Genomic DNA, 230686 nt, shown 5'->3' with positions numbered 1-230686 from the left:
TGCGCGGCCAGGCCGGGCCCCGGCTGCCGGAGGACGACCTCTTCGCCGGCCTGGGCGCCGCCGACCACGCCGCCGACCCCGGTGACGCCGCCGACCCCACCGCCACCGACCGCCCCGTCGAGGAGAGCGCCCGATGACCGAGCCCGCCGACGCCCGGCCGCCGCGCCGCTCGATCCCGGCGGCCGTCCTGGGCACCCGGGACGAGCGCCTGAAGGAGTCCCAGCCCCCGCGGGCCGGGCGGATCGCGGCTTATGTCCTGTTCTTCCTGCTGGGCTTCGCAGTCTCCGTCTGCGGAGCATTTGTGCAGGCCTTGTGGCCGCCCGTGGGAGTGCTGCTGGCACTCGCGGCGACCGGCGCCACCTTCTACGCCGGCCTGCGGATCACCGGGACCAGGCTCGGCGCGGCGGCCCCGGCGGCCGGCTGGTTCCTGGCCCTGCTGTTGCTGATGGTCCCTCGGCCCGAGGGGGACAATGTCCTCTGGACCAATGCCACGTCGCTCTCCTGGCTGTTCGTCGGATCGATCCTGGGCGTGATCTGCGCCACCCTGCCGACCCGCACCAGCTGGTTCCCCGGGGTCCCCGGCCCGCCGCGCTGACCGCCCCGCACGGCCTCGCACCGCGGCCCGTACGACGCGCAGTCAGGGCCACGCGGCCGTACTCTCATACCGGAGGAACCGGACGTATCAGGTTCTATCCGAACCAGTTCACCGCTCAGTTCTTCCCAGTATGGTGGTGCCGCAGAACGCCGTACCCGACGCCGCCCGCCAGGCCCGGCGCCCACGAACCGCGGTCGCGCCGCACGGCCCGGCCCGCGAACCCGGAGCAGAGCAGCATTGAGCAGCCGCGAATCTGAGAACGCCCACCCGACGCCTCGGCGCACGGGGCCGGACGCCTACCCGTCGGGCACGCCGCCCTACGGCACACCGGGTTTCCCCGGCGGCGACCGTGCGGGTGCCGGTGCCGCCCAGGGCTCGGGGCCGGGCGAGGACGAGGGCCCGAAGACCGAGACCACGCTGACCACGCGGGTCCGGATCAACATCCCCGGCTCGCGCCCGATCCCGCCGGTGGTGGTCCGTACCAGCGTCAAGAACGACGAGGCCGCCGGCGAGGAGGACGCGGCCGACGCGGCCGCTCCCCGGCACCGTTCCGCGTCCGCCTCCTCCCCCGTGCTCGGGGTGATGGAGGGCGGTGCCCGGACGGCCACCCCGCCGAACCTGCCGCCCGAGTGGGAGATCCCGCCGGCCACCTCCGAGTCCGAGTCCACCGGAGCCTGGTTCCGGCCGCGCCAGAAGAAGGGCCCGGCCGCCGAGCCCGCCCCCGCGGCGGTCCCGGCCGGCGGCCCGGGCGCGGCGCCGACCGCGGGCGCGGCCCCGTCGGCCGCCGAGGCGCGCCCGAACGGCGCCCAGCCGAAGGGGGCCCGTCCGAACGGCGCCCAGCCCAACGGCACCCAGCCCAACGGTGCCGGCCGCCCGCAGCAGCAGGGCCCGGGCGCGTCCCGCCCGAACGGCCGCCCGGTCCCGCCCCAGGCCGCCGCCCCCGCGCCGCGCCCCGGCGGCGCCCCCGCCTCGCCGTTCGCCCCGGGCACCCCGGCCGACGAGGCCGGCGTGTACGAGGACGCCCCGGCCGACCCGTTCGGCCCCGGTGCGCCCGCGGACCCGTTCGGTCCCGGTGCCGCCGCGCCGCACCGCGGCCCGCAGGGCGCCGGCCGCCCGCAGCCGCAGGGCCCGGCCCGACCGGCCGGCGGTGCGCCCGACCGGGCGAACCCGGAGGACACCTCGGTGGACGGCTTCGAGCCGATCCGCGAGAACACCCCGCCGCCGTCCGCCATATCCGGCCTGCCGCAGAACGGCGCCGCCCCGAACGGCCACCCGCAGCCCGGCCTGTTCGCCTCGGCCCCCGCCGGCAGCGACGCCTTCGCCGCCCAGCGCCCGCCGGCCGGCGCCGAGCCGTACGGCGCCGGCGCCCCGGGCGGGCTCTTCCCCGGTGCCCCCGGCGCCCCCGGCCGCCCGGGCGAGCCCGGCGCACCGACCGACCCCTTCGGCACCGGTCCCGGCCGCCCGCAGCCCGGCCCGGACGGCGAGGCCGCCCCGGCCCCGGCTCCCGCTCCCGCCCCGGCGCCCGCCAAGGCCGAACCGGCCAAGGCCAAGCGCGGCGGCGCCGGAAAGAAGCTCGTCAAGCTCGGAACCTACGCCGTCGGCGGCGTCCTCTTCCTGGGCGCGGCCGCGTACGGCACCGGCCTGATGCTCAACCAGTCCGACATCCCCAAGGGCACCGTGGTGCTCGGCACGGACATCGGCGGCAGCAACCGCGACCAGGCGATCCACCAGCTCGACGAGAGCGTCGGCAAGGCCGGCCAGCTGCCGGTCAAGCTGAAGATCGGCGACAAGACGGTGGACCTCGACCCGGCCGTCGCCGGGCTCGGCTTCGACACCACGGCCACCGTGGACAAGCTGACCCAGCACTCGTACAACCCGGTCGACGTGATCACCTCGCTCAAGGGCGACGAGAAGGCCGTGCCGCCGGAGGTCAAGGTCGACCGGGCCAAGCTCAAGGCCGCCCTGGACGCGCTCGGCTCCGGCTCCGGCCAGAACCTCGCCGAGGGCTACGTGAAGTTCGCCGAGACCGGCGAGCCGGTCGTGGTGCCCGGCAAGGCCGGCCAGGCGGTGGACTCCGCCGCCGCCGTCGACCTGGTCGAGCAGGCCTACCGTGACCGCGCCGCCGGCAAGCCGGAGCAGCCCGTCGCGGTCACCATGAACGCCGCCCAGCCCAAGATCTCCCCGCAGGCCCTGCAGGCCGCCGCGGACAGCCTGGGCAAGTCCGCGGTCAACGGGCCCATCCACGTCCTGGCCGGCACCAAGAAGTGGGACTTCGGCCCGAAGACCGCCGCCAAGGCGCTCACCCTGGTGCCCGACGCCTCCGGCAAGCTCGTGCCCAAGTGGGACCTGGACGCGCTCAACGGCCAGCTGGGCGGTGTGTTCGACAAGGTCAAGGTGAAGAAGGGCGGCCAGACCGCCCTGATCACCCCGCAGGACGTCGCCGACGCCATCACCCCGCTGCTGGACAAGACCGGCGACAAGGACCGCACCTTCAAGTTCACCGTCGCCTGAGCCACCGCCAGCCCGGTCGGCCGAGCCGCCGACGGGGCGGCGCCGTCGAGGGCGGGCCCGGATCCGGGCCCGCCCCTCGACAACTCACCTCCCTGGTCAGCAAGATGTGACGCCGTACCATCACCCGTACCGTCCACCGCACCCGCACCAGGAGTACCGCCATGGGCCGCCGCCCCCTGCCCCGCCGCACGGCCCTGATCGCCTGCCTCGCCGCGGTCCCGCTCTCGCTGGTGCTCTGCTCCTGCGGCTCCGGCGGCCCGGACGCCGCCCAGGCCGTGCCGAGCGGTGTCGAGACGCCCAAGCTCACCGCCGTCGACATCAACGCGCACGACCGCGCCGAGCTGCGCCAGGGCGGCACCCTGAACGTCGCGATCGCCCAGTTCTCCAACCAGTGGTCGCCGATCCACGCGGACGGCAACGAGTCCTCCACGATGACCGTCACCAAGCCGCTGCTGCCGACCTTCTTCCGCTCCGACGCGGCCGGCACCCAGACCGCCAACCCGGCCTACCTGCAGGACGCCCACGCCGAGGTCGTGAACGGCCGCCAGGTCGTCACCTGGACGCTCAACCCGAAGGCGAAGTGGTCCGACGGCACGCCGATCACCTGGCGCGACATCGAGGCCAACTGGCGGGCGCTCAAGGGCACCGACCCGGCCTGGAAGGCGTCCAGCAGCACCGGGTTCGAGCTGGTCACGGCGGTCGAGCGGGGCAAGGACGACTTCCAGGCGGTGATGACCTTCGAGCGGCCGTTCTCCGAGTGGCAGTCGATGTTCAACGGCGCCGCGAACGCCCCGCTGCTGCCCGCGAGCCGGATCGCGACCCCGGAGCTGTTCAACACCTCCTACCTGGACACGATCCCGGTCACCGCCGGCCCGTTCAAGGTCGAGAAGCTGGACCCGGCGGCCCAGACCGTCACCCTGGTCGCCGACCCGGCCTGGTGGGGCGAGAAGCCGATGCTCGACCGGATCGTCTTCCGCGCCGTGCTGCCGAACGGGATGGCCGCGGCCTTCGCCAAGGGCGAGGTCGACTTCTTCGACAACGGCCCGGACGTGGCCGGCTACCAGCTGGTCAAGAACACCAAGGGCGCCGCCGTCCGCCGCGCCGGCGGGCCGGACTTCCGCCAGTTCACGCTGAACAGCAGGAGCCCGCTGCTGACCGACCCGACCGTCCGCCAGGCCGTGTTCCAGGCGATCAACCGGGACGCCATCACCCGCACCGACCTCAGCGGCCTGGACTGGCCCACCGTCACCCTCAACAACCACCTGCTGGTGTCCAACCAGAACGCCTACCGGGACAACTCGCTCGGCCTCAGCCGCTACGACCCGGCCGAGGCCGCCCGGAAGCTGGACGCGGCCGGCTGGAAGCTCGACGGCGACGTCCGCCGCAAGGACGGCAAGGACCTGAACCTGCGGATGGTCGTCCCGGCCGGCGTCACCCAGGGCCAGAGCGAGGCCGCCGCCACCACGAAGATGCTCAAGGACGTCGGGATCAAGGTCACCACCGTCACCGTCGCCGCCAACGAGTTCTTCGACAAGTACGTCAACCGGCACGACTTCGACATCGCCGCCTACTCGCTGATCGGCACGCCGTTCCCGGCCAGCGGCAGCCGGGCCAACTTCGTCCAGAACGGCGGCACCAACACCTCCCAGGCCGGCAGCCCGGCAGCCGACGCCGCCCTCGACCGGGCCGCCGCCGCGACGGACGCGGCCACCGTCTTCGAAGCCATCAACCAGGCGGACGGCGAGCTGTGGAAGGTGGCCGGCGTGCTGCCGCTCTACCAGCGCCCGCAGCTGTTCGGTGCCCGCGCCAACCTCGCCAACCTCGGGGCGCACGGCCTCTCCGACATCGTCTGGGAGAACGTCGGCTTCACCAAGTAGCGCCCGGCGCCGAACGGTCCGGTCCCCGGGGCCGGCGTGACCCCGGGGACCGGACCGCCGCGTGCTCAGGCCGTGCCGATCACGTCCCGGACCTCGGCGAAGTGGCACGCCGACTCGTGCGCCGCCGGACCGCTCAACCCGGACGGCACCGCGAGCAGCGGGACCTCGGTGCTGCACCGCTCCTGCGCCTTCCAGCAGCGGGTGCGGAACCGGCAGCCGGACGGCGGGTTGGCCGGGGACGGCAGGTCGCCGCTGAGCAGGATGCGCTCGCGCTGCTCCCGGCCGGTCGGGTCGGGCACCGGCACCGCGGAGAGCAGCGCCTGGGTGTACGGGTGGGTCGGGTGGGAGTAGATCTCGTCCTCCGTCCCGATCTCGACCATCTTGCCGAGGTACATCACGCCGACCCGGTCGGAGATGTGCCGGACGATCGAGAGGTCGTGCGCGATGAACATGTACGAGAGCTCGAACTCGCTCTGCAACTGCTCCAGCAGGTTGATCACCTGCGCCTGGACGGAGACGTCCAGGGCGGAGACCGGCTCGTCGCAGATGATCACCTCCGGCTTGAGCGCCAGCCCCCGGGCGATGCCGATGCGCTGGCGCTGACCGCCGGAGAACTGGTGCGGGTACCGGTTGATGTACTCCGGGTTCAGGCCGACGACGTCCAGCAGGTCCTGAACGGCCTTGCGGCGGTCGCCCTTCGGCGCCACCTCGGGGTGGATCTCGAACGGTTCGCCGATGATGTCGCCGACCGTCATGCGCGGGTTCAGCGAGGTGTACGGGTCCTGGAACACCATCTGGATGTTCCGGCGCACCGCCTTCAGCCCGGCGCCGGAGAGCCGGGTGATCTCCTCGCCCTTGAACAGCACCCGGCCCGAGGTGGCCCGCTCCAGGTTCATCAGCACCTTGGCCAGCGTGGACTTGCCGCAGCCCGACTCACCGACGATGCCGAGCGTCTCCCCCCTGCGCAGCTCGAAGGAGACCCCGTCCACCGCCTTCACCGCGCCGACCTGCCGCTTGAAGACGATGCCCTGGGTCAGCGGGTAGTGCTTGACCAGGTCCTCGACCGCGAGGATGGGCTCAGCCATGGAGCGTCTCCTTCCAGAAGTGGCAGGCGCTGCGACGGCCCGGCAGGTCGGCGCCCTCGGCGTCCAGCACCGGGGACAGCCGCGGGAGCTGGGTGCGGCAGCGGTCCGCCGCCCGGTCGCAGCGCGGGTTGAAGGCGCAGCCCTCGGGGATCCGCAGCAGGCTCGGCGGCAGGCCCTGGATCGCGTAGAGGTTCTGCCCCTTCTGGTCCAGCCGGGGGATCGAGTTGAGCAGGCCCTTGGTGTACGGGTGGGCCGGCCGGGCGTAGAGCTCGTGCACCGGGGCGGTCTCGACGATCCGGCCCGCGTACATCACGGCGATCTTGTCCGCGACGTCGGCGACCACGCCGAGGTCGTGGGTGATCAGGATCAGGCCCATGTTGAACTCGGCCTGCAGCTCCGCCAGCAGGTCCATCACCTGCGCCTGGACGGTCACGTCCAGCGCGGTGGTGGGCTCGTCCGCGATGATCAGGTCGGGCTCCATGGAGAGCGCCATCGCGATCATGATGCGCTGGCGCATACCGCCGGAGAACTGGTGCGGGTAGTCGCCGACGCGCTGTTTGGCCGCGGGGATGCGCACCCGCTCCATCAGCTCGATCGCCTTGGCCTGGGCGTCCCGGCGCGAGGCTCCCTGGTGCACCCGGAACATCTCGCCGAGCTGGTAGCCCACCGTGAGAACCGGGTTGAGCGAGGAGAGCGCGTCCTGGAAGATCATCGCGATCTTCCGGCCGCGGACCGCCCGCCGGGCCTTGGGGGCCATGGTGAGCAGGTCCTCGCCGCGGAAGCGGATCGCACCTGCGGTGATCTTCCCGGGCGGCATGTCGAGGATGCCCATGATCGCCTGCGCGGTCACCGACTTGCCCGAACCGGACTCGCCGAGCACCGCCAGGGTCTCACCGGCCGACACCGCGTAGCTCACGCCGTTCACGGCCTTGGCCACGCCGTCCCGGGTGTGGAACTCGATGTGCAGGTCGTCGACCTCCAGCAGCGGGGTGCCGGGCTCCAGGCTCTCCCGGCCGCCGCCGAGCAGCTCCACCGCGTCCGGGCGCGGCGCGCCGTCCCGGGACGGCTTCGCCGGCTTCGTCGTGTCACTCATCGTCCGCGGCCCTCCTATCGCAGCTTCGGATCGAGGGCGTCGCGGACCGCGTCGCCGAGCATGATGAACGCCAGCACGGTGATGCTCAGCACGATGGCCGGGAAGAGCAGCACGTGCGGGGCGGTCAGGAAGCGGGACTGCGCGTCACTGATCATCAGGCCCCAGGAGATCGCCGGGGACTGGATGCCGATCCCGAGGTACGAGAGCGCCGCCTCGGCACCGATGTAGACGCCCAGGTTGATGGTCGACACCACGATCACCGGGGCGACGGCGTTCGGCAGGATGTGCCGGGTGACGATCCGTCCGGTGCCCGCGCCGAGCGCCCGGGCGGCGACCACGTAGTCGTTGTGCTTGTTGGAGAGCACCGCCGAGCGCATCAGCCGGTAGATCTGCGGCCAGCCGAGCACGGCCATCACCGCGGAGACCGTCCAGGCGTTGCCCTTGCCCCAGGTCGACATGATCAGCATGCCGCCGAGCAGCAGCGGGATGGCGAAGAAGATCTCGGTGATCCGGGAGAGCGTGCTGTCCCAGAGCCGGCCCACCCAGCCGGCCCAGAGCCCGAGCGTGCCGCCGATGGCGACCACCAGCGAGGTGGTCAGGATGCCGACGATGATCGAGTTGCGGGCGCCCCACACCGTACGGGTGTAGATGTCGCAGCCCTGGACGTCGAAGCCGAACCAGTGGTCCGCACTGGGGCGCTTCAGCGAGTCGGCGAGGTTGCAGAAGCCGCCCTCGGTCGGGTCCCGGTCGGTGAACAGCTGCGGGGCGACGGACAGCGCCACCATGAGCACCACCAGGAAGGCGCCGATCAGGAACAGCGGGTTGCGGCGCAGGTCGTACCAGGCGTCGGTCCAGAGGCTGGCCACCCGCTCGGTGCCCGCAGTGCCGCCCTTGGCGGTGGCGGCGTCCGCGACCGCACCCGCGGCCCGGGCGGCCGGCCCGTTCCCGGCCGGCCCGCCCCCGGACGCCCCGTCCCCCGACGGTCCGGAGCCGGCCTGGCCCGGGATCCCCGCCTTCGTGTTCTCGCTCTTCGTCGGCTCACTCATAGCGGATCCTCGGGTCAAGGACGGCGTACAGCAGGTCGACCACCAGGTTGGCGAACAGGTAGACCAGCACCAGGGCGCTGACGATGCCCACCACGATGGTGCGTTCCCGCAGGTAGACGGACTGGAAGAGCTGGTGTCCGACCCCGGGGATGTTGAAGATGCCCTCGGTGATCACCGCGCCGCCCATCAGCCCGCCGAGGTCCATGCCGATGAAGGTGACGATCGGGATCAGCGCGTTCCTCAGGCCGTGCCGGATCACCACCCGGAACGGGCTGAGGCCCTTGGCGACCGCCGTCCGGACGTAGTCCGCCCGCATCACCTCGATCAGGCTGGTCCGGGTCAGCCGGGCGACGTACGCCAGTGAGGTCGCGGCCAGCACGTACGCCGGCAGCAGGTAGGAGCGGAAGCCCGCCTCCTCGTTGAAGGAGACGGTGAAGAAGTCGATGCCCCAGTCGTTCTTCAGCTTCACGCCCAGGAGCAGCTGGAGCACGAAGCCGATCACGAAGGTCGGGATGGAGATGACCATCAGGGTGGAGATCAGCACCAGGTTGTCGAGGAACCGGCCGCGCCGGAGGGCGGCCAGCACACCGGCGGCGACGCCCACCGCCATTTCGAGCGCCACCGCGGCCAGTGCGAGGTTGATGGTGTACGGGAAGGCGCGGGTCATCACGTCGACGACCTCGTTGCCCCGGTAGTCCTCGCCGAAGTCGCCCTTGAACAGTCCGACCAGGTAGTCCCAGTACTGGACGAAGAACGGGTCGTCCAGGTGGTAGCGGTCCCGCAGGACCGCGACCACGGCGGGGTCCTGCCGCTTCTCACCGGCCAGTGCCGTGATGGGGTCGCCAGGCAGCAGGAAGACCAGTGCGTAGATCAGGAACGTCGCGCCGAGGATCACAGGTATGGCCTGGATCATCCGGCGGACCACATAGCGGCCCATGCGGCCTCCTCGTGGTTCGGGGCACGCCGGCGCCGGGCGGCGCGGGGGTCACCCGCCCCGCCCGTCAGGGCGTACCGGTCAGCGGGTTCGAGGTCAGGCCAGCTCGACGTTGGCGAGGTCTATCCGGTTCTGGGCGTCGATCACCACGTTCTTCACGGCCTTGGTGTAGGCGCCGGAGGTCATGTACGTGTACACCGGGATGTACGGCAGCTCCTTGATCAGGATGTCGTCGGCCTGCTGGTAGAGCTTGATGCCCTCGGCGTCGGAGGTGGCCGCGTCGGCCTTGGCGAGCAGGGCCTCGAAGTCCTCGTTGACGTAGCCGCCGTAGTTGGACCCGTTCTCGATGGCGATCTTGGAGAAGATCGGCCGCAGGTAGTTCTCGATCGACGGGTAGTCCATCTGCCAGGCCATCCGGAACGCACCGGAGTACTTGTGCTCGCCGAGCGCGGTGAGGATCGCGCCGAACTTCTCGAACGGCTTGAAGGTGACCTCGATGCCGAGGTTGCTCTTCAGCTGGTTGCCGACGGCCTCGATCCACTCCTTGTGGCCGCCGTCCGCGTTGTAGCCGATCTCCAGCGTGTTGCCGGGCAGGCCGCCGGCCTGGGTGAAGAGCTCCTTCGCCTTCGCCGGGTTGTACTTGGCGGCGTCGCCGAGCGCGCCCTGGCGGTAGCCCGGAATGATCGGGCTGATGAAGTCGTCGGCCGGCTTGCGGGTGCCGGAGAAGATCGTCTTGGTGATCGACTCCCGGTCGATCGCCATCGAGATCGCCTTGCGGATCTCCGGCTTTCCGAACGCCGGATTCGTCGAGATCGGGAATCCGAGGAAGCCGACCCCGGATTCCGGCTTGTAGATGTAGCGGTCACCGAACTCCTGCGCGACGGTCGACATCGCCGAGATCGGCAGCTTGTTGGTGATCTGGATGTTGTCCGCGCGCAGGTCGTTGTACGCGGTGTCCAGCTTGTCGTAAATCTTGAAGGTGACGGAATCCAGCTTCGCCTTTCCGTCCGCCGCCGGGAAGTTCTCGTACCGCTTCACCTTGATCTGCTTGTTGTGCTCCCACTTGCCGTCCATCTGGAACGGCCCGTTGCCGATCGGCGCCTCCTCGAAGGCCTTCGGGTCGGTGAAGAAGGCCTTCGGCAGCGGGTAGAACGCGGTGTAGCCGAGCATGGTCTTGAACTGCGAGAACGGCGCCTTGAGGGTCACCGTGAAGGTCTTGTCGTCGACCACCTTGAGGCCCTTGAGCTCCTTGGCGGCCGGCTTCTTGTCCTTGCCCGGCGCCAGCTCGTCGGCGCCGAGGATCTTGTCGTAGAAGGGCAGGCCCTCCTGCGCGTTGTCCTGGTTGGCCCCGTAGTTCCAGGCGTCGACGAAGTTCTGCGCGACGACCTTCTCACCGTTGTGGAAGGTGTAGCCGTCCTTGAGCTTGATCGTCCAGGTGGTCGCGTCGGTGGTCTCGATCGACTGGGCGACCCGCAGCGTCGGGGCGTTGGTCTTGCGGTCGTACTCGACCAGGCCGGCGAAGAGCTGGGCGAGGACCTGCGCGCCCTCGGACTCGGCGGTGTTCTGCGGCACCAGGCCGTGCTGCGGCTCACCCGACTCGATGCTGATCGAGCCGCCCTTCTTGCCGGACCCGCTGCTCCCCTGGTCCGACGACTTCTTGTCGCCGCCGGTGCTGCAGGCGGAGATCGCCAGCGCGGTGCACGCCGCCAGCGCGGTCCAACGCATCGTCTTGGTGAGCCTCATTCAACTGCTCCTCGATTTAGGGGCTTACGAACGAACGGCAGGGCCCGCCACTCGGTGTGCCGGACATGGCGGAGGACGACATCGCAGGGCCGATCCACGCAGTTGGCGAGGTGACCGCTGATATGCGCAGAGCAACTATCGATCACCCGACCCCTTCCACGGAATCGCCGTCACATCTCTTTTCAATTACATGCTCAGACCAAGTCGTGACAATGTCCGCCAATTCCTGCATATCGCGCCCGGAGGGCTCCGCTCCGGATTCCGGATAACGGACGACAGGCATCGGTATCCGATGCTTTACGGAGCGTAATGATCAATTCCGGCGGGGAATTCCGGAGTTTCCGCAGGACAACGGCAGGGCGCGCCCTCCGGAGGGAGGGCGCGCCCTGGTTCGCCGGCTGGACCGGCGCTGTCAAACGGTTTCCGGCGGACCGGCCGCACCCCCCGGATCCGCCCCGCGCTCGGCCGCGAAGTGACAGGCCGAGTCGTGCAGCGCGAGCCCGTCCAGCCAGGCGGGCGAGGCCAGCAGCGGGACCTCCAGGGCGCACTTCTCCTGCGCCTTCCAGCAGCGGGTGCGGAACCGGCAGCCGGACGGCGGGTTGGCCGGCGACGGCACGTCCCCGGTGAGCACGATCCGGTCACGGGTCTCGCGCGCCCGCGGGTCCGGCACCGGCACCGCGGAGAGCAGCGCCTGGGTGTACGGGTGGGTCGCGTGGTCGTAGATCTCCGCGTCGCTGCCGATCTCGACCACCTTGCCCAGGTACATCACACCGACCCGGTCGGAGATGTGCCGGACGATCGAGAGGTCGTGCGCGATGAACATGTAGGAGAGGTTGAACTCCCCCTGGAGCTGCTCCAGCAGGTTGATCACCTGCGCCTGGACGGACACGTCGAGCGCGGAGACCGGCTCGTCACAGATGATCACCTCCGGCTTGAGCGCGAGACCGCGGGCGATGCCGATGCGCTGGCGCTGACCGCCGGAGAACTGGTGCGGGTAGCGGTTGATGTACTCCGGGTTCAGACCGACCACGTCCAGCAGGTCCTGGACCGCCTTGCGCCGCTCGCCCCTCGGCGCCACCTCGGGGTGGATCTCGAACGGCTCCCCGATGATGTCGCCGACCGTCATCCGCGGGTTCAGCGAGGTGTACGGGTCCTGGAACACCATCTGGATGTTCCGGCGCACCGCCTTCAGCCCGGCGCCGGAGAGCCGGGAGATCTCCTCGCCCTTGTAGCGGACCGACCCGCTGGTGGCCGGCTCCAGGTTCATCAGCACCTTGGCCAGCGTGGACTTGCCACAGCCCGACTCCCCCACGATGCCGAGCGTCTCACCCTGCATCAGGTCGAACGAGACGCCGTCCACCGCCTTGACCGCCCCGACCTGCTTCTTGAACACGACGCCCTTGGTGAGCGGGAAGTGCTTGACCAGCTCCCGCACCTCCAGGATCGGCTCGCCGCGCGGCACCGCGTGGTCGAAGGCCACCTCCTCCGGCACCGCCGCCCCCATCGCGGTCGCCCCGTCAGCGGTCATGGAGGGTCTCCTTCCAGAAGAAGCAGGCGCTGCCCCGCCCGGCCAGCTCGGTGCCGTCGTCCTCGGTCACCGGGAAGAGCTCCGGCACCTCGCTCCGGCAGATGGCCTGGGCCCGCGGGCAGCGCGGGTTGAAGGCGCAGCCCGCCGGGATCCGCAGCAGGTTGGGCGGCAGGCCCTTGATCGCGTACAGCTCCTGGCCCTTCTGGTCCAGGCGCGGGATGGAGTCCAGCAGGCCCCTGGTGTACGGGTGGGCCGGCCGGGCGTAGAGCTCGTGCACCGGGGCGGTCTCGACGATCCGGCCCGCGTACATGACGGCGATCTTGTCCGCGACGTCGGCGACCACGCCGAGGTCGTGGGTGATCAGGATCAGGCCCATGTGGTACTCGGCCTGGAGCTCGGCCAGCAGGTCCATCACCTGGGCCTGGACGGTCACGTCCAGCGCGGTGGTGGGCTCGTCCGCGATGATCAGGTCCGGCTCCAGCGCCAGGGCCATCGCGATCATGATGCGCTGGCGCATACCGCCGGAGAACTGGTGCGGGTAGTCGCCGACGCGCTGCTTGGCCGCGGGGATGCGCACCCGGTCCATCAGCTCGACGGCCTTCTCCCTGGCCTCCTTGCGCGAGGTGCCCCGGTGCGCGCGGAACATCTCGCCGAGCTGGAAGCCCACGGTGAGCACCGGGTTCAGCGAGGAGAGCGCGTCCTGGAAGATCATCGCGATCTTCTGGCCGCGGATCCTCCGCCGCTCCTCCTTGCCCATCGCCAGCATGTCCTGGCCCCGGAAGCGGATCTCGCCCTTCGGGATGCGGGCCGGCGGCATGTCGAGGATGCCCATGATCGCCTGCGCGGTCACCGACTTGCCGGAGCCGGACTCACCGAGCACCGCGAGCGTCTCCCCGGCCCGCACGCTGTAGTTGACGCCGTTGACCGCCCTGGCCACGCCGTCCCGGGTGACGAACTCGACGTGCAGGTCCCGGACGTCGAGCAGCGGCCCCTCGTAGGGCGCCTCCCGCTTCGGCTTCCCGGTGTCGACCTCTGTGGTCACGATCGCTCCCCTTCGCTCAGCGCAGCTTCGGGTCGAGGGCGTCGCGGACCGCGTCGCCCATCATGATGAAGGCCAGCACGGTGACGGAGAGCGCCGCAGCCGGGAAGAACATCACGTACGGCGCCGTCCGGATCACCTTCTGGGCCGAGGCGATGTCGATGCCCCAGGAGATGGTCGGGTCCTGCAGGCCGATGCCGAGGAAGCTCAGCGTGGCCTCGGTGGCGATGTAGCCGCCGAGCGCGATGGTGGCCACCACGATCACCGGTGCCACCGCGTTCGGCAGGATGTGCCGGACCATCAGCCGCCCCGTACCGGCGCCGAGCGCTCGTCCGGCCATCACGTAGTCGGCCTGTTTGACGGTCAGGACGGCGCCGCGCATGACCCGGGCGATCTGTGTCCAGCCGAGGACGACGAGCGCGAGGACCACGGCCCACACCGTGCGGCTGGAGAAGCCGTTCAGCAGCACCAGCGCGCCGAGCAGCAGCGGGACGCCGAAGAAGATGTCGATGATCCGGGAGAGCACCGCGTCCACGGCGCCGCCGAAGTAGCCGGCCACCATGCCGGTCAGCCCGCCGAGCAGGGTGACCCCGGCGGTGACGAAGATGCCGACGGTGATCGACGCCCGCGCGCCGTACACCACCCGGGCGTAGATGGAGCGGCCCTGGGCGTCGTAGCCGAACCAGCCGGCGCCGAAGAAGTCCGTCCAGTCCGGCCGCTTGAGGTAGTCGTGGACCAGGTCGGCCTTGCGCGGGTTGGCGTCGGTGAAGGCCCAGGGGAAGATCGACATCACGATCAGCAGCAGGATCAGCAGCGCCGAGATCAGGAAGATCGGCCGCCGCCGGAGGTCGCGCCAGGCGTCGCCCCAGAGGCTGCGCGCCTCCTCCCGCTTGGTGACGTTCTCCTCGACCAGGGTCTCCTGCTCGACCGCCATCCCCTGTTCGCCGGCGAAGTCCAGGTGGTCGACGCCCGGCTTCGGGTGTGGCTCGAAGTCGCCCTCGTCGTGCAGGTCAGGCATAGCGGATCCTCGGGTCCAGGACCGCGTAGAGCAGGTCGACGATCAGGGAGGCGACCAGGTAGACGATCACCAGGACGGTCACGATGCCGACCACGGTGGGGCCCTCCTTCTGGTTGATCGCCCGGTACAGGACGTTGCCGATGCCCTGCACGTTGAAGATGCCCTCGGTGACGATGGCGCCGCCCATCAGCGCGCCGAGGTCGGTGCCGAGGAAGGTGACCACCGGGATCAGCGAGTTGCGCAGCAGGTGCCGGCTCACGATGGTCCGCCGCGGCAGGCCCTTGGCGACCGCCGTGCGCATGTAGTCGGCCCGCAGGTTCTCGCCGATGGAGGTGCGGGTGAGCCGGGCCACGAACGCGAGCGAGAGCGAGCCGAGCACGATCGCGGGCAGGATCAGCTGGGAGATGTCGGTGGAGTCCTGCACCGTCGGCGTGACCCAGCCCAGATTGGTCGCGAAGATCGTCTGGGCGATGTACGCCAGGACGAAGACCGGGATCGAGATCACCACCAGGGTGAGGAAGAGGACCACCGTGTCCTCGACGCTGCCGCGGCGCAGGCCGGAGATCAGGCCGAGCGCCAGACCGAAGATCAGCTCGAACCCGAAGGCGAGCAGCGCGAGCCTGATCGTCACCGGGAAGGCGTCCGCCATGATGTCGGTGACCGAGCGGCCGGTGAAGCTGGTGCCGAAGTCACCCTGGAAGAGGTTCCCCATGTAGTGCAGGTACTGCTTCCAGACCGGCTGGTCGAGGTAGTACTTGTGCTTGAGGTTGGCCACCACCGCGGGGTCGGCGGCCTTCTGCCCGAACAGCGCCGAGACCGGGTCGCCCGGCAGCGCGTAGACCAACAGGAAGATCAGCAACGTGGCGCCGAAGAACACCGGGATCATCTGCAGCACCCGCCGCAGCACGTAACTGCCCATCCGAGCCTCCTTCCTAGGTGACCGATCGGCCGGCCGGCCGATGGGGCCGAGTGCCCGGGCCCCGCCCCCCGTGCGGGGAGGACGGGGCCGGCCGGGGTTGGGCCCTCCTGCCCGTGGGCGGGCCGGGTTGGGACCCGCCGGCCCGAGGGCGGGCGAGGAGTGGGCCCCTCCTGCCCGATGGCGGGCGAGGAGGGAAAGGTCAGCCCTTGACCTCGACCTGGGTCCAGGCCGGGTTCCCGAAGGAGTCGAAGGTGACGTTCTGGACGTTGGTGGAGTAGCCCGAGTTGGTGCGGTAGTACCAGAGCGGGATGGCCGGCATGCCGCTGCCCAGCACCGCCTCCGCCTGCTGGTAGCCGGTCACCGAGCCCTGGATGCTGTCCGCCTGGTCCGCCTGGGTGGACAGCTGGTCGAACTGCGGGTTGCTGTAGCCGAAGTCGTTGGACGCGGCGCCGGTGCGGTAGACGTCGGCGAGGAAGTTGGCGTTCAGCGGGTAGTCCTGCACCCAGCCGGTGCGGAACATGCCGTCGATCTGGTGCCCGGTGATCGCCGCGCGGGCGGTCTTGAAGTCGGGCTTCGGGTCGCCGACGCACTCCACGCCGGTGCTCTGCCGGATCGAGTTGCAGACCGCGTCGACCCACTCCTTGTGGCCGCCGTCGGCGTTGTAGGTGATCGTCAGCTTGTTGTTCGGGACGCCGCCGCCCTGGGCGATCAGCTGCTTCGCCTTGTCCGGGTTGAACGTGCAGAAGTCCCCGCACTGGCCCGACTTGTAGCCCTCGACGCCGTCCGCGACCCAGGCGCTGGCGGGCGCGCGCGAGCCCTGGAGCACCGTCTTGGTGATGGTGTCGCGGTCGATGGCCATCGAGATGCCCTGGCGGACCAGGGCCTTCTCCGGCGGGGCCCAGTCCGACTGGTACAGCGTGAAGCCGAGGTTCTGGATGGCGCCCTGCGGGGAGTCGATCGCGCGGTCGCCCAGGTCGCTCTTGTACGTGGCCAGCGCGGAGGGCGGCACCTGGTCGATCACGTCCAGGTTGTTGGACTGCAGGTCCGCGTAGGCGGCCTCGGCGGTGTTGTACATCTTGAAGACGACGCCGCCGTTCTTCGGCTTGTCCACGCCCTGGTAGTTCGGGAAGGTCTTGGTGACCACCTGCTGGTTGTGGTCCCAGCTGACGAACTGGTACGGGCCGTTGCCCACCGGCTTCTGCCCGTACCCGGCCGGGTCGTTGAAGAAGCCGGCCGGCAGCGGGGAGAAGGCGATGTAGCCGAGCTTGTACTCGAAGTACGAGACCTTGCCGCTCAGCTTGATGGTGAAGTGCGTGTCGTCGACGACGGTCAGCCCGGACATCTTGGTCGCGGTCGGCTGGCCGCTCTCCGGGTGGACGTCCTTGTAGCCCTCGATGTCCGAGAACCAGGAGCTGTTGATCTGGTTGTTGCTGGTCGTCGCGGCCCAGTTCCAGGCGTCCACGAAGCTGCTGCTCTGGACCGGGGTGCCGTCGTGGAAGGTCCAGCCGGACTTCAGCGTGACGTTGAAGGTCTGCGAGTCACTGGTGTCGATGCTCTCCGCGACCTGCATGCGCAGCTTGGCGTTGCTCGGGTCGTAGTCGACCAGGCCCTTGAAGAGGTTCTGGATGATGCGACCGCCACCGGTCTCGTTCGCGTTGGCCGGCTGCAGCGGGTTCTGCGGCTCACTGCTCTGGTAGCTGAAGGTCTTGTTGCTGTCCGACGAGCTGCTGCCGCCGCCGCCGCTGCTGCACCCGCTGGCCACCAGGGCCACGGATGTCGCACCGGCGAGGACCCATCGAGCGCGGGTGGCTGCGGGCATGGAGGTCCCTCCTCAAGGTGTGTGTCGCATCACACCCCATGAGAAGCGCGGCCGTGCGGCGGCGCGAGCCGGGTACCCCCGGACGGGTGCAGGTGCCTGCCCTCCCGGGTTGACGGAACGCCGGAAGGGCCCACGGCTCGAAAGCCGCGGGCCCTTCCGGGTGACGTCTCGGGATCAGACGGCGGCGGCCGTCTCCCGGACCTCGGCGAAGTGGCACGCCGACTGGTGCTTGGCCGCACCGGTCAGCACCTCGGGCACCGCGAGCAGCGGGACCTCGGTGCTGCAGCGCTCCTCCGCCTTCCAGCAGCGGGTGCGGAAGCGGCAGCCGGACGGCGGGTTGGCCGGCGAGGGGATGTCGCCGGTCAGGATGATCCGGTCGCGGCTCTCGCGCGCACCCGGGTCCGGCACCGGCACCGCGGAGAGCAGCGCCTGGGTGTACGGGTGGGTGGCGTTGTCGTAGATCTCCTCGTCGCTGCCGATCTCGACCATCTTGCCGAGGTACATCACGCCGACGCGGTCGGAGATGTGCCGGACGATGGAGAGGTCGTGCGCGATGAACATGTAGGAGAGCTCGAACTCGCTCTGCAGCTGCTCCAGCAGGTTGATCACCTGCGCCTGGACGGAGACGTCCAGGGCGGAGACCGGCTCGTCGCAGATGATGATCTCGGGCTTCAGCGCGAGACCGCGGGCGATGCCGATGCGCTGGCGCTGGCCGCCGGAGAACTGGTGCGGGTACCGGTTGATGTACTCCGGGTTCAGGCCGACGACGTCCAGCAGGTCCTGGACCGCCTTGCGGCGGTCGCCCTTCGGCGCCACCTCGGGGTGGATCTCGAACGGCTCGCCGATGATGTCGCCGACCGTCATGCGCGGGTTCAGCGAGGTGTACGGGTCCTGGAACACCATCTGGATGTTCCGGCGGACGGCCTTGAGGGCCGCGCCGGACAGCTTGGAGATGTCCTCGCCCTTGAACAGGACCTGGCCGGAGGTGGCCCGCTCCAGGTTCATCAGGACCTTGGCCAGCGTGGACTTGCCACAGCCGGACTCACCCACGATGCCGAGCGTCTCGCCCTTCATCAGGTCGAACGAGACGCCGTCGACCGCCTTGACCGCGCCGACCTGCTTCTTGAAGAGGATGCCCTGGGTCAGCGGGTAGTGCTTGACCAGGTCCTTGACCTCCAGGATGGGCTCAGCCATGGAGGGTCTCCTTCCAGAGGTGGCACGCGCTGCGGCGGCCGGTGAGCTCCTTGCCGTCCTTGTCGGTCACCTGGTGCAGCTTCGGAATCTCCGAGCGGCACAGGTCGGTGGCGACGTCACAGCGGGGGTTGAACGCGCAGCCGGCCGGGACCTTCAGCAGGTTCGGGGGCAGGCCCTTGATCGCGTACAGCTCCTGGCCCTTCTGGTCCAGGCGCGGGATGGAGCGGAGCAGGCCCTTGGTGTACGGGTGCGCGGGGTTGGAGTACAGCTCGTGCACCGGGGCGGTCTCGACGATCCGGCCCGCGTACATGACGGCGATCTTGTCCGCGACGTCGGCGACCACGCCGAGGTCGTGGGTGATCAGGATCAGGCCCATGTTGTACTCGGCCTGCAGCTCCGCCAGCAGGTCCATCACCTGGGCCTGGACGGTGACGTCCAGGGCGGTGGTGGGCTCGTCGGCGATGATCAGGTCGGGCTCCATGGAGAGCGCCATCGCGATCATGATGCGCTGGCGCATACCGCCGGAGAACTGGTGCGGGTAGTCGCCGACGCGCTGCCGCGCGGCCGGGATGCGCACCCGCTCCATCAGCTCGATGGCCTTCTCCCGCGCCTCCTTGCGGGAGGCGCCGCGGTGCACCCGGAACATCTCGCCGAGCTGGGCGCCGACGGTCATCACCGGGTTCAGCGAGGAGAGCGCGTCCTGGAAGATCATCGCGATCTTCTGGCCGCGGATCTGCCGGCGCTGCTCCTCCTTCATGGCGAGCATGTCCTCGCCGCGGAAGAGGATCTGGCCCTGGCTGATCCTGCCGGGCGGCATGTCGAGGATGCCCATGATGGTCTGGGCGGTCACCGACTTGCCGGAGCCGGACTCGCCGAGCACCGCAAGGGTCTCACCGGCGGCCACGGAGTAGTTGACGCCGTTCACGGCCTTCGCGACGCCGTCCCGGGTGTGGAACTCCACGTGGAGGTCGCGGACCTCCAGCAGCGGGGTGCCAACCTCAAGGCGGCCGCTCTTCTGGTTCTTCTCGATCACGGTGGTCATCGGGTCGTCACCTCTTCTCTCAGCGGAGCTTCGGGTCGAGGGCGTCGCGGACCGCGTCGCCGAGCATGATGAAGGCCAGCACGGTGACGCTCAGCGCGGCCGACGGGAAGAGCAGCACGTGCGGCGCGTTCAGGAAGCGGACCGACGCGTCGCTGATCATCAGGCCCCAGGAGATCTGCGGCGGCTGCACACCGATGCCGAGGTACGACAGGGCGGCCTCGGCGCCGATGTAGACACCCAGGGAGATCGCGGCCACGACGATGACCGGCGCGATGGCGTTCGGCAGGATGTGCCGGAAGGTGATCCGGCCGCTGCCGGCGCCGAGCGCACGGGCCGCCATCACGTAGTCGTTGTTCTTGTTGGCCAGCACGGAGGCACGCATGATGCGGAAGATCTGCGGCCAGCCGAGAACGGCCATGACGACCGACACGGAGACGGCGTTGCCCTCGCCCCACATCGACATGATCAGCATGCCGCCGAGGAGCAGCGGGATCGAGAAGAAGATCTCGGTGAAGCGGGACAGGATCGAGTCGATGATCCCGCCCTTCCAGCCGGCCAGCAGGCCGAGCAGGGAGCCGACCACGGTGACCATCACGGTGGTCAGGATGCCGACGATGATCGAGTTGCGGGCACCCCACACCGTACGGGTGTAGATGTCGCAGCCCTGGACGTCGTAGCCGAACCAGTGCTCGGCGTCCGGCCGCTTCAGCGAGTTGGCCAGGTCGCAGGCGCCGCCGTCGAACGGGCTGCCGTCGGTGAACCACTGCGGCACGATCGACAGGACCACCAGGAAGGTGACCAGCACGGCACCGATGACGAAGATCGGGTTGCGGCGCAGGTCGTACAGCGCGTCCGACCAGAGGCTCGCGACGCGCTCGGGCTTCTGCTTCTTCTCCGGAGCGGCCTTCGGGGTGTTGTCCTCGGGCTGGGCCTCGGGGCCCTTGGTGATGGTGTCACTCATAGCGGATCCTCGGGTCGAGCACGGCGTACAGCAGGTCCACGAGCAGGGTGGTGACCAGGTAGATCATCACGAGCAGCGTGACGACGCCGACGATGACCGTGCCCTGCTTCTGGTACACGGACTGGGCGAGCAGACCGCCGATGCCGTGCATGTTGAAGATCCTCTCGGTGATCACCGCGCCACCCATCAGGCCACCGAGGTCGGCGCCGAGGAAGGTGACGATCGGGATCAGCGCGTTGCGCAGCGCGTGACGGCCGATCACCCGACGGCGCTTCAGACCCTTGGCGACCGCGGTGCGGACGTAGTCCGCGCGCATGGTCTCCATCAGGCTGGTGCGGGTCAGGCGGGCGACGTACGCCAGCGACATCGAGGCCAGCACGAAGGCCGGCAGCAGGTACGCACGGATGCCGTCGTCCTCGTTGAACGAGACCGAGAAGAAGTCGAAACCGTAGTCGTTCTTCAGCTTGACGCCGAGCAGCAGCTGGAGCATGAAGCCGGTGACGAACACCGGGATCGAGATCACCAGCAGCGTGCTGATGAGGACCAGCTGGTCCAGGAACTTGCCCTTGCGCAGGGCCGCCATGACACCGGCCGCGACACCGATGATCGCCTCGATGACGAAGGCCACCAGGGCGAGGTTCACGGTGTACGGGAAGGCGTCGCCGATCATTTCGCTCACCGAGCGACCGGTCAGGCTCTCACCCAGGTCACCCTGGAAGACGCCCGAGATGTAGTTCCAGTACTGAACGATGAACGGGTCGTTCAGGTGGTACTTCTGGCGGATCATGTCCGCCACGATCGGGTCGGCTCGCTTCTCGCCGGCCAGCGCCTGCACCGGGTCACCCGGCAGGTAGTGGACCAGGGCGTAGATCAGCAACGTCGCACCGATGAGGACAGGGATCGCCTGTATCAGTCGGCGGATCACATAGCGGCCCATCAGACCTCCATACTTTCGGACAAGGAAGGGAGGCGGGAGGACACGGACTGTAGTCCGGTCCGCCCGCCCCCGTTCGTCTGACTACCAGATCAGCCGGCGAGCTCGACCTGAGCCAGGTTCATGCGACCCTGGGCATCGGTGTCGAAGTTCTTGATCTTCTTGCTGTACGCCGCGGAGGACATGTAGGTGTACACCGGGATGTACGGCAGGTCCTGGACCAGGACGTCGTCAGCCTGCTGGTAGAGCTTCAGGGCCTCGTCGTCGGTCTTGGCCTGGTCGGCCTGGTCGAGCAGGGTCTCGAACTTCTCGTTGACGTAGCCACCGTAGTTGGAGCCGTTGTCGATGGCGATCTTGGAGAAGATCGGACGCAGGTAGTCCTCGATCGACGGGTAGTCCATCGACCAGGCCATGCGGAAGGCGCCCGAGTACTGCTTGTCGCCCAGCGCGTCCAGGATCTTGCCGAACTTCTCGAACGGCTTGAAGGTGACCTCGACGCCGAGGTTCTTCTTCAGCTGGTTACCGACGGCCTCGATCCACTCCTTGTGGCCACCGTCGGCGTTGTAGCCCAGCTCGATGGTGTTGTTCGGAACACCGCCGGCCGTGGTGAAGAGCTCCTTGGCCTTGGCCGGGTCGTACTTGGCCGCGTCGCCCATGGCGCCCTTGCGGTAGCCCGGGATCAGCGGGTTGACGAAGTCGTCGGCCGGGACGCGGGTGCCCGAGAAGATGGTCTTGGTGATCGCCTCGCGGTCGATCGCCATCGAGATCGCCTTGCGGATCTCCGGCTTGCCGTAGGCGGCCGGGTTGGTGGCGATCGGGAAGCCGATGTAGCCGACGCCGGACTCCGGCTTGTAGATGTAGCGGTCACCGAACTCGGCCTTGACGCCCGCCATCGCCGAGATCGGGAGCTTGTCGGTGGCCTGGATGTTGTCGGCGCGCAGGTCGTTGTACGCGGTGTCCAGGTTGTCGTAGATCTTGAAGGTGACGCCCTGGAGCTTCGCCTTGCCGTCCGAGGCCGGGAAGTTCTCGTAGCGCTTGACCTTGATCTGCTTGTTGTGCTCCCAGGAGCCGTCCATCTCGAACGGGCCGTTGCCGATCGGCTTGTCGCCGAAGGCCTTCGGGTCGGCGAAGAACGCCTGCGGCAGCGGGTAGAACGGGTTGTACCCGAGCATGGTCTTGAACTGCGAGAACGGCGCGGCGAGGGTGACGGTGAAGGTCTTGTCGTCGACGACCTTCAGGCCCTTGAGCTCCTTGGCGGTGGGCTTCTTGTCCTTGCCCGGGGCCAGCTCCTCGGAGCCCTCGATCTTCGCGTAGAACGGCAGGCCCTCGGCGGCGTTGTCCTGGTTGGCGCCCCAGTTCCACGCGTCCACGAAGGACTTGGCGGTGACCTTCTCGCCGTTGTGGAAGGTGTAGCCGTCCTTGATCTTGATCGTCCAGACCTTGCTGTCCGTGGTCTCGATCGACTCGGCCACGCGCAGCTTCGGGGCGTTGGTCTTGAAGTCGTAGTCGACCAGGCCGGCGAAGAGGGCGTTCTCGACCTCGGTGCCCTCGGACTCCGCGGTGTTCTGCGGAACCAGACCGTGCTGCGGCTCACCCAGCTGGACGGCGATGGTGCCGCCGCCGGAGGAAGCCTTGTCGTTGCTCTTCGAGCTGGTGCTGCAAGCGGTCGCCGCGAGGGCGATCGCGGTCGCCGCGACGAGCCACTTGGTCTGGGTTGCACCGCGCATGGGGGATGCCTCCTGAAATCGACTTTTCAACGAGGAGAGCACCTCGGGCGGCTGACGCCGCTTCCGTTGTGCCGTCCGCGCTCGTGGTTTCGGCGCGCACCCCTGCGCGTTAACCCTTGACCCGAGCCTGACTGCACCCACTATCCGTCACGCACGGACACGAAAGTGAACACTGGCGATCTCAATTAGGTCACATGAACGGTCGGTAAGTTTCGAAAATCGGACATATAAGACATACCCAGACAGGTACCAAACGGACAGTCGTCATGGATGACGGACTGCCGTGTTCGCTCAGCGGACACCCCGCCGCGGTTAGCGCTATTCCGTTTATACGCGCGTCGACAACTTGGAGTAGTTGAAAAAGATCGCCCCCCTTCCCATTGGAAAGGGGGGCGATCGTTTCAGGCCAAAGGACCTCTGAGGGGGGAGATCACGCCTTCTTCGCGCGCGAGGCGGTACGGCCGCGGTCCTTCTGGTCGAGGACGACCTTACGGATGCGAACAGTCTCCGGGGTCACCTCGATGCACTCGTCCTCGCGGCAGAACTCCAGCGACTGCTCCAGCGAGAGCTTGCGCGGGGGAACGATCGACTCGGCCACGTCGGCGTTCGAGGACCGCATGTTGGTGAGCTTCTTCTCCTTGGTGATGTTCACGTCCATGTCGTCGGAGCGCGAGTTCTCGCCGACGATCATGCCCTCGTACACCTCGGTGCCCGGCTCGCAGAAGAGCACGCCGCGCTCCTGCAGGTTGGTCATCGCGAAGGCGGTGACGACGCCGGCCCGGTCGGCGACCAGCGAACCGTTGTTGCGCGTGGTCAGGGTGCCGAACCACGGCTCGTGGCCCTCGTGGATCGAGTGCGCGATGCCGGTGCCGCGGGTGCTGGTGAGGAACTCGGTGCGGAAGCCGATCAGGCCGCGGGACGGGACGACGAACTCCATCCGGACCCAGCCCGAGCCGTGGTTGGACATGTTGTCCATCCGGCCCTTGCGGACACCCATCAGCTGGGTGACGGCGCCCATGTGCTCCTCGGGGACGTCCACGGTCAGACGCTCCACGGGCTCGTGGGTCTTGCCGTTGACCTCCTTGGTGACCACCTGCGGCTTGCCGACGGTCAGCTCGAAGCCCTCGCGGCGCATGGTCTCGATGAGGATGGCCAGCGCCAGCTCACCGCGGCCCTGCACCTCCCAGGCGTCCGGGCGCTCGGTGTCCAGGACGCGCAGCGAGACGTTACCGATCAGCTCGCGGTCCAGGCGGTCCTTCACCTGGCGGGCGGTGACCTTGCGGTCGACCCTGGCGCCGGACTTGGCGTCCGCGCCCTTGCCGCTGCCGCCCCGGCCGACCAGCGGCGAGGTGTTGGTGCCGATGGTCATCGAGATGGCCGGCTCGTCCACCGTGATCAGCGGCAGCGCGATCGGGTTCTCCGGGTCGGCCAGGGTCTCGCCGATCATGATCTCGGAGATGCCGGCGACGGCGCAGATGTCACCGGGGCCCGCCACCTCGGCCGGCTTGCGGGTGAGCGCCTCGGTCATCAGCAGCTCGGAGATGCGGACGTTGGAGATGGTGCCGTCACGCTTGATCCAGGCCACGGTCTGGCCCTTGCGCAGCTCGCCCTGCTCGACGCGGAGCAGCGCGATGCGGCCGAGGAAGTTGTCGGCGTCGAGGTTGGTGACGTGGGCCTGGAGCGGCGCGTCCTCCTCGAACGTCGGGGCCGGGACGTGCTCCAGGATGGTGGAGAAGAACGGCTCCAGGCTGGTGCTGTCGGCCGGGACGGTGCCGTTCTCCGGCTTGGTCAGCGAGGCGACGCCGTCACGGGCGCAGGCGTAGACGATCGGGAACTCGATCTGGTCCTCGTCCGCGTCCAGGTCCAGGAAGAGGTCGTAGGTCTCGTTGATGACCTCGTCGATCCGGGCGTCCGGGCGGTCCGTCTTGTTGATGCAGAGGATGACGGGCAGACGGGCGGTGAGCGCCTTGCGGAGCACGAAGCGGGTCTGCGGCAGCGGGCCCTCGGAGGCGTCGACCAGCAGGACGACCGCGTCCACCATCGACAGACCGCGCTCGACCTCGCCGCCGAAGTCGGCGTGGCCCGGGGTGTCGATGATGTTGATGGTGATCGGCGCGCCGCCGTCCTTGGGGTGGTACTTGACCGCGGTGTTCTTCGCGAGAATGGTGATGCCCTTCTCGCGCTCCAGGTCGTTCGAGTCCATCATGCGGTCGTCGAGCTGCTGGTGGGCGGCGAAGGCGCCGGCCTGCTTCAGCATGGCGTCGACCAGGGTGGTCTTGCCGTGGTCGACGTGGGCGACGATGGCGACGTTACGGATGTCGTTGCGCGTGGGCATGCCTAGCGGATTCTCCCGGAATCGTGGGTTTCGGCGCCCGGCCCGCGAGACGCCGACCGGCGATCCCTGTTGATCGCCGCCGCCCGTTCCGCCTGCTACTACCGGTCCACCCGCCGGGCAGGACATGCCACGGCTTCCTCCTATCGTACGGGGAACCACCCAGGTGGGCCGAAACGGCGGCCTCGGGCGGGACCAAGATCACAGGTGGATCACACACCTTTCACCCGCAGGCCTCCTTCCGCCACCCTGTCCGGCTGTGATCCAACTCCTCTATCGGCGCCTCACCGCTGCCTCTCTCTGTACCGGCGTGCTCCTGGTCCTCGTCCTCGTCGACCGGCTGCACGCGCCCTGGGCAACCCTCGGCTTCCTCCTCGGCGCGCTGCTGGGCAGGGAGCGCCTCGCGGACACCTGGCTCCTGCTCACCGGCCGGCTTGCCGGGGTCCGGTTCCTCATCGTCCGCTACGGCCGGGGGCGGCTGCTCTGGGACGGACGGATCGCCGGGGTCCCGGTCGAGATCGGCCTGTGGCCGAACTCGCTGTACCTCTACTTCGCGCTGGTCCCGGGCCCGGCCCTTCGCCTGCGGCTCTGGCTCTCCTCGGCCTGCTACTTCGGCGTCCACGCGGGGCTGGGCGGCTGGCTGGCGCTGTCCGCAGACGGACTGGGCCGGGGCGTGGGCATCGGCCTGCTGCTCACCGTCGTCCTCCGCCTGCCGAGACCGGACACCTCGCCCCTCGTGTCCGGCTGGGCCCTGCTCGTCATGCCTTTTCGCGCGGACTGGCTGGGGCAGCACCTCTGGAAGCCCGAGGCCGTGCAGGCCGACCGGCTGCTGAGCACCGGTCGGATCGCCGAGGCCCGCGCGCTTCTGGAGGGCCTCGAACCAGGCGAGTACCCGCTGGCCCATCTCACTCCGGCCGGGCTCGCGCTCGTCGAGGGCCGCTACGAGGAGGCCGAGCAGATCGCCGCCGACGTGGCGGACCGCGGATATGCGTTCCACACGGCGCACTTGCTCATCGGTATGGCGTTCATCGGCCGTGCCGACAGCGGGGAGTTCTCCCCCGAGCGCGCAGGGGCGCTGCTGGATCCGTTCCTCGTCCGGCTGGGCATAGACGACCGGAAGCTCTACCGGGACTTCCTCCCGACAGCCGACGTCGCCCGCTTCCAGAACGATCCGGAGACCGCCGTCCGCGTGGCCCGGCGCCTCTCCACCATGGCCGGCTCCCGCATGTGGCGGGCCCAGGCCTGCTGCTCGCTCGCCGCCGCCCTCATCGCCACCAGGCGTCCGGACGAAGCCGGGAAGGCCCTCGCCCGGGCAAGGAAGCAGTGCCCCGGGATGGTCCGGATCTCCGACGTTGAACGCATGCTGGAGCAGCCCGTCGGAGCCCGCCCCGTCAGGGGGTGAGCCGGCCGATGTCCTGGAAGCGGGGCCAGCCGTAGCCCCAGGCGCCCGCGGCCGCGATGCCGTCGCGGACGGCGACCAGGTCGGGGCGCTGGTAGAGCGGCACCGAGTGGCCGAGCTGCCAGATCCGGGTGTCCGCCTCCTGGAGCAGGGCGAGGTGGGCGGCGGGGTCGAGTTCGGCCGCCGCCCGGTCGAAGAGGCGGTCGATCTCCTCCGTCCCCGCGCGGCCGTAGTTGCTGCCGGCCTCCGGCGAGCCGTCCGCGCCCGGCCTGGGCTTGGCGTAGACCGGGCGCTGGTCGACCGCCGGGGACGGTCCGGCGGGCCAGGAGAACAGGGCGAGGTCGTAGTCGCCGGCGGCCAGGTGCCCGGGGACGAAGGTGTCGGCCGGGACGGCCGTGGCCCGGACGGCGATCCCGGCCCCGGCGAGGTCGGCGGTCAGGGCGTCGGCGGTGCGCCGGGCGATCGCGGAGTCGGCCGGGAGCAGCAGCGACAGGGCGAGCTCCCGGCCGTCCCTGGTCCGGGTGCCGCCGTGGGCGGGCCGCTTCCAGCCGGCCGCGTCCAGCAGCCGGCCCGGGTCGGCGCGGTCGATGGCGTCGGCGTTGTCCCGGTAGCCGTCCTGGTCGCCGGCGAGCAGGTGGCTGCCGAGTGGCGCGCCGGCGAGGCCGAGCGGGGCGAGCGCGGCCTCGGCGATCCGCCGCCGGTCGACGGCCCGGGTGAGGGCGAGCCGTACGGACGGGTCGGTGAGCGGTTCGCGGGCGGCGTTGAGGGTGAGCTGGGTGAGCGAGGGCGCGGACGCCCGGTGCACGGTGACGCCGGGGAGCGATTCGACGCGCCGCAGCGCCTCGTCGGCGGCCCGGGCCCGGTCGGCCGAGGTGCCGGGGGCGGCCGGGGCCCGGTCGACCGCCGCCGTCACCGGCGCGATGTCGAGCCGGTCCTGGTCGAGCGCGTCCAGCCGCTGCCCGGCCGGGACGGCCAGGAAGTCGATCCGGTCGGCCTTGGGCCGCTCCGCCCACCAGAGCGGATTGCGCTCCGCGGTGGCCAGGCCGCCCGCCGGGTCGTACCCGGTGAGCCGGAACGGCCCCGCCGTCAGGTGCGGACCGCCGGCCAGCGGGCGGTTGAACGCGGCCGGGGTCGCGGTCTCGGCGGCGGGGTAGAGCGGGCCGAACAGCGAGCGCCACTCGGCGTACGGCTGCCGGAAGGCGACCCGCACCTCGTGCGGGCCGGCGCCCGGGGTGATCGAGTCGACCGCGCCGTACCCGGCCGGGCGGGCGGCCCCGTAGGCGGGGTCGAGGCCGGAGAGCGCGGCCCGTTGGGCGGCGAAGTCGGCCGCCGAGAGCGGGGTGCCGTCGCTCCAGACGGCGTGCGGGTTGAGCCGGTAGGTGACCACCTGCGGCAGCTGCCCGGGCGGGGTGGACTCGGCGGACTCCAGGTAGTCCGGGTCGGCGACGAGCCGGCCGTGCTCGTCCGGCCGGAACAGTGCGGGGTAGAGGGCGTGCGCGAGCAGCGCCGAGTCGGCGGTCGCGGCGCCCTGGTAGACGTTCAGCGTGGCCGGGACGGCGTCCAGCGCCCAGCGCAGCGTGCCGCCGTCCCGGACGGCGTCCCGCTCGTAGGGGCGGACGTCGCCGGTGACCGCGACCGGGTCCGCGGAGGAGGGGACGGGCGCCGGGGTGCGGGCCGGGGCCGGGGCGCCGGAGCAGCCGGCCAGGGGGCCGGCGGCGAGCAGCAGCGCGGCGGCTGCGGTGGTGAGCTGGCGGACGCGCATGGCGGCCATCGAACGCCGCCCGGCTGCGGCCGGGCCCGCCGACACGTCGGCCGCCCGGCGACTGCACCCGGTCGGCGGAGCTGCGCCTCGCCCGCTCGCCGCCGGGGCGCTCCGGCCCGGCCCCGCTACAGGGAGAGCTCGAACCAGACGATCTTGCCCTTGGGCGTGCGCCGGCTGCCCCAGCGTTCCGCCAGCAGGCTGACCAGCTGGAGCCCGCGCCCGCCCTCGTCGGTCTCCTGGGCCCGGCGCTGGCGCGGCTGGGCGTAGCCGTCGTCCCAGACCTCGCAGACCATGGTCCGGTCGCGCAGCAGCCGGAGCCGGATCTCACCCCGGCCGTGCCGGAGCGCGTTGGTGACCAGCTCGCTGACCAACAGCTCGGTGGTGTCGACCAGCTCGTCCAGGCCGCGCGCCAGCAGCCAGCTGCAGGCCAGCTCGCGGGCCTTGGCCACCGAGGTCGGCTCCGGCGGCAGGAACCAGTTGCCGACGGCGTCCTCGGGGAAGGCGTGCACCTTGGCCATCAGCAGGGCGATGTCGTCCTCGCCGTGGTGCGGGATGAGCTCGCCGAGGACGTGGTCGCAGAGGTCCTCCAGACCCCTGCCCTCGGCGGACAGTGCGGTGCGGAAGGCGCGCAGGCCCTCGTCCAGCTGGTGCTTGCGGCTCTCCACCAGGCCGTCGGTGTAGAGGCCGAGCACGGCGCCGTCCGGCAGGGTCAGCTCGACCTCCTCGAACGGTTCGCCGCCGACGCCGAGCGGCAGGCCCGGCGGGACGTCGAGCATCCGGGCCGGCTCGCCGGGGCTGAGCAGGACGGGCGGCAGGTGGCCGGCGTTGGCGAAGGTGCAGCGCCGGGTCACAGCGTCGTAGACCGCGTAGACGCACGTCGCCAGGTAGACCTCGCGGGCCTCCTCGTCGGCGCTCGACGTGAGCCGCCCGTACGGGGTGGGCGTCACCGCGGGCGCGGTGTCGTCGCCGAGGCCGCGGGCGATCTCGTCGAGGGCGGAGAGCACCTCGGCCGGGTCGAGGTCGAGCATGGCCAGGGTGCGGACGGCGGTGCGCAGCTGCCCCATCGCGACGGCGGCCCGCAGGCCGCGGCCCATGACGTCGCCGATGACCAGCGCGGTGCGGTTGCCGGGCAGCTGGATGACGTCGAACCAGTCGCCGCCGACCTCGGTGTTGTTGTTGCTGGGCAGGTAGCGGCAGGCGATCTCCAGGCCGCTGGCGGCCGGGTTGCCCGGGGGCAGCAGGCTGCGCTGGAGGATCAGCGCGCGCTCGTGCTCGCGGCGGTAGAGCCGGGCGTTGTCGATGCAGACCGCGGCCCGGGCGACCAGCTCCTCGGCGATGGCGACGTCGCGGGCGTCGAAGGGCTCGCTGCCGATCGCGCGGGAGAGCTGGACCAGGCCGAGCACCTGGTCGCGGGCGACCAGCGGGACGATCAGCGTGGAGCGCAGCAGCGGGTCGGGCCCCGGCTCGGGCACGACGCTGCGGCCGGTGCGCAGCGCCCGGGCGTGCGGGGAGCGGCGCGGGTAGCAGAGGGTGCCGCCCGCCTCGGCGATCGGCAGGCCGGTGACCGAGCCGAGCACCGACGAGGCGCCGCCGACCACGCTGGAGACGGCGACCCGGCGCAGTTCGCCGCTGCCGTCGGTGAGCACGGTGTCGCCGAGCCGGCCGGCGCTGGGCACGGTCTCCCCGGAGAGCAGTGCCGTGTAGAGGTCGACGGTGGCGAGGTCGCAGAACGGCGGGACGACGACGTCCAGCAGCTCCTTGGCGGTGGTCTCCAGGTCGAGGGTGGAGCCGATGTGGGCGCTCGCCTCGTTCAGCAGGGCGAGGTTGCGGCGGACGCCGTCGGCCTCGCGCTCGGCGACGTGCCGGCTGGTGACGTCGGAGACCTGCCCGGCGACGCCCATCGGCTGGCCGGCCGAGCCGTTGAGGCGGTAGAGCGAGACGGCCCAGAGCCGGTTGCCGTCCCGGGTCGGGACGGCGGAGTGGAAGCGCAGGTCGAAGACGGGCTCGCCGGTGGCGAGCACCTTGCGGAGGGCGGCGGTGAGCCGGTCGGCCTCCGAGGTCGGGAAGATGTCGTGGGCGGTGAGGCCTTCGAGGTCGGTGGGTGCCAGGCCCATCCCGGAGGCGAAGGCGTCGTTGACGCGCTGCAGCCGCAGCCGCTCGTCGAAGAGGACGAAGCCGGTCGGGGTCTGGCCGAAGACGGCCACCGAGGCGGCGAGGTCGGTCTCGATCCGGCGCAGGCGGCCGAGGTCGACGGCGAGGCAGGTGGCGCCGGCGGTGGGCAGCGCGCTGTCGGGCATCAGGTAGAGCTCGGCGAGCCCCTCGCCGCCGGTGGCGTCGCGGTACGGCGCGGTGCCGACCCACTCCTCGCCGGCCAGCGTGCGCTCCAGCCGGGCGCGGCCGCGCTGCCAGAGCTCGCGCGGGACGAAGGTGCTGATCGGGTCGGCGCCGACCGCCTCGGCGGCGGGCAGGCCGAAGAACTCGGCGGCGCGCTCGCTCCACTGGCTGATCCGGCCGTCGGGGCCGATCGCGAAGGTCGCCACCCGGATGTACTCGTAGATCGAGCCCGGGTCCCCGGCGCCCCACTGGTCGGTGCCGACCGCGCTGCGGGCGGCGCCGCCGTGGCGGTGCGCGGCGGCCGTCGCGGCCGCGTGGGCGGGCAGGTGCGGCGAGCCGGCCTGCCCGGGCACAGCGGCATGACCGCTGCTGCTCGGCGCGTTACGCGCCGGGGTGCTGTTCAACGGACCGACCCCTCCAAACCCGCGACCGTCCGGATGCCGAGAAGACCGAGTATTCATCATCGAGGGGTACGTTCACACGCCCTCAACATCACAACATCAGATCGGGCGAAGGTTTTTGTCCTACCGCCCGCGCAACCACAATGCCACGCTCGCGCCCCCTGCCGGAGTGCGCGCTCCCCCCGGCCGACCGATGGCATATGCAGCCCCGTTCTACTCGCGTCCTACTCGGCTCCCGACTCGTCGGGCTCATTACCCGGCAGCGCCTGCTCGAACCAGACGACCTTGCCCATGCCCTCCGCCCGCGCGCCCCACCGGAGCGCGAGCCGGCGCACGAGCTCCAGGCCCCGGCCGCCCTCGTCGGCCTCCGCCGCGTGGCGCTCGCGGGGCGGGTCGGGCAGCGGGTCGGAGATCTCCACGAGCAGCGTCTCGCCCAGCGTCAACCGTACTCCGATGGGTGCGCTGGCATAGCGGACGGAATTGGTGACCAGCTCGCTGACCAGCAGCTCGGCGGTGTCGGTCAGCTCCTCGACGCCCCACTCGGCGAGCGTGGCCCGGACCAGCCGGCGGGCCCGGGAGACGGCGGTCGGCTCGGCGGGCAGCGTCCAGCCGGCCGTCGGGGTCCCGGCCTGGCCGTGGCCCAGCCGCGCCAGCAGCAGCGCCACGTCGTCCGGCTCGCGGCCCTGCTCCATGGTGCCCAGCACCGCCTCGCAGGCCGCCTGGATCGACGCGTAGGGCTGCTGGAGGACGGTGATCAGCCGGCCCAGGCCGACGTCGAGGTCCTTGTCCCGGGACTCCACCAGGCCGTCGGTGCAGAGCGCGAGCAGGCTGCCCTCGGGGATCTTCAGCTCGACCGCCTCGAACGGGACGCCGCCGACGCCCAGCGGGGCGCCGGAGGGCAGGTCGAGGATCCGGCCGGTGCCGCCGGGCAGCGGGCCGCCGGTCCGGGTGGGCTCCTCGGTCTCGTCGGCCGGGACGACCAGCACCGGCGGGATGTGGCCGGCCTTGGCGACCGTCAGGCGGGCGGTGGCCGGGTCGAACACCGCGTAGACGCAGGTGGCCAGCAGCGCCTCGTCCGGCCCCTGGGCGAGGTCGTCGGCGAGCTCGTGGACGTGCCGCAGCAGCACGTCCGGCGGCAGGTCGAGGGCGGCCAGCACGCGGACGGCGGTGCGCAGCCGGCCCATGGTGGCGGCGGCACGCAGGCCGTGTCCCATCACGTCGCCGACCACCAGGGCGGTGCGGTCCCCGGGCAGCGGGATGACGTCGAACCAGTCGCCGCCGACCTCGGTGCCGCTGCTCCCGGGCACGTACCGGTAGGCGACCTCGACGCCGGTGGGCTGCGGGACCTGCTGCGGCAGCAGGGTGCGCTGCAGGGTGAGCGCGGCGGTGCGCTCGCGGGCGTAGAGCCGGGCGTTGTCGAGCGAGCTGCCGGCCCGGTCGGCCAGTTCGACGGTGAAGGCGAGGTCGTCGCGGTCGAAGCCCTCGCGGTAGCCGGCCCGGCTGACCAGCAGCAGGCCGATCACGATGCCCCGGGCGCGCAGCGGCACCACCAGCATCGAGTGCACGCCCAGGTCGTGGGCGGCCTGCATCTTCGGGTCGCCGGGGTAGGTGACGTCGCTGAGCTGGTCGGCGCCGGAGAGCAGCTCGGGGACGCCGGTGCGCAGCACCCGGCCGCAGGCGGAGTCCTCGGCGAAGGTGATCCGGGCTCCGCGGCGCAGCATCACCTCGACCTCGGGGCCGTCCTGGACGGAGGCGGTGCCGAGCTGGAGCAGCGAGGTGCGGCGGTCGTGGCCGTGCCGGGGCAGGTCGTCACCGTGCGCGACGGCCTGCAGCAGGATGACCGCGGAGTGGTCGGTGAGCCGGGGGACGACGGCGCCGGCCAGCTCCTGGGCGATCCGCGAGGCGTCCAGCAGGTCGCCGACCCGGGAGCCGAACTCGTTCAGCAGGGAGAGCCGGCGCCGGGCGTGCTCGACCTTGGCCACCGCCCGGTAACGCTCGGTCACGTCCATCACGGTGCCGGAGATGCCGAGGACCCGGCCGGCCCGGTCGGTCATCCGGCTGTAGGAGATCGAGCGGTAGCCGGAGCGCGCGGTGACCGGCGAGGCGAGGGTGACGTCGATGACGGGCTCGCCGGTGGCCAGGACCTGGCGCTGGATGGCGGTGATCTCGTCGGCGGCCCGCTCGGGCAGGGTCTCACCGGTGGTGCGGCCGACGTGGTCCTCGGTGGCCATGCCGTTCATCGCGGCCAGGGTGCGGTTCACGGCGGTGTAGCGCAGGTCGGTGTCCAGGATCGCGATCCCGAGCGGGGACTGCTCGAACAGCGCGTCGCGGACCGCGAGGTCGCGCTCGACCGCCCGGACGGCGGCCGCCTCGGCCAGGTTGGCCTGCAGGAACGGGGTACCGTCGCCGTCCACCAGGAGCGCGATCCGGGCGTCGACGGCCACCGGGACGCCCTCCCGGTCGCGCAGCTCGGCCGGGCCGGCCCAGCGGCCGTGCCGCAGGGTGGCCTGGATCGCGATCCGGATCCGGGCCACCTGGTCCTCGTCCGGGATCAGCTCGTCGATCCGGCGGCCGACCAGCAGCTCGCTCGGCCAGCCGAGCAGCTCCTCGGCGGCCGGGCTCCAGAGGACCACCCGGCCGGCGGTGTCCAGGATCGCGATGGCCACCTTGACCACGTCGAGCAGGTTGCCCTCGGCGTGCGCGCCGGAGCCGCCCGGCTCGGCGGCGGCGGCTCCGGGGAACGGCCGGCCGGGCCGGGTGCGGACGGCGGTGGGCGGGGTCGGGTCGGCCACCACCAGGGAGGGCGCGGGCCGGGCCGGAGGCTCGGCGGGGGCCGCGGCAGCGGGGTCGGCGGCCGCCGGGGTGCCGGCCGGAGCGGTGGTGTTCCGACGGCGGCGGCCGGCCGGCGGCTGGGGCGGCGCCGGGCGCATACCGCGGCGCAGCCGCGCGCGGGCGGCCGCGCTCCCCCGGGCGCCCGCGCGTCGCGCTCCCCCGCCGCCGCTACCGGTACTCGACACCGACGGGGCCTCCGGCTCTGGTCGGGATCGGCGTCGCCGGCTGGAACGGCTCACCGATGGTGACGAATAGTGCCGAAAAGTGACATACCCAGCAGAACCCAGGCTATCCCGGCTTCTGGGGCTTCTTGTCCGATTGACCTACCTGGCGTATTGCGCGCGGCGGGCCCAGCTGCTCCGCTGGTCGGATGCCCGGGGCGGACGGCCGCCCGGGCGGGTGGTCTCGGGCGGGTGGTCTCGGGCGGACGGTCGCTCGGGCGGACGGTCGCTCAGGCCGGCGACTGCCGCGCCGGGTCGAGCAGCCGGGCGAGGTCGGGGAGGACGGCCCGGTCGTGGTCGATCCAGTCGACGTCGGCCAGTTCGCCCGGGCCGAGCCAGCGCAGCTCGTCGTGGTCCTCCAGCGGCCGGGGCTCGCCGGAGAGCAGCTCGGCCACCCAGAGCCGCAACTCCAGACCCGGCCGGACCAGCCAGGCCCCCGGCAGCCGCTGCAGTGCCCTCGCCCGGACGCCCAGCTCCTCCAGCAGCTCGCGTTCGAGCGCCTGCGGCTCGGTCTCACCGGGCTCCGCCTTGCCGCCGGGGAACTCCCAGCGCCCGGCCACCTCGGCCGGCGCGCTGCGGCGGGCGGCCAGCACCCGGCCGCCGTGGATCAGCGCGCCGCCGACCACGATCCGGTTCGCCGTGCCGCTCGCGCCGGTGGCGCCGGGGTCCGCGGGGTCGCCGAGAGCGGTGGCGTCCTGCCCATCTGCGGCGGCGCCGATGCCGCCGACCGACCCGGTGGCCTCCATCGGCCGGGCCGTGGGCTCCACCCAGTACAGCTGCTTGTGGCCGCGCGCCTCGAACTCGGCCGCCAGCCGCTCCGCCTCGTCCCGGGCCAGGCCGTCGGCGACCGGGAAGCGGTTGCCGTTGTCGTCCTGCCGCATCACCCGAAAGGTGTCCATGGCGGTGAGCTTAGGACGTGCCGGACCACCGCCCGGACCCCGGCGTGACGGCCCGGGCCCCGGCCCGCGTGGGGGCTCGGGCCGGGGCCGCGTCCACCGGACGCTACGCGCACCGCGCTACCGGCGCGTACGGTCCCTGTTAATGCCGGGTAACCGGTGCGCCGAAGGCCGGGTCGGTACGGCCGGGCCGGCCGGCACCGGTCGGGCCCACCGGCCCCCTGCGCCCCCTGTGCCCCGGGTCCGCCGGACCCGTCAGACCTGGATGTCGCCGACCTGCTCGCCGGTCGAGAGCCCGAGCTCGCGCCGGATTTCGGTGGTCAGCCCGGTCGACTTCGCCACCAGCGACTTCGCCCGCCGCACCTCGCGTTCGAGCGCCGTCCCGTCGGTGGTCTTCGCGGCGGTGTCCCAGGCGGTCGCCGCCTCCCGCTGGGCGGCCGCCAGCTCGGCGACCTTCGGCCGGGCGCCCTCCGGCCAGTTCGTCGACGTCCTGGAGAGGTCCTCGGCCTCCTTGCGGGAGGCCTCGGCCATCTTCCGGGCCCACGCCGAGTACTCGGAGCGCGCCTCGGCGATCTCGGCGTCCGGCTCCTCCCAGTAGGCGCTGTTGAAGGCCCGGGCGGCCTCCAGATAGGCGAGCTGGGCCGGGTTCAGGGCGGCCCGGTCGGTGCGGACGCTCCCCCGGTGCAGGCCGTCGCGGTCCTCGTAGGCGCAGGTGACGTCGCGCTCGCCGGACTTCCAGTTGCCCCGGCTCGGGTAGAGGTAGACCTCGTCCATGCCGTCCGGCACGGCCCAGTAGTCGAGGGCGTACTCGTCGAGCACCGGGCCGCAGAGCGCGGCGGCGCGCTCGCGGACCCTGGTCTCGCCCGGGTAGCCCGGGCCGTCGCTGTCGGGGATGCGGGCGGTGCCGGCCACCTCGCCCTGGTGCGGGAGCGTGCAGGGCACCCGGCTCACCCAGAAGACCGACTGGTCCGCGGTGCCGGCCCCGGTGCCGGTGCCGGAGTGGTCGCCGGGCAGGTTGTAGCAGTCGCCGGCCTTGAGCGAGGACCAGACCACCGCCCCCGGCGGGGCCTTGGGGACACGGGCGGGGCGGTCGGCGTCCTCGGTGGCGTCGACGCCGGCGACGACCACGCCGAAGAGCCCCACCAGGAGGCCCAGCGTGCCGAGTGCGCCGAGGACCACGCCGGTCACGGCCATGCCGCGGCCGCGCTCGTTGCGCCGGTGGAGCTGGATCAGGGCGACGATGCCGAAGACGAGCGGGAGCGGCCACAGACAGAGCAGGCCGGTGATCAGCGCGGCGACGGCGAAGCCGTTGGTGGCGCCGGGCTCCTGCGGATAGGCGTAGCCGGGGCGGTAGCCGGACAGCGCGCCGGGCGGGACGGCGGCCCAGCCGGTGGCGGCGGGCGGAGGGACCGGCCCGCCGGGCGGCGGGGTGGACGGGGTGGCGCCCGGCGCGGGAGCCGCCCAGGGGTCGTCGGGCCCGGCGGGCGCGGGGCCGACGGGTGCGGGGCCGACGGGTGCGGGGCCGACGGGTGTGACCGGCTCCTCCGCGGCCGCCGGAGCCGGCTTGGTCAGCTCCACCCGGTCGACGGGCGCCGCCGAGGCGGCCGGGGCCGGGGCCGTGCCCACGTCCGAGTCCGGGTCCGGGTCCGAATCCGGCCCGGCCGCCGCCGTCACCGCCGCATCCGGCCCGACCCCGTCGGGCACGGGTACCGGCGCGGCCGCCGGCGCGGGCGCGGACGCATCGGGCTCGGGCTTGGACACGTTGGACTCCCCGGCCCGCCGCTCGCGGGCATCAGCTCGGCAGTTCGAATCGAACGCTCCGTGGACCGACCGACCGCCGGGCGGCGGGCGATCATGGGAACGGACGCGCGACTCTACCCGATCTTGCGAAGGGCCCTCCGTGCGTTTCCCCGGCCCACCACGCCGCCCCCGGAACGGCTAACCGCGCGCCAGCACCTCCCCGTGCAGCATCGCGAACCAGCCGTCCCCGTCCGCGGCCCAGGCGCGCCAGCCGGCCGCGATCCGCTCCAGCTCCGCGCGGTCCGCGAAGCCCTCGGCCACCGCCGTCCTGGCGATGCCGGTGCCCACGATCCGGTCGGCCCACATCCCGCCCCACCACGCGCGCTGCTCCGGCGTCGCGAAGGTCCAGCTGCTGGACGAGGCGGTCACCTCGGTGAAGCCCGCCGCGCGGGCCCAGGACAGCAGCCGCCGGCCGGCGTCCGGCTCGCCGCCGTTGGCCCGCGCGACGTCCCGGTACAGCTCCAGCCAGCGCTCCACCGCCGGCGCCTCCGGGTACCAGGTCATGCTCGCGTAGTCGACGTCCCGGGCCGCGACCACGCCGCCCGCCGCCGTCACCCGGCGCATCTCGCGCAGGGCGGCCACCGGGTCGGCCACGTGCTGCAGCACCTGGTGGGCGTGCACCACGTCGAACTCGCCGTCGGCGTAGGGCAGCGCGTGGACGTCCGCGACCTCGAAGACCACGTTGGTCAGCCCGCGCCCGGCGGCGAACCGGGCCGCCGCCTCCAGCACCTCGGCCGAGGTGTCCACGGCCACCACCCGCCCGGTGGGGCCGACCAGCCCGGCCAGGTCCGCGGTAATCGTGCCGGGACCGCAGCCGACGTCCAGCACGGCCTGCCCGGGCCGCAGTTCGGGCTTCAGGTAGGCCGCCGAGTCGTCGACGGTGCGCGAGCTGTGCGAGCGCAGCACCGGCTCCTGGTGGCCGTGGGTGTAGACGGCGTCGCGCTGCTGTCCGGTCATGGTGGGTCCCCCTCGGGTGCGGTCGATCTCCGACGCCTCCGACGCTACTCCCCATCCCGCATGACGAGAAGATTCGTCTCATATGGCGATCGGAATGCGGCACGCGAAAGCCCCCGCCCGGGAACGGGCGGGGGCTCGCGGTCTACGCCGCACGTCAGTTGACGGTGAACCAGGTGCTCCGCGACTTCTTCCACTCCGGGTGCGTGAGGTCCTTGGCCTCGACACCGTCACCGTAGAGGTCGGCCGAGCCGTCGTCGGTGATCAGCTGCACCCGGGCGCCCGGGACGGTGAGGTCCGGCACGTCCGGCACCGCCTCCCAGCCGCCCGCGTCGGAGGTCGGCAGGTCCAGCAGCTTGACCGGCTGCGAACCGGGCTGACCGTCCCAGCGGTAGAGCGCGTACGGGTCGGAGTTGTCGTCCGCCGCCCACGAGCCGGCCACGATGACGTACTGGCCGAGCGCGTTGCGCCGGATGTCCCGGACGGAGAGCCCGCCGAGGTCGAGCTCGATCGCGGCGCCGAACGTGGCGTGCGTCGAACCGCCCGGCAGCGACGAGAAGTTGGTGACCGGCACGATCAGTGCCCGGCCGCCGGTGACCGCCGGGGTCAGCGGCGCGCGGAAGCCCACGTAGGCGGTGGTGGTGCTGCCCGGCGCGAACTCCAGGCCCTCGACGTTGAAGCCGTCGACCTGCTTGGGCATCTGGCCGTCCGCCGCGCCCGCCGCGAAGCCGTAGCGGTTGCCGTTGGCCTTGTCCCAGGCGATCAGGTCGGCGCGCAGGCCGGTGTACTTGCCCGCGAGCGCCAGCTGGGTGCTCGCGCCCGAGCCGGTGACGGTGGTGGCGAAGACGGTGTGCCGATCCGTCTTGATGACGCCGTCCTTGTTGTTGCCCAGCGAGCCGGTCCAGTAGATCGTGTTGCCGACCCTGGTGGCGCCCTCGATGTCGATCTCCTTGGAGACGCCGAGCGCCGAGCCGAAGTCCCAGGTGCGCACCGGCGCGCCGGAGGCGTTGCGGTCGTAGAGCCGCAGCACGTTGGACTCGTCGTCGGCCACCACGATGTAGCCGCCGCCCGCGTCCACCGCCGCCGAGGCGTCGCTGGAGCCGGTCAGGTAGCGGCTGTCGGCCGAGTGCTGCACGGCGGCCGAGGCCGCGTAGTGCAGCGTCTTCGTCGCGGTCCTGCCGCCGAGACCGGTGACCTTGACGGTGAGGTCGGTGTAGCCGACGCCCTGGGCGGCCACCGCGAGGGAGCGGGTCCCGGTGGTGCCGGTGACGGTCACGTCGCCGGTCCGGGCGACCGAGCTGCGGGTGGTGGCGGAGGCGGCGACGGTGAGCGCCGAGGCCGAGGCGCCGCTCTGGGCGACGGTGACGGTGACCGTCGGGTCGCCGGTGGCGCCGACCGCGCCGGAGAGGTAGCCGGCCGAGAGCGTGATCGTGGGGGTGCCGTACGTCACGGCGGCGGCGGATCCGGCGGGCAGCGCGAGCACCGGCAGGGCGGCGACGGCGACGGCCAGCGGCAGCAGGCCGCGGGAGAGACGGGACACGGGGACAGCCCTTCGACGTGGGGGCGGTGCGAGGTCCGGACCAGGGTGGGGCCCCTCGGCGAACGCCGCCCCTCCGACAGCGGGCCGCCGGACGAACAGCAACCCTCGCGCGGCTCCCCGCGGCCGGCGGGCCGTACCGTGGAGCGGCACCCGACAGAACGGTTCCACCATGACCGCCCCGCGCCCCTTCGTCCTGCTGAGCGCCGCAGTGTCGCTCGACGGACACCTCGACGACGCCGGCCCCGAGCGGCTGTTGCTCTCCAACCCGGCCGACTTCGACCGGGTGGACGAGGAGCGCGCCGCCAGCGACGCGATCCTGGTCGGCGGCAACACGCTCCGCGCGGACAACCCCCGGCTGCTGGTCAACGACCCCGCCCGGCGGGCCGCCCGGCTCGCGGCCGGCCGCCCCGAGTACCCGCTGAAGGTCACCCTCAGCGCGAGCGGCGCGCTCGACCCGTCGCTGCGGTTCTGGCACACCGGCGGCGCCCGGCTGGCGTACACCACCGACACCGGGGCGGCCGTACTGCGCCCCGCGCTGGACGGGCTGGCCGAGGTGGTGTCCCTCGGCGGCACCGTGGACCTCGGCGCGGTGCTGGACGACCTCGGGGCGCGCGGGGTGCGCCGGCTGATGGTCGAGGGCGGCGGCAGTGTGCACACCCAGTTCCTGGCCCGGGGCCTGGCCGACGAACTCCAGCTGGCCGTCGCCCCGTTGCTGGTCGGGCAGGCGGACGCGCCGCGCTTCGTCCACCCCGCGGCCTTCCCCGGCGGCCCGGCCCGCCGGATGCGGCTGCTGGAGGCACGTACCGTGGGCGACGTCGTCCTGCTCAGGTACGCCCCGAAGGAGCCCGCCCCGTGACCGCCGACCTCGACTTCCTCCGGAGGGCCGTCGAGCTCTCCCGCCGGTGCCCGCCGTCCGGGACGGCGTTCTCGGTCGGCGCGGTGATCGTCGGCGCGGGCGGCGAGGTGCTCGCGGAGGGCTACAGCCGCGAGTCCGACCCGCACGACCACGCCGAGGAGGCGGCCCTGGCCAAGCTCCCGGCCGACGACCCCCGGCTGCGCGGCGCCACCGTCTACAGCTCGCTGGAGCCGTGCGGGCGGCGTGCCTCGCGGCCGCGGCCGTGCGCCCGGCTGCTGATCGCGGCGGGCGTCCCGCGGGTGGTGGTGGCCTGGCGCGAGCCGGCCACCTTCGTCGCGGACACCCAGGGCGCGGCGCTCCTGGAGGCGGCCGGGATCGAGCTGGTGGAGCTGCCGGAGCTGGCCGAGGAGGCCCGCGCGGTCAACGCCCACCTGCTGGGCTGAGGCCGGCCGCCGGGACCGGCCGCGGGTGCGGCCGGTCCCGGCGCCGGTGGCTCAGCAGTGGGCGCGGGTGGCCAGCCAGCCGGCCATCGCCCGGACGCCGACGCCGATCGCCCGCTCGTCCGGGACGAAGGTCTCGTAGTGCGGGTAGCTCGTCTCGATCCCGGACCCGGGCGTGCGGACCCCGAGGAAGGTGTAGGTGCCGGGGATCCGCTGCAGGAACAGCGCGTAGTCCTCCCCGTTGAAGGGGTAGGCCGTGTGGTTCACCGTCACCCCGCCCGGACCGAGCACCCGGCGCAGGTGCCGGGCCAGTGCGTCGGTCTCCTCCTCGGGGCAGACCAGCGCCGGGAACGGCGGCTTCGGGAAGGCGACCGCCCCCGCGTACGGCTGCGCCAGCCGGCGGATCTCCTCGCGGATCTCCGGGGTGCGCTCCTCGGGCCAGCAGCGGAACTTCACCGCGACCGTGACCCGGCCCTCGGCGTCCGGCGTGTCCGCGGCCCTGGCCTGGGTCACCAGGAACCGGGCGAGCGGCCCGTCCGGCGTCTGCACGTCCGCGACCATCCGCTCCAGGTCCGCCGGTGTCTGCGGCAGCGCCACCGTGCCGAGCGCGGTGATCCCGGCCGCCAGCCGGGCGGCCGCCCCGACCGCGTCCGGACCGGTGAGCGCGATCAGCGCCTGGTCCTGGCCCGGCAGCCCGGTGCCCGGGGTCACCGCGAACTGCCCCACCGGGTACGGCCCGCAGTGCAGGGCGTGGATCTCCTCGGCGCCGGTGCGCTCCAGCACCCGCTCGCCGATCATCGCCTCGGCCCCGCGCAGGCTCTCCTCGCCGGGCTGGAAGAAGAACGCGACCGTGCCGCTGAGCCGGTGCCGCAGTTGCGCCAGCACCTGCGCGACGCCGACCCCCACGGTGGTGTGGATGTCGTGCCCGCAGGCGTGCGCCGCCGGGCGGTCCGGCTGCCGCGGCATGATGCCGTCGCCCGGCACGGCGTCCATGTCGGCGCGGTACGCCACCGTGCGCCCGGGGCGGGCGCCCCGCAGGACGGCCACCACGCCGGTCCCGGGCACCGGCTTGCCGTCCTTGTCCACGGTGGCCCCCACCCCGGTGGTGACCTCCAGTCCGGCGGCCCGGAGCCGCTGCGCCACCGCCGCGGCGGTGTGCGTCTCCTGGCCGGCCGTCTCGGGGTTCGCGTGCAGCTGCCGCCGCAGGGCGAGCAGGTCGCCGTCGAGCCGCGCGGCCACGGCGTCGACCGCGGCCTGGTCGATCGGGTTGCGCCGGTGCGCGGAGTCCGCCGCGGCCGTCGCCGTCCCGGACGCCAGCACGGCGCCCACCCCCGCGGCCGCGGTCCCGCCCAGCAGCGCACGGCGGCTCAGGGCAGGCCGGTTCGAACGAGTCATGATTCCCCCATCGCGTGATCAACTCACATCTGATCGACAGTCAACCAAGCGACCGCCGGGGGAAGTCAATGTCCCGCCGTCTCGGAACGGGAGCGCCCGGCCACCGTCCGAGGACAGCGGCCGGGCGCTCCCGGATCCGTGCAGGGGATCAGACGTTGAAGCGGAACTCCACCACGTCGCCGTCCTGCATGATGTACTCCTTGCCCTCGATGCGGGCCTTGCCCTTGCTGCGGGCCTCGGCGATGGAGCCGGTCTCGACCAGGTCGTGGAAGGAGATGACCTCGGCCTTGATGAAGCCCTTCTGGAAGTCGGTGTGGATCACGCCGGCGGCCTCGGGGGCGGTGGCGCCCTTCTTGATCGTCCAGGCGCGGGTCTCCTTGGGGCCGGCCGTGAGGTAGGTCTGCAGGCCCAGGGTGTCGAAGCCGACCCGGGCCAGGGTGGCGAGGCCGGGCTCCTCCTGGCCCATCGACTGGAGCAGTTCGAGCGCCTCGGCGTCGTCCAGCTCGATCAGCTCGGACTCGATCTTGGCGTTGAGGAAGATCGCCTCGGCGGGGGCGACCAGCTCGCGCTGGGCGTTCTTGAAGTCCTCGTCGGCCAGCTCGTCCTCGTCCACGTTGAAGACGTAGAGGAAGGGCTTGGCGGTCAGCAGGTGCAGCTCACGGATCGGGGCGGTGTCGAAGCCGGCCTCGAAGAGCGTCTTGCCGGTCTCCAGGATCGCCTGGGCGGCCTCGGCGGCGGCCAGGACGGGGGCGGTGTCCTTCTTCAGGCGCGCCTCCTTCTGGAGCCGGGGCAGCACCTTCTCGATGGTCTGGAGGTCGGCCAGGATCAGCTCGGTGTGGATGGTCTCGATGTCGTCCTTGGGCGACACCTTGCCGTCCACGTGCACCACGTCCGGGTCGGTGAAGGCGCGCACGACCTGGCAGATCGCGTCCGACTCGCGGATGTTGGCCAGGAACTTGTTGCCCAGGCCCTCGCCCTCGCTGGCGCCGCGCACGATGCCCGCGATGTCGACGAAGTCGACGGTGGCCGGGAGGATGCGCTGCGAGCCGAAGATCTCGGCGAGCTTGGCGAGGCGCTCGTCCGGGACGCCGACGACGCCGACGTTGGGCTCGATGGTGGCGAACGGGTAGTTGGCCGCCAGCACGTCGTTCTTGGTCAGGGCGTTGAACAGGGTCGACTTGCCGACGTTCGGCAGGCCGACGATTCCGATCGTGAGCGACATGAAGCGCAGTCCCGTGGGCTTGGAGGAGTTGGGTCGGCACCGTACGGGCCGATCCCCCAGTCTACGGGCAGCCGGTCAGGCGCCGGCCGCCCGCGGTAGCGGCTCCAGGAACTCCAGCCGGTTGCCCAGCCGGTCGTGGCTGTGGAAGCGGCGGTGGCCGGGCAGCTCGCCGTCCCGGACCACCTCGTGGCCGTGGGCGGCCAGGTGGTCGGCGAGCGCGTCCAGGTCGTTCACCTGGATACCCGGGTGGCCCTTGCCGGAGGGACGGAAGTCCGCCACCACGCCGAGGTGCACCTCCACCCCGCCGCCGCGGAACCAGCAGCCGCCGCGCGCCGCCAGCACCGGGGGCTTGGGCAGCTCGGTCATCCCGAGCACGCCGTGCCAGAAGGCGCGGCACTCGTCCTCGGCCCCGGCCGGGATGTCCAGCTGCACGTGGTGCAGCCGTTCGAAGGTGAATCCCGCGGTCATGCATCCCCCCGGACGAGTTGATCGACGATCACATCAGTACTCCGTTCGAAGACACGGAGCAAGCTCCCGAACGGCCATTACACAGTGTGGCGATGATCGGACCGTACGTTGGGTGGGTGGAGCAGAGCATCCGAACCCAGCCGCCAGGGCCCAGACGCCGACCGCCGAACGGCGCGGCCGGGGCCGCCGTCCCCGGCCCCGGGCGGGCCCCCGAGACCGCCGGGCCGGTCGGGGCGGCCGCCCCCGCCTCCCGGCTGCGCCCGGTGGCCGGCGCCACCGACCGCGGCCGCTCCGGCGGCGCCCGGCCGCGGCTGCACCTGCCGTTCGGCGAGCGCTCCGACGGGCGGCCCGACGGGCGGTCCGACGGGCGGTCCCCCGAGCGCACCGGCGAACGCGGTGACGGCCGCCCGAACGGCCGCCTCTACGGGCGCCGGCGCACCGGGCGGCCGACCCGGCTGACCGCGGTCGGCACCGGCGTGGCCGCGGTGGCCGCGACCGTCGCGGCGGCCGGCCTGGACCGGCTGCTCTTCGGCGGGCTCGGGGTGCTGTTCGGCGTCGGCTACCTGGTGGTCTGCTTCCAGCTGGCCGTCCGGGTGCGCTTCGCCGACCTGCTGGCCGCGCCGATCAGCGGGCCGATCGCGTTCGCCGCCGCGCTGCTGCTGCTCGGCCCGGTCGCCTCCTCCGGGGTGACCGCCCAGGTGGTGGCGCTGGCGACCGGCCTGGCGCTGCGGGCCGGCTGGCTGTTCTCCGGCACCGGCCTGGCCGCGGTGATCGTGCTGGCCCGGTTCGTCGCCCAGAAGCGGATCCACCGGACGCGCTGAGGGGCGGCCGACCGGCCGCCCCGTCCCGGCGCACCCCCTGCCCGCCCCTCCCGGGACACACCTGCCCGCCCCTCCCGGCGCACCCCCTCCCGGTGACCGGATCAGCCGGCGTCGCGGGCCGCCGCCATCGCCGCCCCGACGATCCCGGCGTCGTTGCGCAGCTCCGCCGGGACGACCTGCGCCTCGCGCTCGCGCAGCAGCGGCAGGAACTTCTCGTGCTTGCGGCTCACCCCGCCGCCGATCACGATCAGTTGCGGCGAGAAGAGCATCTCCACCAGGTCGAGGTACTCGTCGACCCGCCCGGCCCACTCCGCCCAGTTCAGCCCGTGCCGCTCCCTGGCCGCCGAGGAGGCCCGCCGCTCGGCGTCCTTGCCGCGCAGCTCCAGGTGGCCCAGCTCGGTGTTGGGCACCAGCGCGCCGTCCACGAACAGGGCGCTGCCGATGCCGGTGCCGAAGGTGAGGACCAGCACCACGCCCGGCCGGTCGCGGCCGGCGCCGTGGGTGAGCTCGGCCAGCCCGGCGGCGTCGGCGTCGTTGAGCACGGTGGCCGGCAGATCGAGTGCCTCGCGGAACAGCCCCTCCGCGTCCAGGCCGATCCAGCCCTTGTCGACGTTGGCGGCGGTCCTGGTCCGGCCGTTCACCACCACACCGGGGAAGGTCAGCCCCACCGGGCCCTGGTGGTCGAAGTGCCGGACCACCTCGCGGACGACGGCGACGACGGCCTCCGGTGCGGAGGGCTGCGGGGTGAGGACCTTGTGCCGCTCCTGGGCGAGCACGCCCCGGCCGAGGTCGACGGGGGCACCCTTGATGCCCGACCCGCCGATGTCCACACCGAATACCGCCGTCATGACGACCGCCCTCCGCCGACTCCGTTGTCCACGACCGCAGGCCGGGTTGTCCACAGCCTGTGCATACCTCTGCACCAAGCTACGAGAGCCCGCCCGGGCGCGCACAGCGGAAGACCCGGCACCCCGTGGCGGGGTGCCGGGTCTTCGCGGGACGGGGCCCGGGAGGGATCAGAGCTTGCCGGCGGCCTCGGCGCGCAGGTCGCGGCGGAGCTCCTTGGGCAGCGAGAAGGTCAGGTGCTCCTCGGCGGTCTTCACCGTCGACACGTCGTCGTAGCCGCGCGCGGCCAGCCACTCCAGGACGCCCTCGACCAGGATCTCCGGCACCGAGGCGCCGCTGGTCAGGCCGACCGTGGTGACGCCCTCCAGCCAGGACTCCTGGATCTCCTCGGCGAAGTCCACCAGGTGGGCGGCCTTGGCGCCGTACTCCAGGCCGACCTCGACCAGGCGGACGGAGTTGGAGGAGTTCTTGGAGCCGACCACGATCAGCAGGTCCGTCTCGGGCGCCATCTGCTTGACGGCGACCTGGCGGTTCTGGGTGGCGTAGCAGATGTCGTCGCTGGGCGGGCTGACCAGCAGCGGGAAGCGCTTCTTCAGCTCGCCGACGGTGGCCATGGTCTCGTCCACCGAGAGCGTGGTCTGGGAGAGCCAGACGACCTTGGACTCGTCGCGGACCTGCACCTGGGCGACGTCCTCGGCCCCGTCCACCAGGTGGATCCGGTCCGGGGCCTCGCCCATGGTGCCGATGACCTCCTCGTGGCCCTCGTGGCCGACCAGCAGGATGTCGAAGCCCTCGTCGGCGAAGCGCACGGCCTCCTTGTGCACCTTGGTCACCAGCGGGCAGGTGGCGTCGATGGTGGCGAGCCTGCCGGCCTTGGCCTCGTCGTGGACGGAGGGCGCGACGCCGTGGGCCGAGAACACCACGATCGAACCCTCGGGCACCTCCTCCGTCTCGTCGACGAAGATCGCGCCCTTCTTCTCCAGGGTCTGCACCACGTACTTGTTGTGGACGATCTGCTTGCGGACGTAGATCGGCGCCCCGTACTGCTCCAGGGCCTTCTCCACGGCGATCACGGCGCGGTCGACGCCCGCGCAGTAGCCCCGGGGGGCGGCGAGCAGGACACGGCGCTGCGCGGTGTTGGACATGGCTCCATCGTACGGGCGGCGGCGGGCCGCGCCGACGCGCGGCGCCGTCGGCCCGGTTTCGACCGTCGATGCCCGATCGTGGTCCCCATGAGCGAGCGAGTCGGAACCGGCGGCCTGCGGCGCAGCCTGGGCGTGCGCGACCTGATGGTCTACGGGCTGCTGTTCATCGCCCCGATGGCGCCGGTCGGCGTGTTCGGCGTGCTGGACGCGAAGAGCCACGGCGCGGTGGCCTCGGTCTACCTGGCGGCGACCGTCGCGATGGGGTTCACCGCCTGGTCGTACACCCAGATGGTGCGGGCGGTGCCGCAGACCGGCTCGGTGTTCGCCTACGCGCGGGCCGGCCTGGGCGAGGGGCCCGGGTTCATCGCCGGCTGGATGGCGATGCTCGACTACCTGCTGATCCCGGCGGTGGCGTACCTCTTCTCGGGCATCGCGCTGCACTCGCTGGTCCCGGGCGTGTCGCGCTGGCTCTGGACGGCCCTGGCCGTGCTGGTGACCACCGCGCTCAACCTCGCCGGGGTGCGGACGGCGGCCGCGGTCGGCTTCGCCGTGCTGGCGATGGAACTCGCGGTGCTGGCGGTGTTCACGGTGGCGGCGGTGGTGGTGCTGGTGCGGGACGGCGCGCAGCGCGGCTGGGACACGCCGCTGACCGCCGTCGGCGGCTTCTCCGCTACCGCGGTGGTCTCGGCGGTCTCCGTGGCCGTCCTCTCCTACCTGGGCTTCGACGCGATCGCCACCTTCGTCGAGGAGGCGGTCGGCGCGTCGGCGGCGGTGGCGCGGGCGGTCCTCTGGTGCCTGGTGCTGGCCGGGGTGCTCTTCGTGACCCAGACCTACCTGGCGGCGCTGCTGGAGCCGGTGACCCCGCAGGAGCTGGCCGCCGACCCGGCCGCCCAGGGCTCGGCGTTCTACGACACGGTGGAGGGCTCCGTCGGGCACTGGCTGCACGTGCTGGTGGCGGCGAGCAAGGCGATCGGCGCCGCCTTCGCCGCGCTCGCCGGCCAGGCCGCGGCCGGGCGGCTGCTGTACGCGATGGCCCGGGACGGGCGGCTGCCGCGGGTCCTCGGCACCGTCGACCCGGCCTCGGCGGTGCCGCGCCGGGCACTGCTGGCGGCGGCGGTGATCACGATGGCCGCGGCGGTCTGGGCGGCCGAGCGGGACGACGGGCTGGACCGGCTGACCTCGGTGGTCAACATCGGCGCGCTGACCGCCTTCGCACTGCTGCACGCCTCGGTGGTGGGCTGGTACGCGGTCAAGCACCACTCCCGCAACTGGCTGGGGCACGTGGTGGTGCCGGTGCTGGGCATCGCGGTGATCGGGGCGGTGGTCTACGAGGCCTCGCACACGGCGCAGATCGCCGGGCTGGTCTGGTTGGCGGTGGGAGTGGTCGTCCTCCTCGTCCAGGGGGCCTCCGCTGTCGGCATCCGCCGATAGCCTCGTACGCATGGCCAACACCAGCTCCCCCGAAGCCCCGCTCCCGGTCGGCAAGGTCTCCGCGCTGATCGGCGGCTGGATCGACCGGCTCGGCGCGGTCTGGGTGGAGGGGCAGATCACCCAGCTCAGCCGGCGCCCGGGGGCGGGCGTGGTCTTCCTGACGCTGCGCGACCCGCAGGCGGACGTCTCGCTGACGGTGACCTGCTTCCGCTCGGTCTTCGACCGGGTCGCGGACGTGGTGCAGGAGGGCTCGCGGGTCGTCGTGCACGCCAAGCCGGAGTGGTACGCGGCGCGCGGGCAGCTCTCGCTCCGGGCGGCGGAGATCCGGATGGTCGGGCTGGGCGAGCTGCTGGCCAGGCTGGAGCAGCTGAAGCGGCGGCTGGCCGGCGAGGGGCTGTTCGCGGCCGAGCGGAAGAAGCCGCTGCCGTTCCTGCCGCAGTGCATCGGCCTGGTCACCGGGCGCGGCTCGGCGGCCGAGCGGGACGTGCTGGAGAACGCCCGGCGGCGCTGGCCGGCGGTCCGCTTCGAGGTGCGCAACGTCCCGGTGCAGGGCCTCAGCGCGGTGGAGCGGGTGAGCGCGGCCGTACAGGAGCTGGACGAGCACCCGGAGGTGGACGTGATCGTCGTCGCCCGGGGCGGCGGCAGCGTGGAGGACCTGCTGCCGTTCTCGGACGAGGGCCTCGTCCGGCTGGTCGCGGCGGCGCGGACGCCGGTGGTCAGCGCGATCGGGCACGAGCCGGACCAGCCGCTGCTCGACTTCGTCGCCGACCTGCGCGCCTCCACCCCGACCGATGCCGCCAAACGGGTGGTGCCGGACGTCGGCGAGGAGCTGGCGAAGGTGCGGAACCTGCGCGACCGGGCCCGCCGGCACGTCCTCGGCCGGGTGGACCGGGAGCAGCACGGGCTGGACGGCGTGCGCAGCCGCCCGGCGCTGGCCGTGCCGCACCGGATGCTGGACGGGCGCGGCCAGGAGGTCGCGGCCCTGCTGGAGCGGGCGCGCCGGACCCTCGGGCACCGGCTGGACCACGCGCAGAGCGACCTCGGGCACACGCTGGCGCGGGTGGTCGCGCTCTCCCCCGCGGCGACCCTGGAGCGCGGCTACGCGGTGCTCCAGCGGGCCGACGGCGCGGTGGTGACCGACCCGGCCCAGGTCGCGGCGGGCGACGCGCTGCACGCCCGGGTGGCGGGCGGCGGCTTCTCCGTCACGGTGGCCGACGACCCGGAGTAGCCGGGCGGAACGGGGGGCGCGCTGTCGGTGCCAGCCCCTACGCTGGCACCCATGGCAGAGCAGGAGCAGGTGGAGGCGGCGCCGCGGACGCCGGACGACGCGCTCGGGTACGAGCACGCCCGGGACGCGCTGCTGGAGGTGGTGCGGCAGCTGGAGAACGGCGGCACCTCGCTGGAGGAGTCGCTGGCGCTGTGGGAGCGCGGCGAGCAGTTGGCGAAGGTCTGCCAGCGGTGGCTGGACGGCGCCCGGGCCCGGCTGGACGCGGCGCTGGCCGCCGAGGAAGGCGCCCCCGAGAGCGGCTGACGGCGCGTCAGCCCAGGTCAGGGCCCGTGACGCAGCTCACATTGACGCCCGGGAACAGTTGAATCTTCACTCATGTTGTGAACGTGTGATCGGCGCCCGCCGGTCGGACCGACGAATCCCGTCCCCGTCACTCTTGAGGTGTAGAGAAGCATGACCACCGACGCTCTGGTACTGGACGCCGCCGCTCAGGACCTCCTCTTCCGCGAGGCCCGTACCGCCAACACCTTCTCCGACGAGCCGGTGACCGAGGAGCAGATCCAGGCCATCTACGAGCTGGTGAAGTACGGCCCGACCGCGTTCAACGCGCAGCCGATGCGCGTCGTCCTCGTCCGTTCCGACGAGGCCCGCGGGCGCCTCGTCGAGCACATGATGGACGGCAACAAGGCCAAGACCCTCTCGGCCCCGCTGGTCGCCATCCTGGCCGTGGACAACGAGTTCCACGAGGAGCTGCCGACCCAGCTGCCGCACTTCCCGCAGGCCAAGGACCTCTTCTTCACCGAGCGCCCGGTCCGCGAGTCCACCGCGACCCTGAACGGCGCCCTGCAGGCCGGCTACTTCATCGTCGGCGTCCGCGCCGCCGGCCTGGCCGCCGGCCCGATGACCGGCTTCAACGCCGCGGGCATCAACAAGGAGTTCTTCGCCGACGGCGAGCACTCGGTGCTGGCCGTGGTGAACATCGGCAAGCCGGGCGAGGACGCCTGGTTCCCGCGTTCGCCGCGCCTGGCCTACGACGAGGTCGTCACCACCGTCTGAGCCTCCCGGCACGGCGAAGGGCCCCGCACCGGTTCCGACCGGTGCGGGGCCCTTCCGCATCTGCCTCTCCGCATGGGCCCGGCGCGCCGCGGGGCGCGCGGCGGGCCGGGCACGCGGGACTACTTCAGCGCCTGCGCCAGCTCGGCCAGCTCCTCGTACGAGGCGGTGCCGGTGACCACGGTGGTGGCGGTGCCGCTCTGGCTGGTCAGCGCGCGGTCCTTGGCGCCCTGCAGCCGCTCCCAGGCCTTCCCGGCCACCTCGGCGGTGCCGTCCGGCTTGGCGCCGGCCAGGACCGAGGAGAGCAGCGCGTCGCGGTCGAGGTCGCTCTGTTCGAGGGCCGCGTACTGGCCCGAGGGGGTCACGAAGCCCAGGTGCCAGGCGTTGCCCTTGCCCTTGCCCAGCGAGGCGGGCTCGTAGCTCACCGAGGTGGCCCGCCACCGGTCGGGCAGCCCCTCCGGGGAGAGCAGCGGGTACGGCGCGGCGCGCTTCGCCGAGGCCGCGGCCACCTTGTACTCCTTCGCGTGGACCCCGTCACCGCTCGCGTCGTGCGGCAGGAACAGGTACCCGATCCAGACCACGACGCCGACCGCCAGCATCGACAGGACCATGTCCCGTACCGTCTGCCGGCCCCTCATGCCTCTGCTCTCTCCAGCCACCCCCACATGGTGACTCATCCGGTCCCGGAGACCGGCACCCGGGGTGCCCTCGTACGGGTGAACAGGGGCAAACCGACCGTTTCCGCCCCGGGGTGGCGACCCGCGCCACAGACAGTCATGTCGTGGGCAGATACGATCGCAGGACCCTCACCACGGCGTTCGACCTGGCAGTAGTCGGGCGCTCACTGGCCGTCGCGTACAGAGAGGTAACGACGATGACCACGCAGTACCCGCACACCCTCCCCCGGGCCCTGGAGGTCGCGCCGGAGGCTCCCGATCGGAACCTCGCGCTCGAACTCGTCCGGGTCACCGAGGCGGCCGCGATGGCCGCCGGGCGCTGGGTCGGCCGCGGCGACAAGAACGGCGCCGACGGCGCCGCCGTCAAGGCCATGCGCACGCTCGTCTCCACCGTCTCGATGAACGGCGTCGTCGTCATCGGCGAGGGCGAGAAGGACGAGGCGCCGATGCTCTACAACGGCGAGCGGGTCGGCGACGGCACCGGCGCCGAGTGCGACGTCGCGGTGGACCCGGTCGACGGGACCACGCTCACCGCCAAGGGCATGAACAACGCCGTCGCGGTGCTGGCCGTCGCCGACCGCGGCACCATGTTCGACCCCAGCGCGGTCTTCTACATGGACAAGCTCGTCGCCGGCCCCGAGGCCGCCGAGTTCGTCGACATCACCGCGCCGCCGGCCGTCAACATCCGCCGGGTCGCCAAGGCCAAGGGCTCCGCCGTCGAGGACGTCACCGTGGTCATCCTCGACCGGCCGCGCCACCAGGGCCTGGTCCAGGAGATCCGCGAGGCCGGCGCCCGGATCAAGTTCATCTCCGACGGCGACGTGGCCGGCGCCATCATGGCCGCCCGCGAGGGCACCGGCGTCGACCTGCTGATGGGCGTCGGCGGCACCCCCGAGGGCATCATCGCGGCCTGCGCCATGAAGTGCATGGGCGGCGTGATCCAGGGCCGGCTCTGGCCGAAGGACGACGCCGAGCGCCAGAAGGCCCTCGACGCCGGCCACGACCTGGACCGCGTCCTCACCACCAACGACCTGGTCAGCGGCGAGAACGTGTTCTTCGTCGCCACCGGCATCACCGACGGCGAGCTGCTGCGCGGCGTCCACTACCGCCAGGAGACCGCCACCACCAGCTCGCTGGTGATGCGCTCCAAGAGCGGCACCATCCGGGAGATCCACTCCACCCACAAGCTGTCCAAGCTGCGGGCCTACAGCGCGATCGACTTCGACCGCGCCAACTAGGGCCGGACAGGGCCTGATCCCGGACGCACCCGCGTCGACGACGCCCGCGGCCTCGGCGGAATCCCCCTCCGCCGAGGCCGCGGGCGTTCCTGCCGTCCGGGCCCGCGCTCAGCCCGCTATCCGCCGGCGGGCCGGCACCCGGGCCGCCTCGCGCAGCTCGGTGTCCCGGCGCCGCCGCCGGGCCAGCACCACCCGGCGCTCGGCGGCCGTCAGCCCGCCCCAGACGCCGTACGGCTCCGGCTGGGCCAGCGCGTGCTCGCGGCACTCCAGCAGCACCGGGCAGCGGGCACAGACCTGCTTCGCCTGCTCCTCACGCGAGAGCCGGGCCGCCGTCGGCTCCTTGGAGGGCGCGAAGAACAGCCCCACCTCGTCCCGCCGGCAGGCCGCACCGGTGTGCCAGGGGTCGTCGTCGCCCTGCGGCTGCGGCGCGGGCCGGTGCTCCAGCACCCGGGCGGTCGCAACCGGCGACACGACGGGCGGGGTGGCGGGCGACGCGACTGGCGCGGTGGGGCGGGACTCGATCGGATGCAGCACGGCCGTACTCCTGACGAGGCTCTCGGACACGGGGAAGCTCGCACCCCTGCCCGGCTGCGAGCCCCCGCTCTCCACCCCCCGGGCCGGCCTCAGGCCGCCTCCGGTGCGCAGCCGTACAAGAAGCGATGTGCGAGAGGAACTACCCCGCCGCGCCACGATTCATGCACACTGCATGCAATCGACTACAGCCTGCACTCGCCGCAACGGCGAGTGCCCGGGCGGGAGTTGCTCCCACCCGGGCACTCGGGTCGCCGGCCGCGGCCGGCGGCGGGGCCGCTGACCAGGCCCTTCCGTCCCGCTCCGGCCGGCCTCGACGGCGGCCGGACACGGCTCAGTCGGCACCGAGTTGCTTGCGCACCCACTCCTTGAGCTTCTTGCCCTTGCGCGGCTTGGCCTCGCAACCGCCGAACACCGCCACACCCTTGACCCGGACCACCGGCGCGTAGGGGTCCGCCGCCGTCTGCTCCTTGACGTCGAAGCCGCCGAAGATCCCGACCCCGCTGCCGTGCAGGCTGACGTTCTCCGGCACCTTGATCTCGACCCCGCCGAAGACGGCCACCACCTCGATGACCACCTCGGGCGACTCGAAGACGGCGTCGGTCAGGTCGATCTCGACCCCGCCGAACGCCGCGACCGCCCGCAGGTGCGAGCCGACCCGCCAACGGCCCTTGCGGGACGCGCCGCCGAAGATCGCGACCATGGTCGGTGCCTCCTGCCGGGCCGGCAGCCGCACCGGCCCGTCCGGGCGCGGACCCTGCTCCGGGGCGCCCAGCGGGGGCTTCTCGAACGAGATCGCGCGGTGCACCGGGAGGTCCCTGGTCAGCGGCACCAGGTCGCCCAACGTCTTGGCGGCGTAGGCGGCTTCGATCCGCTCGGCGTGCTCCTCGACGTCCAGCCGGCCCTCGGCGTAGGCGTCCCGCAGGAGCTCGGCCACCCGTTCGCGGTCCGCGTCGGAGGCCCTCATCTCGGCCTCCGCCACCGGGGCGTGGTCGGCGCGAACCGGCGGCTTCGTCTCCGGCTTGGTCATCGGTACGGGCGGCTGGCCCTGGTCGTCCCTCGACGGCGAGTTGTCCACGGGGTCAAGACTAGCCACCGGGGCAAGCCCCGTACGCATGTCCGAGTGAGCCCGGTCACGCAGGCGGACCTGTCCGCGTACGGCGCTCCGGCGGGTCCTACCCTTGAGGGTGCTTCGCCGACGCAGCCGGAACACGGAACACTAAGGACCTCCCCCATGGCTCCCACGCCAGACTTCGAGTACAGCGACCTGCTCCCCCTGGGCGCCGACCCGACCCCGTACCGCAAGCTGACCTCCGAGGGTGTCTCCACCTTCGAGGCCGGCGGCCGCACCTTCCTCCAGGTCGAGCCCGAGGCCCTGCGGCTGCTCACCGCCGAGGCGATGCACGACATCTCGCACTACCTGCGCCCCGCCCACCTCGCCCAGCTGCGCCGCATCCTGGACGACCCGGAGGCCAGCCCCAACGACCGCTTCGTGGCGCTGGACCTGCTGAAGAACGTCAACATCTCGGCCGGCGGCATCCTGCCGATGTGCCAGGACACCGGCACCGCGATCGTCATGGGCAAGCGCGGCCAGAACGTGCTGACCGAGGGCGGCGACGAGACCGCCATCGCGCGCGGCGTCTACGACGCGTACACCAAGCTCAACCTGCGCTACTCCCAGATGGCCCCGGTGACCATGTGGGACGAGAAGAACACCGGCAACAACCTGCCGGCGCAGATCGAGCTGTACGCGACCGACGGCGACGCGTACAAGTTCCTCTTCATGGCCAAGGGCGGTGGCTCGGCCAACAAGTCGTACCTGTACCAGGAGACCAAGGCGATCCTGAACGAGGCGAGCATGCTCTCGTTCCTGGAGCAGAAGATCCGTTCGCTCGGCACCGCCGCCTGCCCGCCGTACCACCTGGCGATCGTGATCGGCGGCACCAGCGCGGAGTTCGCGCTCAAGACCGCCAAGTACGCCTCCGCGCACTACCTCGACCACCTGCCGACCGAGGGCAACGCGAAGACCGGGCACGGCTTCCGGGACCTGGAGCTGGAGGCCAAGGTCACCGAGCTGACCCAGAAGATCGGCATCGGCGCGCAGTTCGGCGGCAAGTACTTCTGCCACGACGTGCGCGTGGTCCGCCTGCCGCGCCACGGCGCCTCGCTGCCGGTCGCGATGGCCGTCTCCTGCTCGGCGGACCGTCAGGCGCTGGGCAAGATCACCGCCGAGGGCGTCTTCCTGGAGCAGCTGGAGACCGACCCGGCCAAGTACCTGCCGGACACCACGGACGACCACCTCGACGACGACGTGGTGCGCATCGACCTCGACCAGCCGATGTCCGCCATCCGCAGCGAGCTCTCCAAGTACCCCGTGAAGACCCGCCTCTCGCTGACCGGCACGCTGGTCGTGGCCCGCGACATCGCGCACGCCAAGATCAAGGAGCGCCTCGACGCCGGCGAGGGCATGCCCAAGTACCTCCAGGACCACCCGGTCTACTACGCAGGCCCGGCCAAGACCCCCGAGGGCTACGCCTCCGGCTCCTTCGGCCCGACCACGGCCGGCCGGATGGACTCCTACGTCGACCAGTTCCAGGCGGCCGGCGGCTCGATGGTCATGCTCGCCAAGGGCAACCGCAGCAAGCAGGTCACCGACGCGTGCGCCCAGCACGGCGGCTTCTACCTCGGCTCCATCGGCGGCCCGGCGGCGCGGCTCGCCCAGGACTGCATCAAGAAGGTCGAGGTCCTGGAGTACGCCGAGCTCGGCATGGAGGCCGTCTGGCGGATCGAGGTCGAGGACTTCCCGGCCTTCATCGTGGTCGACGACAAGGGCAACGACTTCTTCCGCGAGACCACCGAGGGCCCGCTGATCACCAACCTGCGCGTCCGCTCCAAGGAGTAGCCGCTCGCACCCCTCCGGCACCCCGGACCGCCCCGGCCGCGACCTCGCGACCGGGGCGGTCCGGCATCGCGGCCCGGGGCGTCCCCGGCGCGGAGGGCTCAGGGTGCGGAGGCTCGGCGTGCGGAGGGCTCAGGCGTCGAAGTCGTACTCCAGGACGTAGGAGGCCGCGTCGAGGGTCATCTCGTTCAGCTCGACCACCTGCCCCTCGTCCGCGAAGGCCGTGCGGCAGATCAGGATGACCGGCGTGCCGGCCGACAGCCCCAGGCGGGCGCTCTCCTCCGCGCCGGGCATCCGCGAGCGGACCTCCTCGCGGAAGTGGACCGGCTTCGCACCGATCTCCGCCAGCCGTGCGTAGGTGCCGCCGGGCCCGGTGTCCTCACGGGTGATCGCCGTCCCCGCGACCAGGCCGGCCGGCAGGTACGAGGTGGAGAGCAGCACCGGCTTGCCGTCCAGGACGAACCGCCGGTGCCGGACGCACATCGGTGCGCCCGGGTCGACGCCGAGCACCCGGGCCACGTGGTCCGGCGCCCCCTGCTCGGTGACCGACACCTGGTCGACGACCAGGTTGCGCCGGTCGATGTCCGCCGACCATATCGACCGGCCCGAGCCCCACTGCCCCTGGGCGAGCCGCTGGATCCCGCGCCGCCGCAGCGGCCGGAAGTCCCGGACGAAGACCCCGGCGCCCCGGCGCGCCTCGGCGATGCCCTCGCTCTGCAGCACGCCGAGCGCCTGGCGGGCGGTCATCCGGGCCACGCCGTACTCGTCCATGAGGTCGTTCTCGCCGGGCAGCCGGTCGCCGGCGCGGTACTCGCCGGCGTCGATGGCCGCCTTCAGGGTGTCGGCGATCCGCTGGTACTTGGGCTGTTTCTCGCCACTGCTGCCGACCATCGCCTTCTCCTCGTCCTCGCCCGGAAATCGTAGGCGCGCCCGCGGCCGTCGGTAAGCCGATAGGACCGGTCAGGGCCGTTGACATCTCTAGAGATATTAGCTTCTCTAGAGATGCTGGGTAGTACCAGAGCAAGGAGCACTGCGGTGAGCACCCGTAAGCGCGACGCCGCGGCCTACCGACCGCGAGTGGGTGAACTCGTCCTCGACAGCAGGACCGGACGCACCGGCATCTACATGGACACCATCGGCGGGGAGCACTACCTGCGTCCCGAGGCCGGCGGCCGCGAGTGGACGGCCCTCCCGGGCCGGGTCGGGCCGGCGCCGGACCACGCGCCGGGAACGGCCCCGGCCCCGGGTGCGGCTCCGGCCCTCGACGCGGCCACCGAGCCGGATCGAGCCCCGGGCCCGGGCCCGGCAGAGGATCGCGGCTTTCGCAGGGAATCGGATCACTCGCCCGAAAAGTCAGCACTTGTGGCAATCAAGCGGAAATCCGCCCAGGAAGCGCTGCGGGGGATCTTGCAGGGTTCATGGCGAATCCGGAATTCCGGTACGCCCGAAGCCCCCTCTCCGGGCGCGTAATCGATAGCCGGAAATGGCGAGTGCCCCGAGCCCCGCATCACGCGGAGCTCGGGGCACGGACCGGGCGCACCGTTACGGGTGGGCCGAGATGATGTTCTGCGGCTCGTAGACCTCGTCCGGCTCACCGACGACCGGAGCCGCCGGCTCGATCACGTGCTCGGACTCATCGCCGAACAGGTCGTCCTCAAGGTCCGCCTTCTGAGCGGCGGTCGGCTCGGCGTACTCGGTCGGGTTCGAGGACGCGGCCACCGCGCCCTCGACCGCCTTGCCCGCCGCCACAGCGGCTTCCTCGGCCGTCTTGGTCGGCTCGCGGGTCTCGCTCTGGTCGTTGGCCATGGGCGGCCGCCTTTCAGTCATCAAATGTCTTCAGCCCCACCGGCACGGCGCGGGCACGTCGCCAGTATCGTAGGGTTGATTAAATGTCCGATAAACATCGTGCGGCTTGCCGTGTTGTCCGGCAGAGTCGGCCCTCCGCCTAAGCTGAAGCCACCACACGGCGGACCGCCGAGCGCCCTTCGCGGAATCGACACCACAGGCCATCGGGGGACTTCATGGAGTTTCGGGAAACGCCGCCCGCACCGGCGCTGCGCTTCCAGGTACTCGGTCCTGTCCAGGCATGGCTCGACGGCAAGCCCCTCGCGCTCGGCTCGCCCCAGCAGCAGGCCGTCCTGACCACCCTCCTGCTGCACGCGGGACGCCCCGTCACCACCCAGGACCTCGTCGACGGCCTCTGGGGCGACCGGCCGCCGGCCCAGGCCGTCGCCGCCCTGCGCACCTACGTCTCCCGTCTGCGCTCCGTCATCGAGCCCAGGCGCGAGGTCCGCGCACCGGCCGAACTCCTGGTCTCGGTGGCCGACGGCTACGCCCTCCACGTCCCCCGCGACGCAGTCGACGTGACGGTCTTCGAGAAGCTCGCCGCCGAGGCCGCCACGGCCCGGGCGGCCGGGGAGGTGCAGGACGCGCACGAGCTGCTGCTGCAGGCGCTCGGCCTCTTCAGCGGGCGCCCGCTGACCGGCGTCCCCGGGCCGTACGCCGAGGTGCAGCGGCTCCGCCTGTCCGAGCGCCAGATCGCCGTCGCCGAGGAGCGGTGCACCGCCGCCCTCGACATCGGCCTGCACGCCGAGGTGGTCGGCGAGCTGAACTCGCTCACCGCCGAACACCCGCTGCGCGAGCGGCTGCGCGAACTGCTGATGCTCGCGCTGTACCGCTGCGGGCGCCAGGCCGAGGCCCTCGGCGTCTACACCGACACCCGGAAGCTGCTGATCGACGAGCTCGGCGTCGAGCCCGGCGCCGGCCTGTCGGCCATGCACGCGCGGATCCTCGCCGCGGACCCGTCGCTGGCCCTGCCCCTGGCGACCACGGCCGGCCCCGTTCGCGAGGAGGGCCCGGCCACACCGCCGCCGCCGGCCCAACTGCCGGCCGACGTCTCGGACTTCAGCGGACGGACCGGACTGGTCGCCGACCTCTCCTCCGTTCTGATGAACGCCACCGGGCAGGCGGTGGTGGTGACCTCCCTGGCCGGCATCGGTGGGGTGGGCAAGACCACCCTCGCCGTCCACGTCGCGCACCGGGTCCGGGCCGAGTTCCCGGACGGCCAGCTCTACGTCGACCTGCGCGGGGCGGGCGCGTCGCCCGCCGACCCCGCGACCGTGCTCGGTGACTTCCTGCACTCGCTCGGCGTGACGGAGAACCCCGACTCGCTGGAGCAGCGCGCCGCCCTCTACCGCTCGCTGCTCGCCAGTCGGCGGATGCTCATCCTGCTGGACAACGCCCGGGACGCCGAGCAGATCCGACCGCTCATCCCCGGGGTCTCCAGCTGCGCCGTGCTCGCCACCAGCCGGTCCCGGCTGGCCGGCATCCCCGGCGCGCAGCTCTTCGACGTCGAGGAGTTGACGCCGGCCGAGGCGCTGGCGCTCTTCTCCGCCATCGTCGGCGAGGACCGGGTCGCCGCCGAGCCCGAGGCGGCCATGGCGGTCGTCACCTCCTGCGGCTTCCTGCCCCTCGCGGTCCGGATCGCCGCCGCACGGCTGGCCAGCCGCCCGCGGTGGAGCGTCTCGGACCTGGCCCGTCGGTTAGCCGACCAGCGACGCCGGCTGGACGAACTCCAACTGGGCAACCTCGCGGTGGAGACCACCATCGGGCTCGGCTACGGGCAGCTCTCCGTGGCCGAGGCCCGGGCCTTTCGGCTGCTCGCCCTGATCGATGCCCCCGACGTTCCGCTGGCGGCGGCCGCCGCGCTGCTCGACGTCGACGAGGACACCGCCGAGGAGCTCGCCGAGGCCCTGGTCGAGGCGAACATGCTGGAGTGCTTCACGCCCGGCCGCTACCGGTACCACGATCTGCTCCGGCTCTACGCCCAGCGCCGGAACGAGCGGATCGGGGACGCCGAGACCCAGCAACTGGCGGTCCAGCGGCTGCTCAACCTGCTGGTGCCGACCGTCTACAGCGCGGCGCAGACCATCGAACCGGACGACTCGCTGCCGGAGCTGTTGGGCACGCTCACCTCGGCGGGACTGAGTCTGCACACGAGCCAGTCCGCGCGGGACTGGCTCCGCACCGAGGGCGCGCTGCTGCTCAGCGCGATCGAGGCCGCGCTGGAGGGGCCCAGCTCCCTGCAGCGCTCGGCCATCGACCTGCTGATCCTGCTGTACAGCCTCGGCCCCGACCCGACCCAGGGGCCGCGGGTCCGTCGGATCCTGGAGACCGCGGGTCGCAACGCCGAGGAGCGTCACGACGCGGCCGTGCTTGCCCGGGTGCACTTCGCCCTCGGCACCCTGCAGTCGGTCGCCAGCGACTTCCAGGGGGCGGAGCTCTCGCTGCGCAGGAGCCTCGACTTCCAGTCCCCAGACGACACCACGGTGTTCCGCTCGGCCACGGCCAACACCCTGGGCTGGATCCTCAGCGTCGGCAACCGCCCGGCCGAGGCACTGCCGTTCCTGGAACAGGCCCTCGCCATCAGCCGGGTGGTCGGCGTGCCGATCGGCGAGGCCCGGCTGATCAGCAACATCGCCCGCGTCCAGCAGCGGCTCGGCATGACGGAGACGGCCGTCCAGTCCGCCACCGACGCGGTGGCCGCGGCGCGCACGTCGAAGAACGGGCCCTGCCTCGCCGACACGCTGTACCAGCTCGGCGTGGTGCTCTCCTCGGGCGCCGCCGTGGCGCACCTGCGCGAGGCCCACGAGCTCTACCAGTCACAGCAGAACCCGCTCTGGCAGGGCTACACCCTGGCCCGGCTCTCCTCGTCGCTGCTCTCCGCCGGGCAGCACGCCGAGGCGGCCGAGTCCGCCGAGGAGTCGCTGGCCATCGGGCGGGAGCTGGACTCGGCCTACTGCCAGGGGCTGGCCAACGCCGCGCTCGGCGAGGCCCTGCTCGGACTAGCCCAGCCGGCGCGCGGGCTGGCGTGTCTGCAGGAGGCCCACGCCATCTTCACGCGGCTCGGTGTGCCGGAGGCCTCCCCCGTGGCGGACCTCATCTCCCGGCAGCACACCGAGCCCCTCTCTCCCCCTGCGCCGTAGGCCGCCGTCCCCCCGGTCGGCAGCCTCCCCCGTGCGTTCGGTGCTCCCGCAGCCCCCCGGCTGCGGGAGCACCCTCAACGCTTCCCCGGCGCTGGACTCCACTGTGCACCGGGCCGATTGACGTTCGATAAACGGCGGCTTGTCAGCTCGGTCCGGGACGAAAGCGCAGGTCGGCGCCGCCTTCCGGGCAGTCGGGCGGCGTGCGGACCGATGCCGCACCACCCCGCCCCGCACCGATGTGCTTCCGCAACCCGGGCCGGCGCACCCAACCGTCACGAGTTGGCTGGAAACGGACCCCATGGCGGAGTGATCACGCATATTCTCAGATGCCAGTACACATGAGTGCATCTTCCGGGCAGAGCATCCGGAAAGGGCAGCGCGGCGGCGCTCCCACGGTGCAGAGTGTCCCTGCACGGAGATTCCGTGCACTGTGTCAGCGTGCAGTCAGTGTGACGCGGGGAGCGTGACGTACCGCCACCGGCAGCGGGGCAGCACTGGGCGCCGGGCGGACGGCGGCCCGGCCTCGTCCGGCCGACCGGAGGCCCGGGTGGAAAGGTGCCTCTCAATCGTGACGACCGGACAGATATCGGACCCGTTCCCCCTCGACGAAGACGCGGACGGCGACGACGGTCCCCACGTGCTGCGACGGCGGGCCGAACGGGCCCTCCAGGCCGTCGCCTTCGACACCATCGGCGCCGGCTACGCCGAGGCCTTCCCGGTCAAGGACGGCCAGCTCGCCTGCGGGCGCCGGCTGCTGGACCGGCTCGAACCGGGCGACTCCGTCCTCGACGTCGGCTGCGGCACCGGCGACCCGACCGTCGGGCAGCTGACCGCCGCCGGGATGCGGGTGACCGGGATCGACCTCTCGGACGGCATGCTCACCCGGGCCCGGGCGGCGCGTCACCAGGGCCCGCACACCCCCGTCCTCCACCGCATCGACATGTACGACCTGGCCACCGAACGCGCCGACCGGGCGTGGAACGTCCCCGCCCTCGGCCCGCGCGGGAGAGGCACCTTCGCCGCCGTCACCGCCTTCTTCTCCCTGATGCTCCTCCCCCAGGACGAGATCCCAACCGTGCTCGGGCGGCTGCGCGAACTCCTGCGGCCCGGCGGGGTGCTGGCGCTCGGCACGGTCGAGGCCGACCTGGATCACGTTCCGCTCCCGTTCCTCGGACGCGAGCTTCGCATCAGCGGGTATCTGAGGGAGGATCTGGAACGGGTTCTGGTGGAGTCCGGGTTCGCCGTCGAGGAGCAGTCGGGGCACTCGTACGCTCCGGCCAGCACCTCGCTGCCGCCGGAGGAGCAACTGTTCCTGTGCTGTCGACGCGTCGGCTGAGCCCGGACCAACCCGGAAGACCACCAAGACCACACCACTCCCCAGGACAGGCAGCCGTGCGCGACCAGCTCAACCCCGAGGCCGGACAGCCGCCTGCCCTCCCGGACCAACGCCGCCCTCCGCACCCGCCGCCCCACCCGTCCGGTCCCGCCGCGCCGCTCCCCGCGCAGCCGGGCCCGGCCGAGGGCGCCCACGACCGGCTCGCCGAACGGCTCGCCTACCTCGACTCCGCCACCCGCCGGATCAACAGCGCCCTCGACCTGGCCGCGACGCTGCGCAACATCTGCCGGGTCCTGGTGCCCACCCTCGCCGACGCCGCCGTCGTCCACCTGCGCGACCCGCTGCCCAACGTCGAGCGCGAACCCGGCTTCCCGGACGAGCTGCGGATCCACCACAGCCTGGGCACCCGGCTCGGCCGCCGCGGCCGCTCCACCGCCGGGGGTGAGCAGCGCGGCTCCCGCCACGACGGCCGGTACGGCCCCCGCTACGGCGCCCGCTCCAGCGCCGACACCGGGCCGGCCACCCCGGTCACCCGGGGCGGCGCGCTGGCCCACACCCTGCTCAGCCGCCGGCCCGCCGAGCCGGCCGTCCTCGGGGCGGACGGCTGCGCCGAGGGGGACTCGCGCGCCACCGAGCGGTCCACCGAGCTGCTGCGCGAGCTGTACGGCGCCCGCGGGCTGGCCCGGCTCGGCGCCGGCAGCTCGGTGCTCGCGCTGCCGCTGCGCGGGCGCAAGGCCGTCCTCGGCCTGCTGGTGCTGATCCGCCGACCGCCCGGCAAGACCGGCCGGCCCGCCTTCGACGCCACCGACACCGCGACCGCCGCCCACCTCGCCACCCAGGCCGGGCTCGCCGTCGACACCGCCCTGCGCTACGCCCGCGAGTGGGAGATAGCGAACGAACTCCAGCGCAGCATGCTGCCGTTGCGCCTCCCGCAGCCGCACGGCGTCCGGCTCTCCCAGCGCTACCTGCCCGGCGAGCGCGGCGCCCAGGTCGGCGGCGACTGGTACGACGCGGTGCCGCTGCCCGGCAACCGGATCGCGCTGATCGTCGGGGACGTGATGGGCCACTCGCTCACCTCGGCCGCCATCATGGGCCAGCTCCGCACCAGTGCGCAGACCCTGGCCGCCCTCGACCTGCCGCCCCACGAAGTCCTCTACCACCTGGACGAACAGGCCCAGCGGCTCGGCCGGGAACAGCACCTGGCCACCTGCGTCTACGCGGTCTACGACCCGATCGCCAACCGGGTGGTGCTCGCCAACGCCGGCCACGTACCGCCCGTCCTGGTCCAGCCCGACGGCAGCGCCGAGCTGCTGGAGCTGGACGCGGGCGCGCCGATCGGCGTCGGCGGGGTCGACTTCAACTCCGTCGAGCTTCCGGCCCCGCCCGGCTCCGCCCTGCTGCTCTTCACCGACGGCCTGGTGGAGACCCGCAACCGCCCGATCAGCGACGGGCTGGAGCTGCTGCGCGCCCGGCTCGCGGGCGCACGGCTCCAGGCCCCCGAGCACCTCTGCCACGAGGCGCTGCGGATCCTGCCGCCCGGCGACCGGGGCGACGACATCGCGCTGCTGGCCGCCTGCTTCGACGGCATCCCGGCCGGGGACGTCGCGCACTGGTACCTCCAGCCGCGCAACGAGACACCGGGCAGGGCGCGCCGGCTGGCCGCGCACACGCTGCGCCGCTGGGGGCTGGAGGAGCTCACCGAGGCCACCGAGCTGATGGTCAGCGAGCTGGTCACCAACGCCGTCCAGCACGCCACCCGGCCGGTCACCCTGAGCCTGGTGCGCACCACCCGGCTGCGCTGCGAGGTCGGCGACGACAGCCCGCTGCTGCCCCGGCCGCGCCGCGCCGGTCCGGACGACGAACGCGGGCGCGGGCTGCAGATAGTGGCCCGGTGCGCGGAGCGCTGGGGCGCCACCCGGCTGGGCACCGGCAAGGTGGTCTGGTTCGAGCAGCGCCTCCCGTAACGGGCGCGAGCCCCGGCGGCCGTGCACCGCCGGGCCCGCGCCCGGGTGATCCCGCTCGTGCCCGACGGCGCCCGTCGGCGTCAGACCCGCTCCAGGACCTTCGCCGGCTCGGCCTCCGCGCCCTCCAGCCGCGCCATCAGCTGCTCGCCCTCCATGTCGACCCGCGGGACGACCTTCTCCAGGCTCTTCGGGAACCACCAGGCCGCGCTGCCGAACAGCGCCATCGCCGCCGGCACCAGCGCCATCCGCACCACGAAGGCGTCCACCAGTACGCCCACCGCCAGTGCGAAGCCGATCGGCTGGACGATCGGGTCGTGGCCGAAGACGAAGCTGCCGAAGACCGAGACCATGATCAGCGCAGCCGCGGTGACCACCCGCGCGCCGTTCTTCACCCCGGCGACCACCGCCTCCCGCGGCGCCATGCCGTGGACGTGGTGCTCCTTCATCCCGGAGACCAGGAACAGCTCGTAGTCCATCGCCAGCCCGAACAGCACCCCGATCAGCAGGATCGGCACGAAGCTCACCACCGGCCCCACCTTGGGCACGTCGACCAGGCCGTCCAGCCAGCCCCACTGGTAGACGGCGACCACGGCGCCGAGCGAGGCGGTGATGCTGAGCAGGAAACCGGCCACCGCCTTCAGCGGCACCAGGACGGAACGGAAGGCCAGCGCCAGCAGCACCAGCGCGATGCCCACGATCACCGCGACGAACGGCGGCAGCGCGTCGCCCAGCTTGGCCGAGACGTCGATGTTGGCGGCCGTGGTGCCGGTGACGTCGATCCGGGCGCCGGTGGCGGCCTTGAGGCCGTCCCGCTGGTCGCGGATCTCGTTGACCAGCGTCCTGGTGTCGGCGTGGTCCGGGCCGGTGTGCGGGATCACGGTGAGCAGGGCGGTGCGGCCGGGTGCGTCCACGGCCGGCGGCAGCAGCGTCTGCACGCCCTTGAGCGTGGACAGCCGCTGCGCCACGTCCTGTACCGCCTGCTCCGGCTGCGCCGCGCCGTCGGCGTCGACGACCACCACGAGCGGCGCGTTGAAGCCGGGGCCGAAACCCTCGCTGACCAGGTCGTACGCCTTGCGGGCGTCGGTCCCGGCGGCCTGCGAGCCGCCGCCGGGCAGGCCGAGGGTGAGACTGGCGGCCGGCACCGCGAGCGCACCCAGCGCGGCCAGGCCGGCCAGCAGCACGGCGACCGGCCGACGGACCACGAAGGTCGCCCAGCGCAGGCCCAGGGTGGTCCGGTCCGAGGTCCGCAGCGCGCGCCGCCAGACCGGCAGGCGGTCGATGGCGCGGCCGGCGAAACCGAGCAGCGCGGGCAGCAGGGTGATCGCGACGAGCACCGCCACCACGACGGCGCCGGAGGCCGCCAGGCCCATCACGGTCAGGAACGGCACCCCGGCGACGGAGAGCCCGGCCAGCGCGACCACCACGGTCAGGCCGGCGAAGACGACCGCGCTGCCGGCCGTCGCGTTGGCGCGGGCCGCGGCCTCCTCCGGCTCCAGGCCCTCGGCGAGGTGGCGGCGGTGGCGGGACAGGATGAACAGCGCGTAGTCGACGCCGACCGCCAGCCCGATCATCAGGGCCAGCACCGGCGCGGTGCTGATGACCTCGAACGAGCCGGAGAGGGCGAGCAGCCCGGCGAGCGCCACCCCGATGCCGACCAGGGCGGTCAGCAGCGGGAGGCCGGCGGCGACCAGCGAGCCCAGGGTGATCACCAGGACCACTCCGGCCACCACCAGGCCGACCGCCTCGCCGCCGTCGACCTGGGCCATCCGGTTGTAGGCGTCGCCGCCGTAGGCCACCGTCAGCCCGGCCGCGCCGGCCGGGTCGGCGGCCGCGCGCACGGCGTCGCGCTGCCCGTCGGTGATGTCGCCGAGCTTCCGGTCGAAGGAGACCAGGGCGATGGCGACCCGGCCGTCCGGGGAGACCGCCCCGGTGGCGTACGGGTCGGGGGCGCCCGCCACCCCGGGGACGGCGGCGATCCGGCCGACCGCCTCGGTGACGGCCTTGGCGGACTCCGGCGCGGTGATGCCGCCGGGCTGCGGAGCGGCGAAGACGACCTGCGCGGAGCCGTGGCCCTGCGCGGGGAAGGTGTCCTTGATCCGGTCCAGGGTGGCCTGCGCCTCGGTGCCCGGGACCTTGAACTCGTCGCTGGTCCTGCCGGCGAACGCCCCCGCGGCGCCGCCCACGGCGATCAGGACGGCGAGCCAGACCGCGAGCACGGCGCGCCTTCGGCGGAAGCAGAACCGGCCGAGTCGGTACAGGTACGTGGCCATGGAGAACCTTCGATCAGGTCGGTCGGGCAGGCGGGTGCCTGAACGGGTCGTGATCCACCGTACGCTCGACTTGTTCGCGTGACAAAGTCGGCCGACATGAGCTCATGACAAGTTCAGCCGACACGGTTGCCCGACCATGGCGATACGCTGATCCAATGGCCCATGTCCCCGCCTCCGAACGACGCCCCCAGCTGATCCAGGCCGCCATCGACCTGATGAGCCGCGAGGGTGTCGCCGCCGGCAGCACCCGGGCGATCGCGGCCGAGCTCGGGGTGGCCCAGGCGACGGTGCACTACACCTTCGGCACCAAGAAGGACCTCTACCGCGCCGTGGTCGAGCAGCTGACCGCCGAGTTCATCGGCCACGTCCGCGCGGCCGCGCCGGGCGCCGGCGCGTTCGGCGACCAGGTCCGCGCGATGGTCTACGCACTCTGGGACAGCGCGGTCGGGGAGGGCGGCAAGTGCGCCCTGATGTCCGAGTTCTCCGCACTGGCGATGCGCGACCCGGACCTGCAGGAGATCATGCGCGCGCTCCAGTACGAGATCGAGGAGACCGCGGCCGAGCTGCTGACCGCGCTCGCCGCCGCGCACGAGCAGCCGCTGGCGGCGCCCGCGGCCGACGTCGCCGTCCACTTCCTGGCCGGCTTCCACGGCCTGACCGACCGCTACCTGGTGCTCCGGGCGGCCGGCGAGGAGCCCGACCAGGGGTCGCGCCGGGCCCTGGACCTGCTGGTCGCCACCACCGTCGGGCTCTGCCTGGGCGCACCCGCCCGGCTGCCCTGAGCCCGGGTCCGGCCAGGGCTCAGCGACCCAGCGGCTCAGCGGCTCAGCGGCTCACGGCGCCAACGCTCGGCGGCCGACGACCCGTCAGCAGACGATCCGCACCGGCAGCTCGGCCAGCACCTCGCGCAGGCTCGCGGCGAACCGGTCGTACTCGGCGCTGCGGGCCGAGCCGGGGCGGGTGGCGAGCCCGATCCGGCGCCCCGGCGCGGGGGCGGCGAACCGGACGGCCGCCAGCCGGTCGGTGCGGCCCGCCTCGACGTCCAGCGCGGTGGCGGGCAACAGCGTGACGCCGAGCCCGCCGGCCACCAGCTGGACCAGGGTGGAGAGGCCGGCCGCCCGGGTGGTGGACCCATGGGGGTACCCCCGGCCGGAGGCCGGGGAAGGATCGGCGCCGACCTCGCGGCAGATGTCGAGGGCCTGGTCGCGCAGGCAGTGGCCCTCCTCCAGCAGCAGCACGTCCAGGTCGAGCAGCACGTCGCGCGGGGCGTCGATCCGGCCGGCCAGCGGGTGCCCGGGCGGCGTCACCAGGACGAAGTCCTCGTCGAACAGCGGGATGTCCCGGGTCGGCGCGCCGCCCCCGGCCGGCAGCGCCAGCAGCAGGACGTCCAGCCGGCCGGCGGCCAACCCGTCCAGCAGCGACGGCGTCCGCTCCTCGTGGACGTGCAGCTCCAGCTCCGGGTAGCGGTCGCGGACCAGCCGCAGCACGGTCGGCAGCAGGTACGGCGCCACGGTCGGGATGACCCCGAGGTGCAGCGGGCCGGTGAACGGGCGACGGGCCGCCTCGACCTCCTCGGTGAGCGCCTGCAGCGCGGCGAGCACCCGGTGCGCGTGCTCGACCACCCGCTCCCCCAGGGGGGTCACGATCACCTTCCGCGTCGTACGCTCGATCAGCTGCGCACCGAGCGCCTCCTCCAGCGCGGCGACCGCGCCCGACAGGGCCGGCTGGCTGGTTCCGGTCGCGGCCGCGGCCTCCCGGAAGTGCCGGTGCTCGGCCACCGCGGCGAAGGCGCGCAGCTGGGCGACGGTGGGCGTCCGGGTGCCGCGGGATGTGGCACTCGCCACAGCGCCGTCGGGTTTGCGGGCGTCCGCCTTGCGCCCCTTGGGGCCGGGCCGGGAAGTCGGGGTATTGATAGCTCTCTCCGATCAGACACATCGAGTGTAGCTATTTCCCTGATCAGTCCACGATGTGGAATGGTGGAGAGCGTTCCGCAATCCGGACAAACTCCCCTCATCTCACTTCAGGAGAAGCGAACGTGCTCACGATCGGTGACAAGTTCCCCGAGTTCGAACTCAACGCCTGCGTCGACCTGGACGCCGCGAACGCCTTCGCCGAGATCAACCACAAGTCCTACGAGGGCAAGTGGAAGATCGTCTTCTTCTGGCCGATGGACTTCACCTTCGTCTGCCCGACCGAGATCGCCGCGTTCGGCAAGCTGAACGAGGAGTTCGCCGACCGCGACGCCCAGATCCTCGGCGTCTCCGGCGACTCGGAGTTCGTGCACCACGCCTGGCGCAAGGACCACAAGGACCTGCGCGACCTGCCGTTCCCGATGCTGGCCGACGTCAAGCACGACCTGATGCGCGCCTGCGGCGTCGAGGCCGCCGACGGCACCGCCCAGCGCGCGGTGTTCATCGTCGACCCGAACAACGAGATCCAGTTCGTCATGGTGACCGCCGGCTCCGTCGGCCGTAACCCCAAGGAGGTCCTGCGCGTGCTGGACGCCCTGCAGACCGACGAGCTGTGCCCGTGCAACTGGAACAAGGGCGAGGACACCCTCGACGCCCAGGCCCTGCTGGCGGGCTGACCACCATGGCTCTCGACGACCTGAAGTCCGCGCTGCCGGACTACGCCAAGGACCTCAAGCTCAACCTGAGCGCGGTCATCGGCAACTCCGACCTCCCCGCCCAGCAGCTCTGGGGCACCGTGCTCTCCTGCGCGATGGCCACCCGCAGCGCCGAGGTGCTGCGCCAGCTGGAGCCCGAGGCCAAGGCCAACCTCTCCCCGGAGGCGTACAACGCCGCCAAGGGCGCGGCCGCGATCATGGGGATGAACAACGTCTACTACCGGACCACGCACCTGCTCTCCGACAAGGAGTACAGCAGCATGCGGGCCGGTCTGCGGATGAACATCATCGGCACCCCGGGCGTCGAGAAGGCCGACTTCGAGCTCTGGTGCTTCGCGGTCTCCGCCATCAACGGCTGCGGCCAGTGCCTCGACTCGCACGAGGGCGTGCTCCGCAAGGCCGGCGTCGAGCGCGAGGTCATCCAGGCCTCGGTGAAGATCGCCGCGATCCTCCAGGCCGTGGCCGGCGTCCTCGACGCCGAGGCGGCCCTGGCCACCGTCGACGCCTGACGCACACCGGGCGCACGACAGACGCACGAAGGCCCGCCGGACACCGTGTCCGGCGGGCCTTCGGCGCGTTCGCGCATCGGCGCCTTCGTGCGCCGGTGCGCCCGGGAGGCGCTCAGTCGACGGCGGGCCGGACCGCGGCGGGCCGGTCGGGAGCAGCCGCGGGCGCGGGCGCGGGCGCAGCGGCGGCCGGAGCCGGCCGGTCCGCCGGGGCGGGTTGGGCGTGGCTGCGGGTGGCGGCGGCCTCGCGGGCCGCCTCCAGGGCGGTGAAGACGGCCTGGCCGGCCTCGTTGCGGCGGCGGAGGTGGGTGACCACGGTGTTGGTGACCGCGATCAGCGGGACGGAGACGACGGCGCCGCCGATGCCGCCGATGATCGAGCCGGCCGCCACCCCGAGGACCACGCCGAGCGGGTGGACGCGCACCGCCCGGCCGAGGATCAGCGGCTGGAGCACGTGGCCCTCGATCTGCTGCACGGCGATCAGCACCACCAGCACCATCAGCGCGGTGAACGGCGTCGTGGTGACCAGCGCGATCAGCACCGCGACGGTCCCGGTGACGAGCGCGCCGACCAGCGGGACGAAGGCCCCGAGGAAGATGATCACCGCGAGCGGCAGCGCCATCGGCACCCCGAGCAGCTGGATCCCGACTCCGATGCAGACCGCGTCGATGAACGCCACGCAGACGGTGCCGCGGACGTAGGCGGTGAGCGTGGCCCAGGCCTTCGGGCCGGCGCCGGCCATCGCGTACCGGGAGTGCCGGGGCAGGCCGCGCAGCGCCCAGTTCCAGATCCGCTCACCGTCGTAGAGCAGGAAGAAGGTGGTGAAGAAGGCGAGCAGGACGGCGGTCAGCACCTCGACGGCGATCTGCGCGCCGGTGAGGCCGGCCGAGGTGAGCTGCTCGGTGTTGGTGCTGATCGCCTTGGTGATCTGGTTGGCGAAGTCGGTGATCTGCTGCTGGGTCAGGTGCAGCGGGCCGGTGATCAGCCAGTCCCGAAGTGTGGCGACACCGTCCTGGACCTTGGTGGTGACCGTGTTCAGGTTGGTGGTCACCTGCCAGACCACGAACCAGCCGACCAGCCCGATCCCGGCCAGGCCGCTCATGAACACCCCGCCCGCGGCCAGCGAGCGCGGCACGCCGTGCCGGCGCAGCCAGGAGACGGTGGGCTCCAGCAGCGCCGAGATCAGCAGCGAGGCGAGGACCGCGAAGGCCACCAGCCGCAGCATGTCGACGATGTAGAAGACGACGTAGAGCGCGGCGCCGAGCAGCAGCAGCCGCCAGGTGGACTCGGCGGCCACCCGCAGGCCCCAGGGCACGGCCTCGGCCGGGGTGGCGGGCCGGCCGGGGTGGTACTCCCGGCCGAACGCGGCGTGGCCGGTCGGGCTCGCGGGCGCCGGAGCCGGCGCAACGGCGCGGACCGTCTCCTCACGGGGCCCCGGCAGCGGTGCGGAGACCGGTGCCGGAGCGAGCGGTGGCGGGGTGAGCGGTGCCGGCACCGCCACCGGCGGCGGCTCCACCGCGAGCGGGGGCTCGTAGGCCTCTGCCGCGATCGCGGCGCGCCGGCGCCGCTCGATCACCGCGGCCGCGCTCGCCACCACGGCCGCCCCCTTGGCCACGGTCTTGAAGGCCTTCCCGCCCCACGCCATCCTCGCTACCACCGCTCCCCGCTGGGCCCGCCGTGCCCGGCGGGTACGCCGTGGGTCGTGCCACGGCCGTCAGGGATGAAACTACCCGCCCGGTGCGCGGCGAGTCCGGCGGGCGGGTGGGTTGGCCGCGCCCGGAGCCGGCGCGAGCGGCCCGAGCCGCGCCCGGCGGGCGCGGCGAACCGGGGCAAAACCACCCGGACCGGCGGGTTTCAGGCCCGTGACAACGGGGAGGAGTCGGACGAGAACACAGGCCATCTGTCGGCGGACCGGCCGGTGCAGGGAGCAACCAGGACCCCTTCCCGCGCCCCGCGTCCGCACCCAGGACCGCACCGCCCGTGAGCGCACTGGTCAGCGCAGCCCGGGCGGCGCGGCCCGCCCGGCACGACGCAGCCCCCGACCCCGCTCAGGGCGGTCGGGGGCTGCGTCGGACTTCCCGGGTACCGGTCGTCTCTAGTACCAGTGGTGGGACTGCCAGAACGACCAGGCGCCACAGGGGCTGCCGTAGCGGCTGTTCATGTAGTTCAGGCCCCACTTGATCTGGGTGGCCGGGTTGGTGCGCCAGTCGGCGCCGGCCGAGGCCATCTTGGAGCCGGGGAGCGCCTGGACGAGGCCGTAGGCGCCGGAGCTCTTGTTGGTGGCGGTGTAGTCCCAGCCGCTCTCGCGCTTCACGATCTGGCTGAAGCACTGGAACTGCGCGTCGTTGCCGACGATCTGCTGGGCGATCTCCTGGACGGAGCCCGGGCTGACCGAGACCGGCGGGGCCGAGGTGTCGGTGGCGGCCATCGCCGAACGGGCCTTGGAGCGGTTGGCGGCGGCCTCGTCGGCCTTGCGCTTCTCCTCGGCCGCCTTGGCGGCCTTCTCCGCGTCGGCCTTGGCCTGCGCGTCGGCGGCGGCCTTCTGGCGCGCGGCCTCCTCGGCGGCCTTCTGCTCGGCCGCGGCCTTGGCGGTCGCCTCGGCGGCGGCCTGCTGGGCGGAGGCCTGCGTGCCGATGTTGTCGCTGATGGTCTGCGCCTGGGCGCCAGAGGGGACTTCGGCAAGCAGGGTCGCGCCGGCGACGTCGACCGTCTGCGTCGTCTTGACCTCGCTGCCCGAGGCCATACCAACGACGGCACCGACGGCGGTGACGGCGGTGGCGGAGGCCACAGCAACTCCCCGGACCGAGATCCGAGTCACATGGATTCCTTCCAGCATCGCCCACGCGTGACCGTACGGGCGCAACATGCCCCTTGGCGCTGCCCTCCGTACGGTACTGGTCACGGGAGGTACTGACCCGGCGTCCGGCCGCGGTGAGCGACCGGGCGTTGAGATCGGGCGGCGTACGGCTCATCGGTGTTCAATTGTGCGTCCACCTACCGGAGTTGGCGGACCGTCCGGACCGGGCCACCGGTCGCCCGGGGCCCTGTCATGCCGTACGCGGGGCCTGACAGAACCCTCACCATGCCGCACCGGACACTGTCGACGCAATTCCCCGTTGCGTGGCGGATGTCACATTCACCGCACCGGGGTTCTCCGGACAGAAAGCACTCGATGTGATGAAACGGGCGGAGGCCCGCTCCGTCAGGAGCGGGCCCCACGCCCGGAATTGACCATATTGTCCGACTATGCCCGGAACGCTCCGATCACGGGTGGATGTCCTCCAGCATCTCCGTGACCAGCGCCGCGATCGGCGAACGCTCGGAGCGGGTGAGCGTGATGTGCGCGAACAGCGGATGCCCCTTCAGCTTCTCCACCACCGCCACCACGCCGTCGTACCGGCCGACCCGCAGGTTGTCCCGCTGCGCCACGTCGTGGGTGAGCACCACCCGGGAGCCCTGCCCGATCCGGGACAGCACCGTCAGCAGGACGTTCCGCTCCAGCGACTGCGCCTCGTCCACGATCACGAAGGCGTCGTGCAGGGAGCGCCCGCGGATGTGGGTCAGCGGCAGGACCTCCAGCATGCCCCGGGAGATGACCTCCTCGATCACGTCCGGGGTGGTGACGGCGGAGAGGGTGTCGAAGACCGCCTGCGCCCAGGGGCTCATCTTCTCCGTCTCGGAGCCCGGCAAATAGCCGAGCTCCTGGCCGCCGACCGCGTACAGCGGCCGGAAGACCATCACCTTGCGGTGCTGCCGCCGCTCCAGCACGGCCTCCAGGCCTGCGCACAGGGCCAGCGCGGACTTCCCGGTGCCGGCCCGGCCGCCCATCGAGACGATGCCCACCTCCGGGTCGAGCAGCAGGTCCAGCGCGACCCGCTGCTCGGCGCTGCGCCCGCGGAGCCCGAAGGCCTCGCGTTCCCCGCGCACCAGCCGGACCCGGCCGTCGCCGGTGACCCGGCCGAGTGCCCGGCCGCGCTCGGAGCTGAGCACCAGTCCGGTGTGGACGGGCAGCTCGGAGGCGCCCTCGACCGCCACCGTGGCGTCGTGGCCGGCCGCGAACAGCGCGTCCACGTCGTCCGCCGGGACGTGCAGCTCGGACATACCCGTCCAGCCCGAGGTGACCGCCAGCTCGGCCCGGTACTCCTCGGCGAGGAGCCCGACCGAGCTGGCCTTGATCCGCAGCGGGAGGTCCTTGGAGACGACCGTGACGTCGTATCCCTCCGCCTGCAGGTTCCGGGCGACCGCCAGGATCCTGGCGTCCGCCTCGCCCCCGCCGGCCCGGTAGCCGACCGGCAGTATCGACAGGTCGGAGTGGTTGAGCTCGACCCGGATGGTCCCGCCGAGCTCGCCGACCGGGATCGGCTCGTCGAGCCGGCCGAAGCGGATGCGGTAGTCGTCGAGGAGTCGCAGCGCCTGGCGGGCGAAGTAGCCCAGCTCCGGGTGGTGCCGCTTGGCCTCCAGCTCGGTGACGACCACCACCGGAAGGACGACCTCGTGCTCCTCGAAGCGGGTCATGGCGAGCGGGTCCGCCAGGAGCACGCTGGTGTCGAGAACGTACGTGCGCCGGTCTGGTGTCCGGCGGCTCTTGGAACTGACCACTAGGCCTCCAGAGCGGATGACCCTGCGTCATCCGCGGCAAGCCGGCCCCCGCTGCCCCGGTGGCCTCGGGGCCGGTCTGATCGGAGTATTCCCAGGCGAGGGGCGGTGCATTCGCGTCCCCGGCGAACTGACGGATCATTGCCGGTGAACGTTTGGCCTCGCGCCCCGCCCGGGTACGCCAGCTCTACTGGAGACGGATCGGCCCCACGGGCGCAGTGCGCCGCGGGGCCGGTGGGGCGGGAGTGGTCTCCCGGTGGGGCGGAAGGGGCCTCAGAGACCCATCCGCCGGTTCCGCTGCTCGTACGCGCGCAGGGCGCGCAGGAAGTCGACCTTCCGGAAGGCCGGCCAGTACGCCTCGCAGAAGTAGAACTCGCTGTGCGCGCTCTGCCAGAGCAGGAAGCCCGAGAGCCGCTGCTCGCCCGAGGTGCGGATGACCAGGTCCGGGTCGGGCTGGCCCTTGGTGTAGAGGTGCTCGGCGATGTGCTCGACGTCGAGGATCTCGGCCAGCTCCTCGATCGAGGTGCCGCGCCCGGCGTGCTCCTGGAGCAGCGAGCGGACGGCGTCCGCGATCTCGTGCCGGCCGCCGTAGCCGACGGCGACGTTGACCGTGATCCCGTCGATCCCCGCGGTCTCCTCGGCGGCCCGCTTGAGCACGTCGGCGGTGTGCTGCGGCAGCAGGTCCAGCGCGCCGACCGGGTTGACCCGCCAGCGGCGGGCGGCGGCCAGGCCGGTGACGGCGTCCTCGATGATCCCGAGCAGCGGGACCAGCTCGTCCGCGGGCCGGGAGAGGTTGTCGGTGGAGAGCATCCACAGGGTGACGACCTTGACGTGCGTCTCGTCGCACCAGCCGAGGAACTCGCTGATCTTGTCGGCGCCGCGCTGGTGGCCGTACGCGGTGGAGCCGCCGGTGGCCTTCGCCCAGCGGCGGTTCCCGTCGAGGATCACGCCGATGTGGTGCGGGGTGCGGGCCAGGTGCACCTCGACCCGGCGACCGTAGAGGCCGTACATACCGTCCAGCAGGGTGCGCAGCCCCGGCGTGCGTTCGACGACATCGCGCAGACCCATGGTTTTCGGCCCCTCCGTAACTCTTCACCGGGGTGCGTCACAACCCCGGGCGCAGCCTACTCCCGCCCGGACGTGCTGGGTAAAGCCGCAGGTAGCGGTCAGGTCACGGTCCTGTGCGGACTCTGTCGCGACCGGTGCGGCGGCCCTGGCCGGAAGACACCCGTCGGGCAGCCGGCCGCCTCCGGGGGAGACGGCTACGGAACGGTATCCGGTTCCTTAAGGAATCCGTAAGCCGACCGCCCCGTCCTTGACGGCCGGCAATGGTCTAGTCCAGCTTGTGACCGAGGCGGAACGAGCACCGGACTCCCGCCCCGCCAAGGCACCACTGCGGATGCATGCCCTCCCCCACACGCGGCCGCCGCGCCCCCCACCGCGGCGGCCGCTCCTTCCCCAGGAGCCCACGCCCATGGCCCGTACGCCGAACCAGCCCGCGCACCGGCGCCGGCGCAGCCCCCTGCCGGCCCTCGCCGCCGGCGCCACCGCTCTCGCCCTCGCCGGCAGCGGTCTGGCCCTCCTCGCCGGCGGCGCCAACGCGGCCGCCGGCAACCTGGTCACCAACGGCGGATTCGACGGCGGCTCGCTCGCCGGCTGGTCCTGCACCGGCGCCGCGACCACCGTCGCGGCCCCGGTCCACTCCGGCACCGGCGCGCTCCGGGCCACGCCGGGCGCCGGCGACACCGCCGAGTGCACCCAGACCATCAGCGTGCTGCCCAACACCGCCTACTCGCTGAGCGCCTGGGTCCAGGGCCCGTACGTCTACCTCGGCGCGCGGGGCACCGGCGGCACCGAGCCGAGCACCTGGTCGAACCAGACCGACTGGAACCAGCTCTCCTCGACCTTCACCACCGGCGCGAGCACCACCAGCATCACGGTGTACCTGCACGGCTGGTACGGCCAGAGCGCCTACCTCGCCGACGACGTCACCCTGAGCGGCCCCGGCGGCACCTCCACCCCGAGCCCCACCACGACGCCCACCCCGACCGCGACGGCCACCGCGACCGCCACCCCCACGGCCACCGCGACCCCGACTCCGACCGCGACGCCCACCCAGACCGCCACCCCCACGCCCACGGCGACCGCCACCAGCACCACCCCGCCGGCCACCGGCCTGCCCAAGCACGTGGTCACCGGCTACTGGCACAACTTCGACAACGGCGCGACCGTCCAGAAGCTCGGCGACGTCCAGAGCGCCTACGACGTCATCGCGGTCTCCTTCGCCGACGCGGTGCCCACCAGGACGGGCGCGATCAGCTTCACCCTCGACCCGGCGCTCTCCAAGGCCCTCGGCGGCTACACCGACGCGCAGTTCCGCGCCGACGTGAAGGCCAAGCAGGCGGCCGGCAAGAAGGTCGTCCTGTCGATCGGCGGCCAGAACGGCGCGATCACCGTCGGCGACGCCACCGCGGCCGCCGCGTTCGTGGACAGCGCCTACGCGATCATCAGGGACTACGGCTTCGACGGCATCGACGTCGACCTGGAGAACGGCGTCAACCCGACCCACCTCGGCAACGCGCTGCACGGCCTCCAGGCCAAGGTCGGCCCGGGCTTCATCCTGACGATGGCCCCGGAGACCATCGGGATGTACAGCACGGCCGGCGCCTACTTCCAGCTCGCGCTGAACACCAAGGACATCCTGACCGTCGTCAACACCCAGTTCTACAACTCGGGCGGCATGAACGGCTGCGACGGCAAGGTCTACAACCAGGGCACCATCGACTTCATCACCTCGCAGGTCTGCACCCACATCCAGGGCGGCCTGCGGCCCGACCAGGTCGGCATCGGCGTCCCGGCCTCCAGCCGGGCGGCCGGCGGCGGCTACGTCTCGCCGTCCGTGGTGAACAACGCGCTGGACTGCCTGGCCACCGGCCGCAACTGCGGCAGCTTCGTCCCGCCGGCCAAGTGGCCGACCATCCGCGGCGCGATGACCTGGTCGACCAACTGGGACGCCAACAACGGGAACGCGTTCTCCAACGCGGTCGGCCCGTTCGTCCACCAGATGCCGTAACTCCCCGCGGCGCGCGGCCCCTTGAGGGTGGGTCCGGCGCACCGGCGGCGGGCCCGCCGTACCCGACCGGTACGGCGGGCCCGTCCGCGTCCCTAGGTCCTGCGGCGCAGGCTCCGCCCCGGCCGCGGCGACGCTACTGCAGCAGCACCGCGGCGGCCGCGCCGAGCAGCAGGAACGGGCCCATCGGCAGGTCGAGCCCGCGCACCGGCCGGCGGCGCAGCACGGCCGCGACGGCCAGTCCGACCGACCAGAGCCCGGCCAGCACCGCGGCCGCGAACAGCCCGCCGAACGCGGCCGACCAGCCGTAGCGGCCGAGCAGCGCGCCGAGGCCGAGCGCCAGCACGGTGTCCCCGGGGCCCATCAGCCCGAACCAGGCCGGCAGTTCGAACAGCGCCGCGGCGGCGAGCGCCACCAGCAGGCAGCGCAGCAGGACGCCGGGGCTGCCGTCGGCCAGCTCCAGGGCCACCAGCAGCAGCGCCAGCCCCGCCGCCAGCGTCCAGCTCAGCGCGTACGGCAGCCGGCGCACCCGGGCGTCGGTGAAGCCGAGCACCACGCCCGGCCCGGCCGCCCAGAGCAGCAGGGCCGCGTCGGCCGGGTGCGCCGCCGAGAGTGCGGCCGCCACCGCCAGCGCGGTGACCGCCTCCACCTGCCCGGCGCCCGGCCCCAGCCGCTCCCGGCAGCCCGGGCAACGGCCGGTCGGCGGCAGCCCGCGCAGCTCCCGGTCGCAGGCCGGGCAGCGGGTGCACCAGGGCTGCCCCTCGGGCACGGCGTACCGCACCACCAGCCCGCGCAGGGCCGGTGCCACCAGCGCTCCGGCCAGCACCGCCCCGAGTACGGCGACGATCACAGCAACCCTCCCGCCACCACGGACCGTCCGCGAGGGAACCGGCCCGATGTCGTCCTCGTCCGAGCCTTGGGGCCCGTCCGGTCGCGCCCGTCGGATCAGCGCGGCATCGTGCGCCCGGCGGTACCGGCCGGACAGGACCCGGACGGCGCCCGGCGACCCGGGTGCCGCACCGACCACATCATCCACGGGGAACACATCTTGACGAAGACCCAGACGGTTCTGCGCGCCGCTGTCCCGGCCGCGGCGCTGGCCATGCTGCTGACGGCCTGCGGGCCGGAGAACGAAACCCCGGTCGCCCCGGGCGCGGCGGGCGCCGGGGACCCGACCGCCGCCACGGCCCCGGCCACCACGGCACCCCCGGCCGCGGGTGCCACGGGCGGCGCGGGTGCGGGCACGGGCGGCGCCGGCGCGACGGCCGGTACCGGCGGTACGGCCGCCGGCGGCACGGGCGCGGGCACCGGCGGCACCGGCGGTGCCCCCTCTGCCACCACCAGCGGCAACCCGGTCGGCGGGGCGAGCGGCGGCAGCGGCAAGGTCGGCTACGGCAACCCGCTGGCGCTCACCGCCACCGGCAGCTACCAGGGCAAGACCAAGGCCGACGTCACCCCGGTCTCGGTGGTCAAGGGCACCGCGGCCGAGATCGCGCCGTTCAACTTCAAGCCCGCCGACCTCGACGGGAGGACGCCGTACTACGTCACGGTGTCGTTCACCAACCGCACCGGCGCCCCGCTGACCGACGAGTACTTCATGATGCGGTTCAAGGTGAACACGGACGCCAGGGCGACCGGCGTCCTCCCGGCCCCGACGATCATGAAGTCGATCCCGCAGTGCGACGCCGGCAAGAAGCCCGGCACCCTGGCGGACGGCCAGAGCCAGCAGCAGTGTGCTGTCTATCTCGTTCCGACCGCCACCCCGCCGCAGTTCCTCACCTTCGGCAGCGTTCTGGACACCGAGCCGCTGGTCTGGAAGGTCGGCTGACGGCCCCGCCTGCCGATCGAAGGCAGGCCCTCGGGGCGGTCCGACGCGTGCCCCGGTGCGCGCGCCGAACCGCCCCGATCTGCCCCTAAAGTAGGCAGGCATGCAGGTCATCCAGTCCAGCAAGCTCGCCAACGTCTGCTACGACATCCGCGGCCCGGTGCTCGACGAGGCGATGCGGCTGGAGGAGCAGGGCCACCGCATCCTGAAGCTCAACACCGGCAACCCCGCCGTGTTCGGCTTCGACGCGCCGCCGGAGATCCTCCAGGACATCCTGCGCAACCTCGCGTCCGCGCACGGCTACGGCGACTCCAAGGGCCTGCTCTCCGCCCGCCGCGCGGTGGTGATGCACTACGAGGAGCGCGGGCTGCACGGCCTCACCGTCGAGGACGTCTTCCTCGGCAACGGCGTCTCCGAGCTGATCCAGCTGGCCATGACGGCGCTGCTGGACGACGGCGACGAGGTGCTCGTCCCCGCGCCGGACTACCCGCTCTGGACCGCCTCCGTCTCGCTGGCCGGCGGCACGGCCGTGCACTACCGCTGCGACGAGCAGTCCGAGTGGTACCCGGACCTCGCCGACATCGAGGCCAAGGTCACCGACCGGACCAGGGCGATCGTGGTGATCAACCCGAACAACCCGACCGGCGCGGTCTACCCGCGCGAGGTCCTGGAGGGCCTGGTCGAGATCGCCCGCCGGCACAAGCTGGTGGTCTACGCGGACGAGATCTACGACAAGATCCTCTACGACGACGCCGAGCACGTCCCGCTGGCCACCCTGGCGCCGGACCTCTTCTGCGTCACCTTCAACGGCCTCTCCAAGGCCTACCGGGTCGCGGGCTTCCGCTCCGGCTGGATGGTGCTCTCCGGCGACCGGAACCGGGCCCGCAGCTACATCGAGGGCCTGACCGTGCTCGCCTCGATGCGCCTGTGCGCCAACATGCCGGCCCAGCACGCGGTGGCCGCGGCGCTCGGCGGCCGGCAGTCGATCCGGGACCTGGTGCTGCCCGGCGGCCGGCTGCTGGAGTCCCGGGACGCCGCCTACCGGCTGCTCAACGAGATCCCGGGCGTGAGCTGCGTGAAGCCCAAGGGCGCGCTCTACGCCTTCCCCCGGCTGGACCCGAAGGTCTACAAGATCAAGGACGACGCCCGGATGGTGCTCGACCTGCTGCGGGCCGAGCGGATCCTGCTGGTCCAGGGCACCGGCTTCAACTGGCCCGAGCCGGACCACTTCCGGCTGGTCACCCTGCCCCGGGCCGAGGACATCACCGACGCCGTGACCCGGATCGGCGCCTTCCTCGGCGGCTACACCCAGCCCTGACGGCGGGTGGGGCGGACGCGGACACGCGGGGGCGTCCGGAGCTGTCCGGACGCCCCCGGAAAGACGACTACGGCCGGAGCCCCGGGCGCCGGACGATCTCCTTGGTCGGGGAAAGATCGTCCAGCAGGGGCTCCGGCCGTCCTGTCGCTCGGTCGACGCGCGATTCGTGCCACGCGCCGACCGTTCGCCGGCTGAGGCTCAGGCTCAGCCGAGGCGGGCGACGAGGTTTCGGTACTCGTCCCACAGCTCGGTCGGCGTGTGGTCGCCGAAGAGCTCCAGGTGGGCGGGGACGAGTGCGGCTTCCTGACGCCAGATGTCGGCGTCCACGGTGAAGAGCAGCTCACGGTCGGCCTCGGAGAGCTCCAGGCCCTCCAGGTCGAAGCCGTCGACGGACGGCAGCACGCCGATCGGGGTCTCGACGCCCTTGCCGTTGCCCTCCAGGCGCTCGACGATCCACTTCAGCACGCGGCTGTTCTCGCCGTAGCCGGGCCAGACGAACTTGCCCTCGGCGTTCTTGCGGAACCAGTTCACGTAGTAGATCTTCGGCAGCTTGCCGGTGTCCGCCTGGGCGCCGACCTTCAGCCAGTGGGCGAAGTAGTCGCCCATGTTGTAGCCGCAGAAGGGCAGCATCGCGAACGGGTCGCGGCGCAGCTCGCCGACGGTGCCCTCGGCGGCCGCGGTCTTCTCGGAGGCGATGTTCGCGCCCAGGAAGACACCGTGCTGCCAGTCGAAGGACTCCGTCACCAGCGGGACGGCGGTGGCGCGGCGGCCGCCGAACAGGATCGCCGAGATCGGCACACCCGCCTGGTCCTCCCACTCGGGGGCGATGGTCGGGCACTGCGCCGCCGGGACGGCGAAGCGGGCGTTCGGGTGGGCGGCGGGGGTGCCGGACTCCGGGGTCCAGTCGTTGCCGCGCCAGTCGGTGAGGTGGGCCGGCGGCTCGTCGGTGAGGCCCTCCCACCAGACGTCGCCGTCGTCGGTCAGGGCGACGTTGGTGAAGACCGTGTTGCCCCAGAGGGTGTCGATGGCGTTGGCGTTGGTGTCCACGCCGGTGCCGGGGGCGACGCCGAAGAAGCCGGCCTCGGGGTTGATGGCGTACAGGCGGCCGTCGGCGCCGAAGCGCATCCAGGCGATGTCGTCGCCGATCGTCTCGACCTTCCAGCCCGGGATGGTCGGCTGGAGCATGGCCAGGTTGGTCTTGCCGCAGGCCGACGGGAAGGCGGCCGCGACGTACTTGGCCTCGCCGGACGGCGGGGTGAGCTTCAGGATGAGCATGTGCTCGGCCAGCCAGCCCTCGTCCCGGGCCATGGTCGAGGCGATGCGCAGCGCGTAGCACTTCTTGCCGAGCAGGGCGTTGCCGCCGTAGCCCGAGCCGAAGGACCAGATCTCCCGGGTCTCCGGGAAGTGCGAGATGTACTTGGTGCTGTTGCACGGCCACGGCACGTCCGCCTGACCCTCGGCGAGCGGAGCGCCGACGGTGTGCACGGCCTTGACGAAGTCGCCGTCCTCGCCGAGCTGGTCCAGCACGGCCCGGCCCATGCGGGTCATCACCCGCATCGACACGGCGACGTAGGCGGAGTCGGTGATCTCGACGCCGTACGCGGCCAGCGGGGAGCCCACCGGGCCCATCGAGAACGGCACCACGTACATGGTGCGTCCCTTCATCGCGCCGCGGAACAGGCCCTTCTCGCCCTGGAAGATCTCCCGCATCTCGGCGGGGGCCTTCCAGTTGTTGGTCGGGCCGGCGTCCTTCTCCTGCTCGGAGCAGATGTACGTGCGGTCCTCCACGCGCGCCACGTCCGTGGGGTCCGAGGCGGCGTAGTAGGAGTTGGGGCGCTTCTCCTCGTTCAGCTTCTTGAAGGTGCCCTGAGCCACCAGCAGGTCCGCGAGGCGCTGGTACTCCTCCTCGGACCCGTCGCACCACTCGATGCGGTCGGGCTGGGTGAGCTCCGCGATCTCGCTCACCCAGGCAAGCAGACGCTTGTGGCGGGTGGGCGCGAGGTTCTCGTTCGACACGATCGCTCCTTCACGCCATCTCGGCGAGGAGACGGCGTAGCGGGGGTTTGAGGGTGCTTGCAGCGTAGCTCCGGCCTCGGGCCCCGAATACGGCGCATCGGTGAAATTGACGCATCTTTTACTACAAGCCGTCTGATTACTGGTTGGTAACCGGGCACTTTCGGCCGGGCCGGACCCCGCCAACCCCGGCTTCGATTACTCCAAAACGTCCAAGTAGTGATGATCGCCACTTCCTACGAGCCGGTAACCTACGGAGCCGTAGGTAGCGGATAGCATGCTCCGCATGACTGCTGAGCTCCTGGAGAGCGCGGAGAGCACGGAGAGTGCCGAAGGCAAGCCGAAGTGGCGCGGCTGGCTGCACGCCGGGATGTTCCCCGCCACGGTGGCCGCCGGGATCGTGCTGATCTGCCTGGCCGACTCAACCCCCGCCAAGATCGCCTGCGCGATCTACTCCGCCAGCGCCTGGCTGCTGTTCGGGGTCAGTGCGGTCTACCACCGCTTCACCTGGGGTCCGCGCGGCGACGCGGTGCTGCGCCGGCTCGACCACGCGAACATCTTCCTGATCATCGCGGGCACCTACACCCCGTTCACCATCCTGCTGCTGGACGGCGCCGCGCAGCAGGTGCTGCTCTGGGCGGTCTGGGGCGGCGCACTGGCCGGGATCGCGTTCCGGGTGTTCTGGGTCGGGGCGCCGCGCTGGCTGTACACGCCGGTGTACATAGCGCTGGGCTGGGCCGCCGCGTTCTTCCTGCCGGACTTCCTGCGCACCGGCGGCGTCGCGGTCCTGGTGCTGATGATCGTGGGCGGCGTGCTCTACAGCGTCGGCGGAGTGGTGTACGGGCTCAAGCGGCCCAACCCGTCACCGCGCTGGTTCGGCTTCCACGAGGTGTTCCACGCCTTCACCCTCGGGGCCTTCATCGTGCAGTACGTCGGCGTCTCACTGGTGGCGTACAGCGCGGCCAACTGAGCCCTGCGCCCCGCGACGGGCGGTCGGCCGGTCCAGTGACCGGGCGGCCGCCCGTTCCGCTGTCCATTCCCGGGCGGGACGGCACGCCTGGCCGGAGCGGTCGTGGCCGGCGTGGTCGCGGCCGGCGCGGTCGTGGGAGGGGATCTCAGGGGAGGCGTCACGGCCGGAGGCGTCACAGCCGGAGTGCTCCTGGGAGTGGGGGTCGCGGCCCGCGTGGTCGTGACCCGCGAGCCCCCCGGACCGGCGCGCCTCCCGGCGCTCCGCCCGGGATCCCGGCCGCGGGAGGGAACGCGCCCGCCGCGCGTCCAGCGCCTCGCGCGCCCGACGGCAGCGCTCGCAGTGCGCCGCGTCCGGCGCACCCCCCGGCCCCTGGTGACCGGACGGCGCGGCCGGTTGACGGAGCCGTCGCCAGCGCCGGCCGACGTGGACCATCAGCAGCAGCACCTCGACCCCGGCGACCACCAGCACCAGCACGGCGCCGTTGATCAGATAGGCCGCGACCACGGCCAGCGCCGAGGCCACCACCACTGCCGCGCCCCAGATCTGGGCGGTCGACTCCCTGTCGGCCATTCGGTATCCCCTTCCTGCGCCGGGCTCGTGGTCGGCTCCTGCCGCCCCACCCCTTCTCCGCTCTCGGCACGCGTCGGCCTGCAACTGACCGATTGCCACATCGTATCTACCGACAGTCACCCGGAGCCGCCCCGGAGCGGCGAACGACAGATCAACGTTGCGTCAATTCCCCGTGCGGAACCCTCACTTCCAGCACACGTCACCGAGCGTGACCACAACGCCACCACTCCGCACGTTGACGGCGACCTTCTTTTGAGAGTTACTGTCATTTGAGAGGAACTTCCCACCCACATTCCGGCTTCTCGGAGGTTGCCGTGCCGACCACCCCTGCCCAAGCCCCGTCCGGACCGGACCCACGACGCTGGCTGGCGCTGGTCGCCGTCGCACTCAGCGCCCTGGTGATCAGCTTCGACATGACGATCCTGAACGTCGCCCTGCCCACCCTGGCCTCCCAGCTGCGGGCCACCACCGGCCAGCAGCAGTGGATCGTCGACTCGTACACCGTCGTCTTCGCCGCCGCGATGCTGCCCGCCGGCCTGATCGGCGACCGGTTCGGCCGCCGCCGGACGCTCACCGCCGGCCTCGGCCTGTTCGCCCTCGCCTCCGCCGTCGGCATGCTGGCCGACAGCCCCGGCACCGTGGTCGCCGCCCGGGGCGCGATGGGCCTGGCCGGCGCCCTGGTGATGCCGATGTCCCTGGCGGTGATCCCCGGGCTCTTCCCCGCCGCGGAGCAGCGCCGCGCGACCGCCGTCCTGTCCACGGCGCTCGCCGCCGGCGCCCCGCTCGGACCGCTGATCGGCGGCTTCCTGCTCCAGCACCTCTGGTGGGGCTCCGTCTTCGCGATCAACATCCCGCTGACCCTCGTCGGCATCGTCGCCTGCGTGCTGCTGCTTCCCGAGACCCGCAACCCCGCCGCACCCCGGCTCGACCTGCTCGGCGCCGCGCTCGGCGCGGGCGGACTGGCGGCGCTCACCTTCGGCATCATCGAGGTCCCCGAGCGCGGCTGGGCCGATCCGCTGGTGCTCGGGATGCTCGGTGGCTCGCTGGCCGCCCTCACCGCCCTGGTACTGCGCAGCCGCCGGCAGCGGGACCCGATGCTCGACCTCGCCCTGCTCGCCGACCCGGCCTTCCGCTGGTCGGCGGTGGCCGCGACGCTCGTCTCGCTGGTGCTGTTCGGCGCGTTCTTCGTCCTGCCGCTCTACTTCCAGAGCGTGCTCGGCGCCGACGCCTTCGGCACCGGCCTGCGGATGATGCCGATGATGCTCGGACTGATGGTGGCCGCGAAACTCAGCGACCGCCTGGTCGCCCGGACCGGCCCGCGCACCGTGATCACCCTCGGGCTGGCGCTGCTGGCCGCGGCCCTGCTGCTCGGCAGCCGGACCGGGGTCTCCGACGGCTACGGCCTGGCGGCGGTCTGGCTCGTCCTGCTCGGCCTGGGCATGGGACTGGCGCTGATCACCGCCCAGGCCTCCGCCATGCTGACCCTGCCGCCCGCCCGGGCCGGCGTCGGCTCCGGGCTGCTCCAGACGCTCCGCCAGGTCGGCGGCGCGATCGGGGTGGCCGTCTTCGGCAGCCTGCTGTCCGGCTCCTACCGGGGCGCGCTGGAGATCTCGGCGTTCCCCGCGGACGCGGTGCACCAGGCCGAGCAGTCGGTGGTCGCCGCCGACGCGGTGGCCGCCACCACCGGTGACCAGGCACTGGCCACCGCCGCCCACACCGCCTACGTGCACGGGATGACGGTGGTGCTGCTGGCCGCCGGGGTGATCGCGGCGCTGTCGGCGGTCCTGGTCGCGCTGCGGATGCCCGCCGCGGAAGCCCACCCGGCCGCCGCCGGCGGTGCGGGCCCCGAAGACGGGGCGGGCACCGGGGTCGAAGCGGGCGCAGCGGACACCGTCGGGGGCGGTGCCGGGAGCGCTGCCGGCCGGCTGTCGGGGAACGCCGCCGCGCCTGCGGCCGATCACCGATAATCGAAGGTATGAGCGCAGCGCGGCCGACAGCGGCACCCCCGGCATCCGCGGCAGGGCCGACGGCCAATCCGGTCCAGGCGATGCTGGAGGAGCCGCTGTCGCTGCGCGAGCGGAAGAAGCTGAAGACCCGCCAGGCGATCCGCCGCGAGGCGTACCGGCTGATCGCCGAGCAGGGCTACGAGAACACCACCGTGGAGCAGATCGCCGCCGCGGCCGAGGTCTCGCAGTCCACCTTCTTCCGGTACTTCGCCACCAAGGAGGACTTGGTCCTCACCGACGAGTACGACCCGGCGATGGTCGCCGCGCTGCTGGCCCGCCCGACGGATGAACCGTTTCTGCGCTCCTGCCGCGAGGCGATCATCGGCCTGATGCGCGAGCTGCTCCAGCACGAGCGCGACGAACTGCTGACCCGGATGCGGCTGGTCAACGACGTCCCGGCACTGCGCGCCCGCCTGCACGAGACCGCCAACGACCCGCAACAGCTCTACCTCACCGTGCTGACCCGGCGGGCCGGCGTCGAGGAGCCGACCTTCGAGATGCGGATCACCGCCGCCGCGATCGGCGCGGCCACCACCGAGACGGTGCTGCGGTGGGCGGACGGCGGCGGCGCGCAGGACATCGCGGACCTGGTGGACCACACCTTCGCCCTGCTGGAGCAGGGCTTCACCGGCGTGTAGGCCCTGGACGCGCAGGGCGGAGCCCGGCCGCCGCGCCGGACCCCGCCCGGTGGCCGGTGATTCCCACGACGGCGGCACTCCGGTGGCGCAGCGCGGCGGCACCGGCCCGGTCGGCCCCCGGATCCGCCGGCCGAGCGGGTTCACGCGATCGACCGACCCGCCCGATCCGCCCGACCCGGACCCGCCTGCCCCGCCTGCCCCGCCTGCCCCGCCTGACTCTGCGCTGTCACCTTCAACTCCGGCCGCTCGGCCCGGCGCAGGGCGTCGTACCCGGGGTCGATGGTGCCGAACAGGCGGTCCCACACCGTGGTGTAGAACCCCAGGTTGACCGCGGGGTCGGCGTGGTGGGCCGCGTGGAACATCGGCAGCGCCACCCAGCGGAACACCGCGCGCCGCCGGACGCCGGCCGGGAACGGCTCGACGCCGAGGTGCCCGAGCAGGCCGAAGACCAGGTTGAGGCCGATGTACCCGAAGAGCGCCGCGGCGGAGATCTCGCGCAGGCAGAGCACCGCGATCCAGGTGCCGCCGAAGCCGAGCACCTCCAGCGGGTGCAGCACGAAGAGGGTGGACGGCCGCGGATCCGGGTAGCCGTGGTGGATCTCGTGCGCCAGCCGGTAGAGCCGCCGGCGGTGGGCCAGCCAGTGGCCGCCGTACATCAGGCCGTCCATCACCAGGGCGAACAGCAGCAGTTCGACCGCCGCACGGAGTCCGGTGTCCGCCGAGAGCCGGATCCAGCCGGCCCGCCATAGCGCCCAACCAGCCACCCCGAGGCCGGCGTTGAGCAGGACGGCGGTCACCGTGAGGAGCCGCTCCCGCCGGTCGGGCGGCGGCGGGACCGGCGTCACCCTCCGGTCGCCGAAGCGCCGGACCAGCAGTCCGCCGCCGACCAGTGCCACCACGAACAGCCCGATGTTGGCGAGCAGCGCGCCCGCCACCACCGCGACCGGGCTCAGCCCGCCCGCCCAGGCCAGCAGTCCGTCCATCACCGTGCCCCCCACTCCGCGGCCGCCCCGGGCGTGCCCGGAGGCGGGCCGCCCTCGACCACGCAAGTCCAGGATGGGGCAGCCCCCCACCGGCCGGAAGCAGCTCTGCCGCCCCGGCCCGTTACCGCCCCCGCTACCGCCCCCGCTCCGCGCAGGTGCGGCCCGGCCCTGCCCGACCCGCTACCGCTCGCCGCCAGGCCCTGCCCCGCCCGGGTCCGTCCGCGCGCCGAGCCGTTCGGCCAGCGCCGCCGGATCGGTGGTCGGCGCGTCGCAGGCGAAGTGCCGGCAGACGTACGCGGCGGGCGCGTCGTCGACCAGCGGCCGGCCGGCCAGCAGCGGCACCTCGTCCGACGCGGCACCCGGCCCGCCGACCGCGACCACCGCGCCGGGCGCGGTGCCCAGCAGCGCGGCGCGGTGCAGCGCGGCCGTGGCCGGCGTCCCGGCCGGGCCGATCACCGCGACCTCGCGCGGCCCGTCGGCCAGCGCCTCGGCCACGGCCAGGCCCCAGCCGATGAACCGCGGCGCCCGGCCGGCCAGCGCCCCGACGATGCCGAGCGCCCGCTCGGCGGCGGTGCGGTGGCGCGCCGAGCCGGTGTACGCGGCGTAGGTGAGCAGGGCCCCGGCGGCGGCCGTCCAGCCGGAGGGGGTCGCGTTGTCGGTCGGGTCCTGCGGGCGCCGGATCAGCTCCTCGGCGTCGTCCGCGGTGTCGTACAGCGCGCCGGAGGCCTCGTCGGCGAAGTGCTTGAGCACCGTGTCGAGCAGCCCGCCGGCGAGCTGCAGCCACTCGGCCTCGCCGGTGACGGCGAAGAGCGCGAGGAACCCCTCGGCGGTGTCGGCGTAGTCCTCCAGGACGCCGGCGTTCGCACCGGCCCGGCCGTCCCGGGAGGTGCGCAGCAGCCGGCCGTCGGGGGTGAGGTGGACGGCGAGCAGCAGGTCGGCGGCGCGCTCGGCGGCCTCGACCAGGTCGGGCTGGTCGAGCAGCGCGCCGGTCTCGGCGAGCGCGGCGATGGCGAGCCCGTTCCAGGCGGCCACCACCTTGTCGTCGCGCGCGGGCGCGGGGCGGGCGGCCCGCGCCTCGAACAGCCGGGCCCGGACGCGCTCGTGGGCTTCCGGGTCCTCGGGGTCGGCCGGCAGCTGCAGCACCGAGGCGCCGTGCTCGAACGTCCCGGCCGCGGTCACCTCGAACAGCTCGGCGGCGTACCGGCCGTCCTCCTCCCCCAGCACCTCGGCCAGCTGCCCGGGCGTCCAGGCGTAGTACGCGCCCTCGGCCTGTTCGCCGCTCTCCGGGTCCAGGCTGTCCGCGTCCAGGGCCGAGGCGAACGCCCCCTCGGGGGTGCGCAGTTCGCGCAGCAGGAAGTCGGCGGTGGAGAGCGCCACCCGGCGGGCGAGCGGGGAGCCGGTGGACCGCCACAGGTGCAGGTACGCGCGGAGCAGCAGCGCGTTGTCGTAGAGCATCTTCTCGAAGTGCGGGACCACCCAGCCGGCGTCCACCGCGTAGCGGGCGAAGCCGCCGCCGAGCTGGTCGTGGATGCCGCCGCGGGCCATCGCCTCGGCGGTCCGCCCGGCCATCTCCAGCGCCGCCTCGGAGCCGGTCCGGGCGTGGTGGCGGAGCAGGTACTCGATCACCATGGCCGGCGGGAACTTGGGCGCGCCGCCGAAGCCGCCGCGCCGGGTGTCGAACTCCCGGCTGAGCGCGACCAGCGCCTGGTGCAGGTCGGCCTCGCCGGGGGGCTGGTGCACGCCGGCGCCCACCGCGTAGACCGAGGCGCGCTCGGCCAGGTCGGCCCGGATCCGGGCGGCGACCTCGCCGACCTCGTCGCGCCGGTCCCGCCAGGCCGCGTCCACGCCCTCCAGCACCTGCCGGAAGGACGGCATCCCGTGCCGGGGCTCGGGCGGGAAGTACGTCCCGAAGTAGAACGGGTCCTTGTCGGGGGTGAGGAAGACCGTCATGGGCCAGCCGCCCTGCCCGGTCGCCGCCTGCACGGCCTCCATGTAGACGGCGTCGACGTCCGGGCGCTCCTCCCGGTCGACCTTGACCGCGACGAACCGCTCGTTGGCGTACGCGGCCACGCCGTCGTCCTCGAAGGACTCGTGCGCCATCACGTGGCACCAGTGGCACGCTGCGTAGCCAACTGATAGCAGAACGGGTACATTTCGCCGTCGCGCTTCCTCGAAAGCCTCCGGCCCCCAGGGCCACCAGTCGACCGGATTGTCAGCGTGCTGAAGCAGATAAGGCGAGGTCACACCAGCCAACCGGTTCATACACCCCAGCCTCTCACAGCGTTCCGGCCCCGGCTGTGGGACCCGCGCACCTCCGTCCGCTTGGCCGATTTGCACTCATGCGCCATCACGTGGTGGACGAGGATCGTCCCGATCTGCGCCTGGGCTGGACTACAGACGGCGTCCCCTGCGATTGATCGGCCCGCTACACACACGTTGGGAATGTCGCCGCCTACCATGCACTCCCCTGCAGTGCCCAATTGCCGTGGCAACCCCGGCTGTAGACGCCTCAGAAGGGTTGGGGACGGCTGTGGCCAGCAATCTGAGATGCCATGAGCTCGGGCACCTCCCGGAAGAGCACGGTATAGATCTAGACGGGCCCAACGCCACCCTGGGGCGCAGGCCACCGACCGCCGCCGTCGCCCCGGCCTCACAGCCGCGCCGCAGCGACAGCGGCCGCGTGGCAACGCTCGCGGCTTCTGCCCACTCACACCACGTCGAGCTTCTCATACCTGTAGCGTGACTGTCCCAATCATGCACTCCAGGAGGGCAGATGGATCCGGAACTGGCAGCCTTGGCATCCACGGCGGCCACGGCACTGGTCACCGCGTGGACGACCGACGCGTGGACTGGCCTCAAGCAGGGGCTCGGGCGTCTGATCGGCCGGGGCAACGACCACCGGGCCGCCGTGGTGGCGGCGGACCTCGCCACCACGCAGACCGAGCTGGCCGCCGCCGACGCGACGGGCGACCTCGACCGCGTGGCGCAGGTGGAGCAGGCCTGGCGGGACCGCCTCCGACTCCTTCTCGCGGAGGACCCGGCCGCCGAGGCCGAACTACGGCTCATCCTGGATGACTTCGAGCGGGCCCGGAGCAACAGCGCCGCTCGCGATCGGGACCATCTGGAGGTCCACCACAACACCTTCCACGGACCGGTCCAGCTGAAGGGTGTCCAGAACAACCGCGGTTGAGACACGGGAATGGACAACGAGCACACCTTCCTCGATGTGCACGGCAATCGCATCGACGGGCCGACACAGGTCGCGGGGACGCAGAACAACTACTTCTTCGCCGGTCCTGACGGCCCACCGCCGCCCGGCACCTGGACGACAGTGGAACGGGCGGACCCACTCGCCTTCGGCGTGCACCGCCCCCGCCGGCAGCAAGGCCAAAACTTCCTGCACCCCTATGTGACCCGGGACGTCGATGTCCGCATGCGTCCCCTGATCGCCCGGCTCAGACACACGGGCGGCTTCTTGGTCCTCACCGGCGATTCAACTGCGGGGAAGACCCGCTGCGCCTTCGAAGCCATGCGTGCTGAACTGGCCGGGTGCCGAGTGTGGGCACCCCCTCGCACTGCCGACCTGCGACTGCTCACGAGCCTGGACCTGTCCTCGGCGGAAGGCTGGGTGCTTTGGCTGGACGATGTCGAGGACTACATCCGGGACGACGGACTGGAGCCCGCGCTCCTGTCCGGCCTCGTTCACCGAGGGGTCGTCGTGCTCGCGACCCTGCGGGACGAGCAGGTCGACCGCTTCCAGCGCCGGAGTTCCAGCCAGGTCCCCCTTGAAGCGCCGTACGCCTTCCTAGCCAACCTCGGCGCGCGTGTGCTCAACATGGCCGAGCAGATCCGTCTCGACCGCATGTGGAGCCGAGCCGAGCTGGGCCGCGCCGAGGAAGTGGATGATCCCGGGCTGGAGGAGGCCCTGAGACATCGGGGCGGATACGGGATCGCTGAGTACCTGGGCGCAGGTCCGGCTCTACTGGACGAGATGAACCGGGCCTGCCGAGCAGGCGGAAGTCCGCGAGGATACGCCTATGTCAGGGCCGCGATCGACCTGTACCGTGCGGGTCTGACGGAGATTCCCTTTGCCGCCATCGAGGAGCTGCACCTCACCTATCTGGACGGAATCCCGGGCTCACGACCGGAACCGGCCGCAGAGGCGTTCACCTGGGCGACCCGGGTCCACTACGGGGCGACAGGAATGATCAACCCGGTAGGCGTCGACTCCGTCGCGTGGAAGCCCTTCGACTACCTCGTGGAGCACTTCTCCCGGGGCGAGCAGCCTGTCCACCGAGGCACCTGGGACATCGCCCGCAGGTACGTCCGGCACGACTTCCATCTGTACCTCGTCGGCATGCTCGCGGCAGCGTTCGGAGAGGACGACGTCGCCGACTCCATCTGGCGCCCACTGGCCGACTCCGGGAACGCGGACGCCCTGTTCCGCCTCGCTCTCCTACGGTTCCGACAAGGGAATCCGGTGGAGTCCGAAGGTCTGCTGTACCGCGCCGCAGATCTCGGGCACGAGGACGCCCCTTACGGATTAGGCCTGCTGCTGCGCGACCAAGGACGGCTACAGGAGTGCGAGATCCAGTGGCAGCGCGCCGCGGTCGACGGCAACGCAGAGGCCGCGTACGACCTCAGCAAGCTCATGCATGACCAGGCCCGGGACGTGGAAGCGGAAATGTGGCTCCGCACGGCCGCCGAACACGGTCACGGCGAAGCCCTCTACACGCTCGGCGTACTGCTGGCACAACGGAAGCAGTACCGGGAAGCCGAACGCTGGCTCTGGGAGGCTGTCCATCAGCGCGTCGACGAGGCAGAGGAATTCCTGGAGGCCGTGATCTGGCTCCGCGAGACCGCCCAGGACGTCGAGGAGTTGAGGAACGAGGCGCGGAACGGGGACTGGAACGCGGCCTTCGCCCTCGCTGAGCGCCTCAGATGCCTAGACGATCTAAACGAGGCGGAGCACTGGTTGCACCGGGCCGCGTACGCCGGACATCCCGAGGCGACGTTGAGGTACGGGTTCGTCCTGTCCGTCGTCCACGGCGACCACGAGGGCGGGGAGCCCTGGCTGCGCCTGGCGGCGAACGCTGGGAGCATCGAGGCCACCTACTGGCTCGGGATGAACCTCGGGATGCAGAAGAGGGGGCGTGAATCGCTCCAGCTCATCGCGCTCGCGGCTAGTGCCGGGCACCCAGCCGCGACGGAGCACGTGAGGAACCGGCCTGGACCCTAGCCAGCGGGTTCTTCGGGGACCAGGACAGCGCCCGACAACCAGACCTACTTCTCCCCCTCTTGGCTCAGGTGGCCGATGATGTTCTCCCACTGCTCGGCGGAGTGGTATCGGTGCCCTCCTCGGCGAGCTTCGAGGAGGTGTTCACCAAGATGCGGCTCAACGGGTACTCGCAACTTCCGGTGCTGAACGGACCTCGAAATCTGCGGGGGGGGCGGTCATCTGGGAATCCATCGAACGAGCGCGCTACGCGGACGTTGCGGCGCCTTTTGCCGATGCCATCGTCGATGCTCACGCGGTCAGCTACGCCGACCACCTGATCGACGTCCTGCCCGATCTGGAACGGTTCGGCTTCCTCCTGGTCAAGGACCAGACGAATCAGATCGCCGGAATCATCACCGTCGCCGACGTGGCAGTCGAGTACGGCGCCACGGCCCGGCCGTTCCTGCTCATAGGTGACCTTGACCGACAACTACGCCGGGTCATCTCGGAAGGTCTGGACCTTTCAGAGGTGATCGCGCTCTGCGATCCGGACGGACTCCGGAAACTCACCGCCTTCGACCAGTTGTCCTACGGGGATTACCAACAGGTCCTAAGTAATCAGAAACAGTGGGACAGGCTGAACTGGCCGTTGGACCGCAAGTCCTTCACGGCCCGCCTCGACGAACTCCGGGAGATCCGCAACGAGCTGATGCACTTCAACGACAAGGACAAGGACAAGGACAAGGACAAGGACAAGGCCGGCGATTCGGCGATACCGATGCTCCGAAACATGATCGAACTACTATGCGAGCACGGCGGCTGATGCGCAGCGCTTGCCCGACCCCGATCGGGCAAGCGCTGCGACAGAACTGCCTCCCGCGAACAGGCGCGGAGTACTGAAAGCCCACATCCTGTAATAGATACTGTCTTACACTGAGGCTATGAAGCCGATCCGAGCCGGGACCACCGAGAACATCTCCGTGTCCATGCCCACCGAGCTGGTCAGCGAGCTCCGCTCTCGAACCGGCCGCCGCGGCCTGTCCAGCTACATCACCGAAGCTGTCAGGCACCAGCTCGCCATGGACGGGCTCGCCGAGATCGTCGCGGCCCACGAGGAAGAGCACGGCGCGCTCACAGAGCAGGAGATCGAAGCCGCTCGCCGCGAGCTGTTCGGAGATGTGACCGCCGAGGATGTCGAGCGGGGCGCCGCGTGAAGGAGCAGCCGGCCCGCTCGCTGGTGCTCGACTCCGAGGCGTTCTCTCTGCTCCTACACAACGACCGCGGCATGGCGGCTCGCATCGAGGCGGCCCGGCAGATCGGGGTTCCCGTCCTCGTGTCTGCGCTGACCATCGTTGAAGCCGTACAGGGGAGGACCGATCTTGCGCGCTTGAAGTGGGTGCTCTCCCGGCTACGAGTGGAACCGGTCAGCCAGGAGGACTCCTTGACCGCGGTGGCGTTGCTTCAGGACGCAGGCGGGCTGCACGGACACAAGTACGCGATCGACGCCCTCGTTGCCGCGCTCGCGCTCCGCGTCCCGGCCCCCGTGATCGTCCTGACCTCCGACCGGGACGACTGGTCGAAGCTCTGCGGGAAGCGCGTGATCATCAGAGAGGTGTGAGCACCGCCGACTACTGGGCCTGCGAGTTCACCGGCACCAGTTGACTATCGTCAGAATCGGTAACCGATGGTAAGACGACTGGGCACGGACCAGTCGATTCACCATGAGGGCAGTATCCCAGTCCGTGGAGCCTGCGATACGGACAGTCCCATCGAACACGCCGGAGGTCTTCGTGTGAGCCATCGACGCTCCGGGCGTCTTCACCGCGGGAGCACCAGCGGGGTGGGGCGGCCGAGGATGCGGGCGACCTTGCCGGAACACCCACCGGCCGCGTCGTCCAGGGTGTCGCCGAGGTGGACGATCGGGTCTGATGCCGCCGCGGCGCGCGCGTTCCTGGCAGGTCATGCCCGGAACGCGCGCCGCGGTCTACCTGGTGAGGTCGGCCGGCTCGTCGAGCCGCGTCAGCTTCTCCGGGTTGGATGTCGCGTAGATCCGGGTGATATGCCCGTTCTCGACCACGAGGCTGACCGCGGCCCGCCCGTTGTCGGATTCGATCCGGATCGCCGGTGCTCCGTTGAGCCACACCGCGGTGGTCTCGAAGGCGGCCCGGTCGGTGCCGGTGAGCATCGCCGACACGAGGTCGGCCCCGTGGACGGGGGCCAGTGCGGCGTTGGCGAGCCCGCCGCCGTCGGCGATGAAGACCACATCCGGCGCCATGATCTCCATCAGGTCCTGGATGCGCCCGCTGTGCAGCGCGGTGACGAACCGGGCCACCACGGCCTGGTGCTCCGACCGACTCACGCTGACGCGTGACTGCCGGGCGGCGATGTGGCTCCGGGCCCGCCGGGCGATCTGTCGAACCGCAGCGGGGGTCTTGCCCACGGCCTCGGCGACTTCCTCGTACGGGACGTCGAAGACCTCGCGGAGCACGAACACGGCCCGCTCTGTGGGGCCGAGCGTTTCCAGGACGGTCAGCATCGCGATGGAGACGCTTTCCGCGAGCTCGACGTCCTCGGCGACATCGGGGTGGGTCAGCAGGGGTTCCGGCAGCCACTGGCCCACGTATTCCTCGCGGCGGCGGGAGAGCGTGCGGATGCGGTTGAGTGCCTGCCGGGTGACGGACCGGACGAGGTACGCCCGCGGGTCGTGGATCTGTGATCGGTCGACGTCGGCCCACCTCAGCCAGGTCTCCTGCAGTACGTCCTCCGCATCGGCCGCGGAGCCGAGCATCTCGTAAGCGACGGTGAACAGCAGGCTGCGGTGGGCGACGAACGGGTCCGCGATCATGCCGTGGACCCGGGGCGGGATGTCGCCGGGCGGTTGGCCAGCGGGATCTCGCAGGCGTCGGAGAAGCCCTGCGAGGTGACCCCGTTCGCCACGTTGGCCCTGGTCGCCAGGTTGACGTAGGCGATGAACGCGGTGAGCTCCACCATGGCCGGCGCCCCGAGCCGCTCAAGCAGGACGGCGTACTGTTCGTCGGTGACGGTCGGCGGGGTGTTCGTCAGCGCCTCGGCGTACCCCATGACGTCGCGCTCCAGCCCGGTGAACACGTCCGCCTCCCGCCACCGCGGCACCTGACTCGCCTTGGCGAGGTCCAGGTTCTCGTTCTGCGCCTGGAAGTAGCCGACGTCCAGGCACCAACTGCAGCCGACCTGCGACGCGATGGCCATGTGCGCGAACGACTTCAGGCCCGGGGCAACCGCGTCCCACGCCCCCACCTTGGCTCCGAACTCCAGGTTGTCCTGGGTCACTCGGGGGCTGTGCCACAGCACCTCGACGTTCTCGGGCACGACGCCCAGCTGCTTGATCATATTCTCCTTCAGCTCGGCGGGGAGCTCGGCCTTCGGCAGGCGCAGCGTCATGGTGTCTCTCCTTGCCGTGTGTCCCCCTACGGGGCTGTTCGACATGAAGACACCGGCGGGCCCGCGCATGTGACAACCGGCGTTCGCGGTTTCATCCGTCGGACGCGACGCCGATGCGGGCCAGTACCGCGGCGGCGCCGTCCTCCGTGGCGATGCGGCGCGCGAGTTCGTCAGCGCAGGAGATCGAAGCCGCTCGTCGCGAGCTGTCTCCCTGGTCCTGCGGAACGACCGCAGGATGGCGGCTCGTATCGAGGCGTCCCGGCAGGCCGGGTCCCCGTACTCGTGTCTGCGCTGACCGTCGTCGAAGCTGTGACCTCCGACCGGGACGACAGGTCGAAGCTCTGCGGGAAGCGCGTGATCATCAGAGAGGTATAAGCATCGCCGACTACTGGGTTTATGAGTTCACTGGCACCAGTGGCAGGCGGCGTAGCCGACGCTCAGCAGCACCGGCACCCCACGCCGCCGTGCCTCCTCGAAGGCCTCCGGCCCCCAGGGCCACCAGTCCACCGGGTTGTCGGCATGCTGCAGGAGGTAGGGCGAGGTCGCGTCCGCGAGACGGTTCGGCATGCCCCCATCCTTGCGCATCGGTGCGCGGACGGGGGCGCGGTCTCACTCCTTCGGCGCCTCGGGTTCCTCGACGAAGTCGACGCGCTTGAACTGCTTGTTCATCGACTTCGCCAGGAACCAGGTGGCCACGCCGAGGGCGGCGAAGACCACGAAGCCCAGCAGGCCGGGGGTCACCTTGGTCTCGTCGAGGGCGAGCTCGGCGGCGAGGTGGGTGAGGTTCACGGGGGCACTCATATCTCTATGGTGGCCCGGCTCACGGGGAGCCGGGCCACCGGGGGGCGGTTCAGTCGCGCGTGTCGGCGGCCTCGGCCGCCAGGCTGGGGGTGCGCAGGCCGGCGAACAGGTCGTCCTCCGGCAGGTCGACGTCGATCAGGGTGCGGGCCAGCTCGTAGTCCTCGGTGGGCCAGACCTCGCGCTGGACGTCGAGCGGGACGCGGAACCACGGGCCATCCGGGTCGATCTGGGTGGCGTGCGCGATCAGCGCGCGGTCCCGGGTCTCGAACCAGTCCTCGCAGCGGACCCGGGTGGTGATCTCGCGCTCCTTGCGGCCGCTCTTCTCCCAGCCCGCGATCCACTCGCCGTAGGGCGACTCCAGGCCGTGCTCGGTGAGGTAGGCGTGCAGGGCGCGGATCCGGCCCATCGGGAAGCCGTGGTTGTAGTAGAGCTTCAGCGGCTGCCAGGGATCGCCGGCGTCCGGGTAGGCGTCCGGGTCACCGGCGGCCTCGAAGGCCACCATGGTGATCTTGTGGGTCATGATGTGGTCCGGGTGCGGGTACCCGCCGTTCTCGTCGTAGGTCGTGATGACCTGCGGCTTGAACTCGCGGATCAGCCGCACCAGCGGCTCGGCCGCCTCCTTGACGTCCTGCAGGGCGAAGCAGCCCTCCGGCAGCGGAGGCAGCGGGTCGCCCTCGGGCAGGCCCGAGTCGACGAAGCCCAGCCAGGCCTGCTTGATCCCGAGGATCGCGCGGGCCTCGTCCATCTCCTTGCGCCGGACCTCGTGGATGTTCTCCTCGATCTCCGGCCGCCCCTGCAGCTTGGGGTTGAGGACCGACCCGCGTTCCCCCCCGGTGCAGGTGGCCACCAGCACGTCCACCCCCTGGTCGACGTACATGGCCATGGTGGCCGCGCCCTTGCTGGACTCGTCGTCCGGGTGGGCGTGCACCGCCATCAGTCGCAACTGCTCAGTCAACGCGTGCGTTCCTTCCACAATGTCCGGGCGTCCCGCCCGCAAGGCCGGTCCGCCCATCGGTCTGAGCCGCTCGGTTCGGGGCCGCGTCACCGCGGGACCGGCCGGAGAGTGCGCCGCGGCATCGAGCCGCCGCGCCGCCGACACGGCCGAGCCCCGCCCCCGCCGGACCGGCCGCGGGCGTGCCCCTCCTATAGTGACGGACTGGAGGAGCGTCGCATTCCCCCGGCATCACCGGGGCGCCACCCGGCCCCGGGCCGGGAGCAGGCCCTCGCAGGAGAGGAACGAGCCCGATGACCGCAGGCACCACCACCCCGCAGCTGCCCGAGGGGCGCTACGGCCGACGCGACGACCGCGAGACGGACCGCCGCCTCAAGGCGGTGGGCGCGGTCTGCGCCGTGGTCGCGCTGGGCCTGGTGGCCTGGCTCGGCGGCTCCTACCTGATCCGCGAGACCACGATGAACGGGCTCGTCCCGACCTTCGAGGCGGTCTCGGACGGCGAGATGAAGCTGCACCTGGCCGTGAGCAAGAGCGACGGCACCTCCGGCAGCTGCACCGTCCGCTCGCAGGGCGAGGACGGCGCGGTGGTCGGCGTGGCGGACTTCCCCGTTCCGGCCGGCGGCTCCAGCTACGACGCGTGGGTGAGTCTGCGGACGACCGCCCGCGGCACCACCGCCGAGCTGCTGGGCTGCACCCCGGCCAAGTGACCCTGACGAGTGGCCTCGGGCGGAGCGGCCGGGCACCCGACGGCCGGGGACCCGACGGCACGGCCACCGGCCTCCCGGCCGGGGTGATCGCCGGCGCCCGCCCCCCGGGCGGGCGCATATTCGATCTGGGGAGCGGGAATCCGTAGAGGAGTCCTGCGGACCGGCTCCTGTACATCTCGGCGCAACGCCACCGTCAACGGCACGCCAACGGCCCTCCCGCTTGTCGGCGGGAGTTGTTAGGCTCGTGGTTTCGCCCCTTCCGCACCAAGAGGTACGGGAGCGGGCGTTGCTTTGTAGTTACGACCGATATCTCCACCACCGATATCTCCACCACCGACCTGCTGACGACTCACACCCTCAGCACAGCCCCAGCACCTACGAGGAGCACCTGTGACCCAGACCAGCGACCACGTGACCTGGCTCACTCAGGCCGGCTACGACCAGCTCAAGGCCGAGCTGGACCACCTGACCGGCACCTGGCGCATCGAGATCGCCCAGAAGATCGAGGCGGCGCGCGAAGAGGGTGACCTCAAGGAAAACGCCGGCTACCACGCCGCCAAGGAGGAGCAGGGCAAGTACGAGCTGCGCATCCGCCAGCTCACCCAGCTCCTGGAGCGCGCCAAGGTCGGCGAGGCCCCCGCGGACTCGGGCGTGGTGGCCCCGGGCATGGTCGTCACGGTCGCCTTCGACGGCGACGAGGACGACACGATGACCTTCCTGCTGGGCTCGCGCGAGATGGCCGGCACCGACGACCTGGACATCTACTCCCCGCAGTCCCCGCTGGGCCGCGCCATCGACGGCAAGAAGGTGGGCGACGAGGCCGCCTACGAGCTGCCCAACGGCAAGCAGGCCTCGGTCAAGATCACCGACGTGAAGCCGCACAACGGCTGACCCCCCCACGCCGTCGAGGGCGGCCGCGGAGCCCGGCTCCGCGGCCGCCCTCGTGCGTCCGGCCCCCGTGCGTCCGCCCGCGCGGCGGCGCCGGGCCTCAGCCCGCGGCCGAGCGGTACTTGCGCACCGACAGCCAGGAGAAGACGACGGTGATCAGCACCGACCAGAGCACCGACACCAGCGCGGCGTGCTGCATCGGCCAGGCGGAGTCCACCGGGCCGACCTGGTTGCCGAAGAGGTCGCGGCAGGCCTGCACGGTGGCGCTGAACGGGTTCCAGTAGGCGATCGGCTGCAGCCAGCCCGGCATCGAGCTGATCGGCACGAAGGCGTTGGAGATGAACGTCAGCGGGAAGAGCCAGATCAGCCCGGCCGAGGTGGCCGCCTCGGGGCTGCGCACCGAGAGGCCGATCAGGGCGCCGATCCAGGAGAAGGCGTAGCCGAGCAGGAGCAGCAGCCCGAACGCGCCCAGCGCCGACAGCACGCCGTCGTGGATCCGCCAGCCGACCGCCAGCGCCACCACGGCGAGCACCACCAGGGTGAACGCGGTCTGGCAGAGGTCCGCCAGGGTGCGGCCGACCAGCACCGCGGAGCGGGCCATCGGCAGGGAGCGGAACCGGTCCACCAGGCCCTTGGTCATGTCCTCCGCGATGCCCGCCGAGGCCCCGGCGGTGGCGAAGGTGACGGTCTGGGCGAAGATGCCCGCCATCAGGAACTGGATGTACGTGTCGGAGCTGGCCTGCGTCCCGGGGATCTGGATGGCCCCGCCCATGACGTAGGAGAACAGCAGCACGAACATCACCGGCTGCATGAGCCCGAACACCACGATCTCGGGGATCCTGGTCATCCGGCGCAGGTTCCGCTTGGCGACCACCCAGGAGTCGTGCAGGGTGGCGGCCGCGCCCCGGCGCTGCTTGGGCATCGCCCCGCCGATGGCGTGCTCGGTGGCGGTCGTCATCTCACAGCTCCTTGCCGGCCGCGACGGCCTGCTTGTCGGGGCCCTGGCCGTCGTCGTCGCCGTGGCCGCGGCCCTTGCCGTGCCCACGGCCCCGGCCGTCCTTGCCGGCGGCGGCGCCCTCCTCCTCGGCCTCGGTGACGTGGCCGGTGAGGGAGAGGAAGACGTCGTCCAGGGTGGGCCGGCGCAGACCGATGTCGTCGATCTCGATCGAGCGCGCGTCCAGCTCCCGGATGGCGTCCGCGAGCACCTTGGCGCCGCCGCTGACCGGCACGGTGATCCTGCGGGTGTTCTTCTCCACCGCGGGCTCGCCGAGGGCGTACGCGGAGAGCGCCGAGAGCGCGTCGGCGACCAGGTCGGCGCGGTGCACCACGACCTCGATCCGCTCGCCGCCGATCTGCGCCTTCAGCTGGTCGGCCGTCCCGCGGGCGATCACCCGGCCGTGGTCGACCACGGCGATGTCGTGGGCGAGCCGGTCGGCCTCCTCCAGGTACTGGGTGGTGAGCAGCAGCGTGGTGCCCTGCTCGACCAGGGTCTCGATGACCTCCCAGAGGGCGAGCCGGTTGCGCGGGTCGAGGCCGGTGGTCGGCTCGTCCAGGAACATCACCGGCGGCCGGACGACCAGCGCGGCGGCGAGGTCGAGCCGGCGGCGCATACCGCCGGAGTAGGTCTTGGCGGTGCGGTCCTTGGCCTCGGTGAGGTTGAACCACTCCAGCAGCTCCAGCGCCCGCGCCTTCGCGTCGCGGGCGCTCATCTGGTAGAGCTCGCCGACCATCTGGAGGTTCTCGAACCCGGTCAGGTACTCGTCGACCGCGGCGTACTGGCCGGAGAGCCCGATCAGGCTGCGGACCCGGTTCGGGTGCTTGAGCACGTCGACGCCGGCCACCGTGGCGCGGCCGGAGTCGGGGCGGAGCAGGGTGGTGAGGACGCGCACGGTGGTGGTCTTGCCGGCGCCGTTCGGGCCGAGCAGCCCGAGCACCGTGCCCTCGGGGACGTCCAGGCTGACGCCGTCCAGGGCTCGTACGTCGCCGAAGGTCTTCACCAGGTTCTCGGCTTGGATGGCTGGCGCCATGGGCCTGCCTCATCTCCTCGGACGATATGAGCGATCTGTCCCACTCTGCCCCGGATCGGGGCGAGCGAGCGAACCGGTTTTCACCGTGCCGCCACAGAACGCGATGTATCGCGAGTTTGGCAGCACGCGATATATCGCGTCAAGGGTCGAGGCTCCGCCATCGTGACAGGGACCACTGACAACCGGGGGACGGGCGGGGAACGGGGGGCCTACCGGGAGACGACGTACCCCGCGTCGCGCAGCTCGCCGACCACCGCCGCGCAGTGCTCCGGCCCCTTGGTCTCCAGGTGGAGGTCCACCTCGACCTCGGCCAGCCCCAGCCGCGGGTCGATCCGCACGTGCGCCACGTCCAGCACGTTCGCGTCCAGCCGGGTCAGCACCCCGAGCAGGTCGGCCAGCGAGCCGGGCTTGTCCGCCAGCCGCACCCGCAGCGACAGGTAGCGGCCGGCCGCCGCCAGGCCGTGCCGGAGCACCCGCTGCATCAGCTGCGGGTCGATGTTGCCGCCGGAGAGCACCGCCACCACCGGGCCCTCGAAGGCGTCCGGGTGCTCCAGCAGCGCCGCCACCGGGCTGGCCCCGGCCGGCTCCACCACCAGCTTCAGCCGCTCCAGGCCGAGCAGCAGGGCCCGCGAGAGCGAGTCCTCGGAGACCGTCCGGACCCCGTCCGCCAGCGTGTTGACCACCTCGAACGGGATGTCCCCGGGCCGGCCGACCATGATCCCGTCCGCCATGGTGGCGAAGTGCTCCAGCGAGACCGGGCGCCCCGCCGCCAGCGAGGGCGGGTACGCGGCCGCGCCCGCCGCCTGCACCCCGATCACCCGCACGTCCGGGCGCAGCGGCTTCACCGCCGCCGCGATCCCGGCCAGCAGCCCGCCGCCGCCCACCCCGACCAGGATCGTGCGCACCTCCGGGCACTGCTCCAGGATCTCCAGGCCGACGGTGGCCTGGCCGGTGACCACGTCCCAGTGGTCGAAGGGGTGGATGAACACCGCGCCGGTCGCCTCCGAGTACCTCTGCGCGGCCAGCAGCGCCTCGTCCACCGTGGCACCGTGCAGCCGGACCTCGGCGCCGTACTCGCGGGTCGCCGCCACCTTGGGCAGCGGCGCGGCCACCGGCATGAAAACCGTCGAGCGCACCCCGAGCAGCGAGGCCGCCAGCGCCACCCCCTGGGCGTGGTTGCCGGCGCTCGCCGCGACCACACCGCCGGCCCGCTGCACCGGCGAGAGCCCCGCGATCCGCACGTACGCCCCGCGCAGTTTGAACGAGCCGGTGCGCTGCAGGTTCTCGCACTTCAGGTGGACCGGCGAGCCGATCAGCGCGGAGAGGTGGCGGCTGCCCTCCATCGGCGTCACCCGGGCGACCCCGGCGAGCATCTTCTGGGCGCCGCGGACGTCGTCGATGGTGATCGGCCAGCTGTGCATGGCGCCAGCGTAGGGCGTGTCTGACAATTCGCGTCGGATCAGCGTGCGGCGTCGGGGTGCGTGCATCGCAAGGCGGAGGAGAGAGTCCATGCGGTGGGGGCACCTCCCGGCCGGAGGCTGGGGGCCATCGGCGACCGACGACAACGCGGCGTGGGGGTACCTCCCGGCCGAAGGCTGGGGGCGTGCGTGCCCCGGCGTCGCACGCCCGGCGGGGATTGTCAGACACGCCCAAAGGCCGGCGGCACCGCCGACCGGGGATGTCGGCACTGTTCCCGGGCCCGTCCCCGCCGCGTACGCTGCTGCTTCTGAGCCTCTCTCACCGCACGACGATCGTGAGCCGCGATGACGACGCCCTCGCCCCAGGCCACCGACCGCACCGACCCCGTGCACACCCAACTCCAGTACCAGCTCGCGGTGCTCGCCCGGCGGATGGAACAGGTCCGCAGCTCCGGCGGGTTGGGCGCCCTGGACCGGGCCGCCTACCTGCTGCTCGACCGGCTGGAGCGGCACGGGCCCGCCAACGTCAAGGCCCTGGCCGACGCGCTCGGCGTCGACTCCTCCACCGTCACCCGGCAGGTCGCCCCGCTGGTCGCGGCCGGCCTGGTCGGCCGGGTCCAGGACCCGGCCGACCGCCGCGCCGTCCGGCTCGCGCTGACCCCGCTCGGCGCCGGCCGGCTGGCCGAGGTGCTGGCCGGGCGGGCCGAGCTGGCCCGCCGGCTGCTGGCCGACTGGCCGCCCGAGGAGCAGCGCGCGTTCTGCGCCCTGCTGGCCCGCTTCAACCACTCCATGGAGTCGTACACGGCGGGCCGGCAGGGCGCCTAGGCCTGTCCGGCCATGTCAGCCGAGGGCCTGCTGAAGGTCGGCCAGCAGGTCGTCGATCGACTCGATGCCGACCGAGACCCGGACCAGGTCCGCGGGGACCTCCAGGGCCGAGCCGGCCACCGAGGCGTGGGTCATCCGGCCGGGGTGCTCGATCAGCGACTCGACACCGCCCAGCGACTCGCCGAGGGTGAAGAGCTGCGCGCGGTTGCAGACCTCGACCGCCGCCTCCTCGCCGCCGTTGACGCGGAAGGAGACCATGCCGCCGAAGGCCTTCATCTGCTTGGCGGCGATGTCGTGGCCGGGGTGCTCCGGCAGACCCGGGTACAGCACCTGGCTGACCTTGGGGTGGCCGGCCAGCAGCTCGGCGACCTTCTCGGCGTTGGAGCTGTGCCGGTCCATGCGGACGCCGAGGGTCTTGATGCCGCGCAGCACCAGCCAGGCGTCGAACGGGCCGGAGACGGCGCCCATCGCGTTCTGGTGGTACGCGACCTCCTCGCCGAGGGCGGCGTCGGCCAGCACCAGGGCGCCGCCGACGACGTCCGAGTGCCCGCCCATGTACTTGGTCGTGGAGTGCACGACCGCGTCGGCGCCGAGCGCGATCGGCTGCTGCAGGTACGGGCTGGCGAAGGTGTTGTCGACGACCAGCAGCGCGCCGGCGCCGTGCGCGATCTCGGCGAGCGCGGTCAGGTCGGTGATGCCCAGCAGCGGGTTGGACGGGGTCTCCACCCAGACCGCGCGGGTGTTCGGGCGCAGCGCCTCGCGGACGGTGGCGAGGTCCTGGGTGTTGGCGACGGAGAACTCGACGCCCCAGCGGGTCAGGACCTTGGCGAACAGCCGGAAGGTGCCGCCGTAGGCGTCGTTGGGGATCACGATGTGGTCGCCCGGCTTGAGGATGGTGCGCAGCAGGGTGTCCTCGGCCGCGAGGCCGGAGGCGAAGGCGAGGCCGCGGGCGCCGCCCTCCAGCGCCGCGAGGCACTCCTCCAGCGCGGTGCGGGTCGGGTTGGCGCTGCGGCTGTACTCGTAGCCGCCCCGCAGGCCGCCCACCCCGTCCTGCTTGTAGGTGGACACCTGGTAGATCGGCGTGACGACGGCCCCGGTCTGGGGGTCTGCTTCCTGACCCGCGTGGATGGCGAGGGTCTCGAAGCCCTGGGGAAGCTGGTGCTCGGTCATGTGTCCGAGCGTAGTGGCCGAACGCCGGGCCGCCTCCCGGAAGGCCGGGAGTGCCCGGAATCCGCGGGCGGCCGTCCGCGTTGAAACCTCCACCACCCTTCCCGACCCGCTGGAGCAGGCCGTGCTGTTCAACCGCGTCAAGACCTCGCTCGTCCCCGCCGACCAGGCACTGCCCGGCCGGGAGTTGCCGGCCTTCACCCTGCGCGAGCCGCACACCGTGCTCGGCAACCCGCTCACCGGCCCGTACCCGGAGGGGCTCGAAGTGGCCGATTTCGGCCTCGGCTGCTTCTGGGGTGCCGAGCGCACGTTCTGGCGCCTGCCCGGCGTCTGGACGACGCTGGTGGGCTACCAGGGCGGATTCACCCCCAACCCGACGTACGACGAGGTGTGCAGCGGGCTGACCGGGCACACCGAGGCGGTCCGGGTCGTCTTCGACCCGGCGGTGATCCCGTACGAGCGGCTGCTGAAGACCTTCTGGGAGGCGCACGACCCGACCCAGGGCAACCGGCAGGGCAACGACGTCGGCACCCAGTACCGGTCCGCCGTCTACACCCACTCGCCGGCCCAGGCGGCGGCCGCGGCGGCCACCCGGGACGCCTTCCAGCCCGCGCTGACCGCCATCGGCCTGGGCCCGATCACCACCGAGATCGCCCCGGCCGGCCCGTTCTACCCGGCCGAGCCGTACCACCAGCAGTACCTGTCCGACGCCAAGAACCCGAACGGCTACTGCGGCCTCGGCGGCACCGGTGCCAGCTGCCCGATCGGGGTCGCCCGCACCGGGGGCTGAGCGGCGGGCGGCGGCAGCCTCCGGGGCGCATGCTGGAAGGACCAGCCGGTCGGCTCCGTTGACCGATTGCCGGTGGCGGGGCCTGCCGCCGTCCCGAGGAGGAACCGATGGCCGGTCTCATCCGCAAGAGCTTCGACGAACCCGAGGAGGTCCGCCCCTTCGAGGCGGGCATGGGGGAACTCCGCCTGGTCAACCAGGAAGGCGGCGGGGTCGGACGGGCGGTGTTCCAGCCCGGCTGGAAGTGGTCCGAGCACGTCAAGCCGATCGCGGGCACCGAGAGCTGCCAGGCCTCGCACATGGGGTACGTGCTCTCCGGCCGGATGAAGATCGTGATGGACGACGGCGAGGAGGCCGAGTTCGGCCCCGGCGACTTCATGATCTGCCCGCCCGGCCACGACGCCTGGGTGCTCGGGGACGAGCCGTGCGTCGCGCTCGACTGGCAGGGCTTCGTCGACTACGCCAAGCGCTGACCCGCCCGGGTCCGCCGCCACCGCCCCGCCGGGCGCCCGCCCCGGCGGGGCGGTGGCGTGTCCACCGGTCGTGAGGGCCGGCCCTGCGCTCGGCTCAGACCGCGCTGCCGGCCTTCCAGGCGGCCCAGCCCATGTTCCAGCCGTTCAGCCCGTTGGACGGCTCGACGGTCCTGTCGCCGGAGTTCACCACCTCGACCACGTCGCCGACCATCGAGCTCTTGTAGAACCTGGCGCCGTCCGCGCCCTGGTCCTGCGCGCCCTTGACGTCCTGCAGGCCGACGCAGCCGTGGCTGGTGTTCTGGCCGCCGAAGATCGACGGCGAGGACCAGTAGTTGCCGTGGATGAAGGTGCCGGAGGTGGTGAGGCGCTGGGCGTGCGGCACGTCGGAGATGTCGTACTCGCTGCCCAGGCCGACGGTCTGCGAGTTCATCCGGGTCTGCTGGAACTGCTCGGAGATGACCATCCTGCCGCCCCAGGTGCGGTACTCGGGCGAGCCCCCGGAGATCGCGTAGACCGCGCTGACCCGGCCGTCGGTGGTGACGGTGAGCTTCTTGGCGGCGAGGTCGGCGACGCTGGTCTGCGCACGGCCGACGGTGAAGCGGACGTCCTTGGACTGGGTGCCGTAGACGCCCTTGGCGCCCTGCACGTCCTTGAGCCGGAGCTTGAGGGTGACCCGGGTGCCCTTGGCCCAGTACTCCTGCGGCCGGAAGTCGAGGCGGGTGCTGGAGAACCAGTGCCCGACGATCTCGACGCCCGGCTCGGCTATGACGGTGATCGCCTGCTGGACGGCCCGGCGGTCGGTGACCGGCTTGCTGAAGTTGATCGAGACCGGCATGCCGACGCCGACGACGGAGCCGTCCTCGGGGGTGAAGTAGCCGACGAAGGTGTTGGCCGGGGTGGCCGTGGTGAAGGTGGCGTTGGCGTTGGCCTCCAGCCGGTCCCGGTCGGCGGCCGTGGCGGTGACGGTGTACTTGGTGCCGCTGACCGGCGCGGTGGCCGAGGTCCAGACGGTGCCGTCCGCGGAGAGTTCGCCGGCCAGCGCCCTGCCGGCCGAGTCGACGACCTCGACCGTGCCCAGCGTGCCGCCGGCGACGGCGACCCTGACCGGATCGCTGAAGCTGGCGGCGGTGGCACCGTCGGCGGGCGTCACGGTGATCACGGCCGCCGAGGTCTTCGGCGGACTGCTCGCTCCTGAGGCCGTCCCGGTCCCGTCGGCCCCCGAGGAGCCGGACCCGCCGGAGGAGCCGGACCCGCCGGCCGCGTTGCCGCCCTCGTCGCCCTTGCTGTCGTTGCAGGCCGCCAGCAGCAGCACCGGTGCGCCGATCAGCCCGGCCAGCACGCCGCGCCGGCTCCAGTGCCCGCCGGCCGCCCGGCCCCGCCCGTCCCGTGCTGTCACGTCGCGCTCTCCCTGCTGATCATCCCGGCCCTGCCGATCATCCCGGGCAATACGGATACAAGAACGCAATCCACCCCTTCACGGTTCCATCACCAACGGGAAACATTGGTATGAGACTACTCAACTGACCACCAAGGGTGCCAAATATGGACAGAGCGCCCGACCTGCAGCGGCAGGTCGGGCGCTCATGAGCCGTGTCGGGCGGGCGGCTACTCGGCGGACTCCTCCACCGTGTACTCGTCCCAGCCCTCACCCTCGGGGTCGAACTCGGTCTGGGCGGACTCCCAGGTCGCGGAGGCGAGCTCCACGCCCGGGACGTCGCCGAGGAGGGCGACCGGGTCGATGAAGTGGGCGAGCGAACCCGACGGGTCCACCTCGATGGCCTCGACGGACTGCGCGCGCTCGTCGTCGTCGAGGTACTCGTCGTCCGCCACCTGCTGCAGGGCGGCCGCCTTGAGCGCACCCTCGTCGGTGATCTCGGCGATGAGCTCGATGCTGAGCCGGACGTAGCGCGGAGCGTCCTGGCCGGTCGTGTCAGTGCTGGTCATGCGTGCGAGCGTACGGGAAACCGCCCGCGGCACCGGACCGCAGCACCCCGGACGCGCACCGTGGCACCCCCGGCAACCAGCGGGGCCGGCCCCTCCGGAGAAGGGCCGGCCCTGCTGCCTCCGCCGGGGCTCCCCCACCCGGGAGCCGCGGAGACGCGCCGAGCGGCGCGGCGGTTGCCGCGGGAGCCACCGCACCCTGTCACCGGCCGGAGCCGGGCAGGAGCGGGACGACGGCGCCTCCCGCGGAGGGGACACGGCCGGCCGGATCAGGGCCGACCTGCGTGTCCTGAGACGATCGCGGCCGCCGGGGAGCCGCTCCCGGCCGGTCGTCCTCGTCTCGCTCGGCGTCTCGCCGTTGACCCCAACGATGCACGAGCCGTGTTAAGCGCGTGCTGCGTACAGGTGACGCCGGTGTACCACTTCACCCGCGGACGAACCCTTATCCGCCGCGGCGCGGGGCGGGACTGACCTCGGGTCAGTGACCGGTCCGGCCGGTGAGGAAGCCCAGCAGGTCCTGGCGGGTGACGATGCCCTGCGGCTTGCCCTCGACCAGCACCACCGCGGCGTCGTCCTTCTCCAGCACGGTCATCAGGTTGGTGACCGTCTCGCCCGAGCCGACCACCGGCAGCGGCTTGGACATCACCTTGTCCAGCGTGTCGGTCAGCTGGATCTCGTTCGAGAAGACGCCCTCCAGCAGCAGCTTCTCCACCACCGAGCCGATCACCTCGCCGGCCATGATGTCGGGGTGCCCGGCGCCCGGCGAGACCACCGGCATCTGCGAGACGCCGTACTCGCGCAGCACCCGGACCGCCTCGGCGACGGTCTCGTTCGGGTGCATGTGGACGAACTGCGGGATGCCCTCGTGCTCGATGGCGTCCTTGCGGGCCAGCACCTCGCCGATGTGCGCCTCGTCGGTGGCCGACGGGAGGAAGCCGTAGTCGGCCATCCAGTCGTCGTTGAAGATCTTCGACAGGTAGCCGCGGCCGCCGTCCGGCAGCAGCACGACCACGACGTCGTCCGGGCCGAGGTCGCGGGCGACCTCCAGCGCGGCCACCACGGCCATGCCGCAGGAGCCGCCGACCAGCAGGCCCTCCTCCTTGGCGAGGCGGCGGGTCATCTGGAACGAGTCCTTGTCGGAGACGGCGACGATCCCGTCCGCGACGTTGCGGTCGTAGGCGGTCGGCCAGAAGTCCTCACCGACGCCCTCGACCAGGTACGGCCGGCCGGTGCCGCCGGAGTACACCGAGCCCTCCGGGTCGGCGCCGATCACCTTGACCTTGCCGCCGGAGACCTCCTTCAGGTAGTTGCCGGTGCCGGAGATGGTGCCGCCGGTGCCGACGCCGGCCACGAAGTGGGTGATCTTCCCCTCGGTCTGCTCCCACAGCTCCGGGCCGGTGGAGTAGTAGTGCGAGGCCGGGTTGTCCGGGTTGGAGTACTGGTCCGGCTTCCAGGCGTTGGGCGTCTCGCGGACCAGGCGGTCGGAGACGTTGTAGTAGGAGTCCGGGTGCTCCGGGGCGACGGCGGTCGGACAGACGACCACCTCGGCGCCGTACGCGCGCAGCGTGTTGATCTTGTCGGTGGACACCTTGTCGGGGCAGACGAAGATGCACTTGTAGCCCTTCTGCTGGGCCACGATCGCCAGGCCGACGCCGGTGTTGCCGGAGGTCGGCTCGACGATGGTGCCGCCGGGCTTCAGCGCGCCCGAGGCCTCGGCGGCCTCGATCATGCGCATCGCGATCCGGTCCTTCACCGAGCCGCCGGGGTTGAAGTACTCGACCTTCGCCAGCACGGTCGCGCTGATGCCCTCGGTGACCTTGTTCAGCTTGACCAGCGGCGTGTTGCCGACCAGGTCGATGATCGAGTTGTGGTACCGCACGGGGGTCCTCCCGGTTGTGGGCATGCGAGTGCTTTCGGTACTGCAAAGCCTAGGGCGTGCCACCGGCCCCAGCCCTCCCCCACGGCACACCCGCCACGCACCCCGCCACGCCGCCGCCCCGCCGCCGCCCCGGTCAGCGGCGCCGCACGACCCCTGCCACGAATGGCCCACCCCCGTCGTAGGCCGCCGCCAACGCGGGTAGGAGGGGTGTATCAGGTGCACTGGAGATGCCCCGCCGGGGGCGGCACGACGACGTGAAGGGGGCACCGGATGCCAGGGGCGCAGGAGTCGCGGGCCCGGGTGGCCCGCCGGATCGCCACCGCGGCGGCCTACGGCGGCGGGGGGCTCGGCCTGCTGGGGGTCGGCCTGGTCGGTGTGCTGCTGACCGAGAGCAAGCTGGCCATCCAGGCCATCGGCATGCTGGAGGGCGATCCGCCCAAGGCCAACGGCGTCTACGGCGAGGCCTTCGCCGACGGCACCGAACCCCAGCCCCCGCTGGTCCTGGCCTTCCTCGGCGACTCCACCGCCGCCGGCCTCGGCGTGCTGCGGGCCCGCGAGACACCCGGCGCGCTACTCGCGGCCGGACTGGCCTCGGTGGCCGAACGGCCGGTCCGGCTGGTCAACGTCGCCTTCTCCGGCGGGCGCTCCGTCGACCTCTCCGGGCAGCTGGAGCTGGCCCTGCCGCACCGCCCCGACATCACCGTGATCATGATCGGCGCCAACGACGTCACCCGGCACAGCCCCGCCCAGCTCGCGGTGCGCCAGCTCGGCGAGGCGGTCGCGGCGCTGCGCGCCAACGGCAGCGAGGTGGTGGTCGGCACCTGCCCCGATCTCGGCACCATCAAGCCGGTGCGCCCGCCGCTGCGCTGGGTGGCCCGGCGGCTCAGCCGGCAGCTGGCGGCCGCGCAGACCATCGCGGTGGTGGAGGCGGGCGGGCGCACGGTCTCGCTCGGCTCGCTGCTCGGGCCGGAGTTCGCGGCGCGCCCGGAGATGTTCGCGGCCGACCGCTACCACCCCTCGGCCCAGGGCTACGCGACCGCGGCGATGGCCGTCCTGCCCTCGGTCTGCGCCGCGCTCGGCCTCTGGCCGGAGGAGGAGCGGCCGGCCGGCCAGGTCCCCGGCGAGGCGGTGCTGCCGGTGGCGGTGGCCGCGGCGGCCGCGGCCGGCCGGTCGGGCACCGAGGTGGCCGCGGTCGGCGCCGAGGGCACCGTCCGGCGCTGGGCACTGCTGCGGCAGCGGCTGCGGGTCGGCCTGCCGGCCGCGGGGTCGGCGGAGCCGGCCGGGGAGCCCGGCCGGCCCCCGGCCGCGGACGGGAGCCCCGCGGACGGGAATACGTCGGCCAGCTCACACGCTGGTGCGGGTGACGCCTGACCTACCAGGCGGTAACTTTCCTCCCGGACGTCCCCGCCCGCCCGGCCCCGGGTCGGCCGGTCGCCCGGGCGCCCCTGCCCGAAGGACAGTCCGAAGGTCACTCAGCGAGGAGCCCGCCATGCCCGAAGCCGTCATCGTCAGCGCCGCCCGTTCGCCGATCGGCCGGGCCTTCAAGGGCTCCCTCAAGGACGTCCGCCCGGACGACCTGACCGCGCACATCATCGGCGCCGCGCTGGCCAAGGTGCCGCAGCTCGACCCGCGCGAGATCGACGACCTGATGCTGGGCTGCGGCCTGCCCGGCGGCGAGCAGGGCCACAACCTGGCCCGCATCGTGGCCGTCCAGATGGGGATGGACTACCTCCCCGGCGCCACCATCACCCGCTACTGCTCCTCCTCGCTGCAGACCACCCGGATGGCACTGCACGCGATCAGGGCCGGCGAGGGCGACGTCTTCATCTCGGCCGGTGTCGAGACCGTCTCGCGCAGCATCCACGGCACCTCGGACGGCATGCCGGGCACCATGAACCCGCTCTTCGACGAGGCCCAGGCCCGCACCGCCAAGCGCGCCGAGGAGGGCACCTGGGGGGCCGCGCGAAGCGCCTCGAACGAGGGTGGTGGCGGGCGACGGGCGGGCTGGCACGACCCGCGTGAGGACGGCCTGCTGCCCGACGCCTACATCGCCATGGGCCAGACCGCGGAGAACCTGGCCGCGCTCAAGGGCATCACCCGCGCCGAGCAGGACGAGTTCGGCGTCCGCTCGCAGAACCTCGCCGAGGCCGCCATCAAGGCCGGCTTCTGGGAGCGCGAGATCACCCCGGTCACGCTGCCCGACGGCACCGTGGTCAGCACGGACGACGGCCCGCGCGCCGGCGTCACCGTGGAGGGCGTCTCCGGCCTGAAGCCGGTGTTCCGCCCGGACGGCACCGTCACCGCCGGCAACTGCTGCCCGCTGAACGACGGCGCCGCCGCGCTGGTCATCATGTCCGACACCAAGGCCCGCGAGCTCGGCATCACCCCGCTCGCCCGGGTGGTCTCCACCGGCGTCAGCGCGCTCTCCCCCGAGATCATGGGCTACGGCCCGGTCGAGGCCTCGAAGCAGGCGCTCAAGCGCGCCGGGCTGACCATCGACGACATCGACCTGGTCGAGATCAACGAGGCCTTCGCGGCCCAGGTCATCCCGTCCTACCGGGACCTCGGCATCGACCTCGACAAGCTGAACGTCAACGGCGGCGCCATCGCGGTCGGCCACCCGTTCGGCATGACCGGCGCCCGGATCACCACCACGCTGATCAACTCGCTGCAGTGGCACGACAAGCAGTTCGGCCTGGAGACCATGTGCGTCGGCGGCGGTCAGGGCATGGCGATGGTCATCGAGCGGCTCAGCTGAGCCCCGCAGAGCGCACACCGCACGCCCGCGTCAACCCCCGGGGGTCCAGACCACCCGTTTGGAGTGACGCAGAGTAATTGAGGGCCGGATCACACCGCGAGGTCGATCCGGCCCTCTCTTCTTTCGATTCCGGACCGGAAATCGACGGTGCGGAGCGGATCAACTCCGCAGCGTAGAACGGTGTTACCTAACAATTTGGGGACAAGAGCGAAAGTCACGGACAAATTAGACATTCGCCACTGCGGTAACAGCCCCGCATGCGGCAGTGTGGAGACGTAACCCCGTTCCACTCCTCCCTAGGAGTACGTTCCGTGAGCGCCGTCTACACCATCCTGCTGCTGATCCTGATCGCCGTGTCGACCGCCGTGCTGCTCCACGTCCGGGGACTCTCCCGCAGGCTGGACGCGCAGGCCGCGGCCACCGCCGCACCCGCGCCGGTCGACGAGGCGGCGATACGCCGCGCCGTCGCCGAGGCGCTCGCCGCCGACCGCGAGCGGGAGATCACCGAGGCCCGGGCGTTCTGGGCCGAGCAGGAGGCCCGCGCGGCCGAGGACGCGCCGCTGTTCGACTCCCCGTTCGCGAGCGTGCTCGGCACCACCGACGAGTGGCCGCTCTTCTTCCCCCGCCCGACCGGGCCGCAGGAGGCCGTCGACAACGCGGGCACGATGGACCCGGAGTTCGGCGAGGCGCTGCGCTCCGCGCTGGAGGACCTGATCAACGAGGGCGGCGCCGCCCCGACCGAGCCCGGCACCGACGGCGGCGCCCCGCTGCGGCCCGGTCACCCGGCGGCCGGCCACCCGACCGGGCACCCGGCCGCGGACGCCGGCGGCGACGCGCGCGCCCGCCGCGAGGCCGACCTGCTCGCCACCGGCCTGGAGGCCGGTCTGCTGGACGCCGACGCCGCCGTCGAGGAGGCCCCGGCGGCCGCCCCGGACCCGCGCCGCCACCCCTCGCACCCCGACTTCGTGCCGAGCCAGGCGCCGTCCCGCGAGTGGACCGACACCCGGCTGACCGCGCTGGCCGAGGACCGCATCGCCCTGGTGGACGTCCGCCCCGGCCCGCTCGGCACCCTGGACGTGTACGCCTTCGCCGACGGCACCACGCTCTGCGTCGCCCCCGGCGACCGCGAGGCCGCGTACCGGCTGATCGACGCCGTCCGGGCCGGCGAGGACGTCCGGCTGCTCGGCGGCTCCCGGTTCTCCGGCTCCTATTCGCTGACCTTCTCGACCGACGAGGACGCCGTCTACGTACTCGCCGACCGGGTGGTCGCCAGCATCTGACCCGAGCGGCCGCCCGTGGCCGACCGCACACGCCGTACCCGAAAGCCGGCCGGATCGAAGGGGTTATCGATCCGGCCGGCTCTGTCGTCGCTCTGTTGTCGCTCTGTTGTCGCCCGCTCGCCCTCGGAGGGCGGGTCGGTGCCGCGGGAGCAGGATCAGGCGCAGAGGGTGGTGGTGGCCGCCACCTCGGCCAGGGCCGCGGTGAGCACCGCCGCGGCCGGCGCGGGCCCGCCCAGCGGCTCCGGGAGCGGCACCGGCGCCTCCGCCGGCAGCGCGGCCAGCGCGGCCGCCAGGTCGTGCCCGGCCACCGCAAGCTGGTCTCCGACCACGAAGGCCCCGGCGTCCGGGAACTCCCGCACCGGGCCGCCCTCCGCGCTCTGCGCGGCCGCCGCCAGCCACCGGGCGAGCGCCAGCGCGGCCGCCGCCCGCGAGGGGTGGCCGGGCACCGCGCCCAGCAGACGGCTCTGCGGCATCGAGCGGTAGCGGTCCGCCAGGGAGTCGACGGCTTCGACGAGGGAGGCTGTTTCGGGCATACCGGGAGCCTAAGGCCTGCCCCGTGGATCGGGCCGGGCCGGGCCGAACGCCCACCGGGCCCCGGAGCGCTCGGCTCCGGGGCCCGGTGGGAGTGCGCCTCGGCCGGAAGGGCCTGCGGCGCGGAGGTGGTGCGGGGTCAGTCGTCGCCGCGCAGGATGGCGATCAGCCGCAGCATCTCGATGTAGATCCAGACCAGCGACAGGGTGAGCCCGAAGGCGGCCCGCCAGGCCTCCTTCTGCGGGGCGCCCTGGGCGATGGCCTCCTCGATGGCCGCGAAGTCCAGCGAGAGGAAGAACGCGCCGAGGCCGATGCCGATCAGGCCGACCACGATGCCCAGCGGGCCGGAGCGCAGCCCCATGTCCGCACCGAACATCCCGGCGACCATGTTGACCAGCAGCAGCAGCACGAAGCCCATGGCGATCGCGATGCCGATCCGCGTGTAGCGCGGGGTGACCCGGATCCGGCCGGTCTTGTAGGCGATCAGCATCGCCGCGAAGACCGCCGCCGTTCCCAGCACCGCCTGGATCGCGATGCCCGGCCAGATGGTGTTGAACACCTTGGTGACGGCACCGAGCGCGAAGCCCTCCAGGCCCGCGTAGAGCAGGATCAGCGGCGGGCTGACGCTGCGCTTGAACGAGATCACCATGGCGACCACGAAGGCGATCAGCGAGGCGCCGCCGGCGAGCCCGAAATTCCGGTCGGGCAGTGCGAACCAGGCCACGCCACCGGCGGCGACCAGGGTGAGCAGCGTCATCGCGGTGCGCGCGACCACGTCGTCGAGCGTCATCCGACCCGTCGCCAGCGGACCGGCGGAGGGCGCGCGGTACATCTCCACCAGCTGGTCGTCGGTCAGCGGCTGCTGCCCCGGGGCCTGCTGGGCGTACGGGTTGTTGCCGTACGGGTTGTTGTCGTACGGACCGCTCCGGCCGTAGGGGTTGGTGGCGTAGGGGCTCCCGGCCTGCGGGGCCTGCGTGGTACCGAAACCCGCGTAGCCGGGCTCGCGGGTGAAGGACCCCTCCCGCGAGAAGACCGGGTTGCTGCTTCTCATTGCTCATTCCCTCCGTGGCGGCACTGCACCGCCCGAAGCACAAGGGTAATGGCTTGGCAAAGGAATCGGGATACGCCGCGAGGAGGATCCGCCGAACAGCACCCGGCGGGGACGCCGGATCGGCGTCCCCGCGAGAACGGTGCCCGGAGCCGGACTCGAACCGGCACGGCCTTTCGGCCAAGCAGTTTTAAGCTGCCCGTGTCTGCGTTCCACCATCCGGGCGTCCTGTGGACCGGCCGCGGCGGTGGCGGTGCTCCGTTCCATCGAGGCCACCCCTGAGCCTAGTCGCCCGCATCGCTCTTTCGCATGTTCCCAGCCGGGGAAGTTGTCATGTTTCCTTGCCATCTGACGAACAGTTCGTGATTTGGCCAGGGAAAGCGCGGGATCCGGCCACCGCACTCCGGTCAGGGTCGGTGTCATACCGGAGGATGAGGGCCCCACCTGGGCGTACGCCCAGCGGCGGTCGGACCAACCGTCCGGCGGAGCGACGAGAAGGGGGGTCGCAGGTCGGAGCATGGAGGTACGGCCGGAAGCCCCCCTCGGGGCCCGGCCGTCCAGCCGTCCCCGGCGCCGTCCGCAGCCCGCGATCCCAAGGAGCACCCCCGTGACCACGTCGACCGCAACCGCCGTCCGCACCGGCCGGGCGGCCGCCCGCGCCACCGGCCTGAACAAGGTCTACGGGGAGGGGGAGACCCGCGTCGTCGCCCTCGACAACGTCACCGTGGCCTTCGCCCAGGGCGAGTTCACCGCCATCATGGGCCCCTCCGGCTCCGGCAAGTCCACCCTCATGCACTGCATGGCCGGCCTCGACACCGTCTCCTCCGGCTCCTCCACCATCGGCGACACCGAACTCGTCGGCCTCAAGGACAAGCAGCTCACCCAGCTGCGCCGCGACCACATCGGCTTCATCTTCCAGGCCTTCAACCTCCTCCCCACCCTCACCGCCCTGGAGAACATCACCCTCCCTATGGACATCGCCGGCCGCAAGGCCGACAAGGCCTGGCTCGACCGCGTCGTCGACACCGTCGGCCTCTCCGGCCGCCTCAGCCACCGCCCCAGCCAGCTCTCCGGCGGTCAGCAGCAGCGCGTCGCCTGCGCCCGCGCCCTCGCCGGCAAGCCCGACATCGTCTTCGCCGACGAACCCACCGGCAACCTCGACTCCCGCTCCGGCGCCGAGATCCTCTCCTTCCTCCGCAACTCCGTCCGCGAACTCGGCCAGACCGTCGTCATGGTCACCCACGACCCCGTCGCCGCCGCCTACGCCGACCGCGTCGTCTTCCTCGCCGACGGCCGCATCGTCGACGAACTCACCCACCCCACCGCCGACACCGTCCTGGACCGCATGCGCCGCTTCGACGCCAAGGGCCGGACGAGCTGACGCTCCACCGGCAGCAGCCCGCCCCTCCGCAGACCACAGGACACCCCATGTATCGCACCGCACTGCGCAACGTGCTCGCCCACAAGGGCCGACTCCTGATGACGGCCCTGGCCGTCATGCTCGGCACCGCCTTCGTCGCCGGCACCATGGTCTTCTCCGACACGTTCGGCAAGGCCATGCGGGACAGCAACTCCAAGAGCTACTCGGACGTGTCGGTCCAGATCGTCGACCGGGCCGCGGGCACCTCCGCGACCGCCCGGGAGAAGAGCGAGAAGAGCCCCGCCACCCTGACCGACGCCACCGTCCAGCAGCTCGCCGCCCTGCCCGGGACGGCGAGCGCCCGCGGTGTGGTGAGCGGGTTCACCGGCGTCGCCGACAAGAACGGCAACCTGATCGGCAAGGCCTGGGCCGCCAAGGGCGCCAACTACTCCCCCGGCGCGGACGGCCGGGACGCCCGCTACCCGCTGGTCGAGGGCCAGGGCCCGAAGACCGGCAAGGAGGTCGCGCTCGACCGCAGGACCGCCGACAAGGGCGGCTACAAGGTCGGCGACACCGTCCGGGTCGCCTCCAACGGCCCGGTCGTCGAGGCGAAGCTCACCGGTGTCTTCAGCACCGACGACCCGGTGGTGAACTCCGGCGGCACGCTCACCCTGTTCGACCGTGCCACCGCCCAGCAGCTGCTGCTGGAGCCCGGCCGCTACAGCAGCATCGTGCTCACCGCCAAGCCCGGCACCACCGAGAGCGCCCTGCTCGCCCAGGCCCAGCAGAAGCTCCCGGACGGCGACCAGATCGACGCCGAGACCGGCCGGCAGCTCAAGGACGACGAGCAGAAGATGATCGAGTCCGGCACCGAGGCCATGCGGACCATGCTGCTCGCCTTCGCCGGGATCTCCCTCTTCGTCGGCATCTTCATCATCGCCAACACCTTCACCATGCTGGTCGCCCAGCGCACCAAGGAGCTCGCGCTGCTGCGGGCGATCGGCGCCAGCCGCAAGCAGGTCACCGGCTCGGTGCTGGTCGAGGCCCTGGTGATCGGCACCGTCTCCGCCGCGGCCGGCCTGGTGGCCGGTATCGGGATCGGTGCGGGTCTGCAGTCCCTCGTCGGCGCGCTGGACAGCGGCATGCCCAGCGGCTCCCTGGTCGTCAAGCCGATGACGGTGGCGGTCACCCTGGTGGTCGGCGTCCTGGTCACGGTGCTCTCCGCCCTGCTGCCCGCGATGCGGGCCTCCCGGATCGCCCCGGTCGCCGCGATGAGCAGCGGTGACCAGCCCGGCACCCAGAAGAGCCTGGTGGTGCGCAACACCATCGGTTCGGTGCTGACCGCCGGCGGTGTCGCGCTGATCGCCTTCGGCGCCTCCACCGGCAACAGCGACGGCCGGATGCCGGTCGCCCTCGGCGCCCTGCTCGCCCTGCTCGGCGTCTTCATCCTGCTGCCGCTGCTCTCCCGCCCGGTGATCGCCCTGGTCGGCCCGGTCCTCGGCCGGCTGTTCGGGACGCCCGGCAAGCTCGCCCGGCAGAACGCCGTCCGCAACCCGCGCCGCACCGCCGCCACCGCGGCCGCGCTCACCATCGGCCTGACCCTGGTCAGCGGCCTGACGGTGCTCGGCTCCTCGATCGGCGGCGCGATCGACAAGGCCGTCACCAGCACGATGAAGGCCGACTACGTGGTCGGGGCGGCGAACGGCATGGGCCTGTCGGAGAAGGTCCCGGCCGAGCTCGCGAAGGCCCCCGGCGTGGCCGCCTCCTCGCCGCTCACCACGGTCTACTGGAAGCTCAACGGCAGCACCCGGTCGATCACCGGCCTGAACGCGGACGGCTTCGACAAGCTCGTCGCGATGAAGATGACCAGCGGCTCGGCCGCCGCGCTCGGTCAGGGCAGGATCCTGGTCGACGCGGACGTGGCCAAGAAGAACGGCCTCGACACCGGCTCGACCGTCACGCTCACCTACCCGGACAAGTCCACCGGCACGGTCACCGTCGGCGGCGTCTACCAGGCGGGCGGGATGCTCGGCCCGGTCGTCCTGGCCAACACCGAGATCGTCAAGCACGAGCCCGAGCCGTACATCAGCGACGTCCTGGTCAAGGGCACCGACGGCGCGAGCGACACGCTGAAGCAGTCGCTCAAGAACGCCACCGGAGCCAACCCGGTGATCGAGGTCAAGTCGCTGCAGGACGTCCGGGACGAGTTCAGCCAGACCATCAGCTTCGCGCTGAACATGATGTACGGCCTGCTGGCGATGTCCGTGATCGTCGCGATCCTCGGGGTGGTCAACACGCTGGCCATGTCGGTCTTCGAGCGCAAGCGCGAGATCGGGATGCTGCGGGCGATCGGCCTGGACCGCGGCGGCATCAAGCGGATGGTCCGTCTGGAGTCCGTGGTGATCTCGGTCTTCGGCGCCGGGATCGGCGTCCTGCTCGGCTGCTTCGTGGCCTGGGCGATCAACGGCACGCTGAAGTCCAGCCTGCAGGGCCTGACCACGGTGCTCCCGTACGGGCAGCTGCTGCTCTTCCTGGCGCTGGCCGGTGTGGTCGGCCTGGTGGCCGCCTTCTGGCCCGCCCGCCGGGCCTCCAGGCTCGACATCCTGGCGAGCATCAAGACCGACTGACGCGAGGTCACCGAAGGCCCCGGGCAGCCGGGGCCTTCGCGCGTCCGGGCCCTTCCGCGTCCGGGCCTTCACGCGTCCGGGGCTCCGGCCGCCCGGGGCCGGATGCCGGTGAGACGCCCGGGGGCCGGACACGCGGGGGTCGGGCCCTTGCGCGCCCGGCCCCGGACACGGTGGTGCGAACGACGGAAGGCCCCCGCCGGAGGGTCCGGCTGGGGGCCTTCTCGTGCTGATGTACTCCGCCCGGTCGCACGGCCGGCTGAGCACCACGGAGGTCGTGGTCCGGCGACACTGCCGGGCGGAGGGCCTCCGACTCATACCCCGGTGCTCCCACACCGGGATCACAGTCGCTTACTTGCTGCTGGCGAGTTCCTTGTCGGCGGCCGGCTTGGCGGCCTCGACGGGCTTGGGCGCGGGGCCCGCGGCCTCCTGGAACGCCTCGAACGGCTTCTCCATCTGCGCCAGACCCACGGTCTCGCGCTTCAGGAAGATCGCCAGCGTCCAGTCGGTGAAGACGCGGATCTTGCGGTTCACGGTCGGGACCATGGCGCCGTGGTAGGCACGGTGGAACCACCAGGCCAGGCGGCCCTTCAGCTTCACCTTGCCGAAGAGGATCGCGACGCCCTTGTGCAGACCGAGACCGGCGACCGCACCGAGGTTCTTGTGCTTGTACTCCTTCTGCGGGAAGCCCCGCATGCCAGAGATCACGTTGTCGCCGAGGACGACGGCCTGACGGCAGGCGTGCTGCGCGTTCGGCGGGCACCAGGCGCCCTCGCCGGAGGCGAGGTCCGGCACCTGGGCGTTGTCGCCGGCGGACCAGACGTAGTCGAAGCCCTGGACCTGGAGGGTCGCCGCGGTGTCGACGTGGCCGCGCGGGCCGAGCGGCAGGCCGAAGTTGGCCAGCACCGGGTTCGGCTTCACGCCGGCCGTCCACACGATGGTGGAGGCGTCGACCTCGACGCCGTTCTTCAGCACGACGTGCTGGTCGACGCAGGAGTCCATCGAGGTCTCGATGAAGACCTCGATGTTGCGCTCCTCGAGCTTCTCCTTGGTCCACAGACCGAGGTCCGGGCCCACCTCGGGGAGGATGCGGTTGGCCGCCTCGACCATGATGAAGCGCATGTCTTCGCGGCTGACGGTCTTGTAGATCTTGGCGGCGTCGCGCGCCATGTCCTCGATCTCGGCGATCGTCTCGACGCCGGCGAAGCCACCGCCGACGACGACGAAGGTCAGGGCCTTGCGGCGGATCGCCTCGTCCGTGGTGGACTCGGCCTTGTCCAGCTGGGCCATGACGTGGTTGCGGAGGCTGATCGCCTCCTCGACCGTCTTCATGCCGATGCCGTGCTCCGCCAGACCCGGGATCGGGAAGGTGCGGGAGACCGAGCCGGTCGCGACGACCAGGTAGTCGAAGGGCAGCTCGTACGAGTCGCCGGCCGCGGGCTGGATGGTGGCGACCTTGCGGGCGTGGTCCACACCGGTGACCGCACCGGTGAGCACCTCCGCCTTCTTCAGGGCGCTGCGCAGCGGCGCGACGAGGTTGCGAGGCGCGACGTTGCCGCCGGCCGCCTCGGGAAGGAAGGGCAGGTACGTCATGTACGACCGCGGGTCCACGACCGTGACGGTCGCTTCGCCGTAGCGCATCTTCTTGAGGATGCGCATCGCGGCATACAGGCCGACGTAACCACCGCCGACAATGAGGATGCGAGGACGCTCCGTGGTGCTCATATCCGAAAGTATCCAGCACGCCCCGGAGCACTCTTCGTGAGCCCGCTCACAAGGTGCTGGACACCCCGTGCTACACTCCGCGCCCCCGTTTTCGGCCCCGGGGGCCGGCTCACGGCCGGTTCGACCCCCCTGTGAGCGCCCGCGCACCAACGGGCCCGCTGAGCAGCAACGATCCGTGTGGGGCCTGGGTTCCCGTGCATGATTTCGAATTTCAAACCTTCGGCGGGGCACAGCCTGCGATCCAGCGGGCGGCGGGCGGGGCAGGCCTTCAGTCCCACATTTCGGACGTTGCGGGCACGGGACCACGACGATTGACGGGATCGCCATGTGAAGAAATTCACGAACTTTGCCGCGCGACCCCGCGCGCGCCCCGGCCCCGGAGCCCCCGAGAGGGGTCCGGGGCCGGTCGGGTAAGGCCTGCGGACGGCCGACGGGCCGTACCCCGCAAGGGGTTCCGCGGAGAACCGGGGCGAGCCCGGCAGGGAGCCCGGCAGCGGCCGGGGAGGGCTCAGGAGGCGATGCTCCAGGCGATCCCGTCCAGGATGTCGTGCTCGCTGACGACCACCTCGGCGGCGCCGGTCCGCTCCATGATCTCCAGCAGCTCCAGCGCGCCGGCCGCGATCACGTCCACCCGGCCGGGGTGCATCGAGGGGATGGCCGCCCGCTGCTCGTGGGTGGCGGCCAGCAGCTCGTCGGCGACCCGGGCCACCTCCTCGCGGCTGATCCGCGAGTGGTGGATCGCCGCCGAGTCGTACCCGGGCAGGTCCTGGACGATCGCGGAGACCGTGGTGACCGTCCCCGCCAGGCCGACCAGGGTCGCGGCGCCGGTCAGCGGGACGACCTCCTCGGCCTTGTCCAGCTCCGCCCGGACGTGCGCGCGGGCCTCGGCGATCTGCTCCGCCGACGGCAGCTCGGCGCCGCCGAAGTGCCGCTCGGTGAGCCGGACGCAGCCGATGTCCACCGAGCGGGCCGCCTGGACGTCCTCCGCGCCCAGCACGAACTCGGTGGAGCCGCCGCCGAGGTCGAAGACCAGGTACGGCGCCGGGAACTGACCGCCGGTGAGCTCCTTGGTGGCGCCGACGAAGGAGAGGTGGGCCTCCTCCTCGCCGCTGACCACCTCGGGCGAGACGCCCAGGACGTCCCGCACGCCCTTGACGTACTCGTCGCTGTTCTCGGCGTCGCGGGAGGCGCTGGTGGCGACGAAGCGCAGCCGCTCCGGGCCGACGCCGAAGCCGCGGATGATCTCCGCGTACTCGCGGCAGGCCGCGAAGGTGCGGGCCAGCGCGTCGGGGTGGAGCCGGCCGGTGCGGTCCACGCCCTGGCCCAGCCGGTTGATGATCATCCGGCGGTCCAGGTCGGTGATCGCCCCGGTCTCCGGGTCGAGGTCCGCGACCAGCAGGCGGATCGAGTTGGTGCCGCAGTCGATAGCGGCCACCCTGGTCACCGTCATTCGCCGTCCTCCCCGGGCTCCTGCGCGGCGCGCTTGGCGGCGCGCTCGGCGGTCTTCCGCTCCTTGGCGGCGATCACCGCCGCGTGGTCCTCGTCCTTGGCGCGGTTGCGCAGGACCCGCTCGCCGGCGGCCTCGACCTCGGCCGGGGAGACGCACGGGCCCTTGGCCCACCAGTCCTCCAGCATGCCGAGCGCCTCGTCACCGAGCGGGTTGACGCCCTCGCCGGCCGCCAGCGAGTGACCGACCAGCACGTGCAGGCACTTCACCCGGTCCGGCATGCCGCCGGCGCTCGGGAAGCCCTCCAGCACCTCGATCGCGTCACGGCGGGCGATGTAGTCCTCGTGCGCCTTCTGGTAGGCCGCGGCCAGCTCCGGGTCCTCGGCGAGCCGGGCGGTCTGCTCCTTCATCACGCCGTCCGCCTCCAGGGTGCCGATCAGCGAGGCGGCCTTGGGGCAGGTCAGGTAGTAGAGGGTCGGGAACGGCGTGCCGTCCGCGAGCCGGGGGGCCGTCTCCACGACGTCCGGGTTGCCGCAGGGGCAGCGGTGCGCCACGCCGCGCAGACCGCGCGGGACCCGGCCGAGCTGGGCGGCGATGGCCGCGACGTCGGCGTCGGGAACGGAGGGGTGGTTCTCAGTGGTCATGGGGGGAGCTGGCTCCAGCGGGGGCAGTGGCGGGTGGAGAGGGCGGGGCGGTGTCGGCGGCGTCCACGGAGTCCCAGACGCTCGCGTACCAGGGCTTGGCGGCCTTCGCCGGGGCGGCGGCCGCACCGTCGGACGGCGCGGGCGGAGCCGCGGGGGGCTTGGCGGCGCTCTGGCCGGCCGGGTCCACCGCAATGTACGGGGTCTCCCCCGGCATCGCGTAGTGCAGCCGGGCGCGGGCCTGCGCCCTGACGTACTCCGGGTCCTGCCAGCGCGTCTTCTCCCGGCGCAGCTGCTCGACCTGCTGCCGGGCGTGCTCGGCCTTCGCCCGCTGGGCGGAGATCTCGGAGCGCTGGGAGATGAACTGCCGGGTCGGGTAGGCCAGGATCGCGACGAGGGAGCAGAGCACCAGGACGAGGACGGTCGCCCGGCTCGTGAAGCGGGGCCGGGCCGCCAAGCCCGGGATCCTCCAGCCTGCCATCTCCGGTGTCCCCTCCTGGTCGCGACGGTGGCGCCGCCCGGTCGCGACGGTGCCCCGCCGTCCACCCTACGGGGTGAACAGGCGGGGCACCGGCGGGAGCAGTGTGTGTCAGCCCTCGTGCTTACGGGGCTTACTGGTCCGCGGAGCGGAACCGCGGGAACGCGCCGCGGCCGGCGTACTCGGCGGCGTCGTCGAGGATCTCCTCGATGCGCAGCAGCTGGTTGTACTTGGCGACGCGCTCGGAGCGGGCCGGGGCACCGGTCTTGATCTGGCCGCAGTTGGTGGCGACGGCCAGGTCGGCGATGGTGACGTCCTCGGTCTCGCCGGAGCGGTGCGACATCATGCAGCGGTAGCCGTTGCGCTGGGCCAGCTCGACGGCGTCCAGGGTCTCGGTGAGCGAGCCGATCTGGTTCACCTTCACCAGCAGCGCGTTGGCGGTGCCGGTCTCGATGCCCTTGGCCAGGCGCTGCGGGTTGGTGACGAACAGGTCGTCGCCGACCAGCTGGACCTTGTCGCCCAGCTTGACGGTCATGGCCTTCCAGCCGTCCCAGTCCGACTCGTCCAGCGGGTCCTCGATGGAGACCAGCGGGTACGCGGCGACCAGCTCGGCGTAGTACTCGATCAGCTCGGCGGCCGAGAGGGACTTGCCCTCGAACTGGTAGGCGCCGTCCTTGAAGAACTCGGAGGCGGCGACGTCCAGGGCCAGCGCGATGTCGCGGCCGGGCACGTAGCCGGCCTTCTTGATGGCCTCGGTGATGAGGTCCAGGGCCTCGCGGTTGCTGTCCAGGTTCGGGGCGAAGCCGCCCTCGTCGCCGAGGCCGGTGGAGAGGCCGCGCTCCTTCAGGACGCCCTTGAGGGTGTGGTAGACCTCGACGCCCCAGCGGACGGCCTCGGAGAAGGACTCCGCGCCGATCGGCGCGATCATGAACTCCTGGATGTCGACGTTGGAGTCCGCGTGCGAGCCGCCGTTGAGGATGTTCATCATCGGGACCGGAAGGACGTGCGCGTTCGGGCCGCCCAGGTAGCGGAACAGCGGCAGGTCGCTGGCCTCGGAGGCGGCGTGCGCCACGGCCAGGGAGACGCCCAGGATGGCGTTGGCGCCGAGCGAGGACTTGTCCGGGGTGGCGTCCAGGTCGAGCATGGCCTGGTCGATCAGGCGCTGCTCGGTGGCGTCGTAGCCGACCAGCTCCGGGCCGATCTGCTCGATGACGGCCAGGACGGCCTTCTCCACGCCCTTGCCGAAGTAGCGGTTCTTGTCGCCGTCACGAAGCTCCAGCGCCTCGAAGGCACCGGTGGAGGCACCCGACGGGACGGCGGCACGGCCGGTGCTGCCGTCGTCGAGGCCGACCTCGACCTCGACCGTGGGGTTGCCACGCGAGTCGAGGATCTCACGGGCTACGACGACATCGATGGACGGCACGAAGCATCTCCTAGCGGAAGCAGGTCCGGCTGACGGTGGGTGCTGTCGGCCGGACGATTGCGGAGTCGTTACGACCAGAGCCTAACCGCACGGGCTCCCGGGGCCACGTCGACCATGGGTCCGTCTCAGCGTGTGGCCGCACTACCCACCGGTAGTTCACCTGGTTGCCCCGTGAAAGCGGTCCGGATGCGGACGAAGGGGGACGTATCCGGCCCCCTTCGTCCGCGCCGCCGGGCGGTGGCCCGGGTTCAGCGGCCGGTGGTTCAGCCGAGGTTGAGCACCTGGCCGGGCATGATCAGGTCGGGGTCGCCGCCCACGGTGCCGCGGTTGCCGTCGTACAGCGTCTGCCAGCCGCCGGACACGCCCTGGGCGGCGGCGATGCCGGCCAGCGTGTCGCCGGCCTGGACGGTGTAGCCGTGGCCGGTGCGCTGCTGGGGGGCCGGGTCGGCGTGGCCGGCCGGATCGGCGTGGCCGGTGGTCGGAGTCGGGCCGGCGCCCTGACCGATGTACCCGTCGGACGGACCGGCGTACTGGAGGGCGACCTCGGGGGTGTACTGACCGGCGTGCTGCCGGTACACGCTCTCGTGGCTGGTCCAGTACCAGGCGCCGTCGCTCTGGTACCAGTACACCTTCGCGTCGGCGTCCCAGCCGCCCTGGCCGGAGAAGCCGGGGGCCTTGGCGTCCTGCTGCGCGGGCTGCTGGGCGGCGGGCTTCGGGGCCTGCTGCTGGGCGGGCTTCTGAGCCGGCTTCGGCGCGGCGGGCTTCGGCTGGGCGGGCTTCGGCGCGGCGGGCTGCTGCGCCGCCGGCTTCGCGTCCGTGGAGGCGTCGACCTCGGCCGCGGCGCCGCCCTTGCTCAGGCCCGCCCGCTTGGAGCAGACCGGCCAGGCGCCCGGCCCCTGCGAGGCGAGGACCTTCTCGGCCACCGCGATCTGCTGCCCCTTGCTGGCCTGGTTGGCCTGCGCCGCGTACGCGGTGCCGCCGTACGCCTTCCAGGTGCTGGAGGTGAACTGCAGGCCGCCGTAGAAGCCGTTGCCGGTGTTGATGCTCCAGTTGCCGCCGCTCTCGCACTGGGCGACCGCGTCCCAGGTGGAGACGGGGGCCGCCGAGGCGCCGGTGGCGGTGAGGAGCGGCATCGCGAGTCCGACGCCGGCCACACCGGCGACGGCGATGGCCTTCTCGGCCTGGGTGCGGCGGCGGTGGCGGCCAGTTCCAACGAACAGCATGAAGACGTCCCTCTCCGCACGCCTGCGAGGTGAGCTGTCGGGTTCGGACCGGGAGGTGGCCCGGCCGCGTGTCGCGAGGCGTTCTGCCCGCGACTGCGGCTTCACCCCAAGCCGTGGAGGACGGCAACAAACCTGGGTCCCCCGCCCCTGCCCAGGGTTCTGGTCGGTTTCCCGTGGCGCGGCGGGCAGGATTCGGCGTTCCGCGCACGAGGTCCGCAGCTGCGAACTCCAGGGAGAGTAGACAGATCCTCACACCAATCACAAGCTCATATCGCCGATATCACACAGAAATTACGGCACACGGTCGATCGCCTACAAACGGAGGCGGTATGTCCGGATTGATGGTGGTTCAACCCCCCTGTTGGGCCGTCTCTGAGACGCCGCGTCAGCGTGTCGAGCCGCCGGCCGGAGGACGCGCGGGCCGCTGCGAGCGGTTCCCGGCCGTGATCAGACGGGCTTCTTCTCCGCGTTCTCCGGAGTGAATTCGACCGGAAGTTCACGAAGTCCACGCATGATCAGACCACCGCGCCACCGCAGATTCTCCGGGCTTTCGGCGAGCTGCAGATCGGGCAGCCGGGTGAGCAGCGTGGCCAGCGCGGCACGGCCCTCCAGACGGGCCAGCGGAGCGCCGATGCAGTAGTGGATGCCGTGCCCGAAGCCGAGGTGCGGGTTGTCCGTCCGGGCCAGGTCGAGGGTGTTCTCGTCGGCGAACCGCGCCGGGTCCCGGTCCGCCGCCGCGAGTACCACCAGCACCGGGTCGCCCACCGGGATCTCCACCCCGCCGATGGTCAGCGGGCTGGTCGCGAACCGCCAGGTGGCCAGTTCCACCGGCCCGTCGTAGCGGAGCAGTTCCTCGATCCCGGTCTCCAGCAGGCCGGTCTCGCCGCGGGCGATCGAATCCTGCAGCAGCGCCCGCTGCCCGGGGTTGCGCAGCAGCGCGTAGGTGCCGTTGCCGATCAGGTTGACGGTCGTCTCGAACCCGGCGAACAGCAGGATGAAGGCCATCGCCGCGGCCTCGTTCTCGGTCAGGTGCTCGCCGTGGTCGCTGGCCCGGATCAGCCCCGAGATCAGGTCGTCGCCGAGGTCGGCCCGCTTGCGGTGGATCAGCTCCGCCAGGTACGAGCGCATCCGCTTCACCGCCCGCCCCACGCCGCCGCGCTGCCCGCCGCCGTGGCGGATCATCATGCCCGCCCAGTCGCGGAAGTCGTCCTGGTCCTCGGCGGGCACACCGAGCAGGTCGCAGATCGCGTAGATGGGGAGTGGGAAGGCGAACTCGTGGATCAGGTCGGCGCTGCCGCGGGCCGCGAAGCCGTCGATCAGCCGGTCGGTGAGCTGCTGCACCCGGGGCTCGAACGCGGCCACCCGGCGCGGGGTGAACGCCTTCGAGACCAGGCGGCGCAGCCGGGTGTGGTCCGGCGGGTCGATGTTCAGCAGGTGCGTCATCAGGTTGGCCTGCCGCTCGCCCGGGATGCCGACCCGGCCGGTGCGGTGCGCGTGCGCGCTGTGGTGGACCGGGTTCTTGGAGAGCCGGCTGTCGGCGAGCGCCTGCCGGGCGTCCGCGTACCTGGTCACCAGCCAGGCCTCCACCCCGCTCGGCAGGGTCGTGCGGTGCACCGGCTCGTGCTCCCGCAGCCACGCGTACGCCGGGTACGGATCGGCGGCGAACTCCCAGGTGAAGAGCGACGGGCGGGCGGGATCGGGCTGAACTGGCATGGGTCGACCGTATCCGGTGGAGATCGCCCGTACGGCAGGCGTGAGCCTGGTCACCTGAGGGGTAATTCCTGTTGCGGAGGATCGGGACGAGCCTACGATCCTCCGCAAAGCACGTGTGTGGGCGCCGGTGCGGAGCCGCCCACCAGGGAGGAGCGCACCATGCGGGTCACCGGGGCAGTCGTCGTGATCGCGGTACTCGACGGCGGGTCGGGGGCCGACCTCGCGCGCCGTTTCACCGCGGCCGGCGCCGCCGGCGTCCTCATCGCGGACGAGCAGGTCGGCATCGCCGAGGACCTCGCCACCGAGCTCGACCGGCCGGGCTGTCCGGTCGTCGGCGTCTGCGGTGACGTCCGGCGCCCCAGCGACGTCGCCGCCCTCGTCGACACCGCCGAGAAGCACCTCGGGCCGATCGACCTGTTCTGCGTCGCCGGCCCGGACGGCGAGCGGATCGTCTCGCTGGCCGACCTGCCCGACCACCTCGACCTGGAGCGGCTCGCGGAGCTGCTGCAGCTGGTCGGCGAGGCCATCGGCGAGGTGGTCGTGCCGCAGCCGCGCCGGCCTGTGGAGGAGGCGGCGCGCGTCTGAGCGCGCCCGCCGGCGGCTCCGCGGGCGGGCTCGCGTCGCCCGCAGAGCCCGGCCGCTCCGGCCTACTCGGGCTTGAGCCCCTCGGCCGTGCGGACGGCCTCCCGGTAGCCGCGCGCGGCCGCCCGCAGCGCCGCGTCCACGTCCACGTCCGCGTCGTGCGCCCGCTGCGCCACGGCGAGCAGCAGCACGCCCGCCGACTCCGCGGTCAGCTCCGCCGGCAGCTCGTACGGCGCGTCCGGCACGCCCGTGAACCCGGCCCGGCGGACCCGGGAGACCAGCTTCGCCGCGTACGCCAGCGCCGGCAGCCCGGCCGGCACGCCGTCCAGCACCGACTCGCGCCCGGACTTCTCGGCGGCCTTCAGGGCCTCCCAGTTCGCCTCGACCTCGGCGGCGCCCTCGGCCTGCGCGTCGCCGAACACGTGCGGGTGCCGGTACATCAGCTTCTCCACGAGGTCGCCCGCGACGTCGTCGATGGAGAAGGCGTCGGTGGGGTGCTCCTCGGCGATCCGGGAGTGGAAGAAGACCTGGAGCAGGACGTCGCCGAGCTCCTCGCGGAGCGTCTCGCGGTCATCCTCCTCGATCGCCTCGACCAGCTCGTAGGCCTCCTCGACCAGGTACTTCACCAGGCTGGCGTGGGTCTGCTCGGCGTCCCACGGGCAGCCCCCGGGCGAGCGGAGGCGGTCCATCACCGAGACCAGGTCCAGCAGCCGGGCGCCCGGCAGGTCGTAGGAGCCGGGCAGCACCTCGATCTCCGGCACCTCGCCCGCGTGTTCGACCGCGAGGCGCGCGAGCGCGTCGGTCAGGCCCGGGTCGCCGTCGGGGCTGCCCAGCCAGAGCGTCGTGCCCGCACCGGCCGGCTGCCCGGTCAGCGTCCGGGCCAGCGCCGGCGCGGAGGCGGGGGCCACGATCTCCACCTCGACCCCGGCCTGGCGCACCGCGGCCACCTGCGGGTGCCCCTCGTCGGAGGCCAGCACCCGCCCGGCCGAGCGCAGGGCCTCCCACGCCGGCCAGGACAACAGTCCGGGGGCCACTCGGTGGGTGGTGGTGAGCAGGATCAGCTTCGCGCCGGGGAGGTTCGTCACACCTCGAACCTACCTGGGCCGCCCCGGCGGCCGCTTCCGCATTCCGCCCGGTCCGTGCACTGCCGGGGCCGCTCCCCGCACCGGGGCGGTGCACACCGCCGGGGCACGAGGGTCTCTCGTTCGGATCTTGTCGGATGAGCGCGCGGCGTTGGAGTGCGTGCATCGGCGGTGCGGAGGAGGGAGTCCATGCGGAGCATCGGCGACCGACGACAAGCCGTCGAGGTGCGTGCTCCGGCGTCGCGCGCCCGGCAAGATCCGAACGAGAGACCCTAGAGGTCGAAGGGGCCGACTTCCCGTGCGCGCCACCGGTCAGGGGGCGAGCCAGGGCGTGAGGTCGGGGACGAGGGTGGCCTGGGCGGGGTCCCACGTGCCGTAGCGGGGGTTGATCCGCAACCGGAGCGCGGAGGCCGCGTCGGCCAGGGCGATGCGGACGACGTCCTCGCCCTCCGGGGTGCCGGCGTCCGCCCCGGCCGCGGCGGCGAGCCGGAGGATGCCGAGCCGGCGCCGGAACCAGTCGTCGATCCCGCTGCCCGGAACGCCCCGGGCGGCCAGCACCCGGGCCAGCGCATCGGCGCCCCCGGACCGCTCCGCCGCGTCGGCGCGCTCCGCCGCCACCTCGGCGGCGGCGACGGCCAGCCCGCGGTCGGCCAGCGCACGGGCCACCACCGCGTCGAGCACCAGGTCGGCGACGGCCCGCCGGGCCAGTCCGTCCGGCTGCTGCCGGGCGTCCACCGAGGCGCCACCCGCCGCGTGCCGCAGCTCCGCGACCCGGGACTCGACCGCGCGCACCGGGATCCGCCGCCCGTCCAGCACCGCCGCCGTCCCGGCCGTCAGCCCGCCGCCCCCGCACGCGGCCAGCACCGCGGCGGCCGGCGCGACCGCGGCGAGCAGGGCGCCGACGGCGGCGGTCCGACGGTGCATGGCGGCCTCCGGGGCGAGCTGGCGGCGGGCCCGGAGGGGCGCTCCCACCGGACGCCGCGCGTCCACCGAGCGTAGGTCCGGGAGGCCGCCGCCGCGCGGACCACGGGCCGAACGGGTCACCCGCCCGGAGGCGTCGGCCCGTGGCGCCGGCTACGACTGCGGCGCCGTGCGGCCGATCAGGGCGGCGACGCCGTCCAGGATGCACTCCAGACCGTAGTCCAGCGGGTCCTCGTCCTGCGGCGTGAAGGCGCCGGCCGCGACGGCGGCGGTCAGGGCGGGGAAGCGTGCGCCGTGGCGCTCCAGCAGCTCACCGGTGAGCCGGTTCCACTCCTGGTCGCCCTCCTGGTTCGCGTCCTGCCGCTGTTGGGCGAGGCTGCGGATGTGCCCGACGATCAGCAGGAACGTGTCGTGCCGGCGGGCCGGGGGCAGCCCGCTGTCCGCGAGGGCCGCGAGCGCGGCGTCGAGCCAGGCCAGCTGGTTGGGCCCCATCAGCTGCCGGCGCATCGCGGTGGCGGGCAGGATCCACGGGTGGCGGCGGTACAGCGCCCAGCACTGCCGCGCCCACTCGGTGAGCCGAGGACGCCAGCCGCCCACCGTCCCGCCGAGTGACGGGGTGCCGAGCGCGGTGTCGACCATCAGGTCGACCAGGTCGGTCTTGCCGGGGACGTAGCGGTAGAGCGCCATCGTGGTGACGTCGAGCTCCGCGGCGACCCGCTGCATGGAGACCGCGTCCAGCCCCTCGGCATCGGCGATCGCGATGGCGGTGGCGGTGATCCGGTCCGGGGTCAGGGAGGGCTTCGGCCCGCGCCGGGGCTGCTCCTGCTCCCCCCACAGCAGCGCGAGGCTCGCCTTCGGGTCTCGCTGCTTCTCCGGGCTCCTGGCCATACCGCACTCCTCGTTCGTCGCTCGCCGGTCGGCGGTCGTCGCTGCGCTTTGACGACGACTCAGAACTGTGTATAACATACACATAACCGCGTAAGGCATATACAGTTTAGGGGAGTAACTGTGATCGGGATCGTGCTTGCCGCCTCCGCCGCCCTCGCCGCGCCCGTGGCCGGCCTGCTGGGCCACCGCCGGGTCAAGCAGCTCCGCAACGCCGGGCTGATGCGGATCGACCGCCCGAACGGCATCGACGAGCAGGGCTTCGTCCGCATCGGCGGGATCGAGCAGTGGATCTCCGTCCGCGGCGAGGACCTGGCCAACCCGGTGCTGCTGGAGATCCACGGAGGCCCCGGCTCGTCCAACGCGGCCTTCGGGCCTCGCACCCGCGCCTGGGAGAAGCACTTCACCGTCGTCCGCTGGGACCAGCGGGGCGCCGGCAAGACGCTGGCCCGCTCCGGCGCCGAGGGCCAGGGCGAGCTGAGCATCGCCCGCCTCCACGAGGACGCCGTCGAGGTCACCGAGTACGTCCGCACCCGGCTCGGCGTCGAGCGGGTCGTCCTGACGGCGCACTCGTTCGGCAGCGTGATCGGCCTGCGGCTGGCCCGGCAGCGGCCCGACCTCTTCTCCGCCTACGTCGGCACCGACCAGAACCTCCTCGACGGCGGCCGCGACCGTTCCGCCCACCACGCCCTGCTGGACCGGCTGCGCACCGCCGGAAAGCGGAAGGACCTCGCCGCCGTGGAGCGGCTCGGCACCGACCCGGGCACCTGGACGGCCGAGCAGTACAGCACCTACGCCAGGATCACCGCGACCAGCGAGCCGCGCACCGCCGACGCCCTGAAGCGCGTGGTGCTGGCCTCGCTCTGGTTCTCCCCGCTGCACGGGCTGCGCGACTTCGGCGTGCTCGGCGAGGGGATGAAGCTCTCCGCGCAGATCGTCCCGGAGACCGCCGGCTACGACGACTGGGCCGACGGCACCGTCTTCGACCTGCCGTTCTTCGTCTTCCAGGGCGAGCACGACCCGTACACCCCGCCGGCACTCGCCCGGCGGTTCGTCGCGGACGTCCAGGCTCCGGTGAAGGACTTCGCGCTGATCCCGGACGCCGGCCACTTCGCCGCGTTCCGGTACCCCGACCGGTTCCTGGAGCTGATGCTGGCCAAGGTCCGCCCCGTGGTCACCGACCGCCGGCCCGTCGCCGCCCGGTAGCCGGCGGGCGGCCGGCTGCGGGCGGGGACCGGCGGGGGCCGGTCAGCGGCTCGGCGGCCAGGGGGTGGCGCGGGGGTCCTGCGGCGTGGCCGAGTGGTTGGTGGTGCGGTGGGGCTGGAGGGTGTCGAGCGTCTGGCGGAGCCGGCGGACGGCCGGGTGGTGCGGGCCGTCGCGGCGCTCGCGGTCGAAGAGCAGCTGGAGCAGCCACTGCCAGGCGGCCTCGGTGCCGCCACCCGCCGCGAGGAGCAGGCCGATCCGCTCCCGCAGGTCGAAGGCCCGCTCCGGCTCGGCGTCCGACGCGGCGGAGAGCAGGGCCCGGTACTCGTCCAGCGCGTCCGGGCCGTGGCCGAGCTGTTCGAGGCAGAACGCGGCGCGGTACCGGGGCTCGCGGGCCTGCGGGCCGTCCGGCCCGCCCTCGGCGGTGGCGACCAGCAACCGGTACTCGGGCAGCGCCTGCCGGTAGCGGCGCTCCTGCAGCAGGACGCGGGCGTAGATGGTCCGGACGGTGCGCACCAGCGGGGCGCCGTCGCCGAGTTCGGCCTGGGCCCGGGGCAGCAGCCGGGCCGCGAGGTCCAGCACCTCGGCGTGCCGCTCGGCGGCGACCAGGTCGGAGAGCTGGGCGCAGGCGGCCGTCAGGTCGGCGGGCGGAGTGGCGGGCGGGGGCGGAGTGGCGGGCGCGGCCGGGGTGGCGGCCGGGGGCGCGACCGCCGCGGACGGCACCGCGGCCATCAGGAACGGCTGCGGCTCGGCCCGCCGCGGCGCGGGCGGCACCGGCAGCGGGTCGGCGGCCTCCACCGGCCGCGGCTGCGGCTGGTGGGGGTGGCGGTAGGGGCGGGCGGGGTCGGGCAGCGGCCCGTAGCGGGGCTGCGGGGCCGACACGGCCGGCGGGAGGAACGGGAGCAGCCGGGCGTACACCTGCTGGGCGTCGGCCGGGCGGCCGTCGGCCTGCTTGGCGAGCAGGTCGAGGACCAGCCGTTCGATCGGCTCCGGCACGTCGGGGCGGAGGTCGCGCAGCGGGACCGGCGCCTCGTCGACGTGGCGGCGGAGCACCCCGAGGGCGGTCGGCGCGCGGAACGGCTCCTCGCCCGCGATCATCGCGTGCAGCAGGCAGCCGAGCGCGTACAGGTCGCTGCGCGGGTCGGTCGCGGCGCCGAGCGCCTGTTCCGGAGCCATGTAGGACGGGCTGCCGACCGGGGCGCCGGTGAGGGTGAGACGGGTGGCATCGGTGTCGAGCGCGGTGGCGATGCCGAGGTCGAGCAGGACGGTCCGGCCGTCGTCGCGGACCATCACGTTGCTGGGCTTCAGATCGCGGTGGACCACCGGCACGGCGTGGACGGCGGCCAGCGCCGCGCAGAGCTGGGCGGCGACGGCGGCCGCGCGCTCGATCGGGAGGGGCGCCTCCTCCGCGATCAGGTCGGCGAGGCTGACGCCGGGGACGCGCTGCATGACCAGGTAGAGCTCGCCGGCGTCCTCGCCGGCGTCGAAGACGGTGACCAGGCCCGGGTGGTCGAGGGCGGCGGTGATCCGGCACTCGCGCAGGAAGCGGCGGCGCAGCCGGTCGCCCTCGCGGTCGTGCCCGGTGCCGCCCGCCCCGGCACCGGGCGCGTGGGCGGGGAGCAGGTGGTCGGTGCGGAGCAGCTTGACCGCGACCGGGCGGTCCAGCCGTTCGTCGTAACCGCCCCAGACCTGGCCCATTCCGCCGTGGCCGATCTTCTCGGCCAGCCGGTAGCGGCCGCCGATCACCCGGTCGACGCTCACGGGCGGCCCTCGCCGGCCTGACGGCGCAGCAGTTCGCCCAGCTCGCGCAGCTCGTCACCGGTCTCGGACGAGGAGGCGGGGGCCGGCCCGGGGGCGCCGCCCCGGGCGGTCGGGGGCGTGGCGTACGGCGCGACGGGGCCGTCGAAGCGGGTGGCCGGCGGGGGCTGGTGCGGCGTCCCGGTGGGGTACGGCGTACCCGCCGGGTGCGGGGTGCCCGTCCGGACCGGGGTGCCGCCCGGGTGCGGCGCACCGGCGGGGTAGGGGGTGATCGCGGTCGCCGCGTACGGCGAGACGGGCGGCGGGACGGGCGCCGGGTAGTAGGCGGCCGGGGTGGGTGCGGGGCGGCCGGCGTCCCAGACCGCGCGCAGGTCCATCCCCACGAAGTGCAGCGGCGCGCCGAACCAGAGCAGCACCAGCGCCACGGTGCCGACCTTGTCGAGCACGGTGCCGTCACTGTGTCCGCCGGCGATGCCGGCGCTGACCAGGAAGGCGAGGAACAGGCCGGTGAAGACCACCGCCCCGACGAAGTCGTAGGCCCGCCGCCGGCGGATCGCCAGCAGCAGCGAGGGGACCATCCCGAGCAGGCCGAAACTGAGCAGCGGGGCCAGGATGCACAGCGTCCGGCCGAGCGCCCCGTACGGGCCGGGGCCCGCCGCGGGACCGGTGCCGGGGCCCGGCAGGGGCACGGGTCCGGTCGGTGGGCCGGGGTAGTGCGCCCCGGCCGGTATGCCGCCGGCGGGCACGCCGCCGGGCGGTGGTCCGAACTGCCCGGGGTACTGCCCTGACATCTGCGCTCCTGAGCGGTGAGAACGGCGGTCGGCCGTGCCACGGACGATCCCCGCACACCGTACCGCCCACGACCGACCGGTCGGAGGCCTTCCCGGACAGCGGACCGCGCGGTGAGCGCCACGCGGGGGGCGTCGCGCGGGGAGCCGGGAGCGGCCGTGGATGTGACGCCGGGTCGGCGCCGCCGCCGACGGCCCGGGTCCGGTCGGGCCCGGGTCCGGCCCGGCCCGGCCGGCCTCAGGACTCGGCGGGCGGGGCCGGCGCGGGCAGGGTGCCGGTGGCCAGGCCGTCGGTGAGGGCCTGGGTGAGCGTACGGGCGAGGGCGGCGGCCTGTTGGAGGGTGGCGTCGAAGGCCGCGATCCGGGCGAAGGCGGCGCCGAGGGCGCGCTGTTCGGTGATCGGCAGGCGGGGCAGCTCGACCCGGCGGATGTCCAGGCGGACGGTGGTCGAGGCGTGGCTGGCGGCCCGTCGGGTGGAGGCGGTGGAGCGGAACTGACCGGCCAGGAACTCCGGGTCCAGCGCGGCCGGGTCGGGGCGCAGCAGGTGGAGCTGGCGGCCGAGCGCCGCGCCCACGAGCGGGCCGCCGGCCGGGACGACCCGGGCCACTCCCCCGCCGAGCGCGGGGACGAGGACGTCGCCGGGCCGCGTCCGGAGCTCGCCCGCCGCGCCCACCGGGCCGGCGGCGCCCGTACCGCCGGTGGCGCCGGCCGTTCCGCCGGTGGCGCCGGCAGGGGCGAGGACGGCGCTGGGCGGGTTGCCCGCGACGACGTCCTGGTCGGTCAGCACGGGCGTGCCCGAGTCGGCGGTGCCCTGGCCCGAGGCGTCCGCGGCCGGGCGGGCGGGCACGCCGGCCCCGGAGGAGTACAGCTCCAGCACACCGCTGCGGACCAGCTCCCCCACCGTGACCACCGGCCCGGTCGGTCCGGCCGCACCGACCGGGCCGGTGCCCGGAGCCGGGTCGGGCAGGAGCGCGGACGGCTCCCCCAGGCCGCCCAGCAGCTCGGTCAAGCGTCCGCTCAGGTGCGAGAGTTCGGCCGCGCCGCCGACCGGCGAGGCGGGCGGGACGTGGCGGGTCGGCGAGAGGTCGGTCTCGTCGTCGAGCAGGTCGATCGCGGCCATCGCCCGGTGGACGCCCGGCCGGTCCGGCGGCAGCGGCAGGCCCTCGCGGGCGGCCAGGTCGAACGCGCGCCAGGCGTTCAGGACGGTCCGGCGCAGCTCGGGCCAGCGGACCTTGTCCCGGCCGCCCTCCGCCCCGTCGGACGCGACGGCGAACGAGGCCGACGACGCGTCGAGCAGCAGCACCTGCCGGAAGTCGTCCCCCGGCCGGGGGGCGCGCAGCACCCACAGGTGGAGCGGCACCCCGTACGGCGGGGCGGCGCCGGCGGGGAGGGCGACGACGGCGCGCAGGGCGCCGGAGCGCAGCAGCTCGGCGCGGACCCGGCGGCCGGCCCGGCGGGTGGCGACGGTGGGCGGCAGCAGCAGCGCGGCGAGTCCGCCGGGGCGGGTGTGGGCGAGGCAGTGCAGCACCCAGGCGAGCTCGGACTCGCCGCGCGGCGGGACGAGGCCGCCCGGCCAGCGCGTGTCGAACTGCAACTCGTCGTAGCCCCACTCCCGTTCGTTGTACGGGGGCTGGCAGAGCACGGCCTCGAAGGTGTCGCCGGGGTAGCCGTCGGCGCGCAGGGCGTCGCCGGCCCGCAGCTCGACCGGGAGCGGCCCGGGGTCGCCGGCGGGGGTGTGCAGGGCGAGCCGCAGGAGGGCGAGCACCCCGGTGACGCGGTCGGCGTCCTGGCCGTAGCGGCCGGCGGTGGGCGGGAGGGCGAGCAGCAGGGGGCCGAGGCCGGTGGCCGGGTCCAGCACGGTGGCGGGGACGCCGGCGACGGCGGCGAGCAGTTCGGCGGCCTCGGGCGGGGTGGGGCTGAGCTGGCGGGAGTTGGCCTCGGCGTACCGGGTGAGCAGTTGCTCGAACGCGCCGGCGGCATCGGCGGCGGGGGTGCTGCCGGCCGGAGCGCCGGCGGCAGCGACGGTGGAGGCGCCGGCCACCGGAGCGCCGGCGGCAGCGGCCAGTCGGGCGAGCAGCCGGGCCAGGTCGAGCTGGGTGCTGCCGAGCAGGCCCGGGAGGCGGAGGGCGGCGGCGCCGTCCGGACCGAGCGTCGCGGCGGCGGCCTCGGCGAGGGCGCGGGGCAGCGCGGTGGCCAGCCGGGTGTCGGGCTCGGCGGCCAGGGCGGCCCAGCGCTCGGGCTCGCGGTGCAGCAGCAGGAGGACGGCACCGGCCTCGGCCAGCGGCGCGGCCGGGTGGCCGTCGGGGTCGCGGAGGGTCTCCAGCAGTTGCCAGACGCGCTCCAGCAGCGGGAGTTCGGCGAGCTTGCCCTGCGCGCGGAGCCAGCCGGCCACCTCGTCCAGCGCGAAGGTCGGGCTGGCGTCGGTACCGCCGACCGGGCGGGGGAAGTCGGCGTGCCGGCGGCGCCAGTTGCTCACGGCGGCCCGGCCGACCCCGGCCAGCCGGGCGATCTCGACGGCGGTCACCTCGGGACGGTCCGGCATGGGGGCTCCTTCGGCGACGCACGGACGGGGCGGGACTGGGCGGGACTGGGGGCAGGGCTGGGGGCGGGACGGGCCGAGCAACGCCGGACAGGAACAGGGCGGCGCAGGTGTGACCACACAGCATAGCCAGCGCCACCCCCGCGAGCGTTCACACGTGAACAGAGATGTTTCCTGAATGCCCGTTGACATCGTTCACAGTGAATGGTGTGATCTACCTGTCGCCGACGCAGCCGAGCGCCGGCGGCCCAGGACCGAGAACCGGGAGAAACCGATGTCCGTCGCCACCACCGCGCGCCGCACCCGCCGCAACGCCGCCCTGCTGCTGGGCGCCGCGCTGGTCGCGCTCACCGCGACCGCCTGCAACTCCACCGCCGGCTCCACCGTCGCCACCGAGCCCAAGCAGACCGCCGCGGCGACCTCCGCCCCCGGCGCGGCGACCGGCGCCGCCGCCGCGCCCGCCGGGACCAAGCCGGCAGACGCGCCGAAGGCCGCGGCCAAGGTGGGCGACACCATCGCGCTCAAGGGCATGGAGAAGGGCAACACCGCCGACGTCACCGCGGTGAAGCTGGTCGACCCGGCCGAGAGCGCGAACGAGTTCCTCAAGCCCGCCGACGGCAAGCGGTACGTCGCGGTGCAGTTCCAGATCAAGGCCACCGGCACCCAGGCCTACGGCGAGTCCCCGCTGAGCAGCGCCAAGGTGGTCGACGCCCAGGGCCAGTCGTACGGCCCGACGTTCGCCGAGACCAAGGCCGGCCCGGACTTCCAGACCCCCACCAACATCGCCTCCGGCGAGACCGGCAAGGGCTTCGTGACCTTCGAGGTGCCGACCGACGCCAAGATCGACAAGATCCAGTTCGCCCTGGACAACGGCTTCGCCAACCAGGTCGGCCAGTGGAAGATCGGCTGACGCCCCTGTTCACACCCGACCGGGGCCGTTCCCGCCGTCAGGCCGGCGCGCACCGCCCCCCGCCCCGCACCGCTGCAGCCCGCCGATGCAGAACGGCGGTCCCGGGCACCGTGGCCCGAGACCGCCGTTCACTCCCCGCCTCCACCGAGGCGGGCCGCTCACTCCGCGCGCGCTACTTCTTCGCCCCCGCCAGGTCGTCGAACATCGCGGACAGGAACTCCCGGCACCAGGCCAGCAGCTCGCGCCCCACCAGCGGCTTGCCCCCGATCCGCCCGGTGGCCGGCCGGGGCACCAGCAGCTGCTGGGTGGCCGCCTTCACCTGACTGCGCGGGTAGAGCCGGTTCAGCCGCAGCTGCTGCGACTCCCGCAGCTCCACCGGGCCGAACCGGATGCTGGTGCCCTGCAGGGTGATGTCCGCGATCCCGCAGCGGCGGGCGTACAGCCGCAGCGCCGCCACCAGCAGCAGGTTCTCCACCGGCTCGGGCAGCTTGCCGTATCGGTCGACCAGCTCGTCCCGGACGTGCTTGATGTCCTCCTCCGAGTTGACCGCCGCGATCGAGCGGTAGGCCTGGAGCCGCAGCCGCTCGCCGGGGGCGTAGTCGTGCGGCACGTGGGCGTCCACCGGCAGCTCGATCTTCACCTCCAGCGGCTCCTCCTCCGGCTCGCCGCCGCCGTTGGCCAGCGACTCGCGGAACTCGGCCACCGCCTCGCCGACCATCCGCATGTAGAGGTCGAAGCCGACGCCCGCGATGTGCCCGGACTGCTCGCCGCCGAGCAGGTTGCCGGCGCCGCGGATCTCCAGGTCCTTCATCGCCACGTACATGCCGGCGCCCATCTCGGTGTGCTGGGCGATGGTGGCGAGGCGCTCGTGGGCGGTCTCGGTCAGCGGCTTCTCCGGCGGGTAGAGCATGTAGGCGTAGCCGCGCTCGCGACCACGGCCCACCCGGCCGCGCAGCTGGTGCAGCTGGGAGAGGCCGAAGGTGTCGCCGCGCTCGACGATCAGGGTGTTGGCGTTGGAGATGTCGATGCCCGACTCCACGATGGTGGTCGACACCAGGACGTCGAACTCCTTCTCCCAGAAGTCGACGACCACCTTCTCCAGCTGGGTCTCCCCCATCTGCCCGTGCGCGGTGGCGACCCGCGCCTCGGGGACGAGGTCCTTCAGCCGGGCCGCCGCCTTGTCGATCGACTCGACCCGGTTGTGGATGTAGAACACCTGGCCCTCGCGCAGGAGTTCACGCCGGATCGCGGCCGAGATCTGCTTCTCGTCGTACGGGCCGACGAAGGTCAGCACCGGGTGCCGCTCCTCCGGCGGGGTGGTGATCGTGGACATCTCGCGGATGCCGGTGACCGCCATCTCCAGGGTGCGCGGGATCGGCGTCGCCGACATCGTCAGCACGTCGACGTTGGCGCGCAGCTTCTTCAGCTGCTCCTTGTGCTCGACGCCGAAGCGCTGCTCCTCGTCGACGATGACCAGGCCGAGATCCTTGAACCGGGTCTCGGAGGAGAACAGCCGGTGGGTGCCGATCACGACGTCCACCGAGCCCTCGAACAGCCCCTCCAGCACCGCCTTCGCCTCGGAGTCGGTCTGGAACCGGGACAGCGCCTTCACCGTGACCGGGAAGTTGGCGTACCGCTCGGCGAAGGTCGAGAAGTGCTGCTGCACCAGCAGCGTGGTCGGCACCAGCACCGCCACCTGCTTGCCGTCCTGCACCGCCTTGAAGGCGGCCCGGACGGCGATCTCGGTCTTGCCGTAGCCGACGTCGCCGCAGATCAGGCGGTCCATCGGGACGGACTTCTCCATGTCCGACTTGACCTCGGCGATGGTGGTCAGCTGGTCCGGCGTCTCCGCGTACGGGAAGGCGTCCTCCAGCTCGCGCTGCCACGGGGTGTCCGGGCCGAAGGTGTGGCCGGGCGCCGCCATCCGGGCCGAGTACAGCTTGATCAGGTCGGCGGCGATCTCCTTGACCGCCTTCTTGGCGCGCTGCTTGGTCTTCGCCCAGTCCGCGCCGCCCAGCCGGTGCAGCGTCGGGGCCTCGCCGCCGACGTACTTGGTGACCTGGTCCAGCTGGTCGGTCGGCACGAAGAGCCGGTCGCCGGGGTGGCCGCGCTTGGCCGGGGCGTACTCCAGCACCAGGTACTCGCGGGTGGCGCCCTGCACCGTGCGCTGCACCATCTCGACGTAGCGGCCGACGCCGTGCGCCTCGTGGACGACGTAGTCGCCGGCCACCAGGGCCAGCGGGTCGATCGCGTTGCGGCGGCGGGACGGCATCCGCCGCATGTCCTTGGTGGAGGACTTCTGGCCGGAGAGGTCGGTCTCGGTGACGACGGTCAGCTTGAGGGCCTCGTCGACGAAGCCGTGCTCGATCGAGCCGCAGGAGACGTAGACGACGTCCCGGGTGGGCGCCTCGGCGAGGTCGGCCACCAGCCGCGCCGGGATGCCCTCGTTGCCGAGCACCTCGGCGAGCCGGCTCGCCGGGCCGTGGCCCTCCGTCACCATGACGACCCGCCAGTCGGCGGCCAGCCGCTCCTTGGCGTCGGCGATCGCCCGCGCGGTGTCGCCGCGGTAGGCCTCGACGGCGTGCATGCCCAGGGTCAGCGTGTTGGCGTCGAACTCCAGCACCTCGCTGACGCTGGACTCGCTGGTCGCGAACGGGCTGACCGACCACCAGGGCAGGCCGATCTCGGCCGCGTGCTCGCGGACGTCCGCCAGCGACCAGAGCGAGGCGGCGGAGACGTCGATCGCCTCCAGGTCGATCGGCCGGTCGCCGCCGGCCGCGGCCGCCACCCAGGACGCGTGCAGGAACTCCTGACTGGTCGCCACCAGGTCGGCGGCCCGGGTGCGGACCCGCTCCGGGTCGCAGACCACGGCGACCGAGCCGAGCGGCAGCACGTCCAGCAGCAGCTCCATGTCGTCCACCAGCACCGGCGCCAGCGACTCCATGCCCTCGACCGCGATGCCCTCGGCGATCCGGTCCAGGATCTCGGCCAGCCCGGGGTGCTCGGCGGACAGCTCGGCGGCCCGGGCCCGCACCTCGTCGGTCAGCAGCAGCTCGCGGCAGGGCGGCGCCCAGAGGCCGTGCTCGGCGATCTCCAGCGACCGCTGGTCGGCCACCTTGAAGTAGCGGATCTCCTCGACGTCGTCGCCCCAGAACTCCACCCGCAGCGGGTGCTCCTCGGTCGGCGGGAAGACGTCCAGGATTCCGCCGCGCACCGCGAACTCGCCGCGCTTCTCGACCAGTTCGACCCGGGCGTAGGCGGCCGCGGCGAGCCGGCGGGCCACCTCCTCCAGGTCGTGCGACTCACCCCGCTGCACCGCGACCGGCTCCAGCTCGGCGAGCCCCTTCACCTGCGGCTGGAGCACCGAGCGGACCGGCGCCACCACCACCTGCACCGGCCCGGCGGCCAGGTCGTCCGCCCGCGGGTGCACGATCCGGCGCAGCACGGCCAGCCGGCGGCCGACCGTGTCCGAGCGCGGCGAGAGCCGCTCGTGCGGCAGCGTCTCCCAGGCCGGGAACTCGGCCACGGCGTCGGGCGGCAGCAGCGAGCGGAGGGAGGCGGCGAGGTCCTCGGCCTCCCGGCCGGTCGCGGTGACGGCCAGGACCGGCCGGCCGCGCTCGCCCGCCGCCTGGCCGGCCAGCGCGCGGGCCAGTGCGGCGATGGCGAACGGCCTGGCGGCGGGCGGGCCGACCAGGTCGAGATGGTGGCGGCCGCCCGCCGCCGGCCCGGTGGCGGTCGCGGCCTCGATCGCCTCGGCGAGCGCCGCGTCCCGCGCGACGACATCGAGCAGTCCGGTCAGGCTCATCTGGAGTCTCTTCTTCGTCCCGTGGCTGGTGCTGCCCCCGACGCGGGAGAGGCCCGCCGGGGCAACGCGAACGGCCCGGCGCGCCCAGCGGCCGGGGGTCTCCAGCCTACGCCGCGGCGCCGACACGTACGCGACACGCGACCCCGGCACGACCGGGGCGGCCACCGGGCGCGGGCCCGGTGGGCGCCCCGCCACGGAGAAGCGCCGGAGAACCCGGGGAATCAATGACGTGTCCACGACCAATCCGGGTCGCGGACGAATCACCGGCCCGGGGCCGGGCCCGCGCCTCCGCGATCTGCCACGAACTGGACATACTCCTGTCACTGCCCGTCCATGGAGATCGCGCACCATGGTGAACGTGCCCGCCGCACCCAACCGTGGGGGATGGCTGCGGTGGCACAGTCGCACACCCGATGGGGGTCGGGGGTGCGAGGCCGGGCGGCCCTGGGTGGGGGCGCCCGCCCAAGCGCCGGGAACCGTGGCGCCCTTTCCTGGAGGGCGCCACGGGTCTCGGCCTCTTTCGTCCTCCCACCCCGTTCCACCGTCCCCCCTTTCGCCTCTCCCGCACCTCTCGCACCGCCCGCCCCGGTCCGCGGGCACCCGCCCTGCGGGCCGCACGTTCCGCACTGCGCCGTTTTGCGCATACCGGCACACGGCCCGCCACCGCTCCCTACCCTGTTGTGAAGACCGTGTGGGGACGCCCGGAGGGGCCAGGGGGCGTCGCGATGGAGGGGGTTCTTCGTCATGCGCGTTGTCATCGCAGGCCAGGGCTACGTGGGGCTGCCGCTGGCGGTCCGGGCCGCCGAGGTGGGGCACCGGGTGATCGGCTACGACGTGGACGAGCGCCGGATCAAACGGCTGGCGATCGGCGAGTCGTACGTCGAGGACATCCCCGCCGAGCGGCTGCGGCCGCTGCTGGAGAACGGGACGTACCTGCCGTCGGCCGAGCCAGCCGACGTGGCGGGCTTCGACATCGCGGTGATCACCGTGCCGACCCCGCTGCGCGACGGCGCACCCGACCTCTCCTTCATCGAGGCCTCGGCCCGGCTGCTCGCCCAGCACCTGCGGCCGGGGGCGACCGTCGTCCTGGAGTCGACCACCTACCCGGGCACCACCGAGGAACTGCTCGCGCCGCTGCTGGAGGAGGGGTCGGGGCTGACCGCCGGCCGGGACTTCCACCTCGGCTACAGCCCCGAGCGGATCGACCCGGGCAATCCGACCTGGCGGTTGGAGAACACCCCCAAGGTGGTGTCGGGGATCGACCCGGCGGCGCTGGCCGCGGTCGAGGGCTTCTACGGGCAGCTGGTCGAGCGGACGGTACCGGTCTCCTCCTGCAAGGAGGCCGAGTTGACCAAGCTGCTGGAGAACACCTTCCGGCACGTCAACATCGCGCTGGTCAACGAGCTGGCCATGTTCGCGCACGACCTCGGCATCGACGTCTGGGAGGCGATCGACGCCGCCTCCACCAAGCCGTTCGGCTACCTGCGCTTCACCCCGGGCCCCGGCGTCGGCGGGCACTGCCTGCCGATCGACCCGTCCTACCTCTCCTGGCGGGTGGAGCGGGCCCTCGGCCAGTCCTTCCGCTTCGTCGAGCTGGCCAACGATGTGAACAGCCACATGCCCGACTACGTGGTGCGCCGGCTCGGCGAGGCGCTGAACGAGCGCCGGCGCTCGGTGAAGGGCTCCCGGGTGCTGCTGCTCGGGCTCGCGTACAAGAAGAACACCGGCGACGCCCGCGAGACGCCGGCCGCCCGGATCGCCGAGCTGCTGACCAGGATGGGCGCCGAGGTCCGGGCCGCCGACCCGCACGTGGTGGTCGGTGTGCACGTCCCGGAGCCGGTGATCCCCGGCCAGCGGGCCGCCGAGCAGGACCCGCACGGCGATCCGTTCGCCGCCGTCCGCCGGGTCGAGGCCACGCCGGAGGAGTTGGCCGCCGCGGACGCCGTGGTGCTGCTGGCCGACCACGACGACTTCGACTACGAGGCCGTGACCACGCACGCCCGGTACGTGCTGGACTGCCGCCGCCGGCTCTCGGGCGCGGCCGTCGAGGTGCTCTGACCGCGGGAACGGCGCGCTGCCGGGCGTCCGCACCCGCCCGGCACCGCGCCCGTCCCGCGCCCGCTACCAGCGGGAGAGGTTGATGTCGTACATCATCACCTGGTGGCCCTGGTTGCCGTTGAAGTCGTACTGCTCCCAGTTGAAGACGGTCCAGGAGCCCATCCCGCCCCCGAGGTAGGTGATCACCTTGTTGTTGCCCGCGTCGATCCGGTCGACGTTGTAGATGCGCACCGCCGTCCAGCCGTCGTTCGCGAAGCAGAGCCGGCCGCTGTAGCCGTAGTTGTACACCTTCGCGAAATCGGTGCGGTTTCCGCACTCGACCCGGTTCACCGCGTTCGCGGCGGTCGCCGGGAGCAGTGCGGCCGCGGCGGCGGCGATCCCGGCGAGCACACCGATCCGGCGTGCCACGGCTTTTCCTGAGCGGCGTTCGAGGCGCGGAGCTGCGGGATTTGTGCGGTGAATCATGAAACCCCTCCATCGGCAGCGGTTGCGACTCCAGAGATTTACATGGAGACCTACCCCCGAACAGTTGATTTCCGGCCAAGCCGCCATCGCCCGCGATACCCCGGGATCGGGCCGAAGTGGAATGCGCTAGGGTCCGGACAAGCTTGCCGCGCTTGAGGATCGGAGCAAAGGGTTGGCACTGCCGGCACATTTCGGACGATTCACCGCCATAGCCCTTGCGGGCTTTTTGGCCGTCCTTTCCACGGCTTGCACCGACGCGCCCGGCGAGGGCCCGGCGGATTCCCCGGCCAAGCCGCCGCCGATCGCCGACCCGAAACCGCCGGAATCGGGGCGCGGCGGAATGACCGGACTGCCGCTCTCCGCTTATCAGGCCAATGACCAGGATGCCGTGAAAGAGATTCGGGCGAGAAATGCGCTGATCGTCTCGTGCATGCGGCGGGCGGGGTACACCGGGTTCACCGGCGACGGCCTCCAGGCCGCCCGGGCGCCGGACGACGCGACCGCCCTGCCGGCCGGCGGCTGGGGGTACCTCGGGGCGGAGGCGGCCGCCACCCAGGGGTTCCACCCACCGAAGCGGCCTCGGCCCACGACCGGGCCGGCCGCCGGCTCCGGCGAGGCGTACGACGGCACCCGGGTGGACTGCGACCGGCAGGCGGCGGAGCGGATCGGCGCGCCGCCCGGGGCGGGGGCGGAGCTGATCGGCCGGCTCTTCGACGAGTCGATCGGGGCGACCGGCCGGGACGGCCGGGTGGTCGCGGCCACCAAGGAGTGGTCGGCCTGCATGACCGCCGCCGGCTTCCGGGCCGACGACCCCGCGGCCCTGGCCGAACGGTTCCGCGGCGCCCCGGAGACCACCCCCGCCGAGCTGGCGACGGCCCGCGCCGACGCGGACTGCACCGCCCGCGTCAACCTGGCCGGGATCTGGTTCGCCGTGCTGGCCGGCTACCAGCGGCAGCAGATCGAGCGCAACGCACAGGCCCTGACCGCCCACCAGGAGGCGGTCAGGGCCCAGGAGGCGAAGCTGGCACAACTGCTCGCGGGTGAGGGCTCCTAGGGTGTGTCCCGGACGTGCCCGGCGGGCGCGCCCGGCCCAGGGCCCCGGCGGGCCGTCAGCGCCGCTTGTAGCTCACCGTGTTCGGGGTGGCGTAGTCGCTCCCGTCGTCGACGATCACGATCTTCGGAATGATCCGGGTCTCCTCCTCGGTCCGCTTCCCGCCGTCCGCGGGCGCACCCGGGGCCGACGCGGCGCCCGGCGGCGAGGACGGGCGGGGCGGCATCGCGGAGACCGCGGAGCTCCCGGTGGGCACGGGGCTCCCGGATGCCGCGGCGGGCACGGAGCCCGCGGGCGCCACCGGGCCCGGCGTGACCGGCCCCGGCGTGACCGCGGCGGGGACGACCCGGCCGGGGGTGACCGCCGCGAGCACCGCGGTGGCCGCGTCGGCGGCGGGGGCGACGTCCTTGCGCAGGTCGGCCACCGGGATCTCGCCGGTGTCCGCCTCGGAGTCCACCGCCGGCGCACCCTCCGCAGGCTCCACCGCCCCGGGCTCCACGGCACCGGGTTCCACCGCCCCGGGCTCCACGGCCGCGGTCTCCACGGCCCCGGCCGCCTCGACCTGCTCGGCGGGCTCGATCGCGCCCACGGCCGCGCCGGTGAGCGAGGCCAGGGTGCCCTTGATGTGGTCCAGGTGCTGCTGCACCGTCTCCTGCCGGGCGGCGAACTCGCGCTGCTCGCGTTCGCTCGTCGCGTTGATCCGCTCGGCCTCGCGCCGGGCCTGCTCGATCAGCTCGTCCGCCCGGGCCTGCGCCTCGGCGTCCGACTGCTTGATCCGGCCGAGCACGGCCTCGCGGTGCTGCTCGGCCTCCTTCACCCGGCGCTCGGCGGTCGCCGAGACCGCGGAGTCCTCGCCGTCGGCCTTGGCCTCGGCGGCGGCGAAGGACTCGTCGGCCGCCCGGCGGAGCTCGGCCAGCTTGGCCTCGGCCCGCTCGGAGGCCTCGGCCGCCGCGACCCGCACCTTGGCGGCGTGCGCGGTGGCGGAGTCCCGGACGGAGCGGGACTCGCGGTCGGCGTCGGCCCGGACCGTCTCGGCCTCGGCCCTGGTCCGCTCGTCGGTGCGGCGGGCGGCCTGGTCGGCCTCGGACCGGGTGGTGGCGGCGTACTCCTTGGCGGACCGGGCGAGGTCCTGGCCGGCCTCGTAGACCTCGTCGCGGAGGTCCTCGGCGAACCGCTCGGCCGCCTCCCGGACGGCCCGGGCCTCGTTCTCGGCCATCCGGGCCAGACCTGCGGCCTGGTCGCTGAGCACGTGGTAGTCCGGATCCGGAGCATCGGCGGCGGCCTGCCGGATCTCGGCGAGGCGGCGCTCCATCTCCCGGATTCCGGCGCCCAGCACGCTCAGCCGCTCCCACGCCTCGTCGCGCTGGGCGGTGAGAGCCACCAGGGCTCGGTCGACCTGCTCGGGCGCGTATCCGCGCCGGGCAGCGGTGAAGCCGTACTGGGGGACGGCGTCGCTCATGGGCTCTCTTCCCCTCGGGTCGCGGGCTGCGGAGCCCATGATCGGACGGAACGGACGGATCCGGAACCGGATGCCGGAACCAGGTCCGGATTCGCACGTCACACGGATCGGAACATGTCGAGGAGTGGGTGAATACACCCATCCTCTTGACCTATTTTGCGCAGATCGGGGCGAAACCCCAACGAGGCAGAGCCGCCGCGGCATGCCGAAGGGGTCGTCCCGGCCACCGGAACGACCCCTTCCACCTGCATGGATCCACGACGGTCCGCTACAGCAGGCCGTCCCAGAACTGCTCCAGCAGAACGGCCCACCAGGTGTCCGCGGACTGCAGGGCCGCCGGGTCGATCGCGGCGAGCTGGGCCTGGAAGTCGGTCGTCCAGCGACCGGCCTGGTCAGGCGTCAGCCCGTACCGCAGCCGCCACATCCGGCCCAGCAGGGCCAGGGCGCGGACGAACTCCGGTACACCGCTGTTGACGAAGCGGGGCGGCTCGCCGGTTCCCTCCAGGTCCACCGCGACCACGTGCGCGGTGCCGTACTGGACGCAGAGCTGGCGGCCGTAGTCGTTGCCGAGCACCAGGTAGCCGCCGAAGTCCGGGCCGCCGGTCAGGCCGCGCTCGGCGGCCAGCTCGGCGAGCGTCGGGATCGGGCGGCCCTCCTGGGCCTGCGCCCAGAAGAACGGCCCGAACTCGCGCGGCAGGCCGGCCCACATCAGGGTCTGCGCCACCGGCTCCGGGACGCCCTGGCGGGCGACGGCACGCTGCTCGAAGCGGAACACGTTCTGGCCGAACGCCTGGCCGAGCTCCTGGGCCAGCTGCTGCGACGCGATCGGCGGCAGCGGCGGGACGGTGCCCGGCGCGGGCAGCGGCACCCGGAACGGCCGGACCCGCTGGGGGCCGGAGGCCAGCTGGTGCAGCTCGTCCAGGTGGTCGAGCAGCTGGGCCATGCCGGCCTGCCGGGAGTGGTGGTCGCGGCCGTAGTCGGCGGTGTGGGTGAGCCGGACGTTCGGCCAGGAGGCCGCGATCATGCGGTTGCAGTAGCCGCCCGGCAGGTCGCAGGACTCCAGCTCGGTGTAGAGCTCCAGCACCTGCTCCGGCGGGACGTTCAGCCGGCGCAGGTCCTGCAGGATCTTCCACTCCGGGTGCGGGGTGCCGGGCTCGCTGCGGTGCAGCAGCTTCTGCTCGGAGCCGTCCGGACCGCGGTAGCTGAGCGCCGCGAAGTAGCCCGGGCCGACGGCGGGCACGCCGGGCGGCACCGGGGCGCCCTGCGGCGGTCCGGCGACGGCGGCGGGCGGGACGGCCGGGGCCGCCGCCGGGGCGGGCGCGCCGGCCGAGGGCGCACCGGGGTAGCCGTAGCCGGCCGAGGGCGCACCCGGGCCGCCCGGACCGGGCGGCGGCGGGACGGCGGGCCCGCCTGACGGCGGGGTGCCGGGGTCGGCGGGCGCGCCCGGGGCGCCGCCGAGCAGCGCCGGGTCGATCGCGCTCGCCAGCTGGGTGCGCTCGTACGCCACGCCGGCGCCGGGCGCGCCGGACTCGGCGGCCGGCGGCGGGGCGTCGGCGCCGCGCAGGCCCGCCGGCGGCGGGGGCGGCGGCGTGCTGTCGGCGTTGCGGCCGCCGGCACCGGCCGCGGGACCGCCGGAGCCCGGGGCGTGCCGCAGCTCGCCCGGCGGGGGCGGCGGCGGGGCCGAGCCGGGGCTGCGGCCGAGCGAGACCGGGGAGCCGGCCGGGCCGGACGCGCCGCCGCGCAGGGCGGCGGGCGGGGGCGGCGGCGGGGTGGAGGCGGGGTTGCGGCCGCGAACGCCCTGCGCCGCGTCGGCGCCCGGGGCGCCGGCCGGGATCCCGCCGGGCGGCGTGCCGGGCGCGCCGGGCCCGGGGGCGCCGGGCAGGCCGGCCAGGCCCGGCAGACCGTCCGGCGGCGCCAGCATCGTCGGCGCGTGATCGACGGCCGCACCACCCGGCGGCGGGACGCCGGGCCCGGGGGCGCCGGGCAGGCCGGCCAGACCCGGCAGACCGTCCGGCGGCGCCAGCATCGTCGGGGCGTGTTCGACCGCCGGACCGCCCGGCGGCGGGGTCGCGGGCGTGCCGGGGGCGGGCACGCCGTACGGCGGCGTCCCGGGGACCGGCGTGCCGGGCACGGGCGTGCCGGGGCCGGGCGCACCCGGCAGGCCGGCCAGGCCGGGCAGGCCGTCCGGCGGCGCCAGCAGCGTCGGCGCGGGTGCGGCCGCGGCGGGCGGGGCCGGCGGCATGCCGGGGACCGGCGTGCCCGGCACGGGCGTGCCGGGGCCGGACCCACCGGGCAGTCCGGCCAGGCTCGGCAGCAGCTCGGTGGCCGCCTCGGAGCCGGGGCCCGGCGCGCCGGGCAGGCCGGCACCGTTGGTCCGCAGGCCGTCGGGCAGCAGTACGGTCGCCGCCTCCGCTCCGCCCGCCGCCGGCGGGGCGGCCAGGGGCTCCGGGGCCACGGACGGCGCCGCCGGCGGCGGGCCGGCCGGCTCGTCGTGGGCGGGCGGCGGGGCCAGCATGGTCGGCGCGTCACCGGCCGGCCGCTCGGAGACCGGCGGCGTGGTCAGCACCGCGGGCGCCGGGACGGCGGGCGGCGCCGGCGGGGCCTGGGCCGGGACGGCCGCCGGCGGGGCTTGAACCGGGACGGCCGGTTCTGCGGCGGCGGCAGCGGCCGGAGCCGGCGCCCCCAGGCGCTCGGCCTCGGCGGCGATCGCCGCCTCGCCGGCCTCCTGGAGCCACTGCGGCGGGCTGAGCAGGAAGGACGTCGCCTCGACCGGTCCGGGCGCGGGCCGCGCCGCCCCGGCCGGGTTGGCCGCGACCGGGCGGCCGTAGACCTCCTCGAACTGCCGGACCACCTCGTTGACCGGCAGTGCGGGCCAGAGCGTGCTGGCGCCGGAGTCCCGGGCGATCACCAGCCGGGCCTCGCCGGCCGAGCCGTCGTCACCGCCCGGGTCGCCGTCGGCGGGCCCGACCGCCCAGCAGACGAAGCCCAGGTCGAACTCCCGGACCCGCACCTCGCGCTGCTGCGAACGCGTCACCCCGCCGTTGATCCACTCGTCGGCGAGCTCCTGCGCCTGCGCGTACGTCACCACGCCCGGTTCACCCCTGTCCCCTTCGTCCCCGCTTGTTCCACCATCACCGCAAGCGCCGCCGGCGGCCCGGCCGGCGCCACCGCACCCGACGGAGCCACGTCAGCCCACCGGCACGGCGCGGGCGAACCCGCCGTCCACCATCAGCTCAGCCACCGTCTCCAGCTCCGGCGGGCTGCCGGCCAGCCGGAGCAGGAAGGCGTCGAAGTCCTCGCCGCAGGGCAGCAGCAGCCGGGCGACGCGGTCCTCGGGCGCCTCGGGCGCGCCGCTGTCGCGGGCGTCGTCGTACAGGCAGAACCAGACCGAGCCGGCCCGCTCGCCGCGCACCTTGAGCGCCAGGATGCCGCCCTGGACGTAGGCGATGCCGAGGTAGTCCTTGGTGAGGTGGTCGCGCAGGCACTTGTTGGCGTAGACGACGTCCTCGGTCCCGTACTCCTCGCTGAGGGTCAGGAACGGCTGGTCGAGCAGCATGCCGAGCTCGGGGTCGAGCGCGACGCCGACCGGGGCGCGGCCGCCGCCGAGCTTGAGGAAGGTCCGGTAGGCGCCGGGCAGCCGGTAGCCGAGGCGCTCCTCGGCCCGCTGCACGAGGTCCTCCGGGACGCCGATCGGGTCGCCGCCGTCCCTGGCGAGCGAGAAGTGCACGGGCCGGTGCTCCTGGAGCGGGCGGGTGCCGCGGCGGCCGTGGTCGGCGGAGGAGGTGGCCAGGCCGCCGTGGTGCCGCAGCAGGGCCTTGACCTCGACCGGGACGAGCTCCATCCGGCGCCAGCCGGGCGCGGCCCGGCCCACCGCGTGGTGCCAGGTCCAGCCGGGCGGGGTGGCGACGGCGGTCTCCAGGTCGGCCCAGAGCGGGTGGCCCTGGGTGAACTGCGCGGCGTTGGCCGAGACGTAGTCGGTCAGCCGCAGCTCGTCGACGCCGAAGCCCGCGGGCGGGTCGGCGACCTCGGCCACGGCCGCCGCGTAGGGGCCGAAGTCCGGGTAGCCGTACTCGTCCACCCGGACCCCGGCGGGGTGCCGCTCCGCGCGGACCGGGTCCGGGAACTGCACCACCTGACCTGCGTACGCCGCGTTCGGTGCGGCGGCGACGCCGGGCCGACCTGTCGTCATCTGGGAGCCCCCACTGGCTGCTGCAAATTCTCCGTGCCTGCTGGCTACCAGCGTAGGGGGTCGGCCCCGGACCCGGACCCCCGCCCGGGGGACCGGGACCACCGTGGGGGTCGGCGGGGGTCAGGACACGAGCGCCTTGGCCAGGGCCTCGGCGACGCGCTCCTGCTGGGCATCGGTGATCTGCGGGAAGAGCGGCAGGGTGAGCAGCTCCCGGGCGGCCCGCTCGGCGACCGGGAACGCGCCCTCGCCGTGGCCGAGGTGACGGAACGCCGGTTGCAGGTGGACCGGCACGGGGTAGTGGACGCCGGCGCCGATGCCGGCCTCCCGGAGCGCGGCCAGGACGGCGTCGCGGTCCCGACCGGGCCCGATCCGCACCGCGTACAGGTGCCAGACGTGCTCGTTGCCGGGCGCCGTCCGCGGCAGGGTGATGCCGTCGAACCCGGCCAGCAGCCGGTGGTAGCGCTCGGCGGCCGCCCGGCGGGCCGCGTTCCAGGCGGGCAGCCGGCGCAGCTTGGCCCGCAGCACCACGGCCTGGAGCGCGTCCAGCCGCGAGTTGAAGCCGAACCGCTCGTGCACGTACTTGCGGTCCGAGCCGTGGTCGCCGATCAGCCGGACCGCCGCGGCCAGCCCGTCGTCGTCGGTGGTGACGGCGCCCGCGTCGCCGTACGCGCCGAGGTTCTTGCCGGGGTAGAAGCTGGTGGCGGCGATCCGGCCGTGCAGCGCCCGGCCGTCCTGGCGGGCGCCCTGGGACTGCGCGGCGTCCTCCACCACGGGCCGGTCGCCGGCCAGCTCCAGCAGCGCCGCCATCGGGGCGAGCTGGCCGTTGAGGTGGACCGGGAGCAGCGCCGCGGCCTGCGGCAGGACGTCCGCCACCCGGGCCGGGTCGATCAGCAGGTGGTCGTCGTCGGCGTCGACCAGGACCGGGCGCAGTCCGGCCCGGACCACGGCCTCGGCGGTGGCGACGAAGGTGTTGGCGGGCAGCACCACCCCGCCGCCGGGCGGCAGGTCCAGGGCGCGCAGGGCCAGTTCGAGGGCGTCGGTCCCGTTGGCGGCGCCGACGCAGTGCCGGGTGCCGGAGAAGGCGGCGTACTCCTCCTCGAAGCCGGCCGCCTCCGGACCCCTGATGTAGCCGCCGGTGGCGAGCACCCGGTCGAAGCCGGCCCGGACCTCGGCCTCCACCTCGGCGTGCGCGGCCTTGAGGTCGACGAGCGGGACGGTCGTGTCGGTGGTCATCCCTGGTTCCCTTCAGCTCCGGCGGAGGGCGTCGAGCAGGGCGCCGGCCACGCGGTCCTGCTGCTCCTCGGTGAGGGCGTGGTAGAGCGGCAGGATCAGCGAGCGGTGGGTGAGCAGCTCGGTGGCGGGCAGCGGCACCCGGGCGGTGCCCTTGTACGGGGCCTCCAGGTGGGCGGCCATGATGCCGCGCCGGGCGGAGACGCCGGCTTCGGCCAGCGCGGCGAGCACCGCCCCGCGGTCGGGGGCGCCGTCCGGCAGCAGCAGCCAGCAGGACTGGTAGTTGGTGGTGCCGTGCTCCGGGTCGGCGACCAGGCGGGCGCCGGTGCCGGCGAGCAGCTCGCGGTAGCGGGCCGCGAGCTCCCGCCGCCGGGCGACCATGGCCGGCAGCTTGCCCAGCTGCACCAGGCCGACGGCGGCCTGGATGTCGGTCATCCGGTAGTTGAAGCCGATCTCGTCGTACGTCTCCAGCACGCCCGCCCCGCCGGCGGCGGCGTGCCGGTCCGCGGCCGAGACGCTCATCCCGTGCTCGCGCAGCCGCCGCAGCCGGGCGGCGAGCTCGCCGTCCCGGCAGGTGACCATGCCGCCCTCGCCGGTGGTGAGCACCTTGCGCGGGTGGAAGGAGTAGGCGGCGATCTCCGCCGTGGCGCCCGCCGGCCGGCCGCGGTACACCGAGCCGGCGCCGCACGCGGCGTCCTCGACCACGGTGGCGCCGCGCGGTTCGACCAGCGCCCGGACGCCGTCCAGGTCGACCGGCACACCGCCCTGGTCGACGGCGACGACGGCCTTCGTCCGCGCGGTGAGCAGGGGTTCGACGGTGGCGGCGGTGAGGTTGCCGGTGACCGGGTCGACGTCGGCGAAGACCGGGACGGCGCCGACGTAGGTGACGGCGTTGGCGGTGGCCACGAAGGAGAGGGAGGGCACCACCACCTCGTCGCCCGGCCCGACGCCGGCGCCGATCAGCGCCAGGTGCAGTGCGGTGGTGCAGGAGGAGACGGCGACGGCGTGCGGCACCCCGAGGTGCTCGGCGAAGGCCCGCTCGAACGCGGCCACCCGGGGGCCCTGGGCCACCCAGCCGGAGCGGACGGCCTCGGCGGCGGCCGCGGCCTCCTCCTCGCCGAGCCAGGGCAGCATGACGGGGACGGCGGGCGCCGCGGGGGCGGTGCTGGACACGGCTCTGCTCCGAACTGCCGGACGGGAAGGGGGGTTCACTGCTCGCGCCACCAGGCGACCAGCCGGCGCAGGCCCTCGTCGAGGCCCAGCTCGGGCTTCCAGCCGAGGTCGCGCTCGGCGGCGGAGATGTCCGCCACCCGGCGGACCACGCCGCCGGCGGTGCCCCGGGCCGGGCCGTGCTCGACGTCCAGGTCGGGGCGGTCCATCGCGGAGAGCAGCGCGTCGGCCAGGCCGCGCAACGAGACCTCGGTGGAGCTGGCGATGTTGTAGACCCGGTCGGTGACGGGCGCGGCGGCGGCCAGCAGGTTGGCCCGGGCGATGTCCTCGGTGTAGACGAAGTCCATGGTCTGCGCGCCGTCGCCGAAGATCAGCGGCGGCTCCCCGGCGGCGATCCGCTCCATCCAGCGGATGAACACCTCGGTGTACTTGCCGTGCACGTCCATCCGGGGCCCGTACACGTTGAAGTACCGCAGCGCGACGTAGTCCAGCCCCGACATGGCGTGGAAGCTGCGCAGCAGGCCCTCGTTGAAGGCCTTGGCGGCCCCGTAGAGGGTGTCGTTGTTGTAAGGGTGCTGGGTCTCGGGCGTCGGGAAGGCGTCGGCGAGGCCGTAGACGGAGGCGCTGGAGGAGGCGACCACCTTGCGGACGCCGGTCTCGGCGGCGGCCTCGACCACGTCGAAGGTGCCGTCGACCAGGACCTCCAGGGCCAGCCGGGGTTCGGTGGCGCACTGGGTGATCCGGATCGCGGCCAGGTGGAAGAGCAGGTCGGTGCCGGGGTCCAGCAGCTCGCGCAGGAGCCCGCGGTCGCGGATGTCGCCGTCGACCACCCGCAGCCGGCCGGGCCCGGCGGTCTCCTCGGCGTGGGCCAGGTTGGCCCGCCGCCCGCGGACGAAGTTGTCGAGGACGACCACTTCGCGGGCGCCCGCCCGGATCAGCTGGTCGACCACGGTGGAGCCGATGGTGCCGGCCCCGCCGGTGACCAGGCAGCGGGAGCCCTCGATCTGTACAGCGTTCACCGCGTCGCGGCCCTTTCCTGAGCTTCGGACAGTTCGTCGACCGGAGCGGCGCCCACCGGGACGGTGGCGCCGCCGAGTTCGAGGCTGAGCGAGGCGGCCTCCAGCAGCTGCAGCACCCGCAGCCCGGCCCGGCCGTCGGTGAGCGGGGCCCGGCCCTCGGTGATCGCGCCGGCGAACTCGGCCATCACGTTGCGCAGCGCCTCCTGCTCCACCAGGGCGGGCGCCACCATCTCGCCGACCCGGTAGGAGATCAGTGCCTGGTGGCGGATCGCGTCGGTGAGCTCGTCGGGCGGGGTGAGGTCCACCCCGCGGTCGTGCACCGCCAGCCGGGCCTGCGGGTTGAGGTCGTCCCAGACCAGCGTGCGCCGCGAGCCGCCGATCAGCGTGGTGCGGACCTTGGTCGGGGAGAGCCAGTTGACGTGGCAGTGCGCCAGCGCGCCGTTGCTCAGCCGGACCGTCAGGTACGCCACGCAGGCCCGCCCGGCGCCGATCGGGTCGGCGCCCTGGGCGGAGACCCCGACCGGCTCGACGCCCGGCGGCAGCACGAAGTCGAGGATCGACAGGTCGTGCGGGGCGAGGTCCCAGAGCACGTCGACGTCGGGCTGGACCAGCCCGAGGTTGATCCGGACCGAGTCGAAGAACTGGACGTCGCCGATCTCCCCGCCGTGCACCAGCTCGCGGATCCGGCGCACCACCGGCGTGTAGCAGAAGGTGTGGTCGCACATCAGCACCAGCCCGCGCTCCTCGGCGAGCGCCACCAGGTCGGCGGCCTGCTCGGCCGAGGTGGTGATCGGCTTCTCCACCAGGACGTGCTTGCCCGCCTCCAGGGCGGCGCGGACCAGCCGGTAGTGCGCCGCCGCGGGCGTGGCCACGGCCACCGCGCCGACCCGCTCGTCGGCCAGCACCTGCTCGAAGGAGGTGGTGGACCGCACGGTGCTGTACTCCCCCAGCACCCGGCGGGACCGGCCCTCGTCCAGGTCGCAGAGCCAGTGCAGGCGCAGCGCCGGCGTCAGTTGCGCGTTGCGGACCAGGTTCGGGCCCCAGTAACCGGCCCCGACCACGGCGATCCCGATCGGGTGCGCGGGCGTGGGCTGGGGCGGCGCTCCCGGCGTGGGCACGTGCTCGCCGGGCGCCTCGTTGGCGGTTTCCGTCTCCGTCATCGCAAGACCCCCCTTGCTCGTCGTCGACTCGGCCTCCGGTCACCCCGGACCGGCGCCGGGCGCCTCACCCCGGCGGCCTCAACAGCCCCCGCAGGAAATCCCGGCAGCCTCAACGGCCATGGCAGGCAGAGGAGTTGTCATGCCACGCCGGAAACCCCCCGACCGGTCGGCCGCCCCTCGCACCGCTGCTGGAACGCTACCGGCCACCGCCACCGACCGGGGGCCGATTCGGGAAACCCGGGGACGAGTCGTGACGATGGCGTGCGGATCCGGCCAACACCGCGTGCCCGCCCGGCCGATCGGTGACCGCCGCACCCCGGTTGTGCGAATGTCGGCGACATTTGACAGGCTTGCCCCGGACTGACGCCCGTCAGCCGCGCCACCGGCGGAGAGGCACAGGAGGAGGACGACGCATGACCACCGAAGAGCAGCCCGGCACTCCCCTGCTGCACCACTACCGCGACAGCCTGCTGCCCGCCGTCGCCGCCGCCCTGTCGCTGAAGGGCGGCGAGGTGCACACCCTCGCCGGCGACAAGTCCGCCCGCCGGCCGGTGCTGCACCCGCTGGTCGGGGGGTTCCTGGACGCGCTGCCGCTGGAGCACCGCGAGCGCTTCACCGGCCGCTGCCCGGAGGCCGTGCTGCTCTCCCAGTACCTGGCCGCGGTCGACGGCAGACGCTCGAAGCGCGCCTCCCGCAAGCCGATGAGCCTGAACGAGGCCCGCAAGGCGCTCAAGGGCTCGCGGTTGACCACCGTTCGGATCCGCGAGGAGCACGACCCGGCGCACGGCACCCACGCCCCGCCCTGCCGCTCCTGCATACCGATGCTGGAGCACTTCACCGTGCAGAGCGTTGCGGTCGGTCCGACCGGGCGCTGACCGCGCGCCCCGTACGCCCCCCTGTTCCCGAACCACCGGAGCCCGTCCTGAATCCGCCCAGCCCTCCCCCGCCGCCGCCTCCGACCACGCTCGGCGCCCCGGCCGTCCGCACCCGCCCGCGCTTCCCCGCCGACGTCGCCGCCGAGCTCAAGGCGGCCGGCTGGCACCCCGGCCGCTGGGAGATCCGGCAGGCCGAGGTGTGGGCCGACACCCTGGCCGGCCACGGCAGCCCGACCGGTGTGGCGCACTCGGTGTTCCCGGCGGCGGTGGAGGCCTGGGCCGAGTTCGGCGGGCTCGCCTTCGACCTGTCCGGCCCGGGGCGCCAGCTCGCCCGCACCCCGTTCCTGATCGACCCGCTCTGCGGGCTGCACCAGCCGCGCACCCTGGCCGACCTCGGCCGCGCCCTGGACACCCGGCTCGCCCCGCTCGGCGAGGAGGCGTACGGGCAGGCACTGCTCGCCATCGACGAGGAGGGCCGGGTCCACAGCCTGGACCACACCGGCGAGTGGTTCCTCGGCCACGGCATCGACCAGGCGATCACCGCGCTCGTGCTCGGCACCGCCCCCAAGCGGCTGCGCACCGCCGACGAGGCCTGACGGCCACCCCGACCCGCCGGAGCGGGCGAGGGCGCCGCACCCCGGGCTCAGACCAGCCGGTCGGCGCGGACCGCCAGCCGGGACGGCAGCACGGCCTCCACCCGGAACCCGCCGTCCCGCTCCGGCCCGGCCGAGAAGGTGCCGCCCAGCGCGACCACCCGCTCACGCATGCCGACCAGCCCGTTGCCCCCGCTGGGCAGCGCCGCCGCACTCCGCTCGCCGCCCGGGCAGGCGTTCACCACGCTCACCCGCACACCGTTGGGCGCGTAGGCCAGCAGGACGGAGACCTCCGCGCCGCCGGCGTGCTTGTGCGCGTTGGTCAGGCCCTCCTGCACCACCCGGTAGGCGGTCTGCTCGGCCTCGGTGGTGAACTCCTGGCGGCTGCCGCTGACGGTGAGAGTGACCGCCATCCCGGCCGCCCGGGACTGGTCCACCAGCCGGGGCAGGCCGGCCAACGAGTCCGGCTCCGGCGCCGTCTCGTCCGACATCCGCAGCACGCCGAGGATCTCGCGCAGCTCGTTCAGCGCCTGCCGGCCGACCTCGCCCATCAGCTTGGCGCTCTGCGCCGCCTTCTCCGGGTCCTTGACCACGATCCGCTCCAGCGCCCCGGCGTGCACCACCATCAGCGACACCCGGTGCGCCACCACGTCGTGCATCTCCCGGGCGATCCGGGTCCGCTCCTCCAGCCGGGCCCGGCGGGCACGCTCGCGGGCCTGCTCGGCCAGCAGGTCCAGCTCGGTCTCCAGGCCGTGCGCGCGGTCCTTGAGCGACTCGATCAACCGCCGCCGCGCACCCACGTAGAGGCCGGTCACCACCGGCGGCACGGTCAGGCCGACGGCCACCAGCACCGCCAGCAGGATCTGGCCCCAGAGCGGCGGCTGCTCCACCGACGCCTCGCCCGGCGCCAGCATCGTCACCATCATCACGCCGACCGCCTCGGCGAAGGCCAGCGCCGAGAGCGCCACCACCCGGCGCCGCCGGGACGGCCACTCCCAGGTCTCCGCCAGCGTGTAGAGCGAGACCACCAGCAGCACCACCCCGAGCATCCCGGGCATCGCCACCAGCGCGACCAGCACCGGAACGGCGGGCCAGCGCCGGCGCAGCACCAGGCTGGCGCCCGCGAGCGCGCCGAACAGCGCGACCCCGGCGATCGCGAGCGGGGGGAGGTGGACCCGGGGCGCCAGGAAGGCCACCCCGCTCGCCGCACACTCCAGCGCCGCCAGCGCGGCCAGGCCGATGTCCAGGAGAGCGCTGCGCCGACGCTCCCACCACCAGAACGACCGACCCCGCACGCGCTCCCCAGGCGACTTGCTCATAGCCCCACAGCCTAAGCGCGAACCCTCCCCCTCCCCCACCCGGTTCCCCCCGTACACCTCGGCGGACGGGCAAGTGGTCCAGACCACACAAAGCTTGACAGTGATCTTGTCCGGCATCCGGCCACCTCGCGGACACCACCCCTCCCGACACCTATGCTGGGTCGCGTCGGACAGCGCGGTCCGCACGCGTCACAGGCGCCACACGCGCACTGAACTGTGGCGATGAGCCGTTGCCGAACCCCACCACCACAGGGAGCCAGCCGTGACCGCTCCGGTCCCCACCCCGGCGGACAGCCCCACGCCCGTCGCCGACAACGCCGCCCTGCGTGCGGACATCCGCCGCCTCGGCGACCTGCTCGGCGAGACGCTGGTCCGTCAGGAGGGCCCCCAGCTGCTGGGCCTGGTCGAACAGGTCCGACTCCTCAGCCGCACCGACGGCGAGGCCACCGCCGAGCTGCTCTCCGACATCGACCTGGAGACCGCCGCCAAGCTGGTCCGCGCCTTCTCCACCTACTTCCACCTCGCCAACGTCACCGAGCAGGTGCACCGCGGCCGCGAGTTCGCCACCCGCCGGGCCCGCGAGGGCTCGCTCCTCGCCCAGACCGCCGACCAGCTCGCCGAGGCCGACCCCAAGCACCTCGAAGACACCCTGGCCCACCTCTCGGTGCGCCCGGTCTTCACCGCCCACCCCACCGAGGCCGCCCGCCGCAGCGTCCTCAACAAGCTCCGCCGCGTCGGCGAGCTCCTCGACCGGATCCACCGCGAGCAGATCGCCTCCGGCCTCGCCGCCGCCGGCACCCCCGGTGCCGGCGACCGGGCCGCCGCCCGGCGCACCTCCCTCCAGCGCCAGGCCGACCGCCGCCTCGCCGAGGTGATCGACCTGCTCTGGCAGACCGACGAGCTGCGGATCGCCCGCCCCGAGCCCACCGACGAGGCCCGCAACGCCGTCTACTACCTCGACGAGCTCTACCGCGAAGCCGTCCCCGAGGTCCTGGAGGAGCTGCACGAGGAGCTCGCCCGGGTCGGCCTCGCCCTGCCCGACGGCGTCCGCCCGCTCACCTTCGGCACCTGGATCGGCGGCGACCGCGACGGCAACCCCAACGTCACCCCGCAGGTCACCTGGGACGTCCTCAACCTCCAGCACGAGTACGGCATCAAGGACGCCCTCGCCGCCGTCGACGACCTGCGCAACTCGCTCTCCACCTCCGAGCGGCTGGCCGGCGCCTCCGTCGAACTGCTCGCCTCGCTCAACAACGACCTGCACGTGCTCCCCGAACTCAGCCCGCGCTACAAGCGGATGAACGCCGAGGAGCCCTACCGCCTCAAGGCCACCTGCGTCCGGCTCAAGCTGGAGAACACCCGCGAGCGCCTCGCCCACGGCACCCCGCACGTCGAGGGCCGCGACTACCGCGGCACCCGCGAGCTGATCGCCGACCTGCGGCTGATCCAGGACTCGCTGCGCGCCCACCGCGGCGAGCTGATCGCCGACGGCCGCCTCGCCCGCGCCATCCGCACCGTCGAGGCGTTCGGCCTGCAGCTCGCCACCATGGACGTCCGCGAGCACGCCGAGGCCCACCACCACGCCCTCGGCCAGCTCTTCGACCGCCTCGGCGAGGAGGCCTGGCGCTACGCCGACATGCCGCGCGAGTACCGGCAGCGGCTGCTCGCCAAGGAGCTGCGCTCGCGCCGGCCGCTCGCCCCCACCCCGGCCCCGCTCGACGCCGCCGGCACCAAGACCCTCGGCGTCTTCAGCACCATCCGCGAGGGCCTGGAGCGGTTCGGCGACGAGATCGTCGAGAGCTACATCATCTCCATGTGCCAGGGCGCCGACGACGTCTTCGCCGCCACCGTGCTGGCCCGCGAGGCCGGCCTGGTCGACCTGCACGCCGGCATCGCCAAGATCGGCATCGTGCCGCTGCTGGAGACCACCGAGGAGCTCCAGAAGGCCGACCGCATCCTCGACGAGATGCTCTCCGACCCCTCCTACCGGCTGCTCGTCTCGCTGCGCGGCGACGTCCAGGAGGTCATGCTCGGCTACTCGGACTCCTCCAAGTTCGGCGGCATCACCACCTCCCAGTGGGAGATCCACCGCGCCCAGCGCCGACTGCGCGACGTCGCCCACCGGTACGGCATCCGGCTGCGCCTCTTCCACGGCCGCGGCGGCACCGTCGGCCGCGGCGGCGGCCCCTCGCACGAGGCCATCCTGGCCCAGCCCTGGGGCACCCTGGAGGGCGAGATCAAGGTCACCGAGCAGGGCGAGGTCATCTCCGACAAGTACCTGCTGCCCTCGCTGGCCCGGGAGAACCTGGAGCTGACCATCTCGGCCACCCTGGCCGCCTCCGCGCTGCACACCGCCCCGCGCCAGGCCCCCGAGGAGCTGGCCCGCTGGGACGCCGCGATGGACCGGGTCTCCGCCGCCGCCCACGACTCGTACCGCGCCCTGGTCGAGCAGGACGACCTGCCGAAGTACTTCTTCGCCGCCACCCCGGTCGACCAGCTCGCCTCGCTGCACCTGGGCTCCCGCCCGTCCCGCCGCCCGGACTCCGGCGCCGGACTGGACGGTCTGCGGGCCATCCCGTGGGTCTTCGGCTGGACCCAGTCGCGCCAGATCGTGCCCGGCTGGTACGGCGTCGGCTCCGGCCTCGCCGCCGCCCGCGAGGCCGGCCTCGGCGACGTGCTGGACGAGATGTACGGCCAGTGGCACTTCTTCCGCAACTTCCTGTCCAACGTCGCCATGACGCTGGCCAAGACCGACCTGCGGATCGCCCGCCACTACGTCGAGCAGCTGGTGCCCGCCGAACTGCACCACGTCTTCGACCAGATCACCGCCGAGCACGAGCTCACCCTGCGCGAGGTGCTCCGGCTCACCGGCGAGAGCGAACTGCTGGAGCACAACCCGGTGCTCAAGCAGACCTTCACCGTCCGCGACGCCTACCTCGACCCGATCTCCTACCTCCAGGTGGCGCTGCTGCGCCGCCAGCGCGAGGAGGTCGCGGCCGGCCGGCACGAGGACCCGCTGCGCGCCCGGGCACTGCTGCTGACCGTCAACGGCATCGCGGCCGGCCTGCGCAACACCGGCTGACCGGCGCCCGGACACCGCAGGGGCCCCGCGGCACGCGCGTGCCGCGGGGCCCCTCCCGTTCGTCCCGGTCAGCCGAGCTGGCGCACCTCGGCGACCAGCGGCCCGTACCGGGCCACCACCTCGTCCCGGGCCTTCGCCGCGTCGGTGACGTACACCATCACCCCCGCGCCGTCCCCGGCCAGCGTGCCGAACAGCTGCTGCCCGCGCGCCCGCCAGTACTCCGCGTCCGCGGTGATCCGCAGCAGCACCTCCTGCGCCTGCCGGCGCGAGCCGGCCGCGTCCCGGAAGGCCACCGTCACCAGCGCGTTCCGGACGGAGTCCCGCACCGCCTGGTCGAAGCCGCCGCCCGGCACGCGGAGCACGTGCACCGTGTCGGTGCCGAGGTCCACGCAGACGCCGAAGTACTGGTCCGGGTAGCGCTGCGCGCCCAGCGTCCTGATGTCCTGGGCCGCCCGGCCCGCCGGGGTGTCCAGCAGGCCGCCGCCGCCCGCGGAGGCGGACGGGGAGGGCCGGCCGGAGGACGGCGCACCGCCGGTCGCGCTCCCGGTGGCCGGGCCGCCCGTCGGGCGGCCGGTCGGGCCGGACGAGGCCGACGAGTGCGTCGGGACCGGCAGCCCCGTCCAGGTCGACGGCGCCCCGGTGGACGGTCCGCCAGTGGAGGACGGCGCCCCGGTCGACGGCCCGCCAGTGGAGGACGGCGCCCCGGACGACGGCCCGCCAGTGGAGGACGGCGCCCCGGTGGACGGCCCGCCGGTGAAAGGTCCGCCGGACGACGACGACGCGGACGGCCACCCGGTGAAGGGCCCGCCGGACGGCGACGAACCGCCCGGACCCGACGACGCACCGCCCGACGACGGCCCGCCCGACGCACTGCCCGACGCACCGCCCCAGCCCGGCGTCCGCAGCGCGGTCGGCCCCGCCGTACAGGACAGCACCGGCCCTTCCTCCGCCCCGAACGGATCCGTCGAACCCGGGCCGGAGGACGCCGCACCGGCCGGAGCCAGACCCGTCCCCCCGCCACCGCCACCACCACCGCCGAGCTGGGTCAGCCCGCCGACGCCCACCGCCAGGACCGCCGCCCCGGCGGCGACCCGCAGCGCCACCGTCCGCCGGGCACGCCGCTCACCGGCCCGCCGCAGCTCGGCCAGCGGCACGGCGGCGCCGTTCACCGCCTCCGCCTGCTCGCCGAGCCGGACGACCAGCTCCTCCTCGAACCCGTCCGTCCCCTCAACCGCCATGGCCCACCATCTCCCTCGCCGGTGCCAGCTCCTGCCGGAGCGTCTTCAACGCACGTGCCAGATGGGTCTTCGCCGTCGCCTGCGAACAGCCGAGCTCCTCGGCGACCCGCGCCACCGGGAGGTCGACGTAGTACCGCAGCACCACGGCCGCCCGCTGCCGCGGCGGCAGCACCCGCAGCGCCACCGCCAGTTGCTCGTCCCGCTCGGTGTCCGGGCCGGCCGCCGGGCCGTCCGGGAGCACCGCGGTCAGCACCTCCCGCCGGGTCCGCCGCCACCGCGAGACATGGGTACGCACCATCGCCCGGCGTACGTAGCCCTCGGTCGCCGCGGGGTCCCGGATCACCGACCGTTTCGGGTAGACCCGCGCCAGGGCGTCGTGCAGCAGGTCCCGGGCGTCGTGGACGTCCCCCGTGATCAGGAAGGCACCGCGCAGCAGTGCCGGGTACCGGGCCGCGACGAACTCGTCGAACGGGTCGCCGTCGGCGCCCTCCGACCGCATCGATTCGCGCTTCATGCCCCCAGGACGCACGGGCCGCCGGAAACGGATGACACCGTGCGGAGAATGCCGGAGGGGCCGGTGCCCGGAACCCCGGACCCGGCCCCTCCGGACCTCGTCACTCCCCCAGATCGCCCGCGCGGCGGCGCTTCACCCACAGGGCCGCACCGCCCGCCGCCACGACCAGGCCGCCGCCGACGGCCAGCAGACCGGCGTCGCCGCCGACCGAACCGCCGAGCACCGGACCGAACTGCGCCGCCGCCGGCTCCGGGGACACCACACCCGGATCGGGCTCCGCGACGTTCTCCGCATGGGCCACACCGCCGCCGGAGAACAGCACCCCGGCCGCACCCAGCGCACCGGCGGTGCCCAACGCACCGGCCGTGCCGACCCGCCGGCCGAGCTGCTTCAGCCGAACCACCCGGATCCGCCGAAGGCGCCGGACCGGACGAAAACTGCGCATCGAGAACTCCCCAGGACCCGTTCGCGTACCCGGCCGACGCTATCGGATCGGCACAGGTTTCTCACACTCATTCAGGTTTGACCGACCAAGCGTTGTACGACTGTTGTGCGACACGCCGCCTCGACGCCGCCCCCGCGCCGCCCTACCGCTCGGCGCCCGCCGCCCCGCCCTCCAGGCGCCCGTCCCGGATCCCGACGGTACGCCGGGCCCGGGCCGCGACCTCGCGGTCGTGCGTGATGACCAACAGGCTCAACCCGCCGGCGTTCAGCTCCTCGAACAGCTCCAGCACCCGCCCGGCCGTCACCGAGTCCAGGTTGCCGGTCGGCTCGTCGCAGAGCAGCAGCGACGGCCTGTTCACCAGCGCCCGGGCGATCGCCACCCGCTGCCGCTCGCCCCCGGACATCCGCGCGGGCAGCGCGCCGATCCGGTGCCCCAGCCCGACCCGCTCCAGGACCTGCCGGGCGGCCTTGCGCCGCCCGGACCGCGCGGTCCGGTGGTAGAGCCGACCGAGCATCACGTTCTCCTCGGCGGTGCGGTACGGCAGCAGGTGGAAGGACTGGAAGACGAAGCCGATCCGGCTGCCGCGCAGCGCGCTGCGGTCGGCCTCGGAGAGCGCCCCGGTGTCGACGCCGTCGAGCTCGTAGGTCCCGGCACTGGGCCGGTCGAGCAGCCCGAGCAGGTTGAGGAAGGTGGACTTGCCGGACCCCGACGGGCCGACCACCGCCACGTACTCACCGGACGCGACGTCCAGGTCCGCCGGGTGCAGCGCGGTGACCGGCGGCGGGCCGGGAAACGTCCGCGCGACCCCGCGCAGCCGGATCACCGGCGCCCGGTCGCTCCCCCCGCCGCTCGGACGGGTCCGGGCCTCCGGCACGGCTGCTCCCCTCGGGACCGACGGGGCCGCACTCCCCCGGTGCGCACCCCGTCCCCGATTGAAGCAGCCCCGCCGCCCCGGCGCGGCGGACTTCCCGCATCCGCCGCCGCGGGCGCCGGCTCCGGGAACTGACGCCGGGTCGGCTCCGACCGTGCCGGCACGGTCAGGAGTTGTACGTCCCCTGCGCCCGCTCCAGCCCCTCCGACAGCAGCGCCTCCACCGCATCGGCCGACCGGTCCACGAACCAGTCCAGCTCCTTGCGCTCGGTACCGGAGAAGTCCTTCAGGACGAAGTCCGCGACCTCCATCCGGCCCGGCGGCCGGCCGATCCCGCAGCGCACCCGGTGGTAGTCCGGGCCGAGCGACTTGGTGATGGACTTCAGGCCGTTGTGGCCGTTGTCCCCGCCGCCCAGCTTCAGCCGCAGCGCCGCGTAGTCGATGTCCAGCTCGTCGTGGACCGCCACCACCGCCGAGGCCGGCACCTTGTAGAAGTCCCGCAGCGCCGTCACCGGGCCGCCGGAGAGGTTCATGAACGACATCGGCTTCGCGAGCACCACCCGCTGCCCCGACAGCCGCCCCTCGGCCACCTGGGCCCGGCTCTTGTGCGCCTTGAACTTCGCGCCCATCCGCTGAGCCAGCAGGTCCACCACCATGAACCCGATGTTGTGCCGGTTCCGGGCGTACTGCTCACCCGGGTTGCCCAGGCCCACCACCAGCCAGGGGCCCTCGTACGCGTTCTCGCTCATCCCGCCGCTCCTCGTGGTCACGTTCACCGCCATCTTCCCGGACACGCCGCTGCCCCGGGCGCTCCAGCGGGAGCGACCGGGGCAGCGGTCAGGCTGTGCGGAAGGCTCAGGCCTCGGCGCCGGCCTCGGCCTCGGCGGCCTCCTCCTCGACCGGAGCGGCCTGGGCGGCGATGACCTGCAGCACGACGGCGTCGGCCTCGACGGCCAGGGTCACGCCGGACGGCAGGGTGATGTCCTTGGCGTGGATCGAGGCGCCGGCCTCCAGGCCCTCGACCGAGACGGTGACGGCCTCGGGCAGGTGGGTGGCCTCGGCCTCGATCGGCAGGGCCTGCAGGACGTGCTCCAGCAGGTTGCCGCCGGGGGCCAGCTCGCCCTCGGTGTGGACCGGGATCTCGACGGTGACCTTCTCGCCGCGCTTGACCAGCAGCAGGTCGACGTGCTCGATGGTGCGCTTGATGGCCTCGCGCTGGACGGCCTTCGGCAGCACGTACTCGTCCTTGCCGTCGATCGGCACGACCAGCAGGGCGTTCGGGGTCTTCAGGGCCATCATCAGGTCGTGGCCGGGCAGGTTCAGGTGAACCGGCGCGTGGCCGTGGCCGTAGACGACACCGGGGACGAAACCGGCACGGCGGGCGCGACGGGCGGCACCCTTGCCGAACTCGGAACGGGTCTCAGCGGCAAGGCGGATCTCGGACACGACTGCACTCCTCGGAAGACTGGCGCGGGGGTGCAGACAACGAAAAACCGCCGGGACCACACCCTCAGAACATTCGGGGGTCACTCGGCGGCGTACGACCTCTGCAGATGACCGGGGGCCGGCATCGGCAGCGCGTCGATCACGGAGCGCGCACCCGCGAACAGGCACACGGCATCCCTCGCCGAGCAGTTTCACGAGTCTAACCGCACCCGCCGCCTCCCGCGAAATCGGCGGCGGCCCCGGTCCACCGAGGACCGGGGCCGCCGACGCGGGGCTTCGTCAGTGCACGCCCTCGAACAGGCTGGTGACCGAGCCCTCCTCGAACACCTCGCGGATCGCGGCCGCGATCGACGGGGCGATGGAGAGCGTGGTGATCTTGTCCAGCTGCAGCTGCGCCGGGGTCGGCAGCGTGTTGGTGAACACGAACTCGCTCACCCGCGAGTTCTTCAGGCGGTCCGCCGCCGGGCCGGACAGCACCCCGTGGGTGGCCGCCACCAGGACGTCCGCGGCACCGTTCTCGAACAGCGCGTCGGCCGCGGCGCAGATCGTGCCGGCGGTGTCGATCATGTCGTCGACCAGGACACAGACCCGGCCCCGGACGTCACCGACGACCTCGGCCGACAGGATGGTGTTGGCCTGCGTCATGTCACGACGCTTGTGGATGATCGCCAGCGGGGCGTCCAGACGGTCGCACCACTGGTCGGCCACCTTCACCCGGCCGGCGTCCGGCGAGACGATCGTCAGCTTCGACCGGTCGACCTTCTCGCCCACGTAGTCCGCCAGCAGCGGCAGCGCGAACAGGTGGTCCACCGGGCCGTCGAAGAAGCCCTGGATCTGCGCGGTGTGCAGATCCACCGCCATCAGCCGGTCCGCGCCGGCCTGGCGCAGCAGGTCGGCGACCAGGCGGGCGGAGATCGGCTCGCGGCCCAGGTGCTTCTTGTCCTGACGGGCGTAGCCGTAGAACGGCAGGATCGCGGTGATGCTCCTCGCGGAAGCCCGCTTCAGAGCATCGATCATGATCAGCTGCTCCATGATCCACTGGTTGATGGGAGCCGTGTGGCTCTGCATCACGAAGCAGTCCGCTCCACGCGCCGACTCCAGGAAGCGGACGTAGATCTCACCGTTGGCGAAGTCCAGGGCCTTGGTCGGGACCAACTCGGTCTCCAGCGCCGCAGCCACCTCCCCCGCCAGCTCCGGGTGGGCACGGCCGGAGAAGAGCTTCAGCTTCTTCTCACCCGACGTCGTGATCCCGCTCACTGCACCGTCTCCTCGCGTTGCTGACGCTGAACCCGTCCGCACCGCAGACAGGCACGAGCCCGCTGGCGATAGGGGTCGGGGAATATCCGCACGCCTGGACACGGGCGGTGAGCCCTATGGCGTACGTATGTCCCCAAGGTTACGCGCCCGCGCAGAAACCGTCCGCCCCGGTACCGCCCCTCGGACTCCCGCCCCGCCCGCTCAGGCCTCCCCGACCGCCTCCGCAGCAGCAGCCGCGGCCTGCGCCGATGCCGTCCCCGGACGCTTGCGCTCGACCCAGCCCGGAATGTTGCGCTGCTGCGCCCGGGCGACGCCCAGTGCGCCCGGCGCGACGTCGGAGGTGATCACCGAACCGGCCGCCGTGTAAGCGCCGTCACCGACCGTCACCGGCGCGATGAACATGTTGTCCGAGCCCGTACGGCAGTGGGCCCCGATCACCGTGCGGTGCTTGTTCACACCGTCGTAGTTCACCGTCACCGAGGCCGCACCGACGTTGGTGCCCTCACCGATGGTCGCGTCGCCGATGTAGGAGAGGTGCGGCACCTTGGCGCCCTCACCCAGCTCCGAGTTCTTGATCTCGACGTAGGTGCCGACCTTCGCCTTGCGGGCCAGCTTCGCCCCCGGCCGCAGATACGCGTACGGGCCGGCGGTCGCGAGCTCGCCCACCTCGGCGCGGTCCGCCGTGGTGTTGCTCACACGCGCGCCGGCACCCACCCGGGTGTCCGTGAGGGTGGAGTTCGGGCCGACCTCGCAGCCCTCGCCCAGGTGGGTCAGGCCCTGCAGCTGGGTGTTCGGCAGCACGACCGCGTCCGGCTCGTAGGAGACCTGCACGTCGAACCAGGTCGTGGCCGGGTCCACCACGGTCACACCGGCCCGCATCGCCCGCTCCAGCAGACGGTCGTTGAGCAGCCGCCGGGCCTGCGCCAGCTGCACCCGGTCGTTGATGCCCAGGATGTCCCGGTAGTCCGCCGCCACCACGGCCCCCACCCGGTGGCCGGCCGTCCGCAGGATCTCCAGCGTGTCGGTGAGGTACTCCTCACCCTGCACGTTGTCGGTGGTGACCCGGGCCAGCGCCTCGGCCAGCAGCTTCGCGTCGAAGGCGAAGACCCCGGAGTTGATCTCGGCGATCTCCCGCTGAGCGTCCGAGGCGTCCTTCTCCTCGACGATCGCAGACACCGCGCCGTCCACGCCGTCCCGCAGGATCCGGCCGTAGCCGAACGGGTCCGGCACCACGGCGGTCAGCACGGTCACACCGTTGCCCTGACCGGTGTGCGCCCCCGCCAGCGCGGCCAGCGTCGACCCGGTCAGCAGCGGCGCGTCCCCGGTCGTGACGATCACCGTGCCGTCCAGCTCCACACCGTCGGCGGCCAGCGCCTCCAGCGCGGTGCGCACCGCGTGCCCGGTGCCCTTCTGCTCCTCCTGCACCACGGCGCGGGCGCCCGGGTAGTGCGCCGCCAGGTGCGCCTCCACCTTCTCCCGCATGTGGCCGACCACCACGACCAGCTGCTCCGGCGTCAGTTCCTCGGCCGCCGCCACCGCGTGCCCCACCAGGGAACGCCCGCACACCTCGTGCAGCACCTTGGGCAGGCTGTTCGACTTCATCCTGGTCCCGCCACCGGCGGCAAGCACGACAACGGCAGCAGGGGAATTGGCACTCACGGGGGGAGGCTCCTCAGTCGGTTCACAGGGAGGGAAAGCAGCCCGGCCGGGACACAGGCCGGTCGCCTTCGCACAGTCCGCCGAGCGCCACAGACAATACCGGCGGCAGGTTGATACACCAGAAAGACCGGCTCCGCCGCTAGGACTCGAACCCAGACCTGGAGTCTCCAAAGGACTCTGTGCTGCCATTACACCACGGCGGATTGTTGCTCAGACCCTACCCGAGTGGGGCCTGCGCTGGGTATCTACTATGCCAATCCACCATCCCTCGATCCGGCGGTACAACTCGGCACTGCTCAGCACGCTGACAACCAGGCACCCGCGGTAGCGCTCGTCGACGTTCTTCCGCACCGTCTTGGGGTTGTGCCGCTTGAGCGTCGCACGCTGGAAGCGTTCGACCGGCACGCCTGCGACCTCCGACCAGAAGTGCTCGGCCCCGGACACGTCCGCTGATTCATGAATGGACACCCTGAGCCGCCAGCGCTCCTCCGACACTCCCAGCATCCGGAGCCAGGCGAGATAGACCAGCACGACCCCCGGATCGCTGTTGATGAAGGTTGCCTTCTCCCGCCGGTCGTACGGCTTGTCCTTGCAGCCTTCCGCCCAGTACAGCGCGACGCCGATGAGGAACAGACGATCGTCGCTCATCGGGCCGATCTCGGCAGCAGCGGCTGCCTTCGTGGCCCGGCGTTCCTCCTCCCGCTGGCGCCGCAGTGGACCCCAGCGCGCCTCGGAGGCCTTCCGCATCCGCTCCTGGCTGGGCCTCGGCGCCGGCAGGTCCCGCACCCACAGGGATATCGAGCTCTTCGACACCCCCAGCTCCGCCTGGATCTCGTCGTATGTCCGACCCTGGGCCCGGAGGCGGCGGGCGGCTTCGCGCTGCTCGGTCTTGGCTCGCATGCGGCGATTCTGTGTGCGGGTCGTCCCGACACGGGGCACATCCGCCCTTCATCCATCCGGTCGGGTGAATTCACTCAAGCGCCGGGCGGCGGCGTATTCCCCTGGTGGCCGGGCAGAACCTACGATGCCGTAGGTTACGCTCACGTAACCTCTCTCCCCCTCCCTCAAGGGACGCTCATGACCATCCAGGCCGGCGAGGCGCGCGCCGACACCGCGCTCCCCATCGATCCCGCCCCGACCCTGCTCTCCGCCACCCGCGGTGGGGAGAAGCAGGGGATCGCCGAGCGGATCACGCTCGCGCTCTTCATCGCCGTACCGTTCGTCGCCCTGCTCGCCGCCGTGCCGGTGGCCTGGGGGTGGGGGCTGGGCTGGACGGACCTCGCGATCGCCACCGGCATGTACTTCCTCACCTGCCACGGCATCACGATCGGCTACCACCGCTACTTCACCCACGGCGCCTTCAAGGCCAAGCGCCCGCTGCGGCTGGCGCTCGCGGTGGCCGGCTCCCTCGCCATCGAGGGCCCGCTGGTGCGCTGGGTGGCCGACCACCGCAAGCACCACCGGTTCAGCGACAAGGACGGCGACCCGCACTCGCCCTGGCGCTACGGCGAGACCGTCCCGGCGCTGCTCAAGGGCCTCTGGTGGGCGCACATGGGCTGGCTCTTCGACGAGGAGCAGACCCCGCAGCTCAAGTACGCGCCGGACCTGGTGCGCGACCCGGCCATAAGGATGATCTCCCGGCTGTTCTGGCTCTGGACGCTGATCTCGATGCTGGTGCCGCCGCTGGTGGGCGGGCTGGTGACGATGTCCTGGCAGGGTGCGCTGTCGGCGTTCTTCTGGGGCTCGCTGGTCCGGGTGGCGCTGCTGCACCACGTCACCTGGTCGATCAACTCGATCTGCCACGCGGTGGGCGCGCGCCCGTTCCGTTCCCGGGACCGCTCGGGCAACGTCTGGTGGCTGGCCGTGCTCTCCTGCGGCGAGTCCTGGCACAACCTGCACCACGCCGACCCGACCTCGGCCCGGCACGGTGTGCTGCGCGGGCAGATCGACTCCTCGGCCCGGCTGATCCGCTGGTTCGAGCTGGCCGGCTGGGCCAGGGACGTCCGCTGGCCGGACGCGCAGCGGATCGCCGCCCGCCGCGCCGCATGAGGGCGCGCCTGCAGCATGATGTAGGGGTGAACGGGAGCAGCGCAGAGAGCACAGGCGGCCACGAGAGCACGCGGACGGACGCCGCGCCCGGTGCGGCGCCGGACCGTCCGCGTGCCGGCACGGCGGCCGGCGAGGCTGCGTCGGGGGGCCGCCGGCGGGGCAGCCGGGTGCGGATGACCGGCAAGCAGCGTCGGGAGCAGCTGCTGGAGATCGGTCGGACGGTGTTCGCGGAGCGTGGCTACGACGGCACGTCGGTGGAGGAGATCGCCGAGCGGGCCGGGGTGTCGAAGCCGGTGGTGTACGAGCACTTCGGGGGCAAGGAGGGGCTGTACGCGGTGGTGGTGGACCGCGAGATGCAGCTGTTGCTGGACATGGTGACGGGGGCGTTGACCGGGGGGCATTCGCGGGAGCTGCTGGAGCAGGCGGCGTTCGCGCTGATGGATTACATCGACACGTCGACGGACGGTTTCCGGATCCTGGTGCGGGATTCCCCGGTGGCGCAGTCGACGGGCACCTTCGCGTCGCTGATCAGTGACATCGCGACGCAGGTGGAGGACATCCTGGGGCTGGAGTTCAAGGCGCGGGGGTTCGACGCGCGGCTGGCGCCGATGTACTCGCAGATGCTGGTGGGGATGGTGGCGCTGACCGGTCAGTGGTGGCTGGAGGTGCGCAAGCCGGAGAAGGCCGAGGTGGCCGCCCATCTGGTGAACCTGGCCTGGCACGGCCTGGAGGGGATGGAGCGGCACCCCAAGCTGGTGGGCGATCGGAAGTCGTAGCGCCTTCGGGGCCGCGGGCCTCAGCCCTGTTTGACGCCTACCGCGAAGATGCGTCGGAACGGGAAGACGGTGCCGTGTGGTCCGGCCGGGTAGGCCTCGCGGAGCAGGGCGCCGTACTGGTCGAGGAAGGCGTTCCGGTCGGCGGGGTCGGTGAGCCGGGTGAGGACGGGGCGCAGGGCGGTGCCCTTGACCCACTCCAGCACCGGGTCGGGGCCGGTGAGCAGGGTGCTGTAGGTGGTTTCCCAGACGTCGGGGGTGCAGCCGGTGTCGGCGAGTGCCCGGAGGTAGTCGGCCGGGTCGTGGACTCCGGCGCGGACGGTGTCGCCGAGGGTGTCGCGCCAGCGGGGGCTGCGGCGGAGTTCGGCGAGGGTGGTGTGGCTGGGTGAGTCGAAGTTGCCGGGGACCTGGAAGGCGATCACGCCGCCGGGCTTGAGCGCGGCTGCCCAGCGGGGCAGCAGGCCGAGGTGTCCGTCGATCCACTGCAGGGTGGCGTTGGAGGCGATCAGGTCGGGTTCGGCGTCGGCGGGGTCGTGGTCGGTCGCGTCGGCGAGCAGGTAGTCGGCGGTGGGTTCGCCGGTGGAGCGGGCGGTGGCGAGCATCTCGGCGGAGTTGTCGATGCCGGTGATGCGGGCCTGTGGCCAGCGTTCGCGCAGGACGGCGGTGGAGTTGCCGGGGCCGCAGCCGATGTCGAGGACGGTGGGTGCGGGTTCACGGGGGAGGGCGGGGACGCGGGCGAGCAGGTCGTGCAGCGGGCGGGTGCGTTCGTCGGCGAAGCGCAGGTACTGGTGGGGGTCCCAGGCGGGGGTGTTCATGGTCCACCTCGCATGTATCTCGACATCAAGATATCCGGCCGCAGCTTCCACGTTACATTTCTCGATGTCAAGAGACTTCACATCGACACAACCCCCGATACACTGATCGCCATGGAGGACGAGGTCGACCGCCTGGTCGCAGCATGGCGCCGAGAGCGCCCCGACCTCGACGTGGAACCGCTTGAGGTGCTCAGCCGGGTCAGCCGACTCGCCCGGCACCTCGACCGTGCCCGCCGGACGGCCTTCGCCGAGCACGGTCTGGAGCCCTGGGAGTTCGACGTGCTGACGGCGCTGCGCCGGGCCGGCACCCCGTACCAGCTCTCCCCCGGCCAGCTGCTCACCCAGACGCTGGTCACCTCCGGCACGATGACCAACCGGATCGACCGCCTCACCGGCAAGGGCCTGGTCAAGCGCCTGCCCGACCCGGACGACCGGCGCGGCGTGCTGGTCCGGCTGACCGACGACGGCCGTGACCGGGCGGACCAGGCACTCGCCGGTCTGCTCGCGCACGAGCGCGAGCTGCTCGCCCAGCTCACCGCCGTCCAGCAGGGCGAGCTCGCCGGGCTGCTCCGGCTGCTGGTCGCCCCCTTCGACAACATCCCGGGCTGATCCACCGCGCCCGGGGCGCGGACGTCGGCGCCCCGGACGGGACGGCGCCGGCCCGCGCACGGGCGGCGCCGGCGACCGGGCACGGGCCTCGCCCGCCCCGACCGCTGGGCCCCGCGGGGCTCAGAACCCGTCCGGGTACGGGGTGCTGAGCGCGGGCACCGGGGCCGGCTCGGCCTCCGCCGTCCGGTAGCCGGGCAGCAGCGCGGCCAGCCGCCGCCGCACCTCCTCGTCGCTGTTGCCCGCCGCCGCCGCGTACAGGCCGGTCAGCCCGCCGGCGAGGTCCTCCGGGCCGGCGGCGGACTCCGCCACCGTGGCGTAGATCCGGGCGTGCGCGGTGGGCAGCCGCTCCTCCCCCTCGGAGAACAGCGCCTCGTTCAGCTTCTCGCCCGCCCGCAGGCCGGTGTAGCGGATCTCCACCTCGTCCCGGCCGAGCTGCACCTGCTCGGCGAAGTTGTGCACCAGGTCGACGATCCGCACCGGCTCGCCCATGTCCAGCACGAACACCTCGCCGCCGTGCGCCATCCGGCCGGACTCCAGCACCAGGCCGACGGCCTCCTCGATGGTCATGAAGAACCGGGTGACGTCGGGGTGCGTGATCGTCACCGGGCCGCCGCTGCGCAGCTGTTCGGCCAGGACGGAGAGCAGCGAGCCGCGCGAGCCCAGCACGTTGCCGAAGCGGACCGCGGAGAAGACCCCGGTGCCGAGGTTGCGGGCGTCCCGGGCGTTGGCCTGCACGATCAGTTCGGCCAGGCGCTTGCTGGCGCCCAGGACGGAGGTCGGGTCGGCGGCCTTGTCGGTGGAGATCAGCACGAACCGCTCGACACCGGTGGCCAGCGCGGCCTCGACCAGGTGGTCGGTGCCCAGCACGTTGGACTTGACCGCCTCGCTGGGGTGGCGTTCCAGCAGCGGCAGGTGCTTGTGGGCGGCGGCGTGGAACACCACGTCCGGCTTGAGGTCGCGGAAGATCTGCTGGATCCGCGGGCGGTCCCGGATGTCGGCGATCACCAGCGAGTCGTCGGTGAGCAGCGCCTCGCCCCAGATCTCCAGCTGGAGCCGGTGCAGGTTGGACTCGTCGTGGTCCAGCATGTAGAGCGCGCTCGGGTTGAACGCGTGGACCTGGCGGCAGAGTTCGCTGCCGATGGAGCCCCCGGCGCCGGTCACCAGGACCCGCCGGCCCTCGATGACGTCGCGGACGTCGGCGGAGACCACGTGCACCTCGTGCCGGCCGATCAGCCGGTTGACGTCCAGGCTGCGCATGTCCGAGCCGACCACCTCGCGGCGGAGCGCGGCGAGGAAGGACGGCAGGTAGCGGACGGCGGCGCCGGCGGCGGCGGCGGCGGTGGCGAGTGCGCGGACCCGCTGCGGGGCGAGGCCGGGGATGGCCAGCGCGACCACCTGGGCGCGGTGGCGGACGGCGAGCCCGGTGAGCTCCGCGAGCGTGCCGAGGACGGGGACGGCGTCGACGGACTGCCCGGCCTTGGCCGGGTCGTCGTCCAGCAGGCCGATCGGGGCGAGGCCGAACTCGGGCGCCCGGCCGAGGTCGCGGACCAGCGCGGTGCCGGCCGCGCCGGCGCCGACCACCAGGGTGCGCAGGCCCGTCGGCGGTGCGCTCCGGGCCGGGCCGGGGCCGCCGGCGCGCGGGCCGGCCTCGGCTGTTCGGTTCTCCCCGGCTGTGTGCGGGCGTGCGGAAGTGCTGTGCGACGACATCTGTCCTCCGGATTTCCCTGACCTGACGGACCTGACGGACCTGAGCCGTACCTGGGTGTTACGGGCGGATCAGCCGGCGCCGGGAGCTGTGGTCGAGGCGACGGACGGCGGGGCTGTGGGCGCGGCCGGCTCGGACGGGCTGACGCCCGCCCGGCGCGCGACCGCGACGGCGGCGAGGGTGGAGTGCACCCCGAGCTTGCCGAGGACGTTCTGCATGTGGGTGCGCACGGTGTGCGGGGAGAGGTAGAGGCGCTCGGCGACGGCCTGCCGGCCGAGGCCGGCGACCATGCAGCGCAGGATCTCCTTCTCCCGCGGGGTGAGCGTGTCGACCAGGCGCTCGCTCTCGGTGCGGTCCCGCCGGGCGGTGGTGAGTTCCCGGATCACGCCGGTGAGCAGGGCGGGCGGCAGGTGCGTCTCGTCGCGCAGTACGCCGCGGATCACCGCCAGCAGGCGGGCGAGTGAACTCTCCTTGGCCACCCAGCCGGTGGCTCCGGCGTGCAGGGCGCGGGCGGCGCGGTGCGGGTCGTCGGCGGTGGCCAGGACGATCGCGCGCAGGGCCGGGTGGCCTCGGCGGACCCGGGCGAGCAGGGTGATGCCGTCGGGTGCCGGGGTGGCGGCGGAGTGGGCCGCGGGCTGGTGCGGGGTGGCCGCGGGGTGCGTCGCGGGAGGCAGGTGTGCCTGCGGGGCGTGCGCGGACGCCGGGTGCGCGGGTGGGACGTGGGCCGGCGGGATGGCCGGGCGCCGGGGTGCGGGTACGGCTGCCGACGGGCGCCGGCGGGCGGGTTCGGGCGGGTCGGCGCCGGGCCGGCGGGGTTTCCGGGCGCCTGCGGCCGCGGTGTCGGCGCCGAGGTCGGCGTCGATCAGCACCACGTCGTAGCCGCGGCCCTCGACGGCGGCGCGCTCCAGCGCCCGCTCGGCGGCCGCCGCGCTGCCGGCCGCGCCGACCTCCACGTCGGGTTCGGCGGCGAGTGCCGCCGCCAGCGCCTCGGCGAAGATGCGGTGGTCGTCGACCACCAGGACGCGGATCCGCCCCATCGTCACTCCCCCCTGCCCGGACCGGGCCGGTGCCCGGGGGCGACCACCCGGCTGCACCGCCGTGACCTGGGCACTCGTCCGCCGTCCGCCTCCCGGTGCCGCGAAGGCCGACGGCACCGACCCCCACCGGTACCGGAATCAGCGTACGGGGTGGGGGGCGGCTCGGTGGGGGTTTGGTGAAGTTTCGTCAGGAGGTGCGCACTTGGCGTGACTTGGGACCCCTGCGGGGCAGCAGCAGGGCCGGCAGGAGGGCCAGGGCGAGCAGCGCGACGGCCCACCCGTAGGTGTCCCGGAAGGCGGCGGCGAGGCCGGGGGCGAGCGCGGCGCGGGCGGCGGCGTCCAGGCCGTGCAGGGCGGCCAGGCCTCCCCCGTCCGGCAGGTGGCCGGCCAGGGCGCCGGTGAGCAGCACGGACATCAGCGCGGTGCCGGTCGAGCCGGCGACCTGCTGGACGATGGTGACCAGCGTGGTCGCGGCCGGGACGTCGGCGGGGGCGACTCCGCGGGTGGCCGCGGCGATGGTCGGCATGATGGTCATCCCGACGCCGGTCCCCATCAGCACCAGGGCGGCGATCAGCTGCCAGTACGGCGTACCGGCGGCGACCTGGACGGTGAAGGCCAGGAAGCCGGTGGTGGCGACCGCCGCGCCGGTCAGGACGATCCGGCCGGCGGCGATCCGGTCGGTCAGCCGGCCGGCGATCTGCATGGTGATCCCGGTGGCCAGCGCCTGCGGGATGCCGAGCAGGCCGACGTCGGTGGCGCTCTGGCCGCGCACGAGCTGGTAGTAGAGCGGGAGCAGCAGCATCGACCCGAAGTAGCCGCAGGCGAAGAGCGCGAGGGTGGCGGCGGGGCCGGCGAAGGCGCGCCGGCGCAGCAGGCGCAGGTCGATCAGCGGGTCGCGGGCGGTCAGCGCCCGGACGGCGAACGCGGCCACCAGGGCGGCGCCGGCGAGGGTCGGCAGCAGGGCGTCCGGGGCACCGAGGCCGCCGCGCTCGGCGCCGGCGGCGAGGCCGTAGATCAGGGCGGCCAGGCCCGGGGAGAGCATCAGCAGGCCGGGCAGGTCCAGCCGGCGGCGGGTGCCGTCGCCGGTGTCGCGGGGCAGCAGCCGGAGGGCGAGGGCCAGGGCGAGCAGGCCGATCGGCAGGTTGACCAGGAACACCCAGCGCCAGGTGGCCTCGTCGACGAGCCAGCCGCCGAGCACCGGGCCGGCGAGCGGGCCGATCAGGACGGGGATGCCGAGCACGCTCATGGTGCGGCCGGTGCGGGCCGGGTCGGAGGCGCGGACCAGGACGGTCATCCCGACCGGCATCACCATGCCGCCGCCGAGGCCCTGGAGGACCCGGAAGGCGATCAGCGAGGGGGCGTCCCAGGCGGTGCCGGCGAGGCCGGAGCCGAGCACGAACAGGGCGAGCGCGGTGAGGTAGAGGCGGCGGGTGCCGAACCGGCCGATCGCCCAGGCGGTGACCGGGGTGACGGTGGCGAGGGCGAGGGTGTAGCCGGTGGTGACCCACTGGATGGTGGCCAGCGGGGCGGCGAAGTCCTCGGCGAGGCGGTTGAGGGCGACGTTGACGATCGTGGTGTCGAGGACGGTCATCAGCGAGCCGAGGACCACGACGGCGGCGACGGCCGCGGTGCGCGGGGCGGGTGCGGCGGCCGCCCGGCCGGCGGCGGGTGCGGGTGAGGTGGTGGCGGGTGCGGCGGTGGTGCTCATCGGTCCCCCCTGGTGGTGGGCCGGGGCGGCGTGCGGCGGCGCGGCCCCGGCGGTCGGGTGCGGCTCAGGCGCCGTACGGGTGGGCGGTGCGGGCGTCCCGGAGGGCCCGCGCCCACCAGGTGAGCTGGTCGAGCATGCCCTTGGCCGCGCCGGTGGGAACGGCGGGGTCGACCGGCTCGCCGTCGTCGCCGAAGACGGCCCAGGCGCTGTGGAAGCTGACGGTGTCCCGGACGGTGACGGCGTGCAGCTCGGCGAAGACCAGCCGGAGCTGCTCGACGGCGCGCAGGCCGCCGCCGATGCCGCCGTAGGAGACGAAGCCGACCGGCTTGGCCGCCCACTCGGCCTTGTGCCAGTCGATGGCGTTCTTCAGGACGGCGGGGAAGCTGTGGTTGTACTCGGGCGTGACCACCACGAAGGCGTCGGCGGCGGCCAGCCGGAGCGAGAGTGCGGCCAGCACCTCGGCCTGCTCGGGGGTGGGCCCGTTGCCGAGGTCCGGCAGCGGGTGCTCGGCGAGGTCGACCACGTCGAGGTCGAGGTCGCTCCGGTCGGCGGCGGTGCGCAGGAACCAGTCGGAGACGTTCGGCGCGAAGCGGCCCCGGCGGTTGCTGCCGATGATGACGGCGACGCGGTAAGGGGTCTCGGGCACAGCAGCCTCCGGATCGAGTGTTCGTCACTGCCGCCCGATCTGGCGGCGCATCAGGTACAGTACAACGTGCATGGCAATAAGTACAACGGTGACTGCAAAGTTCTAGGAGGCCGGTCCGTGACCAGTGAGCACGAGAGCACCACCAAGCCCCGCCGCGGACTGGCCGAGAAGCGGCAGGCCATCACCGGGGCGGCCCGGACGGTCTTCGGCCGGGACGGCTACTCCCGCGCCAGCATCGACGCCATCGCCTCCGAGGCCGGGGTCTCCACCCGCACCATCTACAACCACTTCGCCGGGAAGGAGCTGCTCTTCCGGACCGTCGTCCTGGAGAGCGCGGCCCAGGTCAGCGACGCCCACCTGGACGTCGTGGAGCGCAACCTGGCCAAGGTCACCGACCTGGAGGCGGACCTCACCGCGCTCGCCCTGGCCTGGGTGGAGGTGCTCGGCCGGTTCGCCGACCACTTCGCGCTGGTCCGGCAGATCAACGCCGACGCCGGCCACCTGCCGAAGGAGCTGCTGGACGCCTGGCAGGAGACCGGGCCGCGCCGGGCGCTGCGGGAACTGGCCGCCGGCTTCGGCGAACTGGCCGACCGCGGGCTGCTGGTGGCGCCCGATCCGGTGCGGGCCGCCGAGCACTTCGTGCAGCTCACCGGCAGCGCCGTCACCCAGCGCACGTACTGGGGCGCGCACCCGATCGACCCGGCGACGGCCGAGGAGATCATCACCAGCGGCGTGCAGGCCTTCCTGCGCGCCTACGCCGCACCGGCGGCGCGGTAGCACGGGCACGCGGCGGCGGGGCGGAACGGGGCGCGCGGCGCCGACGCGCAACGGGGCGGGGCAGCCCGCCGGGCCCGCGGAAACGCCGAAGCGCCGCCCCGGCGGTCGGGGCGGCGCTTCGGGATGCCCCCTCGGGGGCACGTCCTAGCGGCCGTTCTTCTCCAGGGTGAACTTCCACGCGTCGGCGACGATGTCGTCCAGGTTCGGACGGCGCGGGGTCCAGCCCAGGGCCTCGCGGGCGCGGTCGGCGGAGGCGACCAGCACGGCCGGGTCGCCCGCGCGGCGGCCGGCGACCTGCACCGGGATCTCCCGGCCGGTGACGCGCTTGACCGACTCGATCACCTCGCGCACCGAGAAGCCGCTGCCGTTGCCCAGGTTGCAGATCAGGTGCTCGCCCGGCTTGGCCGCGTCCAGCGCCAGCAGGTGGGCGTCGGCCAGGTCCGCGACGTGGATGTAGTCGCGGATGCAGGTGCCGTCCGGGGTCGGGTAGTCGTCGCCGTACACCGCGATGTGCGGGCGCTGCCCGAGGGCGGCCTGGAAGACCAGCGGGATCAGGTGCGACTCGGGGTCGTGCCGCTCGCCGTAGGCGCCGTACGCGCCCGCCACGTTGAAGTAGCGCAGCGAGACGGCGGCCAGGCCGTGGGCGACGGCCTCGCTGGTGATCAGGTGGTCGACGGCCAGCTTGGTGGCGCCGTAGGTGTTGGTCGGCGCGGTACGGGCGGTCTCGGCGATCGGCACGACCTCCGGCTCGCCGTAGGTGGCGGCGGTGGAGGAGAAGACCAGCTTGCGCACACCGGCCGCGCGCATCGCGCTGATCAGCTCCAGCGAGCCGGCCACGTTGTTGCGCCAGTACTTCTCCGGGTCCACCACCGACTCGCCGACCTGCGAGGAGGCGGCGAAGTGCAGCACGCCGTCGAAGGAGCCGTCCAGGACCTTGCCGGCCTCCTGGATCCGGCCCTCGACGAACTCGGCGCCGGCCGGCACGCCCTCGCGGAAGCCGGTGGAGAGGTCGTCCAGGACGGTCACCTGGTGCCCCGCCTCCAGCAGGTGGGCGGCGACCACACTGCCGACATAGCCGGCGCCACCCGTGACCAGGTACTTACTCATGATGAGACCTCCAGCGGGCGATGCCCGCCGGGTCGGCGGACATCGGTGACGTACGTAGGACTGGGGCCTATTGTCCCTGGCCGCCGGGGGTGCTCCGGACCGCCCGGGGAGCCGCCCGGGGAACCGCCCGGCGAACCCGCCGGCGAGCGGTCCGGCCGGGCCGCGGCGCCCGCGCGCCCCCGCCCGCGGCCGGCGCTCGGCGGCCCGTGCTCCACGGCCGGCGCGCGGCGGCCGGCGCTCCGCGGCCGGTCCTCAGTCGCGGGCCACCCGGTCCAGCAGTCCGGTCCGGGCGGCCACCGCCGCCGCCTCCAGCCGGGTGCGCGCCCCGAGCTTCATCAGCACCCGCTGGACGTGCGTCCGGGCCGTACTGGCCGCGATCCGCATCCCGGCCGCGATCGCCGCGGTGTCCTCGCCCTCCGCGATCCGGGCCAGCACCTCGACCTCACGGCGGGTCAGCAGCCGCAGCAGGCGGACGGCCTCGTCGTCCGACTCGGGTGCCGGGCTCAGCAGTTGGTCGAACGCGCCGCGCAGCACCTCCGCCGCGACCGCCGCCTCGCCCGCCCGCGCCCTCGCGATGGCCCGCTCGACCACCTCGATCCGCTCGTCGCTGGGGACGTATCCCGCCGCCCCCGCCGCGAACGCGCCCGCCACGCCGCGCAGTTCACCGACCGGTCCGAGCACGATGACGGCCACCTCGGGGCGCTCCCGCCGGATCCGGCGCACCCCGTCGAACGCCCCCGGATCCGCCGGCGCCGCGACCCCGAGCAGGCACACCTCCGGACGGCGCCCGGCCACCAGGTCGGCGGCGGCGCCGGCCGGCGAGCCGACCGCGAGCACCCGGTGGCCGCGCAGCTGGAGCGCGGCGGCCAGGGCCTCGGCGAGCAGCCGGTGGTCGTCGACCACCACGAGTCGAACGCCCATGACACCCTCCCGGTCGGGGTCCGGCCCGCACCCGTACCCGGTGGGGCAGGCGGCCGGTGACGCACCATCACAGCGCATTCCGTGCCCGACCCGCTAGGCCGCCTCCGGAGCGGCGCACTGAGCGGAACACGAAAAAGACCCTCGCCGTTGGGCGAGGGTCTTTCACTTGAGCCCCCATGCGGAATCGAACCGCAGACCTTCTCCTTACCATGGAGACGCTCTACCGACTGAGCTATAGGGGCTTGTTCCCTGGTGTTCTCGCTCGCTCACTCGCTCGCTCGAACAAGGAAGACATTACACGGCCGACGACCGGGAAGGGAAATCGGCCCGGAGGTCGCCGACGACGGCCGGCCCGCCGCCGCTCAGTCGCCCGGGTGCCTCCACCCGCGCCGACGGCGGCACCGACACCGCGCACAAGGCCGACATCGCCACCGCCGAGCACCTCGGCGAGCGGGCCACCCGGCACACCGCCGTCCTGCTCGCCGGCCGCGCCGCCCTGGCCGCCTGACGCCACCCGCTCGCGCGCTACGCCGCCGGATCGGCCCCCAGCACGGGCGTCCGGCGGTGTCCGGCGTCCGCGGCCCCCGCCTGCGCGAGGTCCGCGCCGCTGGTCTCCGGCAGCAGCCGCAGGCAGGCCAGCGCCACCACGCCCAGCACCACCAGGTACCAGCCGACCGGCACCGCCGTCCCGTACGCCTCGGTGAGCCGGGTCGCGACCAGCGGGGTGGTCGCACCGCCGACCACCCCGCCCAGGTTGTACGTCAGCGCGGCACCCGTGTACCGCACCCGGGTCGGGAACAACTCCGGCAGGTAGGCCGCCACCGGTCCGAGCAGGCACCCGAGCACCACCAGGGCGCCCGCCAGGGCCAGGAACATCAGCGGCCGGCGCACCGTCTCCAGCAGCGGGAACAGCACCGGCGACCAGAGCACCGCCAGCACCGTGGCCCCCTGCAGCGTCCGCCGCCGGCCCCAGCCGTCACTGCGCCGCGCGCTCACCCAGACCGTCGCGCCCTTCCCCACCGCGCCCAGCAGCAGCATCGACAGCACCACCGTGCTCGACACCCCCAGCCCGGTCGTCGCGTAGGCCAGCGCATAGGTGGTGGTCACGTAGAACAGCGCGTAGCCCACGGTGATCGCGCCGCAGCCGACCAGCACCGTCCGCCAGTGCCCGCGCAGCACCTCCAGCACCGGTACGGCGCCCGCCCGCCCCGACTCGTCCTCCCCGGCCCCGACCTCGGCCCCGGACCGGGCCTGGGCCTTGGCGGCCTGGAAGAGCGGCGTCTCCTCCAGCCGCAGCCGGACGAAGAGCCCCACCGCCACCAGCCCCAGCGAGGCCAGGAACGGCACCCGCCAGCCCCAGGCGTGGAACGCCCCCTCGTCCAGGGTCAGCCGCAGCACCAGGAACACCCCGTTGGCGAGCACGAAACCGGTGGTCGGCCCGAGCTGCAGGTACGCCCCGTAGCGGCCGCGCCGCGCAGCCGGCGCGTTCTCCGCGATCAGCAGCGCCGCGCCGCCCCACTCCCCGCCCAGGCCGACACCCTGGCAGACCCTCAGCACCACCAGCAGGACGGGCGACCACCACCCCCACGCCCCGTACCCCGGCAGCAGCCCGACCGCCGCCGTCGACAGCCCCATCAGCAGCAGCGACACCACCAGCGTCGCCTTCCGCCCCAGCCGGTCCCCGAAGTGCCCGAACACCACCGCGCCGACCGGCCGCGCCAGGAACGCCACCGCGTACACCGAGAACGCCGCCAACAGCGCACCGACCGTGCCCAGTTCGGGGAAGAACACCGGCCCGAAGACGAGCGCTGCCGCCGTTCCGTACAGAAAGAAGTCGTAGAACTCGATCGCCGTGCCGATCAGGGCCGCCGCCGCGGCCCTCCGCAACTGCGCCGCCCGCCGGGCGTCCTGCGTATCCATACCGACACCCTGGCGACCGGCTCACCCCCCGCGACAGCGCCCACCCGGGTGAAGCCCGCGCACATCCACGCCCGCCCGCCCTGGCTGTGCGCTCCCCGCGCCACGGTGCTCACACCCGGAAACGCGACTGCCCGGCCGCGGGATCGACTCCCGACGGCCGGGCAGGTGGAGCCTTCCCCCGACCTACCGCGCGTAGGGGTTGTCGCTCGGCGGGGACGGCGGACCGTACGCGGGCGGCGGGGACGTCGCCGGCCCGCCCTGCTGCGGCGGGTACCCGACCGGGGCCGGGGGCACCGGCGGCGCGGCCGGACCGGGCTGGGCCGCGGCCGGGGCGGCCGGGGCGGCCGCCGACGCCGTGCCGCGCCGGCGCAGTACGAGGAACACCACGACCGCGACCAGCACCAGCCCGCCGGCCACCGCCGCCACGACCGGCACCACGCTGTCGGAGTCGGACGCCGCGTCGGCCTTGGGCTGCGCCGCGGGCGTGCCCACCGGGGTGCCGTCGCCACCCGGCGCCGGGCTCCCGGCGGCCGAGGGCGCGGTCGACTGCGGCGAGGCCGACGGCGAGGACGCCGTGGCCGGCGCGGAGGCGGCCGGGGGCTCGGCCGCCTTCTCCTGGATCGGGTAGACGTCCGCCGGCCCGGGGTCGCCCGGAGTCGTCAGGGCGATCCGGGGGCGGACGGTGCCGTAGCCGACGGCATCGGTGCGGGCCGACCCGTCGACCGGCTTCCCGGCCGTGTTCATGAGCACCCGCAGGACCTGGTTGGCGGTCCAGTCCTTGTGCACCGACCAGACCAGCGCCGCCGACGCGGAGGTGATCGCCGTGGCGTCCGAGGTGCCGTGGCTCTTGCAGTAGCCGGACCCGCCCGGACAGGCGTCGATCATGTCGGCTCCCGGCGCCACGAGGTCGACCTGGGGCCCCCGCTCCGACTCGGCGGTGGTCGTACTGTTCTGGTCGACCGCGCCGACGCCGACGACGTACGGAAGCGCCCCGGGGTACTCGACCTGGTTTCCGGACTGTCCGGAGTTGCCCACGCTGGCGACCACCAGCGCGCCCTTCGACCTCGCCTGGGCAATGGCGTTGTTCGCCTTGGCCACATCGTCGGAGGACGCGTAGGTCGCGTCCATGCCCTGCGAGATGCTGATGACCTTGGCGCCCTGGTCAGTGGCATAGGTGACGGCCTGGCTGATCTGGTCGAAGAACTCGGCCGAGCTGACCGCGTTCCCCTTGGCCCCTGTCTTGATCTTCAGCGGGAGGATCTTGGCACCGGGAGCGAGGCCGTACGCGCCGTTGCCGTCCCTGCCCTTGCCGGATCCGGCGATGAGGCTGGCCATCGCGGTGCCGTGCTCGTTGACTGGCTCACCGACACCACCGGGCAGGCCGCTGAAGTCCTTGCCCGGCAGGAACTGACCCACCAGATCCGGGTGGTCTAGCTGGAAGCCGCCGTCGACCACCGCGACCGTGACGCCCTGGCCCTTGGTGGTCTTCCACATCTCCGGCGCGTGCATCGCGTCCAGGTGCCACTGCTGCGCGCGGATCGAGTCCGCCGCAGCCGCCGGCGCCACGGCCGGCCCCGCGACCACACCGGCGGCCAAGAGTGCCGCAGCGAACCCGCGACCGCGCCTCCCCATGTCAGTTCGCCGCATCAACGCTCCTCGTCAGTCTCCCCGTCGGCCGGGGGCCGCAGCCCCCGGACAGGCCTGCCCGGCCACCGGGATGAGCCCAGTGGCCGGGCAGTCGTCACTACCTACTCAATCACGTCCGGGTTGCTCCGCGGCGTACCGCTGGTCCAGGTCTCCTCGTCCTCGTGCAGGTAGTCGGCCCGCTTGCGGCGGTCACGCTCGTTCTTGCCAGGCCCACCGGACGTGCCGGGGGCGCCCATCATCCCGTTCTGGCCGGAGCGCGCCCCGCCCTCGGCGCCCGCACCGCCCGCACCCGCGGCCGAGCGGTTCCGCAGACCCGTGCCACCGGGGGTGAACTCGCCACCCGCCTTGGGACCGGTGCGTCCGCCGACCGTGCCGCCGCCGAAGGAGGTCAGCCCGCGACCGCGCGCGCTGCCGCCGGAGGCACCACCGCCGTGGCCGCCGGCACCGCCCGGGTGCATGCCGCCGCCCATGCCGCCGCCACCCGCCGTGCTCCGGCCGCCCTGGCCGGCCTGGGCCTCGCGCTGGCCGAAGACCGGCCCGCCACCACCCGGGGTTCCCGGTGTGCCGTTCTTCGACGGCAGGTTGCCGCCGCCGAAGGTGCTCGTCCGACCCGTCGACGTGCCCTTGAGCGGGACGGAGCCGCCGCTGGGGCCGAACGGGAGCGGCCCGGTGCCCGGGAAGGCCGGACCGCCGCCGGGGCCGTTCGGGTAGCCCGGCTGCTGCCCGCCGGGGTAGCCCGGCGGCAGGCTGCCCGGGACGCCCGGGCCGATCGGACCGGTCTGGTTGGGCAGGGTCGTGAGGGGCGGCAGGCTGTTGAGATCGGTGCCGGGCCGGTCCGGAATGACCGGCACCGGGGCCGGCCCGGGCGACGGGGTGGGCGGCAGCGGGGTCGGCCCGTTGTGCGGCGGGATCGGGTCGATCCGTCCCGGCTGGTTCGGGCCGTCGGGGCCCGGGGTGTGCGGACGGGGCGTCACCGAGCCGCCGCCATCGTGGTTTCCGGGCGGGCTGTAGCTGCCGCCACCACCACCGCCCCCACCGCGCGGGGTGCGGACCGTGCCGCCGGAGCCCGTGCCACCACCGCCACCGCTGTCGCCGATGTGCTGGATGTCGTTGCGCTGGGTCTCCCCCGGCGGCTTCAGCTCCGCCGGCGTCTCCAGCGCGTTCAGCTTCGTCGCCACGGCGTCGTAGGCCTGCCCGAGCTTCACCATCTGGTTGATGGCTTCCTGGTGCTCCAGCTCGACCTTCTTCTGCGCCGCCGCCGCCTCGGATGCCGTCACCCAGTTGGGATTGGCCTGCTTCATGACCGAGTCGACGGTGGAGCCGACCCCGTACTTGGCCTCGAAGTCGGAGGGCAGGTACGGGACCGACTGGTTCTTGTGCTTGCTGACGGTGGCGATCTCCGTCTTGGGCAGCTCGGGCACCGCGGTCTTCGCGGTGCTCAGCGCCTCACCGGCCTGGTGGATCGCGTCGCCGACGCCGATCGAGTACTCGGCCAGCGCCGCACCCGACTTGTGGAAGTTCCCGGCCCACGCCTTGAAGGCCTCGGCCGACGGCCCCTCCCAGTTGATCTGGTCGACGTGGGACTTGAGGGCCGCGCTGAGCTCCTTCAGTACCTCGCCGGCCGACTTCAGCTGGCTGCCCCGGCTCAGCACCTTGCTCGGGTCGGTGCTGGCGACCATGGCCCTGAGCTGTTCGTGGTTCTTGGCCTCGAAGTTCGTCCCGCCTGCCATCACATGCTCCCCGTGTCAGTCGAAGTGTCGCGTCGTGCCACCGTCACAGCCCACCGGCCTGCGTGCCCGCGCCGCCGCTCGGCGACCCGCCGAAGCCGCTGTTCTTCGCCACGGCCTGATGGGCGGCGGTCGTGTGCTCCTCGTTGCCCGCGTAGTTCGCCGCCGCCTTCGAGACCGCCGCCTGCATGGCCTCGATCTGCTTGACGAAGGTCTGGTGCATGCTCACCAGCTCGTTGTGGGTCCGCTGGTAGGCCGACGACACATCGGTGGACTGGGAGAAGTCCTTGCCGAAGTTGTCCCCGTGCAGCCGCTGCTCCTGCAGCTTCGCCTGCGCGGCGTCCGAGCCCTCCATCGAGTCGAGCAGCGCCTTGACCTTCTTCGTGAAGGCGGTCAGCGTGTCCAGCTCGACCTGGACGTTCTTGCCGCCGAACGCGGACACCAGCGCGGCCGCGCTGGTGTTGGTCTCCGCGGAACGGACCATCTTGTCGGCAACACCGAACACGGCGCCGAACCAGCCACCGTGGTTGCCGTGTCCGAGCGAGAACGGCTTGTCGTCCAGGGGCGGCGTCGCCGCGCCGTTCGTCGTGCTCGTACCGTCGCCTGCAGGCGCGTCTGCCACCGCGATCCACCTCTCCCCCGTGCGCGGGCGGCTTCCAAGCCCCCGCGCCCCGCAACACACCGTCAACTTCTCGGTCCTACAGTCCTACCGGTGCACCGCCCCACCCGAGGGGACGACAGGCACCGCTGTCATCGTAGCCACCGCCTCCGTCGGACCGGCAGGGCCCATGGCACGACTGAGCGCGATCGGTACGAACTTGACACGTACAACTCGCGTCCTGCGCCCAAAACCCGTACGTCGCCCGGGCCGTACCGCCCCACCCCCCGCTCGCCTCCACCCCGCCCCCGGGTACGCGCCGAAGCCGTGCGCCCGGGCCCGAGGCCCGCCGCACGGCTCGGCTCGGCTCGGCGCCGAAACGGACTCAGACCTGCTCGGCCAGCTCCAGCCAGCTCATCTCCAGCTCCTCCTTCTCGTCCCGGACGGTGCGCAGCTGCGCGTCCAGCTCCGCGACCTTGGAGAAGTCGGCGGCGTGCTCGGCCAGTTGGGTGTGCAGCTTGGACTCCTTCTCGTCCAGCTTGGCGATCTGGCGCTCCAGCTTCTGCATCTCCTTCTTCGCCGCGCGCACGTCGCCGGCCGACAGCGCGGGCGCCCCGGCCTCCGCGGCCGGTGCCGGAGCGGAGGCGGACGCGGCGGCGGACGCGGTCGCCGCCATCCGGGCGCGCCGCTCCAGGTACTCGTCGATGCCGTTCGGCAGCATCCGCATCCGCTTGTCGCCGAGCAGCGCGTGCACCACGTCCGTGGTCCGCTCGATGAAGAAGCGGTCGTGGCTGATCACGATCATCGAGCCGGGCCAGCCGTCGAGCAGGTCCTCCAGCTGGTTGAGCGTCTCGATGTCGAGGTCGTTGGTGGGCTCGTCCAGGAACAGGACGTTGGGCTCGTCCATCAGCAGCCGGAGCAGCTGGAGCCGGCGGCGCTCACCGCCCGACAGGTCGCCGACCGGGGTCCACTGCTTGTCCTTGCCGAAGCCGAACTGCTCGCAGAGCTGGCCCGCGCTCATCTCCCGGCCCTTGCCGAGGTCGACCCGCGAGCGCACCTGCTCGACCGCCTGCAGCACGCGGGTGGCCGGCTCCAGCTCGGCGACCTCCTGCGAGAGGTACGCCAGCCGCACCGTCTTGCCGACCTTGATGACGCCGGAGGCGGGCTGCACGTCGCCCTCGGAGGCGTAGGCGTCGCGCAGGGCGCGCAGCAGCGAGGTCTTGCCGGCGCCGTTGACGCCGAGCAGGCCGATCCGGTCGCCGGGGCCGAGCTGCCAGGTCAGGTTCTCCAGCAGCAGCTTGGGGCCGGCCGTGACGGTCACGTTCTCCAGGTCGAAGACGGTCCGTCCGAGCCGGGCGTTGGCGAACTTCATCAGCTCGCTCTTGTCCCGCGGGTCCGGCACGTCGGCGATCAGGGCGTTGGCCGCCTCGATCCGGTAGCGCGGCTTGGAGGTCCGGGCGGGGGCGCCGCGGCGCAGCCAGGCGAGCTCCTTGCGGGCGAGGTTCTGGCGCTTCTGCTCCTCGACGGCCTCGATCCGGGAGCGCTCGGCACGGGCGAAGACGTAGTCGGAGTAGCCGCCCTCGTACTCGTGCACCGTGCCGTGCTGGACGTCCCACATCCGGGTGCAGACCTGGTCGAGGAACCAGCGGTCGTGGGTGACGCAGACGAGGCCGGAGCGGCGGCCCTGCAGGTGCTTGGCGAGCCAGGCGATGCCCTCGACGTCGAGGTGGTTGGTGGGCTCGTCCAGGACGATCAGGTCGGGCGAGCCGAGCAGCAGCTTGGCGAGGGCGATCCGGCGGCGCTCGCCACCGGAGAGCGGGCCGATGACGGTGTCCAGGCCGTCGGCGAAGCCGGGCAGGTCGAGGCCGCCGAAGAGGCCCTCGATGATGTCGCGGATCCGGGCGTCGCCGAGCCACTCGTGGTCGGCGCGGTCGGCGATGACCTCGTGCCGGATGGTGGCCTTCGGGTCGAGCGAGTCGTGCTGGGTGAGGACGGCCAGCTGCAGGCCGCCGGACCAGGTGATCCGGCCGCTGTCCGGCTCCTCCAGCTTGGCGAGCATCCGGATCAGGGTGGTCTTGCCGTCGCCGTTGCGTCCGACGACGCCGATCCGGTCCCCCTCACTGACGCCGAGGCTGACCCCGTCGAGGAGGGCCCGGGTGCCGTAGACCTTCGTGACGGACTCGATGGTGGCGAGGTTGACGGCCACGTGTGCTGCGCTCCTGGTTCGACGGGCTCGGGGCTCGGAGGGAGCCGCGATCCTCCCCAGCCTAGTCGGCCGCCCGGGGGCCGGTCGGCCGTCCCCGGCCGGGCAGCATCCCGCCCCGGCCGCGTCCCGACCACGCGTCGGCGCCACCTCGGCCCCGCCCCGGCCCCGCGTCGGGCCCTCCTCGGCCCCGCGTCGGCGCCACCTCGGCCCTGAGCCGCCCTCGACCCCGCGTCAGCCTCGGCCCGGCTCTCCCGGGGGCGGCGGGTCAGCCGCGCGCCGACACCGCCGCGCCGGGCACCGGCCCGTACGTGGCGTGCGCCGCCCGGCAGGTGCCGGACGCCCGCAGCGCCGCGGCGACCGCCGCGGCCGCGTCGGCGTCCTTGGCCAGGAAGGCGCAGGTCGGTCCCGAGCCGGAGACCAGGGCGCCGAGCGCACCGGCCTCGGTGCCCGCCCGCAGGGTGTCGGCGAGCGCGGGCCGCAGCGAGAGGGCGGCCGGCTGGAGGTCGTTGGCGAGCGCGCCGGCCAGGGCGACGACGTCGCCGTCGGCGAGGGCCGCGAGCAGCGCCGGGTCGGCGTCGGGGGTGGCGACGTCGGTGTCGCCGAAGCCGGTGCCGGCCTCGTCGCGGAGGCGGTCGCACTCGCGGAAGACGGCCGGGGTGGAGAGCCCGCCGTCGGCGACGGCGAAGACCCAGTGGAAGGTCCCGCCGACCGGCAGGGCCTCCAGGATCTCGCCCCGGCCGCGGCCCAGGGCGACGCCGCCGACCAGCGCGAACGGCACGTCGGAGCCGAGCTCGGCGGCCAGCTCCAGCAGGGTGTCGAGCGGGGTGCCGAGCCCCCACAGCGCGTCGCAGGCCACCAGGGCCGCCGCGCCGTCGGCGCTGCCGCCGGCCATGCCGCCGGCGACCGGGATGGCCTTGGCGATGTGCAGGTGGACGCCCGGGTCGGCGATGCCGTGGTGGGCGGCGAGCAGCCGGGCGGCGCGGGCGGCGAGGTTGCTGTCGTCGAGCGGGACGACGGCGGCGTCCGGCCCCGAGCAGCTCAGGGTGACCCCGGTGCCGGCGGTCGCGGTGACCTCGTCGCCGAGGGCGACCGCGAAGAACACGTTGGCCAGGTCGTGGAAGCCGTCGGCGCGCAGGCCGCCGACGCCCAGCTGGACGTTGACCTTGGCGGGGACGCGGACGGTGACGCTCACTCGGAGTCCTTCGCTGGCTTGTGCTCGGCGATGGCGGCGAACTGCTCGACGGTCAGCATCTCGCCGCGCAGCTTGTGGTCGATGCCGGCGGCGGCGAGCGCCTGCTCGGCCCCGGCCGGGGAGCCGGCCCAGCCGGCCAGGGCGGCCCGCAGGGTCTTGCGGCGCTGGGCGAACGCGGCGTCCACGACCGCGAACACCTCCTCGCGGGTGGCGGTGGTCTTCGGCGGCTCCCGGCGGATCAGCGAGACCAGGCCGGAGTCGACGTTCGGGGCGGGCCAGAAGACGTTGCGGCCGATCGCGCCGGCCCGCTTCACGTCCGCGTACCAGTTGGCCTTGACCGACGGGACGCCGTACACCTTGTTGCCGGGCTTGGCGGCGAGCCGGTCGGCGACCTCGCTCTGCACCATCACCAGGGTGCGCTCGATGCTGGGGAAGGTCGCCAGCATGTGCAGCAGCACCGGGACGGCCACGTTGTAGGGGAGGTTGGCGACCAGCGCGGTCGGCGCCGGCCCGGGCAGCTCGGTGACCTCCATGGCGTCGCTGAACACCAGGTCGAAGGCGTCCGCCTTCTCCGGCATCCGGGCGGCGACGGTGTCCGGCAGGTGGCGGGCCAGCACCGGGTCGATCTCGACGGCCGTGACGTGCTCGGCGACCTCCAGCAGCGCCAGGGTGAGCGAGCCGAGCCCCGGCCCGACCTCCACCACGGCGTCCTCGCCGGTCACCCCGCCCGCGCGGACGATCCGCCGCACGGTGTTGCCGTCGATGACGAAGTTCTGCCCGCGCTGCTTGGTCGGCTTCACGCCGAACGCGTCCGCCAGTGCCCGGATGTCCGCGCTGCCCAGCAAGGGGGTCCCCCCGGCCGGAGGCTGGGGGCGGCTGTCAGGGGTGGGATCGGTGGTGCTCACGCGCCAAGGATACGGGCGCGGCGGTCCCTCGCCGTTCGACGGCCGCCGCGCGGCCGGTCTCCGCCGGACCGTTCCCGCCCGGCCCGGGGGAACGTCCTGCGCGCGGCGGCCGGCTCAGTATCCGAACGCCCGGGCCGTGTTCGCCGCGATGGCCGCCGACAGCTCGTCCTCGTGCAGCCCGAGGGTCTCGGCCATCGAACGCACCGTGACCGGGATCAGGTAGGGCGCGTTCGGGCGGCCGCGGTACGGGTGCGGGGTGAGGAACGGCGCGTCGGTCTCGACCAGGACGCGGTCCAGCGGGGTGGCGGCGAGGGCGTCGCGCAGCGGCTGGTTGGCCCGGAAGGTGACCGGGCCGGCGAACGAGAGGTACCAGCCGTGCTCGGCGCAGACCTTGGCCATCTCGGCGTCGCCGGAGTAGCAGTGGAAGACGGTCCGCTCGGGGGCGCCCTCCTCCAGCAGGACGGCGATGACGTCCTCGTGGGCGTCCCGGTCGTGGATCACCAGGGCCTTGTCGTGCCGCTTGGCCATCTCGATGTGGCGGCGGAACGACTCCTTCTGGATCTCCACGCCCTCCGGGCCGGTCCGGAAGTAGTCCAGGCCGGTCTCGCCGACCGCGACCACCTGCGGCAGTGCGGCGAGCGCGTCGATCTCGGCGAGCGCCGCGTCGAGCGCGGCCTGCCCGCCGGCCGGGCGCTGCTGCCCGGACCATCCGTCGGGGTCGCCGAGGAAGATCCGCGGCGCCTCGTTGGGGTGCAGGGCGACGGCCGCGTGCACCTGCTCGAACCGGGCCGCCAGTTCGGCGGCCCAGCGGGAGCCGGGCACGTCGCAGCCGACCTGGACGACGGCGGTCACACCGACGGAGGCGGCGCGGGCCAGGCCCTCCTCCGGGGTGCCGGACTGCATGTCCAGGTGGGTGTGCGAGTCGGCCACCGCCACCGCCAGCGGCGCGGGCAGCGGCGGCGGCGTCGACCGGTCGTCGTCCGTCTTCTTCGGCATCAGGCGGCCGGCTTCTCTTCCAGGCGGGGGAACAGGATCTCGCCCTTGGTGACGGTGGCGCCGGCGGGCAGCCGGCCCCAGTCCGCCGCGGTGGCCACGGTCTGCGCGGACAGCGCGCCGAGCCCGGCCGCGTCGGCGCCCAGCGAGGCCCAGAGCTTCTCGGCGGTGGCCGGCATCACCGGGTTGAGCAGGACGGCGGTCGCCCGCAGCGCCTCGGCGGCGGTGTAGAGGATGGTGGCCAGGCGCGCCCGGCCCTCCTCCGAGTCGTCCTTGGCGACCTTCCACGGCTCCTGCTCGGTGAGGTAGCCGTTGACCTGCTTGACGAAGTCGAAGACCGCGGCGATGCCGCCGGCGAAGTCCAGCTCCTCGCCGATCTTCCGGTCGGCGGCCGCGACGGCGGCGGTCAGGCCGTCGGCGACCGCCTGCTCGGGCGCGCCCGCGGCGGTGGCGGCGGGCAGCACGCCGTCGAAGTACTTGCCGACCATGGCCGCGACCCGCGAGGCGAGGTTGCCGAAGTCGTTGGCCAGCTCGGAGGTGTACCGGGCGGAGAAGTCCTCCCAGGAGAACGAGCCGTCGGTGCCGAACGGGATCGCGCGCAGGAAGTAGTAGCGGTAGGCGTCCACGCCGAAGTGCGAGGTGAGGTCGGTCGGGGCGATGCCGGTCAGGTTGGACTTGGACATCTTCTCGCCGCCGACCATCAGCCAGCCGTTGGCCACGACCCGCTTGGGCAGCGGCAGCCCGGCGGCCATCAGCATCGCGGGCCAGATCACCGCGTGGAAGCGCAGGATGTCCTTGCCGACCAGGTGGACGGAGGCGGGCCAGAGCTCGGCGAAGCGCTCCGGGTCGGTGCCGTAGCCGGCCGCGGTGATGTAGTTCTGCAGGGCGTCCACCCACACGTACAGGACGTGCTTCTCGTCCCAGGGCAGCGGCACGCCCCAGTTGAAGGTGGAGCGGGAGATCGAGAGGTCCTTGAGGTCCTGCTCGACGAAGCGCAGCACCTCGTTGCGGGCCGAGGCGGGCTGGATGAAGTCGGGGTTGGCGGCGTAGAACTCCAGCAGCTTCGGGCCGTACGCGGAGAGGCGGAAGAAGTAGTTCTCCTCCTCCAGCCACTCGACCGGCCGCTTGTGCACCGCGCAGAGCTTCTCGCCCTCGGTGGCGCCGTCCAGCAGCTCGGCCGGGAGCTTGTACTCCTCGCAGCCGACGCAGTACGGGCCGGAGTAGCCGCCCTTGTAGATCTCGCCCTTGTCGTAGAGGTCCTGGACGAACTCCTGCACCCGGGCGGTGTGCCGCTCCTGGGTGGTGCGGATGAAGTCGTCGTTGGCGATCTCCAGGTGCTGCCAGAGCGGCTTCCACTCCTCCTCGACCAGCTTGTCGCACCACTCCTGCGGGCTGACGCCGTTGGCCTCGGCGGTGCGCAGGATCTTCTGGCCGTGCTCGTCGGTGCCGGTCAGGAACCAGACCTTCTCACCGCGCTGGCGGTGCCAGCGGGTCAGCACGTCGCCGGCCACCGTGGTGTAGGCGTGGCCCAGGTGCGGGCGATCGTTGACGTAGTAGATCGGGGTGGAAACGTAGTACGCCGGGGTGGTGCTCCCGGTGGTGCTGTGCTCTGCAGTGGCCGCCATGGTCGGCAAGCTTAATCGGGTGCGGGGGCCGCCCTCGACCGATCACCCGGGGTGGCGGCCCGGCACCGCCGGTCCGGCCGCCGCCCCGCCGCCGCGGGGGCGGCGGCGGGGCGGCGGGGCGGCGGTCAGCCGGTCAGCCGCGACCAGAACCGGGCCCAGCGTCCGCGCGGTCTGGCCGGCTCGGCCGTCGTCGTGGCCGGGGCGGGAGCGGCCCCGGCGGGCTCGGCGTACCCCGAGTACCCGGGGGCGTGGTGCCAGAGGTGGTCCGCCTCCGCGACCCGGCCCTCGCGCATGATCCGGACGGTGTGCCCGCCGCAGCCCGGGCAGGTCGGCTTGAGCAGCGGGGACGGCACCCGGACGCCGTTGGCGCGGTACTCGAACACGACGTGCCCGTCTCGGCCCACCTTGTGCTCGATGTCGTACGTCTGCTCCCAGCCGTACCCGCAGCTCAGGCAGGCGAAGGAGTACGCCTCCCGGACGGTCTCGACGGGAGTGTGCGGCCGGCCGGTCAGGCCGGGGTCGCTCAGCGCATTGCCACCGCGGGGGCTACCGATCGTCTCACTCATAGCCGTCTCCCAGCGCCCGCCGGGCCCTCGCCCGGCTGGGTCTTTCCCATCCAGGGAATGCCCGGAACGCCCCGGCCGATGCCCGTCTTGTGAAGACTTGGAAGCGGGTTGGGAATCCCTATACGAAAGGGTGGGTCCTGTCCCGAAATCGCGACCGAAACTTCAGCTCGACGGGTGTTTACCAGGGGCCTTCCCTCCAAGGTACGCGTCCGCACCGGGACCGGCACCCCCGGATTTCACGGCTTGGCGCCGGCCTCCCCGCGGTCCGCGTTCTTGGCCGCGACCACCGCGTCGAAGACCTCCCGCTTGGGCACCGACAGCTCGGCCGCGACGGCCGCGATGGCCTCCTTGCGCCGCTCGCCGGCCTCCTCCCGGACGGCCACCAGGCGGGCCAGCTCGGCCGGGGTCAGCTCCTGCGGGGCGGCCGGCGGGGCGCCGGCGACCACCACGGTGATCTCGCCCTTGACGCCCTCGGCCGCCCAGGCCGCCAGCTCGCCGAGCGGGCCGCGCCTGACCTCCTCGTAGGTCTTGGTCAGCTCGCGGCAGACGGCGGCGGGGCGGTCGGCGCCGAAGGCCCCGGCCATCGCGGCCAGCGCCTCGGCGATCCGGTGCGGAGCCTCGAAGAACACCATCGTGCGCGGCTCGGCGGCGATCGAGGCGAGCTGGCGCGCCCGGTCCCCGGTCTTGCGCGGCAGGAAGCCCTCGAAGGTGAAGCGGTCGACCGGCAGGCCGGACAGCGCCAGCGCGGTGAGCACGGCGGACGGCCCGGGCACCGCGGTGACCTTGACGTCGGCGGCCACCGCCGCGGCCACCAGCCGGTAGCCGGGGTCGGAGACGGAGGGCATCCCGGCGTCCGTCACCAGCAGCACCCGGGCGCCGCCGAGCAGCGCCTCGACCAGCTCGGGGGTGCGGCCCACCTCGTTGCCCTCGAAGTAGGAGACCACCCGCCCGGCCGGGGTGACCCCGAGCGCCTGGGTGAGCCGGCGCAGCCGCCGGGTGTCCTCGGCCGCGATCACGTCCGCGGTGGCCAGCTCGGTGAGCAGCCGGGGCGGGGCGTCCGAGACGTCGCCGATGGGGGTGCCTGCGAGAACGAGTACTCCTGTCACGCGCCCCATCCTCCCAGCATCGGCGGCCTGGCGGGTCCGGGTGCTTTTGGTGACGATTCGGGCAGCTTCGGAGGGAGCCGTCCTCCCTCCCGGACACGCCCCTACGATGTGGCGGATGAACGGCGACACGGCGGCGCAGACGCCCACGGGTACAGACCACCCCGCGCAGGGCGGCGTCGGCGTGCCGGTCCTGACGGACCAGCCGTCCCCCGCGGTCCCGGGCCCGCGCGCCGCCGGCGCCGACGGCCCGGCGCCGCGTCCGGCCTGGCTGCACCGCCTGGCCCGGTACGGCTACACCGCACCGCGCGCCGCCACGCTCGCCGAGCGGCTGGCGCCGCCGATGCCGGACGGCCCCCGGGTCACCCCGGCGCGGGTCGCCCCCTCCCCGCTGCTGCTGCGGCTCGGCGTGCCCGTGCCGCAGGGCCTCTGGTCCTGGCTCTGCCGCTGGGCTGGCTGGATCGGCCCGCTCGCGGTGGCGCTGTTCGCCGGGGCGCTCCGGTTCAGCGGCCTCGGGCAGCCGGACGCGATCATCTTCGACGAGACGTACTACGCCAAGGACGCCTACGCGCTCTGGCACGGCGGCTACGAGATCAGCTGGCCGGAGGGCGCCAACGAGCAGATCATGGCGGCCGACGGGGCGGTGCCCTACCGGCCGGAGGCCAGCTACGTGGTCCATCCGCCGGTCGGCAAGTGGATCATCGGCGCGGGCGAGCAGCTGTTCGGCATGAACCCCTTCGGCTGGCGCTTCGCGGTGGCGCTGCTCGGCACCCTCTCCGTCCTGATGGTGGCCCGGATCGCCCGCCGGCTCTTCCGTAGCACGCTGCTGGGCTGCGTGGCCGGGCTGCTGCTCGCGGTGGACGGCCTGCACTTCGTGCTGAGCCGCTCCGCGCTGCTGGACCTGGTGGTGATGTTCTGGATCCTCGCCGCCTTCGGCTTCCTGCTGCTGGACCGCGACCGCACCCGGGCGCGGATCGCCGAGCGGCTCGGCGGCGTCGCGGACGCCGCGGCGGCCCAGCGGCTCAACCTGGGCTGGCGCCCGTACCGGATCGCGGCCGGCGTCTGCGTCGGCCTGACCTGCGCGACCAAGTGGAGCGGCCTCTACGTGGCGGCCGCCTTCGGCCTCATGACGGTGCTCTGGGACGCCGGGGCCCGCCGCCTCGCCGGCGCCGGCCGCCCGTACCTGGGGACGCTGGTGCGGGACGCCGTACCGGCCTTCGTCTCGATCGTCGTGGTCTCCGCGGTCGTGTACGTCACCTCGTGGTGGGGCTGGTTCGCCAGCAGCAACCTGCCCGGCCGGGGCGGCTACGGCCGCGACTGGGCGGTCGGCCGGTCCACCGACTACCCGTGGATACCCGAGGGCCTGCGGGCCCTGTGGCACTACCACTCGACGGTTTACGACTTCCACACCCACCTGAGCGACCCGCACACCTACCAGTCGAACCCGTGGAGCTGGCTGGTGCTGGGCCGGCCGGTCTCCTTCTTCTACGAGTCCCCCAAGCAGGGCCAGGCGGGCTGCACCGCGAGCGAGTGCGCCCGCGAGGTGCTGGGCATCGGCACCCCGCTGCTCTGGTGGGCGGGCGTGGTGGCGCTGGCGTACTGCCTCTGGCGCTGGGCGGCCCGCCGGGACTGGCGGGCCGGCGCGGTGCTCTGCGGCCTGGCCGCCGGCTACCTGCCCTGGTTCGCCTACCAGCAGCGGACGATCTTCCTCTTCTACGCGGTGGCCTTCGTCCCGTTCGTGGTCCTCGCCGTGACGATGCTGGTCGGCGCCCTGATCGGGCCGGCCGGTGCCGGCCGGGACCGCCGGATCATCGGCTCCACCGCGGCCGGCCTGCTGGTCCTGCTGATCGTATGGAACTTCCTCTTCTTCTACCCCCTGTACACGGGGGAGACGATTCCGATGGAGGACTGGCGCCGGCGGATGTGGTTCGACAGCTGGATCTGACGGTCCCGAGCACGGGAACCTTGCGGACGCGGTGCTCGGCACGTACCAGATCCGTCACAAGTCCCGGCCGCGTCGCCGGCCCGCGGAGACCGGCTGCCTAGGCTGAGCACCGAACGCGTATCCGGCCACTCCGGTTGCGTCCAGTCGCCAGACCCTTGGGGGAGCAACACCATGCGCAAAGGCGCGAAGATCGGCATCATCACCGGCGTGTCCCTCGCCGTGCTCGCGGGCGGCGGGTACGGGGCGTACAGCCTCGTCGGCGGGTCGGACTCCGGCACGCCGGAGGCGAAGAAGCCCCGGACGGTGGTCGCCGAGCCCCCCACCGCCGAGCAGGCCGCGGCCGGCGCCAAGGACTTCCTGGAGGCCTGGGCCGCGGGCGACCTCGGCAAGGCGGCCGGGCTGACCGACGACCCGGCGGCCGCCACCGCCGCGCTGACCGCCTTCAAGGACCAGGTCAAGCCGAGCGGGCTGACCCTCGCGCCGTCCGGCCCGGCCGCGCCGGCCGCCTTCGCCTCCGCGACCGGGACGCCGTCGCCGACCGCCAAGCCGTCCGCCCCGGCCTCCGCGACGCCGTCCGCGGCCACCGGGTCCGCCTCGCCGTCCGCCTCGGCGGCGCCGGCCGGCGTGCTGATGGGCTTCAAGGCCCGGGCCGAGTTCGAGGGCACCAACCGGGTCTGGGACTACAACGGCTTCCTGAGCGTCGTGAAGATGAGCGACGACACCCCGGCCGTGCACTGGGCGCCCACGGTGATCCACCCCCACCTCGGCCCGGGCGAGGTGATCTCCACCCAGCCGGTCTTCGCCCCGCCCGGGAACGTGGTCGACCGCAACAACAAGCCGCTGCAGGGCGCCTCGATCACCCCGACGCTGCTCGCCACGCTGCAGGACAACGTCCGCAAGATCCAGGCGGCCGACCCCGGCAAGGACCAGAGCGACGCCGGCAGCGGTGTGGTGATCACCACCGCGGACGGCAAGGGCGCCACCGACAAGCTGTTCACCATCGTCGAGCCGAAGCCGGCCAAGCCGTTCAAGGTGACGATCGACAACACGCTGCAGGCCGCCGCCGAGAAGGCGATGGCCGACCTCGGCGGCAAGTCCGGCTCGATCGTCGCGATCGAGCCGAGCACCGGCCAGGTGCTGGCCTTCGCCAACGCGCCCGCCAACGGCCAGAACCGGGCCTTCCTCGGCCTGCTCGCCCCCGGCTCCACCATGAAGATCGTCACCTCGACGGCGCTGCTGGAGGCCGGCGTCAACCCGGACACCGTGGTGCCCTGCCCGCTGAAGAGCAGCAACCCGAAGGCGATCCCGAACTCGTTCCCGGACGCCTACCCGAACAACACGCTGCAGCAGGACTTCATGATCTCCTGCAACACCGCCTTCATCGACCAGGGCCTGGCCAGCCTCAAGCCGGGCGCGCTGACCTCCACCGCCAAGGACGTGTACGGCATCGGCCTGGAGTGGAAGACCGGCCTGCCGAACGCCGACGGCCGGGTGCCGGACGCCGGCGCCAACAAGGACGAGCAGGCCATGCAGTCGATCGGCCAGGGCAAGATCCAGATGAACCCGCTGGCCATCGCCTCGATCACCGCCACGGTGCAGAGCGGCGAGTTCAAGCAGCCGGTCCTGGTCGCCGACCTGCCGCAGCAGAAGGCCGCCCGCAGCCTCTCCCCGGACGCCGCCGGCAAGCTGCGCGCGATGATGGCGGCCACCGCCAAGGACGGCACCGCCAAGGCCGTGATGGCCGGGATCTCCGACAACGCGGGCGCCAAGACCGGCTCGGCGGAGGCCACCGGCATCGACACCACCAACAGCTGGTTCACCGCCTACCGCGGCAACCTGGCCCTCGCCGCCGAGGTCCAGGGCGGCGGCCACGGCGCCGACGCGGCCGGCCCGGCCGTCGCCGCCGTCATCAAGGCCGCCGGCAACCGCTGAGCCCGCTCCCGTCCTGCCCCGGTCACCTCCGGGGCAGGACGGGCTCCGGCCGGGCCAGCAGGCAGTTGGCCGGGACGGGCGGCCGCGCGCTCCACCGCCGGGCCGCCAGCCGGGGCCAGATCACCAGCACCGCCGGCAGCGCCAGGTAGCCGAACCGCCCGGCCGGCGCGAGCATGAACGCGATCGCCAGCCCGGCCGCCAGCAGGTCGGCGGCGGCGATCGCGGAGACCGGCGGCCGGGCCAGCAGCCAGATCGCCACCCCCAGGCCGCCGATCGTCATCAGCGCCAGCGACACCGAGTGCCCGGTCGGCCCGAAGCCGGCCAGCACCTTGCCCGGCAGCGGGCTGCCGGCCGGCGTCTGGATCGCGGTCAGGCCCAGCGGGAACCGCACCACCTGCTCGCGCAGCGCGTCGGCCCGGGCCAGCGCGGCGGGCACCATCACCACGAGGCTGGCCCCGAGGGCGGTGAGCCCGGCCCGGGCGGCGGGGCGCCGTCCGTAGAGCCGCCAGAGCAGCAGCACGGCCACCGGCAGCGCCGGCCAGGCCGTCCACTTCAGCGTGCAGGCCATCGCCAGGACGAGCCCGGCGCCGATCGTGCGGTCCCGCTCGGCGAGGGCCATGGCCAGGCAGCAGACCCCGATCAGCGGCAGGTCCACCCCGCCCACCACCAGCGCCAGCGCGATCAGGGGCGAGGCGGTGAGCACCGCCAGCGGCAGCAGCGGCGCGCGGTCGCGGGTCGGCCGCAGCAGCCGCCAGCTCGCCAGCAGGCAGACGACGAAGGCCAGCGCGAACCAGATCCGGGCGTCGCCCACCAGCTGGGCCACCGGGCCACCGCTGCCCACCAGGGCACGGGGCATCCCGAACAGGGACATGGCCGGCAGGTACGGGTTGTAGTCGGTGACGACCACCGGGTGCGGCAGGTACGGGCTGCCGGTGGTGAGCAGCAGGTGCGCCGAGCGTTCGACCACCATCACCTCGGACTGGTGGCGGCCCTCCAGGGCCAGCAGGGCCAGCGGTACCAGGACGGCCCCGATCAGGGCCGCCGCGGCCGCGGCGCGGGGCGCGATCCGGCGCGGCAGGGTCAGGCAGAGGAGCCCGGCCAGGGCGTAGGCGGGGGCGGCGATGGCGCCCCAGAGCCGCTGGTTGGGCAGGTCGGAGACGATCGGGAAGGCCGCCGCCCAGCCGGCGGCGATCAGGCAGCCGAGGAACTGGACGCGGCGCCGCGCGGCGAGCCGGGCGGGATTCAGCCGATCGGGCGTGGGCGGAAACGTGTTCTCGCCACGCTGACGGGGGAACGGTCGGGGTCCGAGGCCGCGGATCAGGCGTCCGGGTCGGGTCGTCGATCCGGCCGGTGCGGCCGGGGCCGGCGCTCTCGTACGGCCGGTGAAGCGGCCGCGCGGGCGGGAGAAGCCGGGCGTGCGGGTGCTCACCATGGTGGAAGGTTATGGGTGGGGGCGGTGCCCTGTCGCCATGTCGGCCCAGGGAGTGTCCGGCGTTACGCACGGGGCCGCCGGGGTGTGGTCACCACCGGCGGCCCCGTGAGCGGGTGCCCTGCGGGCGCCGGGCTCAGCCGGTCTTGCTGTCGGCCGGCTGCTCGACGGCCTCGACGGCGGCGAGCTCCTCGGCCTGCTCCAGCTTGGAGTGCTTGATGCTGTAGCCGAAGTAGACGGCCACCGCGACGACCAGCGCGACGGCGCCGGCCTCGAAGGTGTCCGCGTGCAGGCCGGTGATCAGGTAGATGCAGAAGCCGACGCTGACCAGCGGGACGACCGGGTAGCCGGGGACCTTGAAGCCGCGCGGCAGGTCGGGCTGGGTGCGGCGCAGCACGATCACGCCGATCGAGACCACCGAGAACGCGATCAGGGTGCCGAGGCTGGTGATGTCGGCCAGCTTCTCCAGCGGGATGAAGGCGGCCAGCGCGCCGACGCCGAGGCCGACCACGATGGTGTTCCAGACCGGGGTGCCGGTGCGCGGCGAGAGCTGGGCGAAGCGCTTGGGCAGCATGCCGTCGCGGCCCATCGAGTACAGGATGCGGGTCTGGCCGTAGATCACCACGAGGGTGATGGAGAAGATCGAGATGATCGCGCCGACCGCGAAGATCATCGCGGGCCAGCTCTGGCCGGTGATGTCCTGCAGGATCTGGGCGAGACCGGCCTCCTGGCCGTCGAACTTCTCCCAGGGCTGGGCGCCGATGCCGGCCAGGGCCACCAGGATGTAGAGCAGGGTGACCACGACCAGCGAGATGATGATCGCCAGCGGCAGGGTGCGGCGCGGGTTCTTGACCTCCTCACCGGCGGTGGACACGGCGTCCAGGCCGATGAACGAGAAGAAGATGCTGGAGGCCGCGACCTGGACGCCGCCGATGCCGAGCGGCATGAACGGGGTCAGGTTGCCGGAGTGGAATGCGGTCAGCGCGACGCCGACGAAGAGCACCAGGATGAGGATCTTCACGGCGACCATGGCCGCGTTGACCTTCACCGACTCGCTCACGCCGCGGATCAGCAGGAAGCAGACCATGGCGACCAGCAGCAGCGCCGGCAGGTTGAACCAGTGGCCGTCACCGGGCGCGCCGGCCAGCTTGTCCGGGATCTGCCAGCCGATGGCCAGGTCGAGGAACTTGTTCAGGTACTCGGCCCAGCTGACCGCGATCGCGGAGGCCGAGACGCCGTACTCCATGAGCAGGCAGATGCCGACCACGAAGGCGACGCCCTCGCCGAGGGTGGCGTAGGCGTACGAGTACGAGGAGCCGGAGACCGGGATGGCGGAGGCCATCTCGGCGTAGCAGAGCGCGGTGAGGCCCGCGGTGATCGCGGCGATCACGAAGGAGAGGATCACGGCCGGGCCGGCCGACGGCACCGCGCTGTTCAGCACGAAGAAGATGCCGGTGCCGATGGTGGCGCCGATGCCGATGGAGGACAGCTGCCAGAGGCCGATCGAGCGGCGCAGGTGGATGCCGGAGCGACCGCCCTCTTCGGGCGCACCGGCGGGCAGGGCGTCGGCGCCCTCGCTCTCGGCGATCAGGGCGGAGACGGGCTTGCGTCGCAGCAGACGCGCACCAACGGTGTTGCTGGCCAAAACGACGATCCTTCTAGGCGGGGAGGGTGTCCTAGCGGCCGGTCACTCGACGCGCCATGTGGTGTCATCGCGGACCAACCGAACAAAGATGGGACAGTACCGCGCGAATGCACCAGTGTCGCAAACGAACAGTACGATCGAGCGCATTGTACGAATTGTCAGATCCGCCTACACAAACCGGACACTTCGCCAACGGCAGATCCCTCCGGCAGCGGCTAAGCCCCAGGTCAGGGGTGCCGAAGTGGTTCAACCACTGAGCACGGCCTGCATCACCGCGCGGGCGACCGGCGCCGCCAGCCCGCCACCCGTCACATCGGTGGCGTTACTGTCCGCGATCACCACGGCGACCGCCACCGGCGGCACGGCGCCCGAGCCGGCCGGCTTGGCCCAGGAGATGAACCACGCGTACGGCGTCCCGCTGTTGTCCGCCCCGTGCTGGGCGGTGCCGGTCTTGCCGCCGACGACCGCGCCGGCGATCCGGGCGTTGCGGCCGGTACCGGTCTCCACCACGTCGACCATCAGCCGCTGCACCTGCCCGGCCACCGCCGGCGTCACCGCCCGCCGGTAGGCGGTCGGCTGCATCAGCTGGACGGTGGTCCCGTCGCTGCGGGTCAGCTTGTCCACAAGCTGTGGACGCATCACGGTGCCGTTGTCGGCGATCCCGGCCGCGACCATCGCCATCACCAGCGGGGTGGCGGCGGTGTCGTACTGCCCGATCGACGACAGGGCCAGCTGGGCCTGGTCCATCTCGGTGTCGAAGACCGAGCGGGCCGGCCGGACCGGCAGGTCCAGCCTGGCGTCGTTGAACCCGAAGTTCTCCGCCATGGCGACCATGCCCTCCAGCCCGACCTGCACCCCGAGGTAGCCCAGGACGCTGTTGCAGCTGTGCACCATCGCGGCGTCCAGCGACAGCCCCGGCCGGTCGCACGCCGGGGTGTCGTTGGGCAGCGGCGTCGTGGTGCCCGGCAGCACGTACGGGTACGGCGCAGCGGTCGGCGCGTCGACGTCGGTGACCACCCCGTGCTGCAGCGCGGCCGCGGCGGTGACCACCTTGAACGTCGAACCGGGCGGGTAGGTCTGCCGCAGCGCCCGGTTGAGCATCGGCTGGTCGGTGTCGGCCTGCAGCCGGTTCCAGGCCGCCTGGTCGGCGGAGACGGCACCGGAGAAGCTCCCCGGGTCGTAGGTGGGGGTGCTGGCCAGCGCCAGGATCCGGCCGGTGGCGGGCTCGATCGCGACGACCGCGCCCTTCTGGTCGCCCAGCGCGCGCATCGCGGCCTCCTGCGCGGCCCGGTCGATGGTGGTGTAGACGTCCCCGCCCGGGTTCTGCCGGCGGGCGACGGCGTCCCAGACGGCCCAGCTCGCCAGCCGGGTGTCGATGCCGGAGAGCAGCGCGTCCTCCGTCCCCTCCAGCTGGCTGTTGCCGTAGGCCTGCGAGGAGTACCCGGTGACGGCGGCGTAGAGCGGCCCCGCGGTGTACGTGCGCTTGTAGTCGTACCGGCCCCCGGTGGGCGCCGAGCCGGTGACGGTGTCGGCGCCCACCCGGATGTTCCCGCGCGGCTGGGAGTACCGCTCGATGACCGGCCGCTGGTTGGCCGGGTTGTGGTTCAGCTCCTTGGCCCGGAACACCTGCACCCGGGTGGCCTGCGCGCAGAGCGCCACGATCAGCAGCAGGCAGAAGGTGCCGGCCCGGCGGCCGGTGACGGAGATCCCGGGCAGGCCCTGCGGCCCGTTCCCGTTCCCGCTGCCGCCGGGTCGCGGCCGGGGCCGGGGCGGGGAGCCGCCGCCCCGGCCGTTCCGCGGGCGGCCCGCCGGGCCCCCCGTCGGGCCGCCCACCGGGCCGTCGCCGGTGTGGTCGCGGGCCATCAGCCCTCCTCCGGGGGCCGGCGGGCGAGGTCGCTCATCCGGACCAGCAGCGCGACGATGATCCAGTTGGTCACCACCGAGGAGCCCCCCTGGGCCACGAAGGGCAGCGTCATCCCGGTCAGCGGGATGAGGTCCAGCACCCCGCCGGCCACCACGAACACCTGGAGGCCGACGATGGCCGCCAGCCCGATCGCCAGCAGCCGCCCGAACGGGTCCCGCAGGGCGATGCCGGTCCGGAAGCCCCGGGAGACCAGCAGCGCGTACAGCAGGAACACCGCGAAGAGCCCCGCCAGGCCCAGCTCCTCGCCGACGGTGGCCAGGATGAAGTCCGACTTGGCGGCGAAGCCGATCAGGATCGAGTGCCCGTTGCCGAGCCCGGCGCCCAGCTCCCCGCCCCAGGCGAAGGCGAACAGCGACTGGGCGATCTGGTTGGCGCCCCGGCCGGCCGCGATCGAGCCGAGCGGGTCGAGCCAGTCGTCGACCCGGCTCTGCACGTGCGGCGAGAGCAGCCCGACCCCGGCGGCCGCCACCGCGGCCAGGAACAGGCCGATGGCGATCCAGCCGCTGCGCGCGGTGGCCACGTAGAGCATCACCACGAAGAGGCCGAAGAGCAGCAGCGAGGTGCCGAGGTCGGTCTCCAGCACCAGGACGCCGACGAAGGCCGCCCAGATCACCAGGACGGGCGCCAGCACCCGCCCGGGCGGCAGCCGGAACCGCCAGACGCGGCGGCCGGTGAGCGCCAGGGCGTCCCGGTGCACCGCCAGGTACGCCGCGAAGAAGACCGCCAGCAGGATCTTGGCGAACTCCCCCGGCTGGAACGAGAGCGGACCGACCGTGATCCAGATCCGCGAGCCGTACACCGGCGGGAAGAGGACCGGCAGGACCAGCAGCACCAGCGCCACCAGCGCGCCGAGGTAGGCGTAGCGCTGCAGCCGCCGGTGGTCGCGCACCAGCAGGACCACGGCGATGAACAGCCCGACCCCGAGGGCCGACCAGAGCAGCTGGGCGGGCGCCGCGTCACCGCGGGGGGCGGCCCGGTCCAGCCGGTAGATGACGACCAGCCCGATCCCGTTCAGCAGCACGCCGATCGGCAGCAGCAGCGGGTCCGCGTAGGGCGCCTTCCAGCGGACCACGGCGTGCGCCAGCAGGGCGAGCGCGCCCAGCGCGGCGCCGTACTCGCCCGCGTCGGCGGGCACCGTGCCGTCGATGTTGCCGCCGACCTCGGCGTAGCCGAGCACGGCGAGCAGCACGGCGGCCAGGACCAGCGCGAGTTCGGTGTTGCGCCGGGTGGGCACCGCCCGGCGCGGCCGGCCGGCGGTTCTCGTCACGGCGGAGGGTGTCGCCACGGACCGTCCTGGGTGTCCTGCTGCAGTGGTGTCACGGAGCTGAGCCGTACGGGTCCTCCCGTCGGTCGGACGGGCCGGCCGGTGCCGGACGCCGTGCGGGCGCCGATACCCCTTTTCGTCACCCTAACGAGCACTATCCATATATATGTGGTCTTCCATACGGTGTGTCCCGCATTGGCCGACGGACCGTCGGCGCCGCGCGGCGCCCCGCCCGCGCCCGGCCGGGTGCTCCGTCCACGGCCGACCGGCGTACGCCGCCCCGCCCGCGGCCCGACCACCCACCGGCGCCCGGGAGTTCACGCCGGAGCCCGGCCCTCCGCCCACCCGGCCCGGGCGGCCGGGGGGAACTGATGATCCCTCGGGCACGCCCTAGGATCGGCGCGTGATTACCGGACGACGACCAAAGGCCAGGCTCGGCAGCCTGCTGGCCGCCCTGGCGATAACCGGCGGTGCGCTGCTCAGCGGCCTGCCCGCCCATGCCGACGAACCATCAGCCGGAGCAGCCGCCGGCAAGGAAGCCCCCCGGGTCGACCTCGTGCTGGACGTCAGCGGCTCCATGCGGGCCACCGACATCCAGGGCAAGAGCCGCATCGCGGTGGCCCAGCAGTCGCTGAACGAGGTGATCGACGCCCTGCCCGCGGAGACCGAGTTCGGCATCCGCACCCTCGGCGCCAACTACCCGGGCGACGACAAGGCCCAGGGCTGCCAGGACACCAAGCAGCTCTTCCCGGTCGGGAAGACCAACAAGACCGAGGCCAAGACCGCCGTCGCCACCCTGCGACCGACCGGCTGGACCCCGATCGGCCTGGCCCTGCGCGGCGCCGCCCAGGACCTCGGCAAGGGCGAGACCACCCGCCGGGTGGTGCTGATCACCGACGGCGAGGACTCCTGCGCCCCGCCGGACCCGTGCGACGTGGCCCGCGAGCTCGCCGCCCAGGGCATCCACCTGGTGGTCGACACGCTCGGCCTCGCGCACGACGACAAGACCCGCCAGCAGCTGCTCTGCATCGCCAACGCCACCGGCGGCACCTACACCGACGTCCGGACCCAGGAGCAGCTCACCGACAAGGTGAAGCAGCTGGTCGACCGCTCCAACGACACCTACGCGGTGACCCCGGTCAAGACCGCCGGCACCGACAAGTGCGAGAGCGCGCCCGTCCTCACCCCCGGCGTCTACAGCGACCGCGAGAAGTTCTCCGAGCACCGCGTCTACCGCGTCCCGGTCAAGGCCGGGCAGGAGCTGCGCGCCTCGGTCAGCGTCGCGCTGGACCGGGCCGTGGCCCGCGACTACGGCGTCCTGCTCCAGGCCACCAGCGCCACCGGCCAGGAGCTGGTCCGCGGCACCGACGCCGGCAGCGGCCGGACCGACGTGATCTCCGCCGGCCTGCGCTGGTCCGCCGACGACTCCAAGGGCTACGCCACCGCCACGCCGTCCGCCTCCGCGAGCGGCAAGCCGGAGACCACCGTCTGCCTGGTCGTCAGCAACTCGCTGGCCGGCCAGCCCGGCGTCCAGGCCGACCCGGGACTGCCGCTGGAGCTGACCGTCGACCTCACCGCCGCCTCCCCCGCCCCGGACGGCCCGGCGATGGGTCTCGGCCACGGCTGGATCCTGCTGCTGGTACTGACCCTGGCCGGCCTGATCACCGGCCTGCTGTTCGGCTGGATCGCGCGCTGGCGGATCGCTGTCTGGCAGGAGAACTGACCATGCCCAACCCGACGATCCGCGGCGCCCTGGCCGGGCTCGCCCTGCTCCCGGCCCTCGCCCTCGCGGCCCCGGCCGCCTCGGCCGCCTCGCCCTCGCCCACCGCGAGCGGCACCCCCGCCCCGGCCACCAAGGCCGGGACCTCCTTCCTGACCGCCATCAACCTCTCCCCCGGCCAGGACGCCAAGGTCGCCGCCTCCACCGGCGACTACCTGTACTGGGCCTTCGGCGCCTCCGAGGGCCAGACCCCGACGGTCGGCCTGACCGTCGGCCTGGCCGCCGCCGCCGACCGGCACGGCCCGCAGACCTGGAGCGTCGAGGTGTTCGACGGGCTGCGCCGCCGCCAGTCCTGCACCGGCGGCACCCAGAACGCGACCGCCGGCGAGGGCACCTCGACGATCACGCTGAGCTGCACCCTGCGCGAGGTCCGCTCCTGGGCCGAGCCGTGGTCCGGCGACCCGCTGCCGGGCACCTACTACGTCCGGCTCTCGGTCGCCGACGCCCCGCAGCCGGACCTCGGCCTCGCCGCCTCCGTCCAGCTGCACGTGAGCGCCAAGGGCGACGCGGACAACGCCCAGCCCGAGGGCGGCGACCTCAAGGCCCCGCTGGTCCCGCCCGCCGGCGGCGGCGCGTCCACCGCCAAGGCGGCCGCGCCGGAGGAGCCCGAGGAGCACTGGTACACCGGCTGGTTCTCCGGCTGGAACAGCCGCTGGTTCTGGACGCTCGGCGGGGGTGCCCTGGCCGCCCTGGCGGGCGTCGCGGGATACACCCTCACCCGCCACCCGCGCGGCCGCCGTCCGGCCCGCTACGGCGCGGTGCCGCCGCAGTCCGGCGCCCCGCAGCCGGGCCCGTACGCGGGCTCCGGGCAGCCGTAGGCGACACGGAGCCGCAGCCGCCCCGAGGGCCGGCCGGAGCACCGCTCCGGCCGGCCCTCGGCCGTTCCCGGCGGAAACGGCGGAAACGGCGGGACCGCCCTACCCTCGAACCATGGCTCCGCGGCCGGACGGCAGGATCGTGGTCGGGGTGGACGGCTCCCCGCACTCCCACGCCGCCGTCCGCTGGGCGGCCCGGCTGGCCGCCCTCACCGGCGGGCCGCTGGAGGCGGTGACCGTCTGGGAGTTCCCCTCCCTGCACGGCGCGCACGGCCTCGTCCTGCCCGCCCTGGACGGCTTCGGGCCCGAACGCCGCGCCGCCGCCATCCTCGACGAGACCCTGGCCGCCGCCCTCTCCCCCGGCCCCGCCGGTCCGGCGGCCCCCACCGACCCCACCGACCCCGGCCGCCCGGCCGTCCACCGCCGGCTCAAGGCCGGCCCGGTCGGCCCCGCCCTCGTCTCCGCCGCCGCGGACGCCGCGGTCCTCGTCCTCGGCCGCCGCGGCCGCTGCGCCCCGCCCGGCGCCCGGCTCGGCACCACCAGCCAGTACTGCGTGCACCACGCCGGCTGCACCGTGGTCCTCGTGAAGGAGTGACGGCCCGCCGCAGTGATCATCGTCACACCGGCCAACCCGGCCCCCTCGGCGGACGCCTGACGCCCCCTCCGGCGCCACCAACCCCACAACGCAGAAGTCCCGCCCGATCTGATGATCGGGCGGGACTTCCTGTTGGGTGGAGCTGAGGGGATTCGAACCCCTGACCCCCTCGATGCGAACGAGGTGCGCTACCGGACTGCGCCACAGCCCCAACGAGAAGAAACTCTAGCACCTTTCGGAGGGGGCTCGTGACCACCCCCCGAGTGCGGCCCTGGTCGGGGGCGCCGGAGCGCCCCCGGGGCCGTCACTCGTTGGCGGCGCGGGGGCGGCTCTCCACGGCCGGCGCTTCGGCGTACTGGTCGAAGAGCGGGGTGGTGCGGGCCTCCGCCGACGCCCGGACCTCCGCCGGGCGGACCTCCGCCGGGCGGCCGGCGGTCCAGGTGCCGGGGGCCGACAGGTCGAGACCGCGGCTGACCCGGGGGGCCACCGGGGCGGTCACGTAGGTCGGCAGCGGGACCGGCACCGGCTCCCAGGAGTCGGGGCCGGCCGCGGCGCGCTCCCGCATGCCGTCGACCCACTCCTCGTGCTCGGTCGCCTCCGCCACCGCCGAGGCCGAGCCGGCCGGGCCGGTCTCGGCCGGCGCCGGGTCGGCGGCCAGCCGCAGGTGCGGGCGGGCGCCCACGGGCGCCTCGACGGCCTCCGCCGGGGCGTCCTCGACCGCGCGGACCTCGGTGCGCTGCCGCTCGCGCTGACGCAGCCGCTCGGCCGCCTGGGCGGCCCGGGCGCGGTCGAGCTTCACCTCGTACCGCTGGCGCTCCAGCTTGCGCAGGTGGCCGATGTAGAGGGTGAGGAGGACCGCAGGCACCGCGGGGACCCAGAGGAAGGCCAGACCGGCCACCGCCGCGACCACCGCGCCGAGCGCGAAGGCCAGGAAGAGCGCACTGACCATCCGGCGCCGCCGGGCCAGCAGCCGGGCCCGGCGCTCGCTCCCGGCCCGCCGGTCGACGGCGCCGCCCACCGGGCGCTCGGCCGGGCGGTCGATCGGGCGGTCGATCGCGGGCGCCGGGTCGGGGCCGGGATCGGGATCGGGATCGGCCGGGTGCTCGACCCGGGGCCCGGCCTCCCTACCCACCCCGTCCGCGCGGTCCGTCCGGTCAGTCCGGTCCGCCGGGGCGCCCTCGGGGTCGCCGGAGACGGCCTCGTCCCGTTCGGGAGGGCCGTCGTCGCTGCTCTGCTCGTCGTCACGCGGTTCGTCGCCCAGGGCCCGGGATGCCCGCCGCTCCAGCGCCGAACGCCCGGCCAGCAGGCGGATGGCGGTGCTGAAGCGTTCCGTCGGGCGCGCCTCGTTGAGCTCGTCCTGCCTGCGGAGCCACATCGGCACGAGATAGGCGGCCCAGGCCCCTACGATGACGGCGTAGATAAGGCCGCTACTGCTCACGTTTCACACCGTACGGGCGCCGGGGAAGGCCCGGTAGCAATTTGGCTCGGCGTGTCGTGTGATCAAGCTGATTCTCCGACTATTTTGCCGGCATTTGTGCCCGTCCGTCGGCACGCCGATGCCATATCGATATTTGATTCGAACATATATTCAATTACCCGGACCGCGGCCGGAACTGAGCATCCGCCAGCGCTCCAGCATCCCCTCGGGGACCTCCTCGGCGGTGAGCGCGTACACCAGGTGGTCCCGCCAGTCGCCGTCGATGTGCAGATAGCGCGGGCGCATTCCTTCCGAGCGGAACCCGAGCTTTTCCACCACCCGCCGACTCGGCCCGTTCTCGGGGCGGATGCAGACCTCGATCCGGTGCAGTCCGAGTGCGCCGAAACAGTGGTCCACCGAAAGCGCCACCGCGGTCGGCATGATGCCCCGGCCGGCCACCGCCTCGTCGATCCAGTACCCGACGTTGGCCGAGCACATGGAGCCCCAGGTGATCCCGCCGACGGTGAGCTGGCCGACCAGCTGGCCCTTGTAGAGCACCACGAACGGCAGCATCCGCCCGGCCGAGGCCTCACCCCGCAGGAAGCGCACCATCTGCCGGTAGGTCGGGCGCGGGCCGGCGTTGTGGCCGGCCGGGCCGGGCGGCACGGTGGCCTCCCAGCGGCGCAGCCAGTCCCGGTTCCGCTGGCTGACCTCCTGCCATTCGCGCTGGTCGCGGGCCCGGATCGGGCGCAGCGCGACGTCCCCCTCGTGGAGCTCTACCGGCCAGCCGGCGTTCAGTGCGCTCTCCCGGAAGCAGGCGTGTCGGGCCGGGGGTGGTCCCCGCCGCCGAGCTGGTCGACGGCGTGCGCGAGCAGCGGTTCGAGGACGGCCAGGCCGTCCTTGACGCCGCCGGTCGAGCCCGGCAGGTTGACGATCAGGGTACGTCCGGCGAGGCCGGCCAGCCCGCGGGAGAGCGAGGCGGTCGGGACCTTCCCGCGGCCGTGCGCCCGGATGGCCTCGGCGATGCCGGGGACCTGCCGGTCGATGACCCGGGCGGTCATCTCGGGGGTGAGGTCCATCGGGGAGATGCCGGTGCCGCCGGTGGTCAGCACCACGTCGTAGCCGGCCGCGACGGCCTCCCGCAGGGCCGCCTCGACCGGTTCGCCGTCCGGGACGACCTCGGGGCCGTCGGCGGCGAAGCCCATCGCCCGCAGGCCGGCGACCAGCAGCGGGCCGCCCTTGTCCTCGTACACCCCGGCCGAGGCCCGGTTGGAGACGGTCACCGCCAGCGCCCTCATGCGTGCACCCCGCCCCGCTCGTCGGTGCCGATCACCGCGCCGCCTCCGGCGCGAACCAGTCGCCGCTCTTGCCGCCGGTCTTGCTGAGCACCCGGACCGACTCGATGGCGGCGCCCTTGTCGACGGCCTTGACCATGTCGATCACGGTGAGGCCGGCCACCGCGACGGCGGTGAGCGCCTCCATCTCGACGCCGGTGCGGTCGGCGGTCTTCACGGTGGCGGTGATCTCGACCGCGTCGTCCGCGACGGCGAGGTCGACCTTGACCCCGGAGACCGCGATCGGGTGGCAGAGCGGGATCAGGTCGGGGGTCTTCTTGGCGCCCATGATCCCGGCGATCCGGGCGACGGCCAGGGCGTCGCCCTTGGGCACGCCCTCGCCGCGCAGCAGCTCCACCACGCGCGGGGAGACCCTGACCCGGCCGGCCGCGACGGCGGTGCGCGCGGTGGCGGCCTTCTCGGAGACGTCGACCATCTGGGCCGCGCCCTGGTCGTCGACGTGGGTGAGGCGGTCGCCGGGGGGTGAGGTGGTCACGGGTGGCTCCAGGGGGCGCGCAGATCGAATACCGCGCTACCGTACCCCCCGTCCCGGCCGGGGCGTGGGACGGGCCGTGCCGGTGAGACGGCCCGTCGCAGCGGGGGTCTCAGCCGCCGAGCAGAACGACGTCCACCTCGCTGCCGGCGGGCAGCTCCGTGACGTCCTCGGGGACGGTGATCAGGCAGTCCGCCCGGGCGAGCGCGCCGACCAGGTGGGACTCAGCCCCGCCGACCGGCTCGACCACGCCGTCGGCCGCCCGGTACCCGCCGCGCAGGAACTGGCGCCGGCCGGCCGGGGAGCGCAGCGCGACCGGGCAGACCGCGCGCACCACCGGGCGGTGGACGTCCTCGGCGCCGAGCATGGTGCGGATCACCGGGCGGACGAAGAGCTCGAAGGAGATGTAGGCGCTGACCGGGTTGCCGGGCAGGGCCAGCAGCGGCACGCCGGGTCCGGAGTCCCCGGCGCCGATCCGGCCGAAGCCCTGCGGCTTGCCGGGCTGCATCCGCAGCCGGCGGAAGTCCACGCCCCCGTAGGACTCGAAGACCTCCTTGACCACGTCGTACGCGCCGACGCTGACGCCGCCGCTGGTGACGATCAGGTCGGCCCGGCCGAGCTGGTCCTCCAGGACGGCACGCAGCCGCGCGGCGTCGTCCGGCACCCCGCCCACCCGGTAGGCGATGGCGCCGGCGTCCAGGGCGGCGGCGGTGAGGGTGAAGCTGTTGGAGTCGGCGATCTGGCCGGGGCCGACCGGCTCGCCGGGCTGGACCAGCTCGCTGCCGGTGGAGAGCACCACCACGCGCGGGCGGGGGCGGACCTTGACGGTGGCCCGGCCGATCGCGGCGAGCAGGCCGAGCTGGGTCGGGCCGAGCCGGGTGCCGGCCTCCAGCACCCGGGTGCCGGCGGCGACGTCGCTGCCGCGGCGGCGGATGTGGGCGCCCTCGGGGACCGGGCGCAGGACCCGGACCTCCTCGTCCTCGACGGCGGCGCCCATCGCGTCGGCGGCCCGGCCGGTGCCGCTGCCGCCGTCGGTCCACTCGACCGGGGCGACGGCCTGGGAGCCGGGCGGCACGGGCGCGCCGGTCATGATCCGGGCGGCCTGGCCGGGGCCGACCGCCGGCAGCTCCCCGGCGCCGGCGGCGATGTCGCCGACCACCGAGAGCACCGAGGGGTACTCGGCGGTGGCGCCGACGGTGTCGGCGGTGCGCAGCGCGTAGCCGTCCATCGAGCTGTTGTCGAAGGGCGGCAGGTCGACGTCGGCCAGGACGTCCTCGTCGAGCCGGCAGCCCCGGGCGTCGAGCAGCTGGAGCTCGATCGCGGGCAGCGGGGCGACCGCGGAGAGGACGTCGGCGAGGTGCTCGTCGACGGTCCACATCCGGGGCGGGCGGGGCGCCGGTGCCGGGTCCGCGGACCCGTCGCAGCAGGCTGCGGCGGGGGTGGTGCTGCTGTCCGTGGACCCGGTCATCGGCGCTCTCGCTCTCTGTCGGTTGCTCAGTCCTGCAGCTCGGAGGCGACGAACTCACGGAGCCAGGAGCGGAACTCCGGGCCCAGGTCCTCGCGCTCGGAGGCCAGGCGGACGATGGCGCGCAGGTAGTCGGCGCGGTCGCCGGTGTCGTAGCGGCGGCCCTTGAAGAGGACGCCGTGCACCTGGCCGCCGGACTCCACGTCGCGGGTGGTCAGCTCGCGCAGCGCGTCGGTGAGCTGGATCTCGCCGCCGCGGCCGGGCGGGGTCTCGCGCAGCACGTCGAAGACCGAGGGGTCGAGGACGTAGCGGCCGATCACGGCGTAGTTCGACGGGGCGTCGGCGGTGTCGGGCTTCTCGACCAGGTCGGTGACCTGGAAGACGTCCTCGCCGAAGCCGTTGGCCTTGACGGCCGCGCAGCCGTAGAGGTGGATCTGGGAGGGGTCGACCTCCATCAGCGCCACGACCGAGCCGCCGAGCTCCTGCTGGACCTCGATCATCCGGGAGAGCAGCGGGTCGCGCGGGTCGATCAGGTCGTCGCCGAGCAGGACGGCGAAGGGCTGGCCGGCGACGTGCTGCTCGGCGACCGAGACGGCGTGGCCGAGGCCCTTCGGGTCGCCCTGGCGGACGTAGTGCATGTTCGCCAGCTCGACGGACTCGCGGACCCGGCGCAGGCGGTCCTGGTCGCCCTTGCGGGCGAGCAGCTCCTCCAGCTCGTAGGCACGGTCGAAGTGGTCCTCCAGGGCGCGCTTGTTGCGCCCGGTGACCATCAGTATGTCGGAGAGGCCCGCCGAGGCGGCCTCCTCGACGACGTACTGGATCGCCGGCTTGTCGACGACGGGCAGCATCTCCTTCGGGGTGGCCTTGGTGGCCGGAAGGAAGCGGGTGCCCAGTCCGGCCGCGGGTACCACGGCCTTGGTTACCGGAATTCGGGAGCTGGTCGTCGTCATGCGTTTTACCTTACTAAGGCACGTTTTCGCCTGACCGGGCACGGCTGACCGGCTGTGACAGCACGTCGCTGAGCCCGGCCACAATGGCAGGCAGAGGTGGTGTGACGGGTGAGGAGAGGGGGTCCTCTCCGACACAGGGCGACAGACTACCCGCCTTTTCCGAACGGTCACCCTCGGCATCGGAGCCGCTGTCCGGCCGGGGGGAGGCCGCCGCGCGCCAGCAGTCGCCGCCGGCCGCGCGGGCCTCGGCGAGGGCCCGGTCGGCGGCCCGGAGCAGAACGGCGGCGTGCGTACCGTCCGCGGGCAGCACCGCGACGCCGACGGCGGCGGTCAGCCCGTTGCCGGCCGGGCGGCGGTCCGCCCGCGGCCCGGAGGACCAGTCCAGCAGCAGGTGCCGCCGGACCGACCAGACCAGCCGCTCGGCGACCTGCGCGGCCCCCTCGGCGCCGGTGTCCGGCAGCACCGCCAGGAACTCCTCGCCGCTGTACCGACCGAAGGTGTCGGAGCGGCGGATCTCCATGCCGAGCCGCTGGGCGAGGTCGCGCAGCACCGCGTTGGACCGGCCCCGGCCGTGCTCGGCCACCACCGCCTCGAAGCCGGCGATCTCCAGCAGCAGGACGGCCAGCGGGCGCGGTCCGTCCTGCTGCTCGTTCTGCTCGGCGCGCCGGGAGCGCTCGATCTCGCGGTCCAGGGTGAGCTGCAGGTGGCGGTAGTTCCAGACGCCGGTGAGCGGGTCGCAGGAGGCGGTGCGCTCCAGTTCCGCGCAGCGGGCCTCCAGTTCGGCGACCCGGGCGCGCAGCCCGGCCTCGCGCACGGCGGCCCCGCCGTCGCCGCGGCGCAGGCGCAGCCCGAACAGGGTGGCGCCGGCCAGCGCCGGAACGCTCAACGCGGCCAGGGCCTGGACCAGGAGCGGGGTAGACATGGGGGTGCCTTCCGCGTGACAGGCTCTGGGCGTCACCGGCACAGAGCTGTGGAGGATCCCGTGCACAACGAGAAGAGCGAGCTGAGGACACGGCTGCTGGCGCAGCGGCGTGCGCTGACGCCCGACGCCCGGGAGGAGGCGGCGCACGCGCTGGCCGCGCACGCCGGCGAGCTGGCCGCGCCGGGGGCCACGGTGGCCGCGTACGTGTCGGTCGGCGGGGAGCCGGGCACCCGGCCGCTGCTGGACGCGCTGCGGGCGCGCGGGGTGCGGGTGCTGCTGCCCGTGCTGCTGGCCGACAACGACCTGGACTGGGCCGAGTACGCGGGCCCCGCGGCGCTGGCCCCGGCCGGGCGGGGACTGCTGGAGCCGGTCGGCGGGCGGCTCGGGCCGGAGGCCGTGACCGGGGCCGGGCTGGTGCTGCTGCCGGGGCTGGCGGTGGACCGCGCCGGGCTGCGGCTGGGCCGGGGCGGCGGCTCCTACGACCGGGTGCTGGCCCGGCTGGAGCGGGCCGGGGTGCGCCCGCTGCTGGCGGTGCTGCTGTACGAGCACGAGCTGCTGGCCGAGGTGCCGGCCGAGCCGCACGACCTGCCGGTGGACGTGGCGCTCACCCCGTCCGGGCTGCACCGGCTGGGGTGACGAACGGCCCCGCCCCCCGGTGCTGCGGGGGCGGGGCCGTGGGCCGTCCGACGGAGCGTCGGCGGACCGGTTCCGACGGGGTGCCGGCGGGGCGGTTCCGACCGGGTGCCGGCGGGCGGGTGCCGCTACCGGCGGGGCGTCAGCCGGTGGTCAGGATCAGCTTGTTCTTGGTCGCCTTCTCGACCGCGTCCGGCGAGTAGGCCCAGGTCAGCAGCTTGCCCTTGAGCCACAGGTCGGTCTGGTCGTTGTAGTTGGGGTGGAAGGCGTGCCCGGAGGCTCCGCCGACGTTGACCCAGCGGGAGGCGTCGAGGTCGCTCATGTCGACCACCATCCGCATCGAGGGGATCCAGTCCACCTCGTAACCGGCCGCCGCGTTCCAGCCCGCCGCGTCCACCGCCGCCGAGCCGCCGGAGAGGCGGTACGGGCCGCGGTTGAGCAGCTTGTGGACGACGCCGGAGGCGATCGAGGACTCGTCCGTGCCCATGGTCTGCTCGCGCAGGGTCAGCTTGTGCAGGCGGCCCCAGCTCCAGGTCGAGACGTCCTTGCTGAGCAGCGAGGTGAGGTCCTGGCGGGCGTTCTTCATCGCCTCGGCGAGCAGGTTGTCGAGGCCCTTCTGCTCCTTGTGCTGCGAGTCGATGTACGTCCACCAGCTGCTGTCGGGCTTCTCCAGCTGCTGGCGCACCACCTCGGTCCAGCGGTCGCCGCCGTCCGGCTGGGCCTTGCCTGGGTCGCGGGTGCCGCACTCGGTGACGATCTGGGTGCTGCTGTCCGGCTTGGTCGGGTCGGCCTGCTGGCGGACCAGCAGGCAGTTGTCCTTGGCCCGCAGGTCGGCCGGGAACTTCTGGCCGAAGGAGAGGCTGAGCAGCTGGCGCCAGACGCCGTTGTAGAAGGCGGCGGCGGCCGAGTCGGCGTCCTGGTGGTAGTTCCAGTCCTTCAGCAGGTCCTGCGCCTCGCGCACGTACGGGTCGTCGATCTGGACCTTGAGCAGCAGCGGGACCAGCGTCCTGGCGAGGATGCTGGTGTTGTCGAGCTGCATCTCCTGCATGTCGTCCGGCGAGATCCTGCCGTTGTTCTTGAGCCTGGCGTCGATCTGGTCGGAGATCTCCTTGGCCCGGGTGCCGTACTCCCAGTCCTTGGTCAGCACGTACTTGTAGGACGGGTCCACCACGGCCTGGTTGGCGGTGACGATGTACCCGGACGGCGGGTTGAAGCTGAACGGCATGGCGGTGAAGGGCACGAAGGCCTTCCACTCGGAGGCGGAGTCCCAGCCGGCCGCCGGGTAGGTGCCGTCGCCCTTGGCGCGGACCGGGACGAGGCCGGGGGCCTGGTAGCCGATGTTCTTGGCGTCGGCGTAGATCAGGTTCTGCGCGGGGACGGTGAAGTCCTTGGCGGCGGCACGGAACTCGTCCCAGCCCTTCGCCCGGTCCAGCTCGAAGACGGCGTCCATGGTCTTGCCCGGGACGAGCGCCGTCCACTGCAGGGCGACGCCGTAGCCGCCGGTGCCGCGGTCCGGGGCGGAGGTGCCGTTGGGCGCGTACTTGCCGACGTTCTGCTGCTCGGTGCTCTGGTCGGAGATCAGCGGGGCGCCGGCCTTGGTGGTGCGGACGGTGATGGTGCGGTCCTCGCCGCCGGCGACCTTGATGGTCTCCTTGCGCAGCTCGAACTTGGTCTCCTTGCCGTCCAGCAGGTAGGTGTCCGGGCCGGTGACCTTCTCCAGGAGGAGGTCGGTGACGTCGGCGCCCAGGTTGGTGAAGCCCCAGGCGATGTCCTTGTTGTGGCCGATCACCACGCCCGGCATGCCGGCGAAGGTGAAGCCCGAGACGTCGAAGCCGCAGGTGGCCGAGACGGTCCGGCAGTGCAGGCCCATCTGGTACCAGACCGAGGGCAGCCCGGGGCCGAGGTGCGGGTCGTTGGCCAGCAGCGGCTTGTTGGTCGTGGTGTGGGAGCCGGCGACGACCCAGGAGTTGGAGCCGATGCCCTGGCCCTGGCGGCCGAGCAGCTGCGGCATCGCGTCGATCCGGTCGGTGACGTCCTTGAGCATCGCCTTGGTGGCGGCCGCGCCCTGGGTGGTGGCGCCCGCGGTGCCGGCGCCGGCCGGGGCCTGGCCGTCGGCCGGGCGGTAGGCGTCGCCGCTGACGGTGCCGGTCTTCACGATCGTGCCGTTGCGCGCGTACGGGTACTCCGGGTACAGCTCGGCGATCTTCTCCGGGCTGTAGTCCTGGGCGAGCAGCGAGCGGTCGATCTCCTCCTGGAGGTTCCCGGAGAGGTTCCAGGCCATCGCCTTCAGCCAGGCCACCGAGTCGACCGGCGTCCACTGCTCGGGCTTGTAGTCGCCGTTGACGACGCCGAGCAGCGTGTACTCCAGCGAGGCGCTCGCCCCGCCGGGGTGCTCGCCGAGCCAGGCGTTGACGCCGTCGGCGTAGGCCTGCAGGTACTTCTTGGTCTCGGGGGACAGCTGGGTGTCGAACTCCTTCTGCGCCACCTGGCGCCAGCCCATGGTGCGGATGAAGGAGTCGGTCTCGACCTGGCCGTCGCCGAACATCTCGGAGAGCCGGCCGGCGGTGATGTGCCGCCGGACGTCCATCTCCCAGAACCGGTCCTGCGCCTGGACGTAGCCCTGGGCGCGGAAGAGGTCCTCGGAGGTGTCGGCGTAGAGCTGGGGGATGCCGTTGGCGTCCCGCTTGACGTCGACCGGCGCGCTCAGGCCCGCCACCTTGACGCTGCCGTCGACCTCCGGGAAGGACGCGCGGACCGCGGCCACCCCCCGGTAGCCGCCGTAGCCGGCGCCGGCCACCAGCAGCACGACCAGCACGATCACGATCAGACGGGCGCGCCGGAACTTCTTCGAGCGGGGCATCTGGGTCCTTGCGGTCCTCGACTGGGGGGCGGGCGGGCATGTCCAGGGCACACGGCCGTGACAGGGCACCACATTAGGCCGACTCGGCTGGCGGGCGTGCACGGGGGACGCTCACGGTGGGATCGGACGAGGTCAGGCAGGCGCGGGCGCCGGCCCCGCGGGACGGGAGAAGCTAAAGATATGGCAAAATGTTAGACTGAGTAACGATCCGCAAGGGGAGCAATCGGCCGTGCCGACCGCCGCGACCCTTCCGGTCGGCTCCCCGGCCCCACCGCCGGCAGACACCCCGCCCGCCCACAGCTCGCCCGAGGTGCCCCTGCGTGAATGTCGACCACCTGAACCAGCTGCTCCTCGAGTTCTCCGTGATCCTGCTGGTCGCGGTGGTCGCCGTGCGCATCTCGACCCGGTCGGGACTGCCCAGCCTGCTGATCTACCTCGGCCTCGGCGTCGCGCTCGGACAGAACGGCGTCGGCGTCTCCTTCAACGACGCCGCGCTGACCCAGGTGATCGGCTACGCCGCCCTGGTCGTGATCCTCGCCGAGGGCGGTCTGAAGACCAGCTGGCGCGAGGTGAGACCGGTGATGCCGGCCGCCACCGTGCTCGCCACGGTCGGCGTCGGGATCAGCGTCTTCGTGACGGCGGCCGGAGCGCACTGGCTGGTCGGGCTGGACTGGCGCACCTCCCTGCTGCTCGGCGCGATCGTCTCCTCGACCGACGCCGCCGCCGTCTTCTCCGTCCTGCGGATGGTGCCGCTGCCGCACCGGCTGACCGGCCTGCTGGAGGCGGAGTCCGGTTTCAACGACGCGCCCGTGGTCATCCTGGTCGTCGCCTTCGCCACCACCGGCGAGACGGAGAGCTGGTACGTGCTGGTCGGCACGATCGCCGCCGAGCTGGCGATCGGCGCCGCGGTCGGGCTCGCGGTCGGCAAGATCGGCGCGTTCGGGGTCAAGCACGTGGCACTGCCGTCCTCCGGCCTCTACCCGATCGCCGTCCTGGCGCTCACCGTGCTCGCCTACGCCGGCGGCGCGCTGCTGCACGGCTCGGGCTTCCTCGCCGTCTACATCAGTGCCGTCATCCTGGGCAACGCCAAGCTGCCGCACGGGCCGGCCGTCCGCGGCTTCGCCGACGGACTGGCCTGGATCGGGCAGATCGGCATGTTCGTCCTGCTCGGCCTGCTCTGCACGCCCGAGACGATGGGCTCGGCCGTGGTGCCCGCGCTGGTGATCGGCGCCGTGCTGGTCTTCCTGGCCCGGCCGCTCTCGGTGGTGCTGACCATGACCCCGTTCCGGCTGCCCGTGCGCGAGCAGGCGCTGCTCAGCTGGGCCGGGCTGCGCGGGGCCGTGCCCATCGTGCTGGCGACCATCCCGATGGTGTCGGGTGCACCGCTGGCCCAGGACGTCTTCAACATCGTCTTCATCCTGGTCGTCGTCTTCACCCTGCTCCAGGGGCCGACCCTGCCCTGGGTGGCCAAGTGGCTGCGGATCGGCGAGGGCTCGATGGGCCAGGACCTCGGCATCGAGTCCGCCCCGCTGGAGAAGCTGCACGGACACCTGCTCTCGGTGGCGCTGTCGCCGACCTCGAAGATGTCCGGCGTGGAGATCGGCGAGCTCCGGCTGCCGGCCGGCGCGGCGGTGACCCTGGTCGTGCGCGAGGGGAACAGCTTCGTGCCGGACAAGGCGACCGTGCTGCGCGGCGGCGACGAGCTGCTGGTGGTCACCACGGACGAGGTGAGCGAGGCGGCCGAGCGGCGACTGCGGGCCGTGGACAGGGGCGGCAAGCTGGCCGGCTGGCTGCACGGGCGCGGGGCCTGAGGGGGCCCGGAACCCGGGCCGAGCCTTGGGGTGACCGGCTTCAGCCGGGGTTCACCTTCAATCGGCAGGACAAGTTTGCCAGTACCCTGTATTGTCGAGGCCAGCGCGACATCTACGCGCGTATACGTATACTGGTTGCTACACCCCCAGCATCTGCCTGATGCAGAGTTGGCGCGACCGCTCGGCGGCTGCGGCCCGGCCTTCGGCACCCATGCCGGCCGGCCCGGTATCTACCCCGGTCGACGCGCGAGAGGACGACTCTCGGCGCCGTCGGGGCCACCCCATGCCCCTTCCGCGCTACCAGGCAGCAGGAAGGACCGGCCGTGACGGCTCGCCGAACGGTCGACAACGGCAGCGTCGCCAAGGACGCCCTCACCGACCCGGCCGCCCCGGCCAGCCCGGCCGCCCCCGAGCGCGTCGGCTACGGCGCGCTGCTGCGCACGCCCGGGGCCTGGACGTTCCTGGCCCCCGCGTTCGCCGCGCGGCTCCCGTACGCGATGCTCAGCCTGGGCATCGTCCTGCTGGTCCTGGACACCCACGGCTCCTACGGCACGGCGGGCAGCGTCGCGGCGGTCTCGGCCGTCGCCCAGGCCTTCGTCGGCCCGCAGACCGGCCGGCTCGCCGACCGCTACGGCCAGGCGGCCGTCCTGGTCCCGAGCGTGGTGGTGCACGCGGTCTCGGTCGGCGCCCTGATCGCGCTGGCGCTGGGGCACGCCCCGGTCTGGAGCCTGTTCCTCGCCGCCGCCCCGGCCGGCGCCAGCGTGCCGCAGGTCGGCGCGATGGTCCGCGCCCGCTGGGTGGCCAAGCTCTCCGCTGAGGGCGCCTCGCCGGCCAAGCTGAACACGGCGTTCGCCTTCGAGTCGGTCACCGACGAGTTCACCTTCGTGATCGGACCGGTGCTGGCCGGCGCCATCGCCACCTCGGTCACCCCCTCCGCCGGCCTGATCGCCGAGGCCGCGCTGACCGTCGTCGGCGGCCTCGCCTTCGCCGCCCAGCGCGCCACCGCACCGGCCCGGCACCCGCACCAGCCGGGCGCCCGCCGGGTCTCCGCGCTCTCCTCGCCCGGTGTCCGGCTGCTGGCCGGCGCCTTCCTGGGCGTGGGCACCGTCTTCGGCGCGATGCAGGTCTCGGTGACCGCCTTCACCGAGTCGGTCGGCCAGCCCGGGGCCAACGGGACCGTCTACGGGATCTTCGCCGGCGGCTCGATGCTGGCCGGCGTGCTGTACGGCATGGTCGCCTGGCGGCGGGCCGCCCGGCACCGGATGCTCGCCAGCTACGCACTGCTGGTGCTCGGGTGCTCGACGCTCTGGGCGATGCCCAACCTGGTCGCGCTCTCGGTCGCCGGGCTGGTCTGCGGTCTGGCCATCGCGCCGACCCTGATCACCGGCTACACGCTGGTCGAGACGCTGGTCGCGGAGGGCGCCAAGACCGAGGCCTTCACCTGGCTGACCGGCGCCATCGGCCTGGGCCTGGCGATCGGCTCCACGGTGGCCGGCCGGCTGATCGACGGCCACGGCCCGTCGGCCGGGTTCCTGGTGCCGCTGGCCGGCGCCGGTCTGGGCCTGGTCGCGCTGGTCGCGCTGCGGCACCTGCTGATCGCGCCGGGCTCGGCGAGCCCGGTGGTCGCGAGCAGCGGCGAGCGGGGCGGCAGCCGGCAGCTGGTGGGTGCGGCCAAGGGCTGAGACGGGGGCGGACCCGGGGCGCGAGCGGCGCCACGCGGCGGCCGGCGGCCCTTGGCGCCGTTCCGGCCGCCGACTCATCTCACATCGGAGTCGCTGGACTGATCCAGCGGAATGCCGCATCATTGACCATCGTTAGCACTCATCAGGCGAGAGTGCCAGGAGGAAGACAAGTGCCCACGTACCAGTACCAGTGCACCGAGTGCGGCAACGGCCTGGAGGCGGTGCAGAAGTTCACCGACGAGGCGCTGACCACGTGCCCCGACTGCCAGGGGAAGCTCCGCAAGGTCTTCTCGGCCGTGGGCGTGGTCTTCAAGGGCTCCGGCTTCTACCGGACCGACAGCCGCTCCTCCTCCAGCTCCACGGTGGGCGGGGGCTCCTCGTCCTCGTCGAGCTCGTCGAGCTCGTCGTCGACCTCCTCGGCCTCGTCCTCGGGCGGTTCGACCCCCGCGGCGAGCCCCGCTCCGGCGACCGCCAAGTAGGCAGCAGCCGAGTAGGGCCGGCAGCGAGCGAGACCGGCCCACACGTTTTCCCGCAAGGCCCGCCGGGCCCGCGCAGACGCGCGACCGGCGGGCCTTGCGGCGTTCCGCGGACCTTGCGGCGCTGCACGGGGCCTTGCAGCGCTGCACGGGGCCTTGCGGCGCTGCACGAGCCCTGCGGCGCTGCGGCCGGGCCCGACGGTGCTACGCCGGCCGACGGCGTCAATCGGGCCGGCCGGCAGCCACCCCCACGGGTGAACGGGGTTGTCCACAGGCCCGGGTTTTCCACAGGTCTGGGGACAAGGCTTCCCGACCGCCGACGGGCGGCCCAGAGTGTGCGCGAGAGGCCGGCCCGGCGAACCCGGGCCGGCGCCCTGCGACCCACCCGGGCGGTGCCCCATGACGACCACGGCCGCGAGCGTCCCCCGCCGGTCCCCGCTGCCGCTCCCGGCGCCGACCGTCCCACCCCGCCGGGAGGTGCCGCCGTTCCCGCCGATCCGGCGCGGAGGCGGCCGGCTCCACCGGCTCCGGCGGGTCCTGTGGCAGCGGCCCGCGGCGCCGGCGCTCGTCCTGCTCGCGGTGGCCGCGGCGCTGGCGCTCGGACCCGGGCGGGCGGGCCTGTCCCCGCCCGACGGCGCACCCGCCCCGCACTCCGTCGGCCGAACGGGTTGTCCGTCGGGTGCGACGGGAGGATCACCCGTGACCGAATGAGGAGGTCGTCGTTCACGCGGCATGAAGGGCTTCAAGGAATTCCTGCTGCGTGGGAACGTCGTCGAACTCGCCGTCGCCGTCGTCATCGGGGCGGCGTTCACCAACATCGTCAACGCGTTCGTGAAGGGCGTGATCAACCCGATCGTCGGAGCGCTCGGGGCCAAGGACCTGGACTCCTACCGCTCCTGTCTCAAGGGCCCCTGTGCGGTCAGCGCGACCGGGGAGGTCACGTCCGGCATCTTCATCCTCTGGGGCACCGTACTGAGCGCGGTGCTGCAGTTCCTGATCACTGCGGCCGTCGTCTACTTCTGCCTGATCCTGCCGATGAACAGGTTCACCGCGAAGCGCAAGACCCTCGCCGAGGTGCAGACGGAGACCGAGCTGAAGGAGGTCGTCCTGCTCGCCGAGATCCGCGACGCGCTGGTCGCCCAGCAGCGCTGAGCCTGCCGCGGCCGGCCCAGGTGCCGGGGCGGCGCGCGGCCGGGCGCGCCGCGGCGCGCCGAGCCGCGCCGCGGCCCCGGCCGGGTGGTGCCGGTCAGTCGCCGTGGTGCGGCGGGCGCTGGCCCAGGTACCAGTCCAGCCCCCGTCCACCGCTCTCCCCGCCGCCCGGGCGGTCGCCCCAGCCCGAGTCGGTGTCGTCCCGGGACTGCTGGTCCAGCGGGTCGCGGAAGACCAGCCGGGCCTTCGCGGCCGGCCCGGCGCCCTTCTCCTCTGCGCCGTCCTGCCCGGGCTTCCGCTCGTCCACCGGCCCGTCTCCTTCTCGCACGTCGTCCACTCCTTCGGCCCCCCGGCCCCACTCGCCTGCGCCCCCGGCGCTCGTACCGGCGTTCCTCCCGGCGTTCTCCCAGCCTAGAAGCTCGCGCCCGCCCGTGTGACCGGCCGCCGGCCCCGGGCCCACCGGCCCCGGCGCCCCGGGCCTGCGGGCGGGCGGAACGCGCGCGGGCCCCGGCGCGGAGTGCTCCGCGCCGGGGCCCGTACGGTCGACCGGACCGAGTTCACCGGCCCGCGGTTCACCGACCGGCGTTCACCGGCCCGCGTTCACCGGCCCGCGTTCGCCGGCCCGAGGACCGTCAGGCCGCCTCGAAGCCTGCGTGGTCGGCGATCTTCTTCAGCTCGGCCAGCGCGTGCTTCTCGATCTGGCGGATCCGCTCACGGGTCAGGCCGTGCTGCTTGCCGACCTCGGTGAGGGTGCGCTCGCGGCCGTCCTCCATGCCGTACCGGGAGCGGATGATCGAGGCCGTCCGGTCGTCCAGGCGCCCGATCAGGCCGTCCAGCTCCTCGCGCCGGAGCATGACCATCACGGCGTCCTCGGGGGACGTCGCCCCGGTGTCCTCGACCAGGTCGCCGAACTGGGTCTCGCCCTCGTCGTCGACCGACATGTTGAGGCTCACCGGGTCACGCGCCCAGTCCAGTACGTCCTTGATGCGCTCCTCGGTCGTGTCCAGCTCGGCCGCGATCTCGGCCGGCTCGGCCTCGCGGCCCAGCTCCTTGGACTTCTCCCGCTGCACCCGGCGGATCCGGCCGAGCTCCTCGACCAGGTGGACGGGCAGGCGGATGGTGCGCGACTGGTCGGCGATCGACCGGGTGATCGCCTGGCGGATCCACCACGTCGCGTAGGTGGAGAACTTGAACCCCTTGGCGTAGTCGAACTTCTCGACCGCCCGCACCAGGCCGGCGTTGCCCTCCTGGATGAGGTCCAGCAGCGGCAGACCGCTGCGCGGGTAGCGGCGGGCGACGGCGACGACGAGGCGCAGGTTGGAGCGGATGAAGACGTCCTTGGCGCGTTCGGCGTCGTCGGCTATCGCCTCCAGCTCCTCGCGCTCGACGCCCTTGGGCGGCTCGCCCTCGTCCAGCAGGTGCTGGGCGTACACGCCGGCCTCGATCCGCAGCGAGAGCTCGACCTCCTCGGCGGCATCGAGCAGGGGCGTCCTGGCGATCTCGTCGAGGTACATGCCGACCAGGTCACGGTCGGCCTCAAGGTTGGTCGGGCGGGCCGCGCGAGTCCGGTCGGCCCTGTCGCGAACGACGGCACGGGTGGCCATGCTTGCTCCCTTTGCTGGTGTTGCCGAGGTCTGCCTGCCTGCCCGAGAGGGCAAGAAGTGCGGGCCCCGCGGGGCTCACACGTAACGATCCAACGAACAGATTCCGGACAACATTCCCAAGTCGCTCAGATTCTTCCAGCGATGCAGTATCCTGCCGGTTTTCACCCCGGAGCTGGACGGAGGGTGACCGCTCGGGTGCGTCGGGTGCCCGCGCAGCGACCGCTTCGGAGCGGACGCCGTCCGGCGCACGGCCCCGGTACTCGGTGAACCCCCGGCCCGCCGCCGACGTTCCCGAACCACCCGGAATCCGCCCGGAATCCGCCGGTGCTCACACCCCGGCGCTCGCAGGACCTCCGCACAAAAGATGCCAAATCGCTATCGCGCGGGCGGCCGATCGGTGCGCGGCCCTGGGAAGGTGTCAGCCATGCACCTGACGAGCAGCTCGGGCTCCATCACCCCGCGTAGCCGCCATCTGCTCCGGCAGACGGCGCTCGCGGTCTGCTGTGCCGCGCTGTTCGCCGTCCTGGCCGGCCTGGTGAAGAGCGGCTGGGGCCCGCTCGCCCGGTTCGACCAGGGCTGGATCGAGCACCTGCACTCCTACGCCCGCGACCGCACGGCCTGGACCGCCTCGGTGCAGACGCTCTCCGACATCGGCGGCACGATCACCATGCGCACCGTGCTGGGCATCGCCGCCGCCTGGCTCTGGCTGATCGGGGCGCGGGTGCTGGCGGTCTGGGCGGTCGCGCAGACCCTGGTCGGCTGGGGTGCGCTCTGGGTGCTGAAGCTCTCCTTCGACCGCCAGCGGCCCGCCTTCCCCGACCCGGTCTCGCACGCCGCCGGCCCGGCCTACCCGTCCGGCCACGCGATGGCCTCCGCGATCACCTTCGCCGCGCTGGTCGGGCTCTTCTGGTCCCAGCTGCGGCGCGGCGGGCGGATCGCCGCCTGCGCGGCCGCCGCGGCGGCGGTGCTCGCGATCGGCTGGACCAGGACCGCCCTGGGGGTGCACTGGCCGAGCGACGTGCTGGGCGGCTGGCTGGCCGCCGGGGTCGTGCTGGGCGGGGTCACCGTCGCCGTCGAGCTCTGGCGTCCGGGCGCGCTGGCCCGGGACATCCGGCGGGTCAACTGGCGGACCCGCCCCCGGGTCCAGCGCATCGTGGTCTCCACGCCCCGCCCGGCCTCCCACGACCCGGGCTTCGACGAGGCCCCCGACCACCCGGACGGCGCGGCCGGCCGCGGCCCGGCCTGACCCGCGCGGGCCGGTGCCGGGGCGACCGGCAGCGGAGACGACCGAGGCCCGGGCCGGAGGGCTACTCCCTCCGACCCGGGCCTCTCGCGCGTCCGCGTTGCTGTGCCCCAGGCAGGATTCGAACCTGCGACACCGGCTTTAGGAGGTCTTCAAGGGCAACGCTCCGACCTGCGGCGATGCGAGCCACACGCGCCCCGACCTGCAAGAACGACCTTCACTAGTTCGCGTTGATCAACAGCGCTTCTCGCCCTCATGTGTACTGAATCCGTACGTCGAGGCGGCCTGCCGGGCGCCACACGAACCACACCTGGGCGCTGTCGAGCGGCGTGGCTCACGGGTGGCCACCCTCTCAGCTCGGTCCCGAACAGAGCGAACTCGGCCAGGATCAGCCATCCACTGATCTCCGTCCGCTTCCCAGGCAGCGAAGTGCAGTTCAAGCGCCTCCTCGCCATCCCGTGCGGACAGGCGCAGCATGTTCGGCGACCCCGGTGACCTCGGGTTTGCTAGCAACGGGAGCCCGAAGCGCGGGTCGGTCAACACGGCAGCGAGCTCTTCCATCCGCATGGGCAAGTCCGGGTAGCAAGCAAGATCGAATTTCCACAGCAGCCTGGAGGACAAACCTCGCCACCCATCCGCAGCCCAGGGAATAGCCGTGGTGTGGAAGACGGCGATCCGTCGCAACAACCCACTGGCTAGCCAGGCTCCGCTGCGAGCAAGCCGGATGAACGAACTCCCCTCGTCGTCCTGCTGAGAGCGCTCGTTGTCAGTCCAGACCTCGGGGTGGGTGCGCCAACAGGGGAGGTACTCGGAGCCAGCCAGGTCACTCGCGATCTGTTGTTCGACTCGACGCCAGACCGCACGTGGCGCCCCTGCGAGGCGAACGAGCGTACGTCGGCCAGGCTGGTGCAGGTCCAGCCCGTCATCCCGCCACCGGCGAATACGCAGGCCCTCGACGCCGTGGACATCGTCGCCATCACGACCCGACACGGGCAGGAGGTCGCGCAGCACGTCGAAGATCAGCTCTTCGGTGCCGTCGATCACAAGGACAAGGTGATCCGGGTGCGGTCGCGTCTTCGCGATGCGCAATGGGTGCAGGCCGAACCGGTAGGGCTTGAGAATGCGAGAGAAGATCGCAGCTTCGAAGAGCTCCTGGTCACCGACTGCATTTGGGACTGGGGAGTTGCCTGGAGGGAGCAAGCGGAGGGCTTCGAGCGCATCGCGATAGCCCTCGTTGGTGTAGGTCATGCGCTGACGTGCAAGATCGCTGAGAACGCTTCGGGCCACTGGAACGCCTTCTGCCGTGCTGCCGACCGAAGCACGGAGCGCGTGTGAGTTCGCAGGGGCCGTGCGCGTGTAATGGTCGCCTCGGAGGAGGCACGGGTGGGGCCAAGCTCCTTGCCTGCCACGCTGGCCCTGAAGGTCGGCGGGCCGCCGGCTGGAGTCGGCTTCCGCGAGCCGATGCCGTCCACCCTAACGGATTGCTGGCAGCCACTACTGCTACGGCACGCCGTACCGCAGTGAGGCACACCCCCCGATCGAAAGCCCTGGTGCTGTTACGGTCACGCGCTGGCCGAATCCCACACCGGCTGCCCGCCTCCTACGTAGCATGGCGACCCACAGCTCAGTCGGCGCAAGCCGTCCCACCAACATTGCGGGAGTAGCCAGTTATGGCTGTGCACGACAGTGACGCGCTCGGTTTGGAGAAGAAGAAGCTCTTTGCAGCACGGAACGCGGCGCGTGGTGGTCAGTACCAGATGCTGCTGGGTGCTGGCGCCAGCGTAGGCGCCGTCAGCAGCTACGGCCAGCTTCCACTGGCGAAGGAGCTCGTGACGATCCTTAAGGAGCGCTACCCGAAGGCCCCGATCAGTGCGGAAGATCCTCTTCCGCGCGCCTACCAGCGCTCGCTGATGGTGAGTTCGGCAGATCATGTGTGGACCACCCTCTCCAAGATCTTCGGAGGAGCGAAGCACCAGGAGTGGTTCGAAACGCTGGCCGGACTTCCTTGGCGGCGCGTTTGGACGCTGAACGTCGACGACGCCTTCGAGAACTCGTATCGTGGCCGTTCTGATAGCGGGAAGCGAAGCCTACGGCCCATCAGCTGGGACGACCCCTATATCCAGACCGGCGACCTCGAGGTTGTCCATCTGCATGGACACATCCTCGGGAACGAGCCCAGAAAGCTGATCTTCTCTTTCTCTGAGTACCAGGCCATGGCAAGCGTGAAGCCGGTGTGGAATCAGGTGCTGGCCGGCGCACTGGGTGTCGATCCGTTTGTCGTCCTTGGTGCCAGCATCCTGGGTGACCCCGATGTCGAGGCCCTACTCCTAGCCAACCGTCCTGCTGCCCTGGCGCCCTCCTTCGTGGTGGACCCGTTCATCGCGGACGGAAACCGATGGGAGCTTGAACAGCTGGGCTACCACGTTCTCCGGATGACGGGAGAGGAGTTTCTCCGCGCCTGGCAGGAGTCCATGGGACTAGACGAGGAGAGTGTGCGGAGCCTCGAGGAGACCGAGATTCTCTCGATCCCCCAGTTTGTGAAGCTCCAAACTAATCGGGTTGCACCGGTTCCCCGGTCCCACGACTTCTTCGGCGGTGACGCCCCGGTCTGGGCAGACATCATCGATCGTCGGCCCGCGCTATTCCCTTGGATGACCGAAGTCGTGAACAAGTTGGAGCAGTGGCTTGACGCGGGAGCGAAAGAACCAACACTCCACGTCATCTACGGTCAGCGCATGTCAGGTGTCTCCAGCGGCCTTCTGATGGCGGCGAGAGCCTTTGCCGGCATGCACGTCGACGTCTTCTCATTCGACAAGTCCTCCCGCTTCAGCGTCCCTGTAGTCCTGCGGGCACGAAGTGGCAAGCGCCCAGCGGTCATTGTCATCGATTCCGGCGCCGATT

186 protein-coding genes, 4 tRNA genes, 4 pseudogenes and 1 riboswitch (2 of these 195 only partly in view) are annotated in these 230686 nt (G+C 73.1%); of the genes and pseudogenes, 66 read left to right on the top strand and 128 right to left on the bottom strand.

Annotated features, from left to right (window positions below; translation table 11 throughout):
• The 4 genes from mshB to RMN57_RS23940 all read left to right on the top strand — a co-directional run.
• Positions 1-137, top strand: partial view of an N-acetyl-1-D-myo-inositol-2-amino-2-deoxy-alpha-D-glucopyranoside deacetylase gene (mshB, locus tag RMN57_RS23955; RefSeq protein WP_313765389.1) — the end only. 817 nt of this gene lie to the left of the window's left edge; the window shows 137 of its 954 coding nt (coding positions 818-954); its start codon lies beyond the left edge, outside the window; its stop codon occupies positions 135-137.
• Positions 134-595 carry a DUF6113 family protein gene (locus tag RMN57_RS23950; RefSeq protein WP_313765388.1) on the top strand — a complete coding sequence of 154 codons (462 nt, stop codon included), beginning with the start codon at positions 134-136 and terminating at the stop codon, positions 593-595. Before mshB ends, RMN57_RS23950 begins: the two co-directional genes overlap by 4 nt.
• A 237-nt stretch (positions 596-832) precedes the next feature.
• Positions 833-3106 carry a peptidoglycan binding domain-containing protein gene (locus RMN57_RS23945; RefSeq protein ID WP_313765387.1) on the top strand — a complete coding sequence of 758 codons (2274 nt, stop codon included), beginning with the start codon at positions 833-835 and terminating at the stop codon, positions 3104-3106.
• Between the two features lie 161 nt (positions 3107-3267).
• Positions 3268-4983 carry an ABC transporter family substrate-binding protein gene (locus tag RMN57_RS23940; protein ID WP_313765386.1) on the top strand — a complete coding sequence of 572 codons (1716 nt, stop codon included), beginning with the start codon at positions 3268-3270 and terminating at the stop codon, positions 4981-4983.
• A gap of 65 nt (positions 4984-5048) precedes the next feature.
• On the opposite strand, the gene RMN57_RS23935 is transcribed toward RMN57_RS23940, so the two are convergent.
• The 16 genes from RMN57_RS23935 to typA all read right to left on the bottom strand — a co-directional run bounded on the left by RMN57_RS23935 (position 5049) and on the right by typA (position 25400).
• Entirely contained in the window at positions 5049-6068 is a 1020-nt protein-coding gene (locus tag RMN57_RS23935; RefSeq protein WP_313765385.1) for a dipeptide ABC transporter ATP-binding protein, read from the bottom strand.
• Positions 6061-7161 carry an ABC transporter ATP-binding protein gene (locus tag RMN57_RS23930; RefSeq protein ID WP_313765384.1) on the bottom strand — a complete coding sequence of 367 codons (1101 nt, stop codon included), beginning with the start codon at positions 7159-7161 and terminating at the stop codon, positions 6061-6063. The genes RMN57_RS23935 and RMN57_RS23930 overlap by 8 nt, the downstream gene beginning before the upstream one ends.
• A 14-nt stretch (positions 7162-7175) precedes the next feature.
• Complete coding sequence (locus RMN57_RS23925) at positions 7176-8207, bottom strand: ABC transporter permease (protein WP_313765383.1); 1032 nt, start codon at positions 8205-8207, stop codon at positions 7176-7178.
• Positions 8200-9144: an ABC transporter permease gene (locus RMN57_RS23920; protein WP_313765382.1), complete on the bottom strand. Its 945-nt coding sequence runs from the start codon at positions 9142-9144 to the stop codon at positions 8200-8202. Before RMN57_RS23920 ends, RMN57_RS23925 begins: the two co-directional genes overlap by 8 nt.
• 93 nt (positions 9145-9237) lie before the next feature.
• A complete protein-coding gene (locus RMN57_RS23915) occupies positions 9238-10884 on the bottom strand; it encodes an ABC transporter substrate-binding protein (protein ID WP_313765381.1) in 1647 nt (548 codons plus the stop codon).
• 412 nt (positions 10885-11296) lie between these two features.
• The gene (locus RMN57_RS23910) at positions 11297-12388 is read right to left on the bottom strand and encodes a dipeptide ABC transporter ATP-binding protein (RefSeq protein WP_313767939.1); all 1092 of its coding nucleotides are present in this window, start codon (positions 12386-12388) and stop codon (positions 11297-11299) included.
• 13 nt (positions 12389-12401) lie between these two features.
• On the bottom strand, positions 12402-13454 hold the full coding sequence (locus RMN57_RS23905) for an ABC transporter ATP-binding protein (RefSeq protein ID WP_313765380.1): 1053 nt from the start codon (positions 13452-13454) through the stop codon (positions 12402-12404).
• 16 nt (positions 13455-13470) lie between these two features.
• Complete coding sequence (locus tag RMN57_RS23900) at positions 13471-14385, bottom strand: ABC transporter permease (RefSeq protein WP_313767938.1); 915 nt, start codon at positions 14383-14385, stop codon at positions 13471-13473.
• A gap of 76 nt (positions 14386-14461) precedes the next feature.
• A complete protein-coding gene (locus RMN57_RS23895) occupies positions 14462-15388 on the bottom strand; it encodes an ABC transporter permease (protein WP_313765379.1) in 927 nt (308 codons plus the stop codon).
• Between the two features lie 199 nt (positions 15389-15587).
• Complete coding sequence (locus RMN57_RS23890) at positions 15588-17207, bottom strand: ABC transporter substrate-binding protein (RefSeq protein ID WP_313765378.1); 1620 nt, start codon at positions 17205-17207, stop codon at positions 15588-15590.
• Between the two features lie 174 nt (positions 17208-17381).
• Positions 17382-18401, bottom strand: coding sequence for a dipeptide ABC transporter ATP-binding protein (locus RMN57_RS23885; RefSeq protein ID WP_313765377.1), 1020 nt, complete (start codon positions 18399-18401; stop codon positions 17382-17384).
• The gene (locus RMN57_RS23880) at positions 18394-19443 is read right to left on the bottom strand and encodes an ABC transporter ATP-binding protein (protein ID WP_313765376.1); all 1050 of its coding nucleotides are present in this window, start codon (positions 19441-19443) and stop codon (positions 18394-18396) included. The genes RMN57_RS23885 and RMN57_RS23880 overlap by 8 nt, the downstream gene beginning before the upstream one ends.
• Before the next feature lie 19 nt (positions 19444-19462).
• Positions 19463-20404, bottom strand: coding sequence for an ABC transporter permease (locus RMN57_RS23875; RefSeq protein ID WP_313765375.1), 942 nt, complete (start codon positions 20402-20404; stop codon positions 19463-19465).
• The gene (locus tag RMN57_RS23870) at positions 20397-21341 is read right to left on the bottom strand and encodes an ABC transporter permease (protein ID WP_313765374.1); all 945 of its coding nucleotides are present in this window, start codon (positions 21339-21341) and stop codon (positions 20397-20399) included. The genes RMN57_RS23875 and RMN57_RS23870 overlap by 8 nt, the downstream gene beginning before the upstream one ends.
• Before the next feature lie 89 nt (positions 21342-21430).
• Positions 21431-23065: an ABC transporter substrate-binding protein gene (locus tag RMN57_RS23865; protein ID WP_313765373.1), complete on the bottom strand. Its 1635-nt coding sequence runs from the start codon at positions 23063-23065 to the stop codon at positions 21431-21433.
• 430 nt (positions 23066-23495) lie between these two features.
• Positions 23496-25400 (bottom strand): translational GTPase TypA, encoded by a 1905-nt coding sequence (typA, locus tag RMN57_RS23860; protein WP_313765372.1) that lies wholly within the window; start codon positions 25398-25400, stop codon positions 23496-23498.
• A 256-nt stretch (positions 25401-25656) separates the two neighbouring features.
• Here typA and RMN57_RS23855 point away from each other — a divergent pair, with 256 nt between their 5' ends.
• Positions 25657-26799 carry a hypothetical protein gene (locus tag RMN57_RS23855; RefSeq protein ID WP_313765371.1) on the top strand — a complete coding sequence of 381 codons (1143 nt, stop codon included), beginning with the start codon at positions 25657-25659 and terminating at the stop codon, positions 26797-26799.
• Here RMN57_RS23855 and RMN57_RS23850 read toward each other — a convergent pair.
• From RMN57_RS23850 to RMN57_RS23820, 8 genes and pseudogenes are all read right to left on the bottom strand, one after another.
• A complete protein-coding gene (locus RMN57_RS23850) occupies positions 26789-28558 on the bottom strand; it encodes an ABC transporter family substrate-binding protein (RefSeq protein WP_313765370.1) in 1770 nt (589 codons plus the stop codon). The two genes, RMN57_RS23855 and RMN57_RS23850, sit on opposite strands and share 11 nt — an antisense overlap.
• Before the next feature lie 125 nt (positions 28559-28683).
• Complete coding sequence (locus RMN57_RS23845; RefSeq protein ID WP_380234724.1) at positions 28684-30855, bottom strand: SpoIIE family protein phosphatase; 2172 nt, start codon at positions 30853-30855, stop codon at positions 28684-28686.
• Positions 30856-30969: 114 nt separating this feature from the next.
• Positions 30970-31353 (bottom strand): annotated as a pseudogene (locus RMN57_RS37100) (PAS domain-containing protein); the annotation flags it as partial.
• A gap of 164 nt (positions 31354-31517) precedes the next feature.
• Positions 31518-34310: a SpoIIE family protein phosphatase gene (locus RMN57_RS23840; RefSeq protein WP_313765369.1), complete on the bottom strand. Its 2793-nt coding sequence runs from the start codon at positions 34308-34310 to the stop codon at positions 31518-31520.
• Positions 34311-34576: 266 nt separating this feature from the next.
• A complete protein-coding gene (locus RMN57_RS37095; protein WP_380234678.1) occupies positions 34577-35245 on the bottom strand; it encodes an NUDIX domain-containing protein in 669 nt (222 codons plus the stop codon).
• A gap of 252 nt (positions 35246-35497) precedes the next feature.
• Entirely contained in the window at positions 35498-37003 is a 1506-nt protein-coding gene (locus RMN57_RS23830; protein ID WP_313765368.1) for a DUF4190 domain-containing protein, read from the bottom strand.
• A 177-nt stretch (positions 37004-37180) separates the two neighbouring features.
• On the bottom strand, positions 37181-37999 hold the full coding sequence (locus RMN57_RS23825; protein ID WP_313765367.1) for a methyltransferase domain-containing protein: 819 nt from the start codon (positions 37997-37999) through the stop codon (positions 37181-37183).
• Positions 38000-38153: 154 nt separating this feature from the next.
• A complete protein-coding gene (locus RMN57_RS23820; RefSeq protein ID WP_380234681.1) occupies positions 38154-39536 on the bottom strand; it encodes a hypothetical protein in 1383 nt (460 codons plus the stop codon).
• Between the two features lie 169 nt (positions 39537-39705).
• Between RMN57_RS23820 and RMN57_RS23815 the strand changes: the two are divergent.
• Positions 39706-40835: pseudogene (locus RMN57_RS23815) on the top strand (dihydrofolate reductase family protein).
• Between the two features lie 51 nt (positions 40836-40886).
• On the opposite strand, the gene RMN57_RS23810 reads toward RMN57_RS23815, so the two are convergent.
• The 3 genes from RMN57_RS23810 to RMN57_RS23800 form a co-directional block, all read right to left on the bottom strand.
• Positions 40887-42227, bottom strand: a complete 1341-nt coding sequence (locus RMN57_RS23810; RefSeq protein WP_313765366.1) for an amidohydrolase — start codon at positions 42225-42227, stop codon at positions 40887-40889.
• A gap of 148 nt (positions 42228-42375) precedes the next feature.
• Entirely contained in the window at positions 42376-43449 is a 1074-nt protein-coding gene (ychF, locus tag RMN57_RS23805) for a redox-regulated ATPase YchF (RefSeq protein WP_313765365.1), read from the bottom strand.
• A gap of 75 nt (positions 43450-43524) precedes the next feature.
• Positions 43525-43917 (bottom strand): VOC family protein, encoded by a 393-nt coding sequence (locus tag RMN57_RS23800; protein ID WP_313765364.1) that lies wholly within the window; start codon positions 43915-43917, stop codon positions 43525-43527.
• Between the two features lie 116 nt (positions 43918-44033).
• On the opposite strand from RMN57_RS23800, the gene RMN57_RS23795 reads away from it, so the two are divergent.
• On the top strand, positions 44034-44738 hold the full coding sequence (locus RMN57_RS23795; protein ID WP_313765363.1) for a DUF6542 domain-containing protein: 705 nt from the start codon (positions 44034-44036) through the stop codon (positions 44736-44738).
• Between the two features lie 101 nt (positions 44739-44839).
• Here RMN57_RS23795 and ppgK read toward each other — a convergent pair whose 3' ends face one another.
• Positions 44840-45586, bottom strand: coding sequence for a polyphosphate--glucose phosphotransferase (gene ppgK, locus RMN57_RS23790; RefSeq protein ID WP_313765362.1), 747 nt, complete (start codon positions 45584-45586; stop codon positions 44840-44842).
• Between the two features lie 168 nt (positions 45587-45754).
• Positions 45755-46729, bottom strand: coding sequence for a 4-hydroxy-3-methylbut-2-enyl diphosphate reductase (locus RMN57_RS23785; protein WP_313765361.1), 975 nt, complete (start codon positions 46727-46729; stop codon positions 45755-45757).
• 87 nt (positions 46730-46816) lie between these two features.
• Between RMN57_RS23785 and RMN57_RS23780 the strand changes: the two genes are divergently transcribed.
• From RMN57_RS23780 to RMN57_RS23765, 4 genes are all read left to right on the top strand, one after another.
• On the top strand, positions 46817-48160 hold the full coding sequence (locus RMN57_RS23780) for an APC family permease (RefSeq protein WP_313765360.1): 1344 nt from the start codon (positions 46817-46819) through the stop codon (positions 48158-48160).
• Positions 48161-48170: 10 nt separating this feature from the next.
• Entirely contained in the window at positions 48171-49388 is a 1218-nt protein-coding gene (gene xseA / locus RMN57_RS23775) for an exodeoxyribonuclease VII large subunit (RefSeq protein WP_313765359.1), read from the top strand.
• Positions 49389-49439: 51 nt separating this feature from the next.
• Entirely contained in the window at positions 49440-49691 is a 252-nt protein-coding gene (locus tag RMN57_RS23770; RefSeq protein WP_238951037.1) for an exodeoxyribonuclease VII small subunit, read from the top strand.
• A gap of 150 nt (positions 49692-49841) precedes the next feature.
• Positions 49842-50444, top strand: coding sequence for a malonic semialdehyde reductase (locus RMN57_RS23765; RefSeq protein WP_313765357.1), 603 nt, complete (start codon positions 49842-49844; stop codon positions 50442-50444).
• 119 nt (positions 50445-50563) lie between these two features.
• On the opposite strand, the gene RMN57_RS23760 is transcribed toward RMN57_RS23765, so the two are convergent.
• Positions 50564-51079, bottom strand: coding sequence for a DUF4245 domain-containing protein (locus RMN57_RS23760; protein WP_313765356.1), 516 nt, complete (start codon positions 51077-51079; stop codon positions 50564-50566).
• A 236-nt stretch (positions 51080-51315) separates the two neighbouring features.
• On the opposite strand from RMN57_RS23760, the gene glpX reads away from it, so the two are divergent.
• Positions 51316-52356, top strand: coding sequence for a class II fructose-bisphosphatase (glpX, locus tag RMN57_RS23755; protein ID WP_313765355.1), 1041 nt, complete (start codon positions 51316-51318; stop codon positions 52354-52356).
• 108 nt (positions 52357-52464) lie between these two features.
• On the opposite strand, the pseudogene RMN57_RS23750 reads toward glpX, so the two are convergent.
• Together RMN57_RS23750 and RMN57_RS23745 are read right to left on the bottom strand one after the other, a co-directional pair.
• Positions 52465-52870 (bottom strand): annotated as a pseudogene (locus tag RMN57_RS23750) (WhiB family transcriptional regulator); the annotation flags it as partial.
• A 351-nt stretch (positions 52871-53221) separates the two neighbouring features.
• Positions 53222-53965 (bottom strand): DUF1707 domain-containing protein, encoded by a 744-nt coding sequence (locus tag RMN57_RS23745; RefSeq protein ID WP_380234695.1) that lies wholly within the window; start codon positions 53963-53965, stop codon positions 53222-53224.
• Positions 53966-54121: 156 nt separating this feature from the next.
• Here RMN57_RS23745 and RMN57_RS23740 point away from each other — a divergent pair, with 156 nt between their 5' ends.
• On the top strand, positions 54122-55789 hold the full coding sequence (locus tag RMN57_RS23740; protein ID WP_313765354.1) for a fumarate hydratase: 1668 nt from the start codon (positions 54122-54124) through the stop codon (positions 55787-55789).
• 129 nt (positions 55790-55918) lie between these two features.
• Here RMN57_RS23740 and RMN57_RS23735 read toward each other — a convergent pair whose 3' ends face one another.
• Positions 55919-56677 carry a GntR family transcriptional regulator gene (locus tag RMN57_RS23735; RefSeq protein ID WP_313765353.1) on the bottom strand — a complete coding sequence of 253 codons (759 nt, stop codon included), beginning with the start codon at positions 56675-56677 and terminating at the stop codon, positions 55919-55921.
• 144 nt (positions 56678-56821) lie between these two features.
• On the opposite strand from RMN57_RS23735, the gene RMN57_RS23730 reads away from it, so the two are divergent.
• Positions 56822-57256, top strand: a complete 435-nt coding sequence (locus RMN57_RS23730) for a hypothetical protein (protein WP_313765352.1) — start codon at positions 56822-56824, stop codon at positions 57254-57256.
• Positions 57257-57328: 72 nt separating this feature from the next.
• Here the strand turns inward: RMN57_RS23730 and RMN57_RS23725 are convergent, their stop codons facing one another.
• Positions 57329-57592, bottom strand: coding sequence for a hypothetical protein (locus tag RMN57_RS23725; protein WP_313765351.1), 264 nt, complete (start codon positions 57590-57592; stop codon positions 57329-57331).
• Positions 57593-57807: 215 nt separating this feature from the next.
• Between RMN57_RS23725 and RMN57_RS23720 the strand changes: the two genes are divergently transcribed.
• From RMN57_RS23720 to RMN57_RS23710, 3 genes are all read left to right on the top strand, one after another.
• On the top strand, positions 57808-60771 hold the full coding sequence (locus RMN57_RS23720; protein WP_313765350.1) for a BTAD domain-containing putative transcriptional regulator: 2964 nt from the start codon (positions 57808-57810) through the stop codon (positions 60769-60771).
• Between the two features lie 568 nt (positions 60772-61339).
• Positions 61340-62107, top strand: a complete 768-nt coding sequence (locus tag RMN57_RS23715; protein ID WP_313765349.1) for a methyltransferase domain-containing protein — start codon at positions 61340-61342, stop codon at positions 62105-62107.
• A gap of 56 nt (positions 62108-62163) precedes the next feature.
• The gene (locus tag RMN57_RS23710; RefSeq protein ID WP_313765348.1) at positions 62164-64071 is read left to right on the top strand and encodes a serine/threonine-protein phosphatase; all 1908 of its coding nucleotides are present in this window, start codon (positions 62164-62166) and stop codon (positions 64069-64071) included.
• 80 nt (positions 64072-64151) lie between these two features.
• Here RMN57_RS23710 and RMN57_RS23705 read toward each other — a convergent pair whose 3' ends face one another.
• On the bottom strand, positions 64152-66341 hold the full coding sequence (locus tag RMN57_RS23705) for an MMPL family transporter (RefSeq protein ID WP_313765347.1): 2190 nt from the start codon (positions 66339-66341) through the stop codon (positions 64152-64154).
• Positions 66342-66496: 155 nt separating this feature from the next.
• Here RMN57_RS23705 and RMN57_RS23700 point away from each other — a divergent pair, with 155 nt between their 5' ends.
• Positions 66497-67123 carry a helix-turn-helix domain-containing protein gene (locus RMN57_RS23700; RefSeq protein WP_313765346.1) on the top strand — a complete coding sequence of 209 codons (627 nt, stop codon included), beginning with the start codon at positions 66497-66499 and terminating at the stop codon, positions 67121-67123.
• An 84-nt stretch (positions 67124-67207) separates the two neighbouring features.
• Here RMN57_RS23700 and RMN57_RS23695 read toward each other — a convergent pair whose 3' ends face one another.
• The gene (locus RMN57_RS23695; RefSeq protein WP_313765345.1) at positions 67208-68185 is read right to left on the bottom strand and encodes a LysR substrate-binding domain-containing protein; all 978 of its coding nucleotides are present in this window, start codon (positions 68183-68185) and stop codon (positions 67208-67210) included.
• Positions 68186-68376: 191 nt separating this feature from the next.
• On the opposite strand from RMN57_RS23695, the gene RMN57_RS23690 reads away from it, so the two are divergent.
• Together RMN57_RS23690 and RMN57_RS23685 are read left to right on the top strand one after the other, a co-directional pair.
• Positions 68377-68928, top strand: a complete 552-nt coding sequence (locus tag RMN57_RS23690) for a peroxiredoxin (RefSeq protein WP_313765344.1) — start codon at positions 68377-68379, stop codon at positions 68926-68928.
• A 5-nt stretch (positions 68929-68933) separates the two neighbouring features.
• On the top strand, positions 68934-69476 hold the full coding sequence (locus RMN57_RS23685) for an alkyl hydroperoxide reductase (RefSeq protein ID WP_313765343.1): 543 nt from the start codon (positions 68934-68936) through the stop codon (positions 69474-69476).
• 112 nt (positions 69477-69588) lie between these two features.
• On the opposite strand, the gene RMN57_RS23680 is transcribed toward RMN57_RS23685, so the two are convergent.
• From RMN57_RS23680 to RMN57_RS23665, 4 genes are all read right to left on the bottom strand, one after another.
• Positions 69589-71118: an AI-2E family transporter gene (locus RMN57_RS23680; RefSeq protein WP_313765342.1), complete on the bottom strand. Its 1530-nt coding sequence runs from the start codon at positions 71116-71118 to the stop codon at positions 69589-69591.
• A gap of 450 nt (positions 71119-71568) precedes the next feature.
• The gene (locus RMN57_RS23675; RefSeq protein WP_313765341.1) at positions 71569-72291 is read right to left on the bottom strand and encodes a transglycosylase SLT domain-containing protein; all 723 of its coding nucleotides are present in this window, start codon (positions 72289-72291) and stop codon (positions 71569-71571) included.
• Between the two features lie 446 nt (positions 72292-72737).
• Positions 72738-74072 carry a PhoH family protein gene (locus RMN57_RS23670; protein WP_313765340.1) on the bottom strand — a complete coding sequence of 445 codons (1335 nt, stop codon included), beginning with the start codon at positions 74070-74072 and terminating at the stop codon, positions 72738-72740.
• Positions 74073-74342: 270 nt separating this feature from the next.
• Positions 74343-75137, bottom strand: coding sequence for an isoprenyl transferase (locus tag RMN57_RS23665; protein ID WP_238951068.1), 795 nt, complete (start codon positions 75135-75137; stop codon positions 74343-74345).
• 406 nt (positions 75138-75543) lie between these two features.
• Here RMN57_RS23665 and RMN57_RS23660 point away from each other — a divergent pair, with 406 nt between their 5' ends.
• Positions 75544-77142, top strand: coding sequence for a carbohydrate binding domain-containing protein (locus RMN57_RS23660; RefSeq protein WP_313765339.1), 1599 nt, complete (start codon positions 75544-75546; stop codon positions 77140-77142).
• 133 nt (positions 77143-77275) lie between these two features.
• On the opposite strand, the gene RMN57_RS23655 is transcribed toward RMN57_RS23660, so the two are convergent.
• On the bottom strand, positions 77276-77989 hold the full coding sequence (locus RMN57_RS23655; RefSeq protein WP_313765338.1) for a prepilin peptidase: 714 nt from the start codon (positions 77987-77989) through the stop codon (positions 77276-77278).
• 198 nt (positions 77990-78187) lie between these two features.
• Between RMN57_RS23655 and RMN57_RS23650 the strand changes: the two genes are divergently transcribed.
• Positions 78188-78967: a hypothetical protein gene (locus RMN57_RS23650; RefSeq protein ID WP_313765337.1), complete on the top strand. Its 780-nt coding sequence runs from the start codon at positions 78188-78190 to the stop codon at positions 78965-78967.
• Positions 78968-79067: 100 nt separating this feature from the next.
• Positions 79068-80282: a pyridoxal phosphate-dependent aminotransferase gene (locus RMN57_RS23645; protein WP_313765336.1), complete on the top strand. Its 1215-nt coding sequence runs from the start codon at positions 79068-79070 to the stop codon at positions 80280-80282.
• A gap of 204 nt (positions 80283-80486) precedes the next feature.
• Here the strand turns inward: RMN57_RS23645 and RMN57_RS23640 are convergent, their stop codons facing one another.
• On the bottom strand, positions 80487-82298 hold the full coding sequence (locus RMN57_RS23640) for a phosphoenolpyruvate carboxykinase (GTP) (protein ID WP_313765335.1): 1812 nt from the start codon (positions 82296-82298) through the stop codon (positions 80487-80489).
• Positions 82299-82572: 274 nt separating this feature from the next.
• Here RMN57_RS23640 and RMN57_RS23635 point away from each other — a divergent pair, with 274 nt between their 5' ends.
• A complete protein-coding gene (locus RMN57_RS23635) occupies positions 82573-83265 on the top strand; it encodes a hemolysin III family protein (RefSeq protein WP_313765333.1) in 693 nt (230 codons plus the stop codon).
• On the opposite strand, the gene RMN57_RS23630 is transcribed toward RMN57_RS23635, so the two are convergent.
• Positions 83236-83835, bottom strand: coding sequence for a hypothetical protein (locus RMN57_RS23630; protein WP_313765332.1), 600 nt, complete (start codon positions 83833-83835; stop codon positions 83236-83238). The two genes, RMN57_RS23635 and RMN57_RS23630, sit on opposite strands and share 30 nt — an antisense overlap.
• Before the next feature lie 314 nt (positions 83836-84149).
• Here RMN57_RS23630 and RMN57_RS23625 point away from each other — a divergent pair, with 314 nt between their 5' ends.
• Positions 84150-85802, top strand: a complete 1653-nt coding sequence (locus tag RMN57_RS23625; protein ID WP_313765331.1) for an MFS transporter — start codon at positions 84150-84152, stop codon at positions 85800-85802.
• An 8-nt stretch (positions 85803-85810) separates the two neighbouring features.
• Complete coding sequence (locus tag RMN57_RS23620) at positions 85811-86479, top strand: TetR family transcriptional regulator (protein WP_313765330.1); 669 nt, start codon at positions 85811-85813, stop codon at positions 86477-86479.
• Between the two features lie 140 nt (positions 86480-86619).
• Here RMN57_RS23620 and RMN57_RS23615 read toward each other — a convergent pair whose 3' ends face one another.
• The gene (locus tag RMN57_RS23615) at positions 86620-87462 is read right to left on the bottom strand and encodes a sterol desaturase family protein (RefSeq protein WP_313765329.1); all 843 of its coding nucleotides are present in this window, start codon (positions 87460-87462) and stop codon (positions 86620-86622) included.
• 180 nt (positions 87463-87642) lie between these two features.
• Positions 87643-89724 carry a thioredoxin domain-containing protein gene (locus RMN57_RS23610; protein ID WP_313765328.1) on the bottom strand — a complete coding sequence of 694 codons (2082 nt, stop codon included), beginning with the start codon at positions 89722-89724 and terminating at the stop codon, positions 87643-87645.
• A 511-nt stretch (positions 89725-90235) separates the two neighbouring features.
• Between RMN57_RS23610 and RMN57_RS23605 the strand changes: the two genes are divergently transcribed.
• A complete protein-coding gene (locus tag RMN57_RS23605; RefSeq protein ID WP_313765327.1) occupies positions 90236-90652 on the top strand; it encodes a hypothetical protein in 417 nt (138 codons plus the stop codon).
• Positions 90653-90661: 9 nt separating this feature from the next.
• Positions 90662-92701, top strand: a complete 2040-nt coding sequence (locus RMN57_RS23600; protein WP_313765326.1) for a hypothetical protein — start codon at positions 90662-90664, stop codon at positions 92699-92701.
• Positions 92702-92765: 64 nt separating this feature from the next.
• Here RMN57_RS23600 and RMN57_RS23595 read toward each other — a convergent pair whose 3' ends face one another.
• On the bottom strand, positions 92766-93170 hold the full coding sequence (locus RMN57_RS23595; RefSeq protein WP_313765325.1) for a hypothetical protein: 405 nt from the start codon (positions 93168-93170) through the stop codon (positions 92766-92768).
• Positions 93171-93209: 39 nt separating this feature from the next.
• Here RMN57_RS23595 and RMN57_RS23590 point away from each other — a divergent pair, with 39 nt between their 5' ends.
• The 3 genes from RMN57_RS23590 to RMN57_RS23580 all read left to right on the top strand — a co-directional run bounded on the left by RMN57_RS23590 (position 93210) and on the right by RMN57_RS23580 (position 94298).
• Positions 93210-93503, top strand: coding sequence for a hypothetical protein (locus RMN57_RS23590; protein ID WP_313765324.1), 294 nt, complete (start codon positions 93210-93212; stop codon positions 93501-93503).
• 118 nt (positions 93504-93621) lie between these two features.
• Positions 93622-93894 (top strand): hypothetical protein, encoded by a 273-nt coding sequence (locus RMN57_RS23585; protein WP_313765323.1) that lies wholly within the window; start codon positions 93622-93624, stop codon positions 93892-93894.
• Complete coding sequence (locus tag RMN57_RS23580; protein WP_313765322.1) at positions 93891-94298, top strand: PIN domain-containing protein; 408 nt, start codon at positions 93891-93893, stop codon at positions 94296-94298. Before RMN57_RS23585 ends, RMN57_RS23580 begins: the two co-directional genes overlap by 4 nt.
• Before the next feature lie 366 nt (positions 94299-94664).
• On the opposite strand, the gene RMN57_RS23575 is transcribed toward RMN57_RS23580, so the two are convergent.
• The 5 genes and pseudogenes from RMN57_RS23575 to mca form a co-directional block, all read right to left on the bottom strand.
• Complete coding sequence (locus RMN57_RS23575; RefSeq protein ID WP_313765321.1) at positions 94665-95525, bottom strand: RNA polymerase sigma-70 factor; 861 nt, start codon at positions 95523-95525, stop codon at positions 94665-94667.
• Positions 95522-96100: a carboxymuconolactone decarboxylase family protein gene (locus RMN57_RS23570; protein ID WP_313765320.1), complete on the bottom strand. Its 579-nt coding sequence runs from the start codon at positions 96098-96100 to the stop codon at positions 95522-95524. The genes RMN57_RS23575 and RMN57_RS23570 overlap by 4 nt, the downstream gene beginning before the upstream one ends.
• Before the next feature lie 408 nt (positions 96101-96508).
• Positions 96509-96667: pseudogene (locus tag RMN57_RS23565) on the bottom strand (DUF255 domain-containing protein); the annotation flags it as partial.
• Between the two features lie 42 nt (positions 96668-96709).
• On the bottom strand, positions 96710-96901 hold the full coding sequence (locus RMN57_RS23560) for a hypothetical protein (RefSeq protein ID WP_148643133.1): 192 nt from the start codon (positions 96899-96901) through the stop codon (positions 96710-96712).
• Positions 96902-96950: 49 nt separating this feature from the next.
• On the bottom strand, positions 96951-97856 hold the full coding sequence (gene mca / locus RMN57_RS23555) for a mycothiol conjugate amidase Mca (RefSeq protein WP_313765319.1): 906 nt from the start codon (positions 97854-97856) through the stop codon (positions 96951-96953).
• Positions 97857-98146: 290 nt separating this feature from the next.
• Here mca and RMN57_RS23550 point away from each other — a divergent pair, with 290 nt between their 5' ends.
• Both RMN57_RS23550 and greA read left to right on the top strand, forming a co-directional pair.
• On the top strand, positions 98147-98560 hold the full coding sequence (locus tag RMN57_RS23550) for a DUF4307 domain-containing protein (protein WP_313765318.1): 414 nt from the start codon (positions 98147-98149) through the stop codon (positions 98558-98560).
• A 390-nt stretch (positions 98561-98950) separates the two neighbouring features.
• Positions 98951-99451: a transcription elongation factor GreA gene (gene greA / locus RMN57_RS23545; protein ID WP_313765317.1), complete on the top strand. Its 501-nt coding sequence runs from the start codon at positions 98951-98953 to the stop codon at positions 99449-99451.
• A 97-nt stretch (positions 99452-99548) separates the two neighbouring features.
• On the opposite strand, the gene RMN57_RS23540 is transcribed toward greA, so the two are convergent.
• The 3 genes from RMN57_RS23540 to ilvA form a co-directional block, all read right to left on the bottom strand.
• The gene (locus tag RMN57_RS23540; protein WP_238949608.1) at positions 99549-100406 is read right to left on the bottom strand and encodes an ABC transporter permease; all 858 of its coding nucleotides are present in this window, start codon (positions 100404-100406) and stop codon (positions 99549-99551) included.
• A gap of 1 nt (position 100407) precedes the next feature.
• Positions 100408-101475, bottom strand: coding sequence for an ATP-binding cassette domain-containing protein (locus RMN57_RS23535; protein ID WP_313765316.1), 1068 nt, complete (start codon positions 101473-101475; stop codon positions 100408-100410).
• Between the two features lie 209 nt (positions 101476-101684).
• Positions 101685-102896: a threonine ammonia-lyase gene (gene ilvA / locus RMN57_RS23530; RefSeq protein ID WP_313765315.1), complete on the bottom strand. Its 1212-nt coding sequence runs from the start codon at positions 102894-102896 to the stop codon at positions 101685-101687.
• A gap of 342 nt (positions 102897-103238) precedes the next feature.
• Here ilvA and RMN57_RS23525 point away from each other — a divergent pair, with 342 nt between their 5' ends.
• Positions 103239-103718, top strand: a complete 480-nt coding sequence (locus RMN57_RS23525; RefSeq protein WP_238949611.1) for a MarR family winged helix-turn-helix transcriptional regulator — start codon at positions 103239-103241, stop codon at positions 103716-103718.
• A 15-nt stretch (positions 103719-103733) separates the two neighbouring features.
• On the opposite strand, the gene RMN57_RS23520 is transcribed toward RMN57_RS23525, so the two are convergent.
• Positions 103734-104888: a cystathionine gamma-synthase gene (locus RMN57_RS23520; RefSeq protein WP_313765314.1), complete on the bottom strand. Its 1155-nt coding sequence runs from the start codon at positions 104886-104888 to the stop codon at positions 103734-103736.
• A 121-nt stretch (positions 104889-105009) separates the two neighbouring features.
• Between RMN57_RS23520 and msrA the strand changes: the two genes are divergently transcribed.
• Together msrA and RMN57_RS23510 are read left to right on the top strand one after the other, a co-directional pair.
• Positions 105010-105675: a peptide-methionine (S)-S-oxide reductase MsrA gene (gene msrA / locus RMN57_RS23515; protein ID WP_313767932.1), complete on the top strand. Its 666-nt coding sequence runs from the start codon at positions 105010-105012 to the stop codon at positions 105673-105675.
• 107 nt (positions 105676-105782) lie between these two features.
• A complete protein-coding gene (locus RMN57_RS23510) occupies positions 105783-106145 on the top strand; it encodes a cupin domain-containing protein (RefSeq protein ID WP_313765313.1) in 363 nt (120 codons plus the stop codon).
• Between the two features lie 94 nt (positions 106146-106239).
• On the opposite strand, the gene RMN57_RS23505 is transcribed toward RMN57_RS23510, so the two are convergent.
• From RMN57_RS23505 to RMN57_RS23495, 3 genes are all read right to left on the bottom strand, one after another.
• Positions 106240-107541: an Ig-like domain-containing protein gene (locus tag RMN57_RS23505; RefSeq protein ID WP_313765312.1), complete on the bottom strand. Its 1302-nt coding sequence runs from the start codon at positions 107539-107541 to the stop codon at positions 106240-106242.
• Positions 107542-107750: 209 nt separating this feature from the next.
• A complete protein-coding gene (locus RMN57_RS23500; protein ID WP_238949627.1) occupies positions 107751-108089 on the bottom strand; it encodes a hypothetical protein in 339 nt (112 codons plus the stop codon).
• Between the two features lie 475 nt (positions 108090-108564).
• Positions 108565-109989, bottom strand: coding sequence for a cystathionine beta-synthase (locus RMN57_RS23495; protein WP_396327944.1), 1425 nt, complete (start codon positions 109987-109989; stop codon positions 108565-108567).
• Between the two features lie 246 nt (positions 109990-110235).
• Here RMN57_RS23495 and RMN57_RS23490 point away from each other — a divergent pair, with 246 nt between their 5' ends.
• The 3 genes from RMN57_RS23490 to RMN57_RS23480 all read left to right on the top strand — a co-directional run bounded on the left by RMN57_RS23490 (position 110236) and on the right by RMN57_RS23480 (position 114003).
• Entirely contained in the window at positions 110236-111336 is a 1101-nt protein-coding gene (locus tag RMN57_RS23490; protein ID WP_313765310.1) for an SGNH/GDSL hydrolase family protein, read from the top strand.
• Positions 111337-111454: 118 nt separating this feature from the next.
• On the top strand, positions 111455-112723 hold the full coding sequence (locus RMN57_RS23485) for an acetyl-CoA C-acetyltransferase (RefSeq protein WP_313765309.1): 1269 nt from the start codon (positions 111455-111457) through the stop codon (positions 112721-112723).
• Positions 112724-113034: 311 nt separating this feature from the next.
• Positions 113035-114003 (top strand): hypothetical protein, encoded by a 969-nt coding sequence (locus RMN57_RS23480; protein ID WP_313765308.1) that lies wholly within the window; start codon positions 113035-113037, stop codon positions 114001-114003.
• Positions 114004-114158: 155 nt separating this feature from the next.
• Here RMN57_RS23480 and RMN57_RS23475 read toward each other — a convergent pair whose 3' ends face one another.
• From RMN57_RS23475 to RMN57_RS23465, 3 genes are all read right to left on the bottom strand, one after another.
• A complete protein-coding gene (locus tag RMN57_RS23475) occupies positions 114159-114536 on the bottom strand; it encodes a hypothetical protein (RefSeq protein ID WP_313765307.1) in 378 nt (125 codons plus the stop codon).
• Positions 114537-114673: 137 nt separating this feature from the next.
• A complete protein-coding gene (locus tag RMN57_RS23470; protein ID WP_313765306.1) occupies positions 114674-115585 on the bottom strand; it encodes a Bax inhibitor-1/YccA family protein in 912 nt (303 codons plus the stop codon).
• 140 nt (positions 115586-115725) lie between these two features.
• Positions 115726-115807, bottom strand: a tRNA-Leu gene (locus RMN57_RS23465).
• A gap of 382 nt (positions 115808-116189) precedes the next feature.
• Here RMN57_RS23465 and RMN57_RS23460 point away from each other — a divergent pair.
• Entirely contained in the window at positions 116190-116963 is a 774-nt protein-coding gene (locus RMN57_RS23460) for an ABC transporter ATP-binding protein (RefSeq protein ID WP_313765305.1), read from the top strand.
• A 47-nt stretch (positions 116964-117010) separates the two neighbouring features.
• A complete protein-coding gene (locus tag RMN57_RS23455; RefSeq protein WP_313765304.1) occupies positions 117011-119569 on the top strand; it encodes an FtsX-like permease family protein in 2559 nt (852 codons plus the stop codon).
• A gap of 348 nt (positions 119570-119917) precedes the next feature.
• Here the strand turns inward: RMN57_RS23455 and RMN57_RS23450 are convergent, their stop codons facing one another.
• The 7 genes from RMN57_RS23450 to RMN57_RS23420 form a co-directional block, all read right to left on the bottom strand.
• Positions 119918-121291, bottom strand: a complete 1374-nt coding sequence (locus RMN57_RS23450; protein WP_313765303.1) for an FAD-dependent oxidoreductase — start codon at positions 121289-121291, stop codon at positions 119918-119920.
• A gap of 508 nt (positions 121292-121799) precedes the next feature.
• Positions 121800-122735, bottom strand: coding sequence for a Ppx/GppA phosphatase family protein (locus RMN57_RS23445; RefSeq protein WP_313767931.1), 936 nt, complete (start codon positions 122733-122735; stop codon positions 121800-121802).
• A 2-nt stretch (positions 122736-122737) separates the two neighbouring features.
• Positions 122738-123400 (bottom strand): DUF501 domain-containing protein, encoded by a 663-nt coding sequence (locus RMN57_RS23440; RefSeq protein ID WP_380237656.1) that lies wholly within the window; start codon positions 123398-123400, stop codon positions 122738-122740.
• Positions 123372-123860: a septum formation initiator family protein gene (locus RMN57_RS23435; protein ID WP_313765301.1), complete on the bottom strand. Its 489-nt coding sequence runs from the start codon at positions 123858-123860 to the stop codon at positions 123372-123374. The genes RMN57_RS23440 and RMN57_RS23435 overlap by 29 nt, the downstream gene beginning before the upstream one ends.
• A 130-nt stretch (positions 123861-123990) precedes the next feature.
• Complete coding sequence (gene eno / locus RMN57_RS23430) at positions 123991-125280, bottom strand: phosphopyruvate hydratase (RefSeq protein ID WP_313765300.1); 1290 nt, start codon at positions 125278-125280, stop codon at positions 123991-123993.
• Positions 125281-125543: 263 nt separating this feature from the next.
• Positions 125544-126503: a transglycosylase family protein gene (locus tag RMN57_RS23425; protein WP_313765299.1), complete on the bottom strand. Its 960-nt coding sequence runs from the start codon at positions 126501-126503 to the stop codon at positions 125544-125546.
• A gap of 5 nt (positions 126504-126508) precedes the next feature.
• A riboswitch (cyclic di-AMP (ydaO/yuaA leader) is annotated at positions 126509-126678 on the bottom strand.
• 272 nt (positions 126679-126950) lie between these two features.
• Positions 126951-128216, bottom strand: a complete 1266-nt coding sequence (locus RMN57_RS23420; protein WP_313765298.1) for a cytochrome P450 — start codon at positions 128214-128216, stop codon at positions 126951-126953.
• Positions 128217-128375: 159 nt separating this feature from the next.
• Here RMN57_RS23420 and RMN57_RS23415 point away from each other — a divergent pair, with 159 nt between their 5' ends.
• Positions 128376-128801, top strand: coding sequence for an SDR family NAD(P)-dependent oxidoreductase (locus tag RMN57_RS23415; RefSeq protein WP_313765297.1), 426 nt, complete (start codon positions 128376-128378; stop codon positions 128799-128801).
• A gap of 62 nt (positions 128802-128863) precedes the next feature.
• Here RMN57_RS23415 and RMN57_RS23410 read toward each other — a convergent pair whose 3' ends face one another.
• The 3 genes from RMN57_RS23410 to RMN57_RS23400 all read right to left on the bottom strand — a co-directional run bounded on the left by RMN57_RS23410 (position 128864) and on the right by RMN57_RS23400 (position 131689).
• On the bottom strand, positions 128864-129883 hold the full coding sequence (locus RMN57_RS23410) for a MazG family protein (RefSeq protein WP_313765296.1): 1020 nt from the start codon (positions 129881-129883) through the stop codon (positions 128864-128866).
• 309 nt (positions 129884-130192) lie between these two features.
• Positions 130193-130804 carry a hypothetical protein gene (locus RMN57_RS23405; RefSeq protein WP_313765295.1) on the bottom strand — a complete coding sequence of 204 codons (612 nt, stop codon included), beginning with the start codon at positions 130802-130804 and terminating at the stop codon, positions 130193-130195.
• A gap of 150 nt (positions 130805-130954) precedes the next feature.
• Positions 130955-131689, bottom strand: a complete 735-nt coding sequence (locus RMN57_RS23400) for a helix-turn-helix domain-containing protein (protein ID WP_313765294.1) — start codon at positions 131687-131689, stop codon at positions 130955-130957.
• A gap of 132 nt (positions 131690-131821) precedes the next feature.
• Here RMN57_RS23400 and RMN57_RS23395 point away from each other — a divergent pair, with 132 nt between their 5' ends.
• Positions 131822-132892, top strand: a complete 1071-nt coding sequence (locus RMN57_RS23395) for an alpha/beta hydrolase (protein ID WP_313765293.1) — start codon at positions 131822-131824, stop codon at positions 132890-132892.
• A 42-nt stretch (positions 132893-132934) separates the two neighbouring features.
• On the opposite strand, the gene RMN57_RS23390 is transcribed toward RMN57_RS23395, so the two are convergent.
• The 3 genes from RMN57_RS23390 to RMN57_RS23380 all read right to left on the bottom strand — a co-directional run bounded on the left by RMN57_RS23390 (position 132935) and on the right by RMN57_RS23380 (position 137977).
• On the bottom strand, positions 132935-134650 hold the full coding sequence (locus RMN57_RS23390) for a serine/threonine-protein kinase (protein WP_313765292.1): 1716 nt from the start codon (positions 134648-134650) through the stop codon (positions 132935-132937).
• Complete coding sequence (locus RMN57_RS23385; RefSeq protein WP_313765291.1) at positions 134647-135438, bottom strand: hypothetical protein; 792 nt, start codon at positions 135436-135438, stop codon at positions 134647-134649. Before RMN57_RS23385 ends, RMN57_RS23390 begins: the two co-directional genes overlap by 4 nt.
• A 235-nt stretch (positions 135439-135673) precedes the next feature.
• Entirely contained in the window at positions 135674-137977 is a 2304-nt protein-coding gene (locus tag RMN57_RS23380) for an N-6 DNA methylase (protein ID WP_313765290.1), read from the bottom strand.
• Between the two features lie 271 nt (positions 137978-138248).
• Between RMN57_RS23380 and RMN57_RS23375 the strand changes: the two genes are divergently transcribed.
• Positions 138249-138884 (top strand): DUF4352 domain-containing protein, encoded by a 636-nt coding sequence (locus RMN57_RS23375; RefSeq protein ID WP_313765289.1) that lies wholly within the window; start codon positions 138249-138251, stop codon positions 138882-138884.
• 172 nt (positions 138885-139056) lie between these two features.
• Here the strand turns inward: RMN57_RS23375 and mfd are convergent, their stop codons facing one another.
• On the bottom strand, positions 139057-142689 hold the full coding sequence (gene mfd, locus RMN57_RS23370) for a transcription-repair coupling factor (RefSeq protein WP_313765288.1): 3633 nt from the start codon (positions 142687-142689) through the stop codon (positions 139057-139059).
• Between the two features lie 744 nt (positions 142690-143433).
• Between mfd and RMN57_RS23365 the strand changes: the two genes are divergently transcribed.
• The gene (locus RMN57_RS23365) at positions 143434-144747 is read left to right on the top strand and encodes a nucleotide sugar dehydrogenase (protein WP_313765287.1); all 1314 of its coding nucleotides are present in this window, start codon (positions 143434-143436) and stop codon (positions 144745-144747) included.
• Between the two features lie 63 nt (positions 144748-144810).
• Here RMN57_RS23365 and RMN57_RS23360 read toward each other — a convergent pair whose 3' ends face one another.
• Positions 144811-145155, bottom strand: coding sequence for a beta/gamma crystallin domain-containing protein (locus tag RMN57_RS23360; protein ID WP_313765286.1), 345 nt, complete (start codon positions 145153-145155; stop codon positions 144811-144813).
• 487 nt (positions 145156-145642) lie between these two features.
• Here RMN57_RS23360 and RMN57_RS23355 point away from each other — a divergent pair, with 487 nt between their 5' ends.
• Positions 145643-146266 carry a hypothetical protein gene (locus RMN57_RS23355; protein ID WP_313765285.1) on the top strand — a complete coding sequence of 208 codons (624 nt, stop codon included), beginning with the start codon at positions 145643-145645 and terminating at the stop codon, positions 146264-146266.
• A 55-nt stretch (positions 146267-146321) separates the two neighbouring features.
• On the opposite strand, the gene RMN57_RS23350 is transcribed toward RMN57_RS23355, so the two are convergent.
• The 7 genes from RMN57_RS23350 to RMN57_RS23320 all read right to left on the bottom strand — a co-directional run bounded on the left by RMN57_RS23350 (position 146322) and on the right by RMN57_RS23320 (position 156490).
• Positions 146322-147722, bottom strand: coding sequence for a hypothetical protein (locus tag RMN57_RS23350; protein WP_313765284.1), 1401 nt, complete (start codon positions 147720-147722; stop codon positions 146322-146324).
• 268 nt (positions 147723-147990) lie between these two features.
• Complete coding sequence (locus RMN57_RS23345; RefSeq protein ID WP_313765283.1) at positions 147991-150810, bottom strand: SUKH-4 family immunity protein; 2820 nt, start codon at positions 150808-150810, stop codon at positions 147991-147993.
• 99 nt (positions 150811-150909) lie between these two features.
• A complete protein-coding gene (locus RMN57_RS23340) occupies positions 150910-151911 on the bottom strand; it encodes an SMI1/KNR4 family protein (protein ID WP_313765282.1) in 1002 nt (333 codons plus the stop codon).
• A 120-nt stretch (positions 151912-152031) separates the two neighbouring features.
• Positions 152032-153144 (bottom strand): DegT/DnrJ/EryC1/StrS family aminotransferase, encoded by a 1113-nt coding sequence (locus RMN57_RS23335; RefSeq protein ID WP_313765281.1) that lies wholly within the window; start codon positions 153142-153144, stop codon positions 152032-152034.
• Between the two features lie 12 nt (positions 153145-153156).
• Positions 153157-154314 (bottom strand): DegT/DnrJ/EryC1/StrS family aminotransferase, encoded by a 1158-nt coding sequence (locus tag RMN57_RS23330; RefSeq protein WP_313765280.1) that lies wholly within the window; start codon positions 154312-154314, stop codon positions 153157-153159.
• A gap of 35 nt (positions 154315-154349) precedes the next feature.
• Positions 154350-155330 carry an NAD-dependent epimerase/dehydratase family protein gene (locus tag RMN57_RS23325; RefSeq protein WP_313765279.1) on the bottom strand — a complete coding sequence of 327 codons (981 nt, stop codon included), beginning with the start codon at positions 155328-155330 and terminating at the stop codon, positions 154350-154352.
• Positions 155327-156490 (bottom strand): Gfo/Idh/MocA family oxidoreductase, encoded by a 1164-nt coding sequence (locus RMN57_RS23320; protein WP_313765278.1) that lies wholly within the window; start codon positions 156488-156490, stop codon positions 155327-155329. Before RMN57_RS23320 ends, RMN57_RS23325 begins: the two co-directional genes overlap by 4 nt.
• Before the next feature lie 413 nt (positions 156491-156903).
• On the opposite strand from RMN57_RS23320, the gene RMN57_RS23315 reads away from it, so the two are divergent.
• Entirely contained in the window at positions 156904-157365 is a 462-nt protein-coding gene (locus RMN57_RS23315; RefSeq protein WP_313765277.1) for a YwqJ-related putative deaminase, read from the top strand.
• Between the two features lie 47 nt (positions 157366-157412).
• The gene (locus RMN57_RS23310; protein WP_313767930.1) at positions 157413-157961 is read left to right on the top strand and encodes an SUKH-3 domain-containing protein; all 549 of its coding nucleotides are present in this window, start codon (positions 157413-157415) and stop codon (positions 157959-157961) included.
• A gap of 47 nt (positions 157962-158008) precedes the next feature.
• Here RMN57_RS23310 and RMN57_RS23305 read toward each other — a convergent pair whose 3' ends face one another.
• Positions 158009-159277, bottom strand: a complete 1269-nt coding sequence (locus RMN57_RS23305; protein WP_313765276.1) for a histidine kinase — start codon at positions 159275-159277, stop codon at positions 158009-158011.
• 262 nt (positions 159278-159539) lie between these two features.
• On the opposite strand from RMN57_RS23305, the gene ppc reads away from it, so the two are divergent.
• Complete coding sequence (ppc, locus tag RMN57_RS23300) at positions 159540-162359, top strand: phosphoenolpyruvate carboxylase (protein WP_313765275.1); 2820 nt, start codon at positions 159540-159542, stop codon at positions 162357-162359.
• A 68-nt stretch (positions 162360-162427) separates the two neighbouring features.
• Here the strand turns inward: ppc and RMN57_RS23295 are convergent, their stop codons facing one another.
• The 10 genes from RMN57_RS23295 to RMN57_RS23250 form a co-directional block, all read right to left on the bottom strand.
• On the bottom strand, positions 162428-163597 hold the full coding sequence (locus RMN57_RS23295) for a hypothetical protein (protein ID WP_313765274.1): 1170 nt from the start codon (positions 163595-163597) through the stop codon (positions 162428-162430).
• Entirely contained in the window at positions 163587-164111 is a 525-nt protein-coding gene (locus RMN57_RS23290) for a SigE family RNA polymerase sigma factor (RefSeq protein ID WP_313765273.1), read from the bottom strand. The genes RMN57_RS23295 and RMN57_RS23290 overlap by 11 nt, the downstream gene beginning before the upstream one ends.
• A gap of 100 nt (positions 164112-164211) precedes the next feature.
• Positions 164212-164556 carry a hypothetical protein gene (locus tag RMN57_RS23285; RefSeq protein WP_313765272.1) on the bottom strand — a complete coding sequence of 115 codons (345 nt, stop codon included), beginning with the start codon at positions 164554-164556 and terminating at the stop codon, positions 164212-164214.
• 142 nt (positions 164557-164698) lie between these two features.
• The gene (locus tag RMN57_RS23280) at positions 164699-165430 is read right to left on the bottom strand and encodes an ABC transporter ATP-binding protein (protein ID WP_313765271.1); all 732 of its coding nucleotides are present in this window, start codon (positions 165428-165430) and stop codon (positions 164699-164701) included.
• Between the two features lie 163 nt (positions 165431-165593).
• Positions 165594-166175, bottom strand: coding sequence for an aminoacyl-tRNA hydrolase (pth, locus tag RMN57_RS23275; protein ID WP_313765270.1), 582 nt, complete (start codon positions 166173-166175; stop codon positions 165594-165596).
• 106 nt (positions 166176-166281) lie between these two features.
• Positions 166282-166872, bottom strand: coding sequence for a 50S ribosomal protein L25/general stress protein Ctc (locus tag RMN57_RS23270; RefSeq protein WP_313765269.1), 591 nt, complete (start codon positions 166870-166872; stop codon positions 166282-166284).
• Between the two features lie 279 nt (positions 166873-167151).
• On the bottom strand, positions 167152-168129 hold the full coding sequence (locus tag RMN57_RS23265; protein ID WP_313765268.1) for a ribose-phosphate diphosphokinase: 978 nt from the start codon (positions 168127-168129) through the stop codon (positions 167152-167154).
• Positions 168130-168330: 201 nt separating this feature from the next.
• Entirely contained in the window at positions 168331-169788 is a 1458-nt protein-coding gene (gene glmU / locus RMN57_RS23260) for a bifunctional UDP-N-acetylglucosamine diphosphorylase/glucosamine-1-phosphate N-acetyltransferase GlmU (RefSeq protein WP_313765267.1), read from the bottom strand.
• Positions 169789-169919: 131 nt separating this feature from the next.
• Positions 169920-169991, bottom strand: a tRNA-Gln gene (locus RMN57_RS23255).
• Positions 169992-169998: 7 nt separating this feature from the next.
• The gene (locus RMN57_RS23250) at positions 169999-170688 is read right to left on the bottom strand and encodes a helix-turn-helix domain-containing protein (RefSeq protein WP_313765266.1); all 690 of its coding nucleotides are present in this window, start codon (positions 170686-170688) and stop codon (positions 169999-170001) included.
• A gap of 177 nt (positions 170689-170865) precedes the next feature.
• On the opposite strand from RMN57_RS23250, the gene RMN57_RS23245 reads away from it, so the two are divergent.
• On the top strand, positions 170866-171837 hold the full coding sequence (locus RMN57_RS23245; RefSeq protein ID WP_313765265.1) for a fatty acid desaturase: 972 nt from the start codon (positions 170866-170868) through the stop codon (positions 171835-171837).
• A 173-nt stretch (positions 171838-172010) separates the two neighbouring features.
• Complete coding sequence (locus tag RMN57_RS23240) at positions 172011-172613, top strand: TetR/AcrR family transcriptional regulator (RefSeq protein ID WP_313765264.1); 603 nt, start codon at positions 172011-172013, stop codon at positions 172611-172613.
• A gap of 20 nt (positions 172614-172633) precedes the next feature.
• Here the strand turns inward: RMN57_RS23240 and RMN57_RS23235 are convergent, their stop codons facing one another.
• Positions 172634-173425 carry a methyltransferase domain-containing protein gene (locus tag RMN57_RS23235; protein ID WP_313765263.1) on the bottom strand — a complete coding sequence of 264 codons (792 nt, stop codon included), beginning with the start codon at positions 173423-173425 and terminating at the stop codon, positions 172634-172636.
• A gap of 111 nt (positions 173426-173536) precedes the next feature.
• On the opposite strand from RMN57_RS23235, the gene RMN57_RS23230 reads away from it, so the two are divergent.
• Positions 173537-174034 carry a MarR family transcriptional regulator gene (locus tag RMN57_RS23230; protein ID WP_313765262.1) on the top strand — a complete coding sequence of 166 codons (498 nt, stop codon included), beginning with the start codon at positions 173537-173539 and terminating at the stop codon, positions 174032-174034.
• Between the two features lie 120 nt (positions 174035-174154).
• Here RMN57_RS23230 and RMN57_RS23225 read toward each other — a convergent pair whose 3' ends face one another.
• From RMN57_RS23225 to RMN57_RS23210, 4 genes are all read right to left on the bottom strand, one after another.
• Positions 174155-175741, bottom strand: coding sequence for a nucleoside-diphosphate sugar epimerase/dehydratase (locus tag RMN57_RS23225; protein ID WP_313765261.1), 1587 nt, complete (start codon positions 175739-175741; stop codon positions 174155-174157).
• A gap of 69 nt (positions 175742-175810) precedes the next feature.
• Positions 175811-176776: a LuxR C-terminal-related transcriptional regulator gene (locus tag RMN57_RS23220; RefSeq protein ID WP_313765260.1), complete on the bottom strand. Its 966-nt coding sequence runs from the start codon at positions 176774-176776 to the stop codon at positions 175811-175813.
• Between the two features lie 187 nt (positions 176777-176963).
• Positions 176964-178484, bottom strand: a complete 1521-nt coding sequence (locus RMN57_RS23215) for a DHA2 family efflux MFS transporter permease subunit (protein ID WP_313765259.1) — start codon at positions 178482-178484, stop codon at positions 176964-176966.
• A gap of 64 nt (positions 178485-178548) precedes the next feature.
• The gene (locus RMN57_RS23210) at positions 178549-179130 is read right to left on the bottom strand and encodes an NAD(P)H-dependent oxidoreductase (protein ID WP_313765258.1); all 582 of its coding nucleotides are present in this window, start codon (positions 179128-179130) and stop codon (positions 178549-178551) included.
• A gap of 117 nt (positions 179131-179247) precedes the next feature.
• On the opposite strand from RMN57_RS23210, the gene RMN57_RS23205 reads away from it, so the two are divergent.
• Positions 179248-179907, top strand: coding sequence for a TetR/AcrR family transcriptional regulator (locus tag RMN57_RS23205; protein WP_313765257.1), 660 nt, complete (start codon positions 179248-179250; stop codon positions 179905-179907).
• 144 nt (positions 179908-180051) lie between these two features.
• Here the strand turns inward: RMN57_RS23205 and galE are convergent, their stop codons facing one another.
• The 14 genes from galE to rsmI form a co-directional block, all read right to left on the bottom strand.
• A complete protein-coding gene (gene galE / locus RMN57_RS23200; RefSeq protein WP_313765256.1) occupies positions 180052-181014 on the bottom strand; it encodes a UDP-glucose 4-epimerase GalE in 963 nt (320 codons plus the stop codon).
• Positions 181015-181266: 252 nt separating this feature from the next.
• Positions 181267-181935, bottom strand: a complete 669-nt coding sequence (locus RMN57_RS23195) for a LuxR C-terminal-related transcriptional regulator (RefSeq protein ID WP_313765255.1) — start codon at positions 181933-181935, stop codon at positions 181267-181269.
• A gap of 169 nt (positions 181936-182104) precedes the next feature.
• Positions 182105-182177, bottom strand: a tRNA-Thr gene (locus tag RMN57_RS23190).
• Between the two features lie 283 nt (positions 182178-182460).
• Complete coding sequence (locus RMN57_RS23185; RefSeq protein ID WP_313765254.1) at positions 182461-183855, bottom strand: MFS transporter; 1395 nt, start codon at positions 183853-183855, stop codon at positions 182461-182463.
• Positions 183856-184038: 183 nt separating this feature from the next.
• Positions 184039-185421, bottom strand: coding sequence for a type VII secretion-associated serine protease mycosin (gene mycP / locus RMN57_RS23180; RefSeq protein ID WP_313765253.1), 1383 nt, complete (start codon positions 185419-185421; stop codon positions 184039-184041).
• Positions 185422-185603: 182 nt separating this feature from the next.
• Positions 185604-187232: a WXG100 family type VII secretion target gene (locus tag RMN57_RS23175; protein ID WP_313765252.1), complete on the bottom strand. Its 1629-nt coding sequence runs from the start codon at positions 187230-187232 to the stop codon at positions 185604-185606.
• Between the two features lie 43 nt (positions 187233-187275).
• Positions 187276-187851, bottom strand: a complete 576-nt coding sequence (locus tag RMN57_RS23170; protein ID WP_313765251.1) for a hypothetical protein — start codon at positions 187849-187851, stop codon at positions 187276-187278.
• Between the two features lie 361 nt (positions 187852-188212).
• The gene (locus tag RMN57_RS23165) at positions 188213-190033 is read right to left on the bottom strand and encodes an ABC-F family ATP-binding cassette domain-containing protein (protein WP_313765250.1); all 1821 of its coding nucleotides are present in this window, start codon (positions 190031-190033) and stop codon (positions 188213-188215) included.
• A gap of 265 nt (positions 190034-190298) precedes the next feature.
• Complete coding sequence (locus RMN57_RS23160; protein WP_313765249.1) at positions 190299-191225, bottom strand: 4-(cytidine 5'-diphospho)-2-C-methyl-D-erythritol kinase; 927 nt, start codon at positions 191223-191225, stop codon at positions 190299-190301.
• The gene (gene rsmA, locus RMN57_RS23155) at positions 191222-192130 is read right to left on the bottom strand and encodes a 16S rRNA (adenine(1518)-N(6)/adenine(1519)-N(6))-dimethyltransferase RsmA (RefSeq protein WP_313765248.1); all 909 of its coding nucleotides are present in this window, start codon (positions 192128-192130) and stop codon (positions 191222-191224) included. The genes RMN57_RS23160 and rsmA overlap by 4 nt, the downstream gene beginning before the upstream one ends.
• 114 nt (positions 192131-192244) lie before the next feature.
• Positions 192245-193126 (bottom strand): TatD family hydrolase, encoded by an 882-nt coding sequence (locus RMN57_RS23150; protein ID WP_313765247.1) that lies wholly within the window; start codon positions 193124-193126, stop codon positions 192245-192247.
• Positions 193126-194748 carry a methionine--tRNA ligase gene (gene metG / locus RMN57_RS23145; RefSeq protein WP_313765246.1) on the bottom strand — a complete coding sequence of 541 codons (1623 nt, stop codon included), beginning with the start codon at positions 194746-194748 and terminating at the stop codon, positions 193126-193128. The genes RMN57_RS23150 and metG overlap by 1 nt, the downstream gene beginning before the upstream one ends.
• A 125-nt stretch (positions 194749-194873) precedes the next feature.
• Positions 194874-195314 (bottom strand): hypothetical protein, encoded by a 441-nt coding sequence (locus RMN57_RS23140; RefSeq protein WP_313765245.1) that lies wholly within the window; start codon positions 195312-195314, stop codon positions 194874-194876.
• A 236-nt stretch (positions 195315-195550) separates the two neighbouring features.
• The gene (rsmI, locus tag RMN57_RS23135; protein ID WP_313765244.1) at positions 195551-196420 is read right to left on the bottom strand and encodes a 16S rRNA (cytidine(1402)-2'-O)-methyltransferase; all 870 of its coding nucleotides are present in this window, start codon (positions 196418-196420) and stop codon (positions 195551-195553) included.
• Positions 196421-196535: 115 nt separating this feature from the next.
• Between rsmI and RMN57_RS23130 the strand changes: the two genes are divergently transcribed.
• A complete protein-coding gene (locus tag RMN57_RS23130; RefSeq protein WP_313765243.1) occupies positions 196536-198362 on the top strand; it encodes a phospholipid carrier-dependent glycosyltransferase in 1827 nt (608 codons plus the stop codon).
• A gap of 171 nt (positions 198363-198533) precedes the next feature.
• Entirely contained in the window at positions 198534-200294 is a 1761-nt protein-coding gene (locus RMN57_RS23125; protein ID WP_313765242.1) for a penicillin-binding transpeptidase domain-containing protein, read from the top strand.
• A gap of 22 nt (positions 200295-200316) precedes the next feature.
• Here the strand turns inward: RMN57_RS23125 and RMN57_RS23120 are convergent, their stop codons facing one another.
• The 4 genes from RMN57_RS23120 to RMN57_RS23105 all read right to left on the bottom strand — a co-directional run bounded on the left by RMN57_RS23120 (position 200317) and on the right by RMN57_RS23105 (position 206559).
• Entirely contained in the window at positions 200317-201726 is a 1410-nt protein-coding gene (locus RMN57_RS23120) for a hypothetical protein (protein ID WP_313765241.1), read from the bottom strand.
• A 133-nt stretch (positions 201727-201859) separates the two neighbouring features.
• A complete protein-coding gene (locus tag RMN57_RS23115; protein WP_313765240.1) occupies positions 201860-203368 on the bottom strand; it encodes an amino acid permease in 1509 nt (502 codons plus the stop codon).
• A gap of 246 nt (positions 203369-203614) precedes the next feature.
• Positions 203615-205231 (bottom strand): penicillin-binding transpeptidase domain-containing protein, encoded by a 1617-nt coding sequence (locus RMN57_RS23110; RefSeq protein ID WP_313765239.1) that lies wholly within the window; start codon positions 205229-205231, stop codon positions 203615-203617.
• Entirely contained in the window at positions 205231-206559 is a 1329-nt protein-coding gene (locus RMN57_RS23105; RefSeq protein ID WP_313765238.1) for an FtsW/RodA/SpoVE family cell cycle protein, read from the bottom strand. Before RMN57_RS23105 ends, RMN57_RS23110 begins: the two co-directional genes overlap by 1 nt.
• A 400-nt stretch (positions 206560-206959) precedes the next feature.
• On the opposite strand from RMN57_RS23105, the gene RMN57_RS23100 reads away from it, so the two are divergent.
• From RMN57_RS23100 to RMN57_RS23090, 3 genes are all read left to right on the top strand, one after another.
• Positions 206960-208279, top strand: a complete 1320-nt coding sequence (locus RMN57_RS23100; RefSeq protein WP_313765237.1) for a VWA domain-containing protein — start codon at positions 206960-206962, stop codon at positions 208277-208279.
• A 2-nt stretch (positions 208280-208281) separates the two neighbouring features.
• A complete protein-coding gene (locus RMN57_RS23095; RefSeq protein WP_313765236.1) occupies positions 208282-209154 on the top strand; it encodes a peptidase in 873 nt (290 codons plus the stop codon).
• 112 nt (positions 209155-209266) lie between these two features.
• Positions 209267-209746: a universal stress protein gene (locus RMN57_RS23090; RefSeq protein ID WP_313765235.1), complete on the top strand. Its 480-nt coding sequence runs from the start codon at positions 209267-209269 to the stop codon at positions 209744-209746.
• Positions 209747-209883: 137 nt separating this feature from the next.
• On the opposite strand, the gene RMN57_RS23085 is transcribed toward RMN57_RS23090, so the two are convergent.
• From RMN57_RS23085 to RMN57_RS23050, 8 genes are all read right to left on the bottom strand, one after another.
• A tRNA-Ala gene (locus RMN57_RS23085) sits at positions 209884-209957 on the bottom strand.
• 93 nt (positions 209958-210050) lie between these two features.
• Positions 210051-211121: a hypothetical protein gene (locus tag RMN57_RS23080; RefSeq protein ID WP_313765234.1), complete on the bottom strand. Its 1071-nt coding sequence runs from the start codon at positions 211119-211121 to the stop codon at positions 210051-210053.
• A gap of 213 nt (positions 211122-211334) precedes the next feature.
• Positions 211335-211961, bottom strand: coding sequence for a GNAT family protein (locus RMN57_RS23075; RefSeq protein WP_313767929.1), 627 nt, complete (start codon positions 211959-211961; stop codon positions 211335-211337).
• Complete coding sequence (locus RMN57_RS23070) at positions 211958-212461, bottom strand: MogA/MoaB family molybdenum cofactor biosynthesis protein (protein WP_313765233.1); 504 nt, start codon at positions 212459-212461, stop codon at positions 211958-211960. Before RMN57_RS23070 ends, RMN57_RS23075 begins: the two co-directional genes overlap by 4 nt.
• 31 nt (positions 212462-212492) lie before the next feature.
• Positions 212493-212993: a cyclic pyranopterin monophosphate synthase MoaC gene (gene moaC / locus RMN57_RS23065; protein ID WP_313765232.1), complete on the bottom strand. Its 501-nt coding sequence runs from the start codon at positions 212991-212993 to the stop codon at positions 212493-212495.
• Positions 212994-213102: 109 nt separating this feature from the next.
• Positions 213103-214368 carry a gephyrin-like molybdotransferase Glp gene (gene glp / locus RMN57_RS23060; protein ID WP_313767928.1) on the bottom strand — a complete coding sequence of 422 codons (1266 nt, stop codon included), beginning with the start codon at positions 214366-214368 and terminating at the stop codon, positions 213103-213105.
• A 116-nt stretch (positions 214369-214484) separates the two neighbouring features.
• Positions 214485-215405, bottom strand: a complete 921-nt coding sequence (gene galU / locus RMN57_RS23055) for a UTP--glucose-1-phosphate uridylyltransferase GalU (RefSeq protein ID WP_313765231.1) — start codon at positions 215403-215405, stop codon at positions 214485-214487.
• Between the two features lie 13 nt (positions 215406-215418).
• Positions 215419-216327: a GGDEF domain-containing protein gene (locus RMN57_RS23050; protein ID WP_313765230.1), complete on the bottom strand. Its 909-nt coding sequence runs from the start codon at positions 216325-216327 to the stop codon at positions 215419-215421.
• A 60-nt stretch (positions 216328-216387) separates the two neighbouring features.
• Between RMN57_RS23050 and RMN57_RS23045 the strand changes: the two genes are divergently transcribed.
• Positions 216388-216963, top strand: coding sequence for a 5-formyltetrahydrofolate cyclo-ligase (locus RMN57_RS23045; protein WP_313765229.1), 576 nt, complete (start codon positions 216388-216390; stop codon positions 216961-216963).
• 139 nt (positions 216964-217102) lie between these two features.
• Here the strand turns inward: RMN57_RS23045 and RMN57_RS23040 are convergent, their stop codons facing one another.
• Positions 217103-219820, bottom strand: coding sequence for a penicillin acylase family protein (locus tag RMN57_RS23040; RefSeq protein ID WP_313765228.1), 2718 nt, complete (start codon positions 219818-219820; stop codon positions 217103-217105).
• Between the two features lie 320 nt (positions 219821-220140).
• On the opposite strand from RMN57_RS23040, the gene RMN57_RS23035 reads away from it, so the two are divergent.
• The 4 genes from RMN57_RS23035 (at position 220141) to mscL (ending at position 224941) form a co-directional block, all read left to right on the top strand.
• Entirely contained in the window at positions 220141-221631 is a 1491-nt protein-coding gene (locus tag RMN57_RS23035; RefSeq protein ID WP_313765227.1) for a potassium/proton antiporter, read from the top strand.
• A 431-nt stretch (positions 221632-222062) separates the two neighbouring features.
• Positions 222063-223313, top strand: coding sequence for an MFS transporter (locus tag RMN57_RS23030; protein WP_313767927.1), 1251 nt, complete (start codon positions 222063-222065; stop codon positions 223311-223313).
• 170 nt (positions 223314-223483) lie between these two features.
• Entirely contained in the window at positions 223484-223792 is a 309-nt protein-coding gene (locus RMN57_RS23025) for an FmdB family zinc ribbon protein (protein WP_313765226.1), read from the top strand.
• 729 nt (positions 223793-224521) lie between these two features.
• Positions 224522-224941 carry a large conductance mechanosensitive channel protein MscL gene (mscL, locus tag RMN57_RS23020; protein ID WP_313765225.1) on the top strand — a complete coding sequence of 140 codons (420 nt, stop codon included), beginning with the start codon at positions 224522-224524 and terminating at the stop codon, positions 224939-224941.
• A 94-nt stretch (positions 224942-225035) separates the two neighbouring features.
• Here mscL and RMN57_RS23015 read toward each other — a convergent pair whose 3' ends face one another.
• Both RMN57_RS23015 and RMN57_RS23010 read right to left on the bottom strand, forming a co-directional pair.
• Complete coding sequence (locus tag RMN57_RS23015; protein ID WP_313765224.1) at positions 225036-225266, bottom strand: hypothetical protein; 231 nt, start codon at positions 225264-225266, stop codon at positions 225036-225038.
• 304 nt (positions 225267-225570) lie between these two features.
• Positions 225571-226542, bottom strand: coding sequence for a sigma-70 family RNA polymerase sigma factor (locus RMN57_RS23010; RefSeq protein ID WP_313765223.1), 972 nt, complete (start codon positions 226540-226542; stop codon positions 225571-225573).
• Between the two features lie 424 nt (positions 226543-226966).
• Here RMN57_RS23010 and RMN57_RS23005 point away from each other — a divergent pair, with 424 nt between their 5' ends.
• From RMN57_RS23005 to RMN57_RS22995, 3 genes are all read left to right on the top strand, one after another.
• Complete coding sequence (locus RMN57_RS23005) at positions 226967-227788, top strand: phosphatase PAP2 family protein (RefSeq protein WP_313765222.1); 822 nt, start codon at positions 226967-226969, stop codon at positions 227786-227788.
• Positions 227789-228622: 834 nt separating this feature from the next.
• The gene (locus tag RMN57_RS23000) at positions 228623-229120 is read left to right on the top strand and encodes a hypothetical protein (protein ID WP_313765221.1); all 498 of its coding nucleotides are present in this window, start codon (positions 228623-228625) and stop codon (positions 229118-229120) included.
• A 335-nt stretch (positions 229121-229455) separates the two neighbouring features.
• Positions 229456-230686: the 5' portion of an SIR2 family protein gene (locus RMN57_RS22995; protein WP_313765220.1), read on the top strand. It continues 1244 nt past the right edge of the window; only the first 1231 of its 2475 coding nucleotides appear in the window; the start codon lies at positions 229456-229458; its stop codon lies off the right edge, out of view.

The organism is Kitasatospora sp. CM 4170 (assembly GCF_032110285.1).
Lineage (GTDB): Bacteria > Actinomycetota > Actinomycetes > Streptomycetales > Streptomycetaceae > Kitasatospora > Kitasatospora aburaviensis.
The sequence above is the reverse complement of the archived record's forward strand: the minus strand, read 5'-3'. Positions and strand labels throughout refer to the sequence as shown.

Coding starts and splice junctions, on each gene's coding strand:
- RMN57_RS23950 (WP_313765388.1), top strand. CDS start 134: ATGACCGAGCCCGCCGACGCCCGGCCGCCGCGCCGCTCGATCCCGGCG.
- RMN57_RS23940 (WP_313765386.1), top strand. CDS start 3,268: ATGGGCCGCCGCCCCCTGCCCCGCCGCACGGCCCTGATCGCCTGCCTC.
- RMN57_RS23935 (WP_313765385.1), bottom strand. CDS start 6,068: ATGGCTGAGCCCATCCTCGCGGTCGAGGACCTGGTCAAGCACTACCCG.
- RMN57_RS23930 (WP_313765384.1), bottom strand. CDS start 7,161: ATGAGTGACACGACGAAGCCGGCGAAGCCGTCCCGGGACGGCGCGCCG.
- RMN57_RS23925 (WP_313765383.1), bottom strand. CDS start 8,207: ATGAGTGAGCCGACGAAGAGCGAGAACACGAAGGCGGGGATCCCGGGC.
- RMN57_RS23920 (WP_313765382.1), bottom strand. CDS start 9,144: ATGGGCCGCTATGTGGTCCGCCGGATGATCCAGGCCATACCTGTGATC.
- RMN57_RS23915 (WP_313765381.1), bottom strand. CDS start 10,884: ATGAGGCTCACCAAGACGATGCGTTGGACCGCGCTGGCGGCGTGCACC.
- RMN57_RS23910 (WP_313767939.1), bottom strand. CDS start 12,388: ATGGGGGCGGCGGTGCCGGAGGAGGTGGCCTTCGACCACGCGGTGCCG.
- RMN57_RS23900 (WP_313767938.1), bottom strand. CDS start 14,385: ATGGCGGTCGAGCAGGAGACCCTGGTCGAGGAGAACGTCACCAAGCGG.
- RMN57_RS23895 (WP_313765379.1), bottom strand. CDS start 15,388: ATGGGCAGTTACGTGCTGCGGCGGGTGCTGCAGATGATCCCGGTGTTC.
- RMN57_RS23890 (WP_313765378.1), bottom strand. CDS start 17,207: ATGCCCGCAGCCACCCGCGCTCGATGGGTCCTCGCCGGTGCGACATCC.
- RMN57_RS23885 (WP_313765377.1), bottom strand. CDS start 18,401: ATGGCTGAGCCCATCCTGGAGGTCAAGGACCTGGTCAAGCACTACCCG.
- RMN57_RS23880 (WP_313765376.1), bottom strand. CDS start 19,443: ATGACCACCGTGATCGAGAAGAACCAGAAGAGCGGCCGCCTTGAGGTT.
- RMN57_RS23875 (WP_313765375.1), bottom strand. CDS start 20,404: ATGAGTGACACCATCACCAAGGGCCCCGAGGCCCAGCCCGAGGACAAC.
- RMN57_RS23870 (WP_313765374.1), bottom strand. CDS start 21,341: ATGGGCCGCTATGTGATCCGCCGACTGATACAGGCGATCCCTGTCCTC.
- RMN57_RS23865 (WP_313765373.1), bottom strand. CDS start 23,065: ATGCGCGGTGCAACCCAGACCAAGTGGCTCGTCGCGGCGACCGCGATC.
- typA (WP_313765372.1), bottom strand. CDS start 25,400: ATGCCCACGCGCAACGACATCCGTAACGTCGCCATCGTCGCCCACGTC.
- RMN57_RS23850 (WP_313765370.1), bottom strand. CDS start 28,558: ATGCGCGTCCGCCAGCTCACCACCGCAGCCGCCGCGCTGCTGCTCGCC.
- RMN57_RS23845 (WP_380234724.1), bottom strand. CDS start 30,855: ATGCCCGACAGCGCGCTGCCCACCGCCGGCGCCACCTGCCTCGCCGTC.
- RMN57_RS37095 (WP_380234678.1), bottom strand. CDS start 35,245: ATGGACACCTTTCGGGTGATGCGGCAGGACGACAACGGCAACCGCTTC.
- RMN57_RS23825 (WP_313765367.1), bottom strand. CDS start 37,999: ATGACCGGACAGCAGCGCGACGCCGTCTACACCCACGGCCACCAGGAG.
- RMN57_RS23810 (WP_313765366.1), bottom strand. CDS start 42,227: ATGACTCGTTCGAACCGGCCTGCCCTGAGCCGCCGTGCGCTGCTGGGC.
- ychF (WP_313765365.1), bottom strand. CDS start 43,449: ATGTCGCTCACGATCGGAATCGTCGGCCTGCCGAACGTCGGCAAGTCG.
- RMN57_RS23800 (WP_313765364.1), bottom strand. CDS start 43,917: ATGACCGCGGGATTCACCTTCGAACGGCTGCACCACGTGCAGCTGGAC.
- ppgK (WP_313765362.1), bottom strand. CDS start 45,586: ATGACGGCGGTATTCGGTGTGGACATCGGCGGGTCGGGCATCAAGGGT.
- RMN57_RS23785 (WP_313765361.1), bottom strand. CDS start 46,729: ATGTCCAACACCGCGCAGCGCCGTGTCCTGCTCGCCGCCCCCCGGGGC.
- RMN57_RS23780 (WP_313765360.1), top strand. CDS start 46,817: ATGAGCGAGCGAGTCGGAACCGGCGGCCTGCGGCGCAGCCTGGGCGTG.
- xseA (WP_313765359.1), top strand. CDS start 48,171: ATGGCCAACACCAGCTCCCCCGAAGCCCCGCTCCCGGTCGGCAAGGTC.
- RMN57_RS23770 (WP_238951037.1), top strand. CDS start 49,440: ATGGCAGAGCAGGAGCAGGTGGAGGCGGCGCCGCGGACGCCGGACGAC.
- RMN57_RS23765 (WP_313765357.1), top strand. CDS start 49,842: ATGACCACCGACGCTCTGGTACTGGACGCCGCCGCTCAGGACCTCCTC.
- RMN57_RS23760 (WP_313765356.1), bottom strand. CDS start 51,079: ATGAGGGGCCGGCAGACGGTACGGGACATGGTCCTGTCGATGCTGGCG.
- glpX (WP_313765355.1), top strand. CDS start 51,316: ATGACCACGCAGTACCCGCACACCCTCCCCCGGGCCCTGGAGGTCGCG.
- RMN57_RS23740 (WP_313765354.1), top strand. CDS start 54,122: ATGGCTCCCACGCCAGACTTCGAGTACAGCGACCTGCTCCCCCTGGGC.
- RMN57_RS23735 (WP_313765353.1), bottom strand. CDS start 56,677: ATGGTCGGCAGCAGTGGCGAGAAACAGCCCAAGTACCAGCGGATCGCC.
- RMN57_RS23725 (WP_313765351.1), bottom strand. CDS start 57,592: ATGGCCAACGACCAGAGCGAGACCCGCGAGCCGACCAAGACGGCCGAG.
- RMN57_RS23720 (WP_313765350.1), top strand. CDS start 57,808: ATGGAGTTTCGGGAAACGCCGCCCGCACCGGCGCTGCGCTTCCAGGTA.
- RMN57_RS23705 (WP_313765347.1), bottom strand. CDS start 66,341: ATGGCCACGTACCTGTACCGACTCGGCCGGTTCTGCTTCCGCCGAAGG.
- RMN57_RS23700 (WP_313765346.1), top strand. CDS start 66,497: ATGGCCCATGTCCCCGCCTCCGAACGACGCCCCCAGCTGATCCAGGCC.
- RMN57_RS23685 (WP_313765343.1), top strand. CDS start 68,934: ATGGCTCTCGACGACCTGAAGTCCGCGCTGCCGGACTACGCCAAGGAC.
- RMN57_RS23680 (WP_313765342.1), bottom strand. CDS start 71,118: ATGGCGTGGGGCGGGAAGGCCTTCAAGACCGTGGCCAAGGGGGCGGCC.
- RMN57_RS23665 (WP_238951068.1), bottom strand. CDS start 75,137: ATGGGTCTGCGCGATGTCGTCGAACGCACGCCGGGGCTGCGCACCCTG.
- RMN57_RS23660 (WP_313765339.1), top strand. CDS start 75,544: ATGGCCCGTACGCCGAACCAGCCCGCGCACCGGCGCCGGCGCAGCCCC.
- RMN57_RS23645 (WP_313765336.1), top strand. CDS start 79,068: ATGCAGGTCATCCAGTCCAGCAAGCTCGCCAACGTCTGCTACGACATC.
- RMN57_RS23635 (WP_313765333.1), top strand. CDS start 82,573: ATGCTCCGCATGACTGCTGAGCTCCTGGAGAGCGCGGAGAGCACGGAG.
- RMN57_RS23630 (WP_313765332.1), bottom strand. CDS start 83,835: ATGGCCGACAGGGAGTCGACCGCCCAGATCTGGGGCGCGGCAGTGGTG.
- RMN57_RS23620 (WP_313765330.1), top strand. CDS start 85,811: ATGAGCGCAGCGCGGCCGACAGCGGCACCCCCGGCATCCGCGGCAGGG.
- RMN57_RS23615 (WP_313765329.1), bottom strand. CDS start 87,462: ATGGACGGACTGCTGGCCTGGGCGGGCGGGCTGAGCCCGGTCGCGGTG.
- RMN57_RS23610 (WP_313765328.1), bottom strand. CDS start 89,724: ATGAACCGGTTGGCTGGTGTGACCTCGCCTTATCTGCTTCAGCACGCT.
- RMN57_RS23605 (WP_313765327.1), top strand. CDS start 90,236: ATGGATCCGGAACTGGCAGCCTTGGCATCCACGGCGGCCACGGCACTG.
- RMN57_RS23600 (WP_313765326.1), top strand. CDS start 90,662: ATGGACAACGAGCACACCTTCCTCGATGTGCACGGCAATCGCATCGAC.
- RMN57_RS23585 (WP_313765323.1), top strand. CDS start 93,622: ATGAAGCCGATCCGAGCCGGGACCACCGAGAACATCTCCGTGTCCATG.
- RMN57_RS23575 (WP_313765321.1), bottom strand. CDS start 95,525: ATGATCGCGGACCCGTTCGTCGCCCACCGCAGCCTGCTGTTCACCGTC.
- RMN57_RS23570 (WP_313765320.1), bottom strand. CDS start 96,100: ATGACGCTGCGCCTGCCGAAGGCCGAGCTCCCCGCCGAGCTGAAGGAG.
- RMN57_RS23560 (WP_148643133.1), bottom strand. CDS start 96,901: ATGAGTGCCCCCGTGAACCTCACCCACCTCGCCGCCGAGCTCGCCCTC.
- RMN57_RS23550 (WP_313765318.1), top strand. CDS start 98,147: ATGACCGCAGGCACCACCACCCCGCAGCTGCCCGAGGGGCGCTACGGC.
- RMN57_RS23540 (WP_238949608.1), bottom strand. CDS start 100,406: ATGACGACCGCCACCGAGCACGCCATCGGCGGGGCGATGCCCAAGCAG.
- RMN57_RS23535 (WP_313765316.1), bottom strand. CDS start 101,475: ATGGCGCCAGCCATCCAAGCCGAGAACCTGGTGAAGACCTTCGGCGAC.
- ilvA (WP_313765315.1), bottom strand. CDS start 102,896: ATGCACAGCTGGCCGATCACCATCGACGACGTCCGCGGCGCCCAGAAG.
- RMN57_RS23525 (WP_238949611.1), top strand. CDS start 103,239: ATGACGACGCCCTCGCCCCAGGCCACCGACCGCACCGACCCCGTGCAC.
- RMN57_RS23520 (WP_313765314.1), bottom strand. CDS start 104,888: ATGACCGAGCACCAGCTTCCCCAGGGCTTCGAGACCCTCGCCATCCAC.
- RMN57_RS23510 (WP_313765313.1), top strand. CDS start 105,783: ATGGCCGGTCTCATCCGCAAGAGCTTCGACGAACCCGAGGAGGTCCGC.
- RMN57_RS23500 (WP_238949627.1), bottom strand. CDS start 108,089: ATGACCAGCACTGACACGACCGGCCAGGACGCTCCGCGCTACGTCCGG.
- RMN57_RS23495 (WP_396327944.1), bottom strand. CDS start 109,989: ATGCCCACAACCGGGAGGACCCCCGTGCGGTACCACAACTCGATCATC.
- RMN57_RS23490 (WP_313765310.1), top strand. CDS start 110,236: ATGCCAGGGGCGCAGGAGTCGCGGGCCCGGGTGGCCCGCCGGATCGCC.
- RMN57_RS23485 (WP_313765309.1), top strand. CDS start 111,455: ATGCCCGAAGCCGTCATCGTCAGCGCCGCCCGTTCGCCGATCGGCCGG.
- RMN57_RS23475 (WP_313765307.1), bottom strand. CDS start 114,536: ATGCCCGAAACAGCCTCCCTCGTCGAAGCCGTCGACTCCCTGGCGGAC.
- RMN57_RS23470 (WP_313765306.1), bottom strand. CDS start 115,585: ATGAGAAGCAGCAACCCGGTCTTCTCGCGGGAGGGGTCCTTCACCCGC.
- RMN57_RS23455 (WP_313765304.1), top strand. CDS start 117,011: ATGTATCGCACCGCACTGCGCAACGTGCTCGCCCACAAGGGCCGACTC.
- RMN57_RS23450 (WP_313765303.1), bottom strand. CDS start 121,291: ATGAGCACCACGGAGCGTCCTCGCATCCTCATTGTCGGCGGTGGTTAC.
- RMN57_RS23435 (WP_313765301.1), bottom strand. CDS start 123,860: ATGGCAGGCTGGAGGATCCCGGGCTTGGCGGCCCGGCCCCGCTTCACG.
- RMN57_RS23425 (WP_313765299.1), bottom strand. CDS start 126,503: ATGCTGTTCGTTGGAACTGGCCGCCACCGCCGCCGCACCCAGGCCGAG.
- RMN57_RS23420 (WP_313765298.1), bottom strand. CDS start 128,216: ATGCCAGTTCAGCCCGATCCCGCCCGCCCGTCGCTCTTCACCTGGGAG.
- RMN57_RS23415 (WP_313765297.1), top strand. CDS start 128,376: ATGCGGGTCACCGGGGCAGTCGTCGTGATCGCGGTACTCGACGGCGGG.
- RMN57_RS23405 (WP_313765295.1), bottom strand. CDS start 130,804: ATGCACCGTCGGACCGCCGCCGTCGGCGCCCTGCTCGCCGCGGTCGCG.
- RMN57_RS23400 (WP_313765294.1), bottom strand. CDS start 131,689: ATGGCCAGGAGCCCGGAGAAGCAGCGAGACCCGAAGGCGAGCCTCGCG.
- RMN57_RS23385 (WP_313765291.1), bottom strand. CDS start 135,438: ATGTCAGGGCAGTACCCCGGGCAGTTCGGACCACCGCCCGGCGGCGTG.
- RMN57_RS23380 (WP_313765290.1), bottom strand. CDS start 137,977: ATGCCGGACCGTCCCGAGGTGACCGCCGTCGAGATCGCCCGGCTGGCC.
- RMN57_RS23375 (WP_313765289.1), top strand. CDS start 138,249: ATGTCCGTCGCCACCACCGCGCGCCGCACCCGCCGCAACGCCGCCCTG.
- mfd (WP_313765288.1), bottom strand. CDS start 142,689: ATGAGCCTGACCGGACTGCTCGATGTCGTCGCGCGGGACGCGGCGCTC.
- RMN57_RS23365 (WP_313765287.1), top strand. CDS start 143,434: ATGCGCGTTGTCATCGCAGGCCAGGGCTACGTGGGGCTGCCGCTGGCG.
- RMN57_RS23355 (WP_313765285.1), top strand. CDS start 145,643: ATGCGGCGGGCGGGGTACACCGGGTTCACCGGCGACGGCCTCCAGGCC.
- RMN57_RS23350 (WP_313765284.1), bottom strand. CDS start 147,722: ATGAGCGACGCCGTCCCCCAGTACGGCTTCACCGCTGCCCGGCGCGGA.
- RMN57_RS23340 (WP_313765282.1), bottom strand. CDS start 151,911: ATGACGACAGGTCGGCCCGGCGTCGCCGCCGCACCGAACGCGGCGTAC.
- RMN57_RS23335 (WP_313765281.1), bottom strand. CDS start 153,144: ATGACCACCGACACGACCGTCCCGCTCGTCGACCTCAAGGCCGCGCAC.
- RMN57_RS23320 (WP_313765278.1), bottom strand. CDS start 156,490: ATGACGGAGACGGAAACCGCCAACGAGGCGCCCGGCGAGCACGTGCCC.
- RMN57_RS23315 (WP_313765277.1), top strand. CDS start 156,904: ATGACCACCGAAGAGCAGCCCGGCACTCCCCTGCTGCACCACTACCGC.
- RMN57_RS23305 (WP_313765276.1), bottom strand. CDS start 159,277: ATGAGCAAGTCGCCTGGGGAGCGCGTGCGGGGTCGGTCGTTCTGGTGG.
- RMN57_RS23295 (WP_313765274.1), bottom strand. CDS start 163,597: ATGGCGGTTGAGGGGACGGACGGGTTCGAGGAGGAGCTGGTCGTCCGG.
- RMN57_RS23290 (WP_313765273.1), bottom strand. CDS start 164,111: ATGAAGCGCGAATCGATGCGGTCGGAGGGCGCCGACGGCGACCCGTTC.
- RMN57_RS23285 (WP_313765272.1), bottom strand. CDS start 164,556: ATGCGCAGTTTTCGTCCGGTCCGGCGCCTTCGGCGGATCCGGGTGGTT.
- pth (WP_313765270.1), bottom strand. CDS start 166,175: ATGAGCGAGAACGCGTACGAGGGCCCCTGGCTGGTGGTGGGCCTGGGC.
- RMN57_RS23250 (WP_313765266.1), bottom strand. CDS start 170,688: ATGCGAGCCAAGACCGAGCAGCGCGAAGCCGCCCGCCGCCTCCGGGCC.
- RMN57_RS23245 (WP_313765265.1), top strand. CDS start 170,866: ATGACCATCCAGGCCGGCGAGGCGCGCGCCGACACCGCGCTCCCCATC.
- RMN57_RS23240 (WP_313765264.1), top strand. CDS start 172,011: ATGACCGGCAAGCAGCGTCGGGAGCAGCTGCTGGAGATCGGTCGGACG.
- RMN57_RS23235 (WP_313765263.1), bottom strand. CDS start 173,425: ATGAACACCCCCGCCTGGGACCCCCACCAGTACCTGCGCTTCGCCGAC.
- RMN57_RS23230 (WP_313765262.1), top strand. CDS start 173,537: ATGGAGGACGAGGTCGACCGCCTGGTCGCAGCATGGCGCCGAGAGCGC.
- RMN57_RS23225 (WP_313765261.1), bottom strand. CDS start 175,741: ATGTCGTCGCACAGCACTTCCGCACGCCCGCACACAGCCGGGGAGAAC.
- RMN57_RS23220 (WP_313765260.1), bottom strand. CDS start 176,776: ATGGGGCGGATCCGCGTCCTGGTGGTCGACGACCACCGCATCTTCGCC.
- RMN57_RS23215 (WP_313765259.1), bottom strand. CDS start 178,484: ATGAGCACCACCGCCGCACCCGCCACCACCTCACCCGCACCCGCCGCC.
- galE (WP_313765256.1), bottom strand. CDS start 181,014: ATGAGTAAGTACCTGGTCACGGGTGGCGCCGGCTATGTCGGCAGTGTG.
- RMN57_RS23195 (WP_313765255.1), bottom strand. CDS start 181,935: ATGGGCGTTCGACTCGTGGTGGTCGACGACCACCGGCTGCTCGCCGAG.
- RMN57_RS23185 (WP_313765254.1), bottom strand. CDS start 183,855: ATGGATACGCAGGACGCCCGGCGGGCGGCGCAGTTGCGGAGGGCCGCG.
- RMN57_RS23175 (WP_313765252.1), bottom strand. CDS start 187,232: ATGGCAGGCGGGACGAACTTCGAGGCCAAGAACCACGAACAGCTCAGG.
- RMN57_RS23150 (WP_313765247.1), bottom strand. CDS start 193,126: ATGCCGAAGAAGACGGACGACGACCGGTCGACGCCGCCGCCGCTGCCC.
- metG (WP_313765246.1), bottom strand. CDS start 194,748: ATGGCGGCCACTGCAGAGCACAGCACCACCGGGAGCACCACCCCGGCG.
- RMN57_RS23140 (WP_313765245.1), bottom strand. CDS start 195,314: ATGAGTGAGACGATCGGTAGCCCCCGCGGTGGCAATGCGCTGAGCGAC.
- RMN57_RS23130 (WP_313765243.1), top strand. CDS start 196,536: ATGAACGGCGACACGGCGGCGCAGACGCCCACGGGTACAGACCACCCC.
- RMN57_RS23125 (WP_313765242.1), top strand. CDS start 198,534: ATGCGCAAAGGCGCGAAGATCGGCATCATCACCGGCGTGTCCCTCGCC.
- RMN57_RS23120 (WP_313765241.1), bottom strand. CDS start 201,726: ATGGTGAGCACCCGCACGCCCGGCTTCTCCCGCCCGCGCGGCCGCTTC.
- RMN57_RS23110 (WP_313765239.1), bottom strand. CDS start 205,231: ATGGCCCGCGACCACACCGGCGACGGCCCGGTGGGCGGCCCGACGGGG.
- RMN57_RS23095 (WP_313765236.1), top strand. CDS start 208,282: ATGCCCAACCCGACGATCCGCGGCGCCCTGGCCGGGCTCGCCCTGCTC.
- RMN57_RS23090 (WP_313765235.1), top strand. CDS start 209,267: ATGGCTCCGCGGCCGGACGGCAGGATCGTGGTCGGGGTGGACGGCTCC.
- RMN57_RS23080 (WP_313765234.1), bottom strand. CDS start 211,121: ATGTGGCTCCGCAGGCAGGACGAGCTCAACGAGGCGCGCCCGACGGAA.
- RMN57_RS23070 (WP_313765233.1), bottom strand. CDS start 212,461: ATGAGGGCGCTGGCGGTGACCGTCTCCAACCGGGCCTCGGCCGGGGTG.
- glp (WP_313767928.1), bottom strand. CDS start 214,368: ATGTGGACCGTCGACGAGCACCTCGCCGACGTCCTCTCCGCGGTCGCC.
- galU (WP_313765231.1), bottom strand. CDS start 215,405: ATGACGACGACCAGCTCCCGAATTCCGGTAACCAAGGCCGTGGTACCC.
- RMN57_RS23050 (WP_313765230.1), bottom strand. CDS start 216,327: ATGTCTACCCCGCTCCTGGTCCAGGCCCTGGCCGCGTTGAGCGTTCCG.
- RMN57_RS23040 (WP_313765228.1), bottom strand. CDS start 219,820: ATGCCCCGCTCGAAGAAGTTCCGGCGCGCCCGTCTGATCGTGATCGTG.
- mscL (WP_313765225.1), top strand. CDS start 224,522: ATGAAGGGCTTCAAGGAATTCCTGCTGCGTGGGAACGTCGTCGAACTC.
- RMN57_RS23010 (WP_313765223.1), bottom strand. CDS start 226,542: ATGGCCACCCGTGCCGTCGTTCGCGACAGGGCCGACCGGACTCGCGCG.
- RMN57_RS23005 (WP_313765222.1), top strand. CDS start 226,967: ATGCACCTGACGAGCAGCTCGGGCTCCATCACCCCGCGTAGCCGCCAT.